The organism is Nonlabens sp. SCSIO 43208, from assembly GCF_050703575.1.
In the GTDB taxonomy this organism is placed as follows: Bacteria; Bacteroidota; Bacteroidia; order Flavobacteriales; family Flavobacteriaceae; genus Nonlabens; species Nonlabens tegetincola.
The window spans coordinates 1,672,476-1,903,161 of sequence record NZ_CP065365.1 but is presented as its reverse complement, the minus strand read 5'-3'; the positions used below and the strand labels follow the sequence as shown (position 1 = coordinate 1,903,161).

193 protein-coding genes, 1 tRNA gene, 1 other RNA gene, 1 CRISPR repeat array and 1 riboswitch (2 of these 197 only partly in view) are annotated in these 230,686 nt (G+C 35.4%); of the genes, 102 read left to right on the top strand and 93 right to left on the bottom strand.

The genetic code is table 11. The features are described 5' to 3' along the window. The 5 genes from I5168_RS08615 to I5168_RS08595 form a co-directional block, all read right to left on the bottom strand. Positions 1 to 917: the start of an aconitate hydratase gene (locus I5168_RS08615; protein ID WP_105019218.1), read on the bottom strand. 1,351 nt of this gene lie to the left of the window's left edge; 917 of the gene's 2,268 nt are visible here — the first part of the coding sequence; it begins with the start codon at positions 915 to 917; the stop codon falls past the left edge of the window. A gap of 382 nt (positions 918 to 1,299) precedes the next feature. Then, on the bottom strand, positions 1,300 to 2,253 hold the full coding sequence (locus I5168_RS08610; RefSeq protein WP_431471516.1) for an AAA family ATPase: 954 nt from the start codon (positions 2,251 to 2,253) through the stop codon (positions 1,300 to 1,302). A 78-nt stretch (positions 2,254 to 2,331) separates the two neighbouring features. Next, positions 2,332 to 3,765 carry a peptidylprolyl isomerase gene (locus I5168_RS08605; RefSeq protein ID WP_431471515.1) on the bottom strand — a complete coding sequence of 478 codons (1,434 nt, stop codon included), beginning with the start codon at positions 3,763 to 3,765 and terminating at the stop codon, positions 2,332 to 2,334. Beyond that, positions 3,743 to 4,594: a hypothetical protein gene (locus I5168_RS08600; protein WP_042279439.1), complete on the bottom strand. Its 852-nt coding sequence runs from the start codon at positions 4,592 to 4,594 to the stop codon at positions 3,743 to 3,745. Before I5168_RS08600 ends, I5168_RS08605 begins: the two co-directional genes overlap by 23 nt. After that, positions 4,587 to 6,548 (bottom strand): peptidylprolyl isomerase, encoded by a 1,962-nt coding sequence (locus I5168_RS08595; RefSeq protein WP_431471514.1) that lies wholly within the window; start codon positions 6,546 to 6,548, stop codon positions 4,587 to 4,589. The genes I5168_RS08600 and I5168_RS08595 overlap by 8 nt, the downstream gene beginning before the upstream one ends. A 107-nt stretch (positions 6,549 to 6,655) precedes the next feature. Between I5168_RS08595 and I5168_RS08590 the strand changes: the two genes are divergently transcribed. From I5168_RS08590 to I5168_RS08575, 4 genes are read left to right on the top strand one after another with little or no spacing between them, the layout of a single operon-like run. After that, the gene (locus tag I5168_RS08590) at positions 6,656 to 7,144 is read left to right on the top strand and encodes an SRPBCC family protein (RefSeq protein WP_258150529.1); all 489 of its coding nucleotides are present in this window, start codon (positions 6,656 to 6,658) and stop codon (positions 7,142 to 7,144) included. After that, a complete protein-coding gene (locus tag I5168_RS08585) occupies positions 7,141 to 7,380 on the top strand; it encodes a hypothetical protein (protein WP_042279447.1) in 240 nt (79 codons plus the stop codon). Before I5168_RS08590 ends, I5168_RS08585 begins: the two co-directional genes overlap by 4 nt. A gap of 45 nt (positions 7,381 to 7,425) precedes the next feature. Next, positions 7,426 to 7,767 (top strand): hypothetical protein, encoded by a 342-nt coding sequence (locus I5168_RS08580; RefSeq protein ID WP_146105019.1) that lies wholly within the window; start codon positions 7,426 to 7,428, stop codon positions 7,765 to 7,767. Beyond that, positions 7,764 to 9,140: an FAD-binding oxidoreductase gene (locus tag I5168_RS08575; RefSeq protein ID WP_431471513.1), complete on the top strand. Its 1,377-nt coding sequence runs from the start codon at positions 7,764 to 7,766 to the stop codon at positions 9,138 to 9,140. Before I5168_RS08580 ends, I5168_RS08575 begins: the two co-directional genes overlap by 4 nt. 100 nt (positions 9,141 to 9,240) lie before the next feature. Here I5168_RS08575 and I5168_RS08570 read toward each other — a convergent pair whose 3' ends face one another. From I5168_RS08570 to I5168_RS08520, 11 genes are all read right to left on the bottom strand, one after another. Beyond that, positions 9,241 to 11,607, bottom strand: coding sequence for a T9SS type A sorting domain-containing protein (locus tag I5168_RS08570; protein WP_431471512.1), 2,367 nt, complete (start codon positions 11,605 to 11,607; stop codon positions 9,241 to 9,243). A 351-nt stretch (positions 11,608 to 11,958) separates the two neighbouring features. Beyond that, the gene (locus tag I5168_RS08565; protein ID WP_431471511.1) at positions 11,959 to 14,307 is read right to left on the bottom strand and encodes an MFS transporter; all 2,349 of its coding nucleotides are present in this window, start codon (positions 14,305 to 14,307) and stop codon (positions 11,959 to 11,961) included. Positions 14,308 to 14,310: 3 nt separating this feature from the next. After that, on the bottom strand, positions 14,311 to 15,816 hold the full coding sequence (locus I5168_RS08560) for a glycoside hydrolase family 30 protein (protein WP_431471510.1): 1,506 nt from the start codon (positions 15,814 to 15,816) through the stop codon (positions 14,311 to 14,313). Beyond that, entirely contained in the window at positions 15,813 to 17,075 is a 1,263-nt protein-coding gene (locus I5168_RS08555) for a glycosyl hydrolase family 17 protein (protein ID WP_431471509.1), read from the bottom strand. The genes I5168_RS08560 and I5168_RS08555 overlap by 4 nt, the downstream gene beginning before the upstream one ends. A 58-nt stretch (positions 17,076 to 17,133) precedes the next feature. After that, positions 17,134 to 20,583, bottom strand: a complete 3,450-nt coding sequence (locus tag I5168_RS08550; RefSeq protein ID WP_431471508.1) for a hypothetical protein — start codon at positions 20,581 to 20,583, stop codon at positions 17,134 to 17,136. A gap of 147 nt (positions 20,584 to 20,730) precedes the next feature. Beyond that, positions 20,731 to 21,552 carry a glycoside hydrolase family 16 protein gene (locus I5168_RS08545; protein ID WP_085774902.1) on the bottom strand — a complete coding sequence of 274 codons (822 nt, stop codon included), beginning with the start codon at positions 21,550 to 21,552 and terminating at the stop codon, positions 20,731 to 20,733. A gap of 12 nt (positions 21,553 to 21,564) precedes the next feature. After that, positions 21,565 to 23,484 (bottom strand): carbohydrate-binding protein, encoded by a 1,920-nt coding sequence (locus I5168_RS08540; protein WP_431471507.1) that lies wholly within the window; start codon positions 23,482 to 23,484, stop codon positions 21,565 to 21,567. A gap of 12 nt (positions 23,485 to 23,496) precedes the next feature. Continuing rightward, positions 23,497 to 26,679 (bottom strand): glycoside hydrolase family 2 TIM barrel-domain containing protein, encoded by a 3,183-nt coding sequence (locus I5168_RS08535; RefSeq protein WP_431471506.1) that lies wholly within the window; start codon positions 26,677 to 26,679, stop codon positions 23,497 to 23,499. 289 nt (positions 26,680 to 26,968) lie between these two features. Beyond that, positions 26,969 to 29,737 carry a helix-turn-helix transcriptional regulator gene (locus I5168_RS08530; protein WP_431471505.1) on the bottom strand — a complete coding sequence of 923 codons (2,769 nt, stop codon included), beginning with the start codon at positions 29,735 to 29,737 and terminating at the stop codon, positions 26,969 to 26,971. A 99-nt stretch (positions 29,738 to 29,836) separates the two neighbouring features. Next, a complete protein-coding gene (locus tag I5168_RS08525) occupies positions 29,837 to 30,604 on the bottom strand; it encodes a 3'-5' exonuclease (RefSeq protein WP_042280296.1) in 768 nt (255 codons plus the stop codon). Between the two features lie 39 nt (positions 30,605 to 30,643). Next, positions 30,644 to 30,793 (bottom strand): hypothetical protein, encoded by a 150-nt coding sequence (locus I5168_RS08520; protein WP_167342180.1) that lies wholly within the window; start codon positions 30,791 to 30,793, stop codon positions 30,644 to 30,646. Between I5168_RS08520 and I5168_RS08515 the strand changes: the two genes are divergently transcribed. Beyond that, positions 30,792 to 31,178 (top strand): hypothetical protein, encoded by a 387-nt coding sequence (locus I5168_RS08515; RefSeq protein WP_431471504.1) that lies wholly within the window; start codon positions 30,792 to 30,794, stop codon positions 31,176 to 31,178. The two genes, I5168_RS08520 and I5168_RS08515, sit on opposite strands and share 2 nt — an antisense overlap. Here the strand turns inward: I5168_RS08515 and trhA are convergent. The 3 genes from trhA to I5168_RS08500 form a co-directional block, all read right to left on the bottom strand. After that, positions 31,173 to 31,799: a PAQR family membrane homeostasis protein TrhA gene (gene trhA / locus I5168_RS08510; RefSeq protein WP_105019230.1), complete on the bottom strand. Its 627-nt coding sequence runs from the start codon at positions 31,797 to 31,799 to the stop codon at positions 31,173 to 31,175. The genes I5168_RS08515 and trhA overlap by 6 nt on opposite strands. Continuing rightward, a complete protein-coding gene (locus tag I5168_RS08505; protein ID WP_431471503.1) occupies positions 31,799 to 32,749 on the bottom strand; it encodes an NAD(P)H-dependent flavin oxidoreductase in 951 nt (316 codons plus the stop codon). The genes trhA and I5168_RS08505 overlap by 1 nt, the downstream gene beginning before the upstream one ends. A 123-nt stretch (positions 32,750 to 32,872) precedes the next feature. Then, positions 32,873 to 33,805 (bottom strand): peptidylprolyl isomerase, encoded by a 933-nt coding sequence (locus I5168_RS08500; RefSeq protein WP_431471502.1) that lies wholly within the window; start codon positions 33,803 to 33,805, stop codon positions 32,873 to 32,875. 121 nt (positions 33,806 to 33,926) lie between these two features. Between I5168_RS08500 and I5168_RS08495 the strand changes: the two genes are divergently transcribed. Continuing rightward, positions 33,927 to 34,559 (top strand): hypothetical protein, encoded by a 633-nt coding sequence (locus I5168_RS08495; RefSeq protein ID WP_431471501.1) that lies wholly within the window; start codon positions 33,927 to 33,929, stop codon positions 34,557 to 34,559. Positions 34,560 to 34,608: 49 nt separating this feature from the next. Here I5168_RS08495 and I5168_RS08490 read toward each other — a convergent pair whose 3' ends face one another. Together I5168_RS08490 and recQ are read right to left on the bottom strand one after the other, a co-directional pair. Continuing rightward, positions 34,609 to 35,154, bottom strand: coding sequence for a hypothetical protein (locus I5168_RS08490; protein WP_167342184.1), 546 nt, complete (start codon positions 35,152 to 35,154; stop codon positions 34,609 to 34,611). A gap of 192 nt (positions 35,155 to 35,346) precedes the next feature. Next, positions 35,347 to 37,539 carry a DNA helicase RecQ gene (gene recQ / locus I5168_RS08485; protein ID WP_060524644.1) on the bottom strand — a complete coding sequence of 731 codons (2,193 nt, stop codon included), beginning with the start codon at positions 37,537 to 37,539 and terminating at the stop codon, positions 35,347 to 35,349. Between the two features lie 85 nt (positions 37,540 to 37,624). On the opposite strand from recQ, the gene I5168_RS08480 reads away from it, so the two are divergent. Genes I5168_RS08480 through I5168_RS08470 form a run of 3 tightly spaced genes read left to right on the top strand, consistent with a single transcriptional unit; the run spans position 37,625 to position 39,777 of the window. Further along, the gene (locus I5168_RS08480) at positions 37,625 to 38,590 is read left to right on the top strand and encodes a KpsF/GutQ family sugar-phosphate isomerase (RefSeq protein WP_167342185.1); all 966 of its coding nucleotides are present in this window, start codon (positions 37,625 to 37,627) and stop codon (positions 38,588 to 38,590) included. Between the two features lies 1 nt (position 38,591). After that, positions 38,592 to 39,413 carry a twin-arginine translocase subunit TatC gene (tatC, locus tag I5168_RS08475; protein WP_042280304.1) on the top strand — a complete coding sequence of 274 codons (822 nt, stop codon included), beginning with the start codon at positions 38,592 to 38,594 and terminating at the stop codon, positions 39,411 to 39,413. Between the two features lie 16 nt (positions 39,414 to 39,429). Beyond that, positions 39,430 to 39,777, top strand: coding sequence for a carboxymuconolactone decarboxylase family protein (locus tag I5168_RS08470; protein WP_060524643.1), 348 nt, complete (start codon positions 39,430 to 39,432; stop codon positions 39,775 to 39,777). Positions 39,778 to 39,831: 54 nt separating this feature from the next. Here the strand turns inward: I5168_RS08470 and I5168_RS08465 are convergent, their stop codons facing one another. Both I5168_RS08465 and typA read right to left on the bottom strand, forming a co-directional pair. Then, a complete protein-coding gene (locus I5168_RS08465) occupies positions 39,832 to 40,497 on the bottom strand; it encodes a hypothetical protein (RefSeq protein ID WP_431471500.1) in 666 nt (221 codons plus the stop codon). 155 nt (positions 40,498 to 40,652) lie between these two features. Continuing rightward, the gene (gene typA, locus I5168_RS08460) at positions 40,653 to 42,458 is read right to left on the bottom strand and encodes a translational GTPase TypA (RefSeq protein ID WP_042280309.1); all 1,806 of its coding nucleotides are present in this window, start codon (positions 42,456 to 42,458) and stop codon (positions 40,653 to 40,655) included. Between the two features lie 395 nt (positions 42,459 to 42,853). Here typA and cas9 point away from each other — a divergent pair, with 395 nt between their 5' ends. The 3 genes from cas9 to cas2 are packed head-to-tail and all read left to right on the top strand — an operon-like array spanning position 42,854 to position 48,545. Further along, entirely contained in the window at positions 42,854 to 47,290 is a 4,437-nt protein-coding gene (cas9, locus tag I5168_RS08455; protein ID WP_431471499.1) for a type II CRISPR RNA-guided endonuclease Cas9, read from the top strand. After that, on the top strand, positions 47,287 to 48,204 hold the full coding sequence (gene cas1, locus I5168_RS08450; protein WP_431471498.1) for a type II CRISPR-associated endonuclease Cas1: 918 nt from the start codon (positions 47,287 to 47,289) through the stop codon (positions 48,202 to 48,204). The genes cas9 and cas1 overlap by 4 nt, the downstream gene beginning before the upstream one ends. Beyond that, positions 48,201 to 48,545, top strand: a complete 345-nt coding sequence (gene cas2, locus I5168_RS08445; RefSeq protein WP_431471497.1) for a CRISPR-associated endonuclease Cas2 — start codon at positions 48,201 to 48,203, stop codon at positions 48,543 to 48,545. Before cas1 ends, cas2 begins: the two co-directional genes overlap by 4 nt. Positions 48,546 to 48,654: 109 nt before the next feature. Continuing rightward, positions 48,655 to 50,372: a CRISPR direct-repeat array (repeat unit 46 nt; unit sequence GTTGTCAAAGATCATTAAAAATCTGAATCTGAAAGCAATTCACAAC). A 135-nt stretch (positions 50,373 to 50,507) separates the two neighbouring features. Here the strand turns inward: cas2 and I5168_RS08440 are convergent. Further along, positions 50,508 to 51,236: a bacteriorhodopsin-like gene (locus I5168_RS08440; protein WP_042280311.1), complete on the bottom strand. Its 729-nt coding sequence runs from the start codon at positions 51,234 to 51,236 to the stop codon at positions 50,508 to 50,510. Positions 51,237 to 51,317: 81 nt separating this feature from the next. On the opposite strand from I5168_RS08440, the gene I5168_RS08435 reads away from it, so the two are divergent. The 14 genes from I5168_RS08435 to I5168_RS08370 all read left to right on the top strand — a co-directional run bounded on the left by I5168_RS08435 (position 51,318) and on the right by I5168_RS08370 (position 62,860). Continuing rightward, the gene (locus I5168_RS08435) at positions 51,318 to 52,199 is read left to right on the top strand and encodes a Brp/Blh family beta-carotene 15,15'-dioxygenase (RefSeq protein WP_431471496.1); all 882 of its coding nucleotides are present in this window, start codon (positions 51,318 to 51,320) and stop codon (positions 52,197 to 52,199) included. 132 nt (positions 52,200 to 52,331) lie between these two features. After that, positions 52,332 to 52,760, top strand: a complete 429-nt coding sequence (locus I5168_RS08430) for an FKBP-type peptidyl-prolyl cis-trans isomerase (RefSeq protein ID WP_105019237.1) — start codon at positions 52,332 to 52,334, stop codon at positions 52,758 to 52,760. A gap of 162 nt (positions 52,761 to 52,922) precedes the next feature. Next, positions 52,923 to 54,251 carry a signal recognition particle protein gene (ffh, locus tag I5168_RS08425; RefSeq protein ID WP_042280317.1) on the top strand — a complete coding sequence of 443 codons (1,329 nt, stop codon included), beginning with the start codon at positions 52,923 to 52,925 and terminating at the stop codon, positions 54,249 to 54,251. A gap of 353 nt (positions 54,252 to 54,604) precedes the next feature. Beyond that, positions 54,605 to 55,492, top strand: a complete 888-nt coding sequence (locus I5168_RS08420) for a bifunctional 5,10-methylenetetrahydrofolate dehydrogenase/5,10-methenyltetrahydrofolate cyclohydrolase (RefSeq protein ID WP_042280318.1) — start codon at positions 54,605 to 54,607, stop codon at positions 55,490 to 55,492. A 103-nt stretch (positions 55,493 to 55,595) separates the two neighbouring features. Continuing rightward, a complete protein-coding gene (locus I5168_RS08415; protein ID WP_431471495.1) occupies positions 55,596 to 56,153 on the top strand; it encodes a DUF2059 domain-containing protein in 558 nt (185 codons plus the stop codon). After that, a complete protein-coding gene (locus tag I5168_RS08410) occupies positions 56,153 to 56,647 on the top strand; it encodes a YkgJ family cysteine cluster protein (RefSeq protein WP_431471494.1) in 495 nt (164 codons plus the stop codon). Before I5168_RS08415 ends, I5168_RS08410 begins: the two co-directional genes overlap by 1 nt. Positions 56,648 to 56,726: 79 nt before the next feature. After that, the gene (locus I5168_RS08405; RefSeq protein WP_338349961.1) at positions 56,727 to 57,203 is read left to right on the top strand and encodes a redoxin family protein; all 477 of its coding nucleotides are present in this window, start codon (positions 56,727 to 56,729) and stop codon (positions 57,201 to 57,203) included. Between the two features lie 3 nt (positions 57,204 to 57,206). After that, positions 57,207 to 57,857, top strand: a complete 651-nt coding sequence (locus I5168_RS08400; protein WP_431471493.1) for a thioredoxin family protein — start codon at positions 57,207 to 57,209, stop codon at positions 57,855 to 57,857. 86 nt (positions 57,858 to 57,943) lie between these two features. Further along, positions 57,944 to 59,356, top strand: a complete 1,413-nt coding sequence (locus I5168_RS08395) for an MBL fold metallo-hydrolase (protein ID WP_431471492.1) — start codon at positions 57,944 to 57,946, stop codon at positions 59,354 to 59,356. Positions 59,357 to 59,359: 3 nt separating this feature from the next. Continuing rightward, a complete protein-coding gene (locus I5168_RS08390; protein ID WP_167342189.1) occupies positions 59,360 to 59,677 on the top strand; it encodes a rhodanese-like domain-containing protein in 318 nt (105 codons plus the stop codon). Beyond that, on the top strand, positions 59,677 to 60,078 hold the full coding sequence (locus I5168_RS08385; RefSeq protein ID WP_167342190.1) for a rhodanese-like domain-containing protein: 402 nt from the start codon (positions 59,677 to 59,679) through the stop codon (positions 60,076 to 60,078). Before I5168_RS08390 ends, I5168_RS08385 begins: the two co-directional genes overlap by 1 nt. A gap of 4 nt (positions 60,079 to 60,082) precedes the next feature. Continuing rightward, positions 60,083 to 60,901: a 3-deoxy-8-phosphooctulonate synthase gene (gene kdsA, locus I5168_RS08380; RefSeq protein ID WP_042280334.1), complete on the top strand. Its 819-nt coding sequence runs from the start codon at positions 60,083 to 60,085 to the stop codon at positions 60,899 to 60,901. A 163-nt stretch (positions 60,902 to 61,064) separates the two neighbouring features. Further along, positions 61,065 to 61,556: a GIN domain-containing protein gene (locus I5168_RS08375; RefSeq protein WP_431471491.1), complete on the top strand. Its 492-nt coding sequence runs from the start codon at positions 61,065 to 61,067 to the stop codon at positions 61,554 to 61,556. 161 nt (positions 61,557 to 61,717) lie between these two features. Further along, positions 61,718 to 62,860 (top strand): cytochrome-c peroxidase, encoded by a 1,143-nt coding sequence (locus I5168_RS08370; protein WP_431471490.1) that lies wholly within the window; start codon positions 61,718 to 61,720, stop codon positions 62,858 to 62,860. Here the strand turns inward: I5168_RS08370 and I5168_RS08365 are convergent. Both I5168_RS08365 and I5168_RS08360 read right to left on the bottom strand, forming a co-directional pair. After that, a complete protein-coding gene (locus I5168_RS08365) occupies positions 62,853 to 63,596 on the bottom strand; it encodes a glycoside hydrolase family 25 protein (RefSeq protein WP_105019245.1) in 744 nt (247 codons plus the stop codon). The genes I5168_RS08370 and I5168_RS08365 overlap by 8 nt on opposite strands. Before the next feature lie 22 nt (positions 63,597 to 63,618). Beyond that, positions 63,619 to 63,975, bottom strand: a complete 357-nt coding sequence (locus I5168_RS08360; RefSeq protein WP_105019246.1) for a DUF1801 domain-containing protein — start codon at positions 63,973 to 63,975, stop codon at positions 63,619 to 63,621. A gap of 75 nt (positions 63,976 to 64,050) precedes the next feature. On the opposite strand from I5168_RS08360, the gene I5168_RS08355 reads away from it, so the two are divergent. The 10 genes from I5168_RS08355 (at position 64,051) to ettA (ending at position 74,081) form a co-directional block, all read left to right on the top strand. After that, positions 64,051 to 67,296: a S41 family peptidase gene (locus tag I5168_RS08355; protein ID WP_431471489.1), complete on the top strand. Its 3,246-nt coding sequence runs from the start codon at positions 64,051 to 64,053 to the stop codon at positions 67,294 to 67,296. Positions 67,297 to 67,401: 105 nt separating this feature from the next. Next, positions 67,402 to 68,040 carry a hypothetical protein gene (locus I5168_RS08350; RefSeq protein WP_105019248.1) on the top strand — a complete coding sequence of 213 codons (639 nt, stop codon included), beginning with the start codon at positions 67,402 to 67,404 and terminating at the stop codon, positions 68,038 to 68,040. 3 nt (positions 68,041 to 68,043) lie between these two features. Beyond that, entirely contained in the window at positions 68,044 to 68,337 is a 294-nt protein-coding gene (locus tag I5168_RS08345) for a winged helix-turn-helix domain-containing protein (protein WP_082586966.1), read from the top strand. Positions 68,338 to 68,339: 2 nt separating this feature from the next. Next, the gene (locus I5168_RS08340) at positions 68,340 to 68,855 is read left to right on the top strand and encodes a hypothetical protein (protein WP_105019249.1); all 516 of its coding nucleotides are present in this window, start codon (positions 68,340 to 68,342) and stop codon (positions 68,853 to 68,855) included. Between the two features lie 4 nt (positions 68,856 to 68,859). After that, positions 68,860 to 70,233 carry a DUF4153 domain-containing protein gene (locus I5168_RS08335; RefSeq protein ID WP_431471488.1) on the top strand — a complete coding sequence of 458 codons (1,374 nt, stop codon included), beginning with the start codon at positions 68,860 to 68,862 and terminating at the stop codon, positions 70,231 to 70,233. 266 nt (positions 70,234 to 70,499) lie between these two features. Next, entirely contained in the window at positions 70,500 to 71,285 is a 786-nt protein-coding gene (locus tag I5168_RS08330) for a DUF1361 domain-containing protein (RefSeq protein WP_431471487.1), read from the top strand. Next, the gene (locus I5168_RS08325) at positions 71,275 to 71,649 is read left to right on the top strand and encodes a DUF2809 domain-containing protein (protein ID WP_431471486.1); all 375 of its coding nucleotides are present in this window, start codon (positions 71,275 to 71,277) and stop codon (positions 71,647 to 71,649) included. The genes I5168_RS08330 and I5168_RS08325 overlap by 11 nt, the downstream gene beginning before the upstream one ends. A gap of 147 nt (positions 71,650 to 71,796) precedes the next feature. Next, on the top strand, positions 71,797 to 71,979 hold the full coding sequence (locus tag I5168_RS08320) for a CAL67264 family membrane protein (protein ID WP_042280350.1): 183 nt from the start codon (positions 71,797 to 71,799) through the stop codon (positions 71,977 to 71,979). Position 71,980: 1 nt separating this feature from the next. Further along, on the top strand, positions 71,981 to 72,397 hold the full coding sequence (locus I5168_RS08315; RefSeq protein WP_431471485.1) for a hypothetical protein: 417 nt from the start codon (positions 71,981 to 71,983) through the stop codon (positions 72,395 to 72,397). After that, a complete protein-coding gene (gene ettA, locus I5168_RS08310) occupies positions 72,390 to 74,081 on the top strand; it encodes an energy-dependent translational throttle protein EttA (protein ID WP_431471484.1) in 1,692 nt (563 codons plus the stop codon). The genes I5168_RS08315 and ettA overlap by 8 nt, the downstream gene beginning before the upstream one ends. Before the next feature lie 91 nt (positions 74,082 to 74,172). Here ettA and I5168_RS08305 read toward each other — a convergent pair whose 3' ends face one another. From I5168_RS08305 to I5168_RS08295, 3 genes are read right to left on the bottom strand one after another with little or no spacing between them, the layout of a single operon-like run. Continuing rightward, a complete protein-coding gene (locus tag I5168_RS08305; RefSeq protein ID WP_105019255.1) occupies positions 74,173 to 75,615 on the bottom strand; it encodes a DUF389 domain-containing protein in 1,443 nt (480 codons plus the stop codon). Then, positions 75,615 to 76,694 carry a mannose-1-phosphate guanylyltransferase gene (locus I5168_RS08300; RefSeq protein WP_431471483.1) on the bottom strand — a complete coding sequence of 360 codons (1,080 nt, stop codon included), beginning with the start codon at positions 76,692 to 76,694 and terminating at the stop codon, positions 75,615 to 75,617. The genes I5168_RS08305 and I5168_RS08300 overlap by 1 nt, the downstream gene beginning before the upstream one ends. Then, entirely contained in the window at positions 76,687 to 77,289 is a 603-nt protein-coding gene (locus I5168_RS08295) for a SprT-like domain-containing protein (RefSeq protein ID WP_042280358.1), read from the bottom strand. Before I5168_RS08295 ends, I5168_RS08300 begins: the two co-directional genes overlap by 8 nt. A 123-nt stretch (positions 77,290 to 77,412) precedes the next feature. Here I5168_RS08295 and I5168_RS08290 point away from each other — a divergent pair, with 123 nt between their 5' ends. From I5168_RS08290 to miaA, 5 genes are all read left to right on the top strand, one after another. Then, complete coding sequence (locus I5168_RS08290) at positions 77,413 to 78,102, top strand: TIGR00730 family Rossman fold protein (protein ID WP_042280361.1); 690 nt, start codon at positions 77,413 to 77,415, stop codon at positions 78,100 to 78,102. A 119-nt stretch (positions 78,103 to 78,221) separates the two neighbouring features. Continuing rightward, a complete protein-coding gene (locus I5168_RS08285) occupies positions 78,222 to 81,068 on the top strand; it encodes an aminopeptidase (RefSeq protein WP_431471482.1) in 2,847 nt (948 codons plus the stop codon). Positions 81,069 to 81,126: 58 nt separating this feature from the next. Further along, entirely contained in the window at positions 81,127 to 83,535 is a 2,409-nt protein-coding gene (locus I5168_RS08280) for an alpha-ketoacid dehydrogenase subunit alpha/beta (RefSeq protein WP_431471481.1), read from the top strand. A 3-nt stretch (positions 83,536 to 83,538) separates the two neighbouring features. After that, on the top strand, positions 83,539 to 84,381 hold the full coding sequence (locus tag I5168_RS08275; protein WP_431471480.1) for an ion transporter: 843 nt from the start codon (positions 83,539 to 83,541) through the stop codon (positions 84,379 to 84,381). Beyond that, positions 84,335 to 85,294 (top strand): tRNA (adenosine(37)-N6)-dimethylallyltransferase MiaA, encoded by a 960-nt coding sequence (gene miaA / locus I5168_RS08270; protein WP_431471479.1) that lies wholly within the window; start codon positions 84,335 to 84,337, stop codon positions 85,292 to 85,294. Before I5168_RS08275 ends, miaA begins: the two co-directional genes overlap by 47 nt. Here the strand turns inward: miaA and I5168_RS08265 are convergent. The 15 genes from I5168_RS08265 to I5168_RS08195 form a co-directional block, all read right to left on the bottom strand. Further along, on the bottom strand, positions 85,291 to 86,007 hold the full coding sequence (locus I5168_RS08265) for a response regulator transcription factor (RefSeq protein ID WP_042280367.1): 717 nt from the start codon (positions 86,005 to 86,007) through the stop codon (positions 85,291 to 85,293). The two genes, miaA and I5168_RS08265, sit on opposite strands and share 4 nt — an antisense overlap. Positions 86,008 to 86,031: 24 nt before the next feature. Next, positions 86,032 to 87,609: a sensor histidine kinase gene (locus I5168_RS08260; protein ID WP_431471478.1), complete on the bottom strand. Its 1,578-nt coding sequence runs from the start codon at positions 87,607 to 87,609 to the stop codon at positions 86,032 to 86,034. Positions 87,610 to 87,686: 77 nt separating this feature from the next. After that, positions 87,687 to 88,280, bottom strand: a complete 594-nt coding sequence (coaE, locus tag I5168_RS08255) for a dephospho-CoA kinase (RefSeq protein WP_431471477.1) — start codon at positions 88,278 to 88,280, stop codon at positions 87,687 to 87,689. Next, positions 88,277 to 89,194, bottom strand: a complete 918-nt coding sequence (locus I5168_RS08250; protein WP_431471476.1) for a hypothetical protein — start codon at positions 89,192 to 89,194, stop codon at positions 88,277 to 88,279. The genes coaE and I5168_RS08250 overlap by 4 nt, the downstream gene beginning before the upstream one ends. Continuing rightward, positions 89,191 to 90,183, bottom strand: a complete 993-nt coding sequence (locus I5168_RS08245) for a glycosyltransferase (RefSeq protein ID WP_431472759.1) — start codon at positions 90,181 to 90,183, stop codon at positions 89,191 to 89,193. Before I5168_RS08245 ends, I5168_RS08250 begins: the two co-directional genes overlap by 4 nt. A gap of 72 nt (positions 90,184 to 90,255) precedes the next feature. Continuing rightward, positions 90,256 to 97,236 (bottom strand): fibronectin type III domain-containing protein, encoded by a 6,981-nt coding sequence (locus tag I5168_RS08240; RefSeq protein WP_431471475.1) that lies wholly within the window; start codon positions 97,234 to 97,236, stop codon positions 90,256 to 90,258. 216 nt (positions 97,237 to 97,452) lie between these two features. Next, positions 97,453 to 103,296, bottom strand: coding sequence for a choice-of-anchor J domain-containing protein (locus I5168_RS08235; protein ID WP_431471474.1), 5,844 nt, complete (start codon positions 103,294 to 103,296; stop codon positions 97,453 to 97,455). Positions 103,297 to 103,455: 159 nt separating this feature from the next. Continuing rightward, the gene (locus I5168_RS08230) at positions 103,456 to 104,262 is read right to left on the bottom strand and encodes an enoyl-ACP reductase FabI (protein WP_042280378.1); all 807 of its coding nucleotides are present in this window, start codon (positions 104,260 to 104,262) and stop codon (positions 103,456 to 103,458) included. 28 nt (positions 104,263 to 104,290) lie between these two features. After that, positions 104,291 to 105,970, bottom strand: coding sequence for a DNA repair protein RecN (gene recN / locus I5168_RS08225; protein WP_431471473.1), 1,680 nt, complete (start codon positions 105,968 to 105,970; stop codon positions 104,291 to 104,293). A gap of 84 nt (positions 105,971 to 106,054) precedes the next feature. After that, a complete protein-coding gene (locus I5168_RS08220; RefSeq protein WP_431471472.1) occupies positions 106,055 to 106,954 on the bottom strand; it encodes a DUF4835 family protein in 900 nt (299 codons plus the stop codon). Then, positions 106,929 to 108,137 (bottom strand): bifunctional phosphopantothenoylcysteine decarboxylase/phosphopantothenate--cysteine ligase CoaBC, encoded by a 1,209-nt coding sequence (gene coaBC / locus I5168_RS08215; RefSeq protein ID WP_431471471.1) that lies wholly within the window; start codon positions 108,135 to 108,137, stop codon positions 106,929 to 106,931. Before coaBC ends, I5168_RS08220 begins: the two co-directional genes overlap by 26 nt. Before the next feature lie 7 nt (positions 108,138 to 108,144). Then, positions 108,145 to 108,465, bottom strand: a complete 321-nt coding sequence (locus I5168_RS08210; protein ID WP_042280383.1) for a DNA-directed RNA polymerase subunit omega — start codon at positions 108,463 to 108,465, stop codon at positions 108,145 to 108,147. Position 108,466: 1 nt separating this feature from the next. Further along, complete coding sequence (locus I5168_RS08205; protein WP_431471470.1) at positions 108,467 to 109,270, bottom strand: outer membrane protein assembly factor BamD; 804 nt, start codon at positions 109,268 to 109,270, stop codon at positions 108,467 to 108,469. 81 nt (positions 109,271 to 109,351) lie between these two features. After that, the gene (gene dapA / locus I5168_RS08200; RefSeq protein ID WP_431471469.1) at positions 109,352 to 110,227 is read right to left on the bottom strand and encodes a 4-hydroxy-tetrahydrodipicolinate synthase; all 876 of its coding nucleotides are present in this window, start codon (positions 110,225 to 110,227) and stop codon (positions 109,352 to 109,354) included. 1 nt (position 110,228) lies between these two features. After that, complete coding sequence (locus tag I5168_RS08195; protein ID WP_431471468.1) at positions 110,229 to 110,741, bottom strand: DUF6913 domain-containing protein; 513 nt, start codon at positions 110,739 to 110,741, stop codon at positions 110,229 to 110,231. 37 nt (positions 110,742 to 110,778) lie between these two features. Between I5168_RS08195 and I5168_RS08190 the strand changes: the two genes are divergently transcribed. Then, positions 110,779 to 111,582: a 5'-nucleotidase C-terminal domain-containing protein gene (locus I5168_RS08190; RefSeq protein ID WP_431471467.1), complete on the top strand. Its 804-nt coding sequence runs from the start codon at positions 110,779 to 110,781 to the stop codon at positions 111,580 to 111,582. 2 nt (positions 111,583 to 111,584) lie between these two features. Beyond that, on the top strand, positions 111,585 to 112,508 hold the full coding sequence (locus tag I5168_RS08185) for a metallophosphatase (protein ID WP_338349936.1): 924 nt from the start codon (positions 111,585 to 111,587) through the stop codon (positions 112,506 to 112,508). Between the two features lie 5 nt (positions 112,509 to 112,513). Here the strand turns inward: I5168_RS08185 and I5168_RS08180 are convergent, their stop codons facing one another. Together I5168_RS08180 and ligA are read right to left on the bottom strand one after the other, a co-directional pair. Then, positions 112,514 to 113,317 (bottom strand): hypothetical protein, encoded by an 804-nt coding sequence (locus tag I5168_RS08180; RefSeq protein ID WP_431471466.1) that lies wholly within the window; start codon positions 113,315 to 113,317, stop codon positions 112,514 to 112,516. Positions 113,318 to 113,319: 2 nt separating this feature from the next. Beyond that, positions 113,320 to 115,374: an NAD-dependent DNA ligase LigA gene (gene ligA, locus I5168_RS08175; RefSeq protein WP_431471465.1), complete on the bottom strand. Its 2,055-nt coding sequence runs from the start codon at positions 115,372 to 115,374 to the stop codon at positions 113,320 to 113,322. Between the two features lie 49 nt (positions 115,375 to 115,423). Here ligA and I5168_RS08170 point away from each other — a divergent pair, with 49 nt between their 5' ends. From I5168_RS08170 to I5168_RS08160, 3 genes are read left to right on the top strand one after another with little or no spacing between them, the layout of a single operon-like run. Beyond that, positions 115,424 to 117,718, top strand: a complete 2,295-nt coding sequence (locus tag I5168_RS08170) for a beta-N-acetylhexosaminidase (protein ID WP_431471464.1) — start codon at positions 115,424 to 115,426, stop codon at positions 117,716 to 117,718. A 1-nt stretch (position 117,719) separates the two neighbouring features. Continuing rightward, a complete protein-coding gene (locus I5168_RS08165) occupies positions 117,720 to 118,451 on the top strand; it encodes a copper homeostasis protein CutC (RefSeq protein ID WP_431471463.1) in 732 nt (243 codons plus the stop codon). Next, positions 118,441 to 120,948: a beta-mannosidase gene (locus I5168_RS08160; protein WP_431471462.1), complete on the top strand. Its 2,508-nt coding sequence runs from the start codon at positions 118,441 to 118,443 to the stop codon at positions 120,946 to 120,948. The genes I5168_RS08165 and I5168_RS08160 overlap by 11 nt, the downstream gene beginning before the upstream one ends. Before the next feature lie 6 nt (positions 120,949 to 120,954). On the opposite strand, the gene I5168_RS08155 is transcribed toward I5168_RS08160, so the two are convergent. Beyond that, positions 120,955 to 122,205 (bottom strand): O-antigen translocase, encoded by a 1,251-nt coding sequence (locus I5168_RS08155; RefSeq protein WP_431471461.1) that lies wholly within the window; start codon positions 122,203 to 122,205, stop codon positions 120,955 to 120,957. Between the two features lie 44 nt (positions 122,206 to 122,249). Further along, positions 122,250 to 123,284, bottom strand: a complete 1,035-nt coding sequence (locus I5168_RS08150; protein ID WP_431471460.1) for a DegT/DnrJ/EryC1/StrS family aminotransferase — start codon at positions 123,282 to 123,284, stop codon at positions 122,250 to 122,252. 164 nt (positions 123,285 to 123,448) lie between these two features. Here I5168_RS08150 and I5168_RS08145 point away from each other — a divergent pair, with 164 nt between their 5' ends. Then, complete coding sequence (locus I5168_RS08145; RefSeq protein ID WP_431471459.1) at positions 123,449 to 123,637, top strand: hypothetical protein; 189 nt, start codon at positions 123,449 to 123,451, stop codon at positions 123,635 to 123,637. A 270-nt stretch (positions 123,638 to 123,907) separates the two neighbouring features. Here the strand turns inward: I5168_RS08145 and I5168_RS08140 are convergent, their stop codons facing one another. After that, on the bottom strand, positions 123,908 to 124,861 hold the full coding sequence (locus I5168_RS08140) for a GNAT family N-acetyltransferase (RefSeq protein WP_431471458.1): 954 nt from the start codon (positions 124,859 to 124,861) through the stop codon (positions 123,908 to 123,910). 3 nt (positions 124,862 to 124,864) lie between these two features. Beyond that, positions 124,865 to 127,486: an alanine--tRNA ligase gene (alaS, locus tag I5168_RS08135; RefSeq protein WP_431471457.1), complete on the bottom strand. Its 2,622-nt coding sequence runs from the start codon at positions 127,484 to 127,486 to the stop codon at positions 124,865 to 124,867. Positions 127,487 to 127,660: 174 nt separating this feature from the next. Here alaS and I5168_RS08130 point away from each other — a divergent pair, with 174 nt between their 5' ends. From I5168_RS08130 to I5168_RS08105, 6 genes are read left to right on the top strand one after another with little or no spacing between them, the layout of a single operon-like run. After that, the gene (locus I5168_RS08130; RefSeq protein WP_431471456.1) at positions 127,661 to 128,641 is read left to right on the top strand and encodes a peptidoglycan DD-metalloendopeptidase family protein; all 981 of its coding nucleotides are present in this window, start codon (positions 127,661 to 127,663) and stop codon (positions 128,639 to 128,641) included. Then, positions 128,641 to 128,970, top strand: a complete 330-nt coding sequence (locus tag I5168_RS08125; RefSeq protein WP_042280408.1) for a MerR family transcriptional regulator — start codon at positions 128,641 to 128,643, stop codon at positions 128,968 to 128,970. Before I5168_RS08130 ends, I5168_RS08125 begins: the two co-directional genes overlap by 1 nt. A 24-nt stretch (positions 128,971 to 128,994) precedes the next feature. Beyond that, the gene (locus I5168_RS08120; protein WP_431471455.1) at positions 128,995 to 130,056 is read left to right on the top strand and encodes a glycosyltransferase; all 1,062 of its coding nucleotides are present in this window, start codon (positions 128,995 to 128,997) and stop codon (positions 130,054 to 130,056) included. Beyond that, positions 130,049 to 131,428, top strand: a complete 1,380-nt coding sequence (locus tag I5168_RS08115; RefSeq protein WP_431471454.1) for an O-antigen ligase family protein — start codon at positions 130,049 to 130,051, stop codon at positions 131,426 to 131,428. The genes I5168_RS08120 and I5168_RS08115 overlap by 8 nt, the downstream gene beginning before the upstream one ends. Then, positions 131,425 to 132,435 carry a glycosyltransferase family 4 protein gene (locus I5168_RS08110; protein ID WP_431471453.1) on the top strand — a complete coding sequence of 337 codons (1,011 nt, stop codon included), beginning with the start codon at positions 131,425 to 131,427 and terminating at the stop codon, positions 132,433 to 132,435. Before I5168_RS08115 ends, I5168_RS08110 begins: the two co-directional genes overlap by 4 nt. 37 nt (positions 132,436 to 132,472) lie before the next feature. After that, a complete protein-coding gene (locus tag I5168_RS08105) occupies positions 132,473 to 133,867 on the top strand; it encodes an exopolysaccharide biosynthesis polyprenyl glycosylphosphotransferase (protein ID WP_338350932.1) in 1,395 nt (464 codons plus the stop codon). A 1-nt stretch (position 133,868) separates the two neighbouring features. Here I5168_RS08105 and lnt read toward each other — a convergent pair whose 3' ends face one another. Together lnt and I5168_RS08095 are read right to left on the bottom strand one after the other, a co-directional pair. Then, complete coding sequence (gene lnt / locus I5168_RS08100; protein WP_431471452.1) at positions 133,869 to 135,506, bottom strand: apolipoprotein N-acyltransferase; 1,638 nt, start codon at positions 135,504 to 135,506, stop codon at positions 133,869 to 133,871. Between the two features lie 24 nt (positions 135,507 to 135,530). Further along, positions 135,531 to 136,607 (bottom strand): PorV/PorQ family protein, encoded by a 1,077-nt coding sequence (locus I5168_RS08095; protein WP_338350934.1) that lies wholly within the window; start codon positions 136,605 to 136,607, stop codon positions 135,531 to 135,533. Between the two features lie 101 nt (positions 136,608 to 136,708). On the opposite strand from I5168_RS08095, the gene I5168_RS08090 reads away from it, so the two are divergent. Further along, a complete protein-coding gene (locus I5168_RS08090) occupies positions 136,709 to 137,467 on the top strand; it encodes a CDP-alcohol phosphatidyltransferase family protein (RefSeq protein ID WP_431471451.1) in 759 nt (252 codons plus the stop codon). On the opposite strand, the gene lptB is transcribed toward I5168_RS08090, so the two are convergent. Next, a complete protein-coding gene (gene lptB / locus I5168_RS08085; protein WP_042280419.1) occupies positions 137,464 to 138,213 on the bottom strand; it encodes an LPS export ABC transporter ATP-binding protein in 750 nt (249 codons plus the stop codon). The genes I5168_RS08090 and lptB overlap by 4 nt on opposite strands. Positions 138,214 to 138,291: 78 nt before the next feature. On the opposite strand from lptB, the gene I5168_RS08080 reads away from it, so the two are divergent. The 3 genes from I5168_RS08080 (at position 138,292) to I5168_RS08070 (ending at position 139,644) form a co-directional block, all read left to right on the top strand. Then, positions 138,292 to 138,525 (top strand): hypothetical protein, encoded by a 234-nt coding sequence (locus tag I5168_RS08080; RefSeq protein ID WP_042280421.1) that lies wholly within the window; start codon positions 138,292 to 138,294, stop codon positions 138,523 to 138,525. Further along, the gene (locus I5168_RS08075; protein ID WP_431471450.1) at positions 138,518 to 139,090 is read left to right on the top strand and encodes a phosphatase PAP2 family protein; all 573 of its coding nucleotides are present in this window, start codon (positions 138,518 to 138,520) and stop codon (positions 139,088 to 139,090) included. The genes I5168_RS08080 and I5168_RS08075 overlap by 8 nt, the downstream gene beginning before the upstream one ends. A gap of 158 nt (positions 139,091 to 139,248) precedes the next feature. After that, on the top strand, positions 139,249 to 139,644 hold the full coding sequence (locus I5168_RS08070; protein ID WP_431471449.1) for a hypothetical protein: 396 nt from the start codon (positions 139,249 to 139,251) through the stop codon (positions 139,642 to 139,644). A 479-nt stretch (positions 139,645 to 140,123) separates the two neighbouring features. Here I5168_RS08070 and I5168_RS08065 read toward each other — a convergent pair whose 3' ends face one another. The 11 genes from I5168_RS08065 to I5168_RS08015 all read right to left on the bottom strand — a co-directional run bounded on the left by I5168_RS08065 (position 140,124) and on the right by I5168_RS08015 (position 147,529). Beyond that, the gene (locus tag I5168_RS08065) at positions 140,124 to 140,399 is read right to left on the bottom strand and encodes a hypothetical protein (RefSeq protein WP_431471448.1); all 276 of its coding nucleotides are present in this window, start codon (positions 140,397 to 140,399) and stop codon (positions 140,124 to 140,126) included. Beyond that, on the bottom strand, positions 140,399 to 140,764 hold the full coding sequence (locus I5168_RS08060) for a hypothetical protein (RefSeq protein WP_431471447.1): 366 nt from the start codon (positions 140,762 to 140,764) through the stop codon (positions 140,399 to 140,401). The genes I5168_RS08065 and I5168_RS08060 overlap by 1 nt, the downstream gene beginning before the upstream one ends. 329 nt (positions 140,765 to 141,093) lie before the next feature. After that, positions 141,094 to 141,516: a hypothetical protein gene (locus I5168_RS08055; RefSeq protein WP_431471446.1), complete on the bottom strand. Its 423-nt coding sequence runs from the start codon at positions 141,514 to 141,516 to the stop codon at positions 141,094 to 141,096. Positions 141,517 to 141,538: 22 nt separating this feature from the next. After that, a complete protein-coding gene (locus I5168_RS08050) occupies positions 141,539 to 141,937 on the bottom strand; it encodes a hypothetical protein (protein ID WP_431471445.1) in 399 nt (132 codons plus the stop codon). Positions 141,938 to 142,234: 297 nt separating this feature from the next. Beyond that, a complete protein-coding gene (locus I5168_RS08045; protein WP_167342233.1) occupies positions 142,235 to 142,420 on the bottom strand; it encodes a hypothetical protein in 186 nt (61 codons plus the stop codon). 569 nt (positions 142,421 to 142,989) lie between these two features. Then, the gene (locus tag I5168_RS08040; protein WP_431471444.1) at positions 142,990 to 143,496 is read right to left on the bottom strand and encodes a hypothetical protein; all 507 of its coding nucleotides are present in this window, start codon (positions 143,494 to 143,496) and stop codon (positions 142,990 to 142,992) included. A 197-nt stretch (positions 143,497 to 143,693) separates the two neighbouring features. After that, a complete protein-coding gene (locus I5168_RS08035; protein WP_431471443.1) occupies positions 143,694 to 144,383 on the bottom strand; it encodes a hypothetical protein in 690 nt (229 codons plus the stop codon). A 10-nt stretch (positions 144,384 to 144,393) separates the two neighbouring features. Then, positions 144,394 to 144,984 (bottom strand): hypothetical protein, encoded by a 591-nt coding sequence (locus I5168_RS08030; RefSeq protein WP_431471442.1) that lies wholly within the window; start codon positions 144,982 to 144,984, stop codon positions 144,394 to 144,396. Between the two features lie 577 nt (positions 144,985 to 145,561). Continuing rightward, the gene (locus I5168_RS08025; protein ID WP_431471441.1) at positions 145,562 to 146,068 is read right to left on the bottom strand and encodes a hypothetical protein; all 507 of its coding nucleotides are present in this window, start codon (positions 146,066 to 146,068) and stop codon (positions 145,562 to 145,564) included. Positions 146,069 to 146,075: 7 nt separating this feature from the next. Continuing rightward, positions 146,076 to 147,317: an RHS repeat domain-containing protein gene (locus I5168_RS08020; protein ID WP_431471440.1), complete on the bottom strand. Its 1,242-nt coding sequence runs from the start codon at positions 147,315 to 147,317 to the stop codon at positions 146,076 to 146,078. Positions 147,318 to 147,456: 139 nt separating this feature from the next. After that, positions 147,457 to 147,529, bottom strand: a tRNA-Met gene (locus I5168_RS08015). Positions 147,530 to 147,740: 211 nt separating this feature from the next. On the opposite strand from I5168_RS08015, the gene I5168_RS08010 reads away from it, so the two are divergent. Beyond that, the gene (locus tag I5168_RS08010; RefSeq protein WP_060524530.1) at positions 147,741 to 148,205 is read left to right on the top strand and encodes a ferritin-like domain-containing protein; all 465 of its coding nucleotides are present in this window, start codon (positions 147,741 to 147,743) and stop codon (positions 148,203 to 148,205) included. A 59-nt stretch (positions 148,206 to 148,264) separates the two neighbouring features. Here the strand turns inward: I5168_RS08010 and I5168_RS08005 are convergent, their stop codons facing one another. The 13 genes from I5168_RS08005 to topA form a co-directional block, all read right to left on the bottom strand. Next, on the bottom strand, positions 148,265 to 148,978 hold the full coding sequence (locus I5168_RS08005; RefSeq protein WP_431471439.1) for a pirin family protein: 714 nt from the start codon (positions 148,976 to 148,978) through the stop codon (positions 148,265 to 148,267). A gap of 19 nt (positions 148,979 to 148,997) precedes the next feature. Further along, on the bottom strand, positions 148,998 to 149,177 hold the full coding sequence (locus I5168_RS08000; protein WP_042277993.1) for a CPXCG motif-containing cysteine-rich protein: 180 nt from the start codon (positions 149,175 to 149,177) through the stop codon (positions 148,998 to 149,000). Further along, complete coding sequence (locus tag I5168_RS07995; RefSeq protein ID WP_338351148.1) at positions 149,174 to 150,538, bottom strand: TolC family protein; 1,365 nt, start codon at positions 150,536 to 150,538, stop codon at positions 149,174 to 149,176. Before I5168_RS07995 ends, I5168_RS08000 begins: the two co-directional genes overlap by 4 nt. Beyond that, the gene (locus I5168_RS07990; RefSeq protein ID WP_431471438.1) at positions 150,528 to 153,743 is read right to left on the bottom strand and encodes an efflux RND transporter permease subunit; all 3,216 of its coding nucleotides are present in this window, start codon (positions 153,741 to 153,743) and stop codon (positions 150,528 to 150,530) included. The genes I5168_RS07995 and I5168_RS07990 overlap by 11 nt, the downstream gene beginning before the upstream one ends. A gap of 6 nt (positions 153,744 to 153,749) precedes the next feature. After that, positions 153,750 to 154,859: an efflux RND transporter periplasmic adaptor subunit gene (locus I5168_RS07985; RefSeq protein ID WP_105019321.1), complete on the bottom strand. Its 1,110-nt coding sequence runs from the start codon at positions 154,857 to 154,859 to the stop codon at positions 153,750 to 153,752. 73 nt (positions 154,860 to 154,932) lie between these two features. Further along, a complete protein-coding gene (locus I5168_RS07980) occupies positions 154,933 to 156,885 on the bottom strand; it encodes an ABC-F family ATP-binding cassette domain-containing protein (RefSeq protein WP_060524520.1) in 1,953 nt (650 codons plus the stop codon). A gap of 101 nt (positions 156,886 to 156,986) precedes the next feature. Then, entirely contained in the window at positions 156,987 to 158,018 is a 1,032-nt protein-coding gene (locus tag I5168_RS07975) for an NAD(P)/FAD-dependent oxidoreductase (RefSeq protein ID WP_431471437.1), read from the bottom strand. Between the two features lie 79 nt (positions 158,019 to 158,097). After that, complete coding sequence (gene gldN, locus I5168_RS07970; RefSeq protein ID WP_042277985.1) at positions 158,098 to 159,027, bottom strand: gliding motility protein GldN; 930 nt, start codon at positions 159,025 to 159,027, stop codon at positions 158,098 to 158,100. 21 nt (positions 159,028 to 159,048) lie between these two features. Then, positions 159,049 to 160,599 (bottom strand): gliding motility protein GldM, encoded by a 1,551-nt coding sequence (gene gldM, locus I5168_RS07965; protein ID WP_431471436.1) that lies wholly within the window; start codon positions 160,597 to 160,599, stop codon positions 159,049 to 159,051. 42 nt (positions 160,600 to 160,641) lie between these two features. Next, the gene (gene gldL / locus I5168_RS07960) at positions 160,642 to 161,295 is read right to left on the bottom strand and encodes a gliding motility protein GldL (RefSeq protein ID WP_042277982.1); all 654 of its coding nucleotides are present in this window, start codon (positions 161,293 to 161,295) and stop codon (positions 160,642 to 160,644) included. Positions 161,296 to 161,351: 56 nt separating this feature from the next. Further along, positions 161,352 to 162,722, bottom strand: a complete 1,371-nt coding sequence (gldK, locus tag I5168_RS07955) for a gliding motility lipoprotein GldK (RefSeq protein WP_431471435.1) — start codon at positions 162,720 to 162,722, stop codon at positions 161,352 to 161,354. Positions 162,723 to 162,834: 112 nt separating this feature from the next. Next, positions 162,835 to 163,995 carry a formimidoylglutamase gene (locus I5168_RS07950; protein ID WP_431471434.1) on the bottom strand — a complete coding sequence of 387 codons (1,161 nt, stop codon included), beginning with the start codon at positions 163,993 to 163,995 and terminating at the stop codon, positions 162,835 to 162,837. A 2-nt stretch (positions 163,996 to 163,997) separates the two neighbouring features. After that, the gene (gene topA / locus I5168_RS07945) at positions 163,998 to 166,496 is read right to left on the bottom strand and encodes a type I DNA topoisomerase (protein ID WP_431471433.1); all 2,499 of its coding nucleotides are present in this window, start codon (positions 166,494 to 166,496) and stop codon (positions 163,998 to 164,000) included. Positions 166,497 to 166,820: 324 nt separating this feature from the next. On the opposite strand from topA, the gene miaB reads away from it, so the two are divergent. The 8 genes from miaB to I5168_RS07905 all read left to right on the top strand — a co-directional run bounded on the left by miaB (position 166,821) and on the right by I5168_RS07905 (position 174,829). Continuing rightward, on the top strand, positions 166,821 to 168,287 hold the full coding sequence (miaB, locus tag I5168_RS07940) for a tRNA (N6-isopentenyl adenosine(37)-C2)-methylthiotransferase MiaB (protein WP_431471432.1): 1,467 nt from the start codon (positions 166,821 to 166,823) through the stop codon (positions 168,285 to 168,287). Positions 168,288 to 168,293: 6 nt separating this feature from the next. Further along, positions 168,294 to 169,595 carry a sigma-54 interaction domain-containing protein gene (locus tag I5168_RS07935; protein WP_431471431.1) on the top strand — a complete coding sequence of 434 codons (1,302 nt, stop codon included), beginning with the start codon at positions 168,294 to 168,296 and terminating at the stop codon, positions 169,593 to 169,595. Then, positions 169,585 to 170,091 (top strand): LPS assembly lipoprotein LptE, encoded by a 507-nt coding sequence (gene lptE, locus I5168_RS07930; RefSeq protein ID WP_085774974.1) that lies wholly within the window; start codon positions 169,585 to 169,587, stop codon positions 170,089 to 170,091. The genes I5168_RS07935 and lptE overlap by 11 nt, the downstream gene beginning before the upstream one ends. Beyond that, entirely contained in the window at positions 170,085 to 170,924 is an 840-nt protein-coding gene (locus tag I5168_RS07925) for a hypothetical protein (protein ID WP_431471430.1), read from the top strand. Before lptE ends, I5168_RS07925 begins: the two co-directional genes overlap by 7 nt. Then, positions 170,924 to 171,271, top strand: a complete 348-nt coding sequence (secG, locus tag I5168_RS07920) for a preprotein translocase subunit SecG (RefSeq protein WP_060524504.1) — start codon at positions 170,924 to 170,926, stop codon at positions 171,269 to 171,271. The genes I5168_RS07925 and secG overlap by 1 nt, the downstream gene beginning before the upstream one ends. Positions 171,272 to 171,407: 136 nt before the next feature. Continuing rightward, positions 171,408 to 171,683 (top strand): co-chaperone GroES, encoded by a 276-nt coding sequence (locus tag I5168_RS07915; RefSeq protein WP_042277970.1) that lies wholly within the window; start codon positions 171,408 to 171,410, stop codon positions 171,681 to 171,683. A 71-nt stretch (positions 171,684 to 171,754) separates the two neighbouring features. Beyond that, entirely contained in the window at positions 171,755 to 173,398 is a 1,644-nt protein-coding gene (gene groL / locus I5168_RS07910; protein WP_042277968.1) for a chaperonin GroEL, read from the top strand. A gap of 78 nt (positions 173,399 to 173,476) precedes the next feature. Beyond that, complete coding sequence (locus I5168_RS07905) at positions 173,477 to 174,829, top strand: M28 family peptidase (protein WP_431471429.1); 1,353 nt, start codon at positions 173,477 to 173,479, stop codon at positions 174,827 to 174,829. A 56-nt stretch (positions 174,830 to 174,885) separates the two neighbouring features. On the opposite strand, the gene I5168_RS07900 is transcribed toward I5168_RS07905, so the two are convergent. Both I5168_RS07900 and uvrA read right to left on the bottom strand, forming a co-directional pair. Further along, positions 174,886 to 175,518, bottom strand: a complete 633-nt coding sequence (locus tag I5168_RS07900; protein ID WP_431471428.1) for an SDR family oxidoreductase — start codon at positions 175,516 to 175,518, stop codon at positions 174,886 to 174,888. 116 nt (positions 175,519 to 175,634) lie between these two features. Continuing rightward, entirely contained in the window at positions 175,635 to 178,463 is a 2,829-nt protein-coding gene (uvrA, locus tag I5168_RS07895) for an excinuclease ABC subunit UvrA (protein WP_105019334.1), read from the bottom strand. Positions 178,464 to 178,711: 248 nt separating this feature from the next. On the opposite strand from uvrA, the gene I5168_RS07890 reads away from it, so the two are divergent. Then, entirely contained in the window at positions 178,712 to 179,173 is a 462-nt protein-coding gene (locus tag I5168_RS07890; RefSeq protein ID WP_105019335.1) for a DoxX family membrane protein, read from the top strand. Here I5168_RS07890 and I5168_RS07885 read toward each other — a convergent pair. Beyond that, positions 179,157 to 179,864, bottom strand: coding sequence for a hypothetical protein (locus I5168_RS07885; RefSeq protein WP_431471427.1), 708 nt, complete (start codon positions 179,862 to 179,864; stop codon positions 179,157 to 179,159). The genes I5168_RS07890 and I5168_RS07885 overlap by 17 nt on opposite strands. A gap of 54 nt (positions 179,865 to 179,918) precedes the next feature. On the opposite strand from I5168_RS07885, the gene I5168_RS07880 reads away from it, so the two are divergent. After that, a complete protein-coding gene (locus I5168_RS07880; RefSeq protein WP_431471426.1) occupies positions 179,919 to 180,443 on the top strand; it encodes a hypothetical protein in 525 nt (174 codons plus the stop codon). 7 nt (positions 180,444 to 180,450) lie between these two features. After that, a complete protein-coding gene (gene prmC / locus I5168_RS07875) occupies positions 180,451 to 181,296 on the top strand; it encodes a peptide chain release factor N(5)-glutamine methyltransferase (protein ID WP_431471425.1) in 846 nt (281 codons plus the stop codon). Positions 181,297 to 181,317: 21 nt separating this feature from the next. Here the strand turns inward: prmC and I5168_RS07870 are convergent, their stop codons facing one another. Both I5168_RS07870 and I5168_RS07865 read right to left on the bottom strand, forming a co-directional pair. Further along, positions 181,318 to 181,800 (bottom strand): hypothetical protein, encoded by a 483-nt coding sequence (locus tag I5168_RS07870; RefSeq protein WP_431471424.1) that lies wholly within the window; start codon positions 181,798 to 181,800, stop codon positions 181,318 to 181,320. Positions 181,801 to 181,883: 83 nt separating this feature from the next. Then, entirely contained in the window at positions 181,884 to 182,552 is a 669-nt protein-coding gene (locus I5168_RS07865; RefSeq protein WP_240919399.1) for a ZIP family metal transporter, read from the bottom strand. A 99-nt stretch (positions 182,553 to 182,651) separates the two neighbouring features. Here I5168_RS07865 and I5168_RS07860 point away from each other — a divergent pair, with 99 nt between their 5' ends. The 3 genes from I5168_RS07860 to I5168_RS07850 are packed head-to-tail and all read left to right on the top strand — an operon-like array spanning position 182,652 to position 184,484. Further along, on the top strand, positions 182,652 to 183,269 hold the full coding sequence (locus tag I5168_RS07860; protein WP_042277951.1) for a LemA family protein: 618 nt from the start codon (positions 182,652 to 182,654) through the stop codon (positions 183,267 to 183,269). A gap of 1 nt (position 183,270) precedes the next feature. Continuing rightward, complete coding sequence (locus I5168_RS07855) at positions 183,271 to 183,714, top strand: TPM domain-containing protein (protein ID WP_060524488.1); 444 nt, start codon at positions 183,271 to 183,273, stop codon at positions 183,712 to 183,714. Further along, positions 183,714 to 184,484, top strand: coding sequence for a TPM domain-containing protein (locus I5168_RS07850; protein ID WP_431471423.1), 771 nt, complete (start codon positions 183,714 to 183,716; stop codon positions 184,482 to 184,484). Before I5168_RS07855 ends, I5168_RS07850 begins: the two co-directional genes overlap by 1 nt. A gap of 74 nt (positions 184,485 to 184,558) precedes the next feature. On the opposite strand, the gene I5168_RS07845 is transcribed toward I5168_RS07850, so the two are convergent. After that, the gene (locus I5168_RS07845; protein ID WP_042277945.1) at positions 184,559 to 185,782 is read right to left on the bottom strand and encodes an NAD(P)-dependent oxidoreductase; all 1,224 of its coding nucleotides are present in this window, start codon (positions 185,780 to 185,782) and stop codon (positions 184,559 to 184,561) included. Between the two features lie 141 nt (positions 185,783 to 185,923). Here I5168_RS07845 and I5168_RS07840 point away from each other — a divergent pair, with 141 nt between their 5' ends. Next, complete coding sequence (locus tag I5168_RS07840; RefSeq protein ID WP_431471422.1) at positions 185,924 to 186,328, top strand: plastocyanin/azurin family copper-binding protein; 405 nt, start codon at positions 185,924 to 185,926, stop codon at positions 186,326 to 186,328. Positions 186,329 to 186,468: 140 nt separating this feature from the next. Further along, positions 186,469 to 186,867, top strand: a transfer-messenger RNA (tmRNA) gene (gene ssrA / locus I5168_RS07835). 201 nt (positions 186,868 to 187,068) lie between these two features. On the opposite strand, the gene I5168_RS07830 is transcribed toward ssrA, so the two are convergent. Both I5168_RS07830 and I5168_RS07825 read right to left on the bottom strand, forming a co-directional pair. After that, entirely contained in the window at positions 187,069 to 188,163 is a 1,095-nt protein-coding gene (locus tag I5168_RS07830) for an HmuY family protein (protein ID WP_431471421.1), read from the bottom strand. 3 nt (positions 188,164 to 188,166) lie between these two features. Beyond that, positions 188,167 to 190,302 (bottom strand): TonB-dependent receptor plug domain-containing protein, encoded by a 2,136-nt coding sequence (locus I5168_RS07825; RefSeq protein WP_431471420.1) that lies wholly within the window; start codon positions 190,300 to 190,302, stop codon positions 188,167 to 188,169. Between the two features lie 104 nt (positions 190,303 to 190,406). Between I5168_RS07825 and I5168_RS07820 the strand changes: the two genes are divergently transcribed. From I5168_RS07820 to I5168_RS07805, 4 genes are read left to right on the top strand one after another with little or no spacing between them, the layout of a single operon-like run. Then, a complete protein-coding gene (locus tag I5168_RS07820; protein ID WP_431471419.1) occupies positions 190,407 to 191,315 on the top strand; it encodes a DUF6607 family protein in 909 nt (302 codons plus the stop codon). After that, positions 191,315 to 192,808, top strand: coding sequence for an ankyrin repeat domain-containing protein (locus tag I5168_RS07815; protein WP_431471418.1), 1,494 nt, complete (start codon positions 191,315 to 191,317; stop codon positions 192,806 to 192,808). The genes I5168_RS07820 and I5168_RS07815 overlap by 1 nt, the downstream gene beginning before the upstream one ends. A gap of 7 nt (positions 192,809 to 192,815) precedes the next feature. After that, a complete protein-coding gene (locus tag I5168_RS07810; protein ID WP_431471417.1) occupies positions 192,816 to 193,298 on the top strand; it encodes a DUF2271 domain-containing protein in 483 nt (160 codons plus the stop codon). Positions 193,299 to 193,302: 4 nt separating this feature from the next. After that, positions 193,303 to 195,510: a PepSY domain-containing protein gene (locus I5168_RS07805; RefSeq protein ID WP_431471416.1), complete on the top strand. Its 2,208-nt coding sequence runs from the start codon at positions 193,303 to 193,305 to the stop codon at positions 195,508 to 195,510. Between the two features lie 40 nt (positions 195,511 to 195,550). On the opposite strand, the gene I5168_RS07800 is transcribed toward I5168_RS07805, so the two are convergent. Continuing rightward, complete coding sequence (locus I5168_RS07800) at positions 195,551 to 195,799, bottom strand: hypothetical protein (RefSeq protein ID WP_042277939.1); 249 nt, start codon at positions 195,797 to 195,799, stop codon at positions 195,551 to 195,553. A gap of 192 nt (positions 195,800 to 195,991) precedes the next feature. Here I5168_RS07800 and I5168_RS07795 point away from each other — a divergent pair, with 192 nt between their 5' ends. Then, positions 195,992 to 196,342 (top strand): DUF6686 family protein, encoded by a 351-nt coding sequence (locus I5168_RS07795; protein ID WP_431471415.1) that lies wholly within the window; start codon positions 195,992 to 195,994, stop codon positions 196,340 to 196,342. A gap of 6 nt (positions 196,343 to 196,348) precedes the next feature. On the opposite strand, the gene I5168_RS07790 is transcribed toward I5168_RS07795, so the two are convergent. Continuing rightward, a complete protein-coding gene (locus I5168_RS07790; RefSeq protein ID WP_240919400.1) occupies positions 196,349 to 197,512 on the bottom strand; it encodes a BamA/TamA family outer membrane protein in 1,164 nt (387 codons plus the stop codon). Positions 197,513 to 197,670: 158 nt separating this feature from the next. On the opposite strand from I5168_RS07790, the gene I5168_RS07785 reads away from it, so the two are divergent. Together I5168_RS07785 and hemN are read left to right on the top strand one after the other, a co-directional pair. Then, positions 197,671 to 197,958 (top strand): hypothetical protein, encoded by a 288-nt coding sequence (locus I5168_RS07785; RefSeq protein ID WP_431471414.1) that lies wholly within the window; start codon positions 197,671 to 197,673, stop codon positions 197,956 to 197,958. A 2-nt stretch (positions 197,959 to 197,960) separates the two neighbouring features. After that, entirely contained in the window at positions 197,961 to 199,319 is a 1,359-nt protein-coding gene (hemN, locus tag I5168_RS07780) for an oxygen-independent coproporphyrinogen III oxidase (RefSeq protein ID WP_431471413.1), read from the top strand. Here the strand turns inward: hemN and I5168_RS07775 are convergent. Next, positions 199,316 to 200,233, bottom strand: a complete 918-nt coding sequence (locus I5168_RS07775) for a LysR family transcriptional regulator (RefSeq protein WP_105019352.1) — start codon at positions 200,231 to 200,233, stop codon at positions 199,316 to 199,318. The genes hemN and I5168_RS07775 overlap by 4 nt on opposite strands. 364 nt (positions 200,234 to 200,597) lie before the next feature. Between I5168_RS07775 and I5168_RS07770 the strand changes: the two genes are divergently transcribed. From I5168_RS07770 to I5168_RS07755, 4 genes are all read left to right on the top strand, one after another. Continuing rightward, positions 200,598 to 200,885 (top strand): hypothetical protein, encoded by a 288-nt coding sequence (locus I5168_RS07770; protein ID WP_167342267.1) that lies wholly within the window; start codon positions 200,598 to 200,600, stop codon positions 200,883 to 200,885. A 21-nt stretch (positions 200,886 to 200,906) separates the two neighbouring features. Beyond that, positions 200,907 to 201,872, top strand: coding sequence for a sodium-dependent bicarbonate transport family permease (locus tag I5168_RS07765; RefSeq protein WP_431471412.1), 966 nt, complete (start codon positions 200,907 to 200,909; stop codon positions 201,870 to 201,872). Between the two features lie 494 nt (positions 201,873 to 202,366). After that, the gene (locus I5168_RS07760) at positions 202,367 to 203,641 is read left to right on the top strand and encodes a ribonucleotide-diphosphate reductase subunit beta (RefSeq protein WP_060524456.1); all 1,275 of its coding nucleotides are present in this window, start codon (positions 202,367 to 202,369) and stop codon (positions 203,639 to 203,641) included. A 2-nt stretch (positions 203,642 to 203,643) separates the two neighbouring features. Continuing rightward, complete coding sequence (locus I5168_RS07755; protein WP_042277924.1) at positions 203,644 to 205,440, top strand: ribonucleoside-diphosphate reductase subunit alpha; 1,797 nt, start codon at positions 203,644 to 203,646, stop codon at positions 205,438 to 205,440. 94 nt (positions 205,441 to 205,534) lie between these two features. Here I5168_RS07755 and mazG read toward each other — a convergent pair whose 3' ends face one another. Continuing rightward, positions 205,535 to 206,308: a nucleoside triphosphate pyrophosphohydrolase gene (gene mazG, locus I5168_RS07750; protein WP_167342268.1), complete on the bottom strand. Its 774-nt coding sequence runs from the start codon at positions 206,306 to 206,308 to the stop codon at positions 205,535 to 205,537. A gap of 169 nt (positions 206,309 to 206,477) precedes the next feature. On the opposite strand from mazG, the gene I5168_RS07745 reads away from it, so the two are divergent. Continuing rightward, positions 206,478 to 207,218 (top strand): thioredoxin family protein, encoded by a 741-nt coding sequence (locus I5168_RS07745; protein WP_167342269.1) that lies wholly within the window; start codon positions 206,478 to 206,480, stop codon positions 207,216 to 207,218. Next, a complete protein-coding gene (locus tag I5168_RS07740; RefSeq protein WP_431471411.1) occupies positions 207,218 to 207,961 on the top strand; it encodes a thioredoxin family protein in 744 nt (247 codons plus the stop codon). The genes I5168_RS07745 and I5168_RS07740 overlap by 1 nt, the downstream gene beginning before the upstream one ends. Here the strand turns inward: I5168_RS07740 and I5168_RS07735 are convergent. From I5168_RS07735 to recG, 3 genes are all read right to left on the bottom strand, one after another. Continuing rightward, the gene (locus tag I5168_RS07735; RefSeq protein ID WP_431471410.1) at positions 207,956 to 209,419 is read right to left on the bottom strand and encodes a magnesium chelatase; all 1,464 of its coding nucleotides are present in this window, start codon (positions 209,417 to 209,419) and stop codon (positions 207,956 to 207,958) included. The two genes, I5168_RS07740 and I5168_RS07735, sit on opposite strands and share 6 nt — an antisense overlap. A gap of 120 nt (positions 209,420 to 209,539) precedes the next feature. Then, the gene (locus I5168_RS07730) at positions 209,540 to 210,415 is read right to left on the bottom strand and encodes a hypothetical protein (RefSeq protein WP_431471409.1); all 876 of its coding nucleotides are present in this window, start codon (positions 210,413 to 210,415) and stop codon (positions 209,540 to 209,542) included. Positions 210,416 to 210,432: 17 nt separating this feature from the next. Next, on the bottom strand, positions 210,433 to 212,538 hold the full coding sequence (recG, locus tag I5168_RS07725) for an ATP-dependent DNA helicase RecG (RefSeq protein ID WP_431471408.1): 2,106 nt from the start codon (positions 212,536 to 212,538) through the stop codon (positions 210,433 to 210,435). A gap of 244 nt (positions 212,539 to 212,782) precedes the next feature. On the opposite strand from recG, the gene purL reads away from it, so the two are divergent. The 12 genes from purL (at position 212,783) to I5168_RS07665 (ending at position 225,248) form a co-directional block, all read left to right on the top strand. Continuing rightward, positions 212,783 to 216,457 (top strand): phosphoribosylformylglycinamidine synthase, encoded by a 3,675-nt coding sequence (gene purL / locus I5168_RS07720; protein ID WP_431471407.1) that lies wholly within the window; start codon positions 212,783 to 212,785, stop codon positions 216,455 to 216,457. Positions 216,458 to 216,561: 104 nt separating this feature from the next. After that, positions 216,562 to 216,948: a DUF6122 family protein gene (locus I5168_RS07715; RefSeq protein WP_431471406.1), complete on the top strand. Its 387-nt coding sequence runs from the start codon at positions 216,562 to 216,564 to the stop codon at positions 216,946 to 216,948. Between the two features lie 91 nt (positions 216,949 to 217,039). Continuing rightward, positions 217,040 to 217,129, top strand: a riboswitch (TPP riboswitch). An 80-nt stretch (positions 217,130 to 217,209) separates the two neighbouring features. Beyond that, positions 217,210 to 217,956, top strand: a complete 747-nt coding sequence (gene thiM / locus I5168_RS07710; protein ID WP_431471405.1) for a hydroxyethylthiazole kinase — start codon at positions 217,210 to 217,212, stop codon at positions 217,954 to 217,956. Positions 217,957 to 217,959: 3 nt separating this feature from the next. After that, positions 217,960 to 218,604 (top strand): thiamine phosphate synthase, encoded by a 645-nt coding sequence (thiE, locus tag I5168_RS07705; RefSeq protein WP_431471404.1) that lies wholly within the window; start codon positions 217,960 to 217,962, stop codon positions 218,602 to 218,604. Next, the gene (gene tenA, locus I5168_RS07700) at positions 218,580 to 219,233 is read left to right on the top strand and encodes a thiaminase II (RefSeq protein ID WP_085775011.1); all 654 of its coding nucleotides are present in this window, start codon (positions 218,580 to 218,582) and stop codon (positions 219,231 to 219,233) included. Before thiE ends, tenA begins: the two co-directional genes overlap by 25 nt. Next, a complete protein-coding gene (gene thiD, locus I5168_RS07695; protein ID WP_431471403.1) occupies positions 219,221 to 220,033 on the top strand; it encodes a bifunctional hydroxymethylpyrimidine kinase/phosphomethylpyrimidine kinase in 813 nt (270 codons plus the stop codon). The genes tenA and thiD overlap by 13 nt, the downstream gene beginning before the upstream one ends. A 131-nt stretch (positions 220,034 to 220,164) precedes the next feature. Then, entirely contained in the window at positions 220,165 to 220,638 is a 474-nt protein-coding gene (locus I5168_RS07690; protein WP_431471402.1) for a hypothetical protein, read from the top strand. Between the two features lie 157 nt (positions 220,639 to 220,795). Continuing rightward, positions 220,796 to 222,028, top strand: a complete 1,233-nt coding sequence (locus tag I5168_RS07685; RefSeq protein WP_167342278.1) for a pyridoxal phosphate-dependent decarboxylase family protein — start codon at positions 220,796 to 220,798, stop codon at positions 222,026 to 222,028. A gap of 162 nt (positions 222,029 to 222,190) precedes the next feature. After that, the gene (locus I5168_RS07680) at positions 222,191 to 222,568 is read left to right on the top strand and encodes a hypothetical protein (RefSeq protein ID WP_431471401.1); all 378 of its coding nucleotides are present in this window, start codon (positions 222,191 to 222,193) and stop codon (positions 222,566 to 222,568) included. Positions 222,569 to 222,663: 95 nt separating this feature from the next. Beyond that, complete coding sequence (locus tag I5168_RS07675; RefSeq protein ID WP_431471400.1) at positions 222,664 to 223,131, top strand: hypothetical protein; 468 nt, start codon at positions 222,664 to 222,666, stop codon at positions 223,129 to 223,131. Between the two features lie 290 nt (positions 223,132 to 223,421). Then, on the top strand, positions 223,422 to 224,084 hold the full coding sequence (nfsB, locus tag I5168_RS07670) for an oxygen-insensitive NAD(P)H nitroreductase (RefSeq protein ID WP_105019369.1): 663 nt from the start codon (positions 223,422 to 223,424) through the stop codon (positions 224,082 to 224,084). Positions 224,085 to 224,216: 132 nt separating this feature from the next. Continuing rightward, positions 224,217 to 225,248 carry an L-dopachrome tautomerase-related protein gene (locus tag I5168_RS07665; RefSeq protein ID WP_431471399.1) on the top strand — a complete coding sequence of 344 codons (1,032 nt, stop codon included), beginning with the start codon at positions 224,217 to 224,219 and terminating at the stop codon, positions 225,246 to 225,248. 7 nt (positions 225,249 to 225,255) lie between these two features. On the opposite strand, the gene I5168_RS07660 is transcribed toward I5168_RS07665, so the two are convergent. Further along, positions 225,256 to 226,194, bottom strand: coding sequence for a LysR substrate-binding domain-containing protein (locus I5168_RS07660; protein WP_105019371.1), 939 nt, complete (start codon positions 226,192 to 226,194; stop codon positions 225,256 to 225,258). Between the two features lie 105 nt (positions 226,195 to 226,299). On the opposite strand from I5168_RS07660, the gene katG reads away from it, so the two are divergent. The 3 genes from katG to I5168_RS07645 form a co-directional block, all read left to right on the top strand. Then, positions 226,300 to 228,588, top strand: a complete 2,289-nt coding sequence (gene katG / locus I5168_RS07655; protein ID WP_431471398.1) for a catalase/peroxidase HPI — start codon at positions 226,300 to 226,302, stop codon at positions 228,586 to 228,588. Between the two features lie 109 nt (positions 228,589 to 228,697). After that, positions 228,698 to 230,320, top strand: coding sequence for a protein adenylyltransferase SelO (locus tag I5168_RS07650; protein ID WP_431471397.1), 1,623 nt, complete (start codon positions 228,698 to 228,700; stop codon positions 230,318 to 230,320). 85 nt (positions 230,321 to 230,405) lie between these two features. Then, positions 230,406 to 230,686 carry the beginning of an exonuclease domain-containing protein gene (locus tag I5168_RS07645; protein WP_431471396.1) on the top strand. The gene runs 1,123 nt beyond the window's last position, so 281 of the gene's 1,404 nt are visible here — the first part of the coding sequence; the start codon lies at positions 230,406 to 230,408; its stop codon lies off the right edge, out of view.

Below are 230,686 nucleotides of genomic sequence, written 5' to 3'. Positions count from 1 at the left end.
TGTTCTGGATTTGCATATACTTCATCATCTCCTGTAAGATATTCTTTCACCTCATTAGCAGCATCAGCAATATCTGCACGATCTGTCGCTCTTAAATAGCGTTCCATTGATTCATCGTATCCAAAGGTTGAAGTAGTTGCACCTATTTCTGCACCCATGTTACAAATAGTACCTTTACCTGTACAAGATAAGTTCTTTGCACCAGGTCCAAAATATTCTACTATAGCTCCTGTTCCTCCTTTTACGGTAAGAATTTCAGCAACTTTTAAGATTACATCTTTTGGTGCAGTCCAACCTGATAATTTACCAGTTAACCTTACTCCGATTAATTTAGGAAATTTAAGTTCCCAGGCCATACCTGCCATTACATCTACTGCATCGGCACCACCTACACCTATTGCTACCATTCCTAATCCACCTGCGTTTACAGTATGTGAATCGGTACCAATCATCATTCCACCTGGGAAGGCATAATTTTCAAGTACTACTTGGTGAATAATTCCTGCTCCTGGTTTCCAGAATCCAATACCATATTTGTTTGATACACTTTCAAGGAAGTTAAATACTTCATTACTTGTATTAAGTGCATTTTGTAGATCCGTATCGGCACCTACTTTAGCTTGAATAAGGTGATCACAGTGCACTGTTGTAGGAACAGCTACTTTATCCTTACCAGCTTGCATAAATTGAAGTAAAGCCATTTGGGCTGTTGCATCTTGACAAGCAATACGGTCCGGAGCAAAGTCTACATAATCTTTACCACGTGTAAAAACCTTTTCAGGGTTTCCATCCCACAGGTGTGAGTATAAAATCTTTTCAGCAAGTGTAAGCGGTTTACCAGTCAATTCACGAGCTTTATCTACTCGTTCTGGCATGTTTGCATACACCTTTTTTATCATGTCAATATCAAAAGCCATATGTGTGTTTTTTTATCCGTTTTTTAGGTGTTGCGAATTTACAAAACAGACTTCATAATTGAAAATAATCAACGACAATCAAAAAACAGTGAAATATTTCCATTAAATCAACTATTTGATAAGATAAAATTTACCAAATAGTCAATTAATATTCGTTATCATTAATAGATTATCAATATAAAATGAATCTAAATAGAATAAAAACAGAGATAATATGGGGTTTGCTTTCGCGAAAGCGATAGTATTCAACTAGCATAAAGCCATAAAATCTTAAGATTTTAAAGCTACCTTGAATAGTACTATGACAGCGCTAAGCAACGTTTCCGTCGATTAGTAGTAACCAAGATTTAAAACGATTAATTATTCCTAGTAGAAATGGTTATTACAGAATCTGGGCAATGATACTTTCTTCTGTAAAACCTTCTGCATCGGCCTTGTAATTTTTAATAATACGGTGACGTAAGATACCGTTTGCTACTGCTTGTACATCTTCAATATCTGGACTGTACTTACCATTAACAGCTGCGTGAGTTTTGGCCGCTAGAATAAGATTTTGCGATGCACGTGGTCCAGCACCCCAATCTATATATTCCTTTATAATTTCAGGAACATTTTCACTATTAGGTCTTGTTTTCCCTACTAGTCCTACTGCGTATTCAATGACATTATCTGCTACTGGAATACGGCGTACCAATTGCTGAAAATCAATAATCTCCTGAGCTGTGAATAAAGGATTTACAATTGGTTTGTGGTCGCTTGTAGTAGATTTTACAACATTTACCTCTTCTTCAAAGCTAGGGTATTCTAGTTTGATAGAAAACATAAACCTATCCAATTGCGCTTCTGGTAAAGGGTAAGTTCCTTCCTGTTCTATAGGGTTTTGAGTGGCAAGTACAAAATAAGGTTTATCTAAAACATAATTATGACCTGAAACTGTAACCTTGCGCTCCTGCATAGCTTCTAGTAAGGCTGCTTGAGTTTTAGGTGGAGTTCTATTGATCTCATCGGCTAGAATAATATTAGAAAATACAGGTCCTTTTATAAATTTAAAGGTCCTATTCTCGTCCAGTATTTCACTTCCTAATATATCACTAGGCATAAGGTCTGGTGTAAACTGTATGCGTTTGAATTGTAGTCCTAGAGCTTGTGAAATTGTATTCACCATAAGTGTTTTGGCCAGCCCTGGAACTCCTACTAGCAAAGCATGTCCTCCAGAAAAAATGGAGATAAGAATTTCGTCGATCACTCGTTCTTGACCAATGATGACTTTTCCTATTTCCTTTTTTAATTCTTTGTGCTTTTTGACTAGATTATCAATCGCTGCTACATCAGACATAGTTTGTTGGTTTATTAATTTAGATTGTTTTTATTACGCTTCTGCGAAAGCATACTAATCACAGACTTTATTTGATAATTATTTTGTCCAGTCTACCACAAAATCACATTCTTTAAACTGATCGCCTATCTTAATATAGGTATCCTGTAACTTCTCTTCTTGCCATTCACGTATTTTGTCTACACGTTTCTTTTGCAAGGCTAAATCTTTAATTTTAAGAAAATCGAGAGTATAGTTTGCTTTATGATCCTCAATACGCTTATTAACTTTTAAAATCTTGAAAAACACTCTACCTAAATCGTCTTTTTCGTCAATAATTCCACTCACATCTCCTTCTTCCAGAAATTGCAACTGAGCTGATAAAGACGGGTCAATTTTTGTAAGATCAAATCTTTTATCACCAGTTGATGGATTAGTTAAAATTCCACCATTTTTTGAAGTTTCTTCTTCATCGCTTATTTCTTTGGCAGCATCTTCAAACGTAATGTCACCAATGATAAGTTTGTCACGCATTTTATCGAGTTCTTCACGAGCCTTATTCACTTGGGTAGTAGAGATAAACGGACGTAATAGTATGTGACGAACATCACGATAATCACCACGAATTTTTTCTACATAAACGATATGCCACCCAAACTGAGTTTCAAATGGTTCTGATACTTCACCTTCTGGTGTTGAAAAAGCTACTTCTTTAAATTCGGCTACAAATGGATCCTTTCTTGTTAGACTTAGAATACCACCTTGTCTTTCGGTTCCTGTGTCATCAGAGTACAATGCAGCCTTTGCAGCAAAATTACCGCCGTTGTTTATAACGTCGTCACGGTATCTATTTAATTTTGAAATTACATCCTTAACATCTTCTTCTGCCGGTTGTGGTTTAACGATGATTTGAGAAAATTCTACTTCAGTATTAAAGAGTGGTCTCTCGTCCTCTGGAATGCTATAGAAAAATTGTCTAACCTCTTCTGGTGTAATTTCTACTTGCTCAGTAAGTCGTTGCTGCATGCGGTTAGCTAGAAGACCATCACGATTAAGTTTATTAAGCTCGGCAATAACGGCATCCATACTTTCCCTGTTGTAGTATTTTACTATTTCTTCATCACTACCTAATCTTTGTCTAAAGAAACGCAACATATCATTAGTACGGCTTCTTACCTCTGCATCACTAACATTAATACTATCTTGAATAGCATGGTGGGCATACATTTTTTCACGGATAAGACTTTCAATGAGTTCACACTTTGAAAGTTTTAAATTTCCTTGTTGTAGTTCAACTTGCGATTGCTGCTTTTTAATATCACTATCTAATATTACATAATCACCTATCACTCCAGCTACACCATCTATCAAAAAACGGTTTGTGTTACTAGGTTTTACAGAATCCTGTAGTTGTAAATACGTTTCTTGAACGTTTTCACGATCCGTAGCAGCTACATCTGTTTGTGTTTGCGCTGTTGTATTTAACCAAAAACACAAACTTGCTAGTACACTACTTATAAATTTTAATTTCATTGCTTTGTTTTGCATCATTCAAAATATCCTTTTCAAGTCTTTTTACATACTGCACTTTACTTCTATTGAGTAAAATCTGTTTTATTACAGGCGCTATGTATTCCAAAGGCGCTTCCTCTCCTTTTTTCTTTATTTTTTTGAATTTCACCAAATATACACCAAGACTGTCCTCTAATTTGAAGGAACTTCCTTCTTTGATGTACCATTTCTCATTATTAGGGTTAATAGCCTTTACTTTGTCATAGACTTCACTCTTTTTAACCCATGTTGTGTCATTGAAGTAAAACCTCTTGAATCCTAACTTTAAACTATCCAATTGATTGATTTCTTTCTCGCCAGCGTTACCTATAAGTGCTCTCAATTTATTGATGTCTGGATAATTGTTATCGACATAAACGTACAAGTACTGGATGACGTCTTCATTAAGTAAAAATTGTTCACTTTTATCTTCATAGTACTCAGCTATCAGTTCTTTATTAATGATAGTATCAAGATTTTGCTTTATTACTTTCGTAAGATATTCCTGTGTAAACAATTCCGTTTTATATGTATTGACCAATTGATCTAATTGTTCCTGCCTATCTTCTTCTATATTTAACAACGCCTGATCATACATGAGTTTTTCGGTTGCCCAATTGTCAACGTACCTAGAGATAATTGCAATGCTATCTTCAACAGTATAATCACTAGGAAGCTGCTCATTGATATCTGATGCCGTCAAAATATGTTTCCCTACGGTAACCACAGCATTAGTATCAGCCTCTTTTACAAAGTAATCGCATGAAGTGATAGAGAATACTAGTAATATGAAATATAAATATCTATTCACTATAAGATGCTAGTTGTTTTTTAATTTTCTTGAAGATGTTTTTCTTCACTTTAATTTTACGATCCTTCCTTAACGAGGATAACCACTCCTTTTCTAATTGCTGTTGATAATCATTAATTACATTACCTACAGCTTCTTCAAAGGTTTTAGGAGCAGAAGGTTTAATGGACTTTACATAGACTACTTTGTAAAAACTATCTCCTTCATTGTGATATATAGTAGAAACGCCTTCCTTGACTTCAAAATTGTCTGGTAATCTATTAAAGCTCTCTTCTACTACTCCTGTACTCACAATTACCTTTACTCTACCATTTTCATTTAGGCTTTCTTTAATTTCATCAACTGGTATTTGATCTTTGAGCATTTGTTGTACCTCAGTAGCAACCTCTTTACTAGTATTTTGAGTCAAAATGATGTCCAGCCTTCTTTTCCACTCATACTTTTCCTTGTGCTTATTGTAATAATCTCGTTGACCGATGCTGTCTTCCTTTGCCTTGTTCCATATTTTTTTCTGCATAAGGTTAAAAAGCAGGTTTGCTTCCTTAAACTCGTTGTACACAAATGCAAAATCCTTGTTATCACGCTCTAGGTGTTTATCATAATAGTTCATCACTTGGTCATCAACAAATAAATCAAAGTAAAACTTAACTTGTTCATTAACCGTTTTGTAAAATTGCGGATTCTTCTTTTGTTGATTTTCAACAAAATTGAAAAAGTCAAATGACATTATATCTGTATCATTAATAGTCAGAACTTTCCTTTCTCTATCCTCAACATTTTGCAACCATTGACCCGTTAGAATGCTATCATTAAATTCCTTTAAAATATAATCTGGCACCTTTAATTTTTGAGGAACTTGATAGCTAGATTTCAATTTATTTACAAATGATTTGGTAATTTTTCTTGACCTAGGAGAACGTTTAATTTTGTTTTCAAGAGTCTTTTTAACCTCATCAAATTCTGGCAAGTCATGCTTTTCCAACAATTTTACAATATGCCAACCAAATTTGGTTTCAAAGGGTTTTGTATAAGATCCTTCCTTTTCAATAGAAAGGGCTTTATCTACAAATATGACACTATTCAAACCACCGGTACCAAATCGAGTTAACTCACCACCCTTTGAGGCACTATTTAAATCATCAGAAAATTCTCTTGCTAATTCTCCAAAATTTTTACCCGATTCTAACTGCTTATAAACATCTTGAATTCTTGTTGCAGCATCTTGGGTTGTAGCATTTGGTTTATCAAAGGTCATTATGTGGGCAACCGTAACTTCACCACGATTAGGCCTGCGATCGTTCACCTTTAAAATATGGTATCCAAACTCAGTTCTAAAGGGTTTACTTATAGATCCTACGGGAGTTTTAAAAGCCACACTTTCAAAATCATAAGTCATTCTAAATCCGCCGAACCATCCTAACTCACCGCCATTTCCTGCACTAGGGCCTTCACTAGTTTCACGTGCTAATTTTGCAAAATCTTCCTTTTGTGCTCTTTGATATAGTTGGTAAATTCTATTGTAAGCTTTTAATGTATCCTGTGGTGAAGATCCTTTATCCAGTTTAACAATGATATGACTGGCGTTAACCTCTTCAATACTTCGGTTGTACGCCTCTTGGACCAAAGCATCAGTCACCTCGTTATCAGTAAGGTAATTCTTCGCTAGACTTGATCGTTGTTTTTTTATCTCATTTAAATATTCAGGCTCTTTATCAAGACCTAGTTCATAGGCTTGCATAAGTTTTAAACGATAATCTATGTACAGTTCTAAATAATTATCTATGTCTTTTTGAGATTCATCCTGTACTATATCAATATTTTTTAAGTACAAGCGCTTGAAAGTACCAGCATCAAATTCTTGACCATCAATTACTAAAAATGTTTTGTCATCAATATTTTGAGCAAGTATTAAGTTACTTACTATTACAAATAAAAAAACAAATAATTTATTCATAGAGCCTGGATTCATAAGCATGCAAAAATAACCAATGTGATTTCCTATACAAAGCCCTTTCTGCCCCTTAGTGTTAAGTACTATTAACAATTTACGACCATAATGATATGATCAAAACTTCAAATGAGATTACAATTCATAAACCTATCGATGAGGTTATGAAGTTATTTAAGGAACAGGATTATTTTCAGCACTGGCAAAAAGGGCTTATCTCTTTTAAAAACTTAAGCTCACAAACAGGTCAAGTAGGTAGTAAACGTAGTATGAGAATTAAAACCAGCGTTGCTACTATTTCAATGATTGAGGAAATCACACATTTAGACTTACCTCACTTGTGGGCAGCGACTTATCGTACTCGTGGAGTAGTTAATGAACAATGTAACCGCTTTCGCGAAAGCGTAATTAAAAACAACAACTCACAACATAAAGTAACCCTTTGGCAAGCTAGTTCTACCTTTAAATTCACCGGGATGATGCGACTAGCAGCCAAAGCAAACCCGAAGGTTTTCACCTCACAAACGCTCCAACATATGCAAGATTTTAAGATATTTGCCGAAACTGGAAAAAGTGTAAAAACAGGTGATTACGTCTTATGAGAAAACTAAAATTAATTTGGGATTTTAAAGGTCCTCATGCACAAAAAACAGCACAGCATCACCTTATTCATTTAAAGGAGTATGTGACTATGGAAGGTATTAACAGCCTAGGAAATGGTGTTGAAAAATTAAATGAAAATCATTACATCGCTTTTCTAGGAGTTAATGAAGATGTTATGCCACCAGTACGAGATGCCCTTAAACCACATCGAGGTCAATTGTGGATAGAAAGTTAAACTAAAAGATCTTTATGTTGTATATTTAATCATAAATCCCAAGCTATGATGACTACCGACCACCTATCCTGGACTATGGAACAATTTCGTGTTTACTTAATTCTTTATTGTTCAAAAATTGATATTTCCCAATCTTGTGAAGAATTAAAGTGGATGCAAACGCACTTTGATAAAGAGCGATATGAAGAAATGCTATTAATTTTTAGGCGTGATGCAGATTATAAAAGTATAGTTCGCATTGAGGAATACGTTAAGCATAACAACCTATCAAAACCTCAAGTAGAAAAAATCCTACATGATGTTAAAGACTTTTTTACTGCCGATGGTAGTTATGATATCATGGAACAGCATTTAATGAATGTATTGAAATCAATTTTCAAAGGATGATTCATACCCTTTTTGCCGATCATCTATCTACTAAACAAATCATTCATGGTGCAGGCTTAAAAAGCCGATATCATCATATATGGCACATGGATGAGCCACTAGCAGCAGCTTGTGTCCTATTACCAGAATCTACCCAACAAGTAAGCACCATCCTTAAAATTTGTCATGATCATGGACTAGCCGTAGTAACTCATGGCGGATTAACAAATCTTGTAGGTAGCACTGAAACCAAAGAGAACGACGTGGTAATTTCTCTCGAAAGAATGAATCAAATAGAAGAAATTGATTCAGAAAGCCGAACTGCAACCGTACAAGCTGGCGTTATTCTAGAAGAATTACATCGCGCTACAGATAAGCAGGAATTATTATTCCCATTAAATTTTGGAGCTCGCGGAAGCGCACAAATTGGTGGGATCATTGCTACTAATGCTGGTGGTTTGCGTGTTTTAAAATATGGCATGACACGCCATTTAATCCTAGGTTTAGAAGTGGTACTAGCTGATGGTACAATAGTATCCAACCTACGTAAAATTATTAAAGATAATAGTGGTTATGACCTTAAACAACTATTTATAGGAAGTGAAGGAACTCTAGGAATAATCACTAAAGCAGTTGTTAAACTTGTAGAAAAACCTAAAAGTAGGTATGCTGCTTATGCTGGATTAAAAAAATATGAAAGCGTTATCCAATTACTCAAATATATAGATGCAGGAGCATCAGGTAAACTTACAGGTTTTGAACTTATCTGGAAAAACACCTATGAGCAATTAACAAGTGCCAGTGATGCGGTAAGACCACCACTTCCCTACGACTATGAGTATTATGTTTTAATCGAAATCCAAGGAGCTCATCCCGATAAAGACATTCAATTACTAGAGCATTTATTGGAGAACGCACTGGAAGAAGAAATTATTGAAGATGCCGTTATAGCGAGATCACAAAGCGAGGTAGACTGGTTCTTTAGAATAAGAGAAGACGTAAATAATTTGGTGGATTTCATGCCTTATGACCAGCATTTTGATATAAGTATTCCTATACCCGAAATAGGACGTTACATAGCAAGATGTTACTCACGCTTTCGCGAAAGCGGAATAGCTACACAAGTATATGCATTTGGCCATGTAGCCGATGGTAACATACACTTAATGATAGGAAAAAATGACACCAGTAAAGCAACCAAAGAAGCTATTGACCATCTTGTATATCAAGAAATTGAAACTTTAAATGGTTCTGTAAGCGCAGAACATGGTATAGGAAATCATAAAAAAGCCTACCTGAAATTTTCCAAATCAGATTCTGAAATTGTAATTATGAAAGCGCTTAAAAACCAATTAGATCCTAAAGGGATCATGAATCCAGGTAAGATTTTTTAAGTATAAGTTGTTAGAATTAGGAAAGCATTTAAAATGATAAACCCTATAAAAAAAGCCAGCTATAAAAGCTGGCTTTTTCAATCTACAACTTGAAACTAAATTACTCCTTTACTAATTTTAAACTTGAAACACTGCTAGCCGATGTAACGCGTGCTACATAAATCCCAGGTCTCAATGAACTTGCGTCAATAGTTATTGATTCACTATTTACCTTGTTGCTCATCACCATCTTTCCAGTTAAATCAAAGACAGCTATTTCCTCAATTAATTGATTGCTTGAGGTAATATTCCACTGATTGACGCTTGGGTTTGGATAAACGGTATAATCATTTAAAACAACATCTTGATTGCTAGCCACTTGATTTACAGAAAAGTAAACATTATCAACATAGACCGTAGCACCACCAGCTGGTTGTGCAGAAATTATGAATTGATTAATATCTGAGAATGAAGTCATTCCACCAGCGCTAAAGTCTGATAAAGGTATGGATAAAGTCACCCATTGACCTGTAGCAGGAGTGAATGCTAGTTCTGCCTCGGTATCTCCTGCTCCTCCAAATCCATCACCTAAAAAGTCAACTAACTTTATTCTGAACAATGTTGCATCTGGTGTCCATATGTCCATATTGAAGTACATCATTCCTGCTGCCGTAGCATTTATTGGACTTGCTACTGTTTCGATTCCATTAAAATCAAGGTTTTCGTACAATTTTACGTCATCTCCGGCTACCTGAACATCAGAAAATGTAGCTGCACTCCATGAAGTATTCCATGTATCAACAGGAACATCATTATATACATTACTAAACAAACTGATTACATCAACTTGAGGCGCTGTAGGAGCTGGAGCAGCAACTACTGGCATATTTCCACCTGTAGAGTTTGGAGCATTTTGGGAAAAGTATACATTGTCTACATATACTGTTGCCGTACCGGCAGGTTGAGCTGCGATGATTAATTGACTAATATCTGTAAAAGAAGTCATACCAGCAGCAGCAAAGTCAGATAAAGGAATGGAAATTGTTTCCCATGAACCTTGTGCAGGAGTAAAGATTAATTCTGCCTCGGTATCACCTGCTCCACCAAATCCATCACCTAAAAAGTCTACTAGTTTTATTCTAAACTCAGTCGCATCAGGCGTCCAAACATCCATATTAAAAAACATCATACCTGGCGTTGTAGCATCAATAGAGTTAGTTACAGTTTCTATACCGTTGAAATTAAGGTTAGAGTAAAATTTAACATCGTCACCTGCTATTTGAACATCCATTAAAGTAGCTGCACTCCATGATGTATTCCATGTATCTACTGGTACATCAGTATAAACGTTACTAAACATACTTATAACCTCAGATGCTGGAGCAGTAGGCGACGGTGCCGCTACTGTAGGTGCTGTAGGTGCAGCGCTTACTGGATTTTGAGAGAAATAAATATTATCTACATAAACAAAATCAGATTGTAAATTATCTGAGGCATCTATCTTCCATTGAAGTAAGTTTGCCTTAGAAAAACCACCAGTTCCTGCTTGATTATTAGGTGCATTCATCTCAAAGAAAGACAATGGAATCTCTACATGAGTCCAAGTGTCATTTGCAATCGCTTCTTGCGGAGCACTACCGCCAATCTCATACCAATATTCAACAACACCACCATTGTCATCAATTAAGAAAAATCTAATTTCTGTAGAATTAGAATCGGCCCAATAATCAAATTGTAAATAGTTGTAGGCACTTATGTCCGTTACTGTATTTGTTCCTTGTCCCCATCCACCAGCAGCAAGATTGAACAATAAAGTATTGTTAACCGATCCATTTCCTAAATCAGTTGTATTCACTGATCCAAAAGAATAGTCAGCATTCCAAGTATTGGTATATCCACCAGTATCAGAATAAATACTAAGTACTTCAGCTGCTGGTGCTGTAGGATTAGGAGCTGCCGTTGCTGGCACTGGAGTATTAGGGATTACTGCTCCGTTGGGCCCATTGATATCATCTATATAATAAGTTCCTGTAGCTGTATTTCCAGGAGTGCTATCGGTGAATATTACTATAATTGGATATTCAGTACCTAATCCAGGTCCAAAATCAACATTCACAGTTTGCCATCCCATCATAGTAGTAGTAAAGGTAAGCTCTGTTGCTCCTGAACTTCCTCCTTCTAATTTCAATAAATGTGTTCTAGTAGTGGCATCTGGAGCCCAAATTCTTAAAGAAATGGTGTTATTAGCATCATCAGATAAATCAACATAAGTATCCAAATTAAGAGCTGCTCCATCAAAATCAACTCCTGCACCTATCATTTCTAAAACGGTATTACTTGCATCCGTAGGATCTTGCAACACAGTAGCCACTGTTCCATTAAAAGCGCCCCAAGCATCATCTTCGGCAACTTCAAAGTCTATAGGCATAGATTGGGAAAAACCAATAGTCCCTATAAAAACAAAAAGTAAAAAAGTAATTTTATTCATTTTTTTCGAGTTTAAGTTATTGTTTAAAGTTAATATGTTGATATTGTGTTACCTTATAAATCCACAATACATAAATTATACAGTTTAAAATTAACATTCTTGTTATTACAACAATTTTCAATTATTTGATTTTCAAATCTTTAACACAAACCCATTATTATGGTTTATCGTTATTAGTTCCTGTTTGTTGAGGTTTTGTTGAGTTGAAAATTTCATTTAAAAACACAACTATATCGTTTGAAATATTTTGTATTTAATTAAAAATGTCATTACCAAAGGCTTAAAAATTTCAGTTTAATTATCACAACTAAGGGTTTCATTCAAGTCCCAACATCATTTTAAATTATCGTATTAATATTTTAATTTTTCATTTTCATCCCATAGTCCCCATCTTCCTCCTAATTCACCTTCAAATCGAACCTTCCATGATTCATCAAATGATGAAAAATGGAACACAGAAACATCATTATCTGTAGCCCAGGTTTGTGTTTCAATAAAATATCTGATAGCATTAAAATGAGATGGATGTGCGCGCTCAACCGACTGTCCTTGACTAGGCCAGCCCGTTTCGGCAATAACAACTTCTTTACCTTTAGAAACACTGCTGGCAACACCATACATAGTTCTTAAATAATCTAAAGATTCATCTATTGCGATTCCTTCCCAAAATGGATAACAATTGACTAATAAAATATCACAAGCCTCAACTAGTGAAGGTCTTTGATAATATTCAAAATAGGTATCAACATAGCCTATTAAAACGTCTTTATTACTTGTAGCTGCTTTAACACGATTTATGTACTCGATAAGTTGTTCTTCAGAAATATCATTTCTCAAAAGAACTTCGTTACCTACAGCAGCAACCTGTACTTTATCGTTTTGAATCAATTTTATTAATGCCTCGATTTCTTGCTCATTACGTTCTAGATCTTCACTGATCCATGCTCCTGCAAGAACTTTAGTACCATATTGCTGAGCGATATTGGGAATCAATTCATTTCCTTCTGTACATGAAAAAGATCTTATCCACTCAGTATGAGGTTGTATAATTTTCATACGCCTCCTTATCTGATTTTCAGAAAGTAAATCTCCTATATTTTGTCCCTTAACATAGGGACTAAATGATAATCCCTTAACTCCTTTAGCTAGAAGTTCTCTAAACATCAGTTTAATTTGTGGTAGCTCAACCCTATCAAAATTAAATGGACTAGTATAAGGCGCTAGTTGAATTTCTGAATTGACATCCAAAAAATTATTTGAAGCATAAGTGTCCCTTGTATTTTCAATATCAGATTTTCTCTTATCTAATTCTTTCCTTATTGCATTGGCACGATCTTCAGTAACGCTGTAGTCTTTCATTACATACATGGCAATAAGAGTTCCTATTAATGGAAAAAAACAAAAGAATGCGTGCAATCCATCGACAGATGCTTGTTGTTCCACTGTAGGTATTTCGGCTTCAAATCCTACGATCCAAATAATTACGCCACTTAGTGCACCTGCTATAGCAAATCCTACTTTAACCATCCACCAATAGATAGCACCAAAAATCCCTTCTCTACGTTTACCAGAATTTAATTCATCAATGTCTATTACATCGGCAGTCATGGACATCATAATGGTAAATAAACTACCTATTCCAAAAGAGAAAAAAGGTAAGGCAATGATATACATCCAAGGTTTACCAGGAATAAAAAGAAAATACAACATCACATATCCTATAATGGAAATGAACTGACTAATCATGAAGGCCTTTTTCTTACCAAATTTCTTTGACATACGAGCAACCACGGGAATTACTAAAAAGGTGGTTCCAAGAGCTCCCAAACACCCAAACATGGAAACCCATATACCAGCATCACCTGCATTTCCATTAAAAAGTTTATAAACGATTACAAAAAAAGTAAGTGAGGCTACGGTATTGAATGCATTGAAAATAAAAAAGGTAGAAATGCATAGCTTTTTAAATTCTTTTATTTTGAAAGCCTCTTTAAAACTCTCAATAATTTTCATGAAACTTCCACCTATATTATTTAATGTAAGTGGCTCATAATCTTCATTCAAAGTAGATTTACTTTTGATAAAAAGAGCAGGCACAATGGCACAAACAGCACATGGAATCGCTACCCAGATCGCTAATTCTCTTGCAGCAACGTCGGCAGATGGAAACCATGATTCATCATACATGATAATCCAAAATAATGGCGCAAATACCCATGCCCATTGACCTATCCATTGAGCAATCGCCATAATATTAGTGCGTTCATGAAAATCCTCGCTCATTTCATAGCCCATTGCCACATAAGGAACGCTAAATAAAGTAAGTCCCAGATAAAAAAGCGCAGACCACGAAAAGAAGTACCAAAAATTATACTGAACAGAATTTTCTTTAAATAGTTGCCACATAAAAATGTACGCGATACCCATTACAATTCCTCCTACTAGAACATACTGCCTTCTTCTACCCCATTTAGATTTGGTATTATCAGAGATGAATCCCATAATAGGATCTGTTATAGCATCAAATAATCTTGGGAACAAATAAATCATCGCCCATAACAAACCTGTGAACTTTAAATCTTCAACAAGTACTACCATAAAAATTCCCAAAATGGCAGGAAACATTTGATTGGCAAACATTCCAATACCAAATGCAATTTTTTGAGCCATAGGGACCTTTGTCGAAGTTGAATAAGCCATGAGTTAATTTTTAGGTTTGATTACAATCGTTTGAATTGCTTGAGCGTCTACAGTAATTTTAGTTTCGCTTTCGCGAAAGCGAACATCTTCAACATCCAGTTGAAAGTTCTTTTTATTCTCTCCTTCATTAAAAACTACTACCACAATGGATCCATCTGGGTTTTGCGCTGCTGTAGCGATTAAATCTGTATCAGTCCATTTAATATCCAGCACCACTGCATCTGGTCTTATGAACCTGCTGAAATGAGTCATTACGTAATATAGCGGTGTGAAATACACCTCATCACTTTCTGTATCTACTAATACTGGGGCAGCGCACCAATTTTTAAACCAGTTAGGACCTCCTTGTTTATCTAGAACCATATTCCAATCTACCCAACCGTCAACCCAATTGTTCAAACATCCGATAATGTCTCGAGCATAACGGTTTACTGGAGCGTATTTAGGATGCAGATGTTTTTGGTCCTCTGGTGCCCAATCCCAACCCCAATCGGTAGCTTCTTTTTTCCAGTACCAGGCATCATCCTTCCATGCTGGCACTTCGCTATCAATACATCCTTCTGTTTCAATCAAGTATTTAGTAGGTGCTTTTTCATGCGCATACTGTAATTCTTCTGGAAAGACTTCATAGGTACTTTCATACCAGTGAATGGCCGTACCATCATAGTATTTAGAACTTTCTTGCGAGGCGTACATTACATCTACCCATTCTCTAATTCCTGCACGATTTTGGTCATAACCTAGAATGATTTTATCGCCATATCCCTTTTGCTCTAGATGTGGACCTAAATGATGTTGAACAAATTGGGTCATTTCTTCGGGTGTGTAATGCATGCTTTCCCAATTATTACCATTACCGTGTGGTTCATTTTCTACTGTGAAACCCCAGATAGGAATACCTCTTTTTTCATATTCTTCTACGTACTTTGAAAAAAATAATGCCCACGTATCATAATATTCAGGCAGTAGCTTTCCTCCTACCCATTCCTTGTTATCCTTCATCCATGGCGGCGCTGTCCATGGTGATGCAAACAATTTAAATCCATCGGGTGAGATTTCCATAGCCTCTTTAATCATCGGTATAATGTCGGCCTCATCTTCTTTAACACTAAAATGCTGTAGTTGCAAATCGTCTGCTACAGGAGCATATGAATATTGAGATAAAGAGAAATCACAGCTATTCATGTGTGTTCTATTTAGGGAATAATTTGCACCATCTGCACTGAAATAGGCTTCTAAAACCTCTCGCCGTTTTGATTTACTCAAATTGTTTAATAAATAAGCACTACTTTCAGTAAACGCACCTCCAAATCCAGTAATCTTTTGATAAGTTTTATCTGGATTAATGTTTATGATAGAAACACTATCCAACTGTTCAAAAACTTGAACCTGAGAAAGACTATTACCAGCGGCCGATGTTTCATACACCGTAATATCAAAGGGTGTTTGCTCTGTACAACTCAACAGGCTACCAATTACTAGTAAGGAAAGTAAGCTCTTCTTCATCATTGTCCTCTTTTTATTGGTGGTGTACTCACTGATTTAAGCAGGGCAATCTCATCTCCGTTGAAGGTTTTATTGATTGGATTACCATCTCTAGAGAGATTTTTAAATAGGTCTTGATCTACGAGGTCCCACAAAGCATATTTTGCCTGACCGTTTACAGAAAACAATCCGAAGTGATTTTCACTTCCCTGGGGATTTTCAGCGTCTTTCCACTTCTCATCAAAAGCCTCGAAATAGAAACAAGCAACCTGATTCTTTATAGACCATTCTCTTATAAGCTTGTAATAAATACCTGCTTTGTATTCATCAACTGCTTTTGAACCTGTTTTTCCATATAACTCATTAGAGAAACTGGCCCAGCCCGTTTCACCTATATAGACAGGTTTATCTTCACCTATACTCTTTACATAATTAACCACGCTTTCATACTGATTAATAGCATACTGCAAGGATTGCTGCATAACTATTTCGATTTGCTTTTCTTTAGAAAGACGCGCTTCATTTTCTTGGACACCCCAAAAAACAGGGTTGTAATGCGTGTCATGCATAGGATAAGTATGGATGGAGATAAAATCAACCTCGCGTATCAATTCATTCAAATCTGGCACATGATATTGTGTATCGCCGCCGCCCCAACTTGCAAAATTATCTGAACTTGTAATCCATAAATTGGTAGGTAGCTGTCCTTGTTTTTTAAGATCCTGGAGATGTTTTACCCATTTTAAGATAATGTCTGGCTGGACATAATAACTGGTCGCCCATTTAACCATTGCCTCGTTTCCTACTGCGATTATTTTTATAATGTCAGGATATTCTTGAGCTAGGGCTACAGCTCTAGCTATCTCGTCTTCATTTTGCTCACTTTCAATTTCGTGGTTCACGGGCTTTCCTGTCCACGCATTTTTACAATCGATCCATGCCCCTAACATGACATACATTTCAAAATCAGGATTTTCAGCTTTTAGTTGTCTTATTGCCTTCAAAACGTTGGTGGCGTGCGGCAACTGTACGTTATAGGTGCGAATAAGTTTCACATCCATAGCATTTAAAATTCTTAAATCCTCTTTTATTTGATCGATCGTTGGTTGCTTATCACGAGTCATTTCCCTGTATCCACCATAGCATATGGCTTGATAATTTGATTGGGACAACAACTCTTGAGCAGTCATATTCTTATAGGTTTTTTGAGATGGTTCCACGACTTCTTTTTTACAACTATTTAATAGAAGTAATAGAAGAAATAATGTCAATGGAATTCTCATTTTTTATTTATCATTTTTAGGTTATTGTTTACGCTTTCGCGAAAGCGTAAAAACTATTCTATTTTAAATCTTCAAAAACATGTACTTCTATCATCTTCACTAGCCCTGATCGTTTAAAAATCTCACTACTGTGCTGTGCCGTAAGTTGTCTTTCACCGTGCTCAATAACATTACCATCAGACAGGTGTAGGCGAATGATATTTTCTTTACTCTTGTGGTAAATTACTGGTACTTGACAGTAGGTAAATGCGAGAGAATTTTTAGATATAGCTATAGATTGTGCTTCTTGACTTACATCTAAATATTTAAATTCTGTACTTGAGGTGAGAAATTCGGCAGCTCTTAACAATTTTGGTTCAAATTGAATTTTACCATCTGTCACGAGGATACCTAACTCTCCTATTCTACAAAGTATATCTTCTTTTACTTGACCAGTCATCCCTGGTTGCTGTGCTCCTTTTGTTGCAGGTGTGTGAGAATACGGATCTGTAGGGAAAGCACCATATAATTGCGGTGTTTTATGAACTCCAATTCCTGCTTGAACTTCATAGTAATGATCTAGTAAAAGGCCTATAGTTTTAGGATCTATGTTTTCTCTTATGGCTGCTAAAACAGTTTCTTGAATAGCTAATAATAGCTTAGAAACCATATGCCAATAAATCGACCCTAAACCTTCATAACCAAAGAAGGTTCCAGATCTACCAGTAAATTCTTTATGATTAAACACCTCTTCAAAAATTTCCTCTAGTAAAGAAGACTCTTGATGTATCAACGGTGCATAGCTTTCATCTAATTCTTTAATTGAATTTCGAAGGCTATCGACATTATTAAATTGACCGCTAAAGTGATAATCTCCAATTACATCCTGAGTAATGATTTGCTTGTTATTATTTTCTACTAGTTTTTGAATCAATTGAGAAGATTCAACTAGATGTTTTGGAATAATGTTCTTATCGGTAAAGCCTTTAAGCTCTTTGTTGGGATATAGTATATAGCTGTATTGATCTACACGGAATAAAGAACTTTGTTTTAAGGCGTTTAGTACATCAAGTGACTTATGGGCATTCAAATATCCAGAGCTGAGCACTGCCACCTGACCTTCTAACATTTCTGATAAATAAGAAATTTCTATTTCATCACCCTTTATAGTCATCAAGTTATAGGCGTGGTATAAATTATCCTTACGCTTATTTGCTACGATACTATGATCTAAATATTTGAGTGAGATTTGTACAAATCTCTTTACCGTATCGGTTTTTACCTCAGTTTTATTACCTGAAAATCTTTGGTTATAAATTAAATGACGGTACTCACTTGCTGCGATACCTAATTCATCAAGTATTGATTTCCTTGTCTTATTATCAATAGCTCCGTTAAGAACTTTCTCATAATTGTTTAATGTGGTAAGCAGTGACTCGAAATAAACGACAAATTCTTGCGAAAAAGAATATGTAGCTTCTTCTGATTGATCTAGTATTTTATGAGTGAAGTTCAAAAACCTACGCAAGTAATAGAGAGTTACCATGCTTACACCATTACCTACTAGAGCATTATTTGCATCATTCCATTCTGGTCGTTGGGTATTTAACCATATTCCAGCTTCAGGAATGAAGTTTGACATTTTGGCCAGAACAGTTGCAAGTAATTTTTCTAAGAAATTAACCTTATAAATGGTTTCGTTTTGGCTTTTTAATAAAGCTCCATCTACTCCTATTTCTAATCTTTGATTCTCTATATACTCTTGTGCCTTATGATCAAAATCAATCGTATCCTTAGGGTTATTACAAATGTCTTGATAAGGTTTGATAACATAAGGTACGTTGGCGTACACGAATAATTCCTGAGAGAAATAACTGATTAATTCTCCTGGGTGATAATTTTCTTGAAACTCTAAAAATTTAAGTAAGTATATGATTTGATGATCGCCCCAATACCCTATGTAAGACCATGGATCATCTTCTTCAATCGTTTCCCAATCAAATCCTCCTTTTGTTACTCGGTAAGGATTATAACCGTCAAACGTAGTGGCATTTAAAAATTTATGAATCATTCCTTCCATAAACTCAGGATAACTGTGTGCAAGCGCTTCCCAATTCTGGAAAATATCTCGCCAGTTACCTTGATAGTCAAGAATCTTTGACCCATCTACTTCATCACGAGTATTGATTGAAAATTTATTCCATGGACGACTAGGGTCTCCATGTCTTCTACTGAATTTTAAAGGTAAATATTCTAAACACAGGCGTTTTAAATCTATATTGCTGGATTCATCTACAAACTGTTGTAAATCAAATAAGGTAAAAACATTAGGTAATTTTTCTATTTGCTCCTTCAGTGAAGCATAAACCTGTTTATTCGCTTCCTCCAGGTAACTTTTAAAATCAAGTTTTTCAATGTTATAACCTTCATCAAAGATTCCACCACGCATGATGTTAAACATGGTATTTGCAAAATGTCTATTATTGATTAAAGGGTCCTCAGTTAACTGTATCCCGTCACTTGCGGCGGTTAAAGCTATAAGTTGTTCAGTTCCTTTTTCAATTGAGGCAAGAATGTTTTGATACAGGTTTTTATCAGATTCAATTTGTTGTGCAATTTCATGAACATCACCTATGGTTTTATCTACATCAGCAATAAACATCCATTCTTTGGATTCATTTGCTTCAAGATCAATGAAACTACCATTAAAATAGGCACCTTTTTCTGCCTTAATATCATACTCATTGAATAGACTTTTCCCTTTTCTAAAATCGTTGACTTGTCTATTAGAAAGTAAATAAGTTGCATTATCCAGTCCTAGAGACCAACATATGTTTGCCATCAATGATTCACTAGGCTCCGCCTTATCTACGATTACAGCACTAAGAGTAAGTAATCCTATACCTGAATCTGCATGTAGCTCAGACCTTTTGTATGCGTCAACTAGATTGCTAGATGCTTTTTGTAAATCCTCTCCTACATTTGCTGGTAATAAATCCTGTAATCCATCAAGAATTTCACATTGTATTGCTGTTTCATTATGATTGAGTAGCTCTGATATTCTTACAAAACCAAATTGATCTGATGAGTTCCAGCTGTACTTAATGGTAAGCTTAAGATCATGATTAATTTCCTCAAACAGTACTTTATTACCGTATTTATTTTTATAAAGATTTCTGGTAGTCTTGTATATACCTTCATACCTATCAGAAAATGGTTCCCACAGGTAGGTTTCATTCTCAATTGTGGCTTTTATGATCGTTTTACTGCCCGTAGAATCAGCATTTCTGGTTATTTTATCATCTGTATAGTATGGAAACAATGCGTGATCGCTATTCTTACGACCAGCTGTTAAACCTCCATTACTAGATATAAACATCCAGTGATTGTAAGCGCTCACAATACTCATAAAGAATGGACGCATCGCATCTACATTACTAATTTTGTAGTAACTCTCACCTTTTATATCAACAAGACTTCCCTTAACTTCCTTTTCTTTAAAAGAAATATTTTGACTTCCTAACTTCATTAACTAAATAATAATCAATATTTTACAAAAAACATTTTGGAACAATCGGCATGTAATCGTCCTAGTAGCTTCATATTGTTACGCTTTCGCGAAAGCGTAAAAACAAAAACTATCCTGCTTGAATTAAAAATTTATTTTTTCTACATACTATTCATAAACACGTACATAATCGACTTCTAAAACCTGTGGAAAAACGGTACTAGAACTAGGCGATCCAACGAAAGATCCACCAACGGCCATATTTATTATGATATAAAATTCATTATCATTAAAAACCCACTCGCCAGGAACATCATCGGGAGTAATTTGATTATATAAAACATCATCTACATAATAATTGATGTAATCTGGACCCCATTCAATTCCAAAAACGTGAAAATCTGTATCGAATCTTTCGGTCATTAAATCGTATGATTTTGAAATCGAATTTGCACCACTATAACCAGGGCCATGTACAGTCCCTAAAACTATGGTAGGATCTTGACCTCGATACTCCATGATATCAATTTCACCTATTTGCGGCCAGACTTGAGTTCCATTATTATCATCTCCTAATAACCAGAAAGCTGGCCAAATTCCTTGTCCCCATGGTAACTTCATACGAGCCTCAAATCTCCCAAAGGTTTTTTGAAACTTACCCTTTGTCAAAATACGTGCACTTGTATATCCAGAACCTTGAAAATTCTCTTGAAGCGCTGTTATTTTAAGAACACCGTCTTCAACAATAACATTTTCTGCTCGATCTGTGTAATACTGTAATTCATTATTTCCCCATCCAGGAATGCCTTGCGCAGTTCCATCACCAATATTGTAATCCCAAAGGTTAGAATCTGGTGCACCAGGATTATCAAAATTATCCTCTAGCACTAATCTATTCATGGTAGTTACCTGCTGTTGATCATCCGATTCACAGGAATAAAAGGCTGCTACAAAAACAGCTGGTAATAAAATCTTCAAATATGTTTTCATAATTTGATCTTCTTAATTTCTAAAATAAATATTGTCTACAAAAACATCAGTCCCTTCAAATGGCTGTGCCACAATAATGTATTGAGCAATATTGTCCCTATTTACTAATCCAGTAAAATCTGATAACGGTATATCATGACTTACCCATTGACCGGTCGCTGGACTGGTGATGCTAACCTCATGTTCTGTATCATCTCCACCTCCGAAAACTCCGTTAGCTCCAAAATCAACGAGTTTTATATTAAATTGAGTGTAACCTGCCGACCAAGTATCAATTCTAAAATGTGTCATTCCAGTTGCATCAATGGTGTTTGACGTAGTTTCAATTCCAGCAAAGCCTAAGGTAGCGTACTTTTTAACATCATCGCCAGCTATCACTTCATCAGTGAGCGTTGTTGCAGCAGAAGACCAAGGAGTTCTAAATGTGTCCACAGGTACATTAGTATAGGCATTACTATAAAGCGATATTACATTACTACTAGGGTCTACTGGAGTAGGTGCAGCAACTACTGGTGATGTAGGTACCGTATAATAATAAATATTATCAACAAAAAGATTTGAAATTGTACTATCTGAAACGAAGAAAATTAAACCTAACTGATCTCTAGATGCTAGTCCCGTAAAATTTGCCAAAGGCACATCAAAACCTACCCATTGGTTTTCTTGTAATTGATTACTACTTAATGTTACGCTTCCAGAACTTTCATTACCACCTACGTTATTAATTAATTGAAGTCTAATAAAATCTCCTGGATCAATAGTTTCTCGTACTTGTAAATCAACGTGTATATGAGTCATTGAAGAAGCGTTTACAGTAGGAACATTAAGAAAGGTTCCTATACCTACAAAGTTTAAATCTGTATACGTTATGACGTTATCACCACCAAAATTAGCTGGTGGAGCACCACCTTGAGTGGTCTGTCCATCTGGTGTAAAAAATCCATTATAGTAATCTACCGGAACATTGTTGTAAGCATCACTAAAAACTGATATTACATTACTAGGATCTCTTGTTGGGACAGGTGCACTAGTAAAATTTCCTAATGAATTGATCGTCAACGATCCTGCTGCATCAATTCCTGCAAGGCTTGCAGAAATAACAGTTGTTCCAGGTCCACTTACCATTGCAATTCCACTGGAATCAATTGTAGCAACACTGTTATCAGAAGATGAAAAATCAAAATACGCAGGTGCAGCTGTAACCGTGATGTCTCCATTTGCTGAATTTAAAGTTTGAGTAAGTCCTCCTATAGGTAAATCACTACCAGTAAAAGAAGATGTCACTTGATCTTGTCCTTCCAAAATACGAGGTCGTGGTTGCGCTATGGTACCTAATTTTTCAAACTGTAACTCATCTACCCAAAAAGTGTAGGCATTTCCTCCTGTATCTTGTGTACCTGCACTGAACCAGAACATACCTCTTTCTTGAGTAAGTTTTGACGCATCAGGAATAGGAATTATAATTTTTTGCCAAGCTGTGCTCAGGCTCACATTAGTTCTAGCTACTCTGAACCTATCACCTTCAAAATCAACGCCAAATCCCATTTCATCTATTGCAACTCCTTGTGTTGCGCGAGCCCAAAATGTCAAAGCATCGTAACCACTTAAATCTCTAGGTCCAGCATCACTTCTAAATATAGCACCAGCAAAACTACCGTCTGGATCATTTGCATTAGGAACGTCTATTCTTATTGAAGAGTTACTTTCATATGCTACCTGATTATCGACTGAAAAAACATCTGGTTTTGCACCTTGAAATGGAAAGTAAAAATTGCTTCCCATAGCTACAAAATTATCAGTAAAAATCTCTCCGGTAGTTGGAAATCCAGCCTCAACAGCATCATCAGAAAGATCTCTTTCACAACTGATTAATACCATTATTAAAGCTAAAAAACTACCGAACGTTTTTAATTTATATACTCTATTTTTCATCATTTGCATTTTTTATTGACCTATGTTAATGTGAACGTACGTTCTGATTTCCCATTCTAAACCATCTGGAAAACCTACTGCGCTTATCGGATTAATTGGAGGGAAAGTATCTGCTGGAATAGCCGCTGGTGCATACCTTGGTGAGAATTCATTCAATGATCTCCAAGTTCCTCTTATACCTATACGAGTACTAGGTAATATAAACCAGTCTGGTTTACTGATACTAGTTGAAATATCCACCATAAATTGATAAGGAAATGTCAGGTTAAAATCTCGATGGTAATCGTATGGACCCCAATCGTTAAATTTTGCGTGAGCTTGTAACATAAAGTTTTTATATATAGCTCGCAGATCACCACCATATCGTGTAATCAACCTGTCGCTATCACCATTTGCTTGACCATTACCATAATACCAGTTTGCGATCAAACCTAAATCAGGGCTCACCTTGGATACCATTCTAGAATGAATTTCCCATAAATCTTCAGCTGGTGCTGAATTAGGGAATATCAAAAAGGATCGATCTGCTTGAAATCCAATATGAGCATCCATAGTAGTAGGTAAGTGACGGTAAACAAATCCTAAATTCATCGCAAACTTTGCATCTTCCGCTCTATCATTATCCCATTCATACATCCAAGTTCCTGGAGTTGGGTCATAAGTGAACAAAATTTCACCAGCGGTTGTTTCTCTATTACCATCTCTAACAACAAAAGGATCGTCTATCCAGTTACGTAATCTTCCAGGTCCATCTACATCATTAGGCATGGCATCTATTAGTGGTTTACGCCACATGAAATTAGGCGCTATTTGAAAGTTTCCAACATTGTAAGCAATACCTGATAATACACTATTTTGATTCCCGCTACCGCTATCGATAAGCCTCCATCCTGTAAAAGTCTGAGTTTGATCAGATCCAGCATTGGCTACTAATCCCATTGTAGAGGCCATTCCGTACCATCTAAAATTGCCATTTTCATAAGTAAGCTTAAGTTTTCCACCCCAATTATCGGAAGATTGAATGCGGTCTTCAAAAACAGTATAATTACCTGAAGTTCCTGTTACATCTTGATAGCTTATACCATTTAGAGGACTTCCACCCCAAATTCCTCCTACAGTAATTCCTAATTTACCAACTTGTCTATTTACTGCAATCGTAGCACGCTCAGTAGGCCAAGGCGGTATAATACCACTACGAGCTTGCACAGGATCAATGACTCTTCTTCCAGTATTCGGATCAATATCAATATCACGTTCAAAATCACGTTGATAAACACCAGCTACATCCCACTTCCCTAATTGTCTCCTGTATTTGAACATCATAGTCGGATTTGCTGCCCACCAAAGTTGTGGCCCAACAGCTGCTTTTAAACCTTCGAAAATTCCTTTCCCGTCTATTTCAGCCCCAAGGAATTCTCCTCCATAAATATCAAGATTAGGTCCGTAGTTTGCTTCTCTATATAAATTAAAGAAATCTCCTTCATAACCCCAATGATAATGACCTGTTCTATAGAATCCCCTTAAATCAAAATCTTTGGCATTCCATTCAAATTCTGCTTGATAAATTTGGACTCTGTTTAAATCGTTTATATTAATTTCCTCATCATTAGTATCATCAACCACTACAGGTCTTACCCGGTTTTCGTAGAATATTTCGTTAATTGGATTTTGAGCAACATTACCTGTGATGTTTACATTAACTTCTGCTCTCATATTGGCAGCTGGCTTTCCTTCAACTCCGACAAAGTAGGACTGCATGTGATCAAAGCCTAGTTGATTAGGTAAAGCATTACTATCAGGATCTGGATTGTCTGGTGTAGTAATTAGATCACCACCAGTATTAAATGTAGTGAATCTAGCACTTAGGTTACTTATTCTCAAAACCTGACCATCGCCTCCATTTCCGGCCGCAGCTTTATCGCCTCTAGCTTTCAATACATATTCCATTAGATTTACTGATTTAAAATATTCAGATACAGTAATTAATGAAACACCCGGAGCATAAGGATTTAAATCATGTACATCTTTTAGAGCGTAGTAAGATGCTCTAGGATATAGTGTGTATAAACCGCTCGCGTTAGGTCTACCTTTTGCACAAATCCCAAACCATTCTTCATTCATGTTTTTAGATCCATTTTTAGTATCTAATGTGTAACCACCAGCAGTCCAACTAGCTTCAGTGTTATGGATGTCTAAATCCTTAGTTTGTCCTCGTTTCCACCATCCATCACTGAACTGGAATGTAAATCCACCTATTGAGTTTTGAGCCTTACCTAAACCAGCAGCATTTTCATAAATTTCTTTCCAATTATTAACCATGTAATAAGCCTGCATCTTTTGATCTTCCTGCATTGCAATTGCATTAAAAGCATCTGATCCAAATTCTGAGAACATTAATGGTTTGCCAAGTTCATTCTTTACCCTTTCAAAAGCATCGGTAAAGGATACTCCACGATACATATTTGTTGCGTAAACATCTATATCTGGAGCATGTTCTGCGACTAATTCAAGGAATAACAAATCCCCATTACAAATAGCGACAGGTTTGTTTGAGACTATTGATTTTATCTCGAGAACAGCCTCATTCATTAATGAATACATAGCCCTAGCTCTCTTTTTAATGGTTCCATCAGTTCCTATAGGAACATCTTCAGTTTCGGCACCACCCCATGACAAACCGTAATTATTTTCATTACCTAACATGAACATTAATAATCCTGGCGTATCCTTAAATTCATTAGCAAGCTTTTTTACTTCATTTAGTAAGAACCGCTTTGTTTTAGGGTCGCTATATTCTGTGTTGGGCACCCAAACACCATCTATAGTTAAACCATACCTACCGAATGAATGATTTAGAAGGGTGTATATTCCATAATTCTCATATATATATGTTACCCATTTAGGTTGAATTCCACTATACACTCTTATGGTATTAACGTTCATATTTTGCAGCAGCGACATCTCAGCATCAAGAGCTTCTTTAATAAAGTCATCCGGTTGTGACCAAAAATCATAAGAATAGTTTGCTCCAATCGGAACATAATCCCAATTCATACCATTTATCATAAAGGGTTGACCATCTACGGTAAGAGTTTGACCACTAGCATTTGAAACTAATTCGACCTTTTGATTTTGACCGTGTAATTGAAAAACCACTGCCAGTAAAAGGAATGTTAATATGAAGTTCTTATTCATGTAAAAATAATTTGGTTATGAATTGAAAACGTTTTCGTAAACGCTGTCATTAACAAACCGATAACGTTTACATCGATAAATGTAAAAGTTGTTTTAAAAAAACAAAAGAAAATCACCTTTACTTAAATGCAACAAACATGTAATTGAAGAGTTACGCTTTCGCGAAAGCGTAGAAAATACTATCTAATTTATTTTCAGATACTTAAAATATCACAAGCTGATAAAATTTGTGTATTTATAGATTTCTGTATAGGTAATGTTGTATTAAAATTACAGCAGATAGTATAATTTAAATATCAACAATATAACCTGACAAACTGATATCGCGGTCCAATCCCAACTTTTTACGCAAACGATATCGTTTAATCTCAACACTACGAGGAGAAATATTGAGTAAAGGAGCAATCTCTTTAGAAGATAAATTCAACCTCAAATAGACACATAAACGTAGATCACCAGAGGTTAAATTAGGATGACGTTCTTTTATCTTTTTAAAGAAATCTTTATCAGCATTATTGAAGGCTTCCTCAAAGGTTATCCAGTCTTGTTTACTGTTCAGGTTTTTATCTACCAGATTACGTAGTGATTTGGTTTCGGTTGCTTCAGGTAATTTAGATAACTGCGACTTAAGTTCATTAAGAGTTTCATTCTTTTTGATCATTGCCATAGTTGCCACAGCCAATTCTTTATTACGTAGTTCAATGTCGCCTCTAAGTTTTGAATTACGTAACTCAACAATTCGTTTTTCATTCTCAAGGTTTTTCAACTCGAGCTCTTGCTGTTGCTTTTGAAGGGCTGCATTCTTTTTTCGCTTAAAATACCAAATGTAAAATCCATTTAATAAGCCAACTAATACGATTGTTAAGAGTACATAAATTACAATAGCAGTATTTGACAAATAACCTGGTCGTTGAATAGTAAAATTAAAAGACACAGTATCCTCAAGGACTGCACCATTTAAACGAGATTTAAGCTTAAAAGTATAATCTCCAAACGAAAGATTTTTAAGCTGTGTCGAGGCATTTGTTGACCAGGTAGACCATGATTCATCTTGTAATTTATAACTATATTCTACTTGATCTAAAATATTGAACGTAGGCACCGTATATCTAATGGATATCGTTCCTATATTATTATTAAAATCAACTCCATCAATTAAAGATCGGTATTTTTCTGAATTGTTATCCCTAGTAGCCACCGAAGTAATTACTGGTTTATAATATTCATCTGAAGAATTTTCTGTATTCAAACTTAAATAACCGAAGCTTGTTCCTAGCAGATAATCATCATTCCCAATATGATGAATATTTTCATATCCTATTTTTTCTCTTCTAAAATTATATTGAAATGGAATTTCCTTTATAGAAAAGCTACCATTAATATCCTCGGTATCTATTTGAAAAATATTATTTTGATTGAACATCCATAGCAATCCATTTTCTTCCACTAGCGATGCCGACGTGTAATTAATGTCTTCGACTATTTTACTGAGTTTAGCATTAGGCCTGAAATTAGAATCGGTTCGCTTTTTTACATGAACAGTTCCTCTTTTTGAGTATATAATATCTCCTTTGAAACTTATAATATCCGAACCAATTCCCTTTGGCAGGGTTTCAATTTTCTCAACTGATAATGCTGTGGTTAATGCGTCGTTTAAAGTTATCTTATAAACTCCTTTATATTCGTGATTAATAAAAACCGTATCGTCTGCATCAATGGCAATAGCTTTGGAACTGATCGAAAAGCCTTTAATTGGAGTTGACTCAAATCCAGACTCCTTACGTTCTAAAAGGTACAAACCTTTATAGCTACCAGATAAATACGTATTCTCCTTTATTTTTAAGGTCTTCCAAAAACCGGTTGAATTTGAAATTGGAGTTACTTTATCTTCTTCAACAACAAATAATCCAATATTATGATTACAGAATAATACACCATCAAGAAAGTCTAAACTCCAAACTTGCCCTTGTGTTCCTTGCACAAACTTGAAGTTATCATTCCCTTTTTTAATAAATAGACCTTGATTAGTACCAACGTATAAATTATCCTCTAATTTAAAAGCAGTATGAACCGTACCTAATACTCCTTTGTAATCGTTGAAAACAGAAACCCCTGAATTAGGTTGTATAGTACAAACGCCCTTGTCTAAACCTATCCATAGATGTTCTTTACTATCTTCAAATATGCTTAGACAGGTATTATTAAGCAAACCTAGTGCTTGATTTATTTGATAAAGTAATTCACCTTGCGGTGAAATAACCATCAATCCATTTGCTATAGTTCCCAAAGCTATACTACCATTTTTAAGAAGAATTGCATCATAAACAGCAAGTCCTTCATTTATAGCGATCGAAGTCTTATTTGTTATTTGACCATCTTCTAATTGAAGTATTTCACCTTGTGAGGTAATCGCCAGTAGCGTATTGTTTTGTGTAAACAATTGAACAAAACCTATTGTACCTATGGCAGTAGAAGGATATTTAAGAACTGATGCTCCATTCTCCAGTTGATACAAACCTTTATTAAGGACTTGAAAATAGTAGTTGTTTCCTGTTTTAAAAAACTTATGAATCACCTCATCACTTACAATAGGTTTTATTCCACCAGTTTCAATATTGTAAACATAGATATGTGATAAAGATTGAAAAAGAATTTGATTACCTGCAGATTGAATGCTCCAGAACTCCTCATCCTCTCCTAATTCAAGATTGTTTTTCTTGACAATAGAAGTGTATTCTAGAAGGCCTTTGTTATTCCTACTCCAATATCCAAAATCTCTATAACAACCTGTAAAGATGAGATCATCACGCACGTGAACAGACCTCATAATACTTTCATTAGGTGTTTTATAAAGGTTCCAGTGTGAACCATTATATTCTAGTAACCCTTGATTGTTTGCGGTATAGATATAGCCTGACCTATCCTGGGTTATCATCCAATTTTGATTACCTGCTTGATAAGTAACAGGATCAAAGTTTTGTATAGGTGGAAGTTCTTGAGCCCCTAAGAAGTGACTTATAATTAGAATAAATAGTAAATACCTCTGTATAGTTTTCAAATTTGGAGCACTTTACCCAAATGTAATTAAAAAAACTATACAATTTCTTCTCAGTAAGCTGTTGATGATAATCCTCGTGAGGAATCAACATACAACATCTTATTTATTGAAACCTTGAAGTTTGATGGCAGTGAGAACTTTTTTAGTGTATAGCGGGAAGTCAGCATTTTGTATCCAACTGTAATATCCTGGTTCTTGATTAAGGACATCTACCACTTTTTTACCGCGGTGTTTACCAAAATTAAAGCATTCCTCACCTTCCTTATTGTATACTATCATTCCAGCAAAATCGACAGATTTACGTTGGGTTGAAAATTCTGATAAATACTTAATATTATTTTCTAACTCAGGATATTTATCCAATTGACCTTTAAGCACTTCATAGGTGGCTATGGTATCAGCTTCTGCGCTGTGTGCATCGGTTAAATCTTTATTACAATAAAATTTATATGCTGCCACTAGGGTACGTTGTTCCATTTTATGAAATATGTTTTGGACGTCCACGGCATGTCTTTTTCCCATATCAAAATCTACGCCTGCACGCAGCATTTCCTCTGCCAGCAATGGTATGTCAAAACGGTTACTGTTATAACCAGCAAGATCACTGTCCTTAATGATATTGTTGATCTCGTGAGCTAGCTGCTCAAAGGTAGGTTCATCTTTTACCATATCGTCAGAAATACCATGAACAGCAGTGGTAGCAGGTGGAATAGGTATAGTTGGATTTACTCTATATGTATAGGTCTTTTCCTCGCCATCAGGAAATATTTTATGTATGGATATCTCTACAATTCTATCTTTAGAAATATTAACACCAGTAGTTTCAAGATCAAAAAAACAAATTGGCCTGTGCAGTTGTAATTGCATATAATTGTGATACGATTTTAAAATGAGGTAGGTTATTTATTACGCTTTCGCGAAAGCGTAACCATCAACTTTCAAGTAACTGGTAATTACACCATACCCTATTCCAATATGATTATTATTATTTTTACAAATATACCGGTTAACAATTTTTAGGCATGGTATATGCTTATTAAAAGTAAACAGATTCATGAAAGCATTATTAACAATTCTTACTCTCTTTTTTTTAGGTTCTCAACAAAATCCTCATGAAGGAATACTAATCACAATTAAAAAGGACCGTCGCAGCATTACCTACGTCGCAGAAAATATTACCGATAAGGATTTAGATTTGTTCTTTATGGTTAAAAGTGAAGGTTTTAGGCGTAGTGCAGACCGACCAATAATTAAAACCATTCCTGCAAAAGATAAGGTAGATCTAATTCAATTAATTCCTCTCAAAAATCGTAGAGACACCGTTCATACTTATACCGCTATCGTTACAAAACCAGAAAATAATTTGAATATCACAAAAGGTGATAGTATTTCATTAAAGACCAATCGAGCTGCAGAAAAGGTGAAAAAGAAAACATTATAAGGTAAATACTAGTAAGTAGTGACTGAAGCTACCTGCCAGAACGAATAAATGCCAAATTACATGGTTAAAATATAGTTTGTTCCAAGCGTAGAAAACTATTCCTACTGTAAAAAAGACTCCGCCAGCGATTAGATACGTAAGTTGATCCTCAGAAAACTCTCTAGTGACCGTGTCAATATCTAGGACGACTAACCATCCCATTACCAAGTAAAGTAAGCTGGAAAAGGCTTCAAATTTTCCTGTAAAAAACAATTTCCATATGGTGCCGAACAAAGCGATCGACCAGACAGCAATAAGAATGGTAGGCCCATTGCTATCCCATAAAACGGATAAACAAATAGGCGTATAGGTTCCTGCTATGGACAAGTATATAGCAATATGATCAGCTTTACGCAGTTTAAATTTCAGCTTACCAGGAATTACGTAATGATAGGCTGTGGATGCGGTGTATAAGAAAACTTGTGATACAAAATAAATTACTGTTCCCAGTTTTAAATTGAAATAATCAGTTTGATAATCTGAAAAAAGATAATAGATAGAAAAGGCTAGGAATAAAAGAATTCCTATCCCATGCGTTGCGACATTCCAATTTTCCTCTTGGGCGGTTTGAGCTCTTCCCACTAGAAATTGACTTTAGATAATTCTTGTTTTGCGGTATTGAACTCGTTTATCATATTTTCAACAACTTGTGCCGCTGGAATTATATCATCTATAAGTCCAGAAATTTGTCCGATTTCCAACTCACCTTCGTTCATATCTCCTTCAAACATTCCTTTTTTTGCCCTAGCTCTTCCTAATAATTGTTTAAGATCTTCAATACTTGGATTTGAGGTATATAACTCTTGAACATCTTGCCAAAATTTATTTCTTAATAAACGTACTGGGGCAAGCTCTTTTAAGGTGAGATGAGTGGCTCCTTCACCAGCATCAACAACTGCTTGTTTAAAAGACATATGGCTACTAGCTTCATGGGTGGCTACAAATCTACTTCCTACTTGTACACCATCGGCTCCTAAAGCCATTGCTGCAAGCATTCCTTGACCTGTGGCTATTCCACCTGCCGCCATAAGCGGGATATCAATAGCTTTGGCAACTTGTGGTATTAAAGTAAGCGTCGTACTTTCTTCTCTTCCATTATGTCCACCAGCTTCAAAACCTTCTGCAACTACTGCATCAACTCCAGCTTCCTGAGCTTTTAATGCGAATTTTACAGAGCTCACTACATGAACCACCTTTATACCAGCTTCCTTCAGAATAGGTGTATACGTTTTAGGATTTCCGGCGCTTGTAAAAACGATAGGCACTTTTTCTTCAATAATTATTTCGAGAATTTGATCCAAATCTGCATACAATAGTGGAATATTAACTCCATAAGGTTTATGAGTACTATTTTTAGTTTTTTGAATGTGTTCCTTAAGTACATGAGGATACATGGATCCTGCACCTAGTAAACCTAATCCACCTGCATTACTTACAGCACTTACCAATTTGTGACCACTTGCCCATATCATTCCACCTTGAATAATGGGATATTTAATATTAAATAATTCAGTAATTCTCCTAGGATTCATTATTGAGTATTAGTTTTTGTAAAAATAAGAATTGAAGTCTTTAACAGGATTATAAACTATAATAAAACACAAAAGCCAGGTAATTTATAACCTGGCTTATTTATAAAATCTGGAAGCTCTATTTTACTTTACGTCCATTAATTCAACGTCAAAAACAAGAACAGCATTTGGTGGGATTACTCCACCAGCTCCTGAAGCTCCATATCCTAAGTGAGAAGGGATAACTAATCTTGCTTTGTCTCCTACTTTTAATAGAGAGATTCCTTCATCCCAACCTGGAATTACTTGTCCCATCCCTAATGGAAAATCAATAGGCTGATTACGACTGTATGAAGAATCAAATACCTTTCCATTTGCAAGCATTCCTTTGTAATGTACACTTACAGTTTTACCTTTTTCTGCTTGTTTGCCTTCTCCATGGTTGATTATTTGATAACGCAATCCGCTTTCAGTTTTATTAAATCCAGCAGCGATCTCTTCTAATTCTTGTTCTGCTTGTTTTTTGGCTTGCTCTTCTCTTGCTCGAGCTGCTCCTTCAAATTGTCTAAAAGATTCTACTGCGTTAAACGCTTCGGCATTTTCACCTTGTCTTAAGATAGATACTTTTTTAATTTCATCTCCTTGTTCTATCGCATCAACTACATATTGACCTTCCATCACCTTTCCAAATACAGTATGCTTGTCATCTAACCAAGCTGTTTCTACATGTGTAATGAAAAACTGAGAACCATTTGTTCCTGGACCAGCATTGGCCATACTAAGAACTCCAGGACCATCGTGACGTAATTCTGGATGGAACTCATCATCAAATTTATATCCTGGTCCACCAGCACCTGTTCCTTGTGGATCACCACCTTGAATCATAAAATCAGGAATTACTCGATGAAATTTTAATCCATCGTAATAAGGTGTTCCTTGAGGCTTTGCCTGATTCTCTATATTACCTTCGGCTAGTGCCACAAAGTTTCCTACAGTTCCAGGAGTTTTGTCATAATGTAATTGCACCAAAATTTCTCCTTTGGTAGTATCAAATTTTGCGTATAATCCTTCTTGCATTTCTAAATTTTTATAGTTGCAAAGATACGTTGTTCAATTAAGTAATTCTTTGAGATTTCTACTTTGGAAAGATGAGTAATATTAAGTATTTTACATACCAAACTTTTAAACCAACCAAATTATGACAAGAGCAGAACAACTCGCATTCTGTAATCAATGTGTAAATCGTAAAATGGATCTTGAAAAAGGTATGCTATGTAGCTTTACTAATGAAAGGGCAAATTTTGATCCAGTTTGCGAGAAATATGAAAAGGACCCGACCTACATAAATCGTACTACACCAGTAGAAGCTGGATTACAAATCACTTCACAACAATTCGAAAAACTTAAAACAGAACAAAATTTACCTCTTGGAATAACAGCTGCATTGATCACAGGAATAGTTGGTTCTATTTTATGGGCTCTAATCACAAATTCAACCGGTTACCAAATAGGTTACATGGCTGTGGCAATAGGGTTTGCAGTAGGGTTTGCTAACCGTGTTGCTGGAAAAGGCGTTGAACAATATTTTGGAATTATTGGAGCTTCAATTGCATTATTGAGCTGCGTCGTTGGAAATTTTCTCAGTATTATAGGAATGATAGCAGATAATGAAGGTTTAGGTTACATGGAAACATTAAACCTATTTGACTGGTCATTATTTTTTCCAATAATGGCAGAAACCTTTAGTGTTATGGATATATTATTTTATGGTTTTGCGGCTTACGGAGGTTATAAATATTCTTTTAGGAATTTAGAACCTGAGGATTTATAATAATCTAAATTGTAAATAAAACAGCCGCTCGTTGAGCGGCTGTTTGTTATTATTGAGACTTTCTTTCAAAGAAAACTCCATTATCGAATGCATCGTCCTCATCTGGGAAGTGACCAAAATCTTGATTTGTACCGCTGTTTCTATATGGATTAACATATCCTCTAGCAGCAATTAACTTTCCACGACGGTTGTAGCGCACATCAAGTCCACCTACTCTACTTAACCAACCTCTTGTATAATCTACTCTTATGTTTCCTACTTTTCTTACACGTCCACGAGAATCATAGAAAATACGAGTATTTCCAATTTTAGTGACCTCACCGTATCGATTATATCTTATTAAGTTATTTCTTGTAGCGACTCTTCTTCCTCTTATTCTGCGATCGCTACTACGGATACCTGCGTCAAATGATAATCTACCTGTAGGAGATATTGCATAATCCACTCCTCGATGATTAAAAATAACTGCTTGTGAATTACGTATTCTACGGTTATGATTTTCAAAATCATGACTGTCACTCTTATTGATTTCAAAAGCTGAGGCATAGTTCAAAGACATTAAACCTAGTGCCATAAATAGTAATACTTTTTTCATGATTTTTATGTTTTAATGATGCCTACTCTATAATGATTTTCGGCTTCCTCTATTAATTGGATTTCAAAAGCCGTGCCAGTTAGGTTTTAACTATCCAAAGGAAATTATAACGAACTGATTAATAGATAAATAAAAAAGCTTTAAACAGATTTGTTTAAAGCTTTAATACACAATAATTTATGTTTTATAACCCTAATTGGCTACTTCACTTATAAATTTTAATCGATATAATCTCAATTCTTCCTCTTCATAGTCACCGTCAAATTCATCCATAGCCACATCAATCTTATCACTTTCTGATTCTAGGAAATAATCGTGAAGTTCTTCTTGTTGATCTTCATCAAGCATTTCATCAATCCAATATTGAATATTTAATTTTGTACCACTATATACGATACTTTCAAGTTCACCTATAAGCTCATTCATCTCCATTCCCTTTGCACTAGCCATATCATCAAAGCTTAATTTACGGTCAATGCTAGTGATGAAGTAAAGTTTATTTCCAGATTTTGAACCTGTACTTTTAATTACAAGGTCATCTGGTCTTGTAATGTCGTTATCTTCAACATATTTTGATATCAAATCAATAAAAGGCGTACCGTATTTACGAGCCTTACCTTCACCTACACCATGAATATTTGCGAGCTCTTCCAGAGAAACTGGATATTTCGTAGCCATGTCATCAATGGAAGGATCTTGAAAAACAACATACGGTGGTACGTTCTTTTGTGCCGCTACCTTTTTACGTAAATCTTTTAGAAATTTGACAAGTTGAGTATCAACAGCACCGCCTTTTCCAGAGCCAATTACCTTATCATCACTTTCACTATAACTATGATCATCGGTCATCATAAAACTTGATCCAGAAAGTAAAAATTCTTTACCTTCTTTCTTCATTTTTAAGGTACCATAGGATTCAATATCCTTACGTATATATCCTGCAACCATTATTTGACGTACCAGCGCCATCCAGTAGTTTTTATCTTTATCCTTACCACTACCAAAAAAATCATGTTGATCCAATTTATGACTGCTTATCATGGCATTAGTTTTACCCTTGATAATATTGACTATGTCTTTGGCCTTGTATCTTTCACCAGCATCAGAAATTACCTTGAGTAATTTTTTTACATCCTCAACGGCTTCTTTTTTAGGTTTAGGGTTTTTCATGTTATCGTCCATGTCACCGCCTTCACCTGTTTGTGGATCAAACTGCTCTCCAAAATAATGAAGAATAAATTGTCTGCGGCTCATGCTAGTTTCTGCATAGCTTACCATTTCTTGAAGTAATGCATGACCGATTTCTTGTTCAGCAATCGGTTTTCCCGACATGAATTTTTCTAACTTCTCAATATCTTTATAAGAGTAGTAGGCAAGGCAGTGTCCTTCACCACCATCTCTTCCTGCACGACCAGTTTCTTGATAGTAAGATTCTATACTCTTTGGTATATCGTGATGAATTACAAAACGTACATCAGGTTTATCGATTCCCATCCCAAATGCAATTGTCGCGACTACTACATCAACGTCTTCCATAAGGAACATGTCTTGGTGATTTGCTCTTGTTTTTGCGTCGAGCCCTGCATGATAAGGAACTGCTTTTATACCATTAACTTGCAGTACTTGGGCAAGCTCTTCCACCCTTTTACGAGATAAACAATAAACGATACCAGACTTACCGTCATTTTGTTTAATAAATCTAGTAATATCTGCATCTACTTGAGCTGTTTTAGGACGTACTTCATAGAATAAGTTAGGTCTATTAAAACTTGCCTTAAAAGTGGTAGCATCTGTTATTTGGAGGTTTTTTAAAATATCCTCTTGCACCTTTGGAGTTGCTGTTGCCGTAAGACCAATAATTGGAATGTTAGCTCCTATTCTATCAATGATTTTACGCAGGTTGCGGTATTCAGGTCTAAAATCATGACCCCATTCACTTATACAGTGCGCTTCATCTACCGCAAGAAAAGATATTTTTTGCTCCTTGAGAAATTCTACATATTCCTCTTTGGTCAGTGACTCTGGTGCTACATACAACAATTTACATTCACCACTAGTAATATCATTCATTACACGTTGAACATCTGTTTTTGATAGTGAACTATTGAGTACATGCGCTACTCCATCACTATCAGAAACTCCACGTATTGCATCAACCTGATTTTTCATTAAAGCTATCAATGGTGATACCACGATTGCGGTACCATCTTGCATAAGTGCAGGTAACTGATAACATAATGATTTACCACCACCGGTAGGCATAATGACAAAGACATCATTACCATTAAGTAGGGTCTTGATTACATCTTTTTGTAATCCACGGAATTTATCAAATCCAAAATATTTCTTGAGGCTTTCTTCTAGAGAGACTTGTGTTTCTGCCATCCGGCGCTTGTGTTTTTGTTATCTTTGTAAGCTAAATTTACGACTAAATTAGAATATTTCAAATTACTATTAAATCTTATCACTCTTGGATTTAGAAAATAAAGCTCTTGAAGCTGCAAAAAGAACAGTAAGCATTGAGGCACAAGCTGTTAATAATTTAATAAATAGTATTGATTCCGCTTTCGCGAAAGCGGTATTATCCATACATAATTCAAACGGTAGGGTCATCATTACTGGAATAGGTAAAAGCGCTATAATCGCGCAAAAAATGGTAGCTACCATGAACAGTACTGGGACACCAGCTATTTTCATGCATGCCGCTGATGCTATACACGGTGACCTAGGAATTATACAGAAAAATGATGTTGTTGTGTGCCTATCAAAAAGCGGTAACACTCCAGAAATAAAAGTACTTGTTCCACTAATAAAGGATTTTGGCAACCTTTTGATAGCAATTACTAGTCATAAAGATTCCTTTTTAGGTAAGGAAGCAGACTTTATCCTACATGCTCCTATTGAGGAAGAGGCTTGTCCCAACGGCCTTGCTCCTACTACCAGTACAACTGCTCAACTAGTTATAGGTGATGCTCTTGCGGTAAGTCTGCTAGAATTAAAAGGGTTTAGTGATAAGGATTTTGCAAAATATCATCCAGGTGGCGCTTTAGGTAAAAAACTTTATTTAAGGGTTGATGATCTTGTTTCTCAAAATAAAAAGCCTGAAGTATCTGCAAGCACTAGTTTACGTGAAGTGATCATTAATATTTCAGAAAACATGCTAGGGATGACGGTTGTGACTAGTGAGTCTAAGGCTATAGGTGTTATTACTGATGGCGATTTAAGAAGAATGCTCACTAGTGGTCGTAATATAGACGATTTACAAGCTCACGATATAATGAGCGATCACCCTAAAACTATCGATACAGATGCGATGGCAGTTGAGGCTCGAGAAACTATGGAGGAATACAATATTTCTCAACTAGTAGCTACCAATAACGGTGAGTACGCAGGTGTTGTCCATATTCATGATTTAATAAGAGAAGGTATCTTATAACATGGCTAGAAAAAAAGTAGACCCTAACAACATGTCATTTCTTGATCACGTAGAGGAATTGCGATGGGCAATTATAAGATCTATAGGTGGCGTGCTCTTAATGGCAATTGTTGCCTTCATTTTTAAAGACGTAGTAATCGACGGTGTTCTTCTGGGACCTAGTAAAAATGATTTTATCAGTTACCAGAAATTTTGTGAGTTTGCTAAATGGCTAGGATTTGAAAGTGAATTTTGTGATCCTAATTTAAATTTTGCTACTCAAACCAGAAAAATGCCTGATTTATTCAGTGCTCACATTTGGACTTCGATTACGGTAGGATTTATAACCGCTTTTCCATGGATTTTATGGCAGTTTTGGAATTTTATCTCTCCAGGGCTTAAACCAAATGAACGTAAATATTCTAAAGGGTTTATCATCGCAAGCTCATTACTGTTCTTTACTGGTGCATTGTTCGGTTATTATTTGATCGCTCCGTTATCAGTGCATTTTCTAGCTACCTATGAATTATCAGAACTTATTAAGTTTGAACCTGATTTAAATAGTTATATAGGTTTAGTAAGAGCCTGTGTTCTTTCCTGCGGAATCATGTTTGAACTACCTATAATCGTGTACTTTTTAACCAAAGTAGGATTGTGTACACCACAAGCTATGCGCAAATACCGCAAGTTTGCACTAGTAATTGTCCTAATCGTTGCTGCTGTGATAACACCACCTGATATTCAAAGTCAGATAATAGTTGCTATACCTGTGTTAATTTTATACGAGTTAAGTGTTTTCATATCTATGTTTGTACTTTATAGACAACGTAAAAAAGTAGCCTAATAAGGCATTTAATTTTATGAGTAATATTGTAGAAGAATTCAATAGTTATCGTGCCAAAATGAACGATGCTATTCTTGAAGATAACAATAAAGTTATCAAACGTATTTTTAATCTAGACACAAACGCCTTTACTGAAGGTGCCTTGGACAAGAAGACTAAAGAACTTTTAGGTCTAGTAGCAAGTACTGTTTTAAGATGTGACGACTGCGTGCGCTATCATTTACAAGCTAGTAAAGAAGCTGGTCTTAAAAAAGAAGAAGTTGTTGAGGCTTTGTCAATCGCAACCTTAGTAGGCGGTACCATAGTCATTCCACACTTAAGACGTGCCTATGAGTATTGGGATGCTCTAGAACAAGAAAACTAAAAAACAATAACGTTTTTATTTAAAGGTCTGTGATGGTTCACAGGCCTTTTTTTATTAAGATTTAATGAGCCAATCTTCATTTTGAACTGTAGAAAACCCAACAATACCATAATCTATATCATACCATATTTTATTCACATTAATCGCAATATTGGTATGTGAATCAACATATTCTAATGTTGTACCTGAGTTGATTTCAACTACACGATAAAACGTTCTCTCACCAATGGTCATCACTTGTTCGGGTTGGTCAAAAAAACCATTAAGCACTACTCCATCAGTAAATTGCGTTGCATTATTATTATAGCAGCTGAATAGTAATTTCACATTAAAGTTGCCAAATCTTGAGAAATCTGCAACGTAAGCCAGAGTAGTTTCAAAACTAGTTCTAGGATCGTCTATTGTGAAATGAATGGTTGAATATTCCGTTTGATATCTAGGTATTGAATACCAGCCGGTAGTTCCTCCTCGCTGACTAATTCCTTTATTTACTCTTTGAACACAAGCTTGTAGTTCTAATTCATCATCATTTACAAATGATATGCAATCACCTACATCGTAAACATTTTTTACAATGAGGTCCTTTTGTTCTTCATCAGACTGGTACACTGGTCCATAAAGTCTAACATCTTTAATTTCACTTTCCTCATGTACTTCTTCACAAGAAGCAGCAAGTATCATAGTAAAGCATAGCAACAATAGAATTTTAAAGTAATTCATAATAAATGATTTTCAACCAAATTAGTTGAATTATAGACTTTTATATGATGTATTCTACAAATTGTTAGAAATTAAACTTGTAAAAATTACAAATGATAATAAAAAAAAGGTCTGTGATTGCTCACAGACCTTTTGTAATTATTTGAACGCAGTTTTTAACCTAATTCTTTCGCTCTTCTTTTACGTTCATTCTCATCAAGGAAAATCTTACGTAGTCTAATGAAGTTAGGTGTTACCTCTACATACTCATCTTTTTGTATGTATTCCAGTGCTTCTTCTAGAGTGAATTTAATCGGCGGAGCGATTTTCACCTTATCATCTGCACCTGCACTACGCACGTTAGATAATTTTTTAGTCTTTGTAAGGTTAACGACAAGATCATCTGCTCTTGAATTTTCACCTACCACTTGACCTGTATAAATCTCTTCACCAGGCGCTATAAAAAACTTACCGCGATCTTGAAGTTTATCTAATGAATAAGGGATAGCTGTACCTTTTTCCATAGAGATTAACGATCCATTGATACGACCTGGAATTTCTCCTTTAAATGGTTCAAATGCTATAAAACGGTGATTCATAATCGCCTCACCAGCTGTCGCAGTAATTAACTGATTTCTTAATCCTATGATACCTCTAGATGGAATTTTAAATTCAATAACCATACGATCACCTTTAGGAGTCATACTAGTCATTTCACCTTTTCTCATAGTAACCATTTCAACAGCTTTACCACTAACGTTTTCTGGTAAGTCAATGGTAAGTTCTTCTACTGGCTCACATTTAACACCATCTATCTCTTTGATGATAACCTGTGGCTGCCCGATTTGAAGCTCATACCCTTCTCTTCTCATAGTCTCTATAAGAACCGATAAGTGTAACACACCACGACCAAAAACCATAAACTTATCAGCGCTATCTGTATCTTGCACTTGCAGAGCAAGATTCTTCTCAAGCTCCTTAGTTAAACGGTCTTTAATGTGCCTAGAAGTAACAAATTTTCCATCCTTACCAAAAAATGGTGAGTCGTTAATAGTAAATAACATACTCATTGTAGGCTCATCAATCGCTATAGTTTCCATAGCTTCAGGGTTTTCATAATCGGCGATAGAATCTCCAATCTCAAAACCTTCTAAACCTACAACAGCACAAATATCTCCTGCTTGAACTTCGGCTACTTTGGCACGGCCCATTCCATCAAATACGTTAAGCTCTTTGATTTTAGACTTCATCTGGCTACCGTCACGTTTACACAAGGTTACTTGCTGCCCTTCTTTAAGAGTACCTCTAGACACTCTACCTATCGCAATACGACCTGTATAACTAGAGTAGTCTAATGAAGTAATAAGCATTTGAGTAGTACCTTCACTCACTTTAGGAGCAGGTATGTGCTCAATTACCATATCAAGTAACGGCTCGATAGAATCTGTTTGATCTTGCCAATCGTCACTCATCCAGTTATTTTTGGCACTACCATATACCGTTGGGAAGTCCATTTGCCATTCTTCGGCACCTAATTCAAACATCAAGTCAAATACTGCCTCGTGAACTTCGTCTGGTGTACAGTTTTCTTTATCTACTTTGTTTACAACTACACATGGTTTAAGTCCCATGTCAATTGCTTTTTGAAGAACAAAACGAGTTTGAGGCATTGGACCTTCAAAAGCGTCAACCAGTAACAAAACCCCATCGGCCATGTTTAGAACACGTTCTACTTCACCACCAAAATCGGCGTGACCAGGAGTATCGATAATATTAATTTTAGTTCCTTTATAGGTTACCGAAACGTTTTTTGCAAGAATGGTAATACCACGCTCACGTTCTAGGTCATTATTATCTAAGATTAATTCTCCAGTAGATTCATTCTCACGAAAAATCTCACAATGGTGTAAAATCTTGTCTACCAGGGTAGTTTTACCGTGGTCAACGTGTGCGATAATCGCGATATTTCTGATGTCTTTCATTATAGTACCTTAATTTCAGGCTGCAAAAGTACTCTTATTTATTGGTTTTTAGGCTTTTTATTTTTATTGCAGTGTTAATTTGTACTCGCTTTCGCGAAAGCGTAGTTGACTATTTACTTTATTTGATCTTAAAAGTTAAAGTTGGAAACGAAAAAATAACCCGTTAATCTAATTTATAACAAAAGTTAAATTTATAAGCAATATTATTCCTACTTTTAATCACCCCTAAAATTTCTTACCCATGAAGTAGGAAATTTTGGGGTTATATTTTTTAATACAATTATTACCAAAAGAAAAAGCGACCCGTAAAGGCCGCTTTGAATGTTTTCACAACGGAATAATCCTTATTGTGAATTGCTTTCAGTTTTGTAAAGATATAAATAACTAACCATTATATGAAAAAAATTTTAGGACTAGATTTAGGAACAAACTCAATTGGATGGGCACAAATTCAACTTGATTTAAAAAATAAAAAAGGGCAAATTGATGGAATGGGTGTACGAATCATTCCTATGGATGGAAAACAGCTAGGTGCTTTTGATGCAGGTCAAACTATTTCTGCTACAGCAGATAGAACTCAATATCGAGGTGCAAGAAGACTTTATCAAAGAGATAATTTACGTCGTGAGCGTTTACATCGCGTTCTAAATATTTTAGAAATGCTTCCCAAGCATTACGCCAGTAGTATTGATTTTGAAAAGCGGTTAGGTCAATTTAAACCTAATACCGAGATGAAACTACCTTATATTAAAAATGATGACGGAAATCATTCCTTCATATTTCAATCTTCATTTAACGAAATGATAAATGTTTTCAAGGCGCATGGACACGACATTAAAATACCATACGATTGGACGATTTACTACTTACGACAAAAAGCTTTAACAAAAAAAATAGAAAAAGAAGAACTGGCGTGGATTTTACTCCACTTTAATCAAAAGCGTGGTTATTACCAGTTGCGAGGTGAGGAAGAAGAGGTTTCAAAAAACAAATGTGAAGAATATTATGAGCTCTTAGTGTCAGAAGTCGAGGAAACAGATGATAAAAATGCCCGTGGTACTTGGTACAACGTAATTCTTGAAAATGGCTGGATATATCGTCGCCAAAGCAAAGATTCTTTACTGGAATGGAAAGGGAAGAAAAAAGAATTCATTGTAACCACTACTTTGGAAAAAGATGGCTCAATAAAACTTGATAAGGAAGGAAATGAGAAACGTAGCTTCCGTGCTGTAGATTCAGAAAAAGACTGGATTGCAATAAAGAAAAAAACAGAAAATAATATTGAAGCTAGCAAAAAAACGGTAGGACAATACATTTTTGAAGCGCTATTGAAAGACCCCAAGCAAAAAATACGAGGTAAATTGGTCAAAACTATCGAGCGTAAATTCTACCGTGAAGAATTAAGGCAAATTCTAAAAACACAGCTAGATAAACATTCTCACTTGTTTAATGAGAAAACTTTCGAAAAGTGTGTAAATGAGTTATATCCCAGAAATGAGGCACACGCTCAAACACTTCTAGCTTTAGATTTTGCACATTTCTTCATCAATGACATTATCTTTTATCAACGACCGCTAAAAAGCAAAAAATCATCTATTGCAGATTGCCCCTACGAAACACGAGTATACATTAATAAAGACGGTGAACACATCGAGCAACATTTAAAGTGTATACCTAAGTCAAATCCTATTTTTCAAGAATTTCGTTTGTGGCAATTGATACACAATCTTAAAATATATCAGAGAGAAGGCAAGGTAGACGGCAAACCAGCTGTTGATATTGATGTGACAAGTAATTATCTACAAACTCCAGAAGAATACGCATCACTTTATGAACAGCTTAATGAAAAAGAAGATATAAATCAAAAACAGTTTCTCAGTCTTTTCAAATTAAAAGAAGACATACATCGCTGGAACTTTCCTGAAGACAAAAAATATCCTTGTAATGAAACGGCAAGCGTCATTAAAAAAAGGCTAGATAAAGTTGACGGTATTCAAACCATTCAAATCGCTACAAACGATTTTATCAAGCAATTATGGCATATTATTTACTCAGTTTCCGATAAGATAGAATATAGTAAGGCAATAGCGACCTTCGCTAAAAAGCACCATTTGCCAGTAGAAAGTTTTGTAGAACAATTCAATCGATTTCCTCCATTTCCAAGTTCGTACGGTGCCTATTCTGAAAAAGCTATTAAAAAACTGTTGCCTATGATGAGAATGGGTAAATTCTGGAAAGAAAGTAAATTATCTCATAGAGTTAAAATAAGAATAGAAAGTATTGTTGAACGCCTCGAGTCTTTAGATTATAACCTTGACAAATTAGAGTCGGTTGCAGATGATGATGTGCCAAGACGTTTATTAAAAGCTTTCTCCAAAGCGAAAAACAAGAAATACCCTTATCAAGGATTGAATACTTATCAAGCCTGCTATGCAGTTTATGATAGACACTCAGAAATAGGTAACATCGTGCAATGGAGACAACCAAAGGACATTGATAAATTTTTAAAAGAGTTTAAACAACATAGCCTACGCAACCCAATTGTGGAGCAGGTTGTGCTAGAAACTTTGCGTGTAGTACGTGACATATGGAAATACTATGGTGAGAAAGAATTGCGTGATGGCAAGGATGTTTATAAAAAACCTTTTGATGAGATACATGTGGAATTAGGTCGAGAAATGAAAAATGACAAAGCCACTCGTGAACGTCTTTCAAAAGCAAATACTGAACGAGAAAATACCAATGATCGTATAAAGGCATTATTGGAAGAAATTAAAAACGATCCAAATGTTAAAGACGATGTTCGCCCATACTCTCCATCTCACCAAGAAATCCTAAAAATTTATGAAGATGGTTTGTTTACAAGTTTAAAAGAAGTAGATGAAGATATTGAAAAAATACGAAGGAATAGTAAACCTACTGCTGCAGAGATTACAAGATATAAATTATGGCTAGAACAAGGCTATGTATCTCCTTATACGGGTCGAATTATACCTCTTACCGAATTGTTTTCTACTGATTATCAAATTGAACACATCATCCCACAGTCGCGCTATTTTGACAACTCTATGAACAATAAGATTATTTGTGAAAGTGCTGTCAATGAAGAAAAAGACAACAGAACGGCTTACGAATTTTTGAAAAACAATGGTGGTGCAGTGATAGATATGGGAAAAGGTAGAACGGTCAAACTTTTCTCATTGGAACAGTATGAAGAGCACTGCCAGTCGTATTTCAAAAAAAACAAGTCAAAACTAGAACGATTATTAAGCGAGGATATACCAGAAGGGTTTATCAATCGTCAACTCAATGATAGTAGATACATCAGTAAAATTGTAAAAGGCTTATTGAGTAATATCGTACGTGAAGACGGAGAGCAAGAAGCGACTTCAAAGCATTTGGTACCAGTTACTGGTGCCATAACATCAAAGCTAAAACAAGATTGGGGTCTCAATGACAAATGGAACGAACTTATTGCACCACGTTTTAAACGCCTCAATCAGATGACTCAAAGCAATGATTTTGGTTATTGGGATGATAAGATTAACTCATTCCGCATTCAAGTCCCAAAAAAAATTGAACGTGGATTTAGTAAAAAACGTATTGACCATCGTCACCACGCCTTGGATGCCTTAGTTATTGCATGCACCACTAAAGATCACATCAACTATATCACATCGCTTAATACACAACGCAAAAACAATTCATTGGTAAGTAAGTTGAGAGAAACTGCGAAAATTATTGATAAAAATGGTAAAAAACGTACTGTTGCAAAGCATTATAAAAAACCTTGGAATGGATTTACCGCACAAGCGAAAGCAAGCTTAGAAACAATCGTTGTGAGTTTTAAAAAGAATAATCGAGTTATTAATAAGACTAACAATAAAACGTGGCAATGGGTTACAGAAAGCGGGCAATTAAAAAAGAAATTGGTAAAGCAAACCAAAGGTAACAATTGGGCAATACGCAAGCCAATGCATAAGGAAACCGTCTCCGGAAAAATAAATATGAACACCCCAAAAGGTAAAATTGCCACAGCAACTAGAGTCAATCTCGCCGATTTGCAAACTCGTAAACGACTCGAATCCATTACCGACATTAGCATTCAGAAAATTTTAAACAATCACCTTAAAAATTATGTAGATGATAAAGGAAATGAAAACTTTGAATTAGCTTTCAATCAAGATGGTGTTGATGAATTAAACAAAAACATCCAACAATTGAATGGCGGCAAACCTCATCAACCTATCAAAAAAGTACGACTTTATGAAATAGGTGTAAAGTTTGCCATAGGTGAGTCTGGACAAAAATCAACAAAATTCGTTGAGGCTGCCAAGGGCACCAATCTATTCTTTAATATCTATTGGGATATAAAAAAACAAAAACGAACTTTTGAAACCGTTCCCTTAAACGAGGTGATTGTACATCAAAAACAAGTGGCTCACTTACCAAAATCTGAACGAACAGAGGTGCCCATTGATAATTCTAAAGGTAATTTCTTGTTTTCCTTAACGCCAAACGATTTGGTTTATGTTCCAAATGAAGAAGAACAGGTAAATTCAGATTTGGTCGATTTTCAAAGATTAACTTCAGATCAAACTAAGCGGCTATTTGTTGTTAATGATTTTTCTTCTGCTATTTATTTTTCACCGATTCATCATTCCAAAGCAATAGCACCAAAAGAAGTAGATATGAATTTAAACCCTAAAACAGGAAAAATTTCTGGCTCATATGATGACAAGACAGCAAGTATAAAAGGAATACAAATAAAAGAGATCTGTTGGAAACTAGTAGTTGATAAACTAGGGAATATTAAAAAGGTAATCCAATGATCAAACGCACTATCTTTTTCGGTAACCCAGCATATTTGAGTACTAGGAATGAGCAATTGGTAGTTGGTTTTCGGGAGTGCGAGAATAAAGAAGATAAAACCATACCTATTGAAGATTTAGGATTTATAGTCCTTGAACATCCGCAAATCACAATCACTAATGGTTTAATAAGAAAACTAATCGAGAATAAAACAGCTGTAATCACCTGCAATGCACAACACTTACCTACAGGGTTTTTGCAACCTCTTCAAGGTCATAGCGAACAAACAGAACGTTACAGGCATCAACTTAATGCAAGTATACCGCTTAAAAAGAATTTATGGCAACAGACCGTTATCGCCAAAATTAAAAACCAAGCATTACACTTTAAACGTTTAGGTAAAAACCCATTGCGTCTCAAAAGATATGTCAAAGAGGTAAAAACAGCCGATCATGATAACCAAGAAGCGCTGGCAGCTGCTTTTTATTTCCAGAATTTGTTTGATATACCTGACTTCTCTAGAAATCAAAAAGGAATAGCCCCAAACAATTTGTTGAATTATGGTTATGCCATTTTAAGAGCTGTGGCCGCTAGAGCCTTGGTCAGTTCTGGTTTGTTGCCTTCCGTAGGCATCTTTCATAGCAATAAGTACAATGCCTATACCCTAGCAGACGATGTGATGGAACCCTATCGTCCATTTGTTGATCAGGTAGTTTATGACATTGTAGAGACAGGAGCTAATATCGAAAACTTGACCACACAAATAAAAAGTGAACTCTTAATGATACCTGCCTTAGACGTAAAAATAGATGGCAAGATGAGTCCGCTCATGAACGCTATGAGCAGAACGACCAATTCACTTTGGGAATGTTTTTACGGCTCTAGCCGTAAAATACTATACCCTGAAATGTCTTTACACTTTGCAGATGTATGATATCACAATTAGATCGTTTAAACGCGTATAGAACTATGTGGGTACTGGTATTCTTTGATTTACCTACGGAAACACGCCTAGAGCGTAAAGCTGCCAGTGGTTTTAGAAAGCGATTGCTGGATGACGGGTTCAATATGTTCCAATTCTCAATCTACACTAGGTTCTGCCCCAGTAGAGAAAATGCAGCAGTGCACATTAAACGAACTAAAAACAACCTTCCAAAAAAAGGAAAGGTCTGTATCATGCAGATAACCGATAAACAGTTTGGGATGATGGAATTATTTCACGGCAAAAAAGAAGTAGAAAAAGAAACAGGTAGCCAACAATTGGAGTTATTTTAGAAAACTATAATGTAAGGTCTAGCGTAGTCGAGACCTACAAATAGCTCCAAAAAAGACATTTCTGTGCAATCCCATAAAACAAACATACCCAGCGATTTGCGCTGGGTATGTTGTCAAAGATCATTAAAAATCTGAATCTGAAAGCAATTCACAACTAGATTGTTGCATAACGTCTATCACCTACTGTTGTCAAAGATCATTAAAAATCTGAATCTGAAAGCAATTCACAACATGTAGTCGCAACTACGATTATACTTTAACGTTGTCAAAGATCATTAAAAATCTGAATCTGAAAGCAATTCACAACAACGTTACCGCAAGGGATATTCAGTCCTGGTTGTCAAAGATCATTAAAAATCTGAATCTGAAAGCAATTCACAACTAACTATCGTAGTTTATAGAACCGTTAAGAGTTGTCAAAGATCATTAAAAATCTGAATCTGAAAGCAATTCACAACTTGCGACAATAACACTTTTGAAGGTTTTTAGTTGTCAAAGATCATTAAAAATCTGAATCTGAAAGCAATTCACAACAAAGTTCCTCTTGCAGTTTAGCTGGGTTAAGTTGTCAAAGATCATTAAAAATCTGAATCTGAAAGCAATTCACAACAGATGTTTTGTTTTCTTTTTGTAAATCATTGTTGTCAAAGATCATTAAAAATCTGAATCTGAAAGCAATTCACAACGTGCTAGGATTATTAATATAACAATACCTAGTTGTCAAAGATCATTAAAAATCTGAATCTGAAAGCAATTCACAACTTACCGTTCAAAACCCATTCTTTACCACGTGTTGTCAAAGATCATTAAAAATCTGAATCTGAAAGCAATTCACAACTAATCGAGAAACATTGCAACGAGTAGTGATGTTGTCAAAGATCATTAAAAATCTGAATCTGAAAGCAATTCACAACATGATTGATAGCCTCTTCTCTTTCACAAACGTTGTCAAAGATCATTAAAAATCTGAATCTGAAAGCAATTCACAACAATGTTTCTATTATGTATGTAGAAGTTTTAGTTGTCAAAGATCATTAAAAATCTGAATCTGAAAGCAATTCACAACGACGAGGAATAAGACCCACAAAGTTTTTTAGTTGTCAAAGATCATTAAAAATCTGAATCTGAAAGCAATTCACAACGGTAAAGGAGTAAATTTCTTACCACCACCAGTTGTCAAAGATCATTAAAAATCTGAATCTGAAAGCAATTCACAACCAACACTACGGTAATTGTTTGAGTATTAACTGTTGTCAAAGATCATTAAAAATCTGAATCTGAAAGCAATTCACAACAGGTCTAAATGCGTATTTTCTTTTACTATCGTTGTCAAAGATCATTAAAAATCTGAATCTGAAAGCAATTCACAACTGACGGAGCAAATGTTTATGCAAATGTAATGTTGTCAAAGATCATTAAAAATCTGAATCTGAAAGCAATTCACAACGTGCCTTTTACTTCCGTTAACTGAATTAAGGTTGTCAAAGATCATTAAAAATCTGAATCTGAAAGCAATTCACAACAAATACTTCTCTATAACTTTAACTAATGGCGTTGTCAAAGATCATTAAAAATCTGAATCTGAAAGCAATTCACAACGGATCCGTGTAATTTCAATAGGTCGTAACAGTTGTCAAAGATCATTAAAAATCTGAATCTGAAAGCAATTCACAACCGTCATAGTTATAATAAATATGTTATCTGAGTTGTCAAAGATCATTAAAAATCTGAATCTGAAAGCAATTCACAACACATAGTTAAAATAGTTGTTTTCGTTGCCGGTTGTCAAAGATCATTAAAAATCTGAATCTGAAAGCAATTTTTAATCAACTTTTTATTTTTATTGCAGTGTTAATTTGTGCTCGCTTTCGCGAAAGCGTAATCCCAAAAACATCATTCACAAAAAAAGACCTGTGGCACAACAGGTCTTTTAAAAGGGGAAAACGAAAGTAAATCTAGTGACTAAGCATTTTTACTTTGAACTTGTACAGCTAGATTGTAGATAACTAACCCAAACCCAATTTTGTTAATAGCGTCACCTATGTTGTACACAACATCAAGGTCCAATCCTCCAAAAATCGATTCGTACCAACCTGGAGTTCCTGCCATATAACCTATCGGGTAAATGGCCCATCCCACTAGTACAAACCAGCATAAGGTTTTATGAGCGCTCAAAACGTAGCCACCTGCTTGTTGTGCGAGTTTTTTTGCCTCGCCAAACCAAATGATTGCAACAATCCAGAAGTAAGCTAATCCTGAAACTAATCCCCATAACCAGGCATTGTCCCTATCAACTGCTTCGCCAAAGTATCCTGTTACAAGCATTACAACTGAAAGTAAAATGAGTTTCCACATTAAAGATTTCTTTGCACCAGCGACCTTAAGAATTAAATAAAATTCAACACACATTAAAGGTACCGTAAGTACCCAATCCACATATCTAAAAAATACTGGTGACTCTGCAAAAGAAGACCAATAATCTCTCATATACCAATAGTGAACCGCAGCAATGAAAGTGATCAATCCTGAAACTAAAATAGAGACACGCCATTTTCTATCAAAAGAATTCATAGAAAGAAAAAAGAAGGCGCTGGCAGCCATCATAGCCATACAGCCTACAAAAAACGAAAACCCTACATAATCATTGGGAGCGATTTTTGAAACTTCGGTAAGTAATAATAAAGTATTCATAATAAAATGTTTTTGTTGAACTAAAATTACAAAACTTTAAACATATTTGTTTAACTTTATAATGTTAATTTTAAACAAAAAATGTCTTACCGAGGTTTATACCGTATCATTTTAATACTAAGTTTCCTTTGTTTATGGGTGTCAACGCGTATTTCGGAAGATTGGGAAAATGGATTAGGGTTGGTATTAATTTTATCAATTGGAGTTATACATGGCGCTAATGATGTGCGAATTCACCTTAACAAAAGTGAACGTTCTACTAAAAGGATACTTTCATTCATATTGAAATATTTAGTTGTGGTGTTTCTAGGAACTGTAGGATTTTTTCTTTTACCACAAATTACCCTTGGACTTTTTATACTGGTAAGTGGATATCATTTTGGACAAGAACATTTTGAAAAATACCAATTACCTGCTTCCTGGAAAAACAATCTATTTGTAGCGGCTTATGGATTATTAATCCTATTGATGCTATTCAAAATTAATTCCAGTCAAAGTCTAAATGTTATCAATGAAATAGTTTCCATGAATATAACTGAACAGCAACTGTACTATGCCCTTCTTGCTACATGCGTTATCCTCGTTGCTACTGGAGCCTATCAACTACGAGGTCTTCCTTTAAAGACAATTGCTAAGGAATTATTATATCTCGCTGTCATCTTTATTATTTTTAATACAAGTAGTCTATTATGGGGATTTGCCATCTATTTTGTTTTATGGCACAGTGTACCTTCTATGTACACTCAAATCACTTTTTTATATGGCGACTCAAATCAGTCACATGTTTGGAATTATATTAAATACAGTTCATTGTATTGGATCGCTTCATTAATATTCTTAGGTGTTTTGTATTTTTTTCTTCAAGAAAGAACTCAATTCTTGCTGACTATTATAGTTGCATTCTTAGGAGGAATAACGTTTCCTCACGTATTCGTCATGGATAAAATGATCAAAAAAGCATAAAACCGTTTTACGATTTAACGTTTAACACATTAAGAACGTTAAGTCTTTCTTAAAGCAAAGAGAAATTTAGATATAATTCGTCTAGCGGTATTTAGATTGATACTTTTGAAGCCTAATAACAAGACATTTACAATGAGTCAAGTAAAAGAAAACGATACTGTACAAGTACATTACACAGGAAAATTAACAGATGGGCAAATATTTGATAGTAGCCTAGAACGCGATCCTTTAGAGGTAACTTTAGGACAAGGTCAATTAATTCCTGGTTTTGAGCATGGTCTTATCGATATGAAGGTGAACGAGAAAAAAACTATTACGATAAATAAGGAAGATGCTTATGGTGAAATACACGATCAACTTTTCCAAAAAGTGGATAGAGCAAACTTACCTCAAGAAATTGAACCACAAGTAGGTATGGGATTAGTATCTCAAAATCCAGATGGTACTGAACGTCAACTACGTGTGAGTGAAGTGCATGATGATCACATTGTGGTAGATGCTAATCATCCACTAGCTGGTAAGGATTTGGTTTTTGACCTTGAACTAGTAGCAATTAAGTAAATTTTTTACAATCCTATAAAAACAGCCTTGTAACCTATTGGTACAAGGCTGTTTGCTTTTTACGCAGGTAAGAAACATTTTCTTATGTTGAACCTAGCTAATTCACTTGAAACACGTTACTAGAAATGTTACCTTTGCATTCCTTAAAAATGAGGTATACCTATGTTTGATAATTTATCCGATAAGTTAGATAAAGCCATGCACGTCCTTAAAGGGCATGGTAGTATTACTGAAGTTAACGTAGCTGACACGCTTAAAGAAATTAGACGTGCCCTAGTTGATGCCGATGTAAACTTTAAAATTGCCAAGGAGTTTACTAAAAAGGCTAAAGATAAAGCGATTGGACAAGGAGTTCTTACCTCATTAAAGCCTGGTCAATTACTTACAAAAATTGTACGAGATGAGCTAGCAGAATTAATGGGTGGTGAAGTAACCGGTGTTAATCTATCGGGTAATCCATCTGTTATTTTAATGTCTGGTCTACAAGGTAGTGGTAAAACTACATTCTCTGGTAAACTGGCTAACTTCTTAAAAACAAAAAAAAGCAAAAAACCTTTATTAGTTGCCTGTGATATTTATAGACCTGCAGCCATTGACCAATTACATGTAGTAGGTGAATCAATAGGTGTTGAGGTTTATTCTAATCGTGACGAAAAAGATCCAGTTAAGATTTCTCAAGCTGCAATAGCTCATGCAAAACAAAACGGCTTTAACGTTGTTATTATAGATACCGCTGGTCGTCTAGCAGTAGATGAGCAAATGATGAATGAAATTGCTCAAGTACATGCTGCTGTTCAACCACAAGAGACTCTTTTTGTAGTAGACTCGATGACAGGTCAGGATGCTGTGAATACGGCTAAAGCATTTAATGATCGTTTAAATTTTGATGGAGTTGTTCTTACTAAACTAGATGGTGATACTCGTGGTGGTGCTGCTTTGTCTATTAAATCGGTTGTTGACAAACCTATTAAATTCATAGGTACAGGTGAAAAAATGGAAGCCATTGATGTTTTCTATCCATCACGTATGGCAGATCGTATCCTAGGAATGGGAGACGTTGTTTCACTTGTAGAAAGAGCTCAAGAACAATTTGATGAGGAACAAGCTCGTAAACTGAATAAAAAGATTGCTAAAAATCAGTTCGGTTTTGATGACTTCCTAAGTCAGATCCAGCAGATCAAAAAAATGGGTAACATTAAAGATCTTATGGGAATGATACCTGGTGCTGGAAAAATGCTTAAAAATGTAGATATCGACGACGATGCTTTTAAAGGTATTGAAGCTATCATACATTCTATGACACCTGAAGAACGTACTAAACCACAAATTATCAATGGTAGCCGTAAAAAACGTATTGCAAAAGGTAGTGGTAGTACGGTTAAAGATGTAAATCAACTGCTCAAACAATTTGACCAAATGAGCAAGATGATGAAAATGATGCAAGGCGGTAAAGGAAAAGCAATGATGAATGCATTGGGTAAAATGAGATAAAAATATCTCCTACCCTATTTTAAAAGAGCTTTTCGTCTTTATTGATCTACATAAATTGAATTCTCTCATATCGAGTGAACTTCGCTATTGCTACAGCTTTTAAAGTTATTGTAATACAATAATTGGTTTGGACTCCAGTTTTACCCGTGAATAACATAAAATCATGAGCATTAAGTTATTCTTACCTGCGGTTTGATTGGTAATTGATTTTATCATACGTATTAAAACAAATGATTTATCACTCCGTCTTTAATAAAACGTTTTCGTTAACAACTAGTGAAAACCTATTACTTCAAAACTTTTAAAAATCAATCAAATTCTTCAATTTTACAGTCGATTAATTAAAAAGCATCATGATCCTACTAGACGGTAAAAAGACCAGTAATGATATCAAGAATGAAATCACAGCTGCAGTACAAGAAATGAAAGATAAAGGTGAAAAAGTACCTCATCTTGCAGCAATAATTGTAGGTAATGATGGCGCAAGTCTTACCTACGTGGGCAGTAAAGTAAGAGCGTGTGAGCGTGTAGGTTTCGAGAGCACGTTGATTAAAATGCCTAATACTACCAGTGAAACCGAATTGCTTAAAGAGATTAAAAAATTAAATCAAAATCCTGAAATTGATGGGTTCATTGTTCAGCTTCCTTTACCTAAACAAATTGACACCCAAAAAGTTCTAATGGCTGTAGATCCAGACAAAGATGTCGATGGATTTCATCCAACAAATTTTGGAAGAATGGCACTAGATATGAGTACATTTATCCCTGCTACTCCTTTTGGTATTCTCGAATTATTAGAACGATACAACATTGAAACTAAAGGTAAACATACTGTAGTAATAGGTCGATCGCATATTGTAGGTAGACCTATGAGCATTCTTATGGGAAGAAAAGGTTTCCCAGGAAACTCAACCGTAACACTTACGCACAGTCAAACTAAGAATATTACTCAAATTACTTCACAGGCTGATATTATCATTTCAGCGCTTGGAGTTCCTGGTTTTCTTAAAGCCGAAATGGTTAAAGATGATGCAGTAATAATCGATGTGGGAATTACTCGTGTTCCTGATGAAAGTGCTGCAAAAGGTTATTACATCACTGGTGATGTTGACTTTGAGAATGTATCCAAAAAGGTTAGTGCAATAACACCTGTTCCAGGTGGTGTAGGTCCTATGACCATTGCAATGCTACTTAAAAATACGTTATTAGCTCGTGAACGTCATCGTGTAATGAGCAATTAATCCTTAAAAACTGCCCGTTTATCGGGCAGTTTTTTTTGTAACTTACATTTGGATTGATCGGTAAATATTTTAGTAAACTTGTACCATAAATAATTTTGATATCATGAAAAAAGCTTTTGTAATCGCTCTAGTAGTCTTTGGTTCCGCTTTCGCGAAAGCGCAATCACCATCCTACCAAGCTCTCGTAATGGAATATTTTGAAGTAGGTGGAATTGATGAAGAATATAATCAAGCTTATGACATGATGCTCAATCAAATTAAGGATGCTTTTCAATCACAATCGGTTCCTGAAAGTTTTTGGAAAAAACATCAAAACAACAAGAAGGAAAGTGTAGCCCAATTCAAGGGAATACTAGCGGCAGAGTATCGTAGTATTATCACAGAAAAATATGACCTAGAGCAATTGATTAAATTTTATAAATCCGAAGCGGGAATACAATTGCGTAAAAATCCAGCTGCCATGACTGAGGAACAAAAGGCAGCCTATGCCAAATATCTAGAAAGCAGTACCGCTCAAAAAATTAACGAGATACAAGGTGATCTATCGGCTGCAAAACAAAGGACAAGCATGTACTGGTCTAGAAATTTGTTTTGCAGTATCATAAGTGAGATAAAGGAACTGGGATATAACTCTGGAATGCCTACCGGGAATTGCAATTAATGGACGATTATTTAAAAAAATTACCCCAACTTGCAGCTCAAAAAAAGACTGAAAACACTCAGTATTTTAAAAAATTACGCAAAAAAAAACCCAAAAACCTAGATTATATAGTTCAAGAAACTCACGATGAGGTTTTTGAGGAAGTGGACTGCCTAACTTGTGCAAATTGTTGTAAAACAACTGGTCCTCTATTTACCGACAATGACATAGCGCGCATCGCTAAGCACTTTAGGATGAAACCATCCGATTTTATTGATGATTACTTGCGTATAGACGAGGATAAAGACTATGTACTTAAACAGGTGCCTTGCCATTTTCTAGGGGCAGATAATTATTGTTCTATTTATGAGGTAAGGCCCAAAGCTTGTAGAGAATATCCGCACACCGATAGGCGCAAAATTTATCAAATAGGAACTTTGACGGTAAAAAACACAGCCATTTGTCCTGCAGCGTTTAAGATGGTAGAGAAAATGAAGAGTAAACTACCCTTATAATTTTAAAATTTCCTTAATTCCATATCAAACAATCGTTAATCACACATCACATGTGAAACTACCTGTCTAATATTGCATTATGAAGTGGACACTTTACTTATTCATTTTATTAGGAATACTCTCTTGCAAAGAGGATAAACCCATAAGCACCACCCAAGTCATTCAAAGAGAAGGCTTTATTAATATCATCAATGAGCCTAGTGAAAAGATTCAGGTTATAAATTTTTGGGCAACCTGGTGCGCGCCTTGTGTAGAGGAGCTACCCTATTTTGAAAAAGTAAACACTAAATATGATGATGTAGATGTAGTTCTTATATCCTTAGACGATGTAGAAAAGGTAACTTCAACGGTAAATCCATTTCTTAAAGAAGAAGAAATTAAAAGTTCCGTTTACCTGTTAGATGATCCCTATGCCGCAGAGTGGATACCCATGGTAGACGATCATTGGGATGGTGCCATACCAGTAACCCTTATAAAAAAAGGAAAAGAAAAATATTTTATAAACAAAGCAGTGACCTACGACCAGTTGGAAGAAGCCATTGCACAATTTAGATAGGTTATGAAAATCGTGAAATTTTTAAGTTTAAGTGCAGTAATACTTGTGGCTGTTGTCATTACCAGTGGTGTAATAGACACCAAAGTAATGGGATATGATGTTGCTGACACTATACAAGAGTCTGGTTATAAAGTAGGTGATGTTGCTACAGATTTTTCTCTTAAAAATATCGATGGTAAAATGGTGTCCTTATCAGATTACAAACAGGCCAAAGGATTTATTGTAATTTTTACATGTAATCATTGTCCTTATAGTGTGGCTTATGAAGATAGAATTATCGCAATTGATAAAAAGTATAAAGAATTAGGATATCCTGTAATTGCAATTAATCCTAACGATACCGAAACTTATCCTGCAGACAGTTATGAGAACATGATTGTTAGAGCTCGAGAAAAAGGTTTTACATTTCCTTATCTATTTGATGAAGGCCAAAAAATATATCCACAATATGGTGCCACAAAAACTCCGCATGTTTATTTGCTAAAAAAGGAAGGACCTAGAAATGTAGTTCGTTACATAGGAGCAATAGACGATAATCATAAGGATGCGAGTAAAGTTAAAAATCATTTTTTAGAAGATGCTTTGCAAGCGCTTTTAAACAACAAAAAAATAGAAAATACCTATACGAGAGCCATAGGTTGCAGTATTAAATAGGTATATTGTTATAATCTATTGACTTGACCTAATTCAAGGTACATATCCCTATCATAATTTCTTATTTTTGTCTTAAAATTAGAATTATGATATTGGAACAATATTATACAAAATGTCTAGCTCAAGGAACTTATTACATTTCCAGTAATGGCGAGGCTGCGGTAATAGATCCACTACGTGAGGTACAACCTTACATTGATAGAGCTGCTCAAGAAGGAGCTACCATTAAATATATATTTCTTACTCATTTTCATGCAGACTTTGTATCTGGTCATGTAGATCTAGCAGATAAAACTGGTGCCACGATTGTTATCGGGCCTAATGCCAGTACTAGTTACGCTTTCGCGAAAGCGGAACACCAACAAAGTTTTTCTATCGGTGACATTACACTTATCTTGTTACACACTCCTGGACACACCATGGAGTCCTCTTGTTATTTATTAAAAGATGAAACAGGTAAAGCAGAGGCAATATTTACAGGTGACACACTTTTTATAGGCGATGTAGGTCGTCCTGATCTTGCAGTGAAATCAGATCTAAGCACAGAAGATCTTGCAGGTCATTTATATGATAGTCTACGCAATCACATCATGCCCTTACCAGATGACATCATTGTTTATCCTGCTCATGGTGCTGGTAGTGCTTGTGGTAAGAATATGAGTAAAGAAACTAGCGATACTTTAGGGAATCAAAAGAAAATTAATTATGCTCTTAATCCTGATTTAACTAAAGAGGATTTTATCAAAGAAGTAACTACAGGAATTGCTGCACCGCCTTCTTATTTCCCTAAAAACGTGTGGATGAACAAGGGTGTGAACAGCAGTATTGACGAGATATTAAAAAGAGGAATTACACCTATTAATGCAAAATCTTTTAAAGCGCTCGCAGACGATGTAGAATATCTAGTACTTGATGTACGCAGTCCACAAGAATTTACCAAAGAACACATACCTGGAAGTTGGTTCATAGGTCTAGATGGACAATTTGCCCCATGGGTAGGAGCTTTAATAGAAGATATTGATCAAAAAATTATTCTAGTCGCACCTGAAGGTCGAGAAGAAGAAGCAGTGACTAGACTAGCGCGAGTAGGTTACGACAACTCTCAGGGCTATCTTAAAGGAGGAATTAGTAGTTGGAAAACTGCAGGATATTCTATTTCAAGCATTGAAGATATTACAGCTCAAGAATTTATCGATGGACTAGAGTCTGGAATGATTGAACAACCACTAGATTGTCGTAAACCTGGTGAATATGAAAGCAGTCATGTCAATGGAGTACCTTTACATGCCCTAGATAACGTTCATTCCGAATTGAAACATTTGGATAAAACTAAAGTGTATACAGTTCATTGCGCTGGTGGATATAGGTCAGTGATTTTTGCCAGTATTGCTCAATCACAAGGCTTTAAGTTTAAAAATGTATTAGGTGGTTATGGAGCCATCAAAAAAACTGAATTAAAAAATCAAGAATTGGTCACTACTAGTTCTTGTAATATATAAATTATGAAAGATATTAATCAAGAGGAATGGAGAAAACTCATCGCTAACGATGAAAACGCTATCATTCTAGATGTTAGAACAAAAGAAGAAGTAACTGAAGAAGGAATTATTCCTGGTGCCCTGCACTATAACATTTATGAACCAGAAACTTTCATGAATGCTGTAAACGGCATGGACGCTTCTAAAAACTACTATGTATATTGTCGTGCTGGTAGTCGTAGCGCTCAAGCTTGTCAAATTATGAATCAATTGGGACTACCAAACACCTATAATCTATTAGGTGGATTTATGGAGTGGGAAGGAGAAACAACGCACATTTAATGAAAACTATATATCGATTATTTTTTGTAATTCTATTTTCTATTTCCATAAGTTCTTGTTTTCAAGATAAACCAGGTACAATTATAAAAATTTCACCCGAAGAGGCTGAATCCTTAATTGAAACTAACAAGGTAAAGCTTATTGACGTGCGTAAAGATCTTGATTTTAATAAAAAGCATCTTAAAGGCGCAGTTAATATGGAGATAGAAAATACAGATCTCGAAAAGATTTTATCTTCACTAGATAAAGAGGAACCATTATTACTCTATTGTAATAAAGGTGGTCAAAGTGCTCGTTGCGCCAAAATTCTCGAGGAAAATGGATTTCTAAAAATTTACGACCTAACAGGAGGAATTCAACAATGGGAAAAAAGTGGTCGTAAAGTAATTGTACAGAATTAAAATTATGGATTTAAAACAAGTTCCAAAACTTAAGCATACCGATAGTAATAATTTCTTTTTACTTGCTGGCCCTTGTGCTATCGAAGGTGAAGAAATGGCTTTACGAATAGCTGAGAAAGTTGTGCGTATAACAGATGATTTAAAAATCCCTTACATATTCAAAGGAAGCTTTAAAAAAGCAAACCGCAGCAGAATTGACAGCTTCACTGGAATAGGTGATGAAAAAGCTTTAAAAATTCTTGAAAAAGTCTCAAAAACATTTGATGTTCCTACGGTTACCGATATTCATGAAGTAAGTGATGCACAAAAAGCGGCTCAATATGTGGATGTTCTGCAAATACCTGCTTTTTTAGTTAGACAAACCGATCTAGTAGTTGCAGCTGCACAAACAGGTAAGGTAGTTAACCTTAAAAAGGGGCAATTCATGTCACCCGAAGCTATGCAACATGCAGTTCAAAAAGTAAAGGACTCTGGTAGCGATAAGGCTTGGATTACTGATCGCGGTACCATGTTTGGTTATCAGGATATGATCGTTGATTTTAGAGGAATTCCTACCATGAGACAATTTGCTCCTACAGTACTAGATGTGACGCATAGTTTACAACAACCTAACCAATCTAGTGGAGTAACTGGTGGAAGACCAGATATGATTGAAACAATCGCTAGAGCAGGTGTCGTAAACCATGTAGATGGATTGTTTATAGAGACACATTTTGACCCAGCAAACGCAAAAAGTGACGGCGCAAACATGCTCGACCTACAACATCTAGAAGGTTTACTGACAAGACTCGTAACTATCAGGAAAACAATTAGTTCGTTTTAACTATCGTTAACACAACGTTCAAAGTCAGGCTATCATTGGATCGCCTGACTTTTTTATTTCGATATATTCAAGTTATGTTTAAGAAATTGTAAAACAGTTTTTTATAACTGTAACAAAAAGGAACTTTGCATGTCTTTTAATAAGAACAACAAAATAAAATGCTATGAAAAAGTTACTTTTTTTGTTTGTTATTCTGGTAGCCGGAATTGCAAACGCTCAAACCGTAAAAAACACAGATGATCTTAAACGTGTAAAAATTCACGCTGATGCTGAAGTAGAATTCGTAAACTCTACATCGGATAAGGTTATGTTTAATCTCAATGAAGAAGATCTTAAAAACTTTACGATATCAACTGAAAACAACAGTCTGATCGTTAGACAGAATGGCACAAGCGCCAAACCTCTTAAAATTAGAATCTACACTAACTCTTTAAAAGCACTTTCGGTTAAAGGAAATACACAAGTTTCTTTCTCAAAATTTAATTACGAAAAGTCTTTAATGGTAGAGGCCTTAAACGGAGCTCAAGTAGATCTTAACAATTTTAAGATTGGTACATTAAACATCATAAGATCAGGAGATAGTTCTGTTGCCGCTGAACAAGCAAAAACAACTAAGGAAACTGTAGATGGAGTTTTAATTGCTGCTATTGACTAATAATTTATCACAAAAAAATAGTAAAGCGTCTCATTTTTTGAGGCGCTTTTTTTTATTTCTCTTTTAAATTGTTAAACTTTTGTTAGATATCTAAGTCTAAACTTAAAAGTTAGTTGAAAATGGGAAAAAGTCATTTTATAGTTTCGATTTGTTTATTAGTCTTGAGTACCATCTTTATAGGTTGTCAAGAATCCAATGATGAAGTAATTTTAACTGAGCAAGAGATCCTTAATAATCATTTTACAAACATCAGTTTATCTACAACACTACCCTATCAAAACACGCAAGTACCTAACTATATAAGATTCGTAAATACAGGAAATGATGTTGAAAATGAAAAAGCGCAATTAGGTAGAGTTTTATTTTACGATAAAAACTTATCTATTGATAATTCTATTTCTTGTGCAAGTTGCCATATTCAGTCTCATGCTTTTGGCGATCTTAACATGGCAAGTGTAGGTGTTAATGGAATTACTACAAGGCACAGTATGCGGCTAGTAAATGCCGGTTATAGACCAGGAACTTCTTATTTTTGGGATGAAAGAGCTAGTTCTATAGAAGATCAAGTATTACAACCTATTCAAGATCATATAGAGATGGGTTTTAGCGGTTCCAATGACTCAAATACTTTGGAGTCTTTGGTTCAAAAACTACAATCATTAGAGTATTATCCAGTACTCTTTAAACAAGTATACGGCAATGAACAAGTAACAACAGAAGGCATTCAAGAGTCTTTGGCTAATTTTGTTTTAAGCATTCAGTCTTTTGATTCAAAATTTGATGAAGGTCTTGTTCAAACTGGGAATATCAATACTCCATTTCCAAATTTTACCCAATCTGAAAATCGTGGTAAAAGACTGTTTAATACGCCAGCTGTCAATGGTGGTGCAGGTTGTGTGAGTTGCCATGCAGGTCCTGAGTTTGCCATAAGAGATGACATCCATAATAATGGTGTAATAGGAGTGCTTAACAATCCGAATTTAAATGATCATGATAATACTAGATCTCCTAGCCTACGTGATCTCACCGATCCCATGGGAAATTTAAATGGCCCTTTAATGCACGACGCCTCTTTGTCAACGCTGTTAGAGATGGTCAACCATTACAATCAAATTGATATAGCAAACCAACAATTATTAGACCCTTTATTGTTCTCTTCTGTAGGGCCAAATGGACCAGTTGGTCAAGATTTACAACTTACTGAAACACAAAAGGAAGATCTCATTAGCTTTTTAAGAACCCTTTCAGGCAACTCAGTCTATACTGATGAAAAATGGAGTAATCCATTTATCCAACCTAATTAATTAATAGTTTATTATATGTGTTCTCATCGTGGCGATAAACATTGCCATCAACAAGAGGCTTTATACCGGGAACAGCAAGCTTATCAGTAAACTGCCAAAAATCCCAATCACCTTCTGGTTGACCACTATAGCTATAATTGGCAATCCACAGCCTAGGATAATTTTTAAAATAATCATCGCTAGATAAATAATCCTTGTAATAACTAGCTCCTGTATAAAGAATAGGAGCTACTCCATAATGTTTTTTAATAATAGAAATCCAATTTTTAAGTCCTTTTCTCAGGTTTTCTATTGATTGTATGCTAGAGACATCTTCAATATCAAGAACAGGTGGTAAATCACCTTTCTTTAAATCTACCGTTTTAATAAAATTTTTTGCTTGTTGAGTGCTGTTAACATTGGCCCAATAATAATGATAGGCACCACGATTTATGTCTAAGACTTGTGATTCTTCCCAATTTCTTTTGAACCTTTTATCTTTTTCCACTCCTACAGTTGCCCTTATAAAAACAAATTGTAAGCTTCTTTCTGGATTAGGATAGGTCACCTTATCCCATTCAATTACTCCTTGATGATGTGATACATCGATTCCTTGAATACTATATTTTTCAATACGATTTTCAAAATGAACGTTAGTTGGTTTAATTGATGAAAAGTTACTGTAATCCCGATAAAAATAAAATGCTACGACTAGAGAAATAACGGCGGTGATCAATAAAATTTTAGACCTCTTCATGTATAACTGTCTATTTAATAAGTTATCTATTCAGTCTAAGATTTTGTAATTCTATCAAGGTTTCTAACAACACTTTATTGTCCATATCGTCTATAGAAAAATACCTCAACGACCTCATACGCTTACGCCCTTCACCAGCAACCAATTTATTGTGTTTATTGGATAATTCACTTCCATATGCGAGTCCTAGGTCCACATATTTCCTTCTAAAATTTATATAACAAAACATGATATTTCCCTTTAGGTAATAAAAAGGTAAACTCCATTTATATTTTAGAACGGCATCTGGGAAATTTGAACTTATCAATACGTGTAAGTCCATCATAATATGATTGAAAGGTTCTGGAGCTTTGTAGATATAATCTTCTGCCGGATTCATGTGGTTAATTTAGTGGTTATTACGCTTTCGCGAAAGCGTAATTTCGTAAATTTAAGCTCTGACTAAAATAAAATTATGAAAACTATTTTCTTCCTTTTCTTCCCTATTTTAATTTTTGCTCAAGGTAGTAGGTTGCTTAGACAGCCAACTATTCATGAAAATAAAGTTGCTTTTGTTTATGCTAACGACTTGTGGTTATCAAGTACCGATGGTAGTCAAGCTATTAGATTAACTTCACATGAAGGCTATGAAAGTGCTCCGCATTTTTCTCCAGATGGTAAACATATAGCATTCACGGGACAATATGACGGAAATATAGATGTGTATGTGATTCCCACGAATGGAGGTTCACCTAAACGTTTAACCTACCATCCTGAAGGAGATTTTGTACAAGGCTGGACTCCTGATGGAGAGATTATTTTTAGAAGTGGTAGATCAGGAACTCCTACCAGACTTAATAAGTTTTACACCATAGGAATCAATGATGCATTTCCAAAAGAAATGCCCTTAACACGAGCTAGTTACGGAGAAATCTCGCCTAATGGAAAGTATGTTGCTTATACTCCAATTACTAGCTGGGATCCAGAATGGCGCAACTATCGCGGTGGACAAGCCATGCCCATATGGATTGTTAACCTCTCAAATTTTGAATTACAAACAACGCCACAAAAAGATCAAGAAAGGCATTTGGATCCAGTATGGATAGATGATACCGTTTACTATCTTTCGGAACGGGATTACACTTCCAATATTTGGTCATTCAATATTCATACAAAAGAAGAAAAACAAATTACCTTTCATAAAAAATTTGATGTAAAAAGTCTTGATGCAGATAAGAATCAAATTATTTATGAACACGCTGGCTTTTTGAAACTTCTCAATCCTGTAAATGGTGATACAAAACAAATTGTTATTAATGTAAAGGCCGACATCAATGATTACCGACCGCACTGGAGTGAGATAAAGGACAAAGATTTACAAAATGCTGATATTTCTTCTAATGGTAAACGGGTGCTGTTTGAACATAGAGGTGAGATTTTTACTGTACCTAAAGAAAATGGCTCATGGAGAAATATTTCAAAAAATTCATCTTCTGCAGATAGGAATCCAATTTGGTCTCCAATAGGAGATAAAATAGCATATTTTAGCGATCGCACAGGTGAATACAAGCTGTACATTACTGATATTTTTGGAGAAGTAGAACAAGAGATTTCAATCCCACAAAGCACTTTCTTTTTTAAGCCTGCTTGGTCTCCTGATGGTAAATACATCGCTTTTACAGATACTCACTACAATCTCTGGATAACTAATTTAGAAACCTCTAAAAGCTATATTGCAGATACTGATACCTATGCTCACCCCAACCGAACGATGAATCCTACCTGGTCACCCGATAGTAAATGGGTGGCTTACTCAAAACAACAGGAAAGTCATTTTAAATCTATTCAAGTACACAACATAGAAAATAAAAATACTTTTCAAATAACCCATCCATTGGCTGATTGTATAAGTCCTGTATGGGATAAAAACGGTAAATACGTCTATACACTTGCAAGTACAGATTATGGACTTGAATCAGGTTGGTTAGACATGAGTAATTATGACCCAAAAACTTCACGCAATCTTTATGCTGTTGTTTTAAATAAAACAGATAAAGCTCCTGTGACTATAAGTAGTGATGAAAGTATAGAGAAATCTGCTTCTCAAGAAAAAGATAATGATTCCAATAATGCAAATGAAGCAAAGAATGTAGTCATAAATCAAAATGGAATATTTGAAAGAATGGTGAGTTTAAAATTACCAACAGAACAGTATGTTGAGATGTTTGCCGGACCTGAAAATGAGCTTTTTATTTTACGAAAAAGTGATCGTAAAGTAGGGAAAAATAAAGGTGAATTAATAAAATATAATATTCCTAAAGAGAAATTTGATCTGTTTATTGATGATGTTTCAAAAATTAAAACCTCAATCGACGGTAATCAAATTTTACTCTATTCACAGAATACGTGGAAAAGCACTTCAACAAATTCAAAGACTGTAAAGAATGATGATAAAATAAAAACGAATCTTAAAATGCTTGTAGAACCTCAAAAAGAGTTTCAACAAATATTTAAAGAAGGATGGAGATATATGAGGGATTTTCTTTATGTCGACAATATTCATGGAGCTCCATGGGATGAAATTTATGAGTGGTACTCACCATGGGTAAAACATGCCCAACATAGAACAGACTTAAACTATATCATTGATATAATAAGCGGTGAAGTAGCAATAGGTCACAGCTATGTTTCAGGCGGTGACCTGCCTGATGTTAATCGAGTTCCTACAGGCCTTTTAGGGGCAGATATTACGTTGAAAAAAAATGGTTATCAAATTTCAAAAATTTATTCAACTGGAGCTTACAACCCAAATCTTGTTGCTCCTTTGTCAATCCCAGGTTTGGATATTCAAGAAGGAGATTACATCATTGAAGTAAACGGTGTTAAGGTATCACCAGATTCTAACATTTATAAATTATTTGAACAAACAGCTAACCGTGAAATACAAATTACAGTATCAAAGGAAGCAAGTGGTAAGACATCAAGAAAACTAATGATTAAACCTATTCAATCAGAAAGAGGATTACGTACAGAAAATTGGATTGAAAACAATAGACGCAAAGTCGATGAAATGTCCAATGGTCAATTAGCTTACGTTTACGTGCCTAATACCTCACAAGCTGGATTTGTATCCTTCAACAGATATTACTTCAGTCAACAAGATAAAAAAGGGGTCATTATTGATGAAAGAAATAATGGTGGTGGTAGCGCTGCAGATTATATAATCGATATTTTGAAAAGAAAACCATTCGGTTATTTTAATAGTAAAGCAGGAGATAGAAAACCTTGGACCACGCCTATGGCAGGAATTTTTGGGCCTAAAGTGATGATCATAAATGAAAGAGCTGGATCTGGAGGAGATTTACTACCATATATGTTTAAGAAAGCTCAGTTAGGTCCATTGGTAGGTACAAGGACTTGGGGTGGACTAGTAGGTACATGGGACACTCCTAACTTTATAGATGGAGGAAGAATGGTTGCTCCAAGAGGTGGATTTTACGATTTGCAAGGGAATTGGGCTGTTGAAGGAGTAGGTGTATCGCCGGATATAGAAGTGATACAAGAACCTAAAGAAACTGTAAAAGGCAGAGATCCACAGTTGGAAAAGGCAGTAAATGAAGCTTTAAAATTATTACCTAAAGAAGAATTTATATTCAAAAAAGATCCTGCTGATCCTGTTAGGTGGAAGAGGCCTGATGGTTATCAAAATGATCAAGATTAAATTAAATAATGTAAAAAAGTCCTGAAATAATTCAGGACTTTTTGATTCTAAAACTTTGTAGAATTAAATATTTACTTTTACTTTGTATTTCAAAGTTCTTTTAAAATGACAAAAGAAAAGTACCTACAAGACATCGCCGAAATTAAAAACATCATGAATCGGTCCACACGATTCATATCGCTTTCAGGATTGAGCGGCATACTAGCAGGCTTTTATGCCATTATCGGTGGAATAATCGGTTTTTTTATTTTACAAAGAGCTCAAATCAATGGCTACACCGATTCATTCGACAGAATGATATCCACACCTTTTAATCAAAATACGAGTGTTCAAATCATTCTTGTAGCAATCGTAGTACTTGTTCTTGCTGTAATAACTGCTTTTTTCCTAACTAAAGCAAAAGCTAAAAAGTATAACCAAAAAATATGGACGAAACAATCTATAAGATTGGTTCTTAATTTTTTAGCTCCATTAAGTATAGGTGGTTTGTTTACTTTAATCATGCTGTACTATGGATTTATAGGATTAGTTGCACCGTGCATGCTTATCTTTTATGGACTAGCCTGCATGAATGCATCTCATTTCACACTAGGGACAGTTAAGTATTTAGGTCTTACTTGCGCTATTTTGGGGTTATTGAACTTAGTGTTCATTGGATATGGTCTCTATTTTTGGGTGGCTGGTTTTGGAATTTGCCATATCTTATATGGAAGTATTATGTATATTAAATACGACAAGCAATAACCAGTGAGTATCATTGACAAGTTAAATAAAGCATTTGATCATAGAATAAGATTAGGAATCATGTCTATTCTAATAGTTAACGATGCTGCAGATTTTAAACAACTTAAAGAAGAGTTAGGAGTTACTGATGGTAATCTAGCTAGTCATACCAAAGCTTTAGAAAAAGAAAAATATATAAGAGTTGAGAAATCTTTTATAGGTAGAAAACCAAATACCAAGTACATTATAACTCAGCACGGTAAAGAAGCCTTTACCTCTCATATTAATGCGTTAGAAAAATTAATTAAAAATGGCTAATTATGAATAAACTATTTTTTTTACCTATTTACTTTGAAATTCAAAGTACTTTAAAAACCATTAGAGAAGTCTTAATTTCGTCTCTATTTAGAATATCTAGTCAGATTTATATCGCGATTAAACCTGCATCACCGTGGGATATATCTGTAAAGGAACTGCTGCAATATCATTATACCACACTGGGATTTCATTTGGGATGCTTTTTACTCAAACATGATTTTACACCACAGCCTAAATGTGAAGATCATGACATCTTCCATCTAATCACAGGATATGATATAGACACTTCTAATGAAATTGCGATGCAATTTTGGTTATTCGGTAACGGCAAGCGCAGTTACTACATACCTATTGCTTTATTAGCTGGTATTCTATTTTATCCAGACTCCTACTCCTTATTTAAGACTGCTTTGAAAAATGGTCGGGAATCATTGCCGGTTTATCACAAAAATTATCGGGATCTATTACACATTCCGATTTCACAATTAAAACCAGTTAAAACAACTTATAAATTATAGCATCATGAAATCAATTTTATCAATATTAGGTGGTATCGTCTTCGCTTACCTATTTTATTCGCAAGGAATGGGATTAAATACTGTTTTTTACACCGTATTTATATTAATTATTCTGGTACTTCAACAAAAATTTGTTCTCCTTAAAAAACCTGTACTAGTTAGTGCTTGCTTGTGGCTAGGAACTGCCATAGCAGTTAGTTGGCACAGTAATAAACTTAATAATTTTATGTACTGCCTAATGGGTATACAAACCATAGGGGCTGTTGTTTATTACCAATCGAGTATTTACATCAAGTGGATAAATGGAATTTTCAATATACTATTCGGTTCATTACATCGCTTTTTTGAAAAGCCACAAACAACTCAAATTAAGGAGAAATCTAGTACTAGCTTCCTACAATACTTAAAGTACTTTGGCATCCCAACTTTTCTCCTAATAGTATTTCTCTTGCTGTATGCCAACTCAAATCCTGTCATGCAAAATATATTGGATAATATCGATTTTTCATTTCTCAATGGTTTATGGATTTTTACAGCATTTTTAGGCTCTTTACTCACAGCGAACATTTCTATGGGTCAACCTGTTGAGGAGTTAGTCAAATTTGATGAGAATTCTAAAAATGAGCTGCTAGTTCCTTCGCATTTAGACCTTTCATTATGCAAAGAGCAAAATAAAATAGGAACTTATTCCTTAATAGCGCTTAACGTTCTATTGATTTTCTTCTTAATTACAGAATTTGTATTTATTACTCAAATAACTTATCAACCTGCTACATCCCTATCTAATGCTGTTCATCAAGGAGTCTATACCAGTATAGCTAGTATTATTTTGGCTCTTATAATTATCGTTTATTTTTTCAGGGGACAGCTTAATTTTTTCAAGAAAAATCAATCACTGCGCAAAATAGCTTATTCATGGTTAGTTTTAAATCTTATCCTAATCGGTAGCGTATGTATTAAAAATTATACCTACATAATTAATTTTGGACTCACTCCTAAAAGATTAGGAGTGATGATCTACTTATTCTTATGTGTTATTGGGATAATTACAGTATACCTTAAAATCAAGCACAAACTTACCTTTACCTATTTACTGCGACGCAATTCCTATATCGCTACTCTACTCTTGGTAATGTATAGTTGGGTAAATTGGGACGCAATAATGACTTCTTACAATATAAAAAACAATCATATTGATACTGAATTGTTCTATGAACTATATCCTGGAAACGCGCTTATTCTTGAGGAAAATCTATCTATCAAAAAACAAATTATAAAGGAAGTGTATTCGCCTAAAATAAGTGAAAAATCAACTAAAAAAGACTGGCAAAGCAAAACATATCTGGACCTTCAATTAGAAAATCATGACACTTACTAAACTAAAAACTGTTCCCAATTTATGGTTGGTGATTCGGGTAGGATGGTCTTGTCTTGTCTTGGGTACCATAATATTTCTTTGTGGATTGATGTTTCCGCATTATTACATCTATATTTTGGGATACTTATACGTCATTTTTAGCGTAATTATTTCTTTGATAGCATTACTCATTGCTGTCATTACAATTATGATTAATAAAAGAAATTGTCAGTTAGGAATAATTGCTATCTATTGCCTATTAATTAACATACCTATCGCCTACTGGTATGCCCAAATTATCATCAGCTATGCATAAATATTCTAGTAAATTAATTCTAGTTCTTAGTATTTTAAGTTTGTTTATGCTCATGGTTCGTATTAAGGTAACCACGAGTTTCTATGGTTTGTTTATGGTATGGAATTTATTTCTAGCCATTATTCCTTTACTTATCATAAGGATCACCTCAACCTTTCAAAAAAGCACATTTATCCAAATGGTTTTTTGGTTACAGACCAATTCTATTTTTTATAGGATTAATGATGATAAATCACGCTTTCGCGAAAGCGAACTCTACTTCCCTACTCCAAAATCCTCAACGACTTCTACATTTGCTAAACGAGCTATTATTGTAGTGTTTTTGATGGTATGGTTATTATTTCTACCCAATGCGCCTTATATGGTTACAGATATGATTCATATTTCTAACTCGCAGGATATGTGGTTACATTATGATATTGTGAATTATGGTTTGTTTGGATGGTGTGGTCTTGTCATATTTTGTAATGGATTGTTTGAGGTTAATGCATTGATTAAAAGAGAATGGGATTGCCATCCTTTACTATTTCCTGTAATCACTATCACTTTAATCGTACTTTGCTCGCTGGGTATTTATTTAGGTAGAGAATTAAGGTTTAATAGTTGGGATTTACTTACTTCACCTTATGAATTATTCATCGACTTTATCGATACTCTAAGTTCGCTTACACATAACATAGCGTTGCTATCCCAATTGGTCGCCTATACGGTACTTCTTAGTATAAGCCTTATCATGTACAGTAACTATGCAAAATAAAATTTACATTATTCTTGCTATTTGTTCATTTGCTATAATGGTAATCATTGAACGTTTTATAAATGATTCTTTTATTCGGCCGTATATGGGCGATGTTATTGTGGCTATTTTTATTTATTGTTTGTTCAAAATTTTCTTTTTATGGTCTGCAAGATCAACAGCTATAATTAGTTTGACATTTTGTTACCTGGTAGAAATACTACAATACATAAACATTATTTCTATTTTAAATTTAGAGAAGTATCACCTAGCCAGAATTATAATAGGCACTAGCTTTTCCTGGTATGATATTTTATGTTATACGACAGGAGTATTGATCATTGTATGTATTGATTTAAGGTATAGTGAAAGTAAGCAGCCCTAATAACTCCATGTATCATGACTATTTTTTAAAACAACCACTAAATTCAAACAGTAAATGGTGGTTTTACGTATTATTTTATTTTACTACAGACGTCTTACTTTATTATTATCGCTAGATGAAACTTATCTTTGTACTTTAAATTTGATTATGGCATTAAACAAAAACGGAGTATTAGGATGGGCTACTTTAATCATGATCATTATTGGATTAGGGCTCATCGCACTAGGAGCATTTAAGTACAGTGAGGTAGCTGGTTATGGATTTGCAGCAGTAGGAGTGGGATTTTTTGCTATTGCATGGGTTTTCAATGCTTTAAAAGGTCGCGTTTAAATTGAAGCATCGTATCGTATTTCAAGATCAAACTGCTAGAAAGTATGTCGCTTTCACTTCTATAGGAATAATTCTTATAGTTGCTGGTGTGCTTTTACTGTTCACAAGTTTAGAAGAATACGTAGCGTACTTGGGTATGGGAATAGGGATAGCCCTGTTTTTTTATATAAACATGAACTCTTTTCGCAGTACACATTTCATTTCATACAACCGTAAAGGAATAACTTTACAGTTACTAGGCAGAAAAACAAACGGTTTTAGCTTTAACCAGTTACAAAAAGTATCTCTTGAAGAAAAAGGGCTGCTTATAAAATTAAAAGGTGGTGAGGTTATTACGCTTTCGCGAAAGCGATACCTAGAACAATCTCTACAACAATTATTTACAATTTTAAAGACAAAAACATCATCCCATGAGTGACGATAAACAAGTAATTTTTTCCATGCAAGGTCTTTCTAAGACCTACAGAAGTACTGGTAAACAAGTACTAAAGAATATTCATTTAAGTTTTTTCTACGGTGCCAAAATTGGTATCCTAGGTCTTAATGGTTCTGGTAAATCTACCTTACTTAAAATTATTGCAGGAGTTGAGCAAGATTACCAAGGTAATATTCATTTTCTAGACGGTTACAATGTAGGGTATCTAGAACAAGAACCTCAACTAGACGATGATAAAACAGTTATGGACATTGTAAGAGAAGGAGCTGCAGAAACTGTTGCCGTTCTTGAGGAATACAATTCCATTAACGATCAATTTGGACTACCAGAAGTCTATGAAGACGCCGATAAAATGCAAAAATTAATGGATCGACAGGCTGTGCTTCAAGATAAAATAGATGCACTCAATGCTTGGGATCTAGATACCAAACTAGAAATTGCAATGGATGCGCTGCGCACGCCACCTGGTGACGCTCAAATTAAAAACCTGTCTGGTGGTGAACGTCGTCGTGTTGCATTATGTAGATTGCTATTACAAGAACCAGAAATTTTATTACTGGATGAGCCTACCAACCACCTCGATGCAGAATCTGTTTTGTGGCTAGAACAACACCTAGCACAGTATAAAGGTACCGTTATAGCGGTAACTCACGATAGATATTTCCTTGATAACGTGGCTGGATGGATTCTTGAATTGGATCGTGGTGAAGGTATTCCTTGGAAAGGAAACTATTCTAGCTGGTTAGATCAAAAAAGTGAACGACTTGCCAAAGAGGAAAAGCAAGAGTCTAAGCGTCGTAAAACACTACAGCGAGAACTAGACTGGGTTCGTCAAGGTGCAAAAGGTAGACAAGCTAAACAAAAAGCGCGTTTAAATAACTATGACAAACTGTTAAATGAAGATGTAAAACAAAAGGAAGAACGTCTTGAAATTTATATACCAAATGGACCACGTTTAGGAACTAATGTGATTGAAGCATCACATGTGAGCAAGGCCTTTGGAGATAAGTTATTATATGAAGACCTTAATTTTACTTTACCGCAAAACGGAATTGTGGGAATTATAGGACCTAATGGTGCTGGAAAAACCACCATTTTCAAAATGATAATGGGACAAGAGCAACCTGATAGCGGTACATTTAATGTAGGAGATACGGTAAAACTTGCCTACGTAGATCAAAGTCATAGTGATATAGACCCTGAAAAAAGTATTTGGGAAAACTTTGCCGATGGTCAAGACCAGATAATGATGGGTGGTCGTATGGTAAATTCTAGAGCTTATTTAAGTAGATTTAATTTCTCTGGATCAGAGCAGAATAAAAAAGTTTCAACGCTGTCTGGTGGTGAGCGCAACCGTTTACACCTAGCTATGACTCTAAAAAAAGAGGGTAACGTCCTTTTACTGGATGAGCCTACCAATGATCTAGATGTAAATACATTAAGAGCGCTTGAAGAAGGTCTTGAAAACTTTGCTGGTTGTGCCGTAATTATTTCTCACGATAGATGGTTCCTTGATCGTGTGTGTACACACATAATCGCATTTGAAGGAGACTCACAAGTATACAGTTTTGAAGGTAGTTTTACCGAATATGAAGAAAACAAGAAAAAGCGTCTGGGTGATGTAACTCCTAAACGTATAAAGTATAAGAAGTTAACTAGAGATTAATTAGTAACTGAGTTCCATAAAAAAAATCCGTTTTGCACAGTCGCAAAACGGATTTTTTATTTTATTAAGATACTAATCTTCTTAAGTCATATTACTGACTTAATGAATCCATAGCTTGATATTTCACTTCATTTACCTGAACTCGCTCACTCTTCAATCGATATTTTAACCAATTATAGATGTTCTCTTTGATTACTTTTTTATTCTCCTCATCTAGCAGTGAATCTTTGAAAGAAATCGTAATCACCTCGGTACTGTCCATTTTTTTTGTTGCGTAATCTCTAGTATGATTCATAGCTAGTCCCATGCTACCTATTTGAGGATATAAATACCCCAATTCATCTAGTAAGATATCTTTATCCTTAAATTTATTACTAACTAATCTCAATTGATTTTCAAGCGCCTCAATGCGAGAATCTTTATCTCGTATAAGTTTAAAATCTTCAATACGTTCCTCTTGAATTTTGGCAAGATCTTCATTCTGTGAATCTATGATTGTACGGCTACCTTGAACAAAGGTCACGGTACATTCTTCAAGATCCTCCATTTGGTAGAATTGATCTTCCCATTCTTTAATTTTCTCTTCTGGAACTTCTTTACCAACTACGCTCATTATGAGCTCCTTCTTTTCCTCGTTCCAAATAGGTGTAAAAATAGATCCCTTGTAATTTAGGGATTCTACAAATTCTAATCTTGCTTGTTTATTAAGCTGGTCTTGATACAATTGATAAAAAAAGAAAACCGATGGTAACAGAACTATGATCCCAACTGCAGTAGCAATACGTGAAATACGCTTTCTTTTTGCTTGATTAGCATATTTAACCATTGGAAAATTAAGCAACTTACAGACTACAAATGTCGATAATGCTATAAAAACAGCATTGATAGAGAATAAATATATGGCGCCTCCAAAAATACTTATATCCCACATCGCAATTCCGTATCCTGCCGTACACAATGGTGGCATTAAGGCTGTGGCAATTGCAACACCTGCTATAGCATTTGACATAGTACCCTTTTTAGATTTTGCAACAATTAACGCGAGCCCACCAAATATGGCTATAAGCACATCTAGAAAAGTAGGGAATGTCCTATTCTTAAGTTCATCATTAAACTCAACAAAAGGCGAAATTTTAAAATAGATGGTTGCCGTAATAAGAGACAATCCCATCATTACCATGAGATTGATTAAGGAACGACGTAACATTTTTTCATCATTAATCGCTGTACCTAATCCCATTCCTACAATAGGTCCCATAAGTGGTGAGATTAACATGGCTCCAATCACAACTGCTGTAGACCCTACATTTAATCCGATAGAAGCTACCATGATAGAGAAAATCAAAATCCATGCGTTGTGTCCTTGAAAGGAAATATCCTTGCGTACAGATTCAACTGTCTCGCTACGATCACTATCTTCCCGTATGTCTAGCAATTCATTTAAAAAAGCCTTTACATTATCCCAAATCCCAGAAATCTTTTGTTGATTTTCCTCGAGTTTGTCACTAGGTTGTGTTGGATTATTTTGCTCCATTATCCTATTTCGTCTCCGTATTTATTAATTGCACTTTGGCGGATTTGTTTAATCTCCTGCTCAGCTGTTTGTGGTATTATCATGAGTACATCATCCTCGTCAACAACTATATAGTTTTCCAGTCCTTGAATGATTACCTTTTTATTAGTATCAGTTTTTATGATGTTGTTACTTGAATTTATAGCGGTTACACTAGAATTAACTATAGCATTATTGTCGCTGTTTTTCTCGAGTTTGTCAAATAATGAACCCCATGTCCCTAAATCATTCCAACTGAAATGTGCTGGAATTACGTTTACGTGATTACTTTTCTCTAGTATCGCATAATCAACTGATATATTTTCAGCTTTTTGATAGTTTTCTTCTAACCAATCGTTTTCATGGGTTGTGTTGTAAACCTCATAACCGTTTTTAAATAATGTGGTTAATGCAGGTTGCGCTTTCGCGAAAGCGGAAACGACACCATCAACGTGCCAGATAAAAATACCGGCATTCCATAAAAAAGTACCTTTTGCCAAAAATTCTTTAGCTGTTTCAAGATTAGGCTTTTCTCTAAACTGCTTTACCTTTTTTACTTGATTAGATGAAGGTTCAAATTCAATATAACCATAACCTGTATTAGGCGATGTAGGAGTGATTCCCAATGTCATTAGGTCATGACGATTTTGTGAGCAGTGATCAAAAGCCGTTTCTAAATTCTCATTAAATAAATGTTCTTCTTCAATATAATGATCACTAGGAGCCACGATCATTGTAGCATCGGGATTCATTTTTTGAATTTTGAGAGCTGCTAGTAAAATACATGGTGCAGTATTACGCATAGCAGGCTCTGCCACGATATGTGTATCCTGCATGAGCGGCAACTGTTTTTTAACCAACTCTACATAGTCTGCATTGGTTAAAACTAAAATATTGTCTACAGGAATAGTAGCACTTAATCTATCATAAGTCATTTGTAACAAAGACTTACCAATTCCCAGCATGTCGTGGAATTGTTTAGGAAATTTTTGTTTGCTTACTGGCCAAAATCGGGATCCTACTCCACCGGCCATAATAACGGCGTACCTGTTCTTACTCATTTGTCTTCATTAAGGTTACTTGAGCATTGGGTTGAAAAACATACATTTTACCTGAATCGAGCTCAAGACATTCATATCTTTTGCGCAGTCTTTTACCTAGCTGGTATAATTTGCCATTACTCGCAACAAACCTACTGCCATACGGTAATTCAAATATATAATTTTTATCGGTCTCGGGATCATAACGACGCAAGGCAATACTCATCAATGCATCAGTATCACTGCTAGCTCTGGGGTTTTTAAAATGCTTGACTACCACTGGTAAAAGATCACTTGGATAAATATCGGGCCTTAAAAAAGGTATCATCATTTTTTGAAATGTGTGCTTCCACTCTACTCCATGTGGTTGGATATTTCGTCCATATTTTTGAAAAGCAACTAGATGGGCTAGCTCGTGTACAAGTGTTATTAAAAATCGATACTTATTTAAATTACTATTTATAGTGATATGATGCAATCCACTCGCATCACGACGATAATCTCCATGCCTAGTTTTTCTTTCGTGAACAATTTTTAATTGAACCTTAAATTCCTTTAATAAGGCATGTATAGGTGCTACGGTTAATTTAGGTAAGTACTTTTCTAAAAGATCCACTTCATTTACTTTGAAACGTGAAGATAAAAAGACTTATTTTTTTAAATAACCTATTATATAAACATGTATTAACAATTATGTGAATAGTTGTGATTATGTTTGTTTTGTAATAAATAATAGAACATGCGCAGAGAAATAAATGAAAAAGGTTGGAATGATTTAAAAACAAATGATAGTTGGGCAACCTTTAAAATCTTATCTGAATTTGTAATGGGTTATGAGCGTATGAGCCGTATAGGGCCATGTGTTTCTATTTTTGGAAGTGCTCGATTAAAACCTGATAATAAGTACTATAAACTAGCAACTGAAATTGCACAACGTATCGTTGAAAATGGTTATGGTGTAATTACCGGTGGTGGTCCTGGAATAATGGAAGCAGGAAATAAAGGCGCTCATTTATCAGGAGGAACATCTGTTGGTCTTAATATCGACTTGCCGTTTGAACAACATGACAATCCTTATATCGATCATGATAAAAGCCTTGATTTTGATTACTTTTTTGCCCGTAAGGTAATGTTTGTCAAATATTCACAAGGTTTTGTGGTTATGCCAGGTGGATTTGGTACCCTTGATGAATTATTTGAAGCTATTACACTTATTCAAACTCATAAGATTGCAAAATTCCCAATCATTTTAGTTGGTACCGAATTTTGGAGTGGATTATTGGATTGGGTAAAAGAAACCCTTGACAAGAAATTTCATACGATTTCTCCAGAAGATTTAAATTTGATTCATTTAGTCGATACTAGTGAAGAAGCAGTGAGTATTATCAATGACTTCTATGCAAAATACAGCTTGAGTCCTAATTTCTAGTATCTTAGACTAAGCACTTTTGTAATCATCACAAAAATCAACTTAGAAATAGGTGATTTTTGTGATGATTTTTTAATATTTAAACATCATATTTGAAAGTAAACTCTAAAAAAGCACCTTTGAAAACAAGATTTCTTGTATTTCTCACTTTACTATTGTCCATTTATGGCTGGTCGCAGCATCAAACTAACCTTGTGGTTAAGCTTGATGATGATGCTAGGGAATTGACCATTGAACAAGAAATAACTTTCGTTAATACAAGTGATATCTCTTGGGATAAAGTGTATTTATTAGATTGGGCTAATGCTTTCAGTAACTTACAGACTCCTTTAGCTATAAGACTAGCTGAGGATTTTAAAAATCGGTTTGAATTTTCATCTGATGAGGATAAAGGCTTTACAGATATTTCTAGTCTAAATACTGAAAACTATATCGTAAGCAGACCAAAATCTAATCCAGACGTTGTTATTTTAGAATTGTTGGAGCCCATCGCACCACAAACATCACGCAGTGTAAACATAACTTACAAAGTAAAAATTCCTCTTGATGATTTTACTGGCTATGGAAAGAGTAGCGATAATGAATATCTACTCAAATATTGGTACCTGCATCCTGCGCCATTTGTAAATGGAGAATGGCAGTTTTATTCTCATAAAGATTTAAATGATTTTTATGGCGCACCTACCCAGATGAGCATTTCAGTTCACGTTCCTTCTCGTCTCAAGGCTATATCCTCATTAAAAATGATTACCCAAGTTGAGCAGGAAAATCGTAACAGCTATCTATTTGAAGGTTTAACAAGCTCTAGTGCTAGGTTATACTTCCTAGAATCAACCGACGATTTTAAACGTTATAGCACTAATCAAGTGGATTTAACCACTGATATTGATGATGAAAGTGTTCCCACTGAAATGAAAGTGGTTTTTATAGATAGAATAGCTAGTTTTTTGAATGATCATGTAGGTAAATCTCCGAGTAGGGAACTCTTCATTTCAGATAAATTTTACAAAGAAAATCCGGTATATGGCTTAAGCTCTTTACCTAGTTTTATTAACCCATTTCCAGCAGGTTTTACCTATGAAATAAAAATGCTCAAAGCACTTACTCGTAAATGGGTAGAACAAGGAATAAGTACTCACAATAGAGATGAATACTGGTTAAAACAAGGTATAATCATCCATACCATAATGAAATACCAGGAACAATATTACCCAGACTTAAAAATTGGTGGTAAACTAAGTGATTTTTGGGGAATACGAGGATTCAATGTTTCACAACTAAGGTTTAATGACAGGTATGCATTTTTATACTTAAATACAAAAAGACTTAATCTAGATCAAGCACCCAATACTCCTGCTGATAGTTTATTGAAATACAATCAACAACTCGCCATTCCATTTAAAGCTGCAATAGGATTAGCATATCTTAACGACTATCTAGGTAATAATGCCGTTGAAAATTCGATTAAAAAGCTCTATAGTCAATCACCGTCAAATTCACAAAATAGTCGGGATTTTCAAAAATATTTGAACGAACAAACAGATAAAGAAATTGATTGGTTTTTTAATTACTTTATAACTCGTCACGAAAGGCTAGATTGGAAAATAAGGAACATAGAGAAATACAAAGATTCAGTAATTGTAACGATTAAGAATAAGAGCGTTTATCCTATCCCTATTCCTATCTACGCACTCAAAAATGATAGTATTGTTTATAAAGAATGGATTAATGGATTTATAGGTGATACTTCTATTACGCTTTCGCGAAAAGTGATACAAAACAAGAAATTAGGTACCGCCAATAGAATTGTACTTAACTATGAGGAAATAATTCCTGAATTTAACCCAAGAGATAACTACAAAACTCTAAAACCATTTCCTGCATTTAATAGGCCCTTGGAATTTAGGCTATTCAAGGACATTGAAGACCCTGAAAAATCTCAAGTTTTCTTGATGCCAGATATAACATTTAATATATACGATGGATTGGCTATAGGTTCTAGATTTTACAATGGTAATTTACTGTCAAAACCTTTTAGATATAGCATTAAACCTGCCTATGGGACAAACTCAGGCAAATTAGTGGGATCGATAGGATTAAGTTATGAGCATCCATTTCAAGATAGAAACAACAGCCTTTTTTCTATGAGATATGGACTAAGTGCCAATCAATTTTCTTATGCTCCAGATTTACTATATAGACGAGGAAGCGCGTGGTTAAGTTTTAATTACAGACCTAAAGACTTGCGTAGTAATAAAAGACAAAGCCTTAATTTTAGAAACGTATTTGTGCAACGAGATCGCAATGATGAATCTCTTGAAGAAGATCCTGATTACAATGTTTTTGCATTGAGTTTCAATCAATCAGACCGTAACCTTAGAAGATCTTTTAGTTATAGTTTTGGCACCGAGATTAGTGAACGTTTTTCAAAAGCAAGTTTTAGATTAGACTGGCGCAGACTCTATAAGGATAATAGACAGCTCAATTTTAGAGTATTCATGGGAACTTTTCTATATAACGATACAAGATCCAATGATGATTTTTTCTCCTTTGCCTTAGATAGACCTACGGATTATCTTTTTGATTATAACTATTATGGTAGATCTGAAGATGACGGTCTATTCTCGCAACAATTAATTCTTGCCGAAGGTGGATTCAAAGCTCAATTGGATCCAGCATTTGCAAACCAGTGGATTACCACCTTAAATTCTTCGTACAGTATATGGAAATACATATTTGTTTATGGTGATGTAGGAGCTGTTAAAAACAAGGGTACAAGCGCAAGATTTGTATATGACACTGGGATTAGATTAAACCTATTGCAAGATTATTTTGAGTTGTATTTTCCTGTGTACAACAATAATGGATGGGAGATCGCGCAACCTAATTATGATGAGAAAATAAGGTTCATAGTAACGCTAGATGTTAACACTTTTATAGGGCTATTTACTCGTAGGTGGTACTAATTTTACGCTATTGCAAACGGGCTTTAATCTCCGTATTTTTGCAGTAATATAAAATTCTATGCAAGCAACTGAAAACCCTACTGTTTCTCTAAAAAAAGAAGACTTTAAAAACGAAGTCCTTAAAGATTATAAAATTGCGGTAACTAGTCGCGAATGTAGTCTACTAGGTCGCCGCGAAGTACTTACAGGAAAAGCTAAATTTGGAATCTTCGGTGATGGAAAAGAGCTGCCTCAACTTGCTTGGGCTCGCGCTTTTGAAAATGGTGATTTTAGAAGCGGTTATTATAGAGATCAAACCTTCATGATGGCTATAGGTGAACTTACTATCGAGCAGTTTTTTGCTGGACTGTATGCAAACACCGACATCAAAGAGGAACCAATGAGCGCAGGAAGACAAATGGGTGGTCACTTTGCGACACACAGTCTTGACGAGAAAGGAAATTGGAAAAGATTAATCGATCAAAAAAATAGTAGTAGCGATATTTCTCCTACTGCTGGACAAATGCCTAGATTATTAGGTCTTGCACAAGCTAGTAAAGTATATCGTCACAATGACCTTATTCCTGCAGATAATGGATTTTCAAATAAAGGTAATGAAGTTGCCTGGGGAACGATAGGTAATGCAAGTACAAGTGAAGGCCATTTTTGGGAAACCTTTAATGCTGCCGGAGTCCTGCAAGTACCTATGGTAATCAGCGTGTGGGATGACGATTATGGAATCTCGGTTCATGCACGTCATCAAACTACAAAAGAAAGTATAAGTAAGATTCAGGCAGGTTTTCAAAGAAATGAAGACGGCAAGGGTTATGAAATAATCGTAGTTAAAGGTTGGGATTATGTAGCTCTAGTTGAGGCTTATGAAAAAGCTAGTAAAATTGCTAGAGAAGAGCATGTACCGGTAATGATTCATGTGGATGAACTCACACAGCCACAAGGTCACAGTACTAGTGGCTCTCATGAGCGTTATAAGGATGAAGAAAGACTAGCTTGGGAAGTAGAATATGATTGTAACGCACAATTTAGAAAATGGCTGATTGAAAATGACTTTGCTACAGATGATGAGCTGTCGGCCTTAGAGAAAGACATTAAAAAAGAAGTACGTAACGGTAAAAAAGCAGCGTGGACTGCATTCATCAATCCTATTCTTAAAGAAAGAGATGAAGCGGTACAGCACCTAGAAAAAGTTGCGAACGTAAGTGATAATCAAGTTTTCATTCAACCTTTAATTTCTAAATTAAAAGAAACTAAAGAGCCTATTAGAAAAGAAGTTTTTGAAACTATAAAACAAACCTTACGATATACAATAGGAGAAAATCATGATGAAATTGATCAACTTAAAGCATTTTTAAGTGATTATGAATCGACCATTCAACCTAAATACAGCGATTATCTTTTTAGTAAGTCTGATAAGGCTGTAGTCAACATACAGGCTGTAGATCCAGTCTATAATGAGGAAAGCAATGAGGTAGATGCTAGAGTTATCATGAGAGATAATTTTGACGCATTATTTGCTGCGCATCCAGAGGTTATGGTATTTGGTGAAGATGCTGGAGAAATAGGAGACGTTAATCAAGGTCTTGAAGGAATGCAAGAAAAATACGGTGAATTAAGAGTATCAGACACCGGTATTAGAGAAGCTACTATTTTAGGACAAGGAATCGGTCTAGCAATGCGAGGATTACGACCTATTGCCGAAATCCAATACCTAGATTATTTACTTTACTGCTTACAGATCATGAGTGATGATCTAGCTACTGTTCAATATAGAACTGCCGGTAAACAAAAAGCTCCAGTAATTATAAGAACTAGAGGTCATCGCCTAGAAGGAATTTGGCACAGTGGTTCACCAATGGGTGGAATCATTAATCTAGTAAGAGGTATTCATGTTCTAGTACCTAGAAACATGACCAAGGCAGCTGGTTTCTATAACACTCTTATGGCAAGCGATGAGCCTGCCCTTATCGTTGAATGTCTAAACGGATATCGTCTTAAAGAAAAATTACCTGTAAACTTAGGAGAGTTTAGAACTCCTGTAGGAGTTGTTGAAACCATAAAAACAGGTAGTGATATTACCGTTGTTTCTTATGGTTCAACCTTGCGTATTATTGAGGAAGCAGCTGTGGAACTTGAACGAGTAGGAATAGATATTGAAATTATAGATATTCAGTCCTTGTTACCTTTTGACCTTAATCACGATATAGTAAAAAGTGTACAAAACACCAATAGATTATTAGTTATTGATGAAGATGTACCTGGTGGAGCTAGCGCTTTTATCCTTCAAAAAATTGTTGATGAGCAAAACGCTTGGAGATATCTAGATAGCAAACCACAGTGTTTGAGCGCAAGAGCTCACAGACCAGCCTACTCTACAGATGGTGATTATTTCTCAAAACCTAGTAAAGATGATATCTTTGATAAAGTGTATGAAATCATGCACGAGGCTATGCCAGCACGATATCCTAGATAATATATGAGCAACAATACAACATCTTCCCTGTGGCGTCAAAAAGTCCATGAAATCATTTATGAGGCAGATACACCAGCAGGGAAGATTTTTGATGTAGTATTACTTATTCTCATCCTAATGAGCGTAATTCTGGTAGCGCTAGAAAGTGTTCCTGGAATAGGTGAAGAATACGCTAATCAATTTATTATTGCAGAATGGATTATAACCATTTTCTTTACTATTGAATACATACTACGAATCATATCCATCAATAAACCTTCTAAGTATATCTTTAGCTTTTATGGAGTTATAGATTTACTCTCTACAATACCCTTATATCTTACCCTATTTATAACAGGTCTCAATGCTCTTATTGCAGTGAGAGCTTTAAGATTACTACGCGTATTTAGAATTTTAAAAGTAACAAGATACATTGGTGAAGCGGATAAATTATCCAAATCCATACGCGCAAGCGGACCAAAAATAGCCGTATTTCTATTCGCTGTGCTAGTCGTTTCTATAATAATGGGAACCCTTATGTATCTTGTAGAAGGTGCAGACAGTGGCTTTGATAGCATCCCAAAAAGTATCTATTGGTGCATTGTCACACTTACCACAGTAGGATTTGGAGATATTGCTCCAGTAACGCCGTTAGGGCAATTTATCGCTACAGTGATTATGATAATGGGATATGGAATAATTGCTGTGCCTACGGGTATCGTAAGTGCAGAATATTCGAGAGAAGTAAAAAAAGACAATCCTAATTATCGACATGTAAATACTCAAGTCTGTCAAAATTGTTTAGCAAAAAAACATCAGGATGGTGCTCAATTTTGTCACAAATGCGGTTATGAGCTCCATGACTAAAAAAACACTTCTTACCATAGTTGGACCTACAGCAATTGGAAAGACTGATTTAAGTATCGCTTTCGCGAAAGCGTATCAAACAGCTATCATTTCGTGCGATAGCAGGCAGTGTTACAAGGAAATGAATATAGGGACCGCTGCTCCTACCCTAGAAGAACAAGCAGCTGCGACTCATTATTTTATTCAAGACCGTAGTATTCATAATCCCATGAGTGCAGGAGATTTTGAGAAGGAAGCGTTAACAATTTTAAATCACCTTTTTGAGAAAAACGATGTTGTCATAATGGTAGGTGGAAGCGCTTTATTTGAAAAGGCAGTTACACATGGTCTAGATGACTTTCCTGATGTTCCTGATTCAATACTTGATGAGCTAGAGCTTCAATTAAAAGAAAAAGGTATATCCAGTCTACAACAAGAGTTAATAAAAGTCGATCCAGAATACGCTAATCAAGTAGATATGCATAATTCTAGGAGATTACTTAGAGCTCTTTCTTTGTATAGAGCAAGTGGTAAAACGATGCAGGAATTGAGATCTGGTAATGAACAAGAACGCAATTTTCAAACTATTAAAATCGGACTAGAAGCTCCTCGAGAAACGTTATATGATCGCATTAATCAAAGAGTAGATTTAATGATCGATAATGGATTAATTGAAGAAGCTAAAAGCCTTTTGCCTTTTAAAGAACTTACAGCTTTACAAACCGTAGGATACCAAGAACTGTTTCCTTATTTTGAAAATAAAATAGATCTTGACGAGGCTATTCGTTTAATTAAACGTAACTCTAGAAGATTTGCTAAACGCCAAATGACATGGTACCGCAAGGATAACCAAGTTCACTGGTTTAATTATAGTACTCGCCATACTGAAATGGTACAGCGAGTACATAAACTACTTACAGATCGATTTGATTAATAATCTACTTGATCTTTTATAAGTAAACGGAATCCTTCTCCGTGTATATTTACAATCTCAACATTATCGTCCTTCTTAAGATACTTACGCAGTTTTGCAATATAAACATCCATAGATCTTGAGGTGAAGTAATTATCATCTCTCCAGATTTTTGTTAGAGCTAATTCACGAGGCATAAGATCATTGATATGCAGCGCTAGTAATCTCAGAAGATCGTTTTCTTTTGGTGATAACTTTATAGGTTCATCATCATTATAAGTAAGGAATCTAAGTTTAGAATTTAAATGGAAGTTACCTATTTGAAATTCGAATTCTTTACTATCAGCAATACTATCTTGTCCTTTACGCTGCAGTATAGCTTTAATTTTCATAAGTAAGACTTCGCTATCAAAAGGTTTGTTCAGGTAGTCATCAGCACCTACTTTATAACCTCTTAATACATCTTCCTTCATGGCTTTTGCTGTTAAGAAAATGATAGGTACATCTTCATTTTTTTCACGTATTTCTTTAGCTAGAGTATACCCATCTTTATAAGGCATCATCACGTCAAGAATACATAAATCGTAATTATCCTTTTTAAATTTTTCGAAACCTTCCATTCCGTTTTTCGCATGAACCACATCAAAGTCGTTCATAGCAAGATAATCTCTAAGAACAGTTCCAAAATTTGGATCATCCTCAACTAATAGTATTTTTTTGTTTTCAGTTTCCATAAGTAGTAATTATTTAGTTAATATTTAGGTTAGTAAAGGCAAGTGAATACTAAATGTACTTCCTACACCTTTAGTGCTTTCTACGTAAATTTCTCCATGACAATCATCTAGTATGCGTTTTGCATAGGCCAGACCTAAACCATGTCCTTTTACGTTATGAATATCTCCGGTATGTTCTCGGTAAAATTTTTGGAAAATTTTTCTTTGAGCAGCCTTGGACATTCCTATACCGTTATCTCTAACTTTGATAACGACTTTATTTTTAATATTTTCTGTAAACACATCAATTATTGGTGCTTCTTCAGAATATTTTATAGCATTTTCTAAAATGTTGACAAACACATTGAGAGTATGACTTTGATTGACTAAAACCTCAGTCTTTAGGGCTCCAAAATAAGTATTTACAACTCCATTTTTTTCTTCTAAAATCAATTGTATATGAGATATTGCCTCTTCAACAAGTTCATTAACATCTTCTCTTTGTTTTTCTAAATTAAGATCACTTTTCTCCAATTTTGAAATTTGAAGAACATTCTCAACCTGACTGTGCATGCGTTTATTCTCTTCCCTAATCATACCGAGGTAATTCTTAATTTTTTCTGGATCGCTCGCTATTTTTGGGTGTTTAAGACTATCCAGAGCTAGGTTTATTGTAGCGATGGGAGTTTTAAACTCATGTGTCATGTTATTAATGAAATCGGTTTTAATTTGAGAAATTTCTTTTTGTTTTTTGGACTGAGTATAAACATGAGCATAAGCCATACCTATTATAGACGTAAAAAGAAATACAAGCAAAGCCATCCAAATAATGGAGGACAAAAGATACTTTTGTCTACCTGGCAGATTAATGGATAACTCATAAGGTTCTACATCCTTTGAATTAGTGGTAAATACGGGATAACTCCAGGTTGCATCCGTTAGAAAATCAAAATTTTCTGAACTTATACGAGTCGCTAGACCATCTTGGTATATAGCAAATTCAAAATCTGTGTCTATCTGTCTTTTTTTAAGTTCCTTCTTTAATAACTCTCTTACTTCATCAACTGAAGTTCTTTGAGTAAGTGGTAAGTAACTATTAAACTCAGACACCATGTTACCAATTAAACGCTTTTCATATTCCTCCATTTTTGAAAGCTGTTCATACGAATTGCGCTGGCTAGCTTTTAAACCATCAATGGTTTTAGCTTGTTGAGAAACTTTAGATTGTTTATTAAATAATTTGGTAAAGGTTACACTATCTAGATCTATGTCTAATAGCTTTGGATTGAGTTTGTAATTTTCTGTGAGTAAACTATTGGAGTAGGTTGTTATTTCCTCTAATTCTTCATTACGTTGAATTAAAATTAATTCACGCACTGTTCTAGAGTCTGGATTACCACCTAGACTATCCTTTAAACTTTGAAATAAATCGTAATAGCGTTCAACTTCCTTTTCTTCTAATTGAGATGCCGCTTCTGCCAATGTTTGCTTAATTGCAAATGAAAACTGTTGCTCTTTCTCATACAGCCCATTCACTATCCAATATATCTGTATAACTAGGATACCACCTAACGCGATACCCATTACTATCAGATTAAAGAAAACTCCCTTAATATTATTCACGAAACAAAATTAATGAGTATTAATTCTGTTAAAAAGCTTTTAACCTAGTATTAACTTTAATTTTTACTGAGTATAATTCAATTATTTAACAAAAAATCGTTTAAATAACATACAAAACGTTTCGTTTGTTCAATATCTTTATTTGGAAGTACGAATTCTGCTTTATTTAATTTTTTTAATTCAGTCCACTGATTCTCCATTCTAGCGATCACTTCCTCTTCAGTAACCTTATCTCTCGCCATGACCCTTTGCACTCTTACCGACCTTGGTGCAGTAATTAAAACAACAGAATCACAAATGGAATCTCCACCACTTTCGTATAAAATAGCGGCTTCATACATTCCATAAACAGCATCTTGAGCGGCTACCCAATCATTAAATTTTAATCTAACTGCAGGATGTATGATTTTGTTAAGCTCTTTCAATAACTCTTTATCATTGAAAACTTTTGAAGCAATAAACTTTCTATTAGGTTGTTCAACACCATCGATCTTGACGTAAGCGTCAACTCCTAGTAACAATTTTACTTTATTAATTACAGTATGATCTTTAGCCAAAATTAGTTTAGCTTCATCATCTGCGATAAATAATGGCACACCGTATGATTTAAACATGTTAACCACCGTGGTTTTTCCACTTCCTATTCCTCCTGTAATACCTATTACTCTCATTTTTTTGATACTATCATTACAGTGTTTGGAATAGTTCTCAACCCTTGTAGTTCTTTAATGTTAGAAGAAACTGAAGGTATAAGCATCAATGAATCTGATAATATTTTTGGTAGCTCTAAGGTTATTGATAAATCCTTGCGATTAACCACAGTATTCAATGGTTTGTTTCCTTTTACTTGTAAACTATCAACAGTAAGGTAAAAATTATTTGGAATCGAAATATCCTTTAAGCTTTTGGTGGTAGTAAATTCCGTATAGGGTTGAGCTATAAAGGTAATGGTTAATTCATTAGGAGCAACTTTAGCTGCTTTGAAATATTTATTTAAATCCACTTGAACTGTTGTTGTATCACGATCTAACGTGATAGATTCTTTATCCAACACCAAGTCCTTAAAACCTGCTAATTCACCTTCTGCACCAGAAATAAGAACACTATCAATAGAAAATATAGGCTCTTCAACTAGTCTATAGGCATCTTTAAAATCAATGATTAAGTTTTTATCGATAGGTACCTTTTTACTAAGTTTTCTATATACATCAATAGTAACTGGTTTGTTACTCAAAGAAACCAAACTTAAGCCATCAGTCATTTGATTAATTGCAATAAATGCATCGTTAGGAATAAAATGTGGATTAGAATCAGTCCTCACCCATTCTTTAAAATCTAAATTTACTTGATAATTAAACAGCTTCCTATAAATAATACTATAACCCGAACCTCGTACTACAGCAGGAACAGTAATAGTATTATTTTGATTTTCAAATTCATATTCGATTGGTAAATTCTCCCAATTGATTTCAATATCTACAGTATCTTGATAAGTACTTCCATATTTTAAAATGAACCAAACTATCGCACTTCCTAATATGAATATGAGAAGGACCCCATAATTATTTTTACTTGCCTTAATCATTTAAAGAATAGTTTTGGAAAGGCCTCTTTCTCATTTTTGTTAAGAATTTTAATAGCTATGAAAGAAGTAAGGAAACCGATACCGTATCCATAGAACTGTACCATTGTAGCATACACAGCTTTGAATCCTACACTTATATTGTTCTTAATCGTAGCATCAATAAAAATAAGAAAAAAGTAAGCGGTATAGACTATTGACAATTCAATATAACCTAGTAGTGAAAAAGCAATACTAAACATAGCTCCCAATATAAAAAGAGAGGGAAACCAAAAGGTAAGTTTTGATGTTTGTGGATGCCATTTATTTAAAATTACCCTAACCTTTCCAAATTTTTCAACTTGCTTTTTAAATAAAGTCCAAGATATTCTTCTTTCATGATAAACATATGCCTTTTTAATAAGCTTAGTTTCATATCCAGATTGCCATAACCGTATACTTAGATCAGGATCTTCACCAGGATGAATCGTACCAAAACCACCAGTATCCTCAAAAGCCTTTTTACTCAATCCCATATTAAAGCTTCTCGGTTGAAATTTACCTAATTGTTCACCACCACCTCTAATTCCTCCTGTAGTAAGGAAAGATGTCATTGAATAGTTGATCGCTTTTTGTAAATCGGTAAAACTCTCGTGTGCTGCGTCTGGACCTCCATAACAATGTACAAAATCGTTCTTTAAAAATTCATCAACTTCATTCAAGTAATTTTCTGGTATTAAACAATCACTATCCAGAATTATAAAATAATCACCTTGCGCTCTACTCATACCATAATTACGAGAATCACCAGGCCCAGAGTTCGGTTTAAAATAGTATGAAATGTTTACGCTTTCGCGAAAGCGAGAACATACTATATCAGACTTTGAAGTAGACCCATCTTCTATAATCACAACCTCAAAAGATCTGTCAAAATTTAATTTTTCCAGACTCTTCAACAATTTTTCAAGCTCGTCTGGCCGATTGTAAACGGGAATTATAAATGAATAATCAATGCTTTTCACATTTCAAAAATACAAATAAAAAAAGGCCGCACGAGGCGGCCTTTTAAGTATAAAGAAATGAAGTTATTCTTTAATTACTCGTACAGTTTTAGTTGCACCGTTACTAGTAACCTGAATTAAATACATTCCTGTAGAATAAGTCGAAAGATCAATTACCGCATTTTGAGACGCTGGTTTAAGACTAACAACACGTTGACCACTTAGATTCGTTACAGTAACAGAATCTATGGTATTCACCGCGTTAATATTTACAACATCTATAGTTGGGTTAGGATAATAAGTGAATCCTAATTCCTGAGTATTATCAACGCTAGCTGCTGCGTCAATTTCAAATACTCCTACGTGGAAATCGTAATCTTCAACATCATCAACTGCACCATCAGTTGCGTAAATTGCAAATCTTGTAATTCCACTATAAGCGCTAATATCAATTATCTCTCTAGTACCTGTTACAGCAGGCTGATTTGCCACTGTCCACGTAAATAGAGAAGTCCAAGTCACACCATTATCAGTAGAAACTAATAAATCAACCTGATCATCAGATCCCATTGTATCAGTATCTGTAGCATCAGAGATACCCGAAGTTGTCCAGTTAGTAACGGCCACTTCAATCGTAAGTTCATCATTAGAAGTTCCTGATAAATCAAAATCCTCTGAGATTAGCCATTCCTGATCTATATTTTGGAACAAGTTAAGTGCATTTGAATTTACCACTGTACCATTAATATCTGTATAGGCTCTAGAATCTCTCCAGTCAGAAGTTCCTAATCCTGAAGGACCAGAAGCTATATCACCAGATCCTGCTTCATCCCAACAAGTATTAGGTGCATTTTGAGACATATCTGCCGCATAAGGATATGATGTAACTGGTAAACATGCAGTACTGAAGGTAATTGGGCCTACCCATGTACTAAAGTTACCCATTCCACAATCTGCACGCACATAAACTTCATAACTTGTAGAAGCAGTAAGACCGCTTTCAGTCACGGTAGTTGTTGTTGTAGATGTTCCTGCACCTGTAGGAGCACCAGAACCAGCTATAACTACAACATATTCCCATGCAGTTTCAGATCCACCTGCTGTCCAAGATACATCTGCGGTTGTCGCTGTAATATTAGCAACAGTAATGTTAGACGGAGTTAAACAGCCGTTGAAGTCCTCTACAGCTACATCATCTATAGCTATATCTCCACCAAAAGAAGCACCACGTGTACCTCTAAATCTAACAGAAATCGTAGCACCGTTGTATGCTCCTAATGGAACTATAGCAGTTTGCCAAGCGTCTGTTTGATTTACCTGTTGTTGTCCAACAAGAGTGAACACATCTAAATCCCAACCTGAACCATCATTCACATCAACATGTAATGTATCAAAATCTGGACCCCACATGTGATATGCAAAACTTAATGCTGGATTAGTTAATGCAGTCATGTCTATTAAAGGGGACACTAATTCTGCTTCTGAACCTGCACTTCCTGAAGATGCTTCAGTAAAGAAATAATTAGATCCTGTCGCTGCAGCTGTAGGACCTGTATTAGTTGATCCAGTACCACCTGTACTAACATCCCAAGTGTATCCTGATGTTTGAGGAGTACTCCAACAATTTTCTTCAACAAATGAAGTGGTAACTGTAAAAGACTCAAAACCTTCTGAATATGGAGCTACAAATGCTGAACAAGCCGTGGTAAATGTTCCAGGACCAGTTGCGTTACTTAAAGTTCCTCCACCACAATCTGCAGTAACATAGAATTCATAACAAGTTTCACTTGTTAAACCTGTAATTACAAAATTAGAATTCGTTGTAGCTGTTACTTCAAACACGTTAGGATCGGTAGAAGCCGTTCCCGGTGTAAATCCACAAGGGCCATACTCAACAATCCAAGAAGTAGATGAGCCGTTCTCAGTCCAACTTAAATCCGCACTTGCGTCAGTAACATTTGCTACAGTAAGAACAGATGGATTAGGACATGCAGGTAATTCATCCACTTTAAAATCATCAATAGATATATCACCTTCAAAAGTACCATTTGAAGTAGCTATGAATCTAAATTGAACCGTTTGACCAGCGTAAGCAGTTAGATCAACTAATTGTGGTAACCACGGATCAGCCTGAGCTGTTTGCTGTTGACCTGGACCAACAGTAAAGATATTTGTCCAAGAAGTACCATCATAAATTTCAAGGTCTAGTGTACCTATTTCACCACCGAACATGTGGTAAAAGAACTCTACCGATGGCGTTGTTAATCCTGATAGATCAATCAACGGAGTAACTAAGGTTGCAGTATCTCCTACTGCACCACTTGATGCTTCAGTATAGAAATAATTTGATCCTGTATTTGCATTAAGAGGTCCTGTTCCTGTAGAAGGAGTAGAACCGCTACCATCAACATTCCAATCGTATGCGCTATCAGATGAAGCTGTCCAACAATCATCTTCTACAAAAGATGTGCTTGTTGCCATATTTTCAAATCCGTTGAAATAAGGAGCTGTAAAAGCTGCACAAGTTGTTGTAAATGGTTCAGGGCCTGTGAAAACACTTTCATCACCAGCTCCACATCTAGCTAGCACGTAGAATTCATAATCGGTTTCAGGTGTTAATCCTGTAACCTGAACATTGCTATTTGTCAGTACGTTAACTAATGGAATTGCATAAGTTGCTGGGTCTAATGGGTCAAAACCTACTGGACCTACAACTACGTCCCACTCTGTCTCTGTTGCTCCTGCATCCCAATCAAGGTCTGCAGTAGTGTCTGCAACAGCAACCGTTGATAAATTAGCTGGTTCTAAACAACTAGGCTGTACTTCGTACACAAAGTCGTCAATATACATAGCATCAAATGCTCCAAACGGATTGAATTTAATAGCTACAAATCCACCAGTTGTTATAATACTAGTAAAGTTTACAGTTATCAGTTCATATTGATCATCCGGTAAATCAGCATTGGCAAAAGTTTGAACACTTGTAAAGGTAGAAGAATCAGTAGGGTCAGTCATAACTCCAACTTCAATTCCTCCTGTATCACGATCATAAGCTTGGAATTTAACTCGTTTGTCATTGCTTAAGTCAGAGAATTCTGGAGAAATCCAGAAGATTTCAGTAGCTGCTGGACTACCGCTATACATGTAAATATGTTGCGAACCAGAATTTGCAATGAAGTCTTCAACTTCTACTAGTGCAGCTGTTGTTCCACTACCTACAATTAAATTTGACTCACAGTTATTTAAACCGTCTATTGGGTCTGAATCAAAATCGTTAGCATATGGAGCTGTTAACGGCGCACACCTAGTTGTAAATGAGAAAGGACCTACCCAGTTACTAAATCCACCATTAGGACATGCAGATCTAACATAGTAATCATAGGTTGTATCTGGAGTTAGACCACTAATTAATTCACCTGTATTAGTACTTGTAGTTTGTACTCCCGTAGCACTTGATCCTTGAGTAAATCCAGTTACATCATATTCATATTCCCATGAAGTAGCCGTATCATTTTCATTCCAGAACAAATTAGCTTCAGTAGAAGTAATTGAGTCAGCGTTCAAGTCAGATACGTTAGGACAAGTAGGTAATTCATCAACAGTTACGTCATCGATAGATATATCTCCACCAAACGAAGTTCCTCTCGTTCCTCTAAATCTAATTTGAATAGTCATATTCGCGTAAGCAGATAAATCTACTTGTGCAATCTGCCATGGATCAGCCTGATTAGTCTGTTGTTGTCCAGTAAGTGTGAACACATCTAATATCCAAGTAGAACCATCATTAATATCGATTGCAAGATTATCAAAATCCGGTCCCCACATATGGTAAGCAAATGTCAAGGTAGGTGTAGTAAGTGCAGATAAGTCAATCAAAGGAGAATCTAACTCTGCAACTGCTCCAGTCGTTCCAGAAGAAGCTTCAGTAAAGAAATAATTATTTCCATTGTAAGCTGCTAATGGACCAGTATTCGTAGAACCTGTACCACCAGTACTCACATCCCAAGTATATCCAGTTGTTTGAGGAGTACTCCAGCAGTTTTCTTCTACAAAAGAGGTTGATACTGTAAAAGCTTCAAATCCTTCAAAATAAGGAGCTGCAAACGCTGCACAAGTTGTTTGAAAACTTACTGGACCTGACCAAGAAGAGAATCCAGCAGCCCCAGAACAATCTGTTCTTACGTAAACGTCATAATCGGTAAATGCCGTAAGACCTGTTGCAGTATTTCCTGTTGTTGTTGAAGTTGCTGTACCACTAGTAGTTGCATCAGGTGGTGTACTTCCAGCTGGTACTACAATATATTCAAAATTAGAAGCAGCTGTAGCATTGGTATCATTAAAGTCAATATCTACAGTTGTATCGGTAATATTGGATAATGCTATTTGATTAGGTGGAGAACAAAAGGCTCCACAAGTTTCTATTCTCATTAAATCTATAGCTATATCAGCTGCAAATCCAGTGCTACCAGGAGCTTCTTGACCTGTAATTTGTAAATAAATTGTTTGTCCTAGGTATGCATCAAGATTAACACCTACTGGTGCCCACGGATCAGATCCAGCAGTTTGTAATTGACCTTGCGCAGTAAATACATTAGTCCAAGGACCTGTAGGTGAGTTAGAAACATTTACTTCAAACGTATCCACTTCAGCACCATAAGCAAAATAATAGAAAGATAGTTCAGCACTATCAGTTGCAAAACTTAGATCAATTGCTGGTGAAACTATTTCAGCAACTGTAAATGTTCCACTAGTTTCTAAATACGCGAATCCGCCTCCACTAAAAGGAGCGTCAGGACCTGTGCCTGTAGAAGTTGGTGAAATCGCTCTATTAAAATTCCATAAACCAGCAGTAGTGGTTCCTACTCCTATGTCACCCGTCCAACCATTATCATTGTTTTCAAACTCTTCTTGAAAAGCAAATACATTGTCACCATTAGGACACGTAACTCCTTGAGGTGGTAAAAACGCCGTTCTAAAGGTTGCTGGACCGGTTTGTGTACTTAATGTACCAGAACCACAGTCTGCAACTACGTAGAAATCATAAGCTGTGTTAGGCATTAGACCTGTTAAAGTGAATGGATTTGTACCTGCAGTAACTTCAAATACATTAGGATCTGTTGAAGCTGTACCTGGTGTAAAACCAGTTGGACCATATTCAATTATCCATGATGTTTCTGATCCTTGACTAGTCCAAAGAATTTCAGCATCATTTGCATTTAATACACCTGTACCTAATAAAGCAACTGGTGCACAAGCAGGAGCTTCCTCTATACTGAAGTCATCAATTGCCATATCTCCAGTTGTAAATCCTACTCTGGTAGATACAAATCTTACTTGAATATCTCCAGTATAACCAGCTAAGTTAATGATCGCATTTTCCCATGGATCAGATCCTGAAGTTTGAATTTGTCCAGAAGTCGCAAATAATCCTGTTTGCCAAGCACTTCCATCCCAAACATCAACACTTAAGCTTCCCATATTTGCTCCATATAAGAAATAAGCAAATTGAACAGATGGTTCAGTTAAACCATCTACATTAATAATTGGAGAAAATAATGTTGCAGTATCTCCATCTGAACCTAAAGTTTCAGTAAACATATAATTAGTACCGCTGTTAGCAGCATCAGGTCCAGTTCCCGCTGAAGGTGTTGTACCTGAAGTGGTAACAGCCCATTCATATTGACTGAATGTATTGGTTGAAACAAATTCTGCTGACCAGCAGTTTTCTCTTGAAAAATTTGTTGTACCAGTAAAAGATTCAAAATCTTCCACATAAGGCATGGCAGTTGTAGCAGTCAAAGGAAGACATTGAGTAAAAACTGTTATTTGTTCTGCTGTACTGTAATCTGGTAAATTAGGATCACAAACCTCTCTTACATAAACATCATACTCAGTATCCGGAGTTAAAGAAGTAATTGAGTAATTTGCACTATTTGATGTTACCACGGTACCTTGAGCAGGTGAATCAAATGGAGTGGTAATCGTTCCTACAGGAGCATAATTAATTTCCCATTCTGTTGACCCAGTTTGTCCTGCTGACCATGAAATATCAGCAGAATCTGGACCTACAAAAACGGATTCTAAACTAGAAACCGGAAAACAACTTATTAAAGTACAAGCTTGATACGGTCCAGACCATAAACTTAAATCACCAGCTCCACAGTCAATTTGCACAAAGAAGTCATAGCACGTGTCAGAAGCTAATCCAGTAACATCTGCAAAAGGAGCAGTAAATTGCTGAACAACGGTTCCTTGACCAGTTCCTGGTGTAGTTATCACTCCTTGTAAAGCGTACTCAATATTAACTACCGGATTTGGGTTACCATTTGAATCCCATACAAATGAGATACTATTAGAAGTATTTGTTACAGGAGCAAAGTTTGAAGCAGATGGACAAGATTCTGTTGTTGTAAACGTTACAGGACCTTGACAAGCACTGAAATCTCCACTACCACAATCAGCAATTACATAAACATCATATGATGTAACAGAACTTAAACCTGAAAGCGTTGCTGGATTAGAATTTACAGTAACCTGAGTTCCACCAGAACCACAAGTATAGGGACTAATACCATATTCTATTATCCAAGACGTTTCGCTTCCTCCAGCAGTCCAAGCTATCTCTGCCGAATCAGCGACAACATTTCCTGCCGTTATGTTACTTACAGCTGGACAAGTTGGACAAGTGGCATTACCACTAAAAATAGCCATACCTCCAGAATTGTTAAATCCTGCATCATAGACTAATATTCCTTCAGAATCCAATAATCTAAATGTTCCATCTCCTGGAAATTGTGTTGGTCGATAATCAATAACCAACGCATCTCCGTCATTAACTGTTATGCTGTAAGTCTCAACAGCTGGTGGATTTGCACTACCAGTTTGAATAGCATAAGTGGTGGTTGTTCCGGCCACGGTGACATCAACACCAGTATTTGCCGTAAGGTTACCTCCTGAAACCCAGTCGTTACCGAGGTTGTCGGTAAGTTCTAAGGTATAATTACATTGAGCCGAGACGGCGAATGTAATCAAGAGAGCACTTAGTAATAAGTAAATTTTTCTCATGGGTTAAATTTTGTTAAATTATCCGTTCAAAATAGTGAATTCTCCAAACACATGATAACAGTATCTTAACATATTCGATGTAATCAATATTCAACCGACAAAATGTTATTTATCTAGTAAGCTAATCGATTTTTAATTTCTACTGATAATTACGCTTTCGCGAAAGCATAAAAAAAAGGCCGCACAAGGCGGCCTTCTAATTGAATTAAATTAAATCTATTCTTTAATCACTCGTACAGTTTTTGTAGCTCCATTGCTTGAAACTTGAAGCAAGTACATTCCTGTTGAGTAAGTAGAAAGATCAACCACAGCGTTTTGAGATGCTGGTTTATAACTTACTACTTGCTGACCACTTAGATTTGTTACTACTATGCTATCAATAGTATTTACTGCTGATATGTTAACTATGTCCACCGTTGGGTTAGGATAATAAGTAAATCCTAATTCCTGAGTGTTGTCAACACTTGCAGATGCATCTATTTCAAAAACACCTACATGGAAGTCATAATCTTCAGTATCATCCACAGCACCGTCGGTTGCATATATTGCAAACCTTGTAATACCTGTGTAGGCACTTATGTCTATCGTTTCTCTAGTACCTGTAACAGCTGGCTGATTAGCTAATGTCCAAGTAAAGATTGAACTCCATGTCGCACCATTATCTGTCGATACCATAAGATCTACTTGATCGTCAGATCCCATTGTATCTGTATCAGAAGCTGTAGAAGTTCCAGAAAAAGTCCAGTTGGTAACAGCCACTTCTATCACTAATTCATCATTGGAAGTACCTGATAAGTCAAAATCTTCAGAAATTAGCCATTCTTGATCCACAGATTGATATAAATTCATCGCATTAGAGTTGATCACGTTTCCATTGATGTCGGTATACGCTCTACCATCTCTCCAATCAGAAGCACCAAAATTAGATGGACCACTAGTTATATCACCTGAACCTGCTTCATCCCAACAATTATTAGGAGCATTTTGAGACATATCTGCTGCATAAGGATAACTTGTTACCGGAGAACAGTCTGTTCTAAAGGTTACAGGGCCAATAAAGTTTGTATCACAGTCTGCTCTTACATAAACATCGTATTCTGTATCAGCGCTTAATCCTGATTCTGTATAAGGTATTGAAGTCGCATTACTTGTACCAGCAACCGGTGCAGCGCTACCTTGAGGTAACACAACTACTTCCCATGCCGTAGAAACTGGTATATTATTATCAGTCCAGCTTACTGTAAGACTTGAGGCTGTAGAACTGTCTAATACGATGTTAGATACGTTCACACAAGATGGTCTAGGTATACAGTTATAACTTGCTTCCCAACCAGCAGCAGTTACACTACCGTCTGATGTGAACTCTATTGTAATCGCACCATCCGTATTAAGTCCTTGGAAAACTGCTGGGTTCTCTAAATCAGCTTCTAGCACAGGAGCACTTGTGTCTAATCCGTCATAAATAGTAAGAGTATCACAACAATTCTCTAGATCTACCAATGTAAAGTCTAACTCAACGATGTTAGTGGCAACATCTGGTACGTAAGTAATTGTATAGTTTTCTCCATTTGAGTAATCTCCAGTAGCTCCACCCGTATCGTAAACCGTGTCACCACAAACAGCACTTGTAGTAAAGGTAACTGGACCTTCATAAGGACTTGTGTTTCCAACTGAACATACAGCACGTACATAGACATCATAATCTGTACCTGAAGTTAATGTAGATAATGTGTAAGGATTAGTTGTAACACCAGCATCAGTTGGTGTTCCTGTAGGAGTTGTACCAGCTGGTACTACCTCAATATCCCATTCAGTTTCAGAACCACCATTTGTCCAACTAACCTCTGCTCCAGTAGCTGTAATATTTCCAATAGTAATTGCAGATACTTCTGGACACGAAGGAATGTCTTCGATTACGACATCGTCGATATACATTCTCCAACCATCAGTTCCATTAGGTGGTACTCTCCATGCTATGTAAACATCACCAGTAAAAGATGATAAATCGACTACCTGTTCTTGGTAAGTTGTATTAGAATACAAATTCACAGGCACAATAGTGTTAGTAAAATCTGCTGCTGCATTACCAGTTGTAGATAAAAGTACTTCCATATCATTAGGTTCGTTAGCACTTTGCACTCTATACTGATAAATCAAACGCTGGCCACCAGTAAGTGTAATTGCAGGTGATATCAAGTAATCATCATCTACACCACCATTAAAGTCTGTATTTATTGCAGCTACCTCATCACCTTGGAAGGTGTTGAAAGAGTAATCTAGGTCCCATTGATCTCCATCTCCATTTTCATCTAGAACGGTCCAACATCCTTGAGTAGCACTACTGCTATCAAAGGTTTCGTTAAATGGCACACTAAATGCATTACACGAGGTTCTAAATGATGTTGACACCGACCAAGGGCTAAATCCACCAGATGGACAAGCTGATCTGATATATACATCGTATTCCGTATTATCAATTAATCCAGTTAATGTAAAAGGATTCGTAGTAACGGTTATTAATGTTCCTGTCCCTAATACAAATCCTGCTGGTCCATATTCAACTTCCCAAGAAGTAGCAGTGCCTTGTTCTGTAAAATCTATATCAACAGCATCAGTTGTAATGTTTGATGTATTAATTGCTATAGGCTCGTTACAACTAGGTATCGTTTCAAACCTTACGTTATCTATGTACATAACCCAACCATCAGTACCATTTGGTGGTATTCTGAAAGCAACATAAACATCACCTGAATAAGCAGACAAATCAATAGTTTCTGTCATGTACGTTGTGTTGCTATATTGAGTTACTGGAAGAAGTTGCGTTGTAAAATCTGCAGCATTTGTACCAGTTGTAGAGATAAGAACCTCCATATCATTAGGTTCATTGGCACTACGAACTCTATAATCATATCTCACTCTTTCATTTCCAGTCAATGTAATTGCTGGAGAAATTAGATAATCATCATCAACACCTCCGTTAAAATCAGTGTTCATAGAAGCAGATTCATCTCCTTCACTAGGTGCAAATGTATCATCAAACTGCCATTGATCACCATCACCATTTATGTCTAATACAGTCCAACAATCTTGAGTACTGCTTGTAGAATTAAATGATTCAGTAAATGGAATACTAAAAGCATTACAAGCTGTTCTTGTTAGTACTGCATTAGCAGTCCAACTACTTTGATCTGTTGTTGAACAAATAGCTCTTAAGTAAAAATCATACTCTGTATTGTCAGTAAGACCAGTAACTGTAAATGGATTTGTAGTAGCCGTAACAACTGTTCCAGATCCTTGCCCAGCTCCAGGCGCAGTGTATTCAATTTCCCATTCTGTTTCAGAACCACCAGCCGTCCATGAGAATTCAATCGAATCTGATGAATTAGTTACTGTTGCAAAATTAAAAGGAGTTGGACAAGCCGGAGCTTCTAATAGCTCTATATTATCTATAGCAATGTCTCCTTCAAACGTACCAGCAGAAGTTCCAACGAAAACCAGTTGAACACTTTGACCAGCAAACGCGTTTAATGAAACAAGGAAGTTTTGGAAAGGATCCGTATCAGCTTGTTGTTGTTCTCCAGAAATTGAGAACACACTTGTATCTGTTCCACCTGCTCTAATAAATAATTCAAGCGTTCCTATATCACCTCCAAACATGTGGTAATCAAATGAAACAGCAGGAACTGTTAATGCAGATAGATCATAAATAGGAGAAACTAATTCTGTAGTATCTCCAGCTGAACCGTTGGAACCTTCTGTATAAAAATAATTACCAGTTGTAATTGAAGGAGCTGGTCCAGTTCCACCCGAAGCTGTTAATGTACCAGGTGCTAAAATCCAAACAAATGATCCCGATGAGCTTGCCTCCCAACAGTTTTCAGAGGTAAAAGCATCAGCTGTGCCAGGGAATGTATTTGTTGTTGGCGTAAAACCTGTCTCAAAATCAATAACAGCTGGGGCTGTAAATGGCAAACATAATGTTTGTACACCTATAGGTCCTGTCCATGTACTAAAGTCAGTAGTTGAACAAGCTGCTCTTATATAAAATTCGTAACCTGTATTATCTGTTAATCCAGATACAGTAAATGGATTTGTGGTAGCTGTTACTACAGTACCTGACCCTTGACCTGCACCTGGTGCAGTATATTCTATTTCCCATTCAGTTTCTGTTCCACCATTTGTCCACGCTAATTCAACAGAGTCAGAAGTTACGCTATTTACAACTAAACTAAGTGGTCTCGGACAAGAAGGTGCCTCAACAAAACCTACGTTGTCAATCGCAATATCACCTTCAAATGTTCCAGCTGATGTTGCTTCAAAAACTACTTGAACAGTTTGACCTGCATAAGCCGCTAACGGTAATATTAATGATTCAAATGGATCAGTATCTGAAGTTTGTTGTTCACCTGATATTGAGAAAACATTAGTATCTGTTCCTCCTGTTCTTACGATTACGTCAAGTGTACCTATATCACCACCGAACATGTGATAGTCAAAAGAAACCGCTGGGGCTGTAAGTCCAGAAAGATCAACCTGAGGTGAAACTAATGTAGTAGTATCACCTGCTGTTCCACTCGAAGCTTCTGTATAAAAATAATTACCTGTAGTAACTGATGGGGCTGGACCTGTTCCTCCTGATGCTGTTAAAGTACCTGGAGCTAAAACCCAAACAAAATTTGCCGAAGAACTAGCTTCCCAACAATTTTCATTAGTAAATGCATCTCCAGCTGATGGAAACGTATTTGTTGTAGGCGTAAAACCTGTTTCGAAATCAACTGTTAAAGGAGAAGAAAACGGCAAACATAATGTGGTAAAAGACACTAATTCCCAACTACTGAAATCAGGTAAATTAGGATCACAAATACCACGTACATAAACTTCATAGACAGTTGCATCAGTCAATCCTGACAGTGAGGTTGATGATGTGGTAGGATTAGGAGAAACGGTTGTTCCTTGCCCTGTACCTGGATTAGTTATAACTCCGGCCACAGCCCATTCAACTTCCCATTCCGTCTCTACTCCACCGGCAGTCCATGAAATATCAGCACTTGTAGTTTGTATATTACTAGTTGTAAGGCCTGTTACTACAGGACAAGATATCGCTGTTGTAGCCACATAAGGTCCAGACCAACTACTTAAATCTCCATTTCCACAATCAATTTGAACCCAAAATTCATATTCAGTATCTGACATTAATCCACTAACAATCGCAAGTGGAGCAGTAAATTGCTGTTCTTGTTGACCTTGACCGGTACCAGGAGTTGTAATAGTTCCTGTTGGAGCATAATTAACATTAAATGTAGGATTACTATTACCCCTTGCGTCCCAAGTAAATTGTATTTCAAACGCACTTTCAGTAATAGGTACAAAAGCTCCAGGAGCAGGACAAGATTCCGTCGTAGTACCTTGTATAGGTCCTTGACTGTTACTTATATCAGTTCCAGGTGTACAAACTGCTCTTACATAAAAATCGTAAGTTGTTTCTGAAGTTAATCCAGGAACCGTGAAAGGATTTGAAGTTGCAGAAACTACAGTACCTCCAGATCCTACAGTATATGGACTCACTCCGAATTCTATTTCCCATTCTGACTCTGAACCTCCATTTGTCCAGCCTAATTCTATCGAATCGGCAGCTGCATTGTTAACCACAAGTGCAGTTACTACGGGACAAGTTGGACAACTCGCAGGAGCCGCATATAACGCCGTTCCTCCAGGATTGTTAAATCCAGCATCATAAAGAACAATACCTTCAGAATCTAATAATCTAAACGTACCGTCTCCTGGAAAACTTGTAGGACGATAGTCCACGTTTACCGCGTCTCCTGTATTTACAGTAATGTTATACGTTTCGGTTACTGGAGTCCCAGCATTACCGGTTTGGATTTGGAATGTGGTTGTTACACCTGCAACGGTGACATCCACACCCGTGTTAGCCGTAAGATTCGCCCCAGAAACCCAATCATTACCTAGATTATCGGTAAGTTCTAGAACATAATCACACTGGCTGTAGCCGACTATACTAAATAGAAAAGCTACTAGAACAAGTAATTTTGTTTTCATGTTAAGTTTGATTTTAATTTGTCTGCACAAGATACTATTTAACTTTCACTTAACAATTATCTAACATGTTATCTTTTTTAACTTTTTATTAAAAACCTCCTCAATATTCAAAAAAAAAGCCTCGCTACTGCGAGGCTCCTATAATTAGGTATTGTTTTGTTAAAATTTCTCAATCACTTCTTGGCTTACACCAGTATTTGAGAAGCCACCATCGTGAAATAAATTTTGCATGGTTACTTTTTTAGTATAATCAGAAAATAAAGTCACTGTATATTCGGCACAATCTTGAGCAGTAGCGTTACCCAAAGGGCTCATTTTTTCAGCATAGCTCAAGAATCCTTCAAAACCTTTAACTCCACTACCAGCTGTAGTTGGTGTAGGTGACTGTGAAATCGTATTTACTCTTACTTTCTTTTCTTTACCAAAGAAATATCCAAAACTTCTAGCAATTGACTCTAAATATGCTTTATTATCTGCCATATCGTTGTAATCTGGGAATGTACGTTGAGCAGCCATATAGGTAAGTGCAACAATACTGCCCCATTCATTCATTGCATCATTTTTATGCAACGTTTGTAATACTTTATGAAATGATAATGCACTTACATCCCATCCCTTTTCCGTGTAATTGTAGTTCTGATCTGTATAATGATTTCCTTTTCTTACATTAACACTCATACCTATTGAGTGAAGAACAAAATCTAATTTACCTCCTAAAATCTCAACCGACTCAGTTATCAATTTCTCTAAATCTTCTAAATTTGTTGCATCAGCTGGGATAATCTGACTTCCTGTTTGTTCTGCCAATTTATTTATTTGCCCCATACGCATCGCGACAGGAGCATTAGTCAAAACAAAAGTTGCTCCTTCTTCATGAGCTAATTGAGCTGTTTTCCAAGCTATCGAATTTTCATCTAACGCACCGAAGATTATTCCGCGCTTTCCTTTAAGTAAGTTGTAAGACATAATTTTTGATTAGGTGGCAAATATAAGATTATTGCAAAAGTACTCTTGCATTTTCTCGTGCTGCATCAGAAATTTTTCCGCCGCTTAACATTTGTGCAATTTCTTCAATTCTAGCAGAAGCATCTAATTTGCTTATATTACTAATAGTTTTTTCGTTATCAATTTTTTTCTCAACCAATAAGTGTTCGTGACCTCTTGCAGCAATTTGTGGTAAATGAGTTATGGCTATAACCTGCATAGACTCACTCATCACCTGCATGATAGATGCCATTTTTTCGGCAATTGCACCACTCACTCCAGTATCAATCTCATCAAATATTATAGTTGGTAATTTTTTATTCACTGCCAGTTGTGATTTAATAGCAAGCATTACTCTAGATAACTCTCCACCACTAGCTGCTTTTTCAATAGGCTTCAAAGTTGATCCCATATTTGCAGTAAATAATAAGCCTACTACATCTTTACCTAAGTTGTGGAAGCTATCAGATGATTCAACTTTACAGTTTAATTGCGCATGTGGCATCCCTAAAGATTGTATTTGACTATCCAACTTCTTCTCCAAAGAATCTTTATACATGATTCTCATTCCCATTAATTCGCTAGATAGCTCCGTGCATTGATCGTGCTTTTCACTTAATAGTTTATTGAGTTCTGTTTTTCTCTTATCTAAACTCGATGTTTCTAACACTTTAGCGGCGAGCTCATCTCTAATCACTATAAGCTCAGAAATTGAATCAGTTTGGTGTTTTTTAAATAAATTTTGAATAGTGTTGAGAGTTTCATCAATCTCGGCAAGCCTTGAAGGGTCTGCCTCTATATTATCAAATTCTCTTTCTAAGGTTTCAACAATATCCTCAAGCTCCACTAACGTTGAACTAAGTCTTTGATCAATTTCACTATATAAAGACGAGAATCTTTTGATCCCAGAAATGGCTGCAATAGAAGATCGTAATTGTTCCACGACACCATGATCATCTTCATTAACGATCTTAAACGCCATTCCCAACCCTTCTTTTATTGACTCAACATTACCCAGTTGCTCTTGCTCTTCTTCAAGTAACTCTAGGTCAATACTTTCTAAATTGAAGTCTTCTAACTCACCAAGTAAAAAGATATTATAATCATTTTCTTTGATCAAGTTGTGCTCCTTTTCTTCAAGAGTTTTTAATTCCCGTTTCAAAGATTTAAATTCTGTAAATGACCTTTGATAATCACTCAACACCTTTAAAAATGATCGCTTTTTATTTTTAGTTTCAAATGCAACATGAGCATCTAACACCTCTCTTTGAAAGGAATCTCTAATTAAATCACGAGTATCATGTTGAGAGTGTATATCAATCAAGTATCCACCTAGTTGCTGTAGTACAGATAAGGTAACTGGCAAATCATTAACAAAAGCACGACTCTTGCCTGACGGCAGTATTATTCTTCTTAAAATAGTATGATTTTCATGATCGAGATCAAGATCCTCAAAAACTTTTTTTAAATCTAATGATGATAAATTAAAATGAGCTTCAACGACACATTTTGAATCAGAATCACGCACCACACTTAAGTCAGCGCGTTGACCTAGTATAAGACCAAGTGCACCTAGAACTATTGATTTTCCCGCACCCGTCTCTCCAGTAATAGTTGTAAGGCCAGTTGACACATCCAAATCTAGATGTTCAATCAAGGCAAAATTCTGTATATGTATAGAGGTAAGCAACTTACTTTAAACGATTTAATAATTCCAGTTAGACAAATAACATAAAGAACTAAATTAATCTAAAGTAATGGCATAGAAAAATGTTTACACACGAATTGTACGCCATTTAGACGATTGGTTGGGCGCTAGTTTCTGTAGCAACGTTTTTAAATCTCTTATGTTTACCGCAGGACCGTCAGAATAGATTCTAGATATCTCATCGGCTTTTGCATCAAAGAAAGTACGTTGTAATAAACTATTAGGTCTGCGCTTATTCAACTCCTCAAATTGCACTAAAATTGTTTTTAGTTTCTCCTTTGTCTTTTTAGGGTCTTCTGCAAACTTATCCATACCTAATAAATGATATTCATACATCACTTTACGATATTCTACATAAGTATCAGATAATAAATCATCATTGAGACGGTACCTTGAAATAAGTCCATCATTTGGTCTCCAACCACGAACCGAAGTATCTGACTGAGATAGATTCACAATTTGTTGTGCTTCTCTGTGATAAGATTCCCCACCTTTAAATTCAAATGTATCTGCATCTATTCCTATTACAGTAAGAGCATAAAAAGAGACTAATGACAATAGGTTATTTTCATATTGGTTTTTGTTGTAAAAGAAAGGAGCATATTCTACATATTCAAACCTCACATCATTGTCTTTATAATTAAAAATAGGTGTGCTATAGGTACTATTAAAAACTGGACGAGATGCCGACACTTGAAAATTACCCTCAAACCTATCATTGTCGTATACGTTGACAACAAATACAAGAGACATAGTGATTTTTTCTTCATCCTCATATACGTTATCCGTCCATTTAGTATTATTTAAAAACTCCTGCATAGAAGTTTCTAATGTTTTAAATATGGATAAATCTGGTTGAGCTACTCCTTGAGCATTAACTTGTACAGTAGCATTAAGCTCTTGGCCGTGGCCATATAAAAAGCTTAATAACAAAAACAGACTACTTAATCCTTTTAACAATCTCATTAACTATATCTTTTGCAACCTCAACCTTACTTTTTAGTTCGAATGGAATGACTTCCTTTTCCTTAGTAATCAAGGTAATTTTATTGGTGTCTTTTTTAAAACCTGCGCCTTTATCTCTCATAGAGTTTAAAACCAATAAATCAGTATTCTTTTTTTCCGCTTTCGCGAAAGCGTGATTCAACTCATCATTAGTCTCTAGAGCAAACCCCACAAGAAACGGTTTGTTTTTTAACGCTCCTACACTTGCTAAAATATCGGGATTTTTGATCAATTCTATATGTAACGTGTCTTCCTTCTTTTTTATTTTGTTTGTAGCGACATCTTTAGGCCTGTAATCTGCAACAGCAGCACTAAAGATAGCAATATCCATTTTTGATACTATCTTGTGCACTGCATCGTACATATCTCTAGCACTAGTCACATCAATGCGTTGAATTAAAGAATGCTCTACGATGACCGAACTTGGCCCCATGATCAAATGTACCTGTGCACCCATTTCTGCAACCTGTACAGCAAGTGCAGCACCCATTTTTCCTGAACTGTGATTTCCAATAAAGCGCACTGGATCGATAGCCTCGTGAGTAGGGCCAGCCGTTATTAGCACTTTTTTATCGTGCAGAGGTAATTTTGACAAGATATCGTTTTCAACGAAAGTGATAATTTCTTCAGGTTCGGCCATACGTCCTTTTCCTGACAAACCACTTGCTAGTTCTCCTTCACCTGCTGGAATCATAAGGTTACCATAAGATTCCAACTTTTCAAAATTATGGAGCGTTGATGGATGCTTATACATATCAAGGTCCATGGCTGGAGCAAAGTAAACAGGGCATTTTGCGCTACAATATACCGCAAGCAGTAAATTATCAATTGTACCGCTTACCATTTTACTCAAGGTATTGGCTGTAGTTGGTGCAATAATGATTAAATCGGCCCAAAGACCTAATTCCACATGATTATTCCATGTATCATTTTCATCATCTTCATTGGTAAAATGAGAATGAACTGGGTTCTTTGAAAGTGTAGATAAAGTAAGCGGTGTAACAAAATCTCGCGCAGCAGGAGTCATCACCACTTTAACGACAGCGCCTGCTTTAATAAGCAGGCGCGTCAAAAATGTTGTTTTATAAGCAGCAATACCACCAGTTACACCCAGTAATACTTTTTTACCACTTAGTATAGACATATCTTAATTAAGATTTGCTAGTATCTCTATGATAGATTTTACCATCTAACCATTCTTTTACAGCGATAGCTGTAGGCTTTGGCAAACGCTCATAAAATTTAGATACTTCAATTTGCTCCTTATTTTCAAAAACTTCTTCTAGTGAGTCATTGTAGGTAGCAAATTCTTCTAGCTTTTCAATAAGCTCTTCTTTGATATCTCCTTTAATCTGCTCAGCTCTTTTAGCGATAATTGAAATCGCTTCATACATATTACCAGTAGGTGAAGTAAGGGCATCACGATTGTAGGTAATAGTTGTAGTTGCTGCGTCTAAATTTTTAGTATCCATATTAATTACTCAAATTCTCTGATTCAAATTTTTCTATTTCGGCCATGATCTCCTGTGCATCATCTTTATATTCACTATTAGGAAATCTGCGTGCAAAGTTATTATAATATTTTTTAGCAAGCGCTAATCGTTCTGGAATTAAATTTTCAAAACTATTAACAGCATAAATATACTGAGATTCAAAAAGATAATAATGTGCATCATCTAGGTAATTTGATCCTGGGTGATCGATTATAAAATTCTCAAAACCTGCAATGGCTGCTTTAATATAAATTCCGCCTCTGTGATGATATTGTTTAGCAATTTCATAGGCCTTGCGATCTAATTTCTCTCTTAATTCAGCTACAAGAACATTAGCTTCTTCATTATACTTCCCTTCTGGGTAAGCATTTATATAATCTTGCAGTTTAATAAGTGCCGTATTAGTTTCAGATTGATCTTTAGAATATACAGGAGACATGTGATAGTAACTCTTGGCTCCTAAAAAAATCGCTTCCTCCACATTGTTATCTAAAGGGTGAGAAGTTACAAATCGCTCAAATTGATAAGCACTGCTTAAATACCTTCTATCTCCATAAAGCGCCTTGGCATACTTAATAGCCATAGGAGCAGCACTGTCAGTACCTCTATATAAGGGAATGATCTGTTCAAAAAGATCGATACTCTTACTATATTTCTCCTTCTTCATTAATGTATCAATCATACTCACCTTGACATTAGGATCATCTGATTTTAATGCCTTTTGATAAGGACCACAAGACACAAGAACTAAAAAGATAAAAAATATTAAAACAATTTGTTTCATACTACGGTATTGATAGGCTGCAAAAGTAATGTATTCACAACACTCCTTATAATTTTAATTGTGAACGACAGTTAATACGTTTTAGTACGCATTCATGAAATCAATTATACTAATTCTCAATTTTTGTGAAACTGGCACTAGTGGTAATCTTAAATGTTCTTCACATAAATCGAGATGGGCTAGCATTGCCTTAATACCACCAGGATTTCCTTCGGCAAAAATTAAATCGATACTAGCTTCAAGTTTATGATGCAATTTATATGAATCAACTGCATTACCTTTTAAAGCTAGTCTAATCATTTCGCTAAAATCGCTAGGCAATCCTTGACCAATTACAGATATCACTCCAGCACCACCCGCAAGAGTCATTGCGTTGGCGATCATATCATCTCCAGATATCACGAGAAAATCATCTGGTGTATGTTTTATCATTTTCATGGCAGCTACAAGATCTCCTGCTGCTTCCTTTATCGCTACAATATTTGTATAATTATTTGCCAATCGAACTACGGTATCAACAGCCATATTACTCGCTGTTCTTCCAGGAACATTATATAAAATAATAGGCTTATCAGTAGCTTGTGCGACTGCTGCAAAGTGCTGATAGATACCTTCTTGGGTAGGTTTGTTGTAAGCAGGTGAGACACTAAGTACAGCATCAAAAGATGAAAGATCAGTTTGTTTTAATTCATCTACTACAACAGCTGTATTACTGCCACCTATACCTATTACAAGGGGCAATCGTCCTGCATTGGTTTCAACCACGGTTTTTACAACATCCTGTTTTTCCTGTTTAGAAAGGGTAACGCTTTCTCCAGTCGTTCCTAAGACAACTAGATATTCTATACCATTATCAATTTGGTAATTCACTACGGACTGTAAAGCACTGTGATCCACATCACCATTTGCTTTAAAAGGAGTTACAAGTGCTACTCCTGTTCCTTTAAGTTGTTGCATATTATCGGGTTAAAATTTTTATATACTTTGCTATTTCTTTTACAAATACGTCTTTGTCGTTCGATGACACATTAATTGACAAATCATAGAGCTCTTCTCGTGCATCATTGATAGCTACTTTAAGAGCTGCCTGTGCCTTGATCGTCACAAATGTAGCTAGTTCATCGGGATCTTTTATGAGTAATATTTGTAAATCGTGTTTTTTTTCAAGCGCCTCGACTAGTTGCTCATCAACAACGGTTGCATTCCATTTAATAGACTTTTCATCAAACGGAATACCATCCATTTCATGTAATTTCTTTTTATCAGTTACTTGATTTAAAACTGTCAAGTTTTTATCGTCAATTTTAAGTTGTTCACACCACCTTAAAATATCATGATAGGCAATTTGACTAGCGCTAGAGGTAATGACTAACAATGATTTAGGTACCACAGGAACACCATTCCTGTTTTGCGATTTCAATTTTCTTATCGCTTTCCTCAGCGATCTACGCTTTATTCCTTTAAAAAACATTTACTTTTACTGTGGAAACAAAAATAGAATATTTCACATGGCTTTTTGCTACGACTTTCCTCTTAAAACATATAGGAAATTAGGTGTTTATCTCGCTTTCGCGAAAGCGCTTTTCTTAACCACACTCTTAACTAGTTGCAATTCAAACACAAACGTTCATTTAGATACCGTTGACTATAAACGAATAGAAATAAACGACTCACTAGCTCAAGAAGATAGTATCGCGCAATTTATTGCCCCTTATGGCGAAAAAATAAATCAAGAAATGAATAGAGTGCTTTGCTATAATCCTAAAAGCATGCACAAAAATGATACTCCACTGAACACAGCGCTTGGAAATATGCTATGTGAAATCATTGTGGAACAAGTTAATCCTGTTGTTAAAAGTAGGTTAGATACCAACATTGATGTTGTTTTACTAAATCACGGAGGAATAAGAGCTCCCTTACCAGCTGGTGAGGTAACAACCAAAAGAGCCTATGAAATAATGCCATTTGAAAATGAGGTTGTGGTAGCACAGCTTAATAAAGCTCAAATGGAGCAACTTATACAATATATAGTAGATAGAGAAAGAGCTCATCCTTTCTCTGGTATGAAAATTTCTTTAAATACTGATAGTAGCCTGAATAATGTATCTATTAACGATCAACCTTTAACTGAAAAGATCTATTATGTTGCTACGAGTGATTACTTGTATAACGGCGGTGATAGCATGAACTTTTTTAACAATACAACGGTAACAAAAACTGATTATAAAATAAGAAATGCCATGATTGACTATTTCAAAAAGGTGGATACTCTTAAGTTTGAATCCGACAATAGATTTACTAAAGCAAATTAATCATGAAAAGAAGTACATTTCTTAAAAGTTCAACAGCTGCGGTAGCTGGAATGGGTTTATTTGCCAATTTTTCTACTGCAAGCAGTTTATATAAAGTAAGTAGTATAACTGAGAAAAGTAAAAAGATCACCATTTTACATACTAATGATACTCACAGCCACATTGAACCTATTGTAGGAGGACGCAATGATGGTCGTGGTGGTGTTGCTCGTAGAGCAGCTTTAGTCAATCAAATTAGAAAAGAGAATCCTAATACTCTTTTGTTAGATTGTGGTGATATTTTTCAAGGAACCCCATACTTCAATTTCTATGGTGGAGAGCTAGAAATTAAACTCATGAGTATGATGGGTTATGATGCGGCAACGATTGGTAATCATGATTTTGATAATGGAATAGATGGGTTGTACAAGCAGCTTCCACATGCCAATTTTGACTTTGTAATATCCAATTATGATTTCAAGAATACCATAATGGATGGTCATACATTAGAAAACAAGATAGTGACACTAGACGGCATCAAAATAGGAATGTTCGGATTAGGAATCGAACTAGACGGATTAGTAAATAAAACCAACTATAAAGAAACCAAATACCTAGATCCTATAGATATCGCTACAGATCAGGCACGCATACTCAAAGAGGAAAAAGGATGCGATCTAGTTATTTGCATGTCGCATTTGGGATATTCCTATAAATCAGATACTGTAAGTGATGTAAGCCTAGCAGCAGCGACGTCAAATATTGATGTAATAATTGGTGGTCACACTCATACATTTCTAGAAAAACCAGAATTAATTCTTAATAAAGAAGGAAAAAACGTGGTTGTTAATCAAGTAGGCTGCTATGGAATGTATCTAGGTAGAATAGATCTTTATTTAAACGAGACAGATATTAATAATCAAGCTGGAACGGTTTATAATTTATAGAAATATTATTTTACCCTTTTAAATCCTCTTTCAGGGAATTGAGTATCATACGTAACAGGAGATTCTTCCATATGTTCGTAACAACTTTGAATTTTTTCAGAATCTGAAAACAGTAGCTTTTTCTGCTTATCAAGCCGTAGATAGAGTAAATAAATTTCTTCGCCTGCTCCACACATACCGCGACCATTTCCTCCTGGCTTACTGGGTTCTATAACGGTGATAAGCATGTGAGTAATGTCATGAACTTCTTTAAATCCTTCTATGTGTACTTCATATACATATTCAAAACCCATCGTTCCAAAGTCTAATACCAGATCATCGTCAACCGTGAGGTAGGTATCATATTCCCCTAAATCCCAAAATTTACTTGCCACATCTTCTTCAAAGGTAATTTCCCAAACTTGTGAGGAACCTTTCTTATTCCAGCTCATGTTATTGAATATACCATCATCAGAGTCTCCATAAAACTTCTCGTCATAATTTACTGGATGACAATTATAATCTTCATCAATTTCTAGTTGAAAATCGCCATCGTATTTTGCATAAATGATGAATTCCTCATTTTCTGGATAAGTTGAAAAATAAACCTGTATGGGTATTGATTGAGTACTTGAATCGTATTTATACCAACCTGTATATTCTCTTTCATATTCACAAAAACCTTGATATTCCATGTACAAGGTTATAGGATATTTACCTACCTTACCTTTTACCATCATTTGATTATTTGTGATAGTTCTATAGGAATAGGTTTGGGATTTCAACCAAAAACTATTTAAAGCGAGTAGAAAAACTATCAGTAATCTCATAATTACAGCATCTTTAAAAACTCTTGTTCACTAATCATGGTAATACCCAGTTTTTCAGCTTTGTCAAGTTTTGAAGGTCCCATTTTATCACCTCGAATGAGAAAGTCTGTTTTACTTGAAAGCGAGCTGCTTACCTTACCACCATTATCCTCAATAAGTTTTTTTAGATCATTACGCGACATTTCAAAAACACCAGAAACTACAAAGCTTTTACCAACTAGTTTATCAGTTTGACCTTCTAACTGCTCTTCACTTAATGAGAATTGTAATCCAGCATTTTTTAACCGTTCTAGAATGGCTTGCTGCCTTTCGTCAACTATGAATTCTACAACAGTTTGTGCTATGCGGTCGCCTATTTCTGGGATAGCAGTTAGTTCTTCTAACTTCTTTTCTGTAGGGCTGGAAACATCGGCAAATAAATCTAGATTTTCTTTATCAGGTGCTTCTGGTAAAGCTATGAGAGCATCCATGTTTTTATAATGTTTGGCTAGTTTTTTTGCCACTGTTTCACCTACGTACCGTATTCCTAAAGCAAAAAGAACACGCTCAAATGGAATTTGCTTACTTGCTTGTATCCCGTTAATCATATTCTCTGCACTCTTTTGAGCCATACGTTCTAAAGGCAGAACTTGTTCAACGGTAAGGTCATATAAATCGGCATAGTTAGAAATTAGTCCTGCATCAACGAGTTGACCAACAGTCTCTGCTCCTATTCCATCAATATCCATTGCCTTTCTTGATATAAAATGCTCAATCCTACCTTTAATTTGTGGTGGGCATCCTAATTCATTGGGACAAAAATGTTGAGCTTCGCCTTCTTTACGGACTAGTTCTGTATTACATTCTGGACATCGTGTAGCATATTCAGTAGGACTGGAATTATCTGGTCGTTTAGTAAGCTCTACAGCAACAATTTTAGGGATAATTTCTCCACCTTTTTCTACATAGACCTCATCTCCTACTCTAATATCTAGTTTTTCAATTTGATCGGCATTATGTAAACTCGCTCTTTTTACCGTAGTACCTGAAATTTCAACCGGTTCTAGATTAGCTACTGGTGTTATGGCACCAGTACGACCTATTTGATAGGTGATTTCATTAAGTCTAGTACTCACCTGTTCTGCAGCAAATTTATAAGCCATTGCCCATCGTGGTGCCTTGGCCGTAAAGCCTAGTTCTTCTTGTTGTTGCAGGCTATTTACCTTTATAACAACTCCATCTGTTTCATAAGGTAAATCCTTTCTTGCAACATCCCAATGTTCTATATACTGCAACACCTCATCAATACTCTGCACCAATTGAGATTCTGCAGGCGCTTTGAAACCCCAATCACGCGCTAGGTTCAAACTGTCGTATTGTGATTGCACCGGTAAGTTATCTCCTGCAAGTTGATATAACAAACATTCCAGTGGTCGCTGTGCAACTATACTACTATCTTGTAATTTTAAACTACCACTAGCGGTATTACGTGGATTGCGATATAGTTCTAATCCTTGAGCTTCACGTTCTTGATTCATTTTATGAAATCCTTGCCACGGTAACACAATCTCACCACGAATTTCAAATTTATCAGGCACTTCACTAGCTCGTAGTTTTAATGGGACTGACTTAATGGTACGCACATTGGCAGTAACATTATCACCTTGAGTACCATCTCCACGAGTAACTGCCTTTACAAAAACTCCTTTTTCATACCTCAAACTTATACTTGCACCATCGTATTTAAGCTCGCATACATATTCAATAGGACCATCAACAATTTTTCTTAATCGCTGTTCCCAATCCAGTAAATCTTCTTTACTATAACTATTATCTAGTGAATACATGCGGTATTCATGCTTCACGGTTTCAAAATTCTTAGTGATTTCACCACCTACCCTAACACTGGGACTATTAGGGTCAAAAAACTCAGGATTTGCTGCTTCGAGTTGTTTGAGTTGCTCTAATTTCTTATCAAATTCAAAATCTGAAATGGTAGGATTGTCGTTTACATAATAGTTGTAATTATGTTCTCGCAATTCATTTCTTAATGCTAGTATTTGTTCTTCAGGACTCATTAAATTGTACTATCTTCTGCAAGTATTTTGTCGACTCTAAATTACAATAATGCTTCAAAGAATTCTACTAATCACCATATTGATATTAACAGTATTATCCTGTACCAAAACCACTAGACATGTAGACCTTAAAAGTCCCAGTATCATTCCAGCGCCGCAATCCTTGCAGGTAAATGATAGATATTTTACGTTTCATGAAAACACTTCGTTTAGGTTTGATCCTGAGTTTCCTATGGCTGGCAAGTTCTTACTTGATCATTTTGATAAAATGGGTTTTGACGAGTTAAACGATTATGATGATAAGGAAGACAACTACATCTATTTGAAATTCAATGAAGAGATCAATAGTACCGAAGGGTACCGAATGAAAATCGATCCTGAACGAATACTTATTCATGCCCGTACGGATGCAGGCGCTTTCTATGCGGTACAATCGCTCATCCAGTTGTTCCCCATACTTAATGACAAGGATGAAATTCACTTACCAGCACTAACCATTGAGGATGAACCACGTTTTAAATATCGTGGTATGCATCTCGACGTTTCTAGACATATGTTTCCAGTAGCGTTTATCAAGAAATACATCGATGCTATGGCGATGTTAAAGATGAATAATTTTCACTGGCATCTCACTGATGATCAAGGCTGGCGCATCGAGATCAAACAATATCCTAAACTTCAAGAAGTGGCTGCTTACCGTGACAGTACTTTACTAGGACATTACAACGATACACCGCGCAAGTACGACACGACTAGATATGGTGGATACTACACACAGGATGAAGTACGTGAGGTTATCGCTTTCGCGAAAGCGAGACACATCAACATCATTCCAGAAATCGAACTACCTGGTCATGCTCAAGCGGCAATTGCTGCCTATCCAGAACTAGGATGCACCAACGAAGCTGTGAACGTAGCTACAGAATGGGGCGTTTTTGACAACATTTATTGCCCTAACCCAGAGACTTTTGAGTTTCTAGAAAACGTACTAGACGAGGTAGCAGCCTTATTTCCATCACCATACATTCACATAGGCGGCGATGAGGCACCAAAAACACAGTGGAAACAAAGTGTAATCGCACAACGATTTATCAAAGAAAATGGATTAAAAGATGAATACGAATTACAATCCTACTTCATTAAACATTTTGAAAAATACCTAGCTTCAAAAGGCAAGAAAATCATCGGTTGGGATGAAATCCTAGAAGGCGGACTAGCAAAGGATGCCACAGTTATGAGTTGGCGCGGTATGCAAGGTGCCATAGACGCTGCAAAGAAAGGTAACGATGTTATAATGACGCCTACTTCTCATTGCTATTTTGACTATTACCAAAGTGATGATGAGAATGAACCACTAGCTATAGGCGGCTTTTTACCATTAGAAAAAGTGTACAGCTTCAACCCTATTCCAGATGAGCTTAGTGGTGAAGAAATAACGCACGTTTTAGGCGTACAAGGAAATGTATGGACTGAGTACATGCCTACTACAGATCAAGTAGAATACATGGCTTTCCCACGTATGCTGGCACTAAGTGAGGTAGCTTGGTCTCCAGTAGAAAAACGAGATTATAACTTGTTTGTCAATAACCTAGAAGTCATGCTACCACGGCTAGACGCCATGGATATTAATTATGCAAATCATTTATATGAAATTGAAGGAAATTTGAATAAAGATCAAGAATATGAATTAAGCACTAAAACCTTAGGTAAAGAAATCAGATACACTACTGACGGAACTGAGCCAAATGCCAATTCAACTATTTATGAATCGCCTATTCCATTTAAGGAAAACATGATTGTAAAAGCTCAAGTATTTGACAATTCTCAGCCGCTTGGACGTTTATTCTCTCAAGAATTCCTTTATCATAAAGGTGTAGGCGCCACTATTACAATTAATCATTCACCACATAAATCCTATAGTGGTAGTGGTGCAAATGGACTTATTAATGGAATTGTAGGTAGTGATACACGTTATGGTGATAAAGAATGGTTGGGTTTTTGGGGTGATGATTTGGAAATTGAAATAGCATTTGATGAACCTACAGAAGTAAACGAAATCCAATTACGATTTTACCATGCACCTGGACAATGGATTTATGCGCCAGAAATGATATCAAGTTTTTACGTAAATATTGACAAAGTAGGAATTGCTAAATCGGTTCCAATAGAATTCACAAAAAAATCTGGTGTGTTAGAAGCTAAGATAGGTTTAGTAAAAAGCACTAACTCAAAAAAGACATCTCATTTGGAATTATCAATTCCTAATTTCGGTACCATCCCAGATGGTGCACAAGGCGCTGGAAATAAAGCCTGGACATTTATAGATGAAATCATAATTAAGTAATATGCTACTAGAAATCTGCGCGGCAAATTATCAAAGCGCCATCAATGCTCAAAAGGCTGGCGCTCATCGTATAGAGTTGTGTAGCGAGCTTGCCGTAGGTGGAATTACACCAAGTTTTGGATTGCTCAAAAAGGTAATTGCAGACCTTAACATTCCTGTAATGGTATTAATACGACCACGATCTGGTGATTTTGAGTACAGTAAAGCCGAGTTTGAAATCATGAAACAGGATATTCAACTTTGCAAAGAGTTAGGTGCCGCTGGTATTGTTTCCGGAGTATTGACTTCGGATTTTAAAGTGGATATCAAACGTACTAGCGAACTTATAGAGCTTTCTAGACCGTTACCCTTTACTTTTCACAGAGCTTTTGATCACGTAGAAAACCCAAAGCAGGCGTTGATTGATTTGATAAATCTAGGTGCTAAACGTATTCTCACATCAGGTCAAAAACCCAATGCTCTTCAAGGAATAGCATTGCTTACAGAGCTACAACAACAAGCAGGCGATGAACTCATTATTATACCTGGTGGTGGCATTAATGCTAGTAATAGTGATGCTTTCGCGAAAGCGAACTTCAAAGAAATCCACGCAAGCGCTACAGCAATCTGTGAGCAAACCAGTGAAGAGAAAGTGCCTATGAATACACCTAAATTTCTTCAAGAAAACATAGAAATCACATCCAACATTGAAAGCATTAAAGCAATCCTTAATCGAATCACGCATGAAATATAGTTGGCTCCTAATCATAGTGATTTCACTAGTCTCATGTAATGATAAACAACCCCATGTAAAGCGTCAATATCTCAACCATAACTGGTCATTATTAAAAGAAGCTGACAAGAGTTTAATATCAGACTCTGTAAGTATTCCATCAACAGTTCACAAAGAGTTATTACCACTTATCGAGCATCCTTTTCAAGGGAATAATGAAGATAGTTTACAGTGGATTACTGAGGAAAACTGGATTTACAAAACCCTTTTTAAGGTAAACAAAGAAATTCTTGCCAAAGAACACATTACTTTAAACTTTGAAGGCATTGATACGTATGCCAGCATTGAGCTCAATGGCCATAAGATTCTTGACACCGACAATGCTTTTCTCAACTGGCAGATAGATGTAAAGCCATTTATAGAGAAAGAAAATGAGCTTTATGTCACCATCAAATCACCTCTAGAAATAGAAGCGCAGAAAGTACTTAAGAATCCATATAAATTACCAGAAGGCAATCGAGTTTATACACGCAAAGCGCAATTTCAATACGGTTGGGATTGGGGTCCAAACCTAAACACTATGGGAGTTTGGAAACCAGTTTATCTTGAGGCTTACAACGATTTTAAAATTAAGGATATTTACTTGAAGCAAAATAGTCTTAATGATTCTATTGCAAATCTTTCGGCGCAAGTGACATTATCAAAACCTGTTTCCTCACCGCTTACCTATTCTCTTAAAATCAACGACAGTATATATCCATATAAAATTACAGACTCCTTGACAGTAGCCACAAAAACAGCTACTCAAGAACTGCATTTTGAAATACAAAATCCTAAAAAATGGTGGCCACATAATCTAGGTGAACCCTACTTATATGAGGTAGAGATTAGCATTTTTAAAGATGAAGACCTTATTGATCAAAAAACAATTAATAAAGGACTGCGCACCGTAGAATTGGTCAACGAGCCAGACAAATATGGAACCAGCTTTTATTTCAAGGTGAACGACGTTCCAGTATATGCAAAAGGTGCAAACTACATTCCACAAAACAGCATGCAAGATTTGGTCACGGATGATCATTATGAAAAGCTTTTAAATGACGCTGTAGATGCAAATATGAACATGCTACGTGTTTGGGGTGGCGGCATTTACGAGAGTGATGTTTTCTATGAAAAATGTGACGAAAAAGGAATCATGGTATGGCAAGATTTTATGTTTGCTTGTGCGATGTATCCCAGTGGCGATGGCTTTCGCGAAAGCGTAAAAAAAGAGGTCACTCAACAACTTACTAGATTACGAGATCATTCGAGTATAGTACTGTGGTGCGGTAACAATGAAAGCCGAGAAGGCTGGCATCGCTGGGGCTGGCAGGAAGGTCGCAGTCAGCAAGAACGTGACAGTATTTGGGAAGATTACCGAAACATTTTTCAAATAGACATGCCGAAATACGTAGCTGAAATGACCAAGGAACCCTACTGGGAAAGCTCACCACAATACGGTCGTGGCAATCCTAAATATGAGTTTCATGGCGATGCACATGACTGGCGCGTGTGGCACGATGCTTACCCGTTTGAGCATTTTGAAGAGCATGTGCCAAAGTTTATGAGTGAATTTGGTTTTCAGGCGCATCCATCTTATGAAACCATTCGCTACATTAATTCATCTGGTGAAGTAGATATTAAGTCAAAGGAATATGCTACACACCAAAAACACGCTCGAGGTGACGAGCTTATACAAACTTACATGGAGCGCGACTTTCCCGTACCAGAAAATGATGAAGATTACGTGTACGTGAGTCAGCTCGTACAAGCTTATGGAATGTCTAAAGGAATTCAAGCGCATCGTCGTGCGCGACCTTACAATATGGGAACGCTATACTGGCAGCTCAACGATTGCTGGCCAGCAGTAAGCTGGTCGAGTATCGATTATTTTGGCAACTGGAAAGCCTTACACTATCAGGTAAAACGTGATTTTGAGAATGTACTTATAAGCAACGTGATTGAAAATGATACGTTGAAAACGTATGTGATAAATGATAATTTCGAGACAGAAGTAGGCGATTTCAAAATCGAAATCAAAGACTTTTCAGGCAAATCGCTTTTTGTTGATACCATCGATAGTTCAATATGCTCAGTTAATGCTGGTTCTAGTGAGCTCATTCATGCGCTTTCCTTAAAACAATTAAATCTTGATCTAAACAAAATTTACGTGTCTTACCAATTTGGTAATCACAAAAGCATTAAAACTTTAACAAGGCCAAAGAATCTAAAATTACCTAAAGCGGAAATCAAAATAAAAAGTCCAAAGCGTAATGACTTTTATGAAATTACGATCGTTTCAAATGTATTTGTAAAGGATTTATTTGTCTTTTCTAGTATAGATGGTCATTTTTCTGATAATTTCTTTGACTTGGAGCCTAATACTGAAAAATCAATTCTATTCTATCCAAAATCGGAAGAGCATGGTGTCTTTCAGATTAAATGCTTAAATGATATGGTAAGTATGAGTGTGAAATAATTCTGTTTATTGCTCCAACGAACCAAACAATTCTTTTCTCAAAAGCAAGATCAAAATTAAAAAGTAAAATATGTAATTTAAAAAGTAAGCCATTACTACGGCATTTTTTCCATAGTACGGTAATAAAACCATCGTAAAAAGATAGAAACAAAAAATGCTTATAAGTTCAGCCACTAGATAGCGTTTAAGATCATTTAATGCGATAAACCTAAAAGCCATTACGGTGGTGATGATCTTGATAAAGTCACCTAATAATTGCCATTTAAACATGCTAGAAGCAGGTAAAAACTCTGTAGTAAATAAATATTCAAGAATTAAATCTCTACATAAATAAACAGATATAAGTCCTGCTACAACTACAGGAAGTATGGTTTTATAAAAATTCCATATGGTACTTCTATATTGTTTAAAACTAGAATCCTTGCTCAAATTAGGTAATACGTATAAACTGATTAAGGTGGTAACAAATACCATGTAATATCCTGAAATACGTTGAACAGATTCCCACCATCCTGCTGCATGGTCACTTACTTGATCAATAACCTCGTTGCGCACTTCAATATTTACAAGCGGTATAAGTATAGCGCTCACTAAAGCCATAATACTGTATTTAAAGAGCTGTAGTGCTTGCTCATTACTCCATTCAATTGAAAAGGTGAGCATTCCTTTTTTACCTTTTAAATAAAAGAAGTACACAAAAAGAGCCAAAATAAATTGAACATAAGGTGTCACGGCTATACTAAACAGCGCACCGTATAAATTCTCATTTACAATCAAATAAGCGCCCAGAGCAAATACCGACAAGGCAACGATAATATTAAGAACCACATAGGTCTTAAACCACTCAAATCCTTGTAACAAGGAACTTACTGCAACAAAAACAAAGTAAAATGGTAATGAACAGCCAAAGATCCGTAAGACAAATGAATAACTATCACTATCGAATAAATACAAAGACAGCCAGCTAGCTGTAAAGTTTATACCTATGGCGGTTAATACGCTTACTATAAAAGTTGCTATCCATGCTGTTGTAAAAGTTTTGCTTAATAGTTTAGGCTCATTCTTTAAGGCAGCAGCGTTTTTAGTAAGACCGTTTTCCAATCCCAGAACGGACAGGCTTTGAAGTCCTTGAGAAAAATTACGTAAGTTTCCTAAATAACCCAATCCTGCATCACCCACAAATCGAGCCAAAAGATTAGACATAACAGCACCTAGTGCAATCCTGACAAGAATAAAAATACTATTCCAACTTGCCATTTTAAGCAGCATATTTCTATTAAACAATAAAAACAGCCTGCGCATCAATAAGAATTTATGGTTTGTATAATATGATGAACCTCTTGAGTATCTAACAAAGGATGGCATGGAAGACTTACCTGTTGTTGATGTCTACTTTCTGTGGCGGGAAATTGTAAGTCATTCCACTTAGAAAATGCTTTTTGTTGATGAGGTGGTACCTCATAATGACATCCAGTTTGTATTCCATGATGTTTCATGAAGTCTATAAAGGCTACCCTATCTTCTACAAAAATTGGATAAATATGAAACACTGAACGATTTGCTAATTGCGTGCTTAGTAGCTGCACCTTTTTGTTATCAATACCTTGACTGTATTTGTATGCAATGGATCTACGAGAGTTGTTGTCGCTTTCTAAAACCTGTAATCGCGTACTCAAAAATAGGGCCTGTAAAGGATCCATGCGTGAATTTACTCCTACTTCACTATTTAAAAATTGGGAATCACGCCCGTAATTGGCGATTTTGCGACACATTGCCGCTAGCTCTTGGTCGTTTGTGGTGATAGCGCCTGCATCACCTAGTGCTCCTAAATTTTTAGTAGGATAAAAAGAAAAGGCACTTGCCGCTGCAAGACTTCCACTCGTTTTACCACTACTTGTACGACCACCGTGAGATTGTGCTGTATCGGTATATATTTTTTTGTGGTTCGCTTTCGCGAAAGCGTACACATCATCATCTACCATGATTCCATATAGATCCACAACTATAATAGCATCATAGTCTTCTTTAATTTTTTTAAGATCATCAACCTGTACGACACACTGCTCGGTTTCAAATAATACAGGCGTGTGATGGCTGTGAACAACGCTTAAAATAGTTGCTATATAAGTATTTGCTGGCACCGCAATTTTAGCATTTTTAGGAAGTCGATTTAGAGCGGTTTCTGCTCTTAGGATAATACTCAAGGCATCCAATCCATTACCAGTACTCACGCAATACTGAACGTTACAATAGCTTGCAAATTCCTTTTCAAATGTATCTACAAATTGACCACCAATATACCTACCAGATTCATGCAACTCTTTTATAGATTCCATATCCTGAGGTAGAAATCGGTTTTGTATTTTTTTTAAATCGAGAAATGGAATGTGCACAAAAATTATTTATTACGAATATATAAAGAGTTTCCTATACAGGAATCTCGCTTAAAAACCATCTATAAGCCAGGTAAATTAAAAACCCAAAGTTGATTATTGTAACAATGAATTTCCTTACAGTAAAAGGTCTTTTTAAACTTAACAAACTTGCTATAGATCCAGCTATCACAATCACTGCAAAAAAGGTCATGAGATACGATATCCATGAACTGATATCATTAGAGACTGTACGAGGAATAAAACTTAGTATTATGAAAACTCCAAATACTACAACCTGTATAACGGCAAAATGAAAGGCTTTCTTTTCCAATGATTTACATTAAAATAACACTCATTAACTATGCTTAACCCAAATGTAACACCTTGAAATGGAACACCACCGTACATTTGTAATGAATTACATAACAAACGAAATAATTATTGTAATATTCGATATATAGAAAAACTTAAACTAGAGTTTTTCTTGCTATGAAAAAGAAAAATATTCCTTAATCGACTTTGATTGTTAAAAGATTCATTTGATAAAATAGCCTAAAACCAGCGCCTGATTAGCGCTGGTTTTTTTATTTTTTATGTGGTTTAAAATGCCAAACCGTTTGTATTTCAAAACTCGCTCCCATCTCCTTCTTATTTTTAGCGAGGCCTTTATTTATTCCTCCATTAGGATCATCTACGGCACCTAGATCATATTTAGTGATATTACACTGTCTTAAAACTTCTATAGTTTCTAAATATAAAAAATCCATAGCCCTTAATGATCTTGCCTCGATTGTACTTGCCATATATTGAGCTCTTGCAATGTTCCCTTTGATGAACATTACGACACCGGCAATTATTCCCTCTTGATTAGAAACAGTATAAAGTCTGATTTCTTCGGGAAATTTACTCTTCAACTCTTCAATTTCTTGAAGACTATGAACAGGACTAGCAGCATATTTAAGTTGCAACAAGGGTACTAATACTTGATTCCAAAATTCACCCCAGTTATCATTTTCCTGAAAAATTAAATGATTCCAATTACCATTGCGATAACCAGCGGTCCGTTTAGATGAAATAGACAAATCAACATTTAATTCAAGGTATGCATTATTAACCCTTTTAAATGGCTGAAAGTCTATACTTTCAATTACCTCATTTATAAAACGGTTGATTTGAGAATAAGAGTTAAACGGTTGTTTGATAGTAATCTCCTTAATTTCATTTGAAATTAAATAAGACACCACTTGATTCATAACCTGTTTAAGAACATCCTTTGATAACTCTTGGTCTAGAATTATACCGCCGTAAGTAAGACCTTGATGACTGTACCACTTGTCTCCTACTCTATTGCCAGGTAATACAGCAATAAGAGTTTGTGACCTATAAACCATTAGGCTATAATCATTAAAACGATCCTCATGGTACTCCATGAAAGATCGTTTTAATATAAAGGTCCCGTTAAGAGATGAATCTATAAATTTATTCCATGAAGTAGCATCATCACTAGAATAACGATGGATGACTATTCCATTATTCATAAACTAGTTTAATAATTCTCTAGCCGCTTGTAGCGCTTGATCGATTCCTGCTGGATTTTTTCCTCCTGCTGTTGCAAAATGGGGTTGTCCACCACCACCACCTTGTATAAACTTACCTAGTTCTCTTACAATTTGTCCAGCGTTCAATTTCTTTTGATCTACAAGATCCTTTGAGATAATTACAGTAAGTGTGGCTTTATGACCTGCGTTTGATCCAATGATCAGGAACAAGTTAGTGATCTCTTGATCGATTGAAAAAGCCAGGTCTTTAACAGACTTTGCATCTAGATCAGTCTTTGAAGCAATAAATTGAACACCATTTATATCTTCTGCGCTATCAATCAACTCTTGTTTTAGATTGCCTGCCTTAGCTTTTTTCAATTCCTCAATCTCTTTTTTAAGATTCGAATTTTCTTCTTGTAGGGATTGAATAGCTGTTACAGGTTCCTTTGCGTTTTTTAACAGGGCTTTAATCTGCTCAAAATGTTTTGATTGATCATAAAAGAAATCCTTGACTGCATCGCCAGTAATAGCTTCGATACGGCGTATTCCTGCAGCTACTGCAGATTCATTTGTGATTTTGAAATGCCACACATCACTGGTGTTTTTAACATGTGTACCACCGCATAATTCATAACTGCTTCCAAATTTTATGGTACGTACTACGTCTCCATATTTCTCGCCAAATAAACCTATCGCACCATCTTTGATGGCATCTTCATAGGTATTGTTTCTATTTTCTTCCAGTTGTAATTGTTCAGCAATACGAGCATTTACAAAATCCTCAACTTGTTTAAGTTCTTCAATGGTTACTTTAGAAAAATGTGAAAAGTCAAAACGCAAACTAGCACTGCGTACCATACTTCCTTTTTGTTCTACATGAGTTCCCAAAATTTTACGCAACCCTTGATGTAAAAGGTGTGTAGCTGTATGGTTAGCACTGGTTCTAAAACGCTGCTTTTGGTCAACTTGAACGATGAACGTTCCTCCTAACTCTTTAGGCAGGTTTTTAGTTATATGCACTGTTTGCCCGTTTTCTTTCTTAGTATCAATGATGTATACCGTATCACCATTTACACCTTCAATATATCCTTTGTCTCCTGTTTGTCCACCACTTTCTCCATAAAAAGGTGTCATGTTAAATACAAGTTGATAGCGATCACCATCTTTTTTAGTCGTTACTTTCCGGTATTTTGATATACGTACTTTGGCATCTAGTTTATCATAACCAATAAACTCTAGTGTATCATCATCACCTAGTATTACCCAGTCAGACGTTTCTGTTTCACTTGCCTTTCTAGAACTTTCTTGTTGTTTTTTTAAGGCCGCAGTAAATCCTTCTTCATCCATTTTGAGTTGTTGCTCGCTTAGAATAAGTCGAGTAAGCTCTTTTGGAAAACCATAAGTATCATTAAGTTCAAATGCTTTTTTACCTTCTAGAGTATCCTGGCCTTGTGATTTTAAGTTAGCAATCATGCTATCAAGCAAGGCTAGACCATTTTCTAGGGTACGTAAGAAAGAAATCTCCTCTTCTTTGATTACATTTAAAATCAAGTTCTTTTGAGATTTCAACTCAGGAAACGCCTCACCTAATTGTTTGGATAAGGTTGTTACTAATTGATAAATAAAAGGTTCCTTTCTATCCAAGTATGTAAAGCCATATCTTATAGCTCTTCTTAGGATCATTCTTATAACATAACCAGCACCATTGTTTGACGGTAATTGACCATCAGCAATAGAAAAAGATACTGCTCTTACATGATCTGCGATTACACGTATTGCAATATCTTCTTGCTCTGTTTTTCCATAAGCATGACCGGTAATAGTTTCAATCTCTCGAATTAACGGCTGGAAAACATCAGTATCATAATTTGACTTTACTCCTTGTAAAACCATTGCCAAACGTTCAAACCCCATTCCTGTATCTACATGCTGTGCAGGAAGGTTTTCTAAAGAACCATCAGCAAGTCTATTAAACTGCATGAATACAAGATTCCAAATTTCAATCACTTGTGGATGATCCATATTGACTAGTGTAGCACCGTCAACCTCTTGTTTTTCCTTGTCGCTTCTAATGTCAACATGAATTTCAGAACAAGGACCACATGGTCCTTGCGCACCCATTTCCCAAAAGTTGTCTTTTTTATTACCGTTTAGGATTCTATCCTCAGCAATGTGTTGTTTCCAGAAATCATATGCCTCGGTATCGCGTGATAATCCTTCGGTATCGTCGCCTTCAAAAATAGTTACGTATAAATGATCTTTAGGAATTTTATATACTTCTGTAAGCAGTTCCCAAGCCCAATCAATAGCTTCTTTCTTAAAGTAATCACCAAAACTCCAGTTGCCTAGCATCTCAAACATGGTATGGTGATAAGTATCAACTCCTACTTCTTCTAGGTCGTTATGCTTACCACTTACTCGCAAACACTTCTGACTATCGGCAACTCTGTTATTCTTTGGCTCTGAGTTTCCTAGAAAGTACTCCTTAAATTGATTCATCCCTGCGTTTGTAAACATCAAGGTAGGATCGTCTTTTAACACCATAGGTGCGCTAGGTACTATTTGATGACTTTTTTCAGCAAAAAAATCTAGAAAGGTCTGTCTTATCTGCTTAGAATTCATACTGGTGGTCTATGAGTTTTAATTTTATATTTTTGTAAAAATCGGTAAGGGCAATTTCCTGCATCAATTAAGTATTTTTACTACTTATTTTGATTTTTATTATTACGCTTTCGCGAAAGCGTAATAAACTAAAAACAATACCGTTTTCAACACAGCAAAAATAGTATAAAAAGCATGTCTAAAATTAAGTATTACTACGATTCTGAAACTCTATCCTATAGAAAGGTGGAACGCAAGAAGCGTCATGTATTTTTTAGATTTATAGGATTCCTCGCTGCGAGTATGCTTTTTGGCCTATTATTCTTCTTCATCATTAATCAGTACGTGGAGTCTCCTGCGCTGGTAGACGCCAAGGCCGAAAATGAATTTATGAAGCTCGAGGTTGAAAAAGCAAATGAACAAATAAACAATCTGGCGCAAGTCATTGCCGAGGTTGAAGAGCGCGATAATACTATATACCGTATCTATTTTGACGCTGCGCCTATAAGTGACGAGCAGCGCATGGCCGGTTTTGGCGGTGTAAATAGATACAAGGACCTTGAAGGTTTTAATACCAGTGAACGAGTTATACAGCTTAAAAAAGATATTGACCAACTTAAAAAAAGAGTGGCTATACAATCACAATCGCTTGATGAAATCGCAGAATTAGCCAAGGACAAAGAAAAACTTCTCGCTTCTATTCCAGCGATTCAACCTGTACGTAATCAGGATTTAACAAGGATGGCAAGTGGTTATGGGTATAGAACCGATCCTTTTAATAAAACAAGAAAGTTTCACTACGGAATGGATTTTACTGCTCCTAGAGGAACACCTGTGTATGCAACTGGTGATGGTGTTGTTACAAGAGCAGATGCTAACAGCTCGGGTTATGGAAATCATATAAGAATTAATCATGGTTTTGGTTACATCTCGTTATATGCGCATTTAAATGCGAAAAATCCTTACAACGTGCGTGTAGGACAAAAAGTAAAGCGTGGTGACATAATTGGTTATGTAGGTAGTACAGGACGCTCGCAAGCTCCTCATTTACATTATGAGGTATCTAAGGATGGAGAGCGTATCAATCCTATCAATTTCTATTATGGAAATTTATCTCCTGAAGAGTTTAACGAATTGCTGAAGAAATCGCAGCAAGAAAATATTTCTCTAGATTAATGCATATCGACCTACCTGAAAAATTGTATTACAGTATAGGCGAGGTGTCTAGAGCTTTTGATGTTAACCCTTCACTAATCCGGTATTGGGAAAAGGAGTTTGATGTCTTACAACCGAAGAAGAATGCTAAGGGTAATAGGAAATTTACTAAAGACGACATCAAAAATTTACAAACCATCTATCGATTAGTAAAGGAACAAGGTTTTACACTTGAAGGTGCCCGCGAATACATGCGTACACACAAAAATCAATTAGATAAATTTGATATTATTCAAAAATTAGAAAACGTCAAGGCCGAACTTCTTAAGATTAAAAAGCAAATGGATTAACCGTAAAGGTGATCCCATATTACTATGAAAATACTTCAAGTAATAGATAGTTTAGATGCTGGTGGTGCCGAAAGAATGGCTGTTTCAATCGCCAATGAACTAGCGGCGCATGGATATGATTCTCATTTATGTGTAACTCGCGCCGAAGGGCTTTTAAAGAAAACTATAGAAAAAAAAGTAGGCTACATATTCTTGAATCGCAAAGGCAAGTTGGGTATAAGAGGTCTTTATAAACTTTATAAATATGTCAAGAAAAACGACATCACCCATATTCATGCGCATGCAACCTCGTTTTTCCTTGCTGGTTTGATTAAAAAGGCTCTACCATCACTAATCTATATTTGGCATGATCATTACGGCAATGCCGAACAGTTACAGGATAGACCGCAAGGATGGATCAAATGGGCAAGTAATTTATCGTCGCAAAATATTGTTGTCAATGAACTTTTGTTGGAATGGCACAAAAATATACTGAGTAAAAACAATGCGATATACTTAAAAAACTTTGCTCAAAAAACTGAATCAGATACTACAGAAATTAGTCTACCGGGCAAGCCTGGTAAGCGTATTATTCACCTAGCCAATTTACGCCCGCAGAAAGATCATCTCAATTTGCTCCAGGCATTTGAGAAAATAGAAAGTGACTGGGATTTAATTTTAGTAGGTAAGGATTTTAACGATGACTATAGTGAGCAAATAAAAAATTATATATCAAGCAGAAAATTAGAAAATCGAGTGCATATTTTAGGCGCTAGAAATGAAATAGGCTCCATTCTAGATCAGTGCGACATTGGCGTTCTTTCATCAAAGTCAGAAGGTCTTCCAGTTGCCTTACTTGAGTATGGATTATACAAACTTCCGGTAATTACGACTAATGTAGGTGCTTGTAAAAAGGTTGTTGAAAGTTACGGTAAAGTAGTAGCAGCTAATCAACCTCTAGAATTAAGTAATGCTATCGAGGAATTAATAAATTCAAAAGAAGAAAGAGAACAACTGGGTACTGCTTTTAATAAGCACGTACTTTTGAATTATGGGGCTACATCCTACATCAATCAACTTGTAAACCTGTATAAGTCGCATGTTTAAAATTGAAAAACTTTCTTATCCGGTTTTAATAATTGCACACATTGTGCTTACTATCTTTATGATAGCTATTCCGTTTTTGGTCAAAGTGTACTTTTATGGAATTACAGGATACTTTATACTAAGAGCGTTAAGTAATCAAGATCGTGGTCAAGAAGTTTTACTAGCAAGTTTTTATCTCGTTACCTTAGAGGTTTTCCTGCGCATGAATAGCGCATTGTTCTTTTATGAAATGATCAAATATTTGGTTATTGTTTTATTAGGATTAGGTATATTTTTTAAAGGATTTTCACTGCGCAGTATTCCATTTGTATTTTATTTATTGTTATTGATTCCCAGCATTGTGGTTGCCTCGCAAAACATTCCGTTGGGAGAAAGTTTACGTAAAGCTGTAGCCTTTAACTTGAGTGGTCCGGTATGTCTAGGTGTTACTGCGATCTATTGTTTTTATAGAAAAGTTCCTCGTGAAAGATTGGATAGCATGCTCAAATTAGGAATTTGCCCATTGGTAATGACTACTTTTTACTTATTCCTGGTAACTCCAGATGTAAGAGATGTTGTTACTAATACAGCTTCCAACTTTGCTGCTTCAGGTGGTTATGGCCCCAATCAAGTGGCAACGGTTCTAGGAATAGGTATGTTCATATCCTTTGCACGGTTTATTATCATTAAAAACAGACTGCACAATATTATTGACATCATACTCTTTATTGCCATGACTTATAGAGGTTGGGTAACCTTTTCACGTGGCGGAGTGATCACTGCCTTTTTAATGATTGCAGGTCTTTTAATTACTGTAATATTTTTAAAACGATCCGAATTTAAATTCTCATTCCTTCCTAAACTAGGTGTTCTTGCTGTAGGTTTATTGCTAGCTTGGGGTTATACATCGCTTGCTACTAATGGGATGATTGATAAAAGATATGCTAATCAGGATGCCGCCGGTAGAGCCAAAGATGATTTATCTACTGGTAGAACAGAGTTGATTCTTATTGAACTACAAGCCTTCTTTGAAAACCCTATTGCAGGAATAGGCGCAGGACAAGTAAAATATTATCGAGCCCAAAAAGATGGAATTGTAGCAGCTTCACACAACGAGACCAGCCGATTGTTATCAGAACACGGTAGCATCGGTATTCTTTCTATAATTGTATTAATTATCACGCCCTTATTGTATCGCATTACAAATCGAGGGAATATTTACTTCTATCCGTTTCTTATATTTTGGATTGCAACAATAAACCACAGCGCCATGAGGATAGCAGCACCTGCATTTATTTATGGATTCTCACTTTTATACGTTACCTACCCTACTAAGAAAGTTAACAAAATAGAAGATCCTACTCCAGTACTCGAACCAGCAACTAGCGTATGACACGTATTGTTTACATAGGAAATCAACTATCAGGTAGTGGTAAATCCTTAACTACCATTGACACCTTGGCTCCTTTATTGAAAAATTTAGGCTATGAGGTTGTAACAGCTAGTTCTAAACAAAATAAGTTGTTAAGGTTACTAGAAATGGTGTATACCGTGTATAAAAACAGTTCAAAAACTAATTATGTTCTCATAGACACCTACAGCACCTTGAACTTTTGGTATGCCGTAATTGTAGCACGAGTATGCAGAACAATGAATCTCAAATACATTCCGATATTGCATGGTGGTAACTTACCTCAACGTTTAAAATCCCATCCTAAAACTACATTAAAGTTTCTCAATAAGGCTTACAAAGTGGTAAGTCCTAGTGATTATTTAAAGGACGCTTTCGCGAAAGCGATCACTCAAAAAATCGTTCACATACCTAATAACATAGAGTTACAAAACTATCCTTTTTTACATCGCCAGGCAGCCAAACCTAAATTATTATGGGTGCGGTCATTTGCGCACATTTACCAACCCAAAATGGCGGTACAAGTACTTCATAAATTACAATCCGTTTACCCTAATGCCGAACTATGCATGGTAGGACCCGATAAAGATGGAAGCCTAGAAGAATGTAAAGAAATGGCAGATTCATTAGGGCTTTCAATAAATTTTACTGGCCTTTTAAGCAAAAACGATTGGATCTCATTGAGCAAACAATACGATGTGTTTATAAACACCACCAATTTTGACAATTTACCAGTGAGCCTTTTAGAAGCAATGGCGCTGGGATTGCCTATTGTAAGTACAAATGTGGGCGGAATTCCTTACATCATTAAATCAGGAAAGAACGGGTTATTATGTGAAGCACAAGACGTTAACGGCATGGTTTCACATATAAAAGCATTAGTTGATCAACCTGAACTTGCTAGCAAGCTTAGTAAAAATGCTAGATCCTATGTTCAATTTTATGATTGGGATCAGGTACAACTTCTATGGAAAGAGTTGTTAACCTAGTTTATAATTTTATCTTTGGGTTTTTTAAATCGAAACCGTGCCCTCAAAAAATTCGATTCACTTTGAGATTTCTGAACGTAAAATTCTATTACGAGTTCTAGATGTACTGGTAGTATTAACTGCCCTAGAAATAGTCGGTTTTTATTTTGAGTTTGATTATTTTAGAATTACTGCCGAGCAGTGGAGCTGGACGATAGTATTAACAGCTTATTTACTGTTTTTCAATACCTTGTTTGAACTATACAATCTAGTAAGAGCTAGTCGAATAACAAGTACTTTGAACAGTGTAATAACCGCGAGTAGTTTAACCTCACTTGCCTATTTACTTACGCCCTTTTTTACACCTACCTTACCCGAAAACAGGTTACAAATATTGTTTTTCTATCTGGCTTTAACCCTTTCTATGTTGCTGTGGCGTTCAATCTATATTAAACTTTTTGCCAGTTCTAGATTTGACAAAAAAATTGTTTTATTAGGAAACGCTGAAGATATCACATTAGTAGCTCAAAATTTAGAAGAAGCAAATCCTTATTACAAGGTAATCGGTTACTTAAACACAAACACAAAAGCCAGTCTTAAAGGCCAGTTTATAAAATTAAACGAACTCACTATCGCACAAGCGCAAGAGCTACTCAAATCAAATGAAGCCACAGGCGTTGTCGTTTCAGGCAATCAAATTGATGGTATTACACCCCAAGTTTATAACTGGCTTATTGAATTGGTGGAATACGGTCATGAAGTACGAGAATACACACAAGTTTATGAAGAAATGACTGAACGAGTACCCGTACAATTTATAGGTAAAGACTTTTATAGGTTTTTCCCCTTTGCCAGAAACAATCAAAATGCCTTGTATCGATTTTATCATCGAACCATGGACATTGTATTGTCATGTATAGGATTGGCATTGGGAATTCTACTACTACCCATAGTACTTTTAGGAAACTTACTGGGTAATCGTGGTCCTTTACTATATAAACAAGAACGAGTAGGCATTAATAGAACCGGTTTTTATATCTATAAGTTTAGATCTATGGTGACTAACGCCGAAGAAGGAGGCGCTCAATTCGCAAAAAAGAACGATGTTAGAATTACCAAATTCGGAAGGTTTTTGAGACGTTCAAGAATTGATGAATTCCCGCAATTTATTAATATCCTTAAGGGCGACATGAGTATCATTGGACCTAGACCAGAACGTCCAATTTTTGTTAAGGAATTATCCAAAAAAATCCCCTTTTACGATACCAGACATGTTATAAAACCTGGTTTAACCGGATGGGCACAAGTAAAGGCAAAATATGGTGAGACCGATGATGATCACTTACGTAAATTACAATACGACCTGTTCTATATAAAAAAACGTAGTGTTTTTCTTGACATTAGAATAATTGTCAAAACTTTGAGTACTGTCTTATTCTTTAAAGGACAATAGCCTATTTGCGCTTCATGACACCACGACGAGTAAAAGAGAATAGAAATATCCCAAGCATTAAAAAGACACTTACTCGTGCGATAAAGTCTCCGTGTTTCACGTAAAATGTGATTTTGTTATTAGGATAAATGGTTCCTTTAAGCGCTCCTTTTTTTTCGTATCCTAATGTGGTGATGATTTTACCGTAATCGTTAATCACCGCACTAATACCTGTATTTGCACTGCGAGCAATCCATTTTCTAGTTTCAATAGCTCGCAATCTTGCTAGACTTAAATGTTGCTTGTGACCTTGAGTATTTTGCCACCAACCATCGTTGGTAATGATACTTAAAAATTGAGCACCATTATTTACATATCCGGTTACATATTCACCATACACAGACTCATAACATATAATAGGAGCTACTTTTAAACTGTCTCTAGTAATAAAAACTTCACGATCTTCTTGTGTCGTTTTTGTGGCAACCGTACCACCTAAATCCAACATCACGTCTCCTAATATTGGTTGTAACACGTTCTTGTATGGGAAATTTTCAACTCCTACAACCAGTTTAGATTTATGATAAAGTTCCACTGGATTTGTGGAATTCATAAACACCGCACTATTATAGTCGTTATAGTAAAAATCGCCATTTTTAATGTAGTTAGTTTGTGAAGTGGCCTTGTCTTTATTTTTGAAGCTATCGCCTAATGATACACCACCCAAATAATAGGTATTAGGATAATCAAATAGAAAACGTTTAATCCTATTAAGAGCAGGATTTCTATTAATTCCAGTAAGTCGCATACCAGATGCCAAAGTAGTTTCTGGAGCGATAATAAGTTTAGTGTTTGCAGTAATAGAATCTACAGCGAGAGTCATTAAATTCTCTGCCATTTGAGAATTAGAAATATCATATTTCTCTGAATAGGGATCTATGTTTGGTTGTAAGATTACCACCTCTGTTCCTTCAACATCATTTGTTATACTATTTATAGACAGAAAATGTGATATGGATATTGGCAAAGCAATAATTAGTAACGCAGGAATACCATAACGTATAGTAATTCCTTTAATAATAATTGCTTTAGTTGAAACTGAATTTTCTTTTCTGCTAGAGTATTGTAACCAGGCATTATATAGTAATGTATTTACCACAAGCACCCATAAACTTCCTCCAAAAACACCTGTAAATTCATACCATTGAATCCAACTCACAGATTCACTAAAACCATTACCTAATTGCAACCACGGCCACGAAAAATCCCAATGTAGATGTAAGTATTCAAAGGATAACCAAATAGCAATAAAAAATGATGAAGAAGTAAAGCTACTCACTTTTTTAGAAACCAAATGATGCACTAAAAAAACGAGTGTCATAAGCAGGCTATTTACCAAAACAGCAAACCACATTCCAAAAGCACTGCTATAGTACAACCAACCTGTTGTAATGATATTCCAAATGAAAAAAGTAAGGTAAGCATGCAAGAAGACCTTCCATTTCACCGCCTTAACAGCTATTTTATTAAGTCGGTAATGAGCTATAAACAAGGGTATAAAAGCAATGAACAACAAACCAGCAAATCCATTAGTAGGCCAGGCAAATGCAAGTAACAATCCTGATAAAACGCTAAGTATTGGATTTAAAAAATTCTTCATTAAGATTGCTAGTTAATTTTAATACTATCGCGAGAATACAGACAAATCGATATTTACAGAAAACACGTTGCTATACAAATCATCACCGTTACCAATATTTGTAAGTGCATAGTCCACAGATATACCTCTGTACTTAAATCCAACTCCGATATTCGGTTGAAAATTTAGGGTTTCGTCACCATCAATACCTTGTACGTTTTGAAAGTTACCAGCGCCAGCTCTTACAAATACCATATCTATATAACCGTATTCCAGCCCAATGGCAGGCGTAGCACTTACACTAGATGAAGAAATAATATCATTAGTCTGAATGAATCGCATGTTTAAATCAACCTCGGCAGTGAGAATATGGTCGTAGTGAAATTCAAAAGTTCTTGCTACACCTATTTGTAATTTAGGTAAGGTAACTTCAGTAGTTTCTGGAAGATCTTGGTTTTGATTTTCAACAGCACCTCTCACTTCTTCAAACTTCTCCTCATCGATGGTCCATGTATTATAGGTAGTAGTAATATCTCGTGCCATCACTCCTATTTCCCAATCACCTCTTTTAAATTGAGCTCCTACATCAAACCCAAATCCCCAAGAATTAGCAAATTCTCCTATAACCCTACGTATCACTTTAAAGTTTCCACCATAGGTAAAGCCGTCCAACTTTGCCTCGCGTGCATAGCTTACTGTAAATGCCCAATCGGCAGTTGAAAAGGTAGAAATACGATCGTAATTGATGTTTCCTTGTGAATCAATTAATTGAGTGGTATTTAAAATATCATCAACAGAGAAACGAATAAGTGATGCCCCAAAACTACTTTGATCATCAATGGGCATCGCAAATGCTGCATAATTGTACTGGGCAATATTTGCAAAGTAGCTACTGTGCATGAGTGACAGTTCCTTTTGTTCCAATCTCATGAGTCCTGCCGGATTCCAATATCCCGAATTTACATCATCGGTTTGAGCGACCACAGCGTTACTCATACCTAGCGCAGCGGCGTCTACACCTATATTGATAAATTCATTTGAGTAGGCTGCTGTAGATTGCGCTTTCGCGAAAGCGAAACACATCACAAACAAACCGGTAATAACAATTTTTTTCAACGCCATTCTTGTACGCAAATATCCGTTTTTCTGATGTAATAACTACTATTATCGACTGATATTGCTTTGTTCTATGTAGAGCACTGGTTTTTGTGCATATTTGTGCTATGAAAAAACAGGTACCTAATTTAATTACACTGCTTAACTTATTGTCTGGATGCGTGGCTGCTGTCTATGCTTTTCATGATAATTTACAGATGACATTGCTTTTTGTAGCGATAGGTATAGGGTTTGACTTCTTTGACGGATTAGTTGCTAGATTATTGCAGGTGCAAGGTGAGCTGGGCAAACAATTGGATTCTCTAGCAGATATGGTTACTAGTGGACTAGTACCAGGAATTGTTATGTTTCAATTGTTACAGGATGCTACTGGTATTACTTTGTTTGAAACAGGTGTTGAGTTTACTACAGCGAGTGCGCAGCAACATGTTTTGGCTTATTATATACCATGGATTGGTTTTTTTATAACGGCTGCTAGCTGCTACCGACTGGCTAAATTTAATATTGATACTCGCCAGACTGATTCCTTTATCGGTCTTCCTACTCCTGCTAATGCTCTATTCATAATATCGCTAGGTTTGATCGCACAGACTACTCAAATAGATTGGATTTATTTTTCATTAACTAATGAATGGGTCCTGCTTGCCATTACTGCATTGAGTTGCTTTATTTTGAATGCCGAATTACCCTTGTTTGCGCTCAAGTTTAAGTCATTCTCAATTGCCAAAAATAAATTGAGATATGGTTTTTTAATTACTTGTATCGTTTTACTCTCGTTGCTGGGATTACTTGCTATACCATGCATTATAATCCTGTACGTGGCATTGAGTATGATTACTGAGTTAATAAGCAGTAAAAAATCCTAATCTTCAAAGATTTTCTTTTTTCTGAGTTCAAAGTTTTGACCTAGGTAAACTTTTCTCACTATTTCATCTTCTGCTAGTTCTTCTGGAACTCCATGTTTAAGGATAGTACCTTCAAACATCAAATAGGTACGATCTGTAATAGCTAGTGTTTCTTGAACGTTGTGATCGGTAATTAAAATACCAATATTCTTTTTAGTCAATTGAGCAACTATACGCTGTATATCTTCAACTGCTACTGGATCTACTCCTGCAAAGGGCTCATCAAGTAAAATAAAGTTTGGGTTTGTGGCTAATGCTCGTGCAATCTCGGTACGCCTGCGCTCTCCACCAGATAATAAATCACCACGACGCTTGCGACGCTCCGTCAAACCAAATTCTTCTAACAACATATCGCAACGTTCTCTTTGCTCTTTTTTGCTAAGATCTGTAAGCTGTAAAACTCCCAAAATGTTGTCCTCGATACTTAGTTTTCTAAAAACAGAAGCTTCTTGGGCTAGATATCCAATACCGCTTTGCGCTCGCTTGTACATAGGATATTTTGTAATCTTTTGATCGTTTAACCAAACATCACCACCAGTAGGTTTAATCAAACCTACGGTCATGTAAAAGGAAGTTGTTTTACCTGCACCGTTAGGGCCTAACAAACCAACTATTTCTCCTTGATTAACATTGAAAGACACTCCTTTTACAACTGGACGGCCTTTATAAGATTTTTGAAGATTATCTGCTCTTAATTGTTGTTGCATGCAGCAAAGTTAGTTTTTTATGGGCTACTGTCACATAGACCGATTTAATTTGTTTCTTTGTAATCGAATATAAGCATTATGACAATACCTAGATTTCTTTTAGGAGATAACGCCAGTTATCCAGATGATATTTTTATTATACACACAGAATATCCCAGATTTATTATCAATTTAAAGGATGATAGTATCGAGTTTTTGGAAGAAATAAGTAAAGCTGATAAAGAGGATCTTGAAGAGGAAACTAAGAATTTAATTGAAGAAGCTTCTAGATTCTACGACGAACAGATGGAATTCTACGAAAACAATGAATGATATCAAACAAATAGATTGGGACCTTACGGTTATTCTTAATGATTGGGGAAATGATCAAGTTGATTTATTTTTTAATGTGGTCACCCATAAATTTTATGCTATACCATTGTACTTGGTCTTTTTGTACTTCCTTTATAAAAAAATGGGATGGCGCAATTTGCTTATTGCCCTAGTTACTATTGCGCTAGTTATAGCTGCTAGTGACCAGCTAGCTAACCTATTCAAAAAAACTCTAATTTTAAGGTTAAGACCTTTTAGAGAACCAGCTCTTGAAGGGTTAATTTCAAAGGTAGGTAAAAGCGGTGGCCGTTATGGGTTTTATAGTGGGCATGCGAGCAATGCCATGGCTGTGGCGGTTTATTTATGGTTCCAGTTCAAGAATCATTTCAAGTGGCTTGGTATTATTGCTCTTATTTGGGGTATACTAGTGGTATACAGCCGTGTGTACCTGGGCGTTCACTACCTAGGTGATGTATTAATGGGAGGTTTTATGGGATCACTTTTAGGGTATGCAGGCTATCATTTTGTACCATACGGTAAGGATGAAGTTCATCGAGAAAGTTGACAACTACAAGGTTTTCTTAATCTCTTGACATTCCGTTTTTTTTGAACTAATTTTAAGTGTTACTTTTGCAAAAAATTAAACATTTGTTTATTTTTTAACCTACCAAAATAATCTTTGATTAATTAAGTTGCTTTTTAGGCATTATTTTATTGGACAGAATGAAAGAAATAATCTACAAGGATTTAGGATATGCGGAACTTTACTGTTTTGAGAATTACATTATTTCTCAAGTAAAGGAAGGGACTATAATTTCTCCAGATAAAAATAAAGATCTGGATGAAGTCATACAAGAACACTATGGTAATAGACCTGTGGTTTATTTATCAAATAGAACGTTTGACTACAATGTAATGCCTACCACTTATTTAGAGTCTGCGATGATAGAAAATTTAATAGGTGTTGGTATTATCACTCAAACAGGTATTAACAAAAGAAATGCTGAATTTGAGAGTAGTTTTTTCAAAAAAGAATTTATCGTACTGGATTCACTTTTGGACGGTATTTTATGGGCAGAAAACCTAGTTAAAGAATATAGTATTAAAAAGCTGAAATAATTAAGGCATTCATTTTATCATAATGAAAGCTCCTGAGAAATCAGGAGCTTTTTTTTTATAGTGAATATGGTAAGATAAATGTGTAGCTAAGCGGAATACACTTAACAAGTCTCCTTAGGATTTTATAAATGAATGATGACGATAATAAGCAGGTTCTTTTTACTCTCAATGCTATTATTAAAGCAACTAACTATTTCGTAAAAATTATAGCTGTTGCCAACTTCCCTCCAGCTACAGCACTACTAGCCTAACAAATGCTAAAACCTAGAACGAACGCATAACAATAGACCATCTCAAGAGCTTAACTAAAGGCTCACTATTAAGTCAACTTATGTTCAAATTTTTGATGATGTGCAGCACAAAATTTAATATTACTGTAAGTAGGGATTTGAAAATTGCCAGTTTATTTTATAAACAACTTTCAATAAATTCAGCTAGTGTAACTTGTTGAGAATTTATATGAGTCGATAAAGTTCTTGTTATATACTTAAACTCTTTGAAGTCCCTTTTTTCAAATAAATAATAGGGGACTTACCATACAAGGAGTGTCCTCCTGACTTAATCAACATCATTTTCCTCTCAATATTATTGATAAAAATAGTTCCTCTTTCTTTATCATAATAATAGTAGATTTCATGATTATTAATATCTGCATCCAATCGAATTACAATATCATCATTATTCAATAGGTCAATATCTCGAGAATTAGTGTTGACTTGTAACAGTAACATTAAAGTGAAACATATATATTTCATTATTTTAAAATCATTTTAATAAAGAGTTCATTGGGAAGACTTTCAAAAGAAACAGCTTTTTCATTAGTTAATAGGAAATCTTTAACCTGAACGTGCTCAATATTAATTTTTGTAAATTTCTGAGACTTACTTTCAAACCTAGAGGATTTTATGACTAAATTATTTTCCTTTGGAAACCCAATTAGAAGTTCCTGATTTAGAGAATCGTAAGTGTAATAAACATTTATATTTTCAATGTTTTCTTTGTTTTCAATAATAACTTTAGAATTATATTGATTGGGGACAACTAGTTCAATTTCATGGTCCGAAGAATCCTTTTTATCCTTTTCACAACTACATAAACAAATGAAAAATAGGAACAACAAAGTGAAACGATAATGAATAAACAGATAATGTAGGGATTGTTTGATAACTAACTTAATTAAACAATTTTCGAAAAAGACTCTTATTTGTTTTTGGCTGTGGCTTTTGAAGTCTAAAATACGTTTTTCTTCTTATTTGATATTTACATTTCTTATAAATCATTGAATGATGATTTATATAAAGTACTCTTTTCAAATCTTATTTTATAACAACCCTATTTAACAGCTAAAAAACAAATGTGTTGCACTTATGGGTTGAACTTAGCTTATTATTAATGATTAACTAAAAGAAATCTTTCTGTCTATTTTAAAAAAGCAAGCATGCACTACACCTACAAGTCAGTATTATCAGTAGCCGCAACCTTTTCGTAATATAAATTTTTTTCTGAATCAATAATCAATTTAGAATCTAGAACAGATTTTTTTATTGGCAAATAGCTTGTAATAAGAGTATTACCAATAATATTTCTATTTAATTTTTCTGGAAATATTGTACCCGTATCTAGTAAAAATTCAGTTAAAATTAAATGATTGTCGTCAGAAATACTCCATTTATTTTGGTGCCTAAAAACCAGACTACTATCTTTTCTCCTATAAATCGATTGATAATAAGTTCCGCTTTTTTTTATTTTTAAACTATCAATATTAACATTATTATTAGACACATATGTTCCGACTAAATTATTAGGAACTACCTGTTGACAACCAATAGCAATAATTAGTAAAAGAATAATCATAATATTATTAGTTTTCATAAGAATTATTTTTAGAGTTGATTTAAAATAATGTTTTGATAAATGAAAAACATATGTTTGATACGTTGTACTGCCCGGAGGAGAACTGTTCTTCTTTATTTCCGTAACCGTAGTTATGATCACGACCTACAATCACGTTATTATACCCTTTATGTTCAAGTCCAAAAGGATAATAATTATTCTCTTCCTTGATCTCTGAGCTATCTACATTACCATTGTTGTTCATGTCCTGATAGGATAGTCTAATGTTATCAAGGTGACCCTTATATTGATAGACATACTTGTAATAAACTTGATCTACTTTTTCAACATACCCTTCTGCATGAGAGAAGAAATGTAACTGCTCACTACCACCTGAGGAACTCTTTTCATATATAAAAGCACCTGCGTAGGATGTTGTGCTGGTTAAGGTGTTGTTCACGTAGATTTGTTTTTGAAGCTTTGTTATCGTAGCATTATAAATATACTTAATTTACTTATCTTCCAAAAAATGTATTGATACTAGTAAGTTCAAATGATTATACTTGATGGTTTCTATTTTTTTAACCGAAACATCAGAACATCAATGTCCATTTACCGACATCGAATGAACTTTAAGTCGGACTAGCACCTAAAACGAAAAAGACATATGCATAAAAACCACTCCGAAGTGTGAGATTTTGATTATCTGATCTCAATATGTGTTTATATGAAAAAAAGCAGTGGCTTAATACATTTACTATTTTCTGTCTAGCGAGGCTATTGCTTTTTCAAATTGTTCTTTTTGCTCTTCTGGTACATTGACGTAACCTATAACCACATCTCCCAATACATACTCTAACCAATACAGGTTATTTCTATCTTTTCCAGAGTTTTTTATAGTATCCACTAGGGTAATACTTCTTGAAATTGCATATGTATTCACACCAATTGAATAAAGATTATCAGAGTTTAACCTCGATCCACTATAAATATCAGTTGAAACATAAATTGTTGATTTATTTTGGTATTCAAATCTATACTCGCAAAACCCATGGTTTTCTACTTTTTTTTTGATAAAACCTTTAGAAAGGTTTAATTCAATATACTTATAATTTTTTTCTTTTGAAAGACAGTTTTCAAAATTTAAAGTTTTTGAATTAAATAGAAGGCTCTTACTTGATGAACAGCTAGCAGATATTAGTAAAAGTAAGAGTACTATGTTTGTATATATACTTTTCATTTTTTAAAAACTTAATAATTTTGAGAAAAACGGTGTTTGGTAAAAAGTTGGATTTTTATTACTATCCAGAAGATTCGGACAGCCATTATAATTACGCCTTAACCTAAACCACTATATTTTAATACTGTTCCAACTTTGGAACATTTTTATCGTTTTAGTAAAGATTAGTACCAACTAGTACACTTACTAATTACTGTCTTTCAATAATTTAAACTCCTTTATTTAATTATGTATGTCCTAATTTGAGACACTACCGACATTACCTACCCTATCTAACGAAATATCTTTTTCTTAGCTATTAATTTTTGTCCTCTAGATAAAATATCATAAGCTCCAATAAAAGTTGGAGGGTTTACTATAATTTCATAATCATTACATTCCTCTTTAGTGATTTTAGAGTACCACATACATGAATCTAACTTTTTCCCCTTTTTGAGCAATAAATCATAGAAAGAATGTCTATTTTTATTTAAAGTAGAATCGTGCCAATAAAATAACCTGTTATTTCTTGAAATATAATTGTAATTGAATAACGAATCTGGGAGCACAACTTCTTTATTGTCCGAAGTCATAAAAATATAAGATTGTTTATTCCTTTTACTAATCTTGCTTATTTCAAAAACATAATTATCTTCCAATTCTTTACTAACACTTGGATCGTTCTCAAAATGGGTTATTATAATTTCATAAATATTTTCTTTTGAATCAATATCAATCGCATTACAGCAACTCAATAAAATAAATAGTATGTAAAGAAATATCACTTTTAAAATTCTCATCTTTTATTTAGTTTTTACGATTTCACCTTGCTTGTTATAATAATATCTGACACTACCATAAAGGACATAGCTAGTTACATTATGTTTATATTTAGTACTTAATATTTACGATACCTGTCCGTCCTTTAACATAACCTTTCCTTCCTTTTCCTCTTTGCGTGTTTCACCGAGTAGAACTCGGCGCTAGCGGAGAAACATTATTTGACTATACTTTCTATATTTATAATCTGTGATAAATTGATTTGACCTCTTGCTTCTATGTTTTTATTAATTGCTTTTAGTATGAAGAGATATACCTTATTACCTTTTTTAATAATAGATATTTCTAAAGAGTAGGTTTTAGAAAATGATTTATTTTCTACTAGTACAAAGGATTTTTTATCATTATTTAAAGACAAGCCTATCTCGTCTAAAACAGGTGTCTTTAGGTTAAAAACATAAGGTTTTTTGTATTCGATTTCAGCTTTTTCAAAATTAACACTTCTAATCTCAATCTTATTAATAAAAGTATCTGGATGATAATTATAAAAAAAATCAGATTTAAAAATACTTCCTTGACCATAATTAAATCGATCATAGGGGTCTTTATTTACTCTTGATATAATACTATCAAGCATAACATCTGAATCAATATCATATGATGATATTATTAAGCCATAATCAAAATTATTGATATTATAAATACTGTAAATAGAGCTATTTCTGTTTCTTTGTGATCTAACATGTTTTATATTTCCTGAATCTTTGTAAAAAAAAGATTTGTTAATTTCTGGCTGATCTACATTCTTGTTGTCATTAACCAAATCCAAAGCGCTAAAAATTCTATACCCAGCTATTACTAGAAGAATTCCACAAACAAAAATTGTGATTATTTGTTTTTTTGTCATGTAATATTCTTTAAAATGCAGGTATAGGAATACGAATAGTTGCCGCAGCACTCATCGCAGTTAAAGCGCCGATAAAACCAATGTAACCTGGTTTATATGTCCCTTTCAGCCCTGAAGTATAATTAGCACTTTTAATTACTAATGGAGGATTTCCTACAGCTCTAAAACCATCAAGCCCAAGTTCGTCTTGTTGTTCTTTGTTTCCGTAACCGTAGTTATGATCACGACCTACAATCACAGTATTATACCCTTTATGCTTCACTCCGAAGGGATAATAGTTATTCTCTTCTTTAATCATTAAACCGTCAGGACCTTTAGCATAGTTGAGTCTCACGTTACCAAGATGGTCTTTATATTGATAGAAATACTTGTAATAAACTTGATCTACTTTTTCAACATACCCTTCTGCATGAGAGAAGAAATGTAACTGCTCACTACCACCTGAGGAACTCTTTTCATATATAAAAGCACCTGCGTAGGATGTTGTGCTGGTTAAGGTGTTGTTCACGTAGATTTGTTTTTGAAGCTTTGTTCCCGTAGCATCATAAATATACTTAATTTGTTTATCATCCAAAAAGTGTATTGATACTGGTAAGTTCAAATGGTTGTACTTGATGGTTTCTATTTTTTTAACCGAAACATCAGAACATCAATGTCCATTTACCGACATCTAATGAACTTTAAGTCGAATTACCACCTAAAACGAAAAAAGCTCCTGATTTCTCAGAAGCTTTTGTTAGTAGCGAGGACTGGACTCGAACCAGCGACCTTCGGGTTATGAGTTTGATATCATGTCCAAAAATCTCCTTTTTCGCTATAAAAACAGCTATAATCGTGTACGGTATCGTGTACGCTTATTTGTTTTAAAAATATATAAAACAGTCGGTTTAATAATAAAAAAATCAGAGTTTTTTAAAATGAGCCGAAATCCTGATAGAAATCTTGGAGTTCAAATTCTAAATTTTTTCTACTACAATAAAAAATATCGACATATGATAACTTGGAAAAGATACCAATCTATCGCATAAAAAAACAGCAACTAACCACCGTTAATCGCTGTTTCTTTAAATCACTAAACTATTTATTTATCGCATTACAAATGCTAGTTCAATTCACACGCGTTGCAAACGCGCGCGACGTGGAAGGCAGGTATTGCGTTTCTAACGATTAATACCGCTTTATTCTAGGCGATTCGCGACCTGAATATTACCTTTTGAGTCTACCGAGTAGATAACAATATACGTAGGATGAGGAATTGAAATATCTTCTAAAGAACAATCTTTTTTTATTTTATAATCAAACCACGGACATGAATCTAATTTCCTTCCATAATTTAAAAGCGAATTGTAAAAATCATTACTATTTTGGTTAGTTAATGAATCTTCCCAATAATATATTCTATTTTTCGTTTTTTTGAAACTATAATCGAATAAAGAATCAGGTAAAACAACTTTAGCATTTTTCCACGTAGTAAAATAATAATAATTTCTTTTCTTTTCTTTTCTTTTAATTATTTCAATATCATTTATTCCTAAAGTTTGGAATTGATTGTGATTATTCCTTTCAAAATCATTAATTAAATGTTCATGAATAACTATATCTTTATTATGTGAATTTTTATTCCATGGAACACAAGATGATAAAAATAATACTGATAAAGCAATTAGTTTATTTTTTAAGATCATACTAGTTCTATTTTGATTTAATAACTTGACCATCAACATTATAATAATGTCTTGTTTCTTGATATAAAACATAACTTGGGATGTCATATTTGTAATCTTTTCTAAGAATTTTTAAAACGTCACCGTCTTTAGTCATACTTTTTTCCTTTATTTCATTAATAGATTTTGGATCTCGCAAATGAGTATGAAATCTCGCTTTTAAGTATCTGGGAGTGTTAATTCCGGCAAGATGCATGCTTATGTCTGTTGTTGTATTTACCATATTGGATTTAATTTTTAATGGTACGTATTCGTCTGTAGCCTTTGAAGTATAACCGCTTAGCCATATTTCAGATGTGCTTTCTGATGTTTTACTGGATCGAAGTTCATGTCCTGCAATTTCTTTATCAACATGCATAGAAACTGAATGAATGAAAGAGAGAATTTCTTTATCTTTTAGATCTGCAGTCACTTTATAAACGATATCATTGTCCTGAAAATTGTGACCGTCTTTTAATAGCCCTTTCTTAACGTTTCCAATTGAAACTTTGGCTTCGCCATTTTTTTTGTATTGAATTTCACCATCGATTGTTTCTAGGACTCTGTCCGTTCCGTCTTCTGTTTCTGTATTTTCGACTTTCCGTACTTCACCTGTTTCCTTATTAATAGTATAATCAGTTAATCCTGAAGGATCAATTCTCCAAATAGGACTGTTACTAACATAATGATAAGGGGTTAGATCGTAAGCAATTTCTGCTAAAAGATCTACGTTCATAAATCGTCCTAAAGCAGCATCATAATTTCTAGCATGGAAGTCCATCCATTCCAGACCAAGTTCATCTTGTTCTTCCTTATTTCCGTAACCGTACTTGTGGTCTCTGCCTGTAATTGTGTTATTGTAACCCTTATGCTTGAGCCCAAACGGATAATAATTATTTTCTTCCTGGATCTCTGAGCTATCTACATTACCATCGTTGTTCATGTCCTGATAGGATAATCTAATGTTCCCTAAGTGGTCCTTGTATTGATAGACATACTTGTAATATACTTGATCTACTTTTTCAACATACCCTTCTGCATGAGAGAAGAACTGTAACTGCTCACTACCACCTAGGGAACTCTTTTCATATATAAAAGCACCTGCGTAGGATGTTATACTTGTTAAGTTGTTGTTCACGTAGATTTGTTTTTGAAGCTTTGTTCCCGTAGCATCATAAATATACTTAATTTGTTTATCATCCAAAAAGTGTATTGATACTGGTAAGTTCAAATGATTATACTTGATGATTTCTATCTTTTTAACCGAAACATCAGAACATCAATGTCCATTTACCGACATCCAATGAACTTTAAGTTGAATTACCACCTAAAACGAAAAAAGCTCCTGATTTCTCAGGAGCTTTTGTTAGTAGCGAGGACTGGACTCGAACCAGCGACCTTCGGGTTATGAGCCCGACGAGCTACCTACTGCTCTACCTCGCGATCTCAACAAACTAAGTTAAACACTCTGTCATAACTCAGAAACAAAGTTTGTTTCATTTGGGATGGCAAATATACAACCCTTTTTCACTTCTAACCAAATATTTTGGATAGAATCTTTCATAATAAAATATAACAGTTGTTAAAAGATTTTCAATTGATTGAATTTTAAGAACATGCTCTATTATTCTATGTAAATTCAAAATAAAAAATTATGAGCAATACAGTAAAAACAGAAAATTATCTGAATAATCTAATAGAAAAAAGTTACGACGCGCAACATGGTTATGAAAATGCTGCCGAAGTTGTAGATAATGTCCAATTAAAAAAATGGTTCATTTCTCAAGCACAACGAAGAACTGAATATGCAGGTGCTTTAATTAATGAGATGAATAATGTAAATGGTGAGGCTCATCTATCAGGATCCTTTACTGGTGACATGCATCGCAGTTGGACTAATTTAAAAGCAGCTCTTTCTTCTAACAAAGAAGAAACTATACTAGAGGAATGTTTAAGAGGTGAAAAAGCAACCATCGAAGAATATGAAAATGTGCTCGAACATAAGGGTGAATTGCCTCCTACCATAGTGAGTATCTTACAAGCTCAGAAGGATGAAGTTCAATCTACTGTAAATACAGTGAAACGATTGGAAGACATCGCCGATGATTTAGACAGGTAATATGTAATGATAGAAATAAAAAGGCTGCCGCTATCGGCAGCCTTTTTTCATTTACTATTTTAAAACTTCAACGGAACTTCCATAAATAAAGCTTCACTATCCTGAGTAATATTAAAATCAAAAGATGAAGTCTGGTATATACCGATACCATCTCTTGTTGATAATTGTTCGCCATCTATTGTTATAGATCCTTTAATTAAAAAAATATACAGACCGTTTGTTTCATCTTTAAATTTATAAGTAAGGTGGCTGTCCTTTGTGGTTTGAATCATATGCCACCAACTGTTTTGATGTACCCAAACACCATCATCCTCTGGATTAGGTGATAGAATTTGGTAGAGTTCGTTCTCAACTGCGATTTCACTTATCGCGACTTCATCATACCTAGGCGTTACATTCTGTTTATTGGGAATCATCCATATTTGCAATAGCTTGAGTTCCTCATTTTCATTTTTATTGTACTCGCTGTGCTGCACACCTGTTCCTGCGCTCATTACTTGTACCTTGCCCTTTTCTATGACAGCGGTATTTCCCATACTATCCTTATGTTCCAGAGCACCTTCCAAAGGAATGGTAACAATTTCCATATTATCATGTGGATGAGTAGGAAATCCTGCTCCACCTGCAATTCTATCGTCGTTTAAAACCCGTAAAACGCCAAAGCTCATTCTATCCGGATTATAATACCTACCAAAACTAAAAGTGTGTCTGGCATCTAACCAACCAAAGTTAGCAGCTCCTCTAGTTTCCGCTCTATGTATAACTGTTTTCATTTTTTTTATTACAAGTTAATCATTGACCTAATTCTGTAGCGTTAAAGCTTTCTAAACTACCGTTTTCAAATACCACCTTAATCTCTATAGGATTGCAGCACACTTCACAGTCTTCTACATAAGTTTGTGAATAGGCTGGATCTAGTAACATCGAAATTTCTTGCCAACAATGCGGACACATAAAAAAATGCTCTATCATAACTCCACATTTAATAATTGTCCTGTGAGTTGTAGTAATTGTAACTCGGCAAGTTTGGCATCGTACTTAGCAAGGTTTTTTGTTGTTTGAGCGTTTAACAAGTTTACCTGAGCCTGTCTAAATTCTACCGACGATACTTGACCTAATTTATAACGCTCTTCAGTTCTGGTAAAGTTGTTTTGATTAGTAATCAAGTTTTGCTCCTGCATTTGATAAATTCGTAAAGCGTTGTTGTAATTACCACGAGCATTTGCGATATCTCTCTTTACCTCGTCGCCTATTTGTTTTTTAAGCAGTTCTTCATTCTTGAATCGAATTTGCGCATTTCGATAATTAGTGATTGATGTACCACCGTCAAAAATATCCCATGTAAGATTTGCACCCAACTGCAATGAAGTACTTAAATTGGTAGTGCTAGGGAAAAATGCACTAGCTGGGTTGTCAGTTTGATTCCAACCGTAAGAACCTGTTAGACCTATTCGAGGTAACATAAGCGACCTTGCTGTTTTAATATCGTATTCACTTACAGTCACGTTGCGATCGGCTTGTAATAAACGTACGTTGTTCTCACTAGCCTTTTCAATAAACGATACGATCTCGAGCTCATTGAGTAATGTTACGGTTGTATCGACTGCAAACGACGTTTCTATATCACGTTGCATGATCAAGTTTAAATCTCGTTTTGCATTACGTAATTGTTGTTGAGCATTTAGCAAGTTAATGCTGTCGGTATTAATATCTACTCTAGCATTAAGAACCTCAAGTTTGTTTACTTGTCCATAATCAAACTGGTACTGCGCTCTTTGCTCTCGCTTTAAGGATATATCCAGTGCCTGTTCTAGTACTTGTACGTTTTCTCTAATACGTGCTACCTCTAAATAGACAGACATCAATTGCAAGGCATTTGTTTCTATGGTTTGTCTAGCTTGTAATTCAGATAAGTTATATAATTCTTTTAAACGCTTGTAGTTGTACAACCTACCTAAACCATCAAACAAAGTGTAATTGACATTGATAGCAGCATTGTAGCGTCTCGTTTCAGCATCCTGAATGTTTACATTATCCCTTACCGATCCATCTTGATTTAAGGCGCCGCCAAAGTCCACTTCGGTATCCGTTTGTTCATAATTGGCGCCTGCTGTTCCATTAACGGTAGGCAAGTATCCAGAATTCAGAATCCCTTTATTATTTTCAGCAATGAGTTTTTGATTTTCAGCAATTCTAACTCCATAATTATTTTCTAGCATTTGTGCGATTGCCTCTTGCTTGGTCAACAAGCTCGCTGGTGACTGTTGTGAGTACGCTTTCGCGAAAGCGTAGAAACAAAAAGCCATTAAGATAAACCTACTTTTATTCTTCATAATCCACTGTGCTATCTTGTTCTTTTTTTATCGGTGTCACTTCCTTAGGAGCTAAAGATTCACCTTTTATAAGCCAGCGCATAGCGAGCTTACTACGATTTCCGAAACTTAAAAATAACGGTAACAACAATAAGGTTAAAATCGTGGCTAAACCTATCCCGTAAGATATTGAAATCGCCATGGGTTTAAGAAATTGCGCCTGTCGGCTAGTTTCTAACAGTAAGGGTGCAAGACCAGCAATGGTAGTTATAGAGGTTAAAAATATGGCTCTAAAACGTGATTTTCCTGCCTCATAAAGGGCGTCATCAAAATCTAGTCCTTCCTTAATGTAATTATTGAACTTACCGATGAGCACAAGACCGTCGTTTACCATAATTCCTATTAATGCGATAATACCTAGCATCGATAAAATATTCACAGGAAAACCATGAATCCAGTGTCCCCAACCTACTGCCACCAGACTAAAAGGAATAAGTAATAATAGCATGATAGGTTGTGTCCAACTTCTAAAGGTAAACGCGATTACTATATAAATTAATAATAAAATTATAGGCATTACAGCGCCAGCACTGGAACTAATCTTTTGTGCCTCGCGTGCCTGTCCATTTAAATAGTTAGGTGATATGGTCGGGTACTTGGTCTGTAATTCTGGAATAATGTTTTCTTGAATGTCTGTAAGGATATCTGTGGCGCTTTGATTAGGATCCTTTAAATCGGCAGAAACTTGGATTTCCCTACGACCGTCAAGGTGATTAATGACAACATCGCCTCGTTCAATTGTGTATTCTGCAATATCTCTAAGAGGTACACGATCTCCAGCTGGCGTTACTATTCTCAATTCATCTAGGTCAGTAATACTGCTTCGGTTTTCACGATCGTAGCGCACCCATACTTTAATCTCGTCTTGACCTCGTTGAAATCGTTGTGCCTCGCGACCGAAAAAAGCAGCTCTTACTTGAGTCATAATACTTCGTGTATTAAGACCTAGCGCATAAGCATTTTGTTTTAAGTTAAGTCGTATTTCTTTTATTCCAGCAGGATCGTTATCTGTAACATCCTTGAGCAACGGATTGCTTATTAAAATTTCCTTCAATTCCTCAGTCGCAGATTTCAATTCCTGAATATCATTACTCAATAAAGAAACTGAAACAGGACTACCTCCAAAGTTACCACCTGATCCAAAGACCAGTCTTTCAGCACCTGGAACATCTCCTACTAGTTCCCTTAATCGGTTGGAAACAATATTGGAGTTGAGAGATTCTGGTCTAGTTTCACCAGGCAATAGGTTTATCGTTAATCCAGCAGAAGAAGATGAGGTTTGTGTTTTTATGATGTTTTCAAACAACATAATGCTATCACCATAAACATCATCGGTTAGGTATTCCTCGGTTAATTCTTGATTTACAATTTGCGCTTTTTGTTCGATATGTGAAATAATAGAATCTGTAATTGCAGTGGCTGTTCCATTAGGCATTTCCAGTTCTACACTTACTCTATCGCTGGCAATTCTAGGAAATAAAGTTACTCCAATAACTCCACCGCCTATACTTCCTAAAGTGAGTAAAATAGCCGCTAAGAAAAAACTAAAAGTCAAAAACTTATTGCGTAGGGTAAATCGTAAAGCAGGCGCGTAAAGTTTATCTCGCATCCACGCCATGGACCTATCGCCGTAGTCGTTAATTCCTCTCATTTTTTTGAAGAATTGTCCTAATTTACTTTTAGGATCCTTAGGTTTTTCTGCCAGCGCTTTGGAATGTGCCAGGTGAGCTGGTAAAATGATCAATGCCTCAACTAGAGACACCAGTAATGTCAACATAACAATAACGGAAACCTCACTGAAAAATTCACCTATTCTACTATCTAAAAATAAAAAGGAAGAAAAGGCTAGTATCGTTGTTGTAATCGCACTCAAAATAGGTGGAATCACTTCTAGTGTTCCATCAACGGCAGCTTTTATGGCACTTTTACCATTCTCGTAATGCTGATAGATATTTTCGGCAATCACAATTCCATCGTCCACCAATATACCTATCACGATTATCATCCCAAACAAGGAAAGCACATTAATGGTGACATCAAACTGCCCTGCAAACATGAACATTCCTAAAAAAGCTACTGGTAGTCCAAAAGCTACCCAAAAAGCCAATCTTACATTTAAAAAAATCGATAGAAATATCAAGACTAAAATCATCCCTACAACAGCATTTTCTGCCAGTAATGCTGTTCTTTGATTTAAGGTAATTGATTGATCACTCACTACGTTTAACTGTACATTTGAAGAACGTTGATTAAATACTTCAATGTATTCTTTAACCTTATCGGCACTATCAATTAAATCTTCAGAATTAGTACTGGTAATGGTAACATTTACTGCAAGTTCATTATTAAAGTAGGATGCATTTGGTGTTTCAGAGAAACGGTCTCGCACAGTAGCTACATCGCTTAATCTTAAAGTAGTACCATCACTATTAGTACGTACAGGAATAAAGTTAAGCTCAGTCCCGTAATAGTTACGGCTGTTTGCCCTAATTAGATACTCCTCAACATCGGTTTTAATATTTCCACCGGTAACCAGTAAATTACTACTAGCAACAGCATCTGCAACCTCTTGAAAGCTTAAATTATAAGCCAACAGAGTATTTTCATTAACAGCAATTTCAATTTCCTCGGCTGGATAACCTGCAATATTAACTTGAGAAATACCGTCTATTCCTCTAAGATCATTTTCAATATCACGAGCTATTGTTTTAAGCGTTTTTAAAGGTATATTCTTACCGCTTACAGCAAAAGATATAGTAGGTCGAGCATTTTCTTGTTTGGCTACTACTAGCGGCTCCATTCCTGTGGGAAATGATGGAACTCTATCTACTGCATTTTTAACCTCGAGCAGCATAAAGTCGATATCGTAACCTTTTATTATTTCTACCGTAATAGTTCCTGCATTCTCTCGTGATGCACTAGTAACCCTATCTACACCTTCAATACCCTTTAAATTATCTTCAATTTTTAAAACAACTCCTTCTTCTATTTCTTGAGGTGAAGCTCCTGGGTAGACCACATTAATGGTAATAATTTTTGAGTCTACTAGTGGAAAAAAGGAAGAATTAAGAGATAAAGCACCTATGATACCAAACACTAAAAATGCAAAGATCATCACATTAACTGCGATGTGATGTTCTATAAAATAACTGATGATTTTTTTCATGTCTCCTTACTCCTCTTCTGGTTTTACAAGCATGCCTTCATAAGCACCAGGTAAAGATTTTGAAATGATAACAGTATTATCAGGAACGTCCTTTATTACAGCTGTTTTATCACTAAAATAGACTGGATTCACTTCCATAAGTTTAAGCACACTATCTTGAACAGTAAATAACGCCTTATCATTTTGTAATAGAGACCTACTAATTTCAATTGCCTGATCAATTTTCTCGGCTTCTAATTGAGCTTGAACAAACATTCCTTCTTTCAAATCCGCATCACTTACTTCAATTATAGCGTCAATAGTTTGACTAGCTTGATCGATTTTAGCATTTATTCTAGTAATAGTACCTGTATAGGTTTTAGTCCTTGTAACATTTTCAAGAACTACCTTTTCCCCAACTTTTAGCAAGTCAGCAAATTCACTACTTACCGCTACCGGTAGTTCATAGGTTCCTGATTTAATAAATTCACCTAGTAGTTGTCCATTGCGCACTAGTGTACCTTCGGTAACATTAGCCTCGGTCAAAGTTCCTGTAAAAGGAGCTCTTATGCGGTATTTACCTAATCGTTGCTCTAAGTTTTTAATGTTGTAATAGGTAGTATAAATATTACGACCGGTTATGTAATATTTTTCCTTATCTGATTTTGGCTCTGGTAATGCTGCTGTGGCTGCGTTAATATTCCAATTATTAAGATAATCCTGCCACTGCTGGAACGACTCGGGATAATCAAGTCGTAAATCTGGCATGAGCGCGGTAATTTGATTATTCAAACTACTACGCAAGCTTTGAACCTGAGCGTAAAATTCGGTATTGTCTATAAGGATAATAGTCTCTCCAGCTTTATACTCCTGTCCTGTTCTAAAGAGCTTATTTACAGGTTTAAACACACCAGAAACTTCGGCATATAATTCAATTCTGTCCTTCGCTTGTAAATTACCTTGTGCAGGAATAATAATAGGTACAGTAGTATTTTTTACTGTATCAACTTGAACAATCTTGACCTCTTTCTTGATCTTAGGTTTTGGTTTCTTTTTGCTATTAAAAATAGAATAAGCACCATAGGCTGCACCAAGAATAATAAGCAAGCCTAGAACAATACGTAAAGCAGTTCGCATGTATATACAAATATTAAAGTAGTGCCAAAACTACAATAATATCATACTGCTGCGGTTAAGGAAAACTTAAAGACTAGGAAAAGGATTCAATTTCCTCGTATAGGGATTCCCATTTTTGATTCCAGTCTTTTAATTCTGTTTTAAGAGCTTGGTAGGAATCAAAAAATTTAGGGTCGGCAACGGTTTGATCATAATTCACTTGTAATTCTAGATCAATCTCTTTGATCTCCTTTTCTAATCGGTTTATGTTAGATTCTGCTTTTGATAAACGATTGTTGAGCGATTTCAATTTTTTTTGATCCTCGTAACTTAATTTTTTTTCAGGTTGTGATTCTTCTTGCTTTCGCGAAAGCGTACCACTTACCTCTTTATCGTTCTTACTATCCTTTGAGACTTTTTCAATCTCTCGCATATCCATAGCCTTGCGTTGCTCTAGATAATAATCAATATCGCCTAAATGCACCTGAAGTTTGTGATCTCTAAACTCATACACCAATTCAGTAAGCCCTTGTAAAAATTCTCTATCGTGAGAAACGACTATTAATGTACCATCGTAGTTAAGTAGGGCTTTTTTCAATACATTTTTTGACTGTATATCTAGGTGGTTTGTAGGCTCATCCATAATCAGAACGTTAAATGGCTGTAGCAATAATTTACAAAGTGCCAGCCTATTGCGTTCTCCACCACTTAATACCTTGACCTTCTTTTCCACTTCATCTCCTCTAAAAAGGAAACTTCCTAACATGTCTCTTACTTTGACACGATTAGTATCGTCTGCAGCATCTAGCATGGTATCTAAAATGGTTTTTTCACCGTCTAGATATTCTGCCTGATTTTGCGCAAAATAACCCAATTGAACGTTGTGTCCTAAATTCACATTCCCTTGAGCATCATTAATATCACCTACAATAATTTTTGCGAGTGTAGATTTTCCCATTCCGTTTTGACCTACAAACGCTACTCGTTTACCTCTTTCAAGCAGTAAGTTTACATTCCTCAATACCGTTTTGGCACCATAGTTTTTTGAAACATCCTCTAGCTCCAGAACTACTTTACCAGGTTGTACTGATGCCGCAAAACGAATATTCATAGCTGCGTTATCCTCTTGCTCAATCTCGACCACATCCATGCGGTCCAATTTTTTTATAAGTGACTGTGCCATGGTCGCTTTGCTTGCTTTGGCTCTAAATTTTTCAATCAGCTTTTCAGTACGTTCAATTTCCTTTTGTTGGTTTTTGAATGTTGCCTCTTGTTGTTCTCTAATTTCAGCTCGCAGTTCTAGAAATTTGGTATAAGGCTTTGGATAATCATAAATACGACCTAGACTGATTTCTATAGTACGGTTGGTAACATTGTCCAAAAACATCTTGTCGTGACTTACAATCATTACAGCTCCTGGATAATTTTGCAAAAATTGCTCTAACCAAAGTATAGATTCGATATCCAGGTGGTTAGTAGGTTCATCCAGAAGCAGGATATCATGATTTTCTAATAATAATTTTGCTAGCTCAATACGCATGCGCCAGCCACCTGAAAGTTCATCAGTTAGTTTATTAAATTGTTCTGGTTGAAAACCTAATCCTTTTAAAATCTTTTCAGTTTCTCCCTTATAATGATATCCGCCAATAATTTCATACTCATGAGTTAAATCACTCAAATCGATCATGAGTTGATTGTAACCTTCACTTTCATAATCGGTTCGTGTGGCAAGTTGCTCATTAATGTTTTCTAACTGAGCTTCTATTTGTATCGCTTTCGCGAAAGCGGTATAAGCCTCTTCAAGAACTGTTCTTCCCTGTACGAAATCAATATCCTGTCTTAAGAAACCTATACTGGTACCTTTTTCCATAGCTACCTGACCTTCGTCGTACTCTAGGTCACCAGCTACAACTTTGAGTAAGGTAGATTTACCAGCACCATTTTTACCAATAAGTCCAACTCGTTGACCAGCGTTTAAACGAAAAGTGATTTCTTGAAAAAGTGTCTCACCACCAAATGAAACGTGTAAATTATGAATGTTTAACATGTAAGTATTCTATGGATGCAAAGATGCGTAACTACCAGTAAACCTTAAAACTTTGGCAGTTAAAAGCTACATATTTATTTAAATGGAAAATGAACAATTATTTACCTAAATCTTTGAATATCGATTTCTAGATGTAAGGATGAGTTTTTAAAAATACTATTATGGAGTTGTTCACTAGCCCAAGGAGCAATCAACACTGCCCTACTACCCATTCCATTAAAGACATAATGATTTTTAAGATTAGGATGCGCTCCTAAAAAAGGTCTCCTATCAACCGTTGTTGGTCTAATTCCCCATTTATATTCAACAATCTCATAAGGTACCGTGAGAATTTTTTCCAAACGAGAGGAAAGAAATTGCGCACCTGCGTGGGAAATATTATCAGAGAGATCATGCCTATTGTACGTGGCTCCTACCCAAAACATATCGTCCTTGTAAGGCATAATAAAAACACCTGCCTTGATAATAGCATTAAGTTTTAAATCAGGTGCTTTTATAAGCATGATTTCTCCTTTATTACCTTGTAAGGGTAAATAATTAAATTTTGCATTATCCTTTATGGCATAACCTTCTGCATAAATTACATGATCAAACACTTCTGTATTAAAAATCACAGATTGATTATCAAAAGAAAGACCGTCGTCATTACCTGCATGGAAACTATCTAAATTTTTAAAGAATTCATAGGATTTTGACATGAAGGTAAGTGTGTCTAACCAACCTGTTTGAGTAACCTCTCCATAACCAAAAGGTGCATTAATTCCATCAATTTTTAAAGAAGAAATAGAACCTTTCATAAAAGGTTTTAATTCGGGTTTTTCAGATTTTGCAACCCAAGTTTTCTGTTCATTATTGTCATGTAATCTTCTTAAGATTTTATAGGGATGAAGTAATTTACAGTCTAATTGCTTTTCTATTTTTTGGTAAAAAGGCAACATATACTCAAGCTGTTCCTGCGCTTTCCATACACTAGTAAACCTTTTTAAAATAGTTGGATTATAGACGCCAGCTGCAACTGCACTTGATCCTTTTTTTTGATCCGTAACTAAGGTGAATGATTTATCATTAAAGTACCATTGCCAGGCAAGAGTACAACCTGAGATTCCACCACCAATAATTAAAGTGTCTTTCATATAAAAAGATGAACAACAAATTTACGTCAAAAAAAAACCTCGCTTTACAGCGAGGTTTTATAAATTTAATTATGTGGTTTTAGTAATTCCACATGTCTAATTCGAAATTTCTAATTATTTCGTTTAATCTTCTAGATTCTAATAACTGCATTAAAGAGTTATCTGCAATGTAACGTTCGATTTCACGATCACCTTGAACATTGTCCATTTTATAGATTAACGCATTAAATCTGCGTGAATTTAAAATATGATCAAATGAAATAGGACGCGCACTGTTAAGTGTATTAAATGCTTTAGCCTCATGAAGTAGTTGACGAGCATCTGGATAGTAAACCCAGAATAATTCAACACCTTCATCAGAGTCCATAAAGTTAGCATCTGGAGTAACAGGACATATACCGATTAAACGATAACGTAATTCAGATTGACGAGCATCGAAATACCATACACCACGTATTCTGTATTCTTTCACATTGTCTGCACCAACAGTTACTACATTGACATACTGATCAAAACCAGGGATGTTGTAAGTAGTATCTACATCTAGAGGTCTTACTCCTTCTTCAAGAATAATACCTTCATCATTAAGGATGTTGATACCAGCTTCAGAAATTGTTTGACTGCTCAATGAGTTTTCTATATCAGCATATTCTCTTTTCTCATTGAAATAAGAATCAGCATATAAAGGTAGATCTCCTTTTATAGCAGCATCAGTTAATACATGAAATAAAGAACGACGGTCTTTACCTACTCTAATAGTGTCTACAGGATAATAAAGAGGAAAATTAATACGCTCATCAAGATCTATGGTTTCCCATACAGTTCTTTGCCATAACACATCACGTTGTTCCACATATCCATAAGGTAACGGTGTATCGTTATTATTTTCAACCTGTTCTTCCGTCAATTTCCCAAATTCCTCTGGACTTTTGGCATTGAGAATATTGTTTTGAGCAACCGCAGTTCCTGTAAAGGCTACAGCAGCTATTAAAACGATTATCTTCTTCATTATTGAGATACTATTAATTTATTAGTTTGTAAGTTCAACTGCTACACTTGATACACCTGGAAGATTTACCTTAACTCCAGGAATAGCAGCTTTAATTTTAGCAAATTGAACGATATCACCCTTACGAGCTCTATTTAAAGCACTTTTTGCAGCACTATTTAATCTATTACCACTTACTGGTATAGATGGCTGACCAGGCACTTTAAAGCTAAAGCTTGTAACTCTAGGCTTTAATTCAAAGTCAAAGTTTAAGAACTTAGCGTCAACTTCAGATATAGCAAGCTGTTGACGTCCTTTTTTAACATCGTCGTATTCACCTGCTACCATACCTGTAGGTCTTGGTAAGTTTTTGATACGGAAAGTTTTAGAATCAGAAACTGTTTCGCCAGAAGCAAGAGTAGCTGAAACGTTTATCTTAACTTCTTTACCAGCGCCAGGACTCATTATATAACTTGATCCTCCTTTGGAAACAAGTCCCGGAGCATTAGCTCTAACATTATTATTTGGTACTCCGGCAAATGTAATCGTCATTGGATTGTCAACTCCACGATATACTACATTCATTTTATCAGCAGAGATAGTAGCTGAATTAGGTTTTGGAATTACCGCATATTCTCCTTTAATTGGTATAACGATAGTTGAATCACCTTCTACGAACTGCATTTCACCAGTAATTTCTTTTTCACCTACACCAGATCCTGCAAAGTCGATTGGAATTTGACCATTTTTGATTTCATCCTTAGAAAGTTCCCTTCCATTAATTATAACTTTGTTAGGAACAGTAGTATCGTCATAACGACCTAATACTACCTTACCAGTTATCTTTTCTCCATTAAAGAAAGCGTTTTTATCTAAGCTCACTATTGCTTCATAGTTATTAGCTGAAGCAATTTGGATAAGCTCACCTTGTAATAATTTTGAAGTTACCTTAGATTGAATATTACGAATTTCATTTTGTAATAAAGTCAGTTTAGTCCTTGACGCAATCAACGGGTAACCTTCATAATGATAATTAAGATACTTAACTTCTATACCATCCTTGTTTTTAACAGGATCAGTATTGAAAGTCTTATCCAATTCTGCAAAGATTTCTTCATAACCTTCTTCTCCTAAAGCATCTTTCATATCAGAACGATACTTTGTCATATTATCTAAGAACGCTTGACCTTCTTTGGTATAATTATCACCGTTAAACCATTTCTCATTTAGATAATCAGATTTATCCTGAGTTTCATACTCGTTTGGAGCTATTCCTTCTCCTAAAGAGCCTATAAGACCAGCTTTAACACTTTCAAGATATTCATAGTACTCATTAGTAACAGCATCAACTTCCTGAGCTTGAGCCGCTACAGCCTCATACTGTTTAGCATTCTCTTTTGATTTACGTTGAAGTTCTTCTAAAGCAACTTTATTAGTTTCAGCTAATGCAACATTACTAGATTGAAGATTTTCATTAATCAGACCGAATGCCGATAATACTTCCTTACTCATATTAAGAGCAAGCATCGCGATGAAAACCAGATACATCAGGTTAATCATCTTCTGTCTTGGGGACTGTTTTCCTCCTGCCATAACTTTTTAATTAGTTGTAGTTAAATTAATTAAGCGAACTAATTATGCTTTCATTGCTCCAAGCATGTTACCATACACACTGTTCAATGAAGATAAGTTATTAGCTAGTCCAGCCATTTGCTCCTGAAGTTTAGTAGCGTTTTCAGCGATTGCTTGATTAGCTTCAGCTTGCTTAGCACCGCTCTCTACCTGTACTTTGTAAAGACTGTTTAAAGATTCCATTTGAGCAGCTGCAAGTGCCATTTCCTCAGAATACTTTTTAGTAGAAGTCATAGCCTCAGTAGTTGGCTTAATACCTTCTGCTGCACCTTTAAAGCTACGGATGCTGTCTCCTAAACTAGACATTAGCTCAGAGTCAAGTTTAGCCTCCTTAAGCATTTCATCTAATTTTTTTGATAAAAGACCTTCTGCATCTTTAGGCTCTTCTACTTTTTTCTTTTTACCACCAACTGCTTGACCACCAGCTAATTCTGGGTAAACAAGTGACCAATCTAGTTCATCTTCTACCGGTTCAAAAGCAGAAATCGCGAAAATTACAGCTTCCGTAATCAGACCTATCATAAGTAGATTATTTCCAGAAAAACCGTATCCAAAATCCCAGTGAAGAATTTTAAATAATGCTCCTACAATTACTACAGCGGCTCCTAGACCGTAAGCCATGTTAAAAATTTTCTTAGTTGTTTTAGACTGTGCCATTTTTAAATAAGTGTTTAGTTAAGTTGTTAAGTTAAGATTTAATTAATTAAGGGGTATTAGTTAGTAGCTGCATTAAGAGTAATATCAGTACCTTGATACGTTTGTACCGTACGGAAACCAATAAAACTTCTTGCACTATCCTGATATTCGTAGTCACGAGTTCCTACTTGTAAGAAGTATGATACATCCTTCCAAGATCCACCTCTAACACCTTTACGTTTATTTTCTTTATCATTTACTACAGGCGATAATGAACTCATAAATTCATAAGCTCCTGGCTCATATGAAGAATTCACCCATTCTGATACATTACCTGACATGTTATATAAGTTGTAATCATTAGGTTCATAAGCATCTGCTTCTACCGTATAAACCGCTTGATCTGCCGCGTAATCACCTCTTAATGGCTTGAAGTTAGCAAGGAAACAACCTCTATCATTTTTTGCATAAGGACCACCCCATGGATAAGTAGCTCCTTCCAATCCACCACGAGCAGCATATTCCCATTCTGCCTCACTTGGTAAACGGTACTCAAATACTCTTTCCAGGTTACGTTGCTTTCTATATCCATTGTGATAAAGTGTTCTCCATTGACAGAACGCCTTAGCTTGTTTCCAGTTTACTCCTACTACAGGATAATTACTATAAGCTTCATGATAATAGTAATCATTATGCATTGGCTCATTGTAACTATAGTTAAAATCTCTAATCCATACTGTAGTGTCTGGATATACAGGAATTGGCTCTTGTGTTATAAAGTCTTTTCTAGATTTAGATTTGTCACGATTACGAGCAACCGCTTCAACATCGTACTCTGTGTACATAAACTGTAATTTATCCGTATCGATAGTACGTTCTCCATTGTAAGCTTCCTCGTAAGGGATTAGGAAATTGTCATAAACCTCAGCATAAAATTCATCTGGAATCTCCTCTGTATCCCAAATAAGATCAACATCACGATTTAATTTTCTTCCTTCATATCCGGTAGGGCCAAGACCTACGTAGTTATCTTGTAGGTATTGCTCCCAAGGAGTAAGATCTCCTTCTTCACCATCAAGAAAGGCAAATTCCCCTATTCCATTATCACCAGGAGTAGCTCCATTTTCATCTGCCATAATAGCTAGATTTGTTCTAAAAATAGAATCACGTACCCAGTTTGTAAACTGACGGTATTCTGCGTTTGTAATCTCAGTTTCATCCATGTAGAAAGATGGTACTGTAACAGTTTTAGCCGGCGCGTTTCTAGTAGCAGCGATATCGTCATCACTTTTACCCATTATAAACGCACCACCTGGTATAAGCGTCATACCATAAGGCTTTTCAGGATGCCATTTCTTTCCTTTGGCACCTACTACCATTCCGCGGTCTCCTTTTCCACAACTAGCTACAAAAACTGCCACTGCTATAAGGACAAAAAACTTTTTCATAAGGTATCTTAAGTTATCTTTATGAGATTTAAGGCCGTAAACCTATTATTTTATTTATAATTCCACAACTTTTTTTTATGATTAATTTAAAGAAACTATCGATAAAATGTTGCTAAAATTCGTTTTTCTTCCTAGCTCTTAACCATTTATCAGGAAGATGTTGATTGCAAGCTTCTTGATAATCTTGATAAGAACAAGGTAATAACGTATGTTGTTTTAATTTATTATTGACTCCTTGAATAAAAGGTATTTCTATCCACCAGCGCCCAGTATTACTACTCTTGTAAAATATAAGTATCTCGTCCTCAACAGGTACCTGATACTTTAATACATTATCATCGATATTCAATGGATACTCACCACTGCGATAATTGTAACCTTCGATAAAATACCAAACTATCTCTGCTACCAACTGCGCTGGTGTATCTATTGCCTCCAGAACAGTCTCAAAAACACCAAATACTTTTAACCTATCACTAATTCCAGCATATCTGGAAAGACTGCAAATTTGCTTACCATTAAATCCATTAGGGTTCGCTTTCGCGAAAGCGAGATCACCACTACGAACCGATTGTAAATCGATACCTACCAAGTCTGCATCTCTCATATGAGGCTCGGCCAAGGTGATATCCTGATTCAACGCACCTAATCGATCTGCTTCAAAATACATGCGCTGCAATAACTCAATTTCGTCTTGCGAATTGAAATAGGTTTGAAAACCAAGGTTGGTATAATTGAATAAATTATAGGGTTGTTCTGTCACCATTTTACCAACGTAATTGCGTGAGGTAATGGGTGCATTGATATCGCCTAAGTCAAACCTACAATCAACATTCAATGCATTAATCATAGTATAATGCTCATCAAATGCTCGATACATAGGATACATAAGATCTTGACTACCACCAATGTAAATAGGTATAATTTTTCTTAAGAGAAAAAATTCGGTAAGCTGTCTTACTACGAAATAGGTATCTTCAACAGTTTCACCAGGAAAAACATCTCCTAAATCGGCTATGGTTGATGTCCAGTTTCCTGGATACAATTCGTACAGCTTTCTTCTAATATGATCCAAGGTTTTAACTTGAATCAAGGCATTATTATCCTTACGGTTTTCTAACAGACCGATGATCACCAAATCCACATTTTGCAAGTCTGGCATACCATCTTGCTCTGTATGAATTTTTATTGTTTGTCCTAAAGTGGCTGGTGGTTGCAACATTGCATGAGCCACCGCAAGCTCATGAACTGGGTTTAAAAAATCCAGAGACATGTTTATTTTTTAGTACTCTTACGAGTGGTTTTTTTCTTAGTTGTTTTCTTTTTAGGAGCTTTTTTTGCAATTAATTCTTGAGCTTTTTCTAGAGTAATACTTAAAGGGTCGATGGTTTTTGCTAGTTCCACCTTAGTCTCACCTTTAATAATATTGTGCCTACCCCATCGAGCCTTTTCAATTCTTATACCTTCTTCTTCCCAATCAACTATCAGCTTGTCTTTTTCCTTTTGAATCTTATCTTTAATTAAAGTTTCAATATCTGAATTAGACAGGTTATCAAAGTCGTACTTTTTATTTACTGAAATAAACATACCACTCCATTTTATAAATGGCCCAAATCTACCAACTCCTTTAGTAACCGGTTGGCCGTCATATTCATAAATTGGAGCATCGGCCTTTTCTTTTTCTTCTATAAGCTCCATAGCACGATCTAGTGATATACTCATTGGATCATCTGTTTTCTCCAAGGAAACAAATGTTTTACCGTTGAATTTAACATAAGGACCATATCGCCCTTGATTAACTTCAACAGGATGCCTATTGTATTCACCTAAAGTTCTAGGAAGTTTAAATAGCTCTAAAGCTTCTTCTAAAGTAATCGTCGATAGATTTTGAGAAGGCAGTAAGCTAGCAAACTGAGGCTTCTCTTCATCCTCTACAGTACCTATTTGAGCCATTGCCCCAAATCTTCCTAATCGAACACTTATAGGCTTACCACTTTCAGGATGTGTTCCTAAGATACGTTCACCTACTTCTCGTTCGGCATTTTCTGCTACGTCCTTAACTTTAGGATGAAAGTCTTTATAGAAAGATTGCATCATATCAGTCCATTCTTCTTTTCCTTCGGCGATGTTATCGAAAGACTCTTCTACTTTGGCTGTAAAATTATAATCTAAGATATCACCAAAATGCTCTACTAAGAAGTTATTCACAACTCTTCCTACATCAGTAGGAATCATTTTACCTTTATTTGATCCTGTTTTTTCAGTTAATTCTTGAATCTGAACTTCTTCATTCACCAAAGTGAATTGTTTGTAAGATCTTTCTTCTCCTGTATCCTGACCTTTTTCAATATACTTACGATTTTGAATGGTCGTAATTGTAGGTGCGTATGTAGAAGGTCTACCGATACCTAATTCTTCTAGTTTTTTAACCAATGAAGCTTCCGTATAACGGTATGGTGGTCGTGAGAAACGCTCGGTAGCAGTTATAGACTTTGAATCTAAAACATCTCCAACGGTTAAATCTGGTAACAGTCCTTCTTGTTCTAGGTCTTCATCATCAGTTCCTTCTAGGTATACTTTTAAAAAACCTTCGAACTTTACAATTTCACCATTTGCAGTGAATTCTTTATCGTGAGTACTAGCACTTATAGAAACGTTGGTTCTTTCAAGTTTAGCATCACTCATCTGGCTGGCTATAGCTCTTTTCCATATGAGCTCGTATAATCTGATCTGATCTCTATCGGCTCCTGCACTATGGACAGCAAAATCAGTTGGCCTTATAGCCTCGTGAGCCTCTTGAGCTCCTTTCGACTTTCCTTTATAATTACGCTCTTTATGATATTTATCTCCGTATGCCTTATTTATTTCCTCCTTGGCACCGTTTTTTGCTTCATTACTTAAGTTAACCGAGTCGGTTCTCATATAAGTAATCAATCCAGCTTCATACAATCGTTGTGCAAGTTGCATGGTACGACTTACATTGAAGTATAATTTCCTTGAAGCCTCTTGCTGTAATGTTGATGTAGTAAATGGTGGCGCTGGAGATTTACTAGCTGGCTTTTTGGTTAGATTTGAAACCTTAAAAGTAGCTCCTTTATTGGATTCTAAAAACTCCTCTGCTTCCTTAGTAGAATCAAGTGAACTTGGTAATTTTGCTTTGACTAGCTTACCTTCTTTTGAGAGAAATTCTGCATCAACCCTAAAGAAGTTTGTTGAATTAAACTTCAAGATTTCATCCTCGCGTTCTACTATTAATCGAACTGCCACACTTTGCACACGACCAGCACTTGCACCACCTTTGACCTTTCTCCATAATATAGGAGAAATCTCATATCCTACTATACGGTCTAGCACTCGTCTAGCCTGTTGAGCATTTACAAGATCATAATCTATCGTTCTAGGATTATCAATTGCCTTTTGAACAGCGCTTTTAGTGATCGCATTAAATACAATACGTTTTGTTTTTTCCTTTTTGAGATCTAGTTGTTCAGCAAGGTGCCATGCAATAGCTTCTCCTTCTCGATCTTCATCACTCGCTAACCAAACAATTTCGCAATCGGCAGCTAATTTTTTAAGCTTTTTAACCAGATCTTTTTTATCACTAGAAACAATATATTTAGGTGTAAAATCTTTATCGACATTAACACCTAATTCCTTGGCAGGAAGGTCAGCAATGTGACCAAAACTAGATGCTACTTTGAAATCTTTTCCTAGAAATTTTTCAATAGTTTTTGCCTTGGCAGGCGACTCTACTATTACAAGATTTTTTGCCATTAAGTTTTGAAATTTGAAATGCAAAGTTATAGTTAAAATAATTAGAGAGTCTAAATAATTGTTAAACCAATATTTTTCAGGATTATAAAAAGTTGTTATTCAATGTTTTAACTTTAAATATTCTTTTAAACCAAATAATCAAAGATAATTCTCCCTTTTCGTATTATTCTTTTGAGGTTATTGATAGGCAAACCAACTTTTTTGAACCTTTCCCTTAGAAAGAGCATAACTATCTGTTAGAATGTTAAGGTGACAGATTGTCATTAAACCAAAAAAACAAACTATCTTTGCACCACCTAAAAAAGGTGAAATACTAAGGAGACGATGGAAAAAGTAATTGAAGAAGAAAAGCAAGGAACTACTGTTCAATTAAATGATAAAAAAGAGAATGGCCGTAAGTTATACATAGAGAGCTACGGTTGTCAAATGAATTTCTCAGATAGTGAGATTGTTGCATCAATCTTGGCTAAAGAAGGTTTTAACACTACTAACACTCTTGAAGAAGCAGACCTAGTTCTGGTTAACACTTGCTCCATTCGTGAGAAAGCAGAACAAACAGTTCGTAAAAGATTAGAGAAATTTAATCGAGTAAAAGAGCGCGAAAATCCAAACATGAAAGTTGGGGTTCTAGGCTGTATGGCAGAAAGACTTAAATCTAAATTTCTTGAAGAAGAGAAAATTGTAGACATGGTTGTAGGACCAGATGCCTATAAAGACCTTCCAAATCTTGTAGCAGAAATCGATGAAGGTCGTGATGCAGTTAATGTAATTTTATCTAAAGAAGAAACCTATGGTGATGTTGCTCCTGTAAGATTACATAGTAATGGTGTCACTGCATTTGTATCCATAACTAGAGGTTGCGATAACATGTGTACGTTTTGTGTGGTTCCTTTTACAAGAGGGCGTGAACGTAGTCGTGATCCTCAATCTATCTTAGAAGAAATTCAAGATTTGGTAAACAAAGGTTTTAAGGAAGTAACTCTTCTAGGACAAAACGTTGATTCGTATTTGTGGTATGGCGGTGGTCTTAAGAAAGATTTTAAAAAGGCGAGCCCAATGGCACAGGCTACTGCAGTAGATTTTGCCAAGCTTCTGCATATAGTTGCTAAGGCTCAACCTAATTTAAGAGTACGCTTTTCTACAAGCAATCCACAAGATATTAGTGATGATGTTCTCCATGCTATGGCAGCACATCGTAATATTTGTAATTATATACACTTACCTGTACAGTCAGGAAGTGATCGTATATTAAAAGAAATGAATCGACTGCATACCCGTCAAGAATACATGGATTTGATTGATCGTATTCATGACATTATTGAGGATTGCGCAATTTCTCAAGATATGATCGCTGGATTCCCAACTGAGACCGAAGCAGATCATCAAGACACTTTAAGTCTTATGGAATATGTAAAGTATGACTATGGTTTCATGTTTGCTTATAGTGAGAGACCTGGTACTATGGCTGCAAGAAAAATGGAAGATGATGTTCCTGAAGAAGTAAAGAAAAGACGTTTATCAGAGATAATCGATGTACAACGTCGTACCGGTCTAGAAAGAGCTCAATACTTTGTAGGAAAGACTGTAGAGGTACTTATTGAAAAAGAGTCTAAACGATCTGATCAACATTGGGCAGGACGCAACTCTCAAAATTACATGACGGTTTTTCCAAAAGGTAATTTTAAGGTTGGCGATTTTGTAATGGTCAAAATAACAAACTGCACTAGCGCAACTCTTATAGGTGAAGCTGTTGGATATAGTGATATGACAGGCCCAATCACGATTAAATAATAGTTTATGGAAGGGATACAAGCTATAAAACAAAGATTTGAGTTAATTGGTAACGACCCTAGTTTTAATCGTGCTATTCAAAAATCCCTGCAAGTTGCTCCTACTGATATTTCAGTATTAGTAACGGGAGAAAGCGGTGTTGGTAAAGAAAGTATTCCTAGAATTATACATTCTCAATCCTTTAGAAAACACGCCAAATATATAGCCGTAAACTGTGGTGCAATCCCAGAAGGAACCATAGACTCTGAACTTTTTGGGCATGAAAAAGGCGCTTTTACTGGAGCTACACAAACAAGATCTGGTTATTTTGAAGTCGCCGATGGCGGAACCATATTCTTAGATGAAGTAGGTGAATTACCACTACCTACACAAGTAAGATTGTTGCGAGTTCTAGAAAATGGTGAGTTTCTAAAAGTAGGATCCTCAAAAGTTCAAAAGACTGATGTTAGGATTGTAGCAGCCACAAACGTCAAAATGTTTGAAGCTATCGAGAAAGGGAAATTCAGAGAAGATCTGTATTACCGGTTAAGTACAGTAGAAATTCACTTACCTCCATTACGCGAGCGTAAAGGTGATATTCATTTGTTATTTAGAAAATTTGCTAGTGATTTTGCCACCAAGTACAAAATGCCAACTATCAGATTAGATGAGGACGCAGTACGCTTATTAACCAATTACAGGTGGAGTGGAAATATCAGACAATTACGCAACATTGCCGAGCAAATAAGCGTTCTTGAACAGGAACGTAATATCAATGTAGCTACCTTACGTAATTATCTACCAGACACTGGGACTCATTTACCTGCCGTGGTAGGAGAAAACAAAAAAGCCGACAGTGATTTTGCAAACGAGCGTGAAATACTTTACAAAGTGCTGTTTGATATGAAAAATGATTTGAATGATCTTAAAAAGCTCACTCACGATTTGATGGCTAGCGGTAACATGAAAGATGTGTCAGAAGAAAACTCTGGTTTAATTCAACGCATTTATGGCAACAATAATGATTCTAGTACAGACTATGAAGAAGTTATTGATAATGCCTATGAAATAACCAATGAAGATTCTTTTCATGAGGATAAATTACCTGTAGAATATCAACCTCAATCTTCCATGGCTTCAGCTGTATCAGACAGGTATGATTTTGCTCAAGAAATTGAAGAAGAAGAATCTTTAAGCCTGGAGGAAAAGGAAATTGAATTAATTAAAAAATCTCTTGAACGTCACAAGGGAAAACGCAAAGCAGCCGCAGAAGATTTAGGAATATCAGAACGCACCTTATACCGAAAAATTAAGCAGTATGACCTTTAAGAAAATAACCTTTTTAGTAGTAACCCTTCTCTTGGTTACCAGCTGCGGTATTAAATATGGGTTCAATCAAACTTCCATTCCTGATAATGTCAACACTTTTCAGGTAGATTTTTTTGGTAATCTGGACCCTATTGAACCGGGTATCGAGCGTACTTTCACGCTTAATTTACAAGATTTAATTCAGGATCAAACAAGGTTAAGTATTGTCAACAGCGGTGGTGACTACATTTACCAAGGTGAAATCACCAGGTACTACATTGCTCCTATGACTGCAACCGCAAACAATACTGCGAGTCAAAATAGGCTAACTATAGAAGTAAATGTAAGATTTACTAACACTAAGGATGAAGAGCAAAGCTTTGAGAAAAAATTTAGCTTCTTCTATGACTACCCTGCAAATGTTTTACTTAATGGTAGTGCTTTAGATGAAGCTCTCGATGTGATATTCACACAGATCACACAAGATATCGTCAATGAAACACTTACTTCATGGTAACCAAGGATCGTTTACATACTTTGATTGCCACTCCTGACGAGCTTTCATTAAACGATTTAGGAGACATTCAAACTACACTAGAAAAGTATCCATACTTTCAAAGTTTAAGATCTGTATTTCTTAAAGGTTTAAAATTAGAAAATAGCCCTTCATACAATCAGGAACTTCAAAGAACGGCCGCGCATACCTCGGACCGCGCTGTTCTTTTTGATTATATTACTTCCAAAAGTTTTATTCAAAATAGAATAAGTACTGAGATCAAAAGACAACAAGAGCAGCTTAATTCGCTAGATATTGAAGTAGAAGAGTTTAACGTTGTTCAAGAAGATTTTAATGAAAACAGCGATTTTACCAATGTAACAGATGATGACTTATTTGTTAAAAAGGATACTGATCAAACACTGAATTTTGAACAAAGTGATGCTTACAGCTTTAGTGAATGGCTCAAGCTCACATCGCTCTCGTCCATTAAAAGAAGTGATGAGAAATCAGTTGCTCAAGAAACTGATGATATCCAAGACACTTCAAGTGAGAATAGTTATAGTGTTGAGGAGTCTCATCAACGTTCTATGGATATTATTGATAAGTTTCTTAAAACCAAACCTAAGAAAATTAAACCAGTAGCCAGTGAAACTAAAATTCAAAATCTGGCAGATCAAAATATGGCTCCAGAGCAATTCATGACTGAAACTCTAGCCAAAGTTTATCTCGCGCAAAAAAACTATAAGAAAGCAATTAAAGCATATGAAATTTTAAAATTGCAGTATCCAGAAAAAAGTAGTTTCTTTGCAGACCAAATTCAAGAAATAAAGAATTTACAAAGTAATCCATAATGACAACATATTACATTTTTGCAGGTCTTATCATTTTAGTTGCCTTTTTACTTATCGTAGTAATTATGGTTCAAAATCCTAAAGGTGGTGGACTTTCACAAAGCTTTGGCGGCGGTGGAACACAGCAGTTAGGTGGTGTACAAAAAACAGGAAATTTCCTAGACCGCAGTACTTGGGTTTTATCAACGTTACTTCTAGTACTTATTTTATTAGCTAGTACTGCAAAACTTCAAGGCTCTAGTACGTCAACTATTAAAGTTGCCGATCCTGATGCTCAAGTAGAAACTCCTGCTTTACCATCAGATTCTGGTGATGCAACAACACAAGAAACTGACACAAACGAATAATCAGTTCTTTTAACTGACAAAAAATCCAGCTCCACGAGCTGGATTTTTTTATTTACGGCATTTTGTCAGTAACCACAAAATGGCACATTATTAGAATGTAGGCAGGCATAAAAACAACTAAAAATTCATTTTAAAAATGGGATTAAATATTCAACCTTTATCAGACAGAGTTTTAATTGAGCCTATGGAGGCTGAACAGAAAACAGCAAGTGGTCTGTACATTCCAGACACAGCAAAGGAAAAACCTCAACAAGGTAAAGTAGTAGCTGTAGGAAATGGTAAGAAAGATCACGAGATGACTGTAAAAGTAGGTGATACTGTTCTTTACGGTAAGTATAGCGGTACAGAACTAAAATTAGAAGGTACTGATTACCTTATGATGAGAGAGGACGACATCCTTGCAATCGTTTAATCTAACCTTTCAATTTAATTTTTAATTAAGTACGCTTTCGCGAAAGCGTAAATTCAAAAAAAAAAACAATCATGGCAAAAGACATAAAATTTGATTTAGAAGCTAGAGATGGTATTAAGCGTGGTGTAGATGCACTTGCTAATGCTGTTAAAGTAACATTAGGACCAAAGGGTCGTAACGTAGTAATAGGAAAATCATTTGGAGCGCCAGTCGTAACTAAAGATGGTGTAAGTGTAGCTAAAGAAATCGAGCTAGAAAATGAGCTGGAAAACATGGGTGCTCAAATGGTTAAAGAGGTAGCATCAAAAACCAACGATCTAGCTGGTGATGGTACTACAACTGCAACCGTACTTGCACAAGCTATCGTAAAAGAAGGCCTTAAAAATGTGGCTGCTGGTGCAAATCCTATGGATCTTAAACGCGGTATCGACAAAGCAGTAGAAGCAATTACTAAAGATCTAGATAAACAATCAGAGAAAGTTGATGATAGTGGTGATAAAATAAAACAAGTTGCCTCGATCAGTGCTAATAATGATGATGTTGTAGGTGAATTAATCGCTACTGCATTTGGCAAAGTAGGAAAAGAAGGTGTAATCACAGTAGAAGAGGCAAAAGGAACCGATACTTATGTAGACGTAGTTGAAGGTATGCAGTTTGATCGTGGTTACTTATCTCCATACTTTGTAACTAATTCAGAAAAAATGACCACTGAATTAGAGAATCCTTACATCCTTCTTTTTGACAAGAAGATTTCTACCATGAAGGATTTAATGCCAGTATTAGAGCCTGTAGCTCAAACTGGAAAACCTTTACTTATCATCGCAGAAGATGTTGATGGTGAAGCTCTTGCTACGCTAGTTGTAAACAAGCTAAGAGGAGCTCTTAAAATAGCTGCAGTTAAAGCACCAGGTTTTGGTGATCGTCGTAAAGCTATGCTAGAGGACATCGCTATCTTAACAGGTGGAACGGTGATTAGCGAGGAAAGAGGATTTACTCTTGAGAATGCTACCATTGACATGCTAGGAACAGCAGAAAAAGTGGATATTGATAAAGATAACACTACAATTGTTAATGGTAACGGTGATAATGAGGCTATTAAAGCTCGTGTAGGTCAAATTAAATCTCAAATCGAGAACACAACTTCTGACTATGATAAAGAAAAACTTCAAGAACGTCTAGCTAAACTTGCTGGTGGTGTTGCTGTACTTTATGTAGGTGCTGCAAGTGAGGTTGAAATGAAGGAGAAGAAAGATCGCGTTGATGATGCATTACATGCAACAAGAGCAGCTGTTGAAGAAGGTATTGTTGCTGGTGGTGGTGTTGCCCTAGTAAGAGCTAAATCAGTTCTATCTAAGCTTAAAGGCGCTAATACAGATGAAGAAACTGGTATTTCAATAGTAGCTAGAGCTATAGAGGCTCCATTAAGAACTATCGTTGAAAATGCAGGTGGTGAAGGTAGCGTTGTGGTTTCTAAGATTCTTGAATCTAAAGGAGCTCAAGGTTATGATGCTAAAAATGATCAATATGTTGATATGCTTAAAGCTGGTATCATTGACCCTAAGAAAGTAACTCGTGTGGCTCTTGAAAATGCTGCATCGGTTAGTGGTATGATTCTTACAACAGAATGTGCTCTAGTAGAAATTAAAGAAGATGCACCTGCTGGTGGCGCTGGAATGCCAGGTGGAATGCCAGGAGGAATGGGCGGAATGATGTAATCATTTCTCCATTTTATTACACAAAGCCATCTCTTCTAGAGATGGCTTTTTTTGTTTTGGCTAACTTATCTTTGTGATATGCGTATTTTTTTTCTCTTATTCTTAATAAGCTCTGGGATTTCCTTATCACAAAATGTTCAACACTTCATTGATCAAGTTGATACCAATAGAATTACTACCCGACTTCAAGAATTTGCAGGTGAAGTATCTACTACGGTAAATGGTAATGCGCAAATCATAATTAATCGCGAGAGCAATCAAAACGATATTGCAAAAGACTATCTTGTTGAAAGATTGAATGCCCTGCCCCACCTGAATGTTACTACTATAAATTACAGCACTAGAGGAACTAACATTATAGCAACGCAAACTGGTCTTACTAATCCCAACGACATTTATATAATATGTGCTCATTATGATACAGTTACTAACTACTGCGTAGACGATAATGCTACTGGAACTATCGCTGTTTTAGAAATCGCAGAATTATTAAGCCAGCAGTGTACGGATAACACGATTGTATATGCATTTTGGGATGAGGAGGAACAAGGTTTAATAGGAGCACGTAATTATGCACAAGCAGCAAGAGCCAGAAATGATAATATAAAAGCAGTACTCAATCTAGATATGATAGGATACGATGGTGATGGTGATAATGATTTTGATATTGACGTGAGAGATGTCGCTAACAGCCTAGCTATGAAAGATGATATCGTACAAATGTTAAATCAATATGGAACAAATTGGAATTTAAACGCCAATGTCATTAATCCAGGAACACCTTTGAGCGATCACAAGGTATTTTGGGATGAAAATTATACTGCCTTACTAATCGGTGAAGCATGGTCTATGAACGATCAAAACAATCAATACCATACCACTAGAGATAGATTTAATAATCTAGATTTGTCTTACTGCACCGACATTATAAAACTATGTACCGCTTATATGGCCACAAAAGCAGGACTTAATTACATAGACTCAAGTATTCAAAACACAGGTTCGTCACTTACTGTTACTAATGATCCAACAGCAACTTATAGGTGGATTGATTGTTCCACAAATTTATCAATTTCGGGTGCTACCAGTCACTCCTATACTCCTACCACAGATGGTATTTATAAAGTTAGTATTACGAAGTCAGGCTGTACGGAAGAAAGTGACTGCATTAATTTCACAACGTTATCACATAATAGTTTAAAAACGCCCATTCAAGTAAGCTATAACCAAGCAACCAAAGATTTATTAGTAACCAACACCACAAAAGCTGAAATCCAATTGCGATTGTATCATGTAAATGGTCAATTTGCTCAAGAATGGATTACAGAAAAGGCTCAAGATAATATTAACCTAAAAAATTATTCGGCAGGGATTTATATTCTACAATATTTCGTTGAAGGACAAAGGCATATATTAAAGATTCAGATATAAAAAAACACCCTGAAAATGATTACATTTTCAGGGTGTTTAAATCAATTATTGAGATATTATTGTTGTACTGGTTCTAGCGCATCTGCGATTAATGTTTCCCCTTTAATTATTTCAAAAGTTTCTTTATTTGCTACATCATCGTGTAATGCTTTTACTAAGACCTTTGCTACATCAGCTCTTGGAATTTCTCCATGTTTATTTATCTTGGATTGCAATTCTATTTTATTGTTAGAATTATCATCGGTTAATGAGCCTGGTCTCACTATTGAGTAATTTAAATTTGAATTTTTTAAATAATTATCTGCGGCTTGTTTAGCTTTTAGATACTCTTGTAAATCTGAAGCCTGCTCTGGGTTGTCTGCTCCCATTGAACTTAGCATCACAAATTTCTTTACCGTTGCATTTTGACTTTCGTCAATTAATTTAATCGCGCCATTTTTATCAACTTCTTCAACATTCTTTCCTTTTGATCCTGCTGCAAAAATCACCTTATCTATATTGTTTGTAGTATGACTTAAATCATTAGTTAAATCACCCAAAACAGTTTCAATTCCATTAGCTTTAAACTGATCTACCTGTTCAGGCTTGCGCACCATTGCTACTGGTTCAAAATATTGATCGTTTTTTAATAATTCAATAACTTGTTTTCCTGTGGTACCTGTTGCACCTGCTACTAATATTCTTTCCATGTCATGAAATTAACCACAAAAGCCCTTTAAACAAGGGCTTTTAAGACTACTTAACTAGAGTTTATAATCTAGCTAAGAAGTTAGTCATAAATTAACAAAAGGATCTCTTAAAAGAGTTATAACTCCTTTTTTAAGAATCTAGCTGTATGGCTGGTTTTGTGTTTTGATACTTGTTCAGGAGTACCCTTTGCAACTACTTCTCCACCACCTCGACCACCTTCTGGACCTATATCTATAAGGTGATCTGCGATTTTAATAACATCCATATTATGTTCAATAATAAGTACTGTATTTCCTTTATCCACCAACTTATTCAGCACATCCATGAGTACTCTTATATCCTCAAAATGTAATCCTGTAGTAGGTTCATCTAAAATGTAAAAGGTATTACCGGTGTCTCTTTTTGATAATTCGGTAGCCAGTTTTATTCGTTGCGCCTCACCACCAGATAATGTCGTAGATTGTTGTCCCAATGTTATATAACCTAACCCAACATCTTTAATTGTTTTTAACTTGCGATATATTTTTGGAATAGATTCAAAGAAATCTGTTGCCTCATTTATTGTCATCTCAAGTACATCGCTTATAGATTTTCCTTTATATCGTATTTCAAGAGTTTCTCTGTTAAATCGTTTTCCGTTGCAGGTCTCACAGTTCACATAAACATCTGGTAAAAAGTTCATTTCTATTACTCGTAATCCACCACCTTTACAGGTCTCACATCGTCCACCAGCAACATTAAAACTAAAACGACCTGGTTTGTAACCTCTTATTTGCGCTTCTGGAGTCTTGGCAAATAGCGATCTTATTTCATCAAAGGTTTTAGTATAAGTAGCTGGATTAGATCGCGGCGTTCTACCAATTGGACTTTGATTGATATCTATGACCTTATCAATGTGTTCAAGTCCTTTGATACTTTTATAAGGCATTGGCACTTTTACACCATTGAAAAAATGTGCGTTTAAAATCGGATACAAAGTTTCATTAATCAAAGTAGATTTTCCACTTCCAGAAACTCCCGTCACTACGATCATTTTGCCTAATGGAAAGTCAACTGAAATATTTTTAAGGTTATTACCTGTACAACCTTTCAATACCAATTTTTCACCAGTTCCTTTACGACGCGTTTTGGGTATTTCAATTTCTTTGGTACCGCTTAAATATTGTGCAGTAAGTGTATCGTGTTTAAGAATATCTTTTGGACTGCCTTGACTAATTATTGATCCACCGTATTTTCCAGCTCTAGGACCTATGTCTATTACATGATCGGCACGTTCAATCATATCTTTATCATGCTCCACGACTATCACGCTGTTACCAGTATCTCGTAGTGATTCTAAGGAATTGATTAATTTTTCATTATCTCGCTGATGTAAACCTATACTAGGCTCGTCTAGAATGTATAAAACACCTACTAATTGTGAACCTATTTGCGTCGCTAGTCTTATGCGTTGTGCCTCGCCTCCTGATAATGTTTTTGCGCTCCTGTTTAAGCTTAAATAATCTAGCCCAACGTCGAGTAAAAATTGTAATCTTTCTTTAATTTCTTTAAGTAATTCAGTGGCTATTTGTTTTTGCTTTCGCGAAAGCGAACTCTCTAAATCATCAAACCAATCTACTAGTAATGCGATATCCATGTTTGCCAGATCGGCAATGGATTTTTCATTTACTCTAAAGTAAAGCGACTCTTTTCTTAAACGTGTTCCTTCACAGGTAGGACAGGTTACTTTATCCATAAAACCTTTGGCCCATCGTTGTAAACCAGCACTATCGTTATTGTTATAAGTTGCTTCTATAAAATTAGCAAGACCTTCAAAATCAATCTTGTATTTACGAGAAACTCCAAGTGTTTTTGAATTTACTTCAAGACTTTCATTGCCGCCATACAGGATCATTTGTACAGCCTCCTTGGGTAGTTTCTCAATAGGATCAGTAAGTTTAAAGTCAAACTTTTTAGCAATAAGTTCAAGTTGTTTAAATATCCAATTCTTCTTATTGTCTGGATAAGGAGCTAGTCCACCTTTTGAAATACTTAGACTAGGATTGGGAATAATTTTTTCTTCATTAACCTTATACAGGGTTCCTATACCGTTACAGGTAGGACAAGCTCCCTTAGGCGAATTAAAAGAGAAGTTATTGGGTTCTGGCTCTGGATATGAGATACCAGTTTCTGGACACATGAGAGATCTAGAAAAAAAACGTCCTTCCTTATCTCCATGAGCCACTACCATAGTAATGTCGTTTCCATGGTACATAGCTGTGCGTATAGCCTCATCTAGTCGTTTAATATCCTGTTCTGTATCATCTACTTGAATGCGGTCTATTACAATTTCAATATCATGAGTTTTGTAACGATCTAGTTTCATTCCTTTGGTTATGTCCACGATTTCACCATCGGTGCGCACCTTTACAAATCCTTGTTTTGCAATTTGTTCAAATAATTCCCTGTAGTGACCTTTTCGAGCTCGCACAACTGGTGCGAGGATGTTGATACGTTTGTCCTTATAATCCTTAATAATTAAATCCCTGATTTGTTCATCGCTATAACTAACCATTTTTTTACCGGTGTTATAGGAATAAGCATCACTCGCCCTAGCATAGAGCAAGCGTAAGAAATCGTAAATTTCGGTAATCGTTCCTACTGTACTTCGTGGGCTTTTTGAAGTCGTCTTTTGTTCGATGGCTATGACTGGTGATAGACCATCAATTTTATCCACATCTGGTCGTTCTAATCCTCCTAAAAATTGCCTGGCATAGGCACTGAATGTTTCAATATAACGTCTTTGACCTTCGGCATAGATGGTGTCAAATGCAAGGGAAGATTTTCCAGAACCTGATAATCCTGTAATAACTACTAGTTTTTCTCTAGGAATGTTAACATCAATGTTTTTTAAATTGTGAACTCGAGCTCCTTTTACTTCAATAATCTCGTCTGAATATCCCATAATTTTAGTCAATCTCGCGAAGTTACCTAAACCGCTCTAAAATTTATTTCAAACTAAGTTTAAATCTTGTTAAGTCTTTGCCTCTATTCTTATTACATCTAGTAAACATAAGTGAAAAAACTTGACATTTATCACAAATCGCTCGATTAACTGTAGGCGTTCATCCTAATAATAATAGGCTTTATCTAAAAAAATATAGTTTTAAAACTAAAGTAAATTTTACTTTTAATTTTATCAAAAATTCCCCTATGACCTACCACGGTAAAAATGATTTTCCAGTTTATTTGTATACCATTTTACGTATTGGTTTAGGACTGTATCTTCTTTTTCATGCCCTAGATCATATTATTCATTTCAACCAGTATCTTAAAGACACAGAAGCATATTTAGGTGAAGACTCTATGAGTACCGTGCTGCAATTATTTATCCCGATTGTTCCTATGATTGAGTTTTTTATTGCCCTTATGATTACCATGGGACTTTATACTCGTAGTAGTTTAATAGGCGCGATTGCGACAGGAATTATTTTTATAATTACATTCTTCCTTTTTGAAGATTATGACGCTGGCATTGTTCTTCTTTATTCTCTCGCGGTTAAAACGTTGTTGCTGTTCACTGTTAAATACAATCGAATATCGGCCGATTATAGAAACATCCAAATCGCCGAAAAAGAAATGAATGAATTATTAAGGATTAAGGAACAACTTTAACCTGAGTTATAGGTATTTCAATACCGTAGAGACTACGCTTTCGCGAAAGCGGAAAACCACCATCTGTCATTTCCCAGTCTTGCCATGTAGCTCTTATTCCATCTAGAGGTATAATACTTACCCACATTTTAAATGCTACTGGTTGGTAATTTTCATCCAATTCCCAGAGATAAGCATCGCCTGGCGTTGATCCTCCACTAGTATATTGTACTAATAATTGTTCTTTATCATCAACTTGTACGACAGAGCGCTTTACACCAGCATCAAATAGTTTATGAGGCGCTACCATCCAAAAGCTATCGTTATTAAAGTTTTTTTCAGCATAGGCTATAGCTTCTTCTCTTTCCTTTCCTTCTAGTTTTACTTCGTTTTTAAATGCAAAGCTACTTTGCGGATACCTGGTTTGATACGCAACCCTATAATCATCCCAATAAACATCAACTAGGTTTTGCTGTAACTTCCATCGATATCTATTAACTCCTCTAAAGGTCCAATGTAATTCACTAGCTTGAGTAAATTCTTTGTGATTAATTGCATCCAGCATTTTCATGGCCAATTCATCGGCAGGTTTTCCTGTGGTTCCTTCTGGCACCTCTTCATTAAACGTAAGTTTCAATACTATAAAAACAATAAGTAGTAATGCAACAACACCTATAAAACCTTTCAATAAAAACTTCAATATTTTTTTCATAGTACTTATTTTTTGCGCAATTTACAGGCAAAATTAAACGTATATCTTTTACTTATGAAATTATTAGGAATAGGCTCTAGAATTGAACATGATGAATTAGGTTTTGGTGTGGTAACCAATGTTACTTCAAAACATTATTGGGTAAGCTTTCAAAAGTCTGGAATTGAAACTATTGATATAGATGATGATTTTGAAGTCATCGAAGCCTGTGAAGATGATGTTGATACAGTTAGTTTTTATGAAGTTGAGAAATCACTACGGTATATTCTAGACAGGTATAGCGATGCTAGTCAAATTGTACCACTAGCCGATAAATTTAAAGGTGGTAAACTTATCCTAGAACCTAAAGATACTGAATTACAATCTAAGGAAATTCCTATTGACAAATTCTGGCACAAAATTGTGATGTTAAGAGATAGACTGCGTGTTATGGAACAAAAGATTAATAGTTCAAAGGAATTAGAGGATCAACTTAAAATAGACCTACAGCAATATATTACTCGTATTTACGGTAGTCTTACGACATTCAATGTATTGTTTGCTAGTAAAGAGCAGCAATTTAAAGGAACTGGTAATTAAGGATACCATGAACCTACAAGAGGTAAAAAACGAATTTAGAATTGCATTGTCAAATAATTATCCTGACTTTGAAATTGATTCCATTTTTAAAATATGTTGTGAGGATTTATTAGATTTTTCTAGGTCTGATATATTACTAAAATCACAAGAGACACTGACCAAAAATCAAGAAGGCACTTTAATTACAGCGCTTGAAAAGTTAAAGCAGGATATTCCTGTTCAATATATTACTGGTGTAGCACATTTCTATGGCAGGCAGTTTAAGGTAACTGAAAACACTTTAATTCCAAGACCAGAAACTGAAGAGCTCGTGCAGCTCATCGTGAATGATTTAAATAACGAGTCTTCTTTAAAAATTATAGATATAGGCACTGGAACGGGTTGTATAGGTATAAGTCTTAAAAAAGAACTGATCTCAAGTGATGTCACCTTATTGGATGTTTCTAAGGAAGCTTTATCAATCGCAAAACAAAATGCCACCAACTTAAAAGCTCAGGTACATTTTATAGAACAATCTATTTTAACCACTACGGATTTACCTGACAAATTTGATGTCATCGTAAGTAATCCACCCTATGTGCGGAATGTTGAGAAACAGGAAATCCATAATAATGTATTATTACATGAACCTCATCTTGCATTGTTTGTGGAAAATGAAAATCCGTTACTTTTCTATAGAAAAATCTTAGAACTTGCCCTTCATGGACTTACAGAAAAAGGTCGCGTTTATTTTGAAATTAATCAATATCTTTCAAATGAAATGAATGAACTAGCTAGTTCACTAGGGTTTGATTCAAAGATGATCAAAGATTATAATGGGAATTGGCGTATGATGATATGCTGGAAAAAATAAATTCAATTTCAATAGTAGTCCCTATTGACTCTGGTAGTATTCTTTTTTCAATAATAAACCAGCCTTTTCATCAAATTTTTTATTGAAAACAAACATGTCCCAAAACCATACTCGCTGAGTGATTTGTAGGGTAAATTCCTTTTCAGTAACCTCATTGTTCCTTATTTCATCAAACTTAAATTGATAATAATCTGGCATATATACAGGCACTTGGCCTAAGGTAATCATAGATAAAGTCAAAGGTTGACCGCATACTGGAGTTCTCTTAAGTGGATACAATTTTAGAACCACATTAGCTTCAGTACTATCTGACATTACATTAAAAAGTCCTGAGGCCTTTATTATTTTTAGTTCCTGCTTCAATGAGTCTCCTATTACAAAAGCGTCAATAGTTGTAATCTCCTTCCCGTATTCTTCATAATGAGTAGGAAGCACGCGATAACTATAACACGAATAACAATTCCAAAGCAGGGATACAACAAATAAGAATTTCAATAATCTCATGACTCAAAATGGTTTTCGTTACAGTAGAACAACACTGTTCGCGAGTGATGTGACAATAAAAATACAGTTTTCAGTTCTATTGATTACAACAACAATCCCATTGCGGCTCCTACAATCATTACCAACATTTTTGCAAGATTAAATTTATGAGCTTCACTTGCTTCAAGAATTAAGGTAGTAGAAACATGTAAAACAATACCTGCGACTATGGCCTTAATGATAGTGACTAATTCATCGTCAAATAAGATATATTCATTAAGAAGCGTTCCTAGCGGTGACATTAAGGCAAAAATAAATACTAGCAATGCTGATTTAAATACGCCGTATCCTTGTTGTAATAAAAAGCTCGAAAAAATAAAAGCAATAGGAATCTTGTGTACAGCAATTCCATACACCATACTTTGACTAGCATTCAAAGGAATACCTTCTAAGAAAGCATGTATACATAAACTTACAAATAATGCGGTAGGAAAACTAGGAACTTCTTTATTTATGTGTAAGTGACCATGCTCGGCTCCTTTTGAAAAAAATTCTAGAATAATTTGAATAAAAACTCCTATTACAATGTATACACCATAGCGACTTCCATCTTCAAACACCTCTGGTAAGAATTCATGCACCGTAGTGCTCAATAAAAAGGCTCCAGAAAATGCAAGTACCAGTTTAATACTATTAGAATTGATGTTTTTCAATGCCATAGCAGCAAAAAACCCCAATACCACAGCTATAAATGGGAGAAAAATTGGTATCATCTATTATTTAGAATAAGCTTGCAAAATTAACTAACTTCTCAAACATTTGAGCACTTAAAACAGTTATCGTAACTTTACTTTAATATTTATTCAATCAATATGAAAAAAGGATCTTTAGGCTGTTTGGGCATAGGTTTAATTAGCCTTGTAGGCTTAGTTGTCGTTATGGCAATTTGGGCAGGCAGTTGGTACAATGGTACTATTAATTTAAGCGAAGGCGTTTCTGGCGCGTGGGCAAATGTTGAAAGTAGTTATCAACGTAGGAATGACCTAATCCCAAATATTGTAGCTACTGCAAAAAAATATGCCGAATTTGAACAAGAAACATTAATCGGTGTGATTGAAGCTCGTGCAGCGGCCACTTCAATAAAAGTAGATGCCGACAACTTATCTAGTGAACAAATTCAAGCGTTCTCAAAGGTACAAAGTCAAGTAAGTTCAGGTTTAGGTAGATTATTAGCAACCTATGAAAATTATCCAGATCTTAAATCAAACGAGCAGTTTAAAGAACTTATTAATGAATTAGAACGTACAGAGAACCGCATTAATGTGGAACGTAACAATTATAACGGTGCTGTAAAACAATACAACGCTCGCATCAAACGTTTCCCAGGAAACCTGCTTGCCGGTATCTTTAATTTTGATGCTTCTCCTTATTATCAAGCAGATGAAGGTGCAGAAAATGCTCCTGATGTAGAAGGCTTATTTGGCGAATAATATGGACAACCACGTTGAGGAATTTCTTACCGCACAAGAAGAGAAAGAGATTATTGCTGCGATTAGACGAGCAGAAAATAAAACCAGTGGAGAAATAAGAGTACATCTTGAGAGTACCTGTGAAAATGCTATATCCAGGGCTCAGGAAGTATTTCATTTACTCAAAATGGATAACACCAAAGAAGAAAATGGTGTACTTATTTATCTTGCTGTAGATTCTCACAAGTTCTCCATCATCGGCGATAAGGGTATCGATAATAAAGTACCCAGCAACTTTTGGGATCAAATAAAGGATGTGATGGCATCACGCTTTCGCGAAAGCGAATTCTCAACAGGAATCATAAAAGGTATAGAGCTTATAGGTAAGGAACTAGCACAGTATTTTCCATGGGATGTGGACGATACCAATGAGTTGAGTGATGAAATATCAAAAGGAACAATTTGATGAAGAGGATACTTTGCTTATTGTTATTATTCCCTGTTTTTCTACAGGCTCAATTTAATATCCCAGAAAAACCAGTAGTAAAAGAACAACGAGCTGTTTACGATTATTATAAAATACTCAACAAACAAGAGTTCACAGCCCTAGATCGCAAATTGATCAACTATGCCGATACAACAAGCACGCAAATTGTAATTGCAATTGTAGAAAGCACAAATGGAGAAGACATTTCTTTACTAGGAGCTCGCTGGGGTGAAAAATGGCAGGTAGGACAAAAAGACAAAGACAATGGGATTTTTATCCTGATGGCTTATGGCGATCGTAAAATTGATATTAATACAGGACGCGGCATTGAATACCGCATGACAGACCTAGAAAGTGAACGTATTATTAATCGAATTATAGTACCCAACTTCAAAAGAGGTAATTATTATCAAGGACTGGATCAAGCCACCGATGCCATTTTTAAATATTTAAATGGTGAATTTGTAGAAGACAGAGATTTAAACAAAGCGCCTTTTCCATGGTCATTCTTTATTGTACTAGCTTTTATATTATTCATTATTATACTAAGCAGCCGCAAAGGAAATAATGGCAATAATCGTGGTGGCGGCACTTCCTTATTAGATGTCATTATCTTAAGTAATATGGGACGTGGCTCATATTCTGGTGGTAGTTTTGGTGGTGGATCTTCCGGTGGTTTTGGCGGCGGATTCGGTGGTGGATTTGGCGGTGGAAGCTTCGGTGGTGGTGGCGCCTCTGGTGGCTGGTAATTAGTAACTTAAAATATAAAGCCATTCCTATTTGATAGGAACGGCTTATTCATATTCTAAAGTCACATAAGTTACTACTCTTTACCGTCTACATAATCTTGTAAGTAGGCAAAGCGCTCTGTCAATTGACCATCGCTGGTAGTAATTTTTGCACGTTGCAATACTCCATCTTTATCCTCATTAAAAAAAGCAGGAATCACATACTTAGAGAACATTTCACCAAAACCTTCACTTGCATCCTTGGGTAATTCACAAGGTAGATTATCTACCGCCATTACAGTTATAGCGCCCTCTTTCTTATAATCTACTTCCTTTTCAGTTTGTGGGTCATAACCATAAATAGGTTGTGCAATTGTGCTAGGTCTAATTGTACAAGCAATAGGACCATCAATATCGCAACTTACATCGGCTACTAGGTTGATATTAAAATCTTCATTTCTCATATCTTCTCTTGTAAAAAAGTAAGGAGCGCCGTTTCCATAAAAATGACCTGTAATAAGCATGTCGGTTACCCTAGCATACTTCATAAAATCGCTTTTCAATAATTCAGGATTGTTATAACACTCGGTTCTAGTAGGTTTATATCCATCTTTGCGCATGTAATAATCTGTCACATCCAGTTGGGTAAACAAGGTTTGCACACTTTTGAATTGACCCAATTGCAAGTATTCCTTGGGTTTTACTTCATGAATTTTAAGCTCCTCTAGGATTTCTCTAATTCCACCTGCCACTTTACCACTTCCTGTCATTACAATATGTATAGGTGGTAGATTGCATTTTATGCGTGCTAGTTCTTTTTTAAGAGCCTTGTAATCAGGAAGTGATTCTACTTTGGGCAATTCAAAACTTCCGTCTCTTAAACCTAATGCTCTAAAGCCATTGTATGCACCTACTATACCAGCATATCTTCCAAAACCTATTAATCTACCTCCGTTTTTTGCGACTATGGTTTCATGGTCATACAATTCTATTTTTTTATCTAGAATGGCTTGCAATAACTTTCGGTTATAGGGCTGCTTTTTTATCGTGTGAGAAAAGAAAAAGTATTTTTTTCCAGGTATTAAACTTTCAACGGGTACTTCCTTTACTCCTATCATTACATCGGCATCGGTAACATCATCGGTTACGGTAATTCCCTCGCGAGTATAGGCTGCATCGTCAAAAATTCTTATTGGTGATGATTCTACTAGGAATTCCGCTTTCGCGAAAGCGTGATCAAGAACATGTAATTGTTGTGGAGAAAAAACTACGCGGCGATCTGGCGGATTTTTTCTTTCTCTAATAATGGCAAATTTCATAAGGTAGATTATAAAGTAGCAAGATAATTAATCGCAATCAATTTAAAATGGGAAATAAACACCATAAAGACGGAAATATGTTCCAATTATACAGGAAGGTCTATCTGGATCTTTGTCTTATAAATTTATAAAACAAAAAACATGAAAAATTTAGTAGTAGTACTTATCGCATTTTTAGGCTTTTATAGTGTGCAAGCACAAGATAAAATGAGAAAGCATTCCGATGAGATGACCCAGGAAGTAGCTCACGTTCAACTGGATCAAATCAAAGGAGAGTTTGTTCAAAAACAAATTACTCTTAAACCGGGTACGTACATCTTTGATGTATCAAACAAGAATGTAGGTCATGAGGTTGGATTTGTACTAGTAAAAAAAGGTGCCGACATAAGTAACCCTAAAAATCACATTCAAACTGCCTATGTAACGCAAGCTGTTAAAACAGGAGAAACCCAGCAGTCTAATCCTACAAAACTAGAAGCTGGAGAGTATGTGTATTTTTGTCCTTTAAATCCTACAAGTACAGACAACACGATACTTGTGGAATAGCTTTCTTCTCCCTAGAAAGCAAAAGCCCTGTCATCCAGACAGGGCTTTTTTTTGGCATAGTTTTTAGGCTAATTAATGAGTGTAAATGATATATTTGCGCTCCTAAATTAATTTTAGGTTTTGTTTTTTGAAAACAATCTGGGGTCGACTGGTTTTGACAGCGAGACTGGATTAATGGTAAGCATGTCGAGCGCTGGGAAACAGCTCGTAAATCTCATTTTTCATCTTTTTTAAACGGCGAGAATAACTACGCCCTAGCTGCATAATCTGAATCATAGTAAGATTACGCCTCGGTCTACTAGGTAGACAAGCAGGAAGTCTCTCAACAGCCTTGGTTTGCGGCGGTTGGTTATGGGACTTCGTAAAAGTAAACCTATCTACGGCAGTGCTTTGATGTGGTAGAGAAATTTAATTGAAGCCAAGCCTAGTTTTGGTAGTTTCTGACCGGCTCTAGGACTGAAATGAATTAGAAACTAAACATGTAGAAAGCGATTGATTCACTTGTTTGGACGGCGGTTCGAATCCGCCCGACTCCACAAAAAAATGATAAACCACGACAGCAGTCGTGGTTTTTTTGTTTTGAAGTAATTGAACTAGCAAACTCAATCACTAATATTAAGATCTCATAACCATACTGCTTCCATTGAAAAAAAGCCCATCCATTTACTAGACAGGCTCTACCTAAAAAAAATAAACACTGAGCTAATTCAATATTTAAAGAGTCTAAATGAAAAAGATAATTATTCTTCCAATAACTTGTAAGCAAATTGAGGATATCCTCTTTCATTACTAGGGCTTGTAAGTGCAAGAAATTGGAGTTTGTAGTAGTTTCCATTGGCATCGTGAATGACATAGAAAATATCTTCTATAAGTGATGGTGAAGCGCTAGGACCACCGCCGTTTCTCCATGTACTACCTATACTTCTTTGATCATTTTCAAAATTGCTATCCACAACATCTAATAAACTAAAGTCCTCGTAGGTGATACCTTCCTCAGCTTCATCAATCATATAAGCTCGCGCACTCGACTTGATGTTATTGGTTATAAAGTCTGCATAAGCATAGGCTCCATAACTTTGTCCACCAAAAACAGCCTCGTTTGTAAATACGGTGTAGCACAAATCCCATTCTTCTTTTTGTGGCTCAACACTCACTACTGATTCTGTATTAAAACTGAAAAAAGTATAGTGGAATAAAGGGTTTTTATTAATGGTAGTTGTTTGAAAGGTAGTATCGTCAAGGTTAGCATATTGCAATAAATAATTCTCACCGTCTTTTAAGATTCTAATCTTCTTCCAACCTCTAGCATCTCCTTTGTAGTTTGAAGAACCAGAATTAGGTTGATCTACACCTACTTCATAGCCTAGATTGATTAGATAAACATTGTTGTTTGAATCTACTGAAGAGACTGCATCTATAGCGGTTCCTGATATATTTCCATCTGGTGCATCGATAAACTCCATATTCGCTGGATTGAAATTACCTACTTCTGCCTGTGATTGTAATTGTTGCACTTCAGGATTGGTTGAGTTTACCGCAGTCATATCGTTAGTAGATAAGCGAGCGGCCATCATGAGGATAGAACCGTTTATGATAACCCTATCTTGCATAGAACTAAACCCTAAATCCCACGAGGTTCGGTTAACCTCGGTTGCAATATTGGTACTCAAATCAAAAAAGACCTGGTTGGGCATATTAGGGCCACCTACATTAGGAGAAACTGTAGCGCCATCTACAGTCACTACGATTGGTCCCATAGGCTCATCGTCTTCACTACAACTACCTAATAGTAGAATGCTTATAATAGTTAAAGCTGTTAATAGATTATTTTTCATGTTTTAAAAATTAAGTTTATATAAAAGTTTTAAATAAAAAGATCGTCCGTAACCCAGTAAAATAGAATTTGTTGCTGTGTTGTGTGCACCGCCACTAGAGGTATAATTAGTATCTACACGAGTAATATCAAATAAATTACGCGCTCCTACTGTAGCCTCTAATTGATCACTTAATAAGGATTTTCTTATCGATGCATCTAACCATGAATAAGCATCTGTTTCAATCTTGGAAAAAGTTGAATTACCGTCACTGTCTGAACCTGTAACCCTAAAATCTTGCTGTCTTCCGTTATAATTTACAAGTAGCGAGAAAACCGTATCCCACTTAGGGTAACGATAATTAAGACTAGCATTCAATTGGAATTGATACAAGTAGTCGTCACTAGCATTATCTTCACTTGCTAGCTCTCTAGATATACCAAAAACAGTTGCATTTAAAGAGGTACTCCAGTTCTTTAATTTAAGTGAATTAGTATTAGTTAATCCTATAAAACGATAACTATCTATATTCACATATCGGTACTGTAAAGGATTCGTATTTACAATGGATAGTTCAATGCGATCAGATAAATCAATGTAAGTTAGTTTTACACTATTTTCTAATCTAATCAAAGAATTATCAAACCAGGTTTTCTTTTTTAAACTTAGGAAAGTAGTTAAACCTTCTTCTGGTTTTAAATTCTCGTTACCTTGAACATCATGGTTAGCATCGACAAAGTAATAATAAAGCTCAGTAAAATCAGGAACCCTATACGATGTGCCTACATTGGCTCTTAATTCAAACCCTTTTTCAAATAACTGTCTTGCTGTTAATTCATAAACCGCCTTATTATCAAACTGAGAGTTATAAATGAAACGTATACCAGGACGTACAGTTAACTTATCACTCAAACCTATTTCAGAAGAGATGAACCCAGCAAAATCATTGATGTTTCTAGTTTTAGGATTTAAGATGTTTTCTCCTGCAGCTTCCCTATCAAAACCTTCTTGTAAAGTTATTTCATAACCTACTTGAGCATTAAAACGATCCGTTTTGAAAAGATTCCCTAATGTACCTTTTGAATAGAAAAATTTCCCAGATTGGTTAACTTCATCTATTTCTGCAGTTCGTTCTCTGGCAAGAATGAAATAGTTAAATTCATTCAATCTTCTTTTTTGTTCTTGATAGGATAATGAAACACTATACCTTAAACCAGAATCAAATGTACCAGAGCCATTAAGGTGATTGAATATTCTTGAAGTTTTATAAATCCTATCAGTAGCAGATGGATTAATGGTTGAATTCTGGCTATTAAAATTATTTCTTACTGTAGAATTAAAGAAGTTGATAGTCTCGTCAAAGTACTCAAACTTATAGAAAAACTTGTGCTCTCCATTATTATAGCCTAACAATGCGTTTGAGGTAATTTGTTCTTTAGGTAACCACTCGTAACCTCGCAAACCATCATTCTCAAAATAATCACGCCCTTTCTTATTATTAAAAAAACCAGCAAAATCGTTTCTGGTTACTCCTACACTCGCATACCAATTATCATTAATGTTGTGTGAAATTGTAGCGCCTTGTACATGCCTACCTTCATCAAACCATGCGTACTCGTCGCTTACCGTTTCTTCTTGTAAGGAGAGATTAATTCTCCATTTGTTTTTATCAGATTTTTTGGTGATAATATTTAAAACACCCGATACGGCATTAGCTCCATATTGAACTCCCATAGATCCCTCGACAATTTCTATACGTTCAACATCGTCTAGATTAATTTGCGTGAGATCAATGTTGCTTCCTACTCCATTATCACTTACTATGGGAACATTATCAATGAGAACATTAAAATAACGAGCATCTAATCCAAAAAAACTTACCGTACTTCTACCTGTTGAGGCACTAGGCGTTACATTAAGATTTAGATTAAAATTGAGCAAATCCGCTACATTAACGGCAGCTATTTGTTTGATTTGTTCTGCTTTAATGACTCGCACGTTATAAACCGATTTTTTAATTGATTGTGGATTATACTGTCCGGTCACCACAATCTCGTCTAGCGACTCTACCTCAGTTGTATCAATAACAACTGTTTGTTGTGAGTTCGCTTTCGCGAAAGCGAGAATTAAAACGAATAAAACATTAAACTTAAATTTCATTATTAATTAGAATCATTCTTAATAAGGCGCAAATATATATTTTATTTTTATTTAGAATCAATAAAAACAACTATTTTTGCAGCAACAAAAAATTTGTACTAATCATGAAAAAAGTTTTAATACTTGGTGTTCTATTAATTTCTATTGCAGCAACTGCTCCTAGTAAAAGGAATGATGATGCTTATGCCATTAAACAAATGTGTGGCTGTTTTGAAGTCACTTTTAACTTTGCGGAAACCTTTAATTATTCCCAAGATTCACTATATAAGCCCTCAAAAACCAAAGTTGATAAAGGACTAGAATGGGCTCAATTGGTTACTGATAAAAAAGACAAAATCCAAATTCAACACTTACTTCAAGTAGGAGATCCTTCAAATCCATATATCGTGAAACATTGGAGGCAAGATTGGCTGTATGAGAATACAGATTTATATGAATACAACGCCGACAACAAATGGGATTTTATTCAATTAGACAAAAAGGACGTAAAGGGTCAATGGACTCAAAAGGTATATCAAGTTGATGACAGTCCTAGATATGAAGGTACAGGAACTTGGGTGCATGTTGATGGTAAAAGCTATTGGGAAAATACCACTAGTGCTCCATTACCTCGTAGAGAATATACCACTCGTAGCGATTACAACGTAACGATGAGAGGTAATCGTCACGAAATTACGGATTATGGTTGGGTACATGATCAAGACAACTTAAAGATCATACGTAAAGAAGGACAAGAGGATCAAATACTAGCAGCCGAAAAAGGTTATAATACCTACAAAAGAGTAGACGATAGTCGTTGTGCAGCAGCGGCTCAATGGTGGAAAGATAATAACGACAAATGGAGTACCGTACGTTCTAAATGGGACGAAGTTTACAACCGTAACACCGATTTACATTTACATGAAAAAGTAGATAATAAAGTGCTTTTCAAGCATTTATTTGATGAAGAAATTAAAACTAAAGATCAAATTGATCCTATTATTGAATCATTCATAATCTCAAACCCTAAATAATGAAAGGAATTTTAAACTTAATCCTATGCGTTGTTGTAAGCTCGTTTTCAATAGCCCAAAACAATGTATTTTTAGAAAGATCCTACTGGAATTCAAAACCTAGTCTAGAACAAGTAAAACAAGACATCGCGGCCGGAAACGACGCAACTCAATTGAATCAAAATGCCTTTGATGCTGTTGTATACGCGATTAATTCGGGTGCTGATAATGATGTGATCTTATATTTATTATCGTTAGAAGGAAATGATGTAAACAAACTTACACACGACGGAAGAACGTATATCTTTTGGGCTGGTTATAAAGGGAATCTACAAGTCCTAGAATACTTAATGAGCAATGGAGCCATTACAGATGTGACTGACAGTCATGGTTACACCTATCTTAATTTCACAGCAAATGCTGGACAGCAAGACACGGCTTTGTATGATTTTATATTTGAAAACGGTGGTAGCCCTAAACAAGTTGACAAACAAGGTGCTAACGCTCTTCTTCTAATTGCTCCATCTTTAAAAGATGAGAAGCTCCTATCCTACTTCATAAGCAAAGGATTTGACCTTAACTCAACCGATTATTATGGGAACAACATATTTAACTATGCTAGTAAAAAGGTTAATCCTGATTTTCTTAATCTTTTAGTAGAAAAAGGGATAAACTATAAAAGCAAAAATAAGAATGGTGGAAATGCCTTCTTATTTGCAGCAAGAGGTACACGAGGAAACTCAAATTCTCTAGAGGACTATCAATATTTAGAACAATTGGGTATTGATCCTAATGTTGTAAATAATGACGGAGTAAATGCCCTGCATTATTTATCAGGAAGAAATAAAGATTTAAAATTATTTGATTTTTTCATAGATAAAAATGTAGATATTAATCAAGCCAATAAAGAAGGTATCACGCCGTTCATCAATGCTGCACGTAGTAACGATAACACTGTTTTAGATTATCTATTAGACAAAGTAAATGATATTAATACAATAGATGAGAATGGATATAGCGCTTTAACTCATGCTGTGCGTTACAATCGCGCAAGTGTAGTTGACTTACTTCTTAAAAACAAGGCTAACGCTCTTATTGTAGACAAGGAAGGTCAATCCATGGTTTACCATCTAATTCAAAGTTATAACAGCTCTAGACACGATGACTTCATCAAAAAATGGAAGTTTCTTACAGATGCCGGAATTGAACTTAGTGCTCCTATTTCAAAACAAACAACCATCTGGCATGAAGCTGTTAAAAAAGATAACTTGAAACTATTAAACTTTATTAGTACTGTTTCCAAAGAAAAGATAAACGATCTTGATAAGGATGGTATGACGGCGCTTCATCTCGCTGCCATGCAAACTAAGAATCCTGAGTTATTAAAATTCTTAATCGATCAAGGTGCAAGCACCCAAATTACTACTGCATTTGATGAAACAGTTTATGACCTAGCTCTAGAAAACGAGTTATTGATGAAAGAAAATGCTAATCTAGATTTTCTAAAACCCTAATTAAAAAATGATGAGAATATTATACATGGCCCTTGTTGCCTTGATTTGTCTATCTTTTACTGCTTCTACCGTTTCAAAAACGGCAGTAAAATGTATGATTCAAATGAAAAATTATACTGGTGAAGGTGCCTACATAGTAGTATCTGTAACCGATAAAGAAGGAGAATATAAAGAAACGATTTATGTTCATGGAAAGGATCCTGAATGGTATAGCGAGATTGACTCATGGTGGAAATTCTACGGTAAGCATAGACCAGATATCGACGCCATATCTGGTGAGACTATCGCTGGCGGTGAGCGTTCCATTAGTGTGCTTGAAATACCTACACAATACTTAAATTCTAATCACAAACTACGTTTTGAAACTGCTGTAGAGGATCAAGATTACAATGAGGTAGATTTGGAACTAGATTTAACTGATAGTAATCTCAAATCAAAAGTTGACGGTACAGGTTGGATTAGATACGTGAGATTAATGCCTCAAAAATAAATAAGTGATTACATCTATATATAGATACAGTCACCTTGTACTCGCAGCTATTTCCTCCCTTTTTTTGGTAGTAGCTGCGATTACAGGTTTAGTACTTTCAACTGAACCGATTTTTTATGACTTAAAACAACCAGATAAAATCGATTTAAGTGAAATAAGCCTAGGACAAACTATTCATAAATTACAACAAGAATACGACGAGCTTATTACACTTTCTACAACCTCGCAAGGTCTTGTACTTGCCGATGTTGTAACTAAAGAAGGTACAAGCGTTACCGGCTACATAAATCCCAAAACAGGCATGTTTCTGGGAGATGAAATAACGCGACCTAGTATTTACAATTGGTTCACAAACTTACATAGATCCCTATTCCTTAAATCAATAGGAAGAGGTTTTATAGGTGTTTCCACCTTTTTATTAGTCTTAATAATCGTATCTGGTATATTTTTATTAGCACAGCGCCAGGGCGGATTTAGCAAATGGTTTTCCTCGATAAAGGATAAGGAATTCCATAAAAAATACCACATAATACTTAGTCGCTGGCTTTTGATACCTATTCTTATTATTGCTATCACTGGTGTTTATCTTTCACTGGAACAGTTTGATTTGATTCCTGTTGAGAATCAGTCTCTAGATTGGAGTTTATCTCCCGATGAGGAGTTACCACAACAAACAATTGAAAATCAAGTCTTTTTTAAGACCACGACCCTAGATCAGGTTAAAGAAGTAAACTTTCCTTTTTCAAGTGATCCCATAGATTATTATGAAATTTATTTAAAGGAAAAAAGTGTTCTGGTCGCACAACACACGGGTGAAGTCATCGATCAGGTAGAAAATCCTTTTACAGCACTTGTTTCTTATTACAGTACCATTTTCCATACTGGGAGCGCATCGCCGCTGTGGTCTGTGATCTTGGGAATATCCTGTTTAGGAATACTGTATTTTATTATTTCAGGATATGTCATTTATTGGAAACGTAGGCCTAAGAAAAATTACAAGCTAGAACTTTCAAGCGCACAGGATAGTGAATATATTGTTTTAGTTGGGTCTGAAAGTGGTAGTACTTACGCTTTCGCGAAAGCGTTCACACAACAACTCTTAAGCACAGGTAAAAAAGTATCCCTGAGTGATCTTAATCATTACCAGCAGTACGAGCACGCCTTACACCTCATCATTTTTACAGCAACCTATGGTGATGGCGATGCGCCTACTAATGCTAGGAAGTTTTTTGATAAACTAGAAAAAATTGATCAACCTAGATCATTATTTGTGTCTGTAGTAGGATTTGGTTCTTCTATCTATCCAAAATACAATGAGTTTGGAAAACAAGTTTATCATCGTCTAGTAAGAGATGAGAATATGAAACCATACCTGCCGTTCACTGAGGTAGACGAAGAACACCAACCAGAAGAAACTTGTAAGCAGTGGCTGCAGTTATGGGAACAAAAATCAGGTTTGCCTATGGAACTTAAGGTTGACCAGTTTCCTAAAAGCAATATTGAGAAACAAAAATTTAAGGTAACTCATCGCAGCCTATTAAATAAGGATGAAACCTTTATCATAAGCTTACAACCTACTAGTTATTATGACTATCAATCTGGAGACTTGTTAGAGGTTTATGCAAATGAAACAGCAAAGGCACGGCAGTACTCGATAGCTCGTATACAAAACAAAATAGTCTTAAGTGTTAGAAAGCACGACTACGGACTGTGTTCCACTTATCTAGCAAACTGCCATAAAAACGATGATATCATGGCCACAATTAAAACAAATACCAGCTTTCATTTTCCTAAAGATGCTCCAAAAATTATCATGGTAGCAAATGGTACTGGAATAGCACCTTTTCTAGGAATGCTGGATGAAAATAAAACGAACATACCTATAGATTTATATTGGGGTGGAAAAAACATAGAGAGTCTTTCCATTTATGGAGAATATTTAGAAGATGCTCATAAAAAGCAACAAGTATCTAATTATCATATTTCATACTCTAGAGAAAATGAAGTTGTAGAATATGTACAACATAAAGTGGCTGAACACAAAGAACAAATCATTACTGATTTGCAACAAGGCGCAGTCATCATGATCTGCGGATCTTTATCCATGCAAAACGAAGTTCTAGACTTATTAGAATTATGGAACAAAGAGAATCCTAAGATCCAACTAGAACAACTGTATAAAAATCAAAAAATCCTTACCGACTGTTATTAATTCAGTCCGTAAGGATAATATTCAGTAAGTTGGAAGCCTATTAAGCAGTAACTTTTTCTGGTGCCCAAGCCTCACACATCATTCCGGCACTTGCCTTTTCTGGATGAGGACAAGAAGATGACTTGAATCTAGCACATTGTGCGCAATCGTGTTCATTATTAAGATCGGCACGCATATCAAAACTGTTACAAGTGTAACTGCTGCTCACTGCCACTTCATGAATTTTACATGTATTATCTGCGTTCAAGTTTGAACAATTTCCACAAGTATTTCCTAATCTAATTGCCATAATCTTTGATTTTTATTTAAAGATATAACACTTTACAAGAAGAATATTCAATAAGTTGTTAATTACCAATAATATGCATTTAGAATAAATAAAGATAAATGAACTTTAACACTCTAAATTTATTTAGAATAATTAAAAATAGATTATATTTGCACTGTAAATAAAGGGTTTATAACCGATTAATTATTTTTCATGAATCACGAACTTCAATTAATTACAAAAAATCAATTTGGTGAACTTAACTATTGCAATGGTTGTGATTGTTATTCGCTTGTTTTTTCTAATTTCATTTTTAAGTTCACTGTGGATGAGTTTGACACATTTCAAAATTATATCAATGACATTCCCATGTCGTTTTGGAATAACTCTGAGATGATGAAAAATAAAAAACGTCGCATTCCAATTCACACTAAACAGAAGAATCTTACGCTTGTTTTTAATGGTGAAGAATTTACAAAGCTCAAGGCTTTGGTAAATGGAGTCACTAAAAAAGACGAATTCTTATCCTTGTTAGATATTGATTATCCGCTTCATTTGAATTAAGGATACTTAAAAAGCTTCGGCAATACTTAAGTAAAAGCTACTAGCTCCATTTTGTCCACGACCGTAGTCAAATCTTAGATTTAAATTTTCTGATTTATCTAGCATAAATCTTAGTCCAGCGCCATAATTAAATTTTAAGCTGTCAAACTGAAAATCAGATATATTATTATAGACATCTCCGGCACCTACAAAAGCCACTAGCCCTATCCTACTATCTTTAAAGTTTTTACGGTACTCTATTTGACCAGCTAGTAAATCGCGGTCCACGTACCTACCTTCACGGTAACCTCTCATAATTTCACTACTACCAAAAAAGGAAAATTCTGAAAAAGGAATATCTCCTCGCGTGAATCTACCTATTGTTTGTATAGCAAGAATGTCAAGGTTATTTGGTGATACGTCAATATAATGTCTTAAATCAAAACGAGTAAGATTGAACTTATGAGTACCACCTACTGCTTCAAAATATTTACCATGTGTAAATTCCAAATACCATCCGTCTTGAGCATTTAATATATTACTACGGCTATCGTATAATAATGCAGCTTCTACACCAGCCGATGTTGAACCATCATAACCACTAGGTCTAGTTTGATCAATAAGTTTTCCCGGTTCTATTTCAACATCATAGATAACATTATACCTTACACCAGCTCCTAGAAATAAATACCTTAGTGAGGTTTGCTTGAGAAATATAGGCTCAAATAAAAATTGATAATAATTATACTGTTCTTCATTACTTTCAGGTGAATTGTTTCCCATACCGTAATAAAGCCTAGGGTAATTCTGGAACAACAAATTTCCTTCAATCACCCATTTTTCCTGATTGGTAAAAACTTCAAATCCTGAATACAAAAAGAATTGATTGTTCAACGTATACTGTAAGGTGATCGGCATGTTTGAGGTTCTAGTTTCCTCGCCACTACCATTAAATTTGAATAAATATTTTGCTCCTGTTCCAAAAGCAAAACTGGTCTCTGGAGAATAACTTATCACCGGTGCGGCGATAAACTTTTGTAGGTATAAACTACTATCTTTTTCTACAGCTTTACGATTCGGGTAAAAAGTAAAAAACTCTTTAAGATCTTCAATAGTTCCCTTTTTTTCTTGAGCGTTAAGAGAAGAACAACTTAGGATTATCAGTATTACGGATAGGTAGAAATATTTCAATACATGCTATTTAAACGCCCAAAATAAAACAGGCGTAATAATAAAAGTATCAGTGTTTTACTAATTAGGAAAACTTTATCACTCTTTAGGGTGACAAAAGTCATCCTTTATGGCTTGTAGTCGGTTCTAGATTTGTATCAAATTTAAAATTTATAGGTATGAGCACTTTGTATAACAATTTAAAAACCGACTGGGAAAATCACTTCATGATGTATGCTGCACTAGCTATTATAGCATCAACCTGTTTGGGAGGATTTGCGGTATTGTCGATTTTCAATAATGGTAGTGGTATCCCACAAATGATTCAAATATTTCTTGTGGTAACGATATGTAATATCGTAAACGCTTCTATTCTAACAGTTCAAAAACCAGAACGTGTATTAAAGGCACTTATAGCAAGTTTAATCATTTGCTTCCTCATTACGGCAATTAATCTATTGTTCTAAAAATGGATTTAGTTAGAAAGTATAACGTGGCTGGTCCTCGTTATACCAGTTACCCTACAGTTCCCTATTGGGATGACACTACTTTTGACGTTGAGTCCTGGAAGGAATCTGTTAAAGTAAGCTTTCGCGAAAGCGGAATAAATACAGGCATCTCATTATACATACACCTACCTTTTTGCGAAAGCATGTGTACTTTTTGTGGATGTAACAAAAGAATTACTAAAAATCATAAGGTCGAAACACCTTATATTGAAAGTGTTTTAAAGGAATTTGATTTGTACTTAGATTTAATGGAGCAAAAACCTAGAATCAAACAAATTCATTTGGGTGGTGGAACTCCAACATTTTTCTCACCACAGAATCTAAAACAACTTATTGACGGCATTTTCAAAAATGCATATCGGGATGATAACGTAGAGTTCAGTTTTGAAGGACATCCTAACAATACCACATACGAACACTTAAAAGTTCTACATGATTTAGGTTTTTCTAGAGTGTGTTACGGTGTTCAAGATTACAACCTCAAGGTTCAAAAAGCTATAAATAGAGTTCAACCTTTTGAAAATGTTCAACAAGCTACTCAAATGGCTAGGGACATAGGTTATAGTAGTGTAGGACACGATATCATTTACGGTTTACCTTTTCAAACCTTAGAAGATGTAATATCGACAATTGAAAAAACGATAGAACTTAAACCAGATCGCATTGCTTTTTATAGTTATGCACACGTGCCATGGATTAAAGGTAATGGACAACGTGGTTTTAAGGACGAGGATTTACCACATCCTACGATTAAAAGAGCGCAGTATGAAACGGGAAAACTCTTATTGACACAAGCAGGATATGTAGAGGTCGGCATGGATCATTATGCACTGCCAGATGATACTCTTGCTGCTTCAATCTATAACGGTAAACTACATCGTAATTTCATGGGTTATAACAGTTCCAAAACAGATTTAATGATAGGTCTAGGTGTTTCCTCAATAAGTGATAGCTGGTCAGGATTTGCACAAAATTATAAAAACATAGAGGACTACAAGCAAGCAGTAGACCTAGGTATACTACCTGTTTTTAGAGGTCATATCCTTACGGAAGAAGATATGATTATAAGAAGGCATATTTTGAATTTAATGTGTCAATTTTCTACAAACTGGACTTCAAACTCAGATTATTTTGATGAAGTTCCAGATGTTCTTATAGCTCTTAAAGAATTAGAAGCCGACGGACTAGTTATTCTGGATAAAAACGGTGTTATTATTACTGAAAAAGGTAAACCCTTTGTTCGAAATATATGCCTACCGTTTGATTTAAGACTTAAAAGAAAAAAACCTGATACACAGTTATTTTCTATGACGGTTTAACTTACTACCCATTTAAAATGCTCGTCGATAATCTTACTTTTATTATCAGATAAGTAATCAATATACGCTTGCGCCACTGGTGTAAGCGTTTTGTTTTTTAGCCATACTAAGTTCCACTTTGTTTCTATAGGTAAGCCTGGATAATCAACGGTCTCGATCAATCCCATTTCAAGAGCATTTTTGATTCCGATTTTGGGCATAATTGAAAAACCCAGTCCAGCTATTACAGCTTGTTTAAGTGCCTCGTTTGAAGTTAATTCAATTCTCTTTGTAATTGGATATTCATTTGCTTTTAAAAAATCTTCCATCGCATTGCGAGTAGCACTACCCGATTCTCTGTATAACAGTGGTTGACTCATGAAAATATCTTCACCTTCCTTTAATTTATTTATTCTTTTTTTGTTCCCTACTAAGAAAAGTTCATTTTTAAATATAGAAAAGGTTTTAAGCGATAAATGCTCTGGCAATACAGAAACAAGAGCAAAATCTACTAGATTCTCCTCCAAATCTTTTATTACTCTTTGTTTGTTAGTCACATCCATTTTAAACTCAATTTGTGGATGTTCATCTATAAAACCTGATAAGAAATAAGGCATTAAATACTTACCGGTAGAGACTACAGAGATTTTTAAAGTCCCAGCCAATTTTCCTTGAAAGCGTTGAACCTTGTGCTCCATTTCCTTGATTTGTTCAAGAATATTGATCGCTGTGCGAGCTATTTCTTCACCAAAATCAGTTACATAAAGCTGTCTACCAACTACTTCAGTTAAGGGTAAGGGAAACTGCTCTTGAAATTTTTTAAGCTGTATGGATACTGCTGGCTGGGTTAAAAAAAGACTTTCAGATGCCCTTGTAATACTTCTATGCTTAACAATCTCTATAAAAATTTGTAATTGATGTAAGGTGTAATGCATAAACTTGTTTTATGGTAAAGATAAAAAATATAAATAAAAATATATGCAAATGATGTTCAACCTTTGCACCGTAAATGAGAGAATGTTATGGCAAGAACACAAAACCTGTATTCCAATCATAATTCAAAGAGAAAGTTAATCCGGTTGAAAACAACCGCGCAACTTATTAGCATTCAAATTGATAAGACAAAAATAAGTAAAGGATTACAAGTTTTATCGGTTTCTAGCTTTTTAACAATTTTACTCGTTGCTGTTGTATACAGTTATTGGAATAATACCTATCACTTTAAACCCTTACTATTTTCTAGCGGTATTATTTTTTTACTCATTTCATTAAAATTTATTAACTCTAAAAACAAGTAATATGTCTGTAATGATTAACCACAAAGTCAATCTCGTAGAAGGGACTTTTACACCGCAAGAATCTTTGGATATCATTAATGCGTTAATCAAAGAAAAAATTAATTTCCATAAACTACATAGACTTTCGATAGCTGAAGGTAATCTTTATGAAGATACAAGTTATGATGATGACCGCGTGGCACAACTAAATGAAGAACGTCAATCTTACCGAGAATTTTACAAAGAGATTAAACAAAGCGGCAAAAAGTTACGCATTAAAGGAACTATAGAAATTGAGGTTCTAGATTAATTCTAAGATTACTAAATACTTATGGATTTACATTTACTGGCAGATAACCTAACAAACCCTGCCTTATTATTTTTTATTTTAGGTCTTATTGCTTCACAAATCAAAAGCGACCTAGAAATTCCGCGAACCTCTTCAAAATTCATTTCACTATACCTTCTATTAGCCATAGGCTTTAAAGGTGGACAAGAACTTTCTCACAGTCCTATTACAAGCGATATTTTATGGGCATTGATCATGGGTATTGCTCTGGCTGCCCTCGTACCGGTCTACACTTTTTTCATATTAAGAATTCGGTTTAGCCTAGAAAACGCTGGAGCAATTGCTGCAGCCTATGGATCAGTAAGTGCTGTAACCTTTGTAACTGCAATAAGTTTCCTAGAAATGGAAGGGATAGAATTTGGCGGACACATGGTGGCAGTGATGGCCTTGATGGAAGCTCCTTCTATTATAGTAGGTGTTCTTTTAATGAGGATATGTAGTAAGAAGAAAAATAAAAAAGATAAGGATACGAGCAAGATAGTTAAGCATGCGGTAACTAATGGTAGCGTTTTAATGATTCTGGGTAGTTTAGTCATCGGTATACTAGCCAACGACGCACAGGCAGCCGATATCAAACCTTTTACCACAGATATCTTTAAAGGGTTTCTTGCTGTATTCTTATTAGATATGGGTATTGAAAGCGGTAAAAAAATTGGTGCATTAATTAAGAAAGGTTGGTTTGCCTTGGGATTTGCTCTAATAATTCCAATTGTAAATGGAATCTTTATCGCTTGGGTTTCACAATTTGTACTTTCAGAACCAGGCGATAGATTTTTAATAGCCATACTGGCAGCGAGTGCAAGTTATATTGCCGTTCCTGCGGCCATGCGTATAGCAGCACCTAAAGCTAACCCCAGTTTATACTTACCTATGGCGCTAGCGATAACCTTTCCCTTCAATATTACCTTGGGCATGCCATTATATATGTATGTGATACAATCTTTATAGTTGAATGATTAACTAGAATTATAAAAAGGAACCCATCTTTGGGTTCCTTTTTTATTTCACGCATGTGGTATGAAGAAGTTTATTTTTAAACTTAGATCATTTAAAAAATTGATTTTTCTACTCTATCGAAATTCTCTCATCGTATATCATTTCATTTTGAAAGTGCCAACTTTAAATTTTGACGTTTTCGGTCCTTTGTAATTGTTAAATTTTGAAAAAAAGTGAACCAACAACAAAAAATAAAAAAGTAGATTTTAAGAGTTTTATAACATTTGAAATTTGGCTAAGCCTTTGCAAAATAAAGGTTTGTTAAACCTTTGAACAGACTATCAACAACTTAGCTTAACAACCTAGTAAATTAAACCTAAAAAACTGTTTTACAACACTTTAAACCATTGTTGAAAACATTGTGAACAACCTCAATTGCTCCTTCTAGTTACACCAATAATTTATACGCAATTTTACTTAACGTTAATTTAAAGAAGAAATAGGGCATGGAAATAGCATCGATTAGAAAGAGAGATTTTAGCGTTGTTCCTTTTGAACTGGATAAAGTAACATTGGCAGTTTTAAAAGCAATGAACGCGCAAGGAAATGGTGAAGAAAAAGACGCACAAAATGTGGCGCTTACCGTTTACAAGAAATTAAGTACCATTAAGGATAAAGATGCTAGTTTTATTCCTACCGTAGAGCAGATTCAAGATTATGTTGAAACGGCCTTGATGGAAAATGGTTTTCATGATGTAGCTAAAGCCTATATAATATACCGTGAAAAAAGAGCTATGGGACGTCGTTCCAATATCTTTGAAAAACGAGTGAACCTAAAACCATACGAGTATCCACAATTATATGAATACGTTCCTGCAATTAGACATTCTTACTGGATACATACCGAATACAACTTCACAAGCGATATTCAAGATTTCAAATCTAGACTAACTGATGTAGAACGTAGTGCCATCAAGAATACGATGCTCGCTATTTCTCAAATCGAAGTTGCAGTTAAAAGTTTCTGGGGCGATATATACCATCGCATGCCTAAACCAGAAATAGGGTCAGTAGGATCCACATTTGCTGAAAGTGAAGTACGTCATGCAGATGCCTACTCACACCTACTTGAAATTCTAGGATTAAATGAAGAGTTTAAAAAGCTTAAGAAAAATCCTGTAATTATGAAGCGTGTTCAGTATTTGGAAAACGCTTTACGTAATTCAAAAAGTGAAAGCGATAAAGAATATGCAGAATCCATTCTTCTGTTCTCTATTTTCATTGAACATGTTTCCCTTTTCTCTCAATTCTTGATCATCATGGCCTTTAACAAGCATAAAAACATGCTTAAAGGAATTTCAAATGTGGTTGAGGCTACATCTAAAGAAGAGCAAATACACGGTGACTTTGGTATCGATCTAATTAAAATTTTCCAAGACGAGCGTCCAGAGTGGTTCAATGAATCCTACACCGAAAAAATTCAAAACATCTGTAGAGAAGCCTACGAGGCAGAAAAAGCTATTGTAGATTGGATCTTCGAAGCAGGTGAACTTGACTTCCTTCCTAAAGCGGTTGTAAACGAGTTTATCAAAAACCGTTTCAATCGTTCCCTAATCAGCATTGGTAATGAGGCCATCTTTGAAGTTGATGAAGAACTTCTCGGTCAAACAGAATGGTTTGATGAAGAAATCATTGCCACCAAGCACGTAGACTTTTTCGTAAAAAGATCTATTAACTACACAAAAAGAAAACAAAGTATAACCAGCGACGACTTATTTTAATTATGATTCAAGAAAACAAGCAAGAACAAAAGGTTCAAGAGCAACAAGCAGCACCATCTGCTGCAGAACAATTACTAAAAGCACGTAAAGAAACCCTACAGAAAAGTAAGGAAAAACGACAGGAGCCGTTTTACTGGTTAAACGATTACAGTCGTAGGTTTCTTGAATCGGGATATTTAACCCAAGGAGTAACTCCTGAACAACGTATTAGAGAAATCGCAGATCATGCTGAAAAAATCTTAGGCATGCCAGGTTTTTCAGATAAGTTTTATGACTACATGTCTAGAGGTTTCTATTCATTAGCCTCTCCAGTTTGGTCAAACTTTGGTAAACGTCGCGGTCTTCCTATAAGTTGTTTTGGATCTCATATCGACGATGATATGGGTAACATCCTATATACGCAGTCAGAAGTTGGTATGATGTCAAAATTAGGTGGTGGTACATCAGGTTATTTTGGTAAAATACGTCATCGTGGTGCGGCTGTAAAAAATAATGGAGAAGCTTCTGGTGCTGTACACATTATGCAATTGTTTGAGTCAATGGTCGATGTAGTAAGTCAAGGATCAGTGCGTCGTGGCCGATTCTCTCCTTACCTACCTGTAGAACATCCAGACATCATGGAATTTCTAGAAATAGGTACTGAAGGGAACCCAATTCAAAGTCTTACTCACGGTGTAACTGTGACTAACGACTGGATGGAAGAAATGATTGGTGGTGACACTGAAAAAAGAGCCATTTGGGCCAAAGTTCTTCAACGTCGTGGTGAGATGGGTTATCCATACATTTTCTTTACAGATAATGCAAATAAGGGTGCTGCCGATGTGTACCAAGACAAAGACCTTCCTATTTATGCCAGCAATTTATGTACAGAAATAATGCTACCTTCAAATGACGACTGGTCATTCGTTTGTGTACTGTCAAGCGTTAATTTATTGCACTATGATGACTGGAAAGATACTGATGCAGTAGAAACCATGATCTACTTCCTAGATGCTATTATCACTGAATTTGTTGAAAAATTAGAAGCGTATAGAGACTCTGAAAATAGAGATGATCGTCAAACGTTCTTATTCATGGAGCGCGCCTACAATTTTGCGAAAACAAATCGTTCTTTAGGTTTAGGAGCATTAGGATGGCACTCACTTTTACAATCAAAACGTTTATCGTTTGGAAGTCAAGAAGCATTCAATTTGAACAGTGAAATTTTTAGAGAAATAAAAGATCGTTCTTACAAAGCAAGTGAGGAACTAGCCAAAAAATTTGGAGAACCTGAAGTTCTTAAAGGTTATGGCCGTAGAAATGCGACACTTAATGCAGTAGCGCCTACTACATCTAGTGCCTTTATTTTAGGTCAGGTATCTCAAGGAATTGAACCTATTTGGTCAAATATTTATGTAAAAGATATTGCAAAAATTAAAACCACCATCAAAAACCCATTCCTTGTAGAGCTTTTAGAGGAAAAAGGAATGAATAATAAAGAAGTGTGGAGAGATATTCGCGATCATGATGGATCTGTACAGCATTTAGATTTCTTAACAGAAGAAGAAAAAGATGTTTTTAGAACCTACCCTGAATTAGATCAAAATGATATCGTTTATCAAGCTGCAAACCGTCAAAATCATATTGATCAAGGTCAGTCGGTTAACTTAATCGTTCATCCAGATATGCCTATTAAAGAGATTAATAAAATTCATATTAATGCATGGAAATTAGGCCTTAAGTCACTGTATTACCAGCACAGTATGAATGCTGCACAAAAATTCAAACAACAAAAGGAATGTACTACGTGTGAAGCTTAAGTAATTACTTGTAATCTATAAAAAAGCCATCTTTTTCAAGATGGCTTTTTTAATTCCTCTAACTTTTAAGGACAATCAAATTCTAATTTCCCACTTACAACTCTTTAGCCTCGTTCCAATACACATCCATCTCGTCCAGCGACATATCATGTAGTTGTTTACCAGCCTCACCTGCTTTTTTCTCCAGATAAGAAAAGCGTTTGATGAATTTTTTATTAGTTCGCTCTAGTGCATTTTCTGGATTTACACCTAAATGTTTGGCATAATTTACAAGTGAGAAGAGCACGTCTCCTAGTTCGGCTTCAATTTTATCCTTCTCTCCTGCTAGGACCTCAACTTCTAGCTCTGCCAGTTCTTCTTGTAACTTTTCCTTTACCTGTTCTGGTCGTTCCCAGTCAAACCCTACACCAGCCACTTTTTCTTGTATACGTGCACTTTTTACTAGCGCTGGTAAAGAATTAGGAACACCTTCTAACACACTCTTTTTACCTTCTTTAAGTTTAAGAGCTTCCCAATTTGCCTTTACCTCGGCCTCGTTTTCCACTTTTACATCTCCGTAAATATGTGGATGCCTAGAAACCAACTTATCGCAAATTCCATGAGCAACACTAGCAATATCAAACTCGCCAGTTTCACTACCTATCTTGGAATAAAAAACAATGTGCAATAATAAATCACCCAGTTCCTTAGGAATTTCTTCTCGATCATCATCTAGAATAGCATCTCCCAGCTCATAGACTTCTTCAATGGTCAAATGACGCAGTGATTGCAATGTTTGTTTACGATCCCATGGACAGCCTTCTCGCAGTTCATCCATTATGGTAAGCAATCTATCAAGAGCTTCTAATTTTTCCTGGCGTGTAGTCATAAATTGATACTTTTGTGATAAAAGGAACTTACTTTTATCCGTGTGAATAGTTGGTTTAATTACGCTTTCGCGAAAGCGTACTCTCAAAAATACTACTGAACGTTTTCAGTCCATCTACTCACAATAATTATGGCATAAAATTAGTTAGCTTTACTCACAAACAAGAACAATGAACAGAATACTTTTCCTCTTACTTTTTATTTCACTAGGTGGGACCATACAAGCACAGGATTATATAACAGATGATACGTTTGAAACTACCGCGATGAAAAGCGATGGGCAACTTAAAGTCGTATCCTTTACCGCGGCATGGTGCGGTCCTTGTAAAATGATGAAACCTATTTTTAAAGAGTTAAATGAGGATAATAATCTGGATATTACGGTATATTATCTGGATATTGATCACAACGTGACCAATGATGTTCTCAACATTCACAGCGTGCCTACTATATATTTTATAAAAAATGGCGTAAAAATGGGTGAATTAATAGGTGGACGTTCCAAAAGTCACCTTTTGAAAGAAATAAACAAGTTTAAAAATAGTGAGGCAACGGGAGAAAAACTGGACTACCTGCCTGTACCTAGTTCAATAGAAATAGTTGCTGGTGATCATAAGAAATTGACGGTAAAAACCGCTCAAAAAGTATGGAACAGTGTAGATAATTTAAATAAGCTGAGTGAATCTATATTTCTGAACCTGAACAATAAAGCAGACTTGCGTTACGGCCTGATGCTAGCAGAACGCAGCATAGAGATAGAACCTTCCCTAGTGAATACTGTGACAAAAGCTTATATCCTTTACAAATTAGGCGAATCAAAAAAGGCTAAAAAAGCACTTAAAATGGCTCAAAAGGTGGCAGGCGATCAAAAAGTAGAGGCTATTGAAAGTCTACTTAAAAAACTAGCTTAATGTTCCACCGCATAGCATTACTCATCCTAATGTCCATGTGCTGGATGTTGCCGGCACAAGCTCAAACCTATGTTACAGATGCAACCATGGATGAAACTGTAATGCAGGAGAACGATCGCATGGTAGTTCTTTTTTTTACTGCTACCTGGTGTGGACCATGTCAATACATGAAACCCATAATAAACAGTATTAAAAAGGAAGTAGACGTTGACATTTACTATCTAGACACAGATAATAACACCGCCGATGATATTTTACACGTAACTAGTATACCTACTTATTATTTCATTAAAAACGGACGAAAACTAGGTCAAACAACCGGTACTTTGAAAAGAGCACGACTTATCCAGTTAATTCAAAGACATGATGCAATGACTGTAACCGGTGATCTTTTACCCTATCGCGGTAAACCCAGTAAATTTTCTATCAAGGAAGGGCTTTCAAAAGAATTAACTTATGAAAGCATTGATAAAGTATGGTATGATGCGGCGCAACTTAATGCCACTGCATGGAACTATACTAGTGAATCGTCTCATTTACAGGATGTACAAGCTGCTCTCGTCATGATAAATCGCAGTATTGAACTAGAAGAAACGGTAAGTGCTCTAGAGACAAAAGCCTTTTTACTGTTACGTTTAAGCCGCAAAAAAGAAGCAAAATTGGTAATTGACCAAGGACTTAAACTAGCTCGTAAAAGGGATGAATTTACTGGAATTCTAGAAGGTTTACTAGAACGATTATAATCCCTTTAAATAACTGCTGTACAAATCGTTGATTTGGTATCCTTCGTTAAATCGGTGCTTGCTTAGTTTATCAAATTCCACCAAGGACCAAAGTAAAAATTCTTTTAAAAAGAATTTGTCCTCGCTGGCTACATCGGGTTGATACTCATTAATTAAATCTTCTAGTGGAGTAACTTCATTCAACAAATGCTCATATTCCTCATTGGACAACTCATCAAGTAATTCAATCCCGTTATTGTCAAAAAACCATTGCACAAGAGTATCGTATGGGGTCTGCTCATCAGCTTTGGTAAGCTTTTTAATTTCAGGAAAATATATTGGAAAAAGCGTTTTTGTAGCCTGAGCAATTAATTCTTGCGCTACAAATGCCGCTCCTTCTTGTTCTCCTTCATAAACCAACTCTATTTTACCCGTGATGGATGGTATGACACCTAAAAAGTCGCTATATCGTATAGTCGTTGTTTTTTCGCCACTCATAAGCGACCTACGTTCGGCAGTACTTAATAGGTTTTCATATGCGGTGATACTCATACGTGCACTCACTCCACTTTTTTCATCTACGTATTCACTTTCTCGTGCTGTAAAACTTATTTGTTCTAACAAATCTTTGGCAAGTTCAGGTACGTGAATGTGGTTTTTGAGACGATCGTCATTACTAGCTTCTTGTTGGGTAATGGTTTTGGCAATCTCAATAGATTTTGGATAATGAGTAAGTATTTGTGAGCCTATACGGTCTTTAAGAGGTGTTACAATGCTACCACGATTGGTATAATCTTCTGGATTTGCAGTAAATACAAATTGCATATCCAGTTGTAGCCTTAATTTAAAACCACGAATTTGAATATCTCCTTCTTGAAGAATATTAAATAAGGCAACTTGAATGCGCGCCTGTAAATCAGGTAACTCATTAATTACAAATATGCAGCGATTTGCTCGTGGTATCATACCATAATGAATCACCCTATCATCTGCATAACTTAACTTGAGATTAGCTGCTTTTATAGGATCGATATCTCCTATCAAATCAGCAACAGTAACATCTGGAGTGGCTAATTTTTCATAAAACCTTTCATCTCTATGTAACCATTCGATAGGCGTATTATCGCCGTGTTCTTCTATAAGTTGTTTCGCTTTTCGCGAAAGCGGATTTAAAGGATCATCATGTATTTCACTGCCACCTATAAAAGGAATGTATTCATCTAAAAGCTGAGTCATGAGCCTTGCGAGCCTAGTTTTGGCCTGTCCTCTTAAACCTAATAAATTAATATTATGCTTAGATAGGATGGCACGCTCTAGTTCTGGAATCACAGTATTTTCATATCCATGAATTCCTTTAAAAGTGACTACATCATTTTTAATGTTGTCAATCAAGTTATCACGCAGCTCATCCTTTATGGATTTTGATTTCCATCCAGCTTCCTTTAATTGACCCAGTGTTTTAATACTTTGAATATTCATGACATTACTTTGAGTAGTGAAAATACAGCGCATAAATGCATTAAAAAAGAAGACACCGCTGTTTTAACGATACTTTGAGTTTTAAAAAGCTTACTGTTCTCTTTATGTGCTCAAATAGAATTAATGAGTAAACAAAACCTCACTGTAATCTGTCAAAGCATCCAATTGTTCCTCGCTTAAATCATCACGGTCTTGATCATTCAAAAGAGACAAATAATACAGGTAATATTTCTTACTTACCTCATTAGGATTAAATTCAATTTCATAGTTTAACTTTTCGTAAATCAATTCATTGTTATCAATTAGTAGTAAAACTTGAATGATACCTGATCTAAGGATTACATAATTACTGTAAGGGCTTTTTATTTCTCTAACTAAATCTAAAGCTCCATCAGGATTTCCACTATTTAACTGATGCCTTGCCTCAGCAAGAGTTTGGTAGGCATCCATCATCTCTAACTGTTTTCCTAAAGGAACATCTACTTGCATGGACAGGGCACTTTGTATAAGTTGTGAAATACTATAACCAGAAGCTACGTGGTAATGATTTGCTATGTAATAATCCCCTTGATTATTAGGTTGAAGATAAAAAACTACATTATCGGCGCTTGTGCCTGTGCTATCTGATATACTATAAATAGCTCTCACGGCATTGTCTTTCTGATAAAGTTCAATCAGTTCGGTTTTTTGATTATTCAATTTATTCGTTTCTGCAATTGAACCCAACGCATCTCTAACCAACCGACGCAGAAAATAAACTACACTACTTCGAATGTGTTTTGGTATTTTTTTAAAACTAATTTTTTTAGTAAAAGAATTGATATTAAAATTATTCTTAAGGAAATCTGCATCATAATTATTAAGGGCTTCTTCAATATCAACAGCAAGATTTTCAGCTTGAATGGGTACTATGTAATTGATTTTATCTTCATCTGATTTGCAAGCGGTGAGAATAACAATTATGAATGTGAGAATAAGAACGTAGTGGTTTTTCATTAAAGTTGTTAGGTTGGTTAACTTATATATTTCCAAAAGCCTTTTTTACTTTGTAAGTAGGCCATTACTCGTTTGATAGGTTGATTTTTATCTAATTGAATAGCAGGATCTTCTTTCAACACTTTACTTGCAGCCTCTCTTGCAATAGCAAGAATTTGTTGGTCCTTCACTAGATCAGCCATTCTCAAGTTCATGATACCACTTTGTCGTGTTCCCATTAAATCTCCTGGACCTCTTAATTTAAGATCTACTTCGGCAATCTCAAACCCATCGGTAGTACGCACCATAGTTTCCATTCTAGTGCGAGCTTCTTTGCTTAACTTAAATCCAGTCATAAGAATACAAAAACTTTGATCGGCACCTCGTCCTACTCTACCACGTAATTGATGCAATTGCGACAACCCAAAACGTTCGGCACTTTCAATTACCATTACACTTGCATTAGGAACATTTACACCTACCTCAATAACGGTTGTAGCTACCATAATTTGTGTTTCTCCTTTGACAAACCTATCCATTTCCCAGTCTTTATCTTCTGGCTTCATCTTTCCATGGACAATACTTACCTTATAATCCGGTAAAGGAAATTCTCTCACGATACTTTCATATCCGTCTTGTAAATCCTTATAGTCTAATTTTTCAGATTCTTCAATTAAGGGATACACCACATATACTTGTCTACCTTTGGTAATTTCATCCCTAATGAATTTAAAGACTCCTAGCCTATTTTTATCGTAACGATGTACGGTTTTTATTTCCTTACGTCCTGGTGGCAATTCATCAATTACAGATACATCTAAATCTCCATAAACACTCATAGCCAAGGTACGTGGGATAGGAGTTGCGGTCATTACCAGGACATGTGGTGGTAATTCATTTTTCTTCCACAGTTTTGCTCGTTGTGCTACACCAAATCGATGTTGTTCATCTACAATCGCAACACCTAGATTTTTATACTTTACTTTATCTTCAATAAGCGCATGTGTCCCTATTAAAATATGTAAGGAGCCATCTTCTAATCTTTCATGAAGTTCGCGACGCTCTTTAGTTTTTACACTACCAGTTAGTAAGCCGACTGACAGGTCTGTTTTTTCTAATAATTCAGCTACGCCTGCATAATGTTGCTGCGCAAGAATTTCTGTAGGAGCCATTATACAGGCTTGGAATCCATTATCAATGGCAAGAAGGCAAGTAAGTACCGCAACTATAGTCTTTCCAGATCCTACATCACCTTGAAGTAAGCGATTCATATGGGCGCCTGTTCCCATATCGGCTCGTATTTCCTTAACCACTCTTTTTTGAGCACCTGTTAATTCAAAGGGCAAGTGATTATTATAAAAATCTAAAAAATTATCACCTACTTCTTGAAACGGGTATCCTTTAATTTTAGACTTGCGCACTTTATTTTTAAGAAGTAACTCCATTTGAATAAAGAACAACTCCTCAAACTTCAACCGGTATCTGGCAGCTTGTAAATGCCTTGCCGTTGATGGAAAATGCACTTCTTTCATTGCTTGATTTTTCCCCATTAAGCTGTAACCTGATAGTACCTCTTCAGATAAGGTCTCAATAAAGCTGTTATGTATTTCACTATACAGCGACCTCATCAATTTTACCATGTATACGTTGGTAATTTTTCTTTTGGCCAAAGTCTCGGTACTGGGATAAATAGGAGCCATTGCTTGTTGAGCACGCGATTGGTGATCTTTAAGCAATTCCATATCAGGATGAGCCATGCTAAAAGTTGCGCCATAGCGCTGTACTTTACCAAACACCACATAAGGCTGATTAAGTTTTAAATTATCTTTAAAATACTTCTGGCCTCTAAACCAAACTAACTCCATTTTACCAGTATCATCTATAAACGTCGCTACCAGCCTGCTTAATTTACCTGTAAGAACGGTTTTGATACTAATGATTTTACCAATTACTTGTACTTGTGTATTACCGTCAATTAATTGATTGATTTTATAATATTTGGTTTTATCTACATATCGATTGGGGAACAAATTTGCCAGATCTCCATAAGTATCAATATTTAATTCTGTGCGCAACAACTTAGCTCGTTGTGGCCCTACTCCATTTAAATATTCTATAGGTGTAGATAAAAAATTCTGTGGCAAAATTTCTAATTTATTACCAAAAATAGCACATCTCTATCAACGACTGTGGTTTCTTACAAGCATACTTAGAGACCTACATAAGCAACACATTAACTTACAACCATTTAAACCCATAATCAAACACAAAAAACTAAATCGAATTGATTGTGAATAACACGTTATTAAAAGCCAACTTACTAAGAATAAAGTCATGAAATCTATGTAGTAAAAAGCTATCTTTGCAACTAGCTTTAAAACGCTCGCAATGATCCTTTTTTTCGGTGAACCCACAAAGAAAATTTATGCTGTACAATCACAGCATGCTCTCTCTAACGACAACCTTCAAAAATTAGTTTGGCTACTAGGTAATGCTCCTCAAATCGAGGCCGATGCAGTTCCAGGAACCTATACAGGTCCTAGAGCAACTACCATAACACCATGGTCTACTAATGCTGTTGAAATTACTCAAAACATGCAAATTCCAGGTATACAGCGTATAGAGGAGTTTAACTCCTGTCTGCCCGATGCCGACTACGACCGCATGTTGCTAGTTAAATTTGATGGATTAAATCAATCTCAATTTGATATTAATGTTACTCCTGATCAAGTACTAGAAATTGATGACATCGCAGCTTACAACATGCAAGAAGGATTAGCTTTAAGTGATGATGAAATTGATTATTTAAATCAACTTGCAGAGCGTTTAGGGAGAAAGTTAACCGATTCTGAAGTATTTGGTTTTTCACAGGTAAATTCTGAGCATTGTCGTCATAAAATATTCAATGGTACCTTTATTATCGATGGTAAAGAACAACCTACTTCTTTATTTAAATTAATTAAGGAAACTAGTAAACAAAACCCTAATGAAATAGTTAGTGCTTACAGTGATAACGTTGCATTTATTCAAGGTCCACAAGCAGAACAATTTGCTCCTGCCAGCGCAGATAAACCTGACAAATACGTCAATAAGGATTTTGAATCTGTAATATCATTAAAAGCAGAAACCCATAATTTCCCAACCACTGTAGAACCATTTAACGGTGCTGCTACAGGAAGCGGTGGAGAAATACGTGATAGACTAGCTGGTGGACAAGGTTCTTTGCCTCTTGCAGGAACAGCTGTATACATGACCAGTTATTCACGATTAAATGATCAACGCCCATGGGAACGCGATTTTGAAGCACGTGAATGGTTGTATCAAACTCCATTGGACATACTTATCAAAGCCAGTAATGGAGCAAGTGATTTTGGAAACAAATTTGGACAACCATTAATAGCAGGCTCTGTGCTTACATTCGAACATGACGAACATGTAGACCAAGAAAACCAATCTTCCCACGATCCACGTTATTTAGGTTACGACAAGGTGATCATGCTTGCTGGTGGAATAGGATATGGAAAAAAAGATCAAGCTCTTAAAAAAACACCCGATGCTGGCGATGATATCATCGTCATGGGTGGTGATAATTACCGTATAGGAATGGGTGGTGCTGCCGTAAGTAGCGCCGATACTGGTTCAATGGATAGCGGTATTGAATTAAATGCTGTTCAACGATCTAATCCCGAAATGCAAAAACGTGCGGCTAATGCCATTAGAGGAATGGTAGAAAGCGACAACAACACCATTAAATCCATTCACGATCATGGTGCTGGTGGACATTTAAATTGCTTATCAGAACTTGTAGAAGAAACAGGTGGAGTAATTGATGTAGACAAATTACCAGTAGGTGACCCTACTCTTTCTCGCAAAGAACTTATAGGTAATGAAAGCCAAGAACGTATGGGATTAGTAATGGAAGCTAGTGATACTCCAGTACTAGAACGTATAGCTCAACGTGAGCGTGCTCCTTTATATAAAGTAGGAACAGTTACCGGTGACAACAAATTTATTTTTAGTGAAAAAGATGGGCGCAGCCCGATGGATCTTGCTCTAGAAGACATGTTCGGTTCTAGTCCAAAGACCATTATGGATGATGTCACTATTAACAGAAAATATAACGACGTACAGTACATTCAAGATGAATTGACCTCTTACCTTAAAAAGGTTTTAAAACTAGAAGCTGTCGCAAGTAAAGACTGGTTAACAAATAAAGTAGATCGCTGTGTAACTGGTCGAGTAGCAAAACAACAAACCTGTGGTGAATTGCAGTTACCTCTTAATAACGTAGGTGTGATGGCCATAGATTATCAAGGTAAAAAAGGTGTTGCGACTACCATAGGTCACAGTCCTGTGAGTGCACTTATCGATCCTATCGCTGGATCTCGTAATTCTATTGCAGAGGCCTTGAGTAATTTAGTATTTGCTCCGATTGAGAAAGGTCTATCTGGTGTAAGTTTGAGTGCAAACTGGATGTGGCCATGTAACAATCCAGGAGAGGATGCTAGACTATATCAAGCAGTAAAAGCGGTAAGTGACTTTGCTATCGAATTAGGTATCAATATACCTACAGGAAAGGACTCCTTGAGTATGAAGCAAAAATATACCGATAAAGATGTTTTATCTCCTGGAACAGTAATCATTAGTAGCGTGGCAGCTGTAGATGATATCACACGAATTGTAGAACCCGTTCTACAGCCAGATGATAATGCTCCTATTTACTACATTAATTTAAGTGGTGATTCTCACAAATTAGGTGGATCTAGTTTTGCACAAGTTTGTGATGCAATAGGTAATGAATGTCCGACAGTTGTAGATAGTTCCGCTTTCGCGAAAGCGTGGTCACAAATTCAAGCTCTCATAAAATCTGATAAAGTACTAGCTGGTCACGATATAGGAAGCGGTGGTCTTGTAACTACATTACTAGAGATGTGTTTTCCATCAACCAAGGTGGGAATGAAACTTGACCTTTCAAGTATTGGAGACGATTTAATAAAGGTTTTATTCTCAGAAAACATTGGTGTGGTCTTACAAACCACCCAAGATATAGATAATGAATTAAAAGATTGCGGAGTACCTTTTTACAAGATAGGTACAGCAACAAACAAGCCTGTAATAGAGCTTAATGAGCTTGTTCTTGACGTGGCAGAATATCGTAAAGAATGGTACGAGACCTCTCACCTATTAGATCGTGAACAGTCCTTTAACGGTAAGGCCGATGAGCGAGCTGCTAATTATGAACAGCAGCCTTTAAATTACCAATTTCCCGCATCCTTTGACGGAAAACTACCCGAATTACCAAAGCACAAAATAAAAGCAGCTGTAATCCGAGAAAAAGGAAGTAACAGTGAACGAGAAATGGCAAGAGCAATGCACCTTGCTGGTTTTGAGGTTATAGATGTTCACATGACTGATCTTATAAGCGGTCGTGAAACTCTTGAAGATGTGCAATTTATTGCTGCTGTTGGAGGTTTTTCTAATAGCGATGTTCTAGGTAGCGCCAAAGGTTGGGCCGGTGCATTTTTATATAACGACAAGGCAAACAAGGCATTGAAAAACTTTTTTGCACGACCAGATACGATGAGTTTAGGAGTATGTAATGGTTGTCAATTATTCGTGGAATTAGGATTAATAAATCCAGACCACGACATCAAACCAAAAATGCTTCACAACGATAGTAACAAATTTGAATGTCACTTTACTAGCGTAGAAATTGCAGCAAATAATTCTATTATGTTAGAATCACTAGCTGGTACAACCTTAGGAATTTGGGCAGCTCATGGAGAAGGTAAGTTCCAGTTACCTAAACAAAAAGAGGATTACAAGATCCCAGCCACTTATGCCTACACGGGATATCCTGCAAATCCTAATGGATCTGATTACAACGCTGCAATGTTAAACAGTGAGGATGGTAGACATCTTGTAATGATGCCACACCTAGAACGTTCTACATTCCCATGGAATTGGGCGCACTATCCTAAAGACCGTAAAGACGATGTAGTTTCTCCATGGTTAGAAGCATTTGTAAATGCTAGAAAATGGTGTGAAAAACAAAATTCCTAAGGAATTTGTTTTTATTAATATGATTAAAAAACACCTCTCTTAACGAGGTGTTTTTTTTAATTGTAAATTTCAATTTTATAATAAATCTAGATTTATACGGCACCATGCAATTTGTAGTTCATTATTTTTTACATTTTGGTTTTCCTTTTTTCATTGCCTATATATTCTTTAGGAAAAATTGGAAACGGGCTTATTTAATTCTTCTCGCAACCATGCTGGTAGATCTTGATCATCTAGTAGCAAATCCCATATTTCAAGAAAATAGATGTAGTATAAATTTTCATCCACTGCATACTTTTTATGCGATGGCATTTTATGTAGTGTTACTGTTCTTCCGCAAGCCATTCAATAACATTGGTATCGGTTTACTTTTTCATATGCTAACTGATTTTATAGATTGCTTAATGACCTACAGTAAATGCACCGATTGCCTAGTCTCCTCTCCTATTTATGAGAGTTTACAATCAATAAGTCAATTCTTGGGCATATAATTTTATTCCTATACTTAAGAATAGTTGATACTACTAGATGTAAAACAAATATTAAAATCATAACAAACACTTTTTTATATAGTAACTTTACACCAATCGTTAGGGGTGCCGTTGTGCTGAGATTATACCCTATGAACCTGAGATGTGTAATTACAGCGGAGGAAAACGAGACTTGTAACTAGTAAATAACCATAAACCTACAAGCCACTTTCATTACCGTGAAAGTGGCTTTTTTAATATAATAATGACCCAACAAAGCATATGAATACAACCATTGACTTAATCAAAACGCAATCGCCGCTTATTCATAATATCACCAATTACGTGGTTATGAATAACACTGCAAATGCCTTACTAGCTATAGGAGCTTCACCAGTGATGGCTCATGCGATAGAAGAAGTTGAAGATATAACCACGATCTCATCATCTTTAGTAATCAACATGGGAACTCTTAGTAAATCTTGGGTAGCTGCCATGGAGCAAGCAATGAAAAAAGCAAACGCAAACGGAATCCCTATCGTCTTTGATCCAGTTGGAGTAGGCGCGTCAAATTACCGTACGCAAACCGCTCTTCACCTAGCAGAAACTTACCAACCTGACGTAATTCGCGGTAATGCATCAGAAATTATGGCACTGGCACAATTAAGTTCAAATACAAAAGGTGTTGATAGCACGATAGACTCTAATAACGCAGTGGATGCTGCTAGCACGCTTTCGCGAAAGCTGAATAATACAATTGTAATTAGTGGTGCTACCGATTATGTCGTAACTGGTGATAAAATTGAAGAAATCACTGGTGGAAGTGCGATGATGCCTAAAATAACAGGAATGGGATGTACCGCAACCAGTATTATAGGCGCTTGTGTAGCAGTTAACAAAGACATACATAAAGGTGCTCGAGATGGAATGGAAATTATGAGTAAAGCTGGTGAGCAAGCTGAGTCTAAATCCAATGGACCTGGTAGCTTTCAAATGAATTTTATAGACGCGTTGTTTCAACTCACATAGAATATGAATAAAGCAGACTATTCTCTTATGTATGTGACTGATGAGCGCATTACAGAAGATACCCTATTTTTTGACACGCTACAATCCAGCTTAAAAGGTGGTGTTACTATAGTGCAACTTAGGGAAAAGCTGCTGGATACTAGAGATTTTTATAATCGCGCCCTTAAAACAAAAGAGATCTGTGATTATTACAATGTGCCATTGATAATTAACGATAGAATTGATATCGCTTTAAGCATCAACGCCCATGGTGTTCATATTGGTCAACAGGATTTACCACCAGCAATCACGAGAAAAATTATAGGATCAGATAAAATTATCGGTTGGTCAGTAAGCAATGAGGAACAAGCTCTTAAGGCTAATAGCCTAGAGATTGATTACATAGGTCTTTCTCCAGTATTTAGCACGGCAACTAAAACAGAAAATTTAGAAAGGCCATTAGGAATTTCAGGTTTATCAAGAATAAAGTCCATAAGCAACAAACCCATTATATGTATAGGAGGAATTGACCATTCAAATACGGAAGTACTTATAGAAAATGGTGCAGAAGGAATTGCTGTGGTATCCGCTATATCAACCTCTGAGCAACCTCAAAAAGCAACTGAAAATTTTAAAAAATTATTATGTCGAATTGGTACCAACAAATAAATAAATCCACTGACAGTATTCTTGCTAAGATTCAAAATCAGCCTTTCATAAAAGAACTTATGCAAGGTACATTACCTAAAGATGTATTTCAGTTTTACATTAATCAAGATGCCTTGTATTTAGCGCAATACAAAAAAGTTCTTGCCTTAGTTGGAATTAAATGCCGTAATGAAAATGAAACCCAGTTTTTTCTAGATGCAGCAACAGGAATCATACATGTTGAAAATGCTCTTCATCAACATTTTGTAAATGCCGATTCGTTTACCACAATAGCATCACCTACTTGTGAGCTTTATACCAGTTATTTGTCTAGAATTGCTCATGAAAAATCAATTACAGTAAGTATAGCAGCTGTTTTACCATGCTTTACCATTTACAAACAAATAGGCGATTATATTCTTGAGAACCAAACTAATAAAGATAATAATCCTTACCAAGAATGGATTAACACCTATGGTGGTGAGGAGTTTGCAGCATCTGTAGAACAAGCAATCAATATTGCAAACAAGTATGCACAAACAGCTAATCAAGAAGAACTCGAAATGATGAACCAAGCCTTTTTGAAAGCTTCACAATTAGAGTGGATGTTTTGGGATAGTGCTTATAGAAAGGAACAATGGGAAATTTAAAAAACACTTACCATACAGTACTTACCATTGCCGGTAGCGATAGTGGTGGCTGTGCTGGTATACAGGCAGATATAAAGAGTATTTCTGCTTGTGGTGCATTTGCTGCCAGTGTCATTACAGCCACAACAGCACAAAATACGCAAGGTGTTTTTGATATTCACCCTATACCGATTGATCATATAGAAAAACAACTAGACGCTGTTTTTACCGACATAACCTTTCAAGCGGTAAAAATAGGCATGTTACATTCTTGTGAGGTGATTAAACTTATTTCAAAAAAGCTACAAGAGTACCAGGCAGTTAATGTGGTAATAGATCCTGTAATGGTAGCGACTTCAGGTGATAGATTGATCACCAACGAGGCGCTGCAAAGCTTGAAATCATTACTGCCACAAGCCTATTTGATCACACCAAATTCTAAGGAAGCAGAACTACTACTAGAACAAGAAATTAATCCCAAGAATGCACAAGAAGCAGCTCAACAACTAGCTGAAAAATACCAAACCTCGGTCTTATTAAAAGGCGGTCATATAGATCATGCTCCTGATGAAATGGTTGATATTTTATACAACTTTGAAACCACTCAAACCATTCTGCTCAAAAATCCTAAAGTAGAAACCCGTCACACTCATGGTACAGGCTGCAGTTTATCATCTAGCATTGCTACTTTTTTAAGTAAAGGATATTCCTTGGAGAAATCAGTTGACCATGCATGCCAATACATCAATTCGGCAATTTTAAATGGTAAGGATAAGGTGTTGGGAAAAGGCAACGGTCCCATCAATCATTTTGGATTGTAATTTTTTATGAGGATGTATTTTAGGTACGCTTTCGCGAAAGCGTAATCAAATCAAGCAACTGTAAATCAGACAATAATGTTGTAAAAAGTTTATTAATCCATATCTTTAAGCTGAATATAAAAGGTGTAAAAATGACCAAAAAGTTAACTCCTATATTTTGTTTACTACTCTTTCTAATAGTAACCAGTTGCACATTAGAATCTGAATTTTCTTTACCCAACAATGAGGAAATTGATAGTGAGTTATTGGGTTTATGGAGCCCAACAAATAACCCGAAAGAATCCGTAAAAATAGAACGTCACACTGATAAAAGATACAAGTTAACTCTTATAGATGGAGATGATCAAGAGGAGTTAATCGCCTACTCTACTACCATAAGAGAAAGACAAATTTTGACTATAATCACGGAAGATGAAGTTGGTCTGAGTTACCAATTTTATGGGATCTCAATGATAAACAACTCTCTTACCTATAGTGAAGTCAATAATCAAATAAGAGAGGAAAAATTTGAATCCCAACAAGATTTATATGATTTTTTCCTCACTCATATTGAGAAAGATTATTTTTTTAAGAATCCTGAAACTTTAAAAAAAATATCCCATTAATCTAAAATGCATTACTTGGGATCAACGGTTTAAATTAAAAGTTATAAAGTAAAAATCTGAATCATAATCTTATTGTTTTTACAAGTCACTTATTTAAGAAATCTTACCTTCGTCATAATTTTTACAGCCCTTTTGGGGCTATTTTTAAACAGCTATAATGACACAATTTTGGACTAAAAAATCCGAAGAAGAGATTAAGAAGATTGTATTTAATGCATTAGATAAAAATATAAATTATGACAAGGAAGGAGTTATAGGGGTACCTGCTTCCTATTTAGACGACAAGGTTTTTAATCAAGATGCTACCTTTCTTAAAGACGCTCCTTTTATGTACGCACTGGTGAAAAATCCCAATCACATAGGTTGTCATACTTTAGGAAATTCCGAATCTTTTTTTGAAGGTACACATGCAATTGAAAAGGATCTTATTGAAATTTGTGCTGTAGATATTTTAAAAGGAATACCATATGAACAAGATGGTTACGTAGCATCGGGAGGAACTGAAGCTAATATTCAGGCCATATGGATTTATCGTAACTATTACATGCAACAAATGAATGCATCTCGTGATGAGATAGCAATTGTTTGTAGTAAAGACAGCCATTATTCCATGGATAAAGCTGCAAATCTATTATCGATCAATATTCACAAATATGATGTAAATGAACATACTAGGGAAATTACAGCAGCAAGTGTCGAGCAAACTCTTACTAGCGCAAAAAACAAGGGTATAAAATACTTTATTGTGGTTGCAAACATGATGACAACCATGTATGGATCAGTTGATAATATTGAAACAATAATAGATTCTTTAAAAAAACTGAAGTGTGAATATAAAATCCATGTAGATGGTGCTTATGGTGGTTTTTACTACCCTTTTACCATTAAAAACAACTTACTTACCTTTAAAAATCCTGAAATCACATCCTTTACACTTGATGCTCATAAAATGGCACAGTCTCCTTATGGAACAGGAATTTTCTTGATAAGGAAAGGTTTTATGAAGTATGTAAACACCCAAGAAGCAAGTTATGTGGAAGGTCAAGATTTTACACTTGTAGGTAGCCGTTCAGGAGCCAATGCCATCGCGGTATGGATGATATTGGCAAAAAATGGACCGTATGGTTGGCAGGAAAAAATATTTATACTTCAAAAAAGAGCTGAATGGATTTGTAAGGAGCTAGAGCAACTTAATATAAAATACTATCGTAACCCCATGTCGAACATTGTTACGATAGGATCCAGCTATTTAAATCCAGAATTGGTTAAAAAATATGGTCTAGTACCAGACAATCATGTATCACCTAAATGGTATAAAATTGTAATTATGGAGCACGTTACTGTAGATAAACTAGCTCTTTTCATCAATGACATAAAGGAAACTGTTTAAACAGCTTTGAACTATAGAAGAGCGAAATTTATACGAAACCTGATAGCGTTTAGCATTAGATAGATTAAAACTAATCGGTATTCGTAAATAGCTTTTTTTATTTTTTTTAAGGTTTATACTTCAGGGATACTACTACTTTTGGCATCTGAATTTTTCTAAAACTTGAAGGAGAAAAGAACTCATATTTTAAGTGCTATTGTACTTGCTGCCATTTATGTATTTGGAATAGTTAACTGCATTAATACAGTTAATATTTCACATGTTTCTATTCAAGAAAATAACATATCCACAGATAAAATAGAATCTGTTGGGAATGACCTATTCGCCCATGCTACGCCTTCGGATAGCAGCATTTTTAGTCTTACTGAATACAGCGACTATAATGGTTTAAGTAGTAAGACATCACCATCATTCCATAGCTCTCTTGTATTTTCAAATGAAATAAAGGCAAGACTAAAACAATATACCAATTATCATTTTTCTATATCATTTAGGTATAGAAAATCAGACCTAATATTTCCTTTTCATTACTTCTGGTAGTTAGAAGCTTTTTAATCTGAATCAGATTAAAGCTACGATAAGGTGCTGTAACCTTTACAGTACTAAAAAACATACTATCAATTTAAAATAAAATAATGAATACAGGAATAGCCTTTATAGGCATCGTTTGTGTTGCAATTTGTGCAATACCGTTTTTACTCACATACAGCTCACGTAAAAGAAAACAAACTTTAGAAAAGAAGGAATTTGATACTTTCTTAATGAAACATCAAGCACAACTCGATTATAGCGAGTCTTGCGGTAACTATCATATCGGTATAGACCAGAATAAAATGAAATTGTATTTTCAGCTTCATACAAAGCACCTTATAGAGCAGGAAGTGGTTAACCTTGATGAAATCAGTCATGCCGAAGTTAAACGACATAACTCTAAAAAGGGAACTATAGATAAGCTCGTGATGATACTCTATCCTATGGACAAGAACTTACCTAGTACTTTTTTAGATTTTTATGATATCAATTTGAGTTATTTGCCTAGTGGTGAAATTGAATCTATTGAAAAATGGCAAGACGTTATAAACAAAGCCATTAAACATAACTAAAGTCCATAATGTGGTTTTTCATTTTTTTATTTTCACAATAAGAATGAAAAACCGCATCAAATTCTGACAATTTTCTTGAGAAGAATCTTAAAAAATTAATACAATAAACTCTATTAACACAAGATTAATACTCTACAAGAACCAATTATAAATAACTGATTAACAATGTTTTATTTTAGTGTTAATGATTTTTACAGCGTTAAAATATTACTATCATTTTAGATAGTTATTGCTCACCAATAACACTATAGTTACTTTTGCTACTATAATTTTTATAGTACAATATTGATATGGAACATACAGACATTATAGAAGCATTAAAGTGGAGATACACAACAAAATCTTTTGACCCTTCTAAAAAAATATCTAAGGAAAATGAAGAGAAAATTAAAGAATTACTTCAGTGGAGCCCTTCTTCAATTAATTCTCAACCTTGGCATTTCGTATTAACGTCAAGTGAAGAAGGAAAAAAACGACTTGCAAAAGGAACCGCTGGATTTTTTAGCTTTAATGAATCCAAAGTGACTCAAGCTTCACATGTTGTATTGTTTTGTACAAAAACTGAAATTAGCGATCAATATTTAAACGAAGTAACAGATAAAGAAGATGAAGACGGTCGTTTTGCAAATGAAGATTTAAAGGAACAAAACCTAGGTGCCAAAAAATTATTTACTAATATTCATAGATATGACTTAAAGGATGCCCAACATTGGATGGAAAAACAAGTTTATTTAAACATTGGTAATTTCCTTCTAGGTGTGGCTGCACTTGGAATAGATGCTGTACCTATGGAAGGTATTGATATGAAAGCCCTAGATGAAGAGTTAGGTTTACGTGAGAAAGGCTTTTCTTCTATTGTTATGGTTGGATTGGGTTACCGATCTGAAGATGACTTTAATGCCAAGCTACCTAAATCTCGATTGAATCAGGACGACATTATTACCGTGATATAACAAAAATTAGAATTTAGAATTTAAGTGAACAAAGCCTTTGAGAATACTCAAAGGCTTTGTCTATTAACAACATATTAATTCATCTAGGTATTCAACAGGATTATCTTTGTTGATGTAATGAATCTATTAGTCATGAATAAAGTAATCCCGTTTTTACTGAGTATTATTTTCTTGAGCTGTCAAACTGAACAGAAAAAACAAATTACCCAAGTAATTTCCTTTAAAGGTCAACAAGTGACTGGTGTAACTGCTACAAATACAGGAAGGTTATTTGCTAATTTTCCTAGATGGCGCAACAATGTTGAAAATTCAGTCGTTGAGATTTCAGATTCTGGAGTTGCAACACCTTATCCCAGTAAAGATTGGAACAACTGGAAACTAGGAGCTCCTATCCATGATAGCTTATTTGTTGCGGTTCAATCGGTGGTAGCCTTTGAAAACCATTTATATGTTCTAGATACAAGAAACCCATTGTTCAAAGGGGTTATTGGACAACCTCGAATTTATGATTTTGATTTAAATACCAATCAACTGCTCAACACATACTTTCTGTCTCAAGGTAGTTATCATCATGACTCATATATCAATGACCTTAGAGTTGATAAAAAATTAAATAAAATATATTGTACAGATTCTGGTCATGCCGGTCTCGTAATAATTGATATGGAATCTGGAAATTCTATCAGAGTTTTGGATAATCATGAATCTACGCTAGCACAAGTAAACAAACTTACTTTTGACAACGGTGATTGGAAAAATACGGTTCATTCCGATGGTATTGCCTTGGATACTGTAAATAACGAATTATATTTTCATGCACTTACAGGTTATAAATTGTATAAGATTTCAACGCAGTCACTTAACTCTGGTAATGTAAATATCATAAAGAACAACGTGCAGTTTGTAGCGCAAACTCCAGCTCCAGATGGAATGATAATAGATAGCAACGGAATACTTTATTTAGCTGATCTTGAAAAAAATAAGATTATGCAGTATAATATTAATCAAGGAGAACTGTCTGTTTTAGCTCAGGGCGAAAACATAAGATGGGCAGACACATTTACACTACACGACAATAAACTGTATTACACAAATTCTAGAATTAATGAGGCTCAAGATGACATAAGCCAATTAGAATTTTCAATTAATTACATTGAATTATAAATTCAAGTTACTCTAATGGATGAATAATTTTGTTTTCAGGAATTTCAGAAATAACTTCCTTCATGATGTCTTGAATCATCAATTGGAGTTTATTAAGTAGCGTTTTCTTCACAAAATACTTATGAGTAATTATTCCTACCGATCTGGATGGAACAGGTGTATCAAAATGTACCAATTTATCTTGATCATTCTCGGTAAAATCTAAGGTAGCTATTTGCGGTAATATAGTTAAACCATTACTCGCTTTGGTAAATCTTATAAGGCCGTCTAGCGATCCAGATCTAAATTCGAGATTAGAATCTTCATCAACCTGTCGAGAAGACTGTTCACAAATTTGATGTACTTGAGTTTGTAAACAATGACCTTGTTTTAATAACCACAACTTGGAATAATCTAAATTTTTAATAGAAATAGGTCCTTCAGTAGATTTTTCCCTGCAATCATAAATTAAAAATGGTTCAACAAACAATTCTTTTTCATTAAGATCTTTATCCTTTATAGGTAAAGCGAGTAAGCCAATATCTAAAGATCGATTTTTTATAGCTGCTACGATCTCGTCAGTTTGTAATTCATCCACAATTAAATTTACATAGGGAAATTTAGTGGCAAACTTGTGTAAAAATAAGGGTAATAAGTAAGGAGCTATTGTGGGAATCACCCCTATTTTTAATTCACCCATGAGCTCACCTTTCAACTCTTTAACCAGTGCTCCTAACAGTCCAATATCATTGTTTATAGTCCTTAAACGTTCAACGATTATAGCTCCTTCACGAGTGACTGAAACAGGTTTGGACTTACGATTGAAAATTTTAATTCCTATTTCATCTTCAAACCTTGCAATCATCGTACTTAAGGTAGATTGACTTACAAAGCATTTATCGGCTGCGGCTTCAAAATTTCTTAAATCAACAACCGCTAGAATGTATTTAAACTGTTGAATATTCATATACAAATATAATATCTACCATGTCGATATTAACATTGATTTTTTAGTTTTTATAAATAAAACAACGCGCCTAGTTTTGTGCCAAATTCAATTAAACAATACACTATGCGCAAGATTTTAATAATTTCCGCAATTGCACTGGTAGCTATAGCATCCGTAGCTTTTACCATGCATGTTAACAGTTATTCAGACAAGACTTCAACGTCTGAATCTGGCGGCTGTCCATTTGGTTTTGACCAACCTAAATCAACAGGAAACAGAATTAAAGGAGAAGGAAAAACCAATCAAGAATGGTGGCCTAATTCATTAGATTTAAGTGTCCTTAGACAAAATAGCGATAAATCAAATCCACTTGGAGAAGATTTTGATTACAAAAAAGAATTTGAAAGTTTAGACTATGCGGCTTTAAAAGCTGATGTAGAAAAAGTACTTACCGATTCAAAAGATTGGTGGCCAGCAGACTTTGGTAACTATGGTGGATTATTCATAAGAATGGCATGGCACAGTGCCGGTACTTATAGAACTGGTGATGGTCGTGGTGGTACACGAGAAGGTAAACAACGTTTTGCTCCTCAAAACAGTTGGCCTGATAACGCAAACCTAGATAAGGCAAGAAGATTACTTTGGCCAGTTAAACAAAAATACGGTCAAAAAATTTCATGGGCAGATTTAATGATTTTGGCAGGAAATGTATCCTTTGAATCCATGGGCTTTGAAACACTAGGCTTTGCTGCTGGTAGAGAAGATACATGGGAACCACAAACAAGTGTTTATTGGGGTTCAGAAAATGAAATGCTAGGTGACGATAGATTCAATGAAGAAAGAGAACTAGAACAACCACTTGCTGCTGCACAAATGGGTTTAATTTATGTAAATCCAGAAGGGCCAAATGGAAATCCAGATCCAGTACTTGCAGCACACGACATACGTAAAACCTTTGGACGTATGGGAATGAACGATGAGGAAACAGTTGCTCTTATTGCTGGTGGACATACCTTAGGTAAAACACATGGTGCCGCGAGTGGTGAGAATTTAGGAAACGCTCCAGAAGAATCAGGAATTGAAGAACAAGGATTAGGATGGAGCAGCACTTTTAAATCTGGTAAAGGAGCCGATGCTGTTACGTCGGGTCTTGAAGTAACCTGGACTCTTACTCCTACACAATGGAGTAATGGATATTTTAAATCACTTTTTGAAAATGAATGGAAACTAGTAAAAAGTCCTGGTGGCGCACATCAATACGAGGCTGTAAATCCTAAAAAAATGTATCCACATGCCTTTGATAAGGATAAAGAAGTTAAACCTACCATGCTCGTAACTGATTTATCGATGATTAAAGATCCAGAGTATCGTAAGATTTCTAAAAGATTTTATGAAAACCCAAAGGAATTTGATAAAGCTTTCGCGAAAGCGTGGTTCAAACTAACACATAGAGATATGGGGCCTAAATCCACTTACCTAGGACCTGAAGTTCCTGCGGAAGAATTTATCTGGCAAGATCCTATTCCTGCTTTAGATCACAAACTGGTTTCTACTAAAGATGTTGATCGACTTAAAAAAGAAATCAAAAACTCTGGTTTAAGTACTAGTGAATTAGTTTCAACAGCATGGGCTGCCGCAGCTACTTACCGAGATGGTGATAGACGTGGTGGAGCAAATGGCGGTAGAATAAGATTAGAACCACAAGTAAGCTGGGAATCAAACAACCCGAATCAACTTAAAAAAGTTTTAAAAGTTTATGAGGAAATAAAATCAAATTTTGATTCCAATACAACAAAAATTTCTATAGCCGATTTAATTGTTCTAGGTGGAAATATAGCTATAGAAGACGCTGCAAAAAAAGCAGGATATACCATTAAAGTTCCTTTTACACCTGGTAGAATGGATGCGTCACAAGAACAAACAGATATTGATGGTGTTAACCTGCTAGAACCTATCGCCGATGGTTTTAGAAACTACCAAGAAAAAGAATATACGCTTACCCCAGAACAATTACTGATTGACAAGGCTCAACAACTTACATTAAGCGCGCCAGAAATGACGGTCCTTGTAGGTGGTATGAGAGCCCTAGGAGCAAACTACGATAATTCGTATGTAGGAGTTTTAACTGATAATCCTGGTGTACTTACTAATGATTTCTATCGCAATCTTTTAAGTATGGATTATAAATGGAAAGCTGTTGAAGGAGAAAACAATCTGTTTGAAATCATCGATCGTTCCAACAATAAAGTAATGTGGAAAGCAACTAGAGCAGATCTTATTTTTGGATCAAATTCAGAATTAAGAGCTTTATCTGAAGTTTATGCCAGTGACGATGCCAAGGAGCGATTTATAAACGACTTTGTACAAGCATGGAGTAAAGTAATGAATCTAGATCGATTCGACATTAATTAAAGAGTAATTGATTTTTATGATAAGCGGTTTTAAAAATTTTTAAAACCGCTTTTTTTATTCTTAACTTATTTTGAACCTAAGCCATACGCCTAATTCTTATTTTTACCACATGGCCCAATTGAAACCTATTAATGCGTTTACATCTACCTTACCTGCAGATCCAGTAGATGAAAATTACCGACGACAAGTAAGTCAAGTAGCGTACTCTTTTGTACAACCAGAACACTTTATTGATAGTGAGGTACGACATACATCATCGCTAACCGAAGAGCTAGGTTGGGATCCCATTTATGTGGCTAGCAATGAATTTAAAGCTGTATTTGGCAGTAAGCAAATTATAGAAAATAGCAAGCCTTATGCAATGGCCTATGCTGGTCATCAATTTGGTAATTGGGCTGGTCAATTGGGTGATGGTCGCGCTATCAATCTTTTTCAACTAGAAACTGATATTGGATTGCAAACCTTTCAACTTAAAGGGGCAGGACCTACACCCTATTCAAGAAATGGAGATGGATATGCAGTTTTAAGGTCCTCTATAAGAGAATACTTGTGTGCAGAAGCAATGCATCACCTTGGCGTTCCAACCACACGTTCACTCACAATAGCTACTACTGGTAAACAAGTATTAAGGGATGTTATGTATGATGGAAATCCAGAATATGAACAAGGTGCCATAGTTTGTCGAGTAGCTCCTAGTTTTATAAGGTTTGGTAATTTTGAATTATTTGCGGCACAAGGAGATCAAGAAAACTTAAGAAAACTGCTGGATTATACGATTGAGCATCACTTTCCACAGGTCACAGCACTTGATAAGAAAGGATATCTAGAGTTTTTTGAAATTGTGTCTCAACGCACATTGGACATGATTATCCACTGGCAACGAGTAGGATTTGTTCATGGGGTAATGAATACAGATAACATGAGTATCCTGGGCCTTACGATTGATTATGGACCATATGGATGGTTAGAACCTTATGACCACGGTTGGACTCCAAATACGACTGACCGACAACACAAAAGGTACCGTTATGGTGCACAACCCGAAATTGGATTGTGGAATTTGCTTCAGCTGGCAAATGCACTCTATGAAATAATCGATGATCAATCTGGAATAGAACAAGTTTTAGACAATTACAAAATTCAATATCAAGAAAAACATCTTGATATGATGAGGAATAAGCTAGGTTTTCTTCATAAAGATAGTAACGATCAACAATTAGTAACACAGCTCATACAAACCCTTCATCTTCACGAGGTAGATCACACGTTCTTTTTCAGGGAATTGCAGCATTTGGACAGAAACATGGATACTACCATTATGCTAGATAAACTTGCCATTGCTTTTTATGATTTTGAACAATTAAGTGAACCTCATCGATTAAGGTGGTTGGACTGGTTATTGGTTTATAAGTCACGAATTCAACTAGATTATTCTAAATTTCTTGAATCCAAACAGTTTACTAATAATGATGAGGATGTTGTTAATCTCGCTTTCGCGAAAGCGAGATCTGAAAAATTAATTACAACGAATCCTAAATACGTCCTGCGCAATTACATAGCTCAACAAATTATTGATCAAGCTGAAAAAGGAAATTATACCATGTTCAACGAAGTTTATCGGGTATTGCAACATCCATATGACGAGCAACCAGAATTTGAAAAATACTATGCCAAAAGACCCGAATGGGCCAAAACTAAAGTGGGCTGCAGTATGTTAAGTTGTAGTAGTTGAACAACTTAAAACTTATAGGTGTTAAATTTTCATTTCACACATCGTTATAATTGGAATTATTCCTATTTTTGGAACTATTCCAATTATGAATTTACAAGAGCAAGATTTTGTTATAGTAGACCTAGAAACTACAGGTAGTGGACTGGGCGGAAATCGCATCACAGAGATATGTATGGTGCGCCTGCGAGGTGAAGAAATACTAGATAAATATACCAGTCTAGTGGATCCCCAAATGCTTATTCCTGATTTTATTACTAGTCTCACAGGCATTGATAATGAAATGACTAGTAGCGCTCCGCTTTTTGAGGAGATTGCTCAGGATATATTAGATTTTACTAAGGATGCTGTTTTTGTAGCACATAATGT

Bases quoted from the DNA above. Each gene is read 5' to 3' on its own strand.
- I5168_RS08610 (WP_431471516.1), bottom strand. From the start codon at position 2,253: ATGTCTGATGTAGCAGCGATTGATAATCTAGTCAAAAAGCACAAAGAA.
- I5168_RS08605 (WP_431471515.1), bottom strand. From the start codon at position 3,765: ATGAAATTAAAATTTATAAGTAGTGTACTAGCAAGTTTGTGTTTTTGG.
- I5168_RS08595 (WP_431471514.1), bottom strand. From the start codon at position 6,548: ATGAATAAATTATTTGTTTTTTTATTTGTAATAGTAAGTAACTTAATA.
- I5168_RS08590 (WP_258150529.1), top strand. From the start codon at position 6,656: ATGATCAAAACTTCAAATGAGATTACAATTCATAAACCTATCGATGAG.
- I5168_RS08585 (WP_042279447.1), top strand. From the start codon at position 7,141: ATGAGAAAACTAAAATTAATTTGGGATTTTAAAGGTCCTCATGCACAA.
- I5168_RS08580 (WP_146105019.1), top strand. From the start codon at position 7,426: ATGATGACTACCGACCACCTATCCTGGACTATGGAACAATTTCGTGTT.
- I5168_RS08575 (WP_431471513.1), top strand. From the start codon at position 7,764: ATGATTCATACCCTTTTTGCCGATCATCTATCTACTAAACAAATCATT.
- I5168_RS08570 (WP_431471512.1), bottom strand. From the start codon at position 11,607: ATGAATAAAATTACTTTTTTACTTTTTGTTTTTATAGGGACTATTGGT.
- I5168_RS08565 (WP_431471511.1), bottom strand. From the start codon at position 14,307: ATGGCTTATTCAACTTCGACAAAGGTCCCTATGGCTCAAAAAATTGCA.
- I5168_RS08560 (WP_431471510.1), bottom strand. From the start codon at position 15,816: ATGATGAAGAAGAGCTTACTTTCCTTACTAGTAATTGGTAGCCTGTTG.
- I5168_RS08555 (WP_431471509.1), bottom strand. From the start codon at position 17,075: ATGAGAATTCCATTGACATTATTTCTTCTATTACTTCTATTAAATAGT.
- I5168_RS08550 (WP_431471508.1), bottom strand. From the start codon at position 20,583: ATGAAGTTAGGAAGTCAAAATATTTCTTTTAAAGAAAAGGAAGTTAAG.
- I5168_RS08545 (WP_085774902.1), bottom strand. From the start codon at position 21,552: ATGAAAACATATTTGAAGATTTTATTACCAGCTGTTTTTGTAGCAGCC.
- I5168_RS08540 (WP_431471507.1), bottom strand. From the start codon at position 23,484: ATGAAAAATAGAGTATATAAATTAAAAACGTTCGGTAGTTTTTTAGCT.
- I5168_RS08535 (WP_431471506.1), bottom strand. From the start codon at position 26,679: ATGAATAAGAACTTCATATTAACATTCCTTTTACTGGCAGTGGTTTTT.
- I5168_RS08525 (WP_042280296.1), bottom strand. From the start codon at position 30,604: ATGCAATTACAACTGCACAGGCCAATTTGTTTTTTTGATCTTGAAACT.
- I5168_RS08515 (WP_431471504.1), top strand. From the start codon at position 30,792: ATGAAAGCATTATTAACAATTCTTACTCTCTTTTTTTTAGGTTCTCAA.
- I5168_RS08520 (WP_167342180.1), bottom strand. From the start codon at position 30,793: ATGAATCTGTTTACTTTTAATAAGCATATACCATGCCTAAAAATTGTT.
- I5168_RS08505 (WP_431471503.1), bottom strand. From the start codon at position 32,749: ATGAATCCTAGGAGAATTACTGAATTATTTAATATTAAATATCCCATT.
- I5168_RS08500 (WP_431471502.1), bottom strand. From the start codon at position 33,805: ATGCAAGAAGGATTATACGCAAAATTTGATACTACCAAAGGAGAAATT.
- I5168_RS08495 (WP_431471501.1), top strand. From the start codon at position 33,927: ATGACAAGAGCAGAACAACTCGCATTCTGTAATCAATGTGTAAATCGT.
- I5168_RS08490 (WP_167342184.1), bottom strand. From the start codon at position 35,154: ATGAAAAAAGTATTACTATTTATGGCACTAGGTTTAATGTCTTTGAAC.
- recQ (WP_060524644.1), bottom strand. From the start codon at position 37,539: ATGGCAGAAACACAAGTCTCTCTAGAAGAAAGCCTCAAGAAATATTTT.
- tatC (WP_042280304.1), top strand. From the start codon at position 38,592: ATGGCTAGAAAAAAAGTAGACCCTAACAACATGTCATTTCTTGATCAC.
- I5168_RS08470 (WP_060524643.1), top strand. From the start codon at position 39,430: ATGAGTAATATTGTAGAAGAATTCAATAGTTATCGTGCCAAAATGAAC.
- I5168_RS08465 (WP_431471500.1), bottom strand. From the start codon at position 40,497: ATGAATTACTTTAAAATTCTATTGTTGCTATGCTTTACTATGATACTT.
- typA (WP_042280309.1), bottom strand. From the start codon at position 42,458: ATGAAAGACATCAGAAATATCGCGATTATCGCACACGTTGACCACGGT.
- cas9 (WP_431471499.1), top strand. From the start codon at position 42,854: ATGAAAAAAATTTTAGGACTAGATTTAGGAACAAACTCAATTGGATGG.
- cas1 (WP_431471498.1), top strand. From the start codon at position 47,287: ATGATCAAACGCACTATCTTTTTCGGTAACCCAGCATATTTGAGTACT.
- cas2 (WP_431471497.1), top strand. From the start codon at position 48,201: ATGATATCACAATTAGATCGTTTAAACGCGTATAGAACTATGTGGGTA.
- I5168_RS08440 (WP_042280311.1), bottom strand. From the start codon at position 51,236: ATGAATACTTTATTATTACTTACCGAAGTTTCAAAAATCGCTCCCAAT.
- I5168_RS08435 (WP_431471496.1), top strand. From the start codon at position 51,318: ATGTCTTACCGAGGTTTATACCGTATCATTTTAATACTAAGTTTCCTT.
- I5168_RS08430 (WP_105019237.1), top strand. From the start codon at position 52,332: ATGAGTCAAGTAAAAGAAAACGATACTGTACAAGTACATTACACAGGA.
- ffh (WP_042280317.1), top strand. From the start codon at position 52,923: ATGTTTGATAATTTATCCGATAAGTTAGATAAAGCCATGCACGTCCTT.
- I5168_RS08420 (WP_042280318.1), top strand. From the start codon at position 54,605: ATGATCCTACTAGACGGTAAAAAGACCAGTAATGATATCAAGAATGAA.
- I5168_RS08415 (WP_431471495.1), top strand. From the start codon at position 55,596: ATGAAAAAAGCTTTTGTAATCGCTCTAGTAGTCTTTGGTTCCGCTTTC.
- I5168_RS08410 (WP_431471494.1), top strand. From the start codon at position 56,153: ATGGACGATTATTTAAAAAAATTACCCCAACTTGCAGCTCAAAAAAAG.
- I5168_RS08405 (WP_338349961.1), top strand. From the start codon at position 56,727: ATGAAGTGGACACTTTACTTATTCATTTTATTAGGAATACTCTCTTGC.
- I5168_RS08400 (WP_431471493.1), top strand. From the start codon at position 57,207: ATGAAAATCGTGAAATTTTTAAGTTTAAGTGCAGTAATACTTGTGGCT.
- I5168_RS08395 (WP_431471492.1), top strand. From the start codon at position 57,944: ATGATATTGGAACAATATTATACAAAATGTCTAGCTCAAGGAACTTAT.
- I5168_RS08390 (WP_167342189.1), top strand. From the start codon at position 59,360: ATGAAAGATATTAATCAAGAGGAATGGAGAAAACTCATCGCTAACGAT.
- I5168_RS08385 (WP_167342190.1), top strand. From the start codon at position 59,677: ATGAAAACTATATATCGATTATTTTTTGTAATTCTATTTTCTATTTCC.
- kdsA (WP_042280334.1), top strand. From the start codon at position 60,083: ATGGATTTAAAACAAGTTCCAAAACTTAAGCATACCGATAGTAATAAT.
- I5168_RS08375 (WP_431471491.1), top strand. From the start codon at position 61,065: ATGAAAAAGTTACTTTTTTTGTTTGTTATTCTGGTAGCCGGAATTGCA.
- I5168_RS08365 (WP_105019245.1), bottom strand. From the start codon at position 63,596: ATGAAGAGGTCTAAAATTTTATTGATCACCGCCGTTATTTCTCTAGTC.
- I5168_RS08360 (WP_105019246.1), bottom strand. From the start codon at position 63,975: ATGAATCCGGCAGAAGATTATATCTACAAAGCTCCAGAACCTTTCAAT.
- I5168_RS08355 (WP_431471489.1), top strand. From the start codon at position 64,051: ATGAAAACTATTTTCTTCCTTTTCTTCCCTATTTTAATTTTTGCTCAA.
- I5168_RS08350 (WP_105019248.1), top strand. From the start codon at position 67,402: ATGACAAAAGAAAAGTACCTACAAGACATCGCCGAAATTAAAAACATC.
- I5168_RS08340 (WP_105019249.1), top strand. From the start codon at position 68,340: ATGAATAAACTATTTTTTTTACCTATTTACTTTGAAATTCAAAGTACT.
- I5168_RS08335 (WP_431471488.1), top strand. From the start codon at position 68,860: ATGAAATCAATTTTATCAATATTAGGTGGTATCGTCTTCGCTTACCTA.
- I5168_RS08330 (WP_431471487.1), top strand. From the start codon at position 70,500: ATGCCCAAATTATCATCAGCTATGCATAAATATTCTAGTAAATTAATT.
- I5168_RS08325 (WP_431471486.1), top strand. From the start codon at position 71,275: ATGCAAAATAAAATTTACATTATTCTTGCTATTTGTTCATTTGCTATA.
- I5168_RS08320 (WP_042280350.1), top strand. From the start codon at position 71,797: ATGGCATTAAACAAAAACGGAGTATTAGGATGGGCTACTTTAATCATG.
- ettA (WP_431471484.1), top strand. From the start codon at position 72,390: ATGAGTGACGATAAACAAGTAATTTTTTCCATGCAAGGTCTTTCTAAG.
- I5168_RS08305 (WP_105019255.1), bottom strand. From the start codon at position 75,615: ATGGAGCAAAATAATCCAACACAACCTAGTGACAAACTCGAGGAAAAT.
- I5168_RS08300 (WP_431471483.1), bottom strand. From the start codon at position 76,694: ATGAGTAAGAACAGGTACGCCGTTATTATGGCCGGTGGAGTAGGATCC.
- I5168_RS08290 (WP_042280361.1), top strand. From the start codon at position 77,413: ATGCGCAGAGAAATAAATGAAAAAGGTTGGAATGATTTAAAAACAAAT.
- I5168_RS08280 (WP_431471481.1), top strand. From the start codon at position 81,127: ATGCAAGCAACTGAAAACCCTACTGTTTCTCTAAAAAAAGAAGACTTT.
- I5168_RS08275 (WP_431471480.1), top strand. From the start codon at position 83,539: ATGAGCAACAATACAACATCTTCCCTGTGGCGTCAAAAAGTCCATGAA.
- miaA (WP_431471479.1), top strand. From the start codon at position 84,335: ATGGTGCTCAATTTTGTCACAAATGCGGTTATGAGCTCCATGACTAAA.
- I5168_RS08265 (WP_042280367.1), bottom strand. From the start codon at position 86,007: ATGGAAACTGAAAACAAAAAAATACTATTAGTTGAGGATGATCCAAAT.
- coaE (WP_431471477.1), bottom strand. From the start codon at position 88,280: ATGAGAGTAATAGGTATTACAGGAGGAATAGGAAGTGGAAAAACCACG.
- I5168_RS08250 (WP_431471476.1), bottom strand. From the start codon at position 89,194: ATGATTAAGGCAAGTAAAAATAATTATGGGGTCCTTCTCATATTCATA.
- I5168_RS08240 (WP_431471475.1), bottom strand. From the start codon at position 97,236: ATGAGAAAAATTTACTTATTACTAAGTGCTCTCTTGATTACATTCGCC.
- I5168_RS08235 (WP_431471474.1), bottom strand. From the start codon at position 103,296: ATGAAAACAAAATTACTTGTTCTAGTAGCTTTTCTATTTAGTATAGTC.
- I5168_RS08230 (WP_042280378.1), bottom strand. From the start codon at position 104,262: ATGTCTTACAACTTACTTAAAGGAAAGCGCGGAATAATCTTCGGTGCG.
- I5168_RS08220 (WP_431471472.1), bottom strand. From the start codon at position 106,954: ATGAGATTGTTAAAAGGATTAAGTAGTCTGTTTTTGTTATTAAGCTTT.
- coaBC (WP_431471471.1), bottom strand. From the start codon at position 108,137: ATGTCTATACTAAGTGGTAAAAAAGTATTACTGGGTGTAACTGGTGGT.
- I5168_RS08210 (WP_042280383.1), bottom strand. From the start codon at position 108,465: ATGGATACTAAAAATTTAGACGCAGCAACTACAACTATTACCTACAAT.
- I5168_RS08205 (WP_431471470.1), bottom strand. From the start codon at position 109,270: ATGAAACAAATTGTTTTAATATTTTTTATCTTTTTAGTTCTTGTGTCT.
- dapA (WP_431471469.1), bottom strand. From the start codon at position 110,227: ATGCAACAACTTAAAGGAACAGGAGTAGCACTTGTAACTCCTTTTAAA.
- I5168_RS08195 (WP_431471468.1), bottom strand. From the start codon at position 110,741: ATGTTTTTTAAAGGAATAAAGCGTAGATCGCTGAGGAAAGCGATAAGA.
- I5168_RS08190 (WP_431471467.1), top strand. From the start codon at position 110,779: ATGGCTTTTTGCTACGACTTTCCTCTTAAAACATATAGGAAATTAGGT.
- I5168_RS08185 (WP_338349936.1), top strand. From the start codon at position 111,585: ATGAAAAGAAGTACATTTCTTAAAAGTTCAACAGCTGCGGTAGCTGGA.
- I5168_RS08180 (WP_431471466.1), bottom strand. From the start codon at position 113,317: ATGAGATTACTGATAGTTTTTCTACTCGCTTTAAATAGTTTTTGGTTG.
- ligA (WP_431471465.1), bottom strand. From the start codon at position 115,374: ATGAGTCCTGAAGAACAAATACTAGCATTAAGAAATGAATTGCGAGAA.
- I5168_RS08170 (WP_431471464.1), top strand. From the start codon at position 115,424: ATGCTTCAAAGAATTCTACTAATCACCATATTGATATTAACAGTATTA.
- I5168_RS08165 (WP_431471463.1), top strand. From the start codon at position 117,720: ATGCTACTAGAAATCTGCGCGGCAAATTATCAAAGCGCCATCAATGCT.
- I5168_RS08160 (WP_431471462.1), top strand. From the start codon at position 118,441: ATGAAATATAGTTGGCTCCTAATCATAGTGATTTCACTAGTCTCATGT.
- I5168_RS08155 (WP_431471461.1), bottom strand. From the start codon at position 122,205: ATGGCAAGTTGGAATAGTATTTTTATTCTTGTCAGGATTGCACTAGGT.
- I5168_RS08150 (WP_431471460.1), bottom strand. From the start codon at position 123,284: ATGGAATCTATAAAAGAGTTGCATGAATCTGGTAGGTATATTGGTGGT.
- I5168_RS08145 (WP_431471459.1), top strand. From the start codon at position 123,449: ATGAATTTCCTTACAGTAAAAGGTCTTTTTAAACTTAACAAACTTGCT.
- I5168_RS08140 (WP_431471458.1), bottom strand. From the start codon at position 124,861: ATGAATAATGGAATAGTCATCCATCGTTATTCTAGTGATGATGCTACT.
- alaS (WP_431471457.1), bottom strand. From the start codon at position 127,486: ATGAATTCTAAGCAGATAAGACAGACCTTTCTAGATTTTTTTGCTGAA.
- I5168_RS08130 (WP_431471456.1), top strand. From the start codon at position 127,661: ATGTCTAAAATTAAGTATTACTACGATTCTGAAACTCTATCCTATAGA.
- I5168_RS08125 (WP_042280408.1), top strand. From the start codon at position 128,641: ATGCATATCGACCTACCTGAAAAATTGTATTACAGTATAGGCGAGGTG.
- I5168_RS08120 (WP_431471455.1), top strand. From the start codon at position 128,995: ATGAAAATACTTCAAGTAATAGATAGTTTAGATGCTGGTGGTGCCGAA.
- I5168_RS08115 (WP_431471454.1), top strand. From the start codon at position 130,049: ATGTTTAAAATTGAAAAACTTTCTTATCCGGTTTTAATAATTGCACAC.
- I5168_RS08110 (WP_431471453.1), top strand. From the start codon at position 131,425: ATGACACGTATTGTTTACATAGGAAATCAACTATCAGGTAGTGGTAAA.
- lnt (WP_431471452.1), bottom strand. From the start codon at position 135,506: ATGAAGAATTTTTTAAATCCAATACTTAGCGTTTTATCAGGATTGTTA.
- I5168_RS08095 (WP_338350934.1), bottom strand. From the start codon at position 136,607: ATGGCGTTGAAAAAAATTGTTATTACCGGTTTGTTTGTGATGTGTTTC.
- I5168_RS08090 (WP_431471451.1), top strand. From the start codon at position 136,709: ATGAAAAAACAGGTACCTAATTTAATTACACTGCTTAACTTATTGTCT.
- lptB (WP_042280419.1), bottom strand. From the start codon at position 138,213: ATGCAACAACAATTAAGAGCAGATAATCTTCAAAAATCTTATAAAGGC.
- I5168_RS08080 (WP_042280421.1), top strand. From the start codon at position 138,292: ATGACAATACCTAGATTTCTTTTAGGAGATAACGCCAGTTATCCAGAT.
- I5168_RS08075 (WP_431471450.1), top strand. From the start codon at position 138,518: ATGAATGATATCAAACAAATAGATTGGGACCTTACGGTTATTCTTAAT.
- I5168_RS08070 (WP_431471449.1), top strand. From the start codon at position 139,249: ATGAAAGAAATAATCTACAAGGATTTAGGATATGCGGAACTTTACTGT.
- I5168_RS08065 (WP_431471448.1), bottom strand. From the start codon at position 140,399: ATGAAATATATATGTTTCACTTTAATGTTACTGTTACAAGTCAACACT.
- I5168_RS08055 (WP_431471446.1), bottom strand. From the start codon at position 141,516: ATGAAAACTAATAATATTATGATTATTCTTTTACTAATTATTGCTATT.
- I5168_RS08040 (WP_431471444.1), bottom strand. From the start codon at position 143,496: ATGAGAATTTTAAAAGTGATATTTCTTTACATACTATTTATTTTATTG.
- I5168_RS08035 (WP_431471443.1), bottom strand. From the start codon at position 144,383: ATGACAAAAAAACAAATAATCACAATTTTTGTTTGTGGAATTCTTCTA.
- I5168_RS08025 (WP_431471441.1), bottom strand. From the start codon at position 146,068: ATGATCTTAAAAAATAAACTAATTGCTTTATCAGTATTATTTTTATCA.
- I5168_RS08010 (WP_060524530.1), top strand. From the start codon at position 147,741: ATGAGCAATACAGTAAAAACAGAAAATTATCTGAATAATCTAATAGAA.
- I5168_RS08005 (WP_431471439.1), bottom strand. From the start codon at position 148,978: ATGAAAACAGTTATACATAGAGCGGAAACTAGAGGAGCTGCTAACTTT.
- I5168_RS08000 (WP_042277993.1), bottom strand. From the start codon at position 149,177: ATGATAGAGCATTTTTTTATGTGTCCGCATTGTTGGCAAGAAATTTCG.
- I5168_RS07995 (WP_338351148.1), bottom strand. From the start codon at position 150,538: ATGAAGAATAAAAGTAGGTTTATCTTAATGGCTTTTTGTTTCTACGCT.
- I5168_RS07990 (WP_431471438.1), bottom strand. From the start codon at position 153,743: ATGAAAAAAATCATCAGTTATTTTATAGAACATCACATCGCAGTTAAT.
- I5168_RS07985 (WP_105019321.1), bottom strand. From the start codon at position 154,859: ATGCGAACTGCTTTACGTATTGTTCTAGGCTTGCTTATTATTCTTGGT.
- I5168_RS07980 (WP_060524520.1), bottom strand. From the start codon at position 156,885: ATGTTAAACATTCATAATTTACACGTTTCATTTGGTGGTGAGACACTT.
- I5168_RS07975 (WP_431471437.1), bottom strand. From the start codon at position 158,018: ATGAAAGACACTTTAATTATTGGTGGTGGAATCTCAGGTTGTACTCTT.
- gldN (WP_042277985.1), bottom strand. From the start codon at position 159,027: ATGAAGAAGATAATCGTTTTAATAGCTGCTGTAGCCTTTACAGGAACT.
- gldM (WP_431471436.1), bottom strand. From the start codon at position 160,599: ATGGCAGGAGGAAAACAGTCCCCAAGACAGAAGATGATTAACCTGATG.
- gldL (WP_042277982.1), bottom strand. From the start codon at position 161,295: ATGGCACAGTCTAAAACAACTAAGAAAATTTTTAACATGGCTTACGGT.
- gldK (WP_431471435.1), bottom strand. From the start codon at position 162,722: ATGAAAAAGTTTTTTGTCCTTATAGCAGTGGCAGTTTTTGTAGCTAGT.
- I5168_RS07950 (WP_431471434.1), bottom strand. From the start codon at position 163,995: ATGTCTCTGGATTTTTTAAACCCAGTTCATGAGCTTGCGGTGGCTCAT.
- topA (WP_431471433.1), bottom strand. From the start codon at position 166,496: ATGGCAAAAAATCTTGTAATAGTAGAGTCGCCTGCCAAGGCAAAAACT.
- miaB (WP_431471432.1), top strand. From the start codon at position 166,821: ATGGAAAAAGTAATTGAAGAAGAAAAGCAAGGAACTACTGTTCAATTA.
- I5168_RS07935 (WP_431471431.1), top strand. From the start codon at position 168,294: ATGGAAGGGATACAAGCTATAAAACAAAGATTTGAGTTAATTGGTAAC.
- lptE (WP_085774974.1), top strand. From the start codon at position 169,585: ATGACCTTTAAGAAAATAACCTTTTTAGTAGTAACCCTTCTCTTGGTT.
- I5168_RS07925 (WP_431471430.1), top strand. From the start codon at position 170,085: ATGGTAACCAAGGATCGTTTACATACTTTGATTGCCACTCCTGACGAG.
- secG (WP_060524504.1), top strand. From the start codon at position 170,924: ATGACAACATATTACATTTTTGCAGGTCTTATCATTTTAGTTGCCTTT.
- I5168_RS07915 (WP_042277970.1), top strand. From the start codon at position 171,408: ATGGGATTAAATATTCAACCTTTATCAGACAGAGTTTTAATTGAGCCT.
- groL (WP_042277968.1), top strand. From the start codon at position 171,755: ATGGCAAAAGACATAAAATTTGATTTAGAAGCTAGAGATGGTATTAAG.
- I5168_RS07905 (WP_431471429.1), top strand. From the start codon at position 173,477: ATGCGTATTTTTTTTCTCTTATTCTTAATAAGCTCTGGGATTTCCTTA.
- I5168_RS07900 (WP_431471428.1), bottom strand. From the start codon at position 175,518: ATGGAAAGAATATTAGTAGCAGGTGCAACAGGTACCACAGGAAAACAA.
- uvrA (WP_105019334.1), bottom strand. From the start codon at position 178,463: ATGGGATATTCAGACGAGATTATTGAAGTAAAAGGAGCTCGAGTTCAC.
- I5168_RS07890 (WP_105019335.1), top strand. From the start codon at position 178,712: ATGACCTACCACGGTAAAAATGATTTTCCAGTTTATTTGTATACCATT.
- I5168_RS07885 (WP_431471427.1), bottom strand. From the start codon at position 179,864: ATGAAAAAAATATTGAAGTTTTTATTGAAAGGTTTTATAGGTGTTGTT.
- I5168_RS07880 (WP_431471426.1), top strand. From the start codon at position 179,919: ATGAAATTATTAGGAATAGGCTCTAGAATTGAACATGATGAATTAGGT.
- prmC (WP_431471425.1), top strand. From the start codon at position 180,451: ATGAACCTACAAGAGGTAAAAAACGAATTTAGAATTGCATTGTCAAAT.
- I5168_RS07870 (WP_431471424.1), bottom strand. From the start codon at position 181,800: ATGAGATTATTGAAATTCTTATTTGTTGTATCCCTGCTTTGGAATTGT.
- I5168_RS07865 (WP_240919399.1), bottom strand. From the start codon at position 182,552: ATGATACCAATTTTTCTCCCATTTATAGCTGTGGTATTGGGGTTTTTT.
- I5168_RS07860 (WP_042277951.1), top strand. From the start codon at position 182,652: ATGAAAAAAGGATCTTTAGGCTGTTTGGGCATAGGTTTAATTAGCCTT.
- I5168_RS07855 (WP_060524488.1), top strand. From the start codon at position 183,271: ATGGACAACCACGTTGAGGAATTTCTTACCGCACAAGAAGAGAAAGAG.
- I5168_RS07850 (WP_431471423.1), top strand. From the start codon at position 183,714: ATGAAGAGGATACTTTGCTTATTGTTATTATTCCCTGTTTTTCTACAG.
- I5168_RS07845 (WP_042277945.1), bottom strand. From the start codon at position 185,782: ATGAAATTTGCCATTATTAGAGAAAGAAAAAATCCGCCAGATCGCCGC.
- I5168_RS07840 (WP_431471422.1), top strand. From the start codon at position 185,924: ATGAAAAATTTAGTAGTAGTACTTATCGCATTTTTAGGCTTTTATAGT.
- I5168_RS07830 (WP_431471421.1), bottom strand. From the start codon at position 188,163: ATGAAAAATAATCTATTAACAGCTTTAACTATTATAAGCATTCTACTA.
- I5168_RS07825 (WP_431471420.1), bottom strand. From the start codon at position 190,302: ATGAAATTTAAGTTTAATGTTTTATTCGTTTTAATTCTCGCTTTCGCG.
- I5168_RS07820 (WP_431471419.1), top strand. From the start codon at position 190,407: ATGAAAAAAGTTTTAATACTTGGTGTTCTATTAATTTCTATTGCAGCA.
- I5168_RS07815 (WP_431471418.1), top strand. From the start codon at position 191,315: ATGAAAGGAATTTTAAACTTAATCCTATGCGTTGTTGTAAGCTCGTTT.
- I5168_RS07810 (WP_431471417.1), top strand. From the start codon at position 192,816: ATGATGAGAATATTATACATGGCCCTTGTTGCCTTGATTTGTCTATCT.
- I5168_RS07800 (WP_042277939.1), bottom strand. From the start codon at position 195,799: ATGGCAATTAGATTAGGAAATACTTGTGGAAATTGTTCAAACTTGAAC.
- I5168_RS07795 (WP_431471415.1), top strand. From the start codon at position 195,992: ATGAATCACGAACTTCAATTAATTACAAAAAATCAATTTGGTGAACTT.
- I5168_RS07785 (WP_431471414.1), top strand. From the start codon at position 197,671: ATGAGCACTTTGTATAACAATTTAAAAACCGACTGGGAAAATCACTTC.
- hemN (WP_431471413.1), top strand. From the start codon at position 197,961: ATGGATTTAGTTAGAAAGTATAACGTGGCTGGTCCTCGTTATACCAGT.
- I5168_RS07775 (WP_105019352.1), bottom strand. From the start codon at position 200,233: ATGCATTACACCTTACATCAATTACAAATTTTTATAGAGATTGTTAAG.
- I5168_RS07770 (WP_167342267.1), top strand. From the start codon at position 200,598: ATGTCTGTAATGATTAACCACAAAGTCAATCTCGTAGAAGGGACTTTT.
- I5168_RS07765 (WP_431471412.1), top strand. From the start codon at position 200,907: ATGGATTTACATTTACTGGCAGATAACCTAACAAACCCTGCCTTATTA.
- I5168_RS07760 (WP_060524456.1), top strand. From the start codon at position 202,367: ATGGAAATAGCATCGATTAGAAAGAGAGATTTTAGCGTTGTTCCTTTT.
- I5168_RS07755 (WP_042277924.1), top strand. From the start codon at position 203,644: ATGATTCAAGAAAACAAGCAAGAACAAAAGGTTCAAGAGCAACAAGCA.
- mazG (WP_167342268.1), bottom strand. From the start codon at position 206,308: ATGACTACACGCCAGGAAAAATTAGAAGCTCTTGATAGATTGCTTACC.
- I5168_RS07745 (WP_167342269.1), top strand. From the start codon at position 206,478: ATGAACAGAATACTTTTCCTCTTACTTTTTATTTCACTAGGTGGGACC.
- I5168_RS07740 (WP_431471411.1), top strand. From the start codon at position 207,218: ATGTTCCACCGCATAGCATTACTCATCCTAATGTCCATGTGCTGGATG.
- I5168_RS07735 (WP_431471410.1), bottom strand. From the start codon at position 209,419: ATGAATATTCAAAGTATTAAAACACTGGGTCAATTAAAGGAAGCTGGA.
- I5168_RS07730 (WP_431471409.1), bottom strand. From the start codon at position 210,415: ATGAAAAACCACTACGTTCTTATTCTCACATTCATAATTGTTATTCTC.
- purL (WP_431471407.1), top strand. From the start codon at position 212,783: ATGATCCTTTTTTTCGGTGAACCCACAAAGAAAATTTATGCTGTACAA.
- I5168_RS07715 (WP_431471406.1), top strand. From the start codon at position 216,562: ATGCAATTTGTAGTTCATTATTTTTTACATTTTGGTTTTCCTTTTTTC.
- thiM (WP_431471405.1), top strand. From the start codon at position 217,210: ATGAATACAACCATTGACTTAATCAAAACGCAATCGCCGCTTATTCAT.
- thiE (WP_431471404.1), top strand. From the start codon at position 217,960: ATGAATAAAGCAGACTATTCTCTTATGTATGTGACTGATGAGCGCATT.
- tenA (WP_085775011.1), top strand. From the start codon at position 218,580: ATGTCGAATTGGTACCAACAAATAAATAAATCCACTGACAGTATTCTT.
- thiD (WP_431471403.1), top strand. From the start codon at position 219,221: ATGGGAAATTTAAAAAACACTTACCATACAGTACTTACCATTGCCGGT.
- I5168_RS07690 (WP_431471402.1), top strand. From the start codon at position 220,165: ATGACCAAAAAGTTAACTCCTATATTTTGTTTACTACTCTTTCTAATA.
- I5168_RS07685 (WP_167342278.1), top strand. From the start codon at position 220,796: ATGACACAATTTTGGACTAAAAAATCCGAAGAAGAGATTAAGAAGATT.
- I5168_RS07675 (WP_431471400.1), top strand. From the start codon at position 222,664: ATGAATACAGGAATAGCCTTTATAGGCATCGTTTGTGTTGCAATTTGT.
- nfsB (WP_105019369.1), top strand. From the start codon at position 223,422: ATGGAACATACAGACATTATAGAAGCATTAAAGTGGAGATACACAACA.
- I5168_RS07665 (WP_431471399.1), top strand. From the start codon at position 224,217: ATGAATAAAGTAATCCCGTTTTTACTGAGTATTATTTTCTTGAGCTGT.
- I5168_RS07660 (WP_105019371.1), bottom strand. From the start codon at position 226,194: ATGAATATTCAACAGTTTAAATACATTCTAGCGGTTGTTGATTTAAGA.
- katG (WP_431471398.1), top strand. From the start codon at position 226,300: ATGCGCAAGATTTTAATAATTTCCGCAATTGCACTGGTAGCTATAGCA.
- I5168_RS07650 (WP_431471397.1), top strand. From the start codon at position 228,698: ATGGCCCAATTGAAACCTATTAATGCGTTTACATCTACCTTACCTGCA.